The organism is Paenibacillus sp. MBLB1832 (assembly GCF_032271945.1).
Taxonomy (GTDB): Bacteria; Bacillota; Bacilli; order Paenibacillales; family NBRC-103111; genus Paenibacillus_E; species Paenibacillus_E roseopurpureus.
The window spans coordinates 899388-1107500 of the sequence record NZ_CP130319.1 but is presented as its reverse complement, the minus strand read 5'-3'; the positions used below and the strand labels follow the sequence as shown (position 1 = coordinate 1107500).

Here is a 208113-nt window from a genome sequence, read left to right as displayed (position 1 = left end):
GGCATTGTCAGAAAACCCTAGCATCCCCAGTCACTGTTGGCATGCTTCTTGCATCATCTAATTATGAGTAAACATCATGATGGAGGTGCTGTGATGGAACGACGTGACTGGAAGCAGATTGAGCTGTGGAAAGATGTAACGGATGAGCAATGGAATGATTGGCTATGGCAGTTAACACATACCATTCGTTCCTTAGATGATTTGAAAAAAGTCGTTCATTTAACACCCGAGGAAGAAGAAGGAGTTGGGATATCAACGCAAACGATTCCTTTAAATATTACGCCGTACTACGCATCTTTAATGAATCCCGATGATCCGCGCTGTCCGATACGTATGCAATCTGTTCCCATTTCAGCAGAGCTGCTAAAGACGAAGTATGATTTGGAGGACCCGCTTCATGAGGATGAGGACTCTCCCACACCTGGACTTACGCATCGGTATCCGGATCGTGTGCTCTTTTTGGTCACGAATCAATGTTCGATGTACTGCAGGTACTGTACGCGCCGTCGTTTCTCAGGTCAAGTGGGCATGGGCGTCCCGAAAAAGCAGCTGGATGACGCGATAGCTTATATCCGCAATACCCCAGAGGTCCGTGACGTCCTGCTGTCTGGTGGGGATGGGTTGTTGATTAACGATAATATTTTGGAGTATATTCTAAAAAATTTGCGGGCGATTCCCCATGTGGAGATCATTCGGATTGGGACGCGAGCGCCGGTTGTTTTTCCGCAACGGATTACGGAGCATCTCTGTTCGATTATTCGAAAGTATCATCCGATTTGGCTGAATACCCACTTTAATCATCCTTTGGAAATGACGAACGAAGCGCGGAAAGCTTGTGCCATGCTGGCCGATAGCGGGGTTCCGCTTGGAAACCAATCGGTTATTCTGGCAGGCATTAACGACTCCACGTATATTATGAAAAAGCTCATGCATGAGCTGGTCAAAATGCGCGTTCGCCCGTATTACATTTATCAATGCGATCTATCGGAGGGAATTGGCCACTTCCGTGCGCCTGTATCGAAGGGATTGGAGATTATTGAAGCTTTACGTGGGCATACCTCTGGATATGCGGTGCCGACTTTCGTCGTTGATGCACCTGGTGGCGGTGGAAAAATCGCTTTACAGCCAAATTATTTGCTATCCCAAAGCCAAGATAAGGTTATTCTTCGCAATTATGAAGGCGTCATTGTTGGGTATCCTGAGCCTAAAAACTATGTGCCAGGACGTGCGGATGCTTACTTCAATGAGATATATGGCGTTGAGAAGCAGCCTGTCAGCACAGGCATTATCGCCTTGATGAAAGATGAAAAATTCAACTTAGTGCCAGAAAATTTGCACCGACTGGGTCGCAGGAAGTCCTATGAGGCTTCGCCTGATCATGCTTCGTTGAAGGATCGCCGCTCTAAGCGGGATGAGATGAAGGATAAGTTGATGAAGGCGCAATCGAAGGATGGCGGTGAGGGGTAGGGGGTTGGTGCGTGGCGTGGATGCGTGGCGTGGATGCGTGGCGTGGATGCGTGGCGTGTTTAAGAGTGGTTGACCATTGGTCAACCACTCTTAAGTTTACACTTCATTCTCCATTTGTGCTCAAACTTAACTTTAGAAGCGGTTGACCACTCTTATCTTCGCTCAAACTAGCTAGTCTTACGATTTAGAAGTGGTTAACCACTTCTATTCGCGCGATCAAGGTACACATGGTGCGTGATGTGAGGGAATGTTGGACTCGTTTCGTTAACCTTATTTCTTGAAGACGACAAGTTTCAGCTCGGTTAGTTCCTCGATGGCGTATTTGACGCCTTCGCGGCCTGTGCCGCTGTCTTTGACGCCGCCGTACGGCATATGGTCAACGCGAAAGGTCGGAATATCATTGATCATGACACCGCCAACTTCTAGGGCTTCTGCGGCGGTAAGTGCGGTTCGAATATTTTCGGTGTAAATGCCCGCTTGCAGCCCGTATCTGGAGTTGTTGACGAGCTGTATGCCTTCTTCAATTGAGGCAATCGGGTTAATTAGAACTACAGGTGCGAACGCTTCCTGACAGGATACACGGGAAGCGGCTTGCACATGCAGCAGTACGGTAGGATGGACGAGATTTCCCTCACGTTGATTGCCTGTCGCCACCGTTGCACCGCTGTTCTGCGCCTCGGCAATCCAATCCATCGCCCGCTGCGCATCGCGGGAAGAAATGCACGCGGATAGATCCGTGACGGGATCCATGGGATTCCCTAAGCGCAAGCTCTCCGTCTTGGCGACGAATTTCTGGACAAAGTCATCAAAGATTTGCTCATGGACATATATGCGTTGAATCGAAATACAGACTTGGCCCGAGTAGGAAAAGGCACCAGTCACTGCTCTTGCAATCATCGCGTCCACATCAACACCCTGATCGACAATCAGTGCGGAATTGGAGCCTAGCTCCAGAATGACTTTCTTCAAGCCAGCTTTCGCGCGGATGGCGATGCCGACCTCGGGGCTGCCCGTAAAGGTGACGGCTTTAACTCGGCTATCCGTCACGAGGATATCGCCGATCACGCTGCCGCTGCCTGTGACCACGTTGAGTGCGCCCGCTGGCAATCCTGCCTGCTGCAGCAGCTGGGCCAGAAAGTAGGCGGACAGCGGGGTTTGGCTCGCCGGCTTCAAAACGATCGTATTGCCTGCGGCGAGGGCTGGCCCTACTTTATGTGCAACGAGGTTCATCGGGAAGTTGAACGGCGTGATAGCCGCCACGACGCCCAACGGTTGGCGGATCGTGTAAGCGATACGCCCTTCCCCGCCTGGAGCGGCATCCAGCGGAATCGTTTCGCCATGAATCCGCTTGGCTTCCTCAGCGGCAAACTTGTAGGTTGCGATCGTTCGCTCAACCTCCAGCTTCGCTGTTGCAATCGGCTTTGCTGCTTCAAGCGCGAGCAGCCGTGCGCAAGCATCTGCATTTTCGCGGATCAGCGAAGCAAGCCGCTCTAGAATTGCGGCCCGCCCATGAGCAGGCATCTGCGCCATGAGCGGCCTCGCCTGCTCAGCTGCGGCCAGCGCCTGCTGCACTTCATCTTCATTTGCATAAGCGATATCTGCAATATGTTCGCCGCTATAAGGCGAGTATAAGGGGCGATAGTCTTTCGCTTCGACCCATTGGCCCCCGATAAATAAATGCTTTTTCATGGTGTCCCCCATATTCGAAAAGCCTGCTCCAATACATCTAATCCTTCGGCAAGCTGTTCATCTGTAATGACAAGCGGGCAGAGTATGCGGATGACGTTCCCGTAAATGCCAGCACTCATCACGATTAAACCTCGTTTATGCGCTTCCTGCAAGATGCGGCTCGTCAATTCTTTGTCTGGATCCTTAGAGATCGGATCTTTCACGAGCTCGATCGCGCACATCGCGCCGATGCCGCGCAAGTCGCCAATGCAGGGCAACTCCTGCTGCAGCTGAGTAAATCGCTGGCCCACAGCAGTCCCAATGGCGATGGCGCGCTCTGGCAGCCGCTCCTCTTCCAGCATAGCAATCACCTCGAGCGCCGCCACACAGCCTAGCGGGCTGCCGCCATAGGTGCCGCCGATTTCTCCAATGCCAGGCGCATCCATAATGTCCGCGCGGCCTGTTACCGCGCTGATGGGAAGCCCAGCGGCAATCGACTTCGACATGGTCATCAAGTCGGGCACCACGCCATGATGGGTCATGGCGAATAGACTTCCCGTGCGGCCAAATCCGGTTTGCACCTCGTCGGCTATAAATATGATGCCATACTTCTCGCAAATCGTTTTAACCCCCTGAATAAAACGGGTTGACGCAATCACGAAGCCGCCTTCCCCTTGGACAGGCTCCATGATTACCGCTGCGACCTCGTCGCCTGGCACCTCGGAGAGAAAGAAATCTTCAAATTTGCGTAATATTTGATCATCCACTTCATCCTGCGTCATGCCATTCGGGGCGCGGTAGTAGTAGGGGTAGGGCATTTTGTACGTATCCGGCGCAAAAGGTCCAAAGCCGTTCTTATACGGCTTGACCTTACTCGTCAACGACATGGCCATAAACGTCCTGCCATGAAAGCCGCGCTCAAACGAAATGATGGCTCTGCGGCCCGTATATTTTCGGGCAATTTTCACCGCATTTTCCACCGCTTCCGCCCCACTGCTCAAGAAGAACGTCTTCTTCGGATAATCGCCTGGCGTTAATGCGTTTAGCTTTTCTGCCAAGGCAACGTACGGCTCATACATCATCACATGGAAACTCGGATGAAGATACAGCTCTAGTTGCGCTTTCAGCGCATCGACCACCCGAGGCGGACAGTGTCCGACGTTTAACGTGCCGATGGCACCGGCAAAATCGATAAAGACGTTACCGTCGACATCGGTAAGCAGTGCTCCCTCCCCTTTTGCCGCGAAGGTTGGCATGGTATTAAAAGGACCTCGCGGTACACTCGCCAACCGCCGCTCCAACAATTGCCGGGCCTGCGGGCCCGGCAATTCAGTCTGCATCTTAATCGATGCCTTACGATTCGGTTGTACTTCCATCGGGCATGCCACCTCCATCTATACCGCACCAACGTATGATCGTCAGGGCGATGATCTCCGCAGCTTGAAACACATCATCCAAACCAATATGCTCATTGGGATAGTGAGCTACCCCCGTAATGCCTGGGCCGAACACGATGCACGGCGTTTCTCCTAGCTGCGTTAACAAGCCGCCATCGGTCCCCCATGGTGAAGCTTCTATAAGAGGCGCTTCCCCTTTGACAGCTTCGTACTGCTCCTTAAGTACTTCCATGAAAGGGTGCGCGGGGTCCACACTCCCTGGCACCCATCTAGCGCCAAACCATGTCAGCTCCGGAGGATGCGCTGCAAACCACGGATCCTTCTCGGGCAACCTCGCCAGCCAACTCGCCATTTCCTGCTGAGCTTCCTCCAGCTTTTCCTCGGGAGCCACACCCATACGCCCCTCGAGCGTGACGGTATCAGGTACGGAAGACGGCCAGTTTCCCCCTTTAATCACACCCATATTTATCGGTATTGGAATCGGATTGCCCGTATACAACGGGTCGCAAATCTGAGTATTTCGCTGAGATTCAAGCGCGAGGATATGATGAATCACGATGATGCTTTTCTCAATAGCGCTAACGCCTTCGTACCTTGTCCCGCCATGGGCGGCGAGCCCCTTCACCTCAATCCGAAACCACATCGAGCCCTGCTGCTTCGGAAAAATACGCATATTCGTTGGCTCTGGGATGAGCGCTGCATCGGCTCGATACCCACGGACGATCGCAGCCAAGGTGCCCGCTCCGCCGCTTTCTTCTTCGATGACACTTTGGAAAATGACGTCGCCTTGCAAACAAATACCCAGACTTTGCACGGCTTCCATCGCGAGCAGGAGCGCTGCATTACCGCCTTTCATATCGGTCGAGCCGCGGCCATACAACTTCCCATCAAGGATTTCGCCGCTAAAAGGATCCGATTGCCACTGCGCACGATCGCCAGGGGGTACAACGTCAACATGGCCGTTCAGCAGCAGCGATCGTCCGCCCCCGCTTCCTTTCATAACAGCAACGAGGTTTGGGCTTCCTGTGAAACGGCTTCGCGGTGAACAAAAATACGGATGATGCTTCAGCTCCTCACCATCTGGCTCCCACATATCAACATCCAGACCCATGGCTTGCAATTTGCCCGAGACAAGAAGCTGAACATCCTGTTCATGCCCTTGCAGACTGGATGTTTTTACCATTTTTTGAAGGAGTGAAATACCCTCCTTCCGATTCTGCTCGAGCCAAGCATGAATACGCATTTGAAGATCCAACTCACGATGTGCCACGATGCTCAACTCCCTTCCAGTCAACGATTCCGAATTAAGGAATATAGATAAGGTCATCCGAGATGAGCAATGGCGCTTCGGTGTAATGAATGACGTCCTCCACGGTATACGGGCACATGACTTCTTTTAATAAAAGGCCCTGCTCCGTCACTTCCATGACCGCCATTTCCGTAATGATGAGGGAGACGCAAGCTTGTGCTGTTAAAGGCAATTCGCATACCTTGCGGATTTTCGATTCACCGAGCTTATTGACGTGGTTCATGAGCGCAATGACTTTCTTGGCTTTCTGCGCAAGCTCCATCGCCCCGCCAATCCCTGCTACTCGCTTGCCTGGCACGATCCAGTTCGCCAAATCCCCCCGCTCGCTCACCTCCAACGCGCCCAGAATGGAAATGTCGATGCGTCCTCTTCGGATCATCGCAAAAGCGATCGCACTGTCACAATAGGAGGCCCCCTCAACCGTCGTGACAGGATAGCCGCCAGCATTGCACAGAAAGGCATCTTCTTCGCCTTGTGCTGGAGCCCCACCCGCTCCCAGAATGCCATTTTCAGCGTGGAAAGTAACATAAACATCCGATGGCACATGATCCGCAACCAGCGTCGGAATCCCGATGCCCAAATTAACAGCCATCCCGTTTCGCAGTTCTTGAGCGGCTCGCTTCGCTATTCGATCACGGGTTTCTTCTCCCATACCCATTGCCACGTCACCCCTTTGCTCGGAATCACCATGTCAACGAAAATGCCAGGCGTTATGATACTTTCCTCGTCCAGCTCACCGAGCGGAACAATTTCATCAACCTCGGCAATCGTGAATTGCCCAGCCATCGCCACGAGCGGATTGAGATTTCTGCCGCTTTTATCGTAAACCAGATTGCCATAAGGGTCAGCCTTGCGGGCATGAACAATCGCCACTTCAGCCGTCAAGGCGGGCTCAACTAAGTACATTTTGCCTCCGATTCGAACCGCTTCCCGCCCCTGCTCCATCATCGTTCCAACTCCTACATCAACTAAAATGCCGCCAAGACCAACTCCGCCCGCACGAATTTTCTCGCAAAGTGTGCCTTGGGGAAAGAAGATGACTTCCATGGAGCCAGCCTCCATCATCTTTCCTGCATTAGGGTTGGAGCCAATATGGGAAGTGATTACTTTCTTCACCCGCCCTGCTGTAACCAATTGCCCAATACCGATATGAGGAAAACCCGTGTCATTGCCGATCAGGGTCAGATCCTTTACGCCTTTGGCCATTAAGCCCTCTACGAGTGTTGGCGGTGTACCGATGCCTCCAAAACCACCAAACATCAACGTACAGCCGTCGTGAATGACCTCAAGTGCATCCCCTAACGATTTCACCTTGCTAGGCGCCTGCGCTCCCATTAGATCATCTCCGTTTCCGAATCGGTGATTTCTACCATCACCTGCCGAATCGATTCTTCTAATAATTGAACGAGCAGGTCGATCTCGGCTTCTGTGATCACCAGTGGCGGCGCTACAAGGATAGCGTCACCTGCTCCGTCAATGGCTCCTGCGGCTGGATACATGAGTAGCCCTTTATGGAACGCCGCATCGATGATGCGTGTCGTGATCGCTGCTTCAGGCGGGAAAAGTTGTTTACTCACTCGGTCTTGGATGAACTCGATGGCTAGCAGCAACCCTTTCCCCCTGACATCGCCAATGATCGGAATGCCGACTGCCATCGTCTGCAGCTTTGCAATCAAGTAGCTGCCTCGGGTATGCGCAGCATGTACGAGATGGTGCCCCTCGATATAGCGAATCACCGCGAGCGCAACCGCCGCCGACTGCGGATTCGCGCTGAACGTATGCCCCGACATGACGCTTCGTGAGCCTTGCAAAATAGGCGCCATGACATGATCCTTCACCATGGTGGCTGCGATTGGCGTATAGCCAGCGCTCATCCCTTTCCCTAGCGCGATGAGATCAGGCTCGACACCATAGTGTTCCATCGCGAACATCTTGCCTGTGCGGCCGATCCCCGTCATGACTTCATCGGCGATGAACAAGATATTGTTCAGTTCACATATGGTTTTGATTTTCTTGTAGTAATCGTCTGGCGGGGTAATGGCACCGCCTGCGGCACCCACGATCGGCTCTGCAATAAAGGCAGCAATATGCTCAGCACCGATGCGCTGTATCGCTGCTGCCAGATCGTCTGCACAAGCGATTTGGCAGGTCGGATACGTTTTTTGCAGCGGACAACGATAGCAGTAAGGAGGCTCTACAACGGGGTAATCCGCCAATAGCGAAATAAACCTCCTCCGCCGAAGCGCATGGCCAGACATGGATAACGCCCCCATCGTGATGCCATGATAGCTCATGCGCCGGGAAATCACTTTATTTTTACTGGGGAGACCCCTTTCTTGCCAATGTTGGATCGCAATTTTCATCGCGGTTTCCGTTGCTTCCGACCCGCTGTTTACGAAAAATGACCAGTAATCCTGGCCTGGCGTTAGATCACTCAGCTTTTTCGCCAGCTCCTCTGCTGGTTCGCTCGTAAATTGGGAACGGTACACGAAGGAAACCTTGCCAGCCTGCTCCGCCATGGCATCGATAACCTCTTGCACGCCGTGTCCAATCCCAGCTGTGATTGCGCCTGATGAAGCGTCCAGATACGTTTTCCCCTGATCATCGTACAAAAAAACACCTTTGCCGCTGCGGATTATCGCATAGGGTTGACCTAACACTGGTTTGATCAAATGCTCCCGCTTCATAGGCCACCTCCGCTATTATTTCAAAAACCAATTCTTTAATCGCGGAGCTTTCAACAGCTCCTCATAAGTAAATGCAGGTCCCAATGCCGTCACATCGTTCCAATACAGCCGATCATCGATATTTTGTGATGTCGCCTCCGTGACGAATAAGCCACAGGACGGGCAGGCTATAGCGGGTACATCCTTAATTTGAACAGCCCTCTTTCCGTCAGGCATGATCCAGTAACAATCTTTCACACTTTCTTGCACATTAGGATTCTCACACCATGGACATGTCAAATGGATCACCTCCTCCTATTATGGTCGTAAAATAAATGCCAACTTTTGTGCTCGCCGAAATGATTCTCACTTGAAGATTTTCTGCATATATCGTTGGTAGGAAGAAGGGGGAATGTACATGTCTAATGAGCTGCGGGGATCTACGAACATGACCGAGAACGGCAGCAATTATTCCGTTAGCTTTTGCCTCGATTTCACGAATAAACGGCTGCGAGTCGAAGACTACCGCTACCAGGGTACGATGGACTGTCTATATGAACGGGTTACGCAGCTGGCCGCACACCATGGGTTGACCAAAGTGTTCTTTAAGGCACGAGAAGAAGATTGGCGGATTTTGTTAGCGAAAGGGTGCATGTTAGAGGGCATCTATAAAGGGTATTTCCGAGGCCAGGATGCCTTTTGCATGGCGGTATATTTTGATTTGGTGCGGAGAAACAGCGACTATTGGCTGGAGGAAGATCAATTAATGAGGCAAGTGTTGGCGCTCCCTCGCAAACCGGAGCGGCCTGAGGTGCCAGAAGGTCTCCTGCTGCGTATGGCGGGAAGTTCGGATGCCGAATCTTTATCCGAGCTGTATCGTCAGACGTTTCAAACGTATCCGACTCCGATGAACGATTCAGCTTATGTGGCGCACACCATGGAAGAAGGAACGATTTATTATTTGGTGGAAGTGATTGAGGCTAGTGAGCCGAAAAAGCACTTGATCAGCGCTGCCTCCGCGGAAATGAATGCGACGTATGCAAATGCAGAGATGACGGACTGTGCGACACTGCCCACGTATCGCAATCGCGGTTTGATGCGCCTGTTGCTGCATGCTTTGGAAGATGAGTTGCTTTCTAGAGGGATCACTTGCGCATACTCGCTGTCCAGAGCGCTATCGTTCGGGATGAATGCAGCCTTCTATCAGATGAATTATGACTACTATGGCCGGCTCACGAAAAACTGCGACATCTATGATAAGTTTGAGGATATGAATTTATGGGCCAAAGACTTAAGGCATCCTTAGTCCCTATTGTTACTATATGCGTTTCCTGAGTTGGGAAGAAGGAATTCGCAGCTCTTCTCGGTATTTGGCTACCGTTCTTCTTGAGATGGAAATGCCCGATTGTGCGAGCAGATCAGCTAGTTTCTGATCCGAATATGGCTGATCGTGCTTCTCTTTCCCGATCCATGTTTTAAGCAGTGCCTTCACCGCTGCCGACGAGGCTGCGTCTCCCTGTTCGGTTGATAAGCTTGAAGAGAAAAACGACTTCAGCTCACGGATGCCCCATGGCGTCTGGGCGTACTTTCCTGAGGTAGCACGGCTTACCGTTGATTCATGCAGGCCAAGCTGATCGGCGATGATCTTCAGGGTCATCGGCTTTTGACTGGCTGCTCCCTTCATGAAGAATTCATGTTGCTCCTCCGCCATGCATTGCGCGACACGCAAAATGGTTTGGCGGCGCTGCTCTAGGCTTCGCAGAAAAAAGCGGGCTGCATATAGTTTACTCTGCACAAATGTCGTCGCCTCTGCGCTGCCATTCCTCTCGCGTGCCATCCGCTCATACGTGGTATTCAAGGTTAATCGTGGCCAAGCCGCCTCATAGGTATAGGCCGCATAGCGATCGCCCTGTTTGACGAACACGACTTCAGGCAGGATATAAGGCACGGTTTCCGTATGGTAGCTGGCAGCTGGCCGTGGATTTAACCTTTTGATATCCATGACGGCTGCCTGCAGCTCTGACAAAGGAACCTGCAGCTTTACAGATACGGCTGTTAACCGATTACGGCTGATGTCTGGCAAATGGTGGCGGACGAGCTCCTCCATGAGGGAGCCGCCTTCGCTGGATGTGGTTCGCTGAATTTGCAACAGCAGGCATTCTTGTAAATTGCGTGCCCCAATGCCTGCGGGTTCGAGTCCTTGTAAAACACGAAGCGCCTCTTCGCAACCAGCTTGCGTGACACGCAAGTAATTGGCAGCGTCAGGCATGGATATAGTTAGGTAACCATTCGCGTCCAGATTGCCGATCAGAAAACTAAGGATGCGGCGAACGTCCACTGATAATTCGGGAGTAAAAAGAAGCTGCTCTTTCAAATGCCGCTCCAGCGTCATCTTGTTCGAAACCACGTTATAGTGGGGATTGAACTCTGCTTCTGCCGTTCTTCCATACCCCTTCTCGTATTCTAATAGGGGATTTCCCTCTACTTCTTGCTGAATGGCTTGCAGCATGTCAGGTGTAGAAAGCTGAAGAAGTGTAATCGCTTGACGCAATTGCGGTGATAATTGCAGCTTGGTTGATTGCTGCTGAAACAGGCGATACCCCTGACTCATTCGCATCATTCCTTTACATGGCTGCTATTATATGTATTCATTGAACACGACAAAAAGCCCGTAAAATTGGATCTTACGGGCTCTTCGTATATACCTATTTCTTAGCGGTCGCGTACCAATCATTCACTTCTTTATAACTCGCGTCTCCACCGGAAGATTTGAATTTGGCTTGGAATGCCTCGATACCAGTCATCGGTTCAGCACCGAAAATTAGCTTCGTTGTGAAGTCGTTAACCATTGTATTCAGCGGTTGGAAGTTCTTGGAGAATTCCGTCAAATACGGAGCATAACCTAACGGATCTGGTATTTTTGTATTTGCTGGTTGCAAGGTATTCATGAAGTTCCAAGCATCGAACAAACGCATATCTTTACGTACACGAGCTTGCCAGTAAGTCGGATAGATTTTATCATCCGTTCCCATTAAAAAGTTATTCGCTTGGTTACGCTCATCTGTAAAGATCGGTAGAATTGGCGTATAAGCACCATCTTTTAACGTGTAATGCTTGTTTTCTTCACCAATTGCCATTGTTCTGAACGTATCTTTCTCGAGCTTAGCGTTCATCCATTTGATTGCATCTTCAGGATGCTTGGAAGCCTTAGGAATATAAGTAATGCGATCAAAACCTTGGGTAGCGCTTAAACCAATTTTCCCATCTTTTCCTTTTAAGGTTGGAATATAGGTCGCTTTAGCTGTTGGAATGTTTTTAATCAATGCATCATTAATCGTAGGTACGTCTGCCCAGTGAATCATGATCATTCCTGCTTTACCACTGGAGAATTTCTCCTTCGCAGTAGCATCTTTATTGGCAGCAAACTCTTTATCGAGCAAGCCTTGTTTAAAGAGATCAGAAACGTAGGTTACGTAATCTTTATAAGCGGGGTCAAGCACACGCGGTGTTAACTTGCCATTCACATCATTCCAGAAATTCGCTAAGCCAAAAGCACCGGCAATATTAGGAATAATAGGCGCGTCTCCTTTAACGGTTAATGGAATGTTCTTGTCACCGTTTCCACCCGGATCTTTCTCCTTAAAGGCTTTCAGAACAGCAGTAAGCTCATCTAGCGTTGTAGGCGCTTTCATCCCGACTTTGTCAAGCCAATCTTGACGAATGTATAAGCTTTCACCTGCAAAAGAGAGTGATGTCGTTGGGATCGCATATAATTTGCCTTCGATTTTGGCAGCTTCCAATGCGGAAGGAGCAATGGCTGCTTTAATGTTCGGTCCATACTTATCAATCAGCGGTCCTAGATCTGTTAAAGCGCCTTTTTTAGCATAATCGGCATATAAAGCTTTGAAATCAGTAGATCCAGCTGTTGTAATCGCATCATAAGGTTCGCCAGAAGCAATCAAGATGTTCAACTTGTCTTGCGGCTTATCCTGTGGCAGCATATCGTACTGCACTTTATAACCTGTCGCTTGTTCCAAGTATTTCGCAACAGGATAGGTGTTATAATCATCCTTTTGCCAAATTTGAAGCGATTTCAATTCTGGTTTAGGTCCAGCTGCTGTAGCTGCAGCGGTCGCCGCCGCTTTACTAGCTGGAGTTGTTGTGCTGCTTCCTGTATTTGTTTTGGAAGAGCAAGCAACAAGGGACGTAAAAGATAGGCTTGCTGCAACGGCTACTAGCATGAATTTTTTGTTTTTTAACATGTGTAAACCTCCCTAATCTTATGTTTACTATATCATTAAACCCTTGACATTAACCATCAAGGGCATTAATGCAAATTCACCCTTTTACAGATCCGATAAGAACACCTTTGACAAAATGCTTTTGCAGATACGGGTATACGAGTAACATGGGGATGATCGACGCGATGACAGTTGCAGCACGAATACCTTCTGCGGACACATTCATCAAATCATCAGCACTTTTGTTCACGGCGCTTGAGCTGTCAGCATCCATTACGATATCACGCAAGTAGAGCTGCAATGGCTTGAGACCGGCGTCATTAATGTAAAGCATCGGATGAAAGTAGTCATTCCAAAAGTAGACCGCATAGAAAAGCGCGATCGTTGCAATGACAGGTACGCTTAACGGAAGAATGATACGAAACAGAATTGTAAAGTTACGAGCACCATCCATTTTAGCCGATTCTTCAAGCGCTTCAGGCAATGATTCATAGTAGCTTTTAATAACCAACATATTGAAAACACTAATGAGTGCGGGCAGCATGAGAGACCATAAGTTATTAATGAGATGCAATTTCTTCATCAGCAGGTAATTAGGAATAATTCCACCGTTAAACATCATTGTGAATATGAACATCACCATAATAATGGAAATGCCGGGAAGGTGCCTTTTGGATAACGGATAAGCGGATATGGCCGTTAATAAAATGGCAAGTAGTGTGCCTACAACGGTGATCAATAGTGAAATTCCAATCGAGTGAAGGAATTGGTTCGAAGACACAACATACTTCATCGTATCGAGTTGGAAGCCAACTGGGAAAATCCCCACTTTACCAGAGATTACGGCGGACTCTTCACTAATTGCTTTGGATAAAATATTCGCTAGTGGCAGCAACGTTGCTAAGCCGCATAGTAGGAGAACAAGATATATACCAATATCAAACGTCCAATCACCAAGTGTTTTCTTATGCATGCTTTTCCACCCCTACCATATACTTCGTTTGATCAACTTCTTGCTCAGTTCATTCCCAGCGATAATGAGGATGAACCCAACAAGGGAGTTGAACAACCCGACAGCTGTACTAAAACTATAATCCTGTTGACCAAGCCCTTGACGATAAACAAAGGTACCGATGACATCGCCGGATTGATAGACGACAGAGTTGTACATGGTCAATATTTGTTCTGTACCCGCTTCAAGCAAGTACCCCATCCGTAAAATTAAGATCAAAATGATCGTTGGCATGATGCCTGGTAACGTGATGTGAAACATTTGTCGGATCCGTCCAGCACCATCAATGGAAGCCGCTTCATACTGTTCTTGTTCAATACCAGCAATCGCTGCGATGAAAATAATGGCGTTCCAGCCCGATTCCTTCCAGCCTGCCGTGAATACGACCACACTTCGGAAAAACTGGTTGTCCAGAAAGAAGGAGATTGGCGTTCCTCCGAACCACTGAATTGCGTTGTTCACTAGACCACCTGATGGCGACAAAATATTAATAAATAATCCAGATATGATGACCCACGATAAGAAATGTGGTAGAAAGATAATGGTTTGAATGGTCTTTTTGAATAGCGCTTTCCGAACCTCATTTAAGAATAGCGCGATGACGATCGGTATCGGGAAAAGCAGTACGATCTTATATACGCTGATCAGTAAGGTGTTAATGAAAACCTGGTAAAACTCTTCCGAATGAATGAGCTTCTCGAATTGATCCAGCCCTACCCATTTGCTTCCCATAAAGCCATCGAAAATATTAAAGTCTTGAAAAGCGATGATAATCCCATACATCGGTGCATATTTGAATAACAACAGGAATAATAGGCCTGGAACTAATAAAAGGTATAAATCATAATTGGTAACGATCAGCTTCCATCTGCCACTACCTTTGGTTATGGGCTGGGCGTGAGCTGCTGTTTGTTGTTCAAGCTCTGTTAGGGTAACACTCATGAATGGCTCACCTCCGTGTTCTATAGGTTCATTATATCGATAGCTTTCTATCACTTGTAGATGGTAATATTTCTGTTTCTGGTGCATTCTTATGGTCTTTTATACAATCAAAAAAGCCGACCTCTTTCTATAGAGGCGGCTTATCTGACGGCTGTCTATATTTGATTCGAACCATGACTGTCGTTCCCTCACCAATGGAGGAGTGAATTTCAAGTCCGTAGGCGTCACCTGCGAACAGCTTGATCCTTTCGTTCACATTATATAAACCATACGAGCTCCCAGATCCGTCTGATTTCATCATAGGGCGCGGTTCTGTCAGCAAACTTTGCACGAGTTCCGAGTCCATGCCAATGCCATCATCTGTGACGGATAACACCAGAACATCCTCTTCTTTCCGAGCCTGAATCCAGATAGCGCCCGTCTTCCCCTTTGATTTCCTAATGCCATGGAGAAGCGCATTTTCCACAATCGGCTGCAAGGTCAGCTTCGGCATTTCAATCTCATTTAGACCTTCTGAGATGTCAAAATGCACTTCAAAGCTCTTCGGAAATCGCGTTTGTTGAATCTCTAAATAAACCTTAGCGAGATTAAGCTCATCGGTCACACTGACTAAATCTCTTCCCTTATTCAAACTAAGCCTAAAATATTTGGCCAAGCCATTAATCATGTGACTGATATCGGTTGCATTATGTCCAATCGCAATCCAATTAATCGTATCCAGCGTGTTGTACAAGAAGTGAGGATTAATCTGTGCTTGCAAGGCACGAAGCTGCGCTTCCCTCTCCTGCACCTTGGATTGGTACGTTTCTTCCATTAAATCATGAACCTTGTGAATGAGATGGTCTACACTATTTTCGAGCAGCTTAAAATCGCCATCCGACTGAAACGGCCGCTCGTCCAAGCTTTCTATACCGCCTCGTTTAATCGTTCGGATCACGGTTTGTATGCGTCTATTCATATTCCGTACGATGATTGCGAGGAGGATGAACACCAGCAGCAGGAACAAAATCGTCACGCTTGATATGGTCGCTATACCAGAAAATTGGTTGAGCGCTACAACGCGGGAACTAATCTCCGTTTGCGGCACTTCGGCAACGATTTTCCAACCCGTAGAACTAACCGTCGAATAAATCGCGAATTTCGGATTATTATCATCGATAAGTCGAACGATGCCTTCCTCGTTGTGAGCGATCACATCCAGTTGATCGTCTTCCCGTATTTTTTTGCCCAACAACGATTTATCTGGATGTGAAATGACCGTGCCATCATTCGCAAGCAAGTAAATGCTGCCCTCTTTGGTTAGCTTCATTTTGTTCAGAATATCGGTGATGGACTTCTCTGCCACGTCAATAAGCAGAACACCCGAAATTTGATCAAAGCTATTAATATCCCTTAGCATCCTAGCTCCTGAGAAAATATAAGTTGGATTTTCCTCACTGATATAGGACTCTAAATAAGCTCCGGTCCATACAATCGAGCCCTCTGCTTGCATGACCATGTCATACCATGGCCACTTTTTTAAACTATCCAGTGCAAAAAAGTTAACTCGCTCGCCAGTATACAGCCGCTCCCCATTCACAAAAATACGTACCCGAAATACGCTCATATTCGTTTGGGCATTTTCAACAAGAAGTCTCAGATCCTTCAGAGTATCCAATTGCTGATTAATCGTTGCTGTACGGCTTAAATATTCCACCAATTTAGGATTCATAAATAGCGTGTTTGACGTAGCTCGAACGGAGTTAAATTGGGAATCCAAGTTGATACTCGCTTGCTTCAGCGTCTGTAGCATCGTATTGGTCACTTCCTCTTCGAGGATGTGCGACGACTTCTGGGCATGTACATACAACAAAATCGATGCAGGGATTAAAATAAATAGGACGTAGGCAAACAACCAAATCTTTGCAGCCATGACGCCTTTGAAAAGCATTACCGCATAATTCCAGCCTCTTGCAAACAGCTGTTTCATCGCGTCTAGCACCACCCTTACATCATCTGCTCGCGGTATGCACTTGGCGTGAGACCGACGTACTTTTTAAACAACTTACTGAAATAACTCGGATCCGAATACCCAACCAAATCACAGATCTCATAAAACTTAATGCGGGGATCGCTGAGCAGTTCTTTCGCTTTCTCGATTCGGACCTTCGTTACATAATCGTTGATGGTTTCCCCAGTTTCCTGTTTATACAGCAAGCACATATAGGTGGATGATAAATAAACTTCTTTGGCAATATCGCTGATTTGCAAGTTATCTGCATAACGCTGTTCAATGAAGGACTGAATGCGTTCAATGACATTTTTCGGCTTCCCCTTTCGCTTCTCTTCAATCTTCTCACAAACTTCAAGGAAATGCGCTTCAACAATATGCCTTAAATCGGTAATGCTTTCCAGCTTGAAAATGCGCTCCCACAGGTCCTTCTCTTTATTTTCCATATCGGCTCCAACCATATTCAATTCTTGCAAAAGCCTGCTTGTAAGCAAAATTAATTGCAAACTAACGTTACGGCCGTAGGTGAAGCCTTGCTTGCGATGTTGGGATAGCGCTTCAAACACATTGTTTAAATGGATGCGCAGTGCCTCTTTGTCCGCTGCCTTCAAGACGGACAGGATGCGCTCGCCATCGGCCGAATCGAAACGATACAAGCTTTCCGTATCCTGCTGCAAATGATCCATCGAGATAATGTGATTCTTACCTAAAAACCATCGATGATCCGCAGCTTCCTGCGCTTGGCTATACGATTGGGGTAAAGATGATAACCCCGATATTCGCTCCCCAACACCAATCGTAACGCTGATTTTCAACCAGCGCTGCAGGCTGTCGCGAATGTCTTCAGCCACACGAAACAACTGTTCCTCTTGATTGTCGTCCTCGCCCATTCTCATGATCCCTACGAATTCACCGTTGCGATTCTCAAAGGCGTAGCCCTGCATATATTTCTGAATAATTTCTTGGACAATATTCAGGATGGAATAGGATAACAGCTGTTGATCTCTTTCGGATCGTGTAGCCACAACTTGGGCACTGTCATCGATTTTCACAACGATCGTCCAGTAGACCGCTTGGTCGGGCAAATCTAGACCCAAAAAGTCAAGGCGGTCCTTTATTTTAGCGGGGTGAGGAATGCCATCTCGAATTAGAGACATCAGAAATTTTTCGCGCAGCAACGGCATGCTCTGAGTCAGCTTCACCTGCATATCGACAATATAGGTGCGTTCTTGTTCGGCTTCCTTTAACTCATTGACAACCCGCTCCACGACAGCAGCCAACTCGATTCGATCAACAGGTTTAAATATATAGTCCACGGCATTGACCTTTAATGCAGACTTGAGATAATCTGCGTCATCATGCCCACTCACAAACACAATTTTCATCGTTGGAAACCGCTCTTTAATCGCATGGGAAAGACGAATGCCATCCATCTGAGGCATACGAACATCGGTGAGCACGATATCGGGTTTAATCCGTTCAATTAACTCCAAAGCTACGTCGCCATCATCGGCTTCACCAACAACCTCAATGCCATAATTTTCCCAATCAAAATAAGTGCTTAATCCATAGCGGACAGTTGGTTCATCGTCTACGATTACTAATCGATACATGCTGTTACCATCCCCCTTGTCCTTTGCTTATATCTAATTGTATACCATGTGAAAGAAAAAAACAGGCCGCATGGCAGCCTGTATGAGTGAAACATGCAATTGGAAGATCAATGAGCGGTCGCTTTTTTGTAAAAGATCACATTCTGGCTGCTCAGCGTGCGATGAAGCGCTTCAATAGAAATGTCCCTGACGGAGCAGGAGTCGTCCGTTGCGATGGATGCCGCGATGCCAGCCGCTTGCCCCAACGCAAAACATGTCGCCTGCACCCGCATGGAGGACATCGCCACATGAGTGGCGGAAATGGCTCTTCCCGCTACGAGCAGGTTATCAAGCTGCGCTGTGACCATGCATAGGTAAGGGATGTCATAGCCATCGACTTTCCGCTCATCACACGTTTTTTGGCCATCAGGACTATGGATGTCGATTTCGTAGTTCGTTTGTGCAACCACATCCGCAAAGCGTGTTCCTCTCACAACATCCTGCTCTGTTAACGTGTAGAGACCCTGAATCTGGTTCGTTTCCCGGACACCGACTTGATTCGCAACATGCGAGAGCGCATAGGTTTCAAATCCGTTTCGTTGTAAGTAGTTAACCACGGAGAACACCTGCTTGAGCGCCTCGGTTTCCGCATAGTTCACATCTTGGATGTTCGTCCCGTTTCCTTTGACCCGCGTCATATTCACAAGCAATGTGCCGTCATTGTTCTGCTCCCAATATAAGCGACGTCCTTGGGGTAAATCCGCAATTTCTTCATATCGATAACAACCTTCAGGTAGAAGGGGGATCACCGGTTTGCCTGTATTTTGCATCATAAACATGAGCGTCATGGGCTGGGTCATTCCGTCCTCTTCTCTTCCCGACGTGTAGGGGACCCCAGCATCTAGTGCAGCCCTTGCGTCTCCCGTACAGTCGATGAACTGTTTACCTTCGAATGCTTTCAATCCTTCACGTGTTGAAACGATAACGGCCTTCACACTACGATCTTCCTTTACGGTTCCGATAAACTCCGCATGGTAGATGACCTGAACCTGTTCCTTCTTCATCTTCTCATTTAAATAATGCCTCAGCACGAATGGCGAATATTGGGGGGCGATTGATTCGTCGTGATGCTTTGGCAGAGACTCAGTCATGACTTCCGCGATCAGCTCTCGGTAGATGCCTGTTACATTGCCGATCGGCATAAACACGCTAACATTTCCGAGTGTCCCCATGCCGCCTAATTGACCCGATTTTTCCAGCAAAATGACTTTTTTTCCGAGTCTTGCCGCGCTGATCGCAGCCGCAGTACCTGCTGGCCCGCCGCCAAGGACGACGACATCCGCCGAAGCATACGTGTCGATCTTTCTCTGAAATTGATAAGTTTGGGATTGTTGTGTGCTCATTGTCATCCTTCTCTCTTCAGTTAGTGAAACCCCGTACCTCTATCTTCCGATCCCTCAATAAGGATCATTATATCGAAGGGCCCACATGGGATGTAGATGGCAATATTTCTATTTCTGGTGCAATCTTAAGGTGTTAGTAAAACTTGCTATCCCCCATTCAGCGCAACTGTCGTGTGACCAACATAAAATTCACCTTGAATGCGAATATGCTCATAGGGCAGGGTCGGATTGGCAATCCGCCACAGCATACGATCTGCCGCGCGGTAGCCTGTTTGGGCGATAGACAGCACTGGACGTGTGAATAGTGGCAAGGTATCGGGCTGATCGTTAAGCAAACCGATGAGTGAAATATCCGCTGGAATTCGGAGCCCGAGTTCCGTGCAAACGTCATGAACAATGGCTACTTCACGATCAATACCGCATAGAATAGCGCTTGGTTGATGCTGCTGAATAAGATGCATGATCTCATCCCGCCACTGGTCGGTTGCATCATGTTTGCCAATACCATGTTCTGAGGGTGTCACTGTTAGACCAGATGCCTGCATGGCAAAGTTGAATGCTTGCCACCTCAGGATATAACCTCGCTGCAAATAGGGATCCCCAACGTACATGATGTTTGCATGTCCAAGAGAGCGAAGATAAGCAACGGACTGGCAAGTCGCCTCATATACGTCCCAGATTACACTATCGATTTTCACGCCAGATGGCGGAAAGTTCAGTAAAATACGGGGGATCGGCAGGTTGAACAGCGCTGTTTCCCAAGCCAGGGGTAAGATGCTAGGCGCTATGAAAATACCATCCGCATATGTAACTCCATGCTCCTCGAGCCATGCGGCCATTGTCTCTGGCTTCATGCGAAGCGGCAGCCTGAGGAGTTCGATGCGATGACCGAAGGAAAAGAAGCGATTCTGCAGTCCTTGCAGCAACAGCTGGTTAAAGGACACGGAATCGGCGGTCTGTACGAGCAGGAAGCGCAGCCGCTCATTCGGATATGGCGCAATGTGCTCTAGCCGCAGACTGCGGATTTGGTCCATCGTATAGTAGCCGAGCTTCTCGGCGGTTTGAACAATGAGTTGGCGGGTCGCTTCGGACATGCCCTGCTTGCCCTTCAGCGCTTTGTTCACGGTTTGGACGGTGAGGCCGAGCTCATGAGCGATTGTTTTAAGCGTAACTGTTTTGCGGGTCGGCATGGGATGGCGATACCTCCTCTAAGATCTAGGTAAAACATTGATAAAGTACCCGTATCATAACACGCTTACTTTTTGGATGAAACAAAAATTAAACTAGTTCCTCGTCGCGCTCAATCTATAATGAAATTAAAGAGCTTCCATGCAAGCGAACGCAGACGGTCGGATGAAAGAAAACCCAGACGGTTGGATGCATAGCTTTGCAGAGAAGATTGATGATCCACGAGGAGGATTCCTATCATGACAAGCCCTGCAACTGTTACCATACCCGCACAACAGCTTAAGATCAGCCACACCCCTGACGTCGTCGTCATCGGCGGCGGCGCCACAGGCATCGCCGCTGCGATAGCCGCAGCGCGAAATGGCGCCAGCACGCTGCTGATTGAGCAGCGCGGTTACCTTGGCGGCATGGGAACTGCCGCACTGGTCCCAGCCTTCTGCCCCTACACCGACGGCGAAAAACCCGTTATCCGCGGCATCGGACTTGATCTGCTGGACAAAATGAAGCGGGCAGCAGGACCTGACTTCCTGCAGCGTTATGAACAACTGCTCGATTGGGTACCGATCGATGTCGAGACACTCAAACGTGTCTACGATGCCGAAGTGCTGGCTAGCGGCGCACAAGTGCTTTTCCACACGGTAGCTGATCAGGTGCTGCTCGATGGGGATCGCATTAGCGGACTCGTGATTAGCAATAAGTCTGGCCGCTCCGTTGTTCAAGCGAAGCTGTACATTGATGCGTCGGGAGATGCGGATCTAGCCGCACTCTCTGGTGTTCCTTTTCAAGTTGGCGGAGAAAATGGGGAATTACAGCCTGGTACGATGTGTTACGTGGTGACTGGTGCGGATAAGAATCGATTCGAGCAATTTGTTCAAGAGACAGGCATGCATCCTCAGCTCGAAAGTCTCGTCACATTCGCACAACAAAATGGCGAGCTGCCCGAAGGCCGCAAAAGAATCTCAGGCATGGCTTGGATTTCCAACTCTGTTGTCGGCTTTAATTTCGGACATATTTTCAATATTGACGGAACCAAAGCAGAAGATTTGACGCGGGCCGCGATGGAAGGCCGTCAGTTAATTGAAAAGCAAATTCGCTTCTTGAAGAAGTATGTTCCTGGCTTTGAGAACATTTTCCTCGTCCATTCCGGCGACCAGATCGGTATTCGTGAAACGCGCCGCATTCAAGGCGACTACACGCTTGTCGTGGAAGATTTTCTCTCGATGCGTACGTTTGAGGATGATATTGCCCGCAATTCCTACTTCATCGATATCCATTTGGCCAATGCGAATTCAACGATGACGATTAAGCATCTGCCAAAAGGGAAATCCCACGGCGTACCTTATCGTTGCATGCTTCCGCAAGGCAAATCCAATCTCATCGTCGCGGGACGCTCTGTCTCCTCGGACAGACCCGTGCAAGGGTCGCTTCGCGTGATGCCCAATTGCTTTGCGATGGGCGAAGCGGCAGGTGTTGCCGCCTCGATGGCAAGTAGTGCGGGCGTTGGCTTCCGCGAGATTTCGATCCCTGATCTGCAGCGCAGGTTGATCACGCAAGGTGCTTACCTGGGCGATAACCCAGGCATTGCCGATGCGGACCGAGAGGTCGCTGTGGGGGCTGTTTCTTTTGAAGAAGAATGCTAGGAGAAAGGTGCTTGGTGACTTTAGAACGTAAATGGTAAAGGAAAGGATGCGTTATTCGCATGTTGACGAAATGGTCAGGAAAAACCTGGGGCACCCTGGGTGACAGCATTACAGAAGCGGGCGGCTATCAACCGCTTGTGCAGGAGGCGCTTGGCTTCGCCAGCGTGATCAACTACGGCAAAAGCGGCTGTCCGATGACAGCCGGCGGCGACCGTGACTACGGCGCAACGACGCATGTCGGTCGCACGATCGACACTGACTTGGACTGCGTGACCATTTTCGCCGGCATTAATGATTTCCGCTTGGATAAACCCATCGGCGAGCTGGGCAGCAAAGATTTGTATACGTTTCATGGCGCGTACGCTGGAGTGATCGAGGATATTTTGGCGAAAAATCCGAAATGCCGCCTAAGTCTGTGGACGCCTTTGCATCGGGACAAAGATAGCTATGACATCTTCACTGTCAATGCCTCTGGGCATCGCCTCGTCGACTATGTCGACGCGATTGGTGAGATCGGCCGGCGCTATGCGCTGCCAGTGCTGGATCTGTATGCGCAGAGTGGGCTGAATAAGTTGACGCTGCCTCACTTCACTTCGGATGGCTTGCATCCGAACGAAGCGGGCCATCGGCGGATTGCCGATATGGCGGTGCCGTTTTTGTTGGGGTTGTAGGTTGGGGGGCCGCTGTCAGGGGAGCCCTGGGGCGGTCGTTGGCTTGGGGTTGGATGGGATGGGACGGGGGCGAGGTGTGTCGGGAGTCTCAAATAGATGGATTTTGTGTATTTATTTCCGCACGAAAGTGGCATTTTTCGAAAATAAATGGATATATCCATTTATTTTTGCTAAAATGCTCCGAACCAGGCTACTTCACGAAAATTAACGTCATATTTTCCATCTAAATGAATAAAAGGACCCAATTCTCAGAAATTAACTGTACTTCTCCAGTTATTCTAAGTTAAGCTCGCCTCCCAGCCGCCACTCACTAAGGCGTACTTGACAATTCGCTGCCTAGTCCCGCTGAATGAAGGTGTCAGCATGCCTTTCGCGCATAAACGCTTGAGCAGCTTCACCGCTGTACGATGATCAATAGCCAGATGCTGCGCCACATCCTTCGGCCTGATCGGTTCAACTTGCTGAATGGCAAGTCGAAGGATTTCTTTTTCCGCCAATTGTGTGTGAGGTACTGACTTCGAGCTAGCCTGATATCTAGCCAGCACCATGCGCAGCAGAGAGATACACAGCTCGGGCCGTTGCTCTACATCATCGTAGGCGAATGAGATCACTTGATACCCCATGGCATGCAGGAACGTCTCTCGATTCAATTCGTTACAGTACTTCTGTCGGTCCATATCACGAACGTGGGGAGCATATCCCTTAATCTCGATTAGAAGGTTCACATACCCTGGCAGCCAAGCGAAATCCGCAAAGTAGGATCGCCCCCGCCAATCCAACACTTCATATTCAGGATGTAGATCCTCGAAACTGCCCATAACTGGCCACCACACTTGCTTCAAAAACAGTTCTTCCGCATACCTATGACCTCTTTCCAGCCTTCCGCGTCGTTCCCCCTTCCTTTTCCCTAGATGAGACTGGATAAAATCTTTATGTGCTTTCAACGTATCCATACTGATATCCCTCCTATCCTTCAAGAACAAAAAACGTCCCGCAACCACTCATCAGAATGGTACGGGACGTTCTTCGTCACTTTACAAGTAGTATAATGCTTAGTTGCTTCAAATGCTAGATTCATAGCTGCTTTGCTGAGCCCCACCTGTCAACCAATCTACCAAGTACTTAACTTCACGTAACTAAGTCAACAATTAGTGCGTTCTTGTCGACCGACCCTGCCTACCGTATACTAACAGCGACAAGAACAATAGGAGGAAGGTGAATCCATCATGAAATATAGAAACATGGGACGCAGCGGGTTAAAAGTAAGTGAAATTTCTTTAGGCAGCTGGCTAACCTATGGCACGGCGGCTGAGCAAAAAGCCGCAGATGCCTGCATCGAGAAGGCTTTCGAGAGCGGAATCAATTTCTTCGATACCGCTAACGCGTATAATCGCGGTGAAGGCGAGAAAGCGATGGGCGCCGCGCTGAAAGGGTACGAGCGCTCGAGCTATGTGCTTTCGACGAAGGTTTATTTCCCGATGGGCGATGGCCCCAACGATCGTGGATTGTCCCGCAAACACATCTTTGAGCAGTGTGATGCGAGCTTGAAACGCTTAGGTGTCGACTACATCGACATCTACTTCTGTCATCGGTATGACGCAAGCACACCGCTTCAAGAAACGCTTCGCGCGCTGGACGACTTAGTCACGCAAGGCAAAATCCTGTATCCCGCCGTCAGCGAATGGAGCGGTGCGCAAATTACGGAAGCGGCGAGCATCGCAGATCATCTGCGTCTACGTCCGCTGATCGCGAATCAGCCGATCTATAATATGTTCGAGCGCTATATCGAGCGCGATGTGCTCCCTGTCTCCGAGCGCAAAGGACTCGGACAAGTTGTCTTTTCGCCGCTGGCGCAAGGCATTCTAACTGGCAAGTACAAGTTGGGACAGCCGCTGCCAACCGACAGCCGGGCTGCGAACAACGCTGTCAATGGCTTCATTAACAGCTATCTGAATGACCGTGTCCTCCAGACGGTTCATGAATTAGAAAGAGTCGCGCAAGGTCTCGATATCTCACTCGCGCAACTCGCACTGGCTTGGGTGCTTCGTCAACCAGGCATCAGCTCCGCGCTGATCGGTGCGACCAAGCCAGAGCAGATTGAAGAAAATGTGAAAGCTGTGAATGTAGAGCTGGGAGCAGATACTCTTGAGCAAATCGAATCGATTTTGCAAGAGATAGCAAATTTCTCCCCGAATCGTTAATAACAAAAGCCCTGAATAAGTCGTTCAGGGCCTTTCATTAAGCTACGACCGCGCCAGCCGTAGCTGGCTTCCTGCTCCGCTTGCGCGCCTTTGCCTTAATACGCCAGATCGTGAGGCCTGTAATCATGAGTACGAGCGGCATCATGCCGAACACGAAGGCGATCAGCTTCGTTGCCACACCGCCCCATGTGGCGAAGTGTAGACCTTTGCGCCAGCTGTTATACAGATTAATGGCTAACGCTGGGTCCGTTTTGTACAAAACATTCCCCGAATAAGAATCTACATATATTGTGCTGTTGCTTCCTGGAGAAGCAGCGATTCCTTCATTAACACCTACCAGATAGGACTGACCAGCCTTTGTAGGCAAAGTTATTTTTATGATTTTGCTAGAAGGATACTTCTCCTTCACAATCTCAATGACCCGTTCCATCGGAAGCGTCAAGCCTTCCTTCGATTTGGATTGGAGCGCAGCAGCTGGAATTTCTTCCTTCGCTTTGAACCCGACCCAGCCAGGAATTTGCTTCTCAAAGGCATTGATCACGCCCGTCAGCGTCGCAAAAAGAAGAACAGGGACGGAGATCATGCCAACCAACTTATGTAAACTCATGTTCTGCATTAATTTACCGCGGTTGCGGACGAATTTGAAGCCTGTTGCCCAACTCCGAATACCTGGCCACCAGAGATAAACGCCCGTAATGAGGATGAGAAGCAACCCAACACCAATCAGACCAACGACTGTTGCCGCTCCTGTTTTCCCAATCACAGGAAGCAGAAGGAAGTAGCGATGCAGCTGATAAATGGTTGCAAAAGGCTCCACTCGCGCTTCTTGTACTTGCCCGAACACTTCCCCCGTCCCAGGGTCAGCGAATACCGTCTTCGTGCCTTTGCCTGTTACCTTGGAAAGACGGACATGGTACATCTTATCTTTAGCAGGGTATTCCACGGAGTCAATCTTATAATCGGGATACGCCGATTCGGTATGCAACTTAATCGAAGCCAGGTTAGTCTCCCCAGGTGTCACCTTATGATCGAGCGGATGCAGCCACCTCTCGACGTCGCTCTCGATGAGCAGCAGGCTCCCCGACGTACATGTCGCTACAACGAAAAGGCCTAAAATCAAGCCGAGCGTCAAATGAATTGTTAATACAATTTTACGCATGTTACCGTTCCTCCACCCTAATGCCATCTCTATTTTTCTGACAATTATTACTACGTAACAAATGATAATGATTATCATAATCAATGTCAATGGTTTTTAATTAACCATTTGTTGAATCAACACTTGGGACGGTGCGAAAGACCAAAAAAGCCTCGTCGTCCATTTGGACAACAAGGCTCTTTGTATGTTCTTAGAAGTGAATGAGGACCGTCCGGGATATCTCCACATAATCGACCTTCGCACCTAGCGTTTCAGACAGTAATCGCACGGGAATCATCGTTGTTTCATCGATCAGCTTCGCAGCTGCATCCGATGGATATTCTTTGCCATTGATGGCATAAGCATTTCTATTCGTATAAAAGATGACGGTCATGTCCTTCTTTTTGTAAATAGCTGCCTTATTCGAATCATCCCACTCGACAGTCGCACCGATTGCCGCCGCAAGGTCTCTGATGTATAAATAAGACGTACCGTCTGTAATGTATGGCTTTTTCTTCATGGAAAATGGGAATGAATCCAGGTAATACCTATCTGCATTTAAGCCAAATGAAACGGTATGTGTCCGATTCAAACCGCGTATGCTCATTTCGGCAGAGTACGCAGTTGAATCGCTGTGCAGTGTTAACAAACCCAGCCCCTCTTTGGGCTCTGTTCGGAATGACCATTCCTTGGTAAATGGTTTGGTTTTGCCATCCTTCATCGTTGCCTTAAGGCTTACCCAGGCCTTGTAAGTGGTGTCCAGTTGAAGCGGCTTTTGAGGAATGAGCATCACTTCATTATCCAAATGGTCATCATTTTCCGAGGAGTTGATCCAGATCGGGATTTTATTTCCGTTACTGTCTCGAAGTTCCGCTACAATGTTGCTGACCTTTGTCACCTCAAAATCGTTCACAACGGCCATGATCGGGTATCCGACTGGATATTCAGCCTTTGGATAGTTACGAATCGGATCTGGCACCTCATGTCCGTCGAACTGGGTTGGTACATAGAAATCATTATTCCTCGGAGAAACATCGAGATCGGGAGATTTCCCTAAATCTATACCGTCTATACCGAACTCAACGACATGGTAATCACCTTTAGTATAGATACCCACCTCGAAAAGACCTGTCAACATGAACGGGGTACGGTGGTATGGCGCGTCAAAGAGTGAATCGATCGCTTCGGCAGTTGTTGCATGGACATAAGCCACATCCTCTGCTATGCCATGTCGATAGCTCACATACTGGCTCCGCTCCTTCAATGTCTGACCGATAAACCCTGGTAACGACGCATTCTCGTCATGCAAAGAGACGGATGTGTGAATCGGATCAATGTTATTTTGATACAGGTATTCCGCATGCTTCTGTGCCGCCGTGTTCAGCACGCTATTGAGTTTGACCGCTGGAAGACCAAGCTTGGCCCGATAATCGTTGATTGCTTTCAGACCCTCCTGCTGCTCTGCCGTAATATCCGTCGAAAGCTGGGTAGCATTGGGGAGTATCGTAAATGTCCAGTTCAGATAAATCGGCTCATAGCCACTAAATGAAAAAGTAAGTTGAGCTTTGTACTCGCCTGGCTTGAGGTCCGTTGACGGTAGGTAATTATATTTGGAATTAGCCGTATCGTAGGTTACTTTCTGCTCTTGTCCATTGAGAAAGAATTGATACGTATTCGGTTTCAACTCACCAAAATTAAGCACAGCTCCAATCTCAGGCCTTAGAATGCCTACATTCCCCTCGGGATAGGTCCTATAACTATACGAAGATGCATATGAATGTTTGGCTGGAATGATCAACATCGAAAATAAAATACAAATCGCTACAACTACTTTAACCATAGAAAAGCGCCCTATTGAACTCATGCTATGCTGCCTCCTAGATCTGAATGAAACTATTAAAATATCATAGCTTCCCTAGGAAATTTTGACAACTTATTTCATTGGTTAAAAAAAGCACTTCAACAGGCAGACCTCCTGCCTTGAAGTGCTTTCCAACCTTTAAATCGTATAAGCATACTTATGATTCGCCGTAATCTCATCAACTGCGGCATCGCGCTCTTGAATCAGAATACGATCCAGAATCAATTGTTCAAAATAGGCAAACCCACTGTCCCGCACGCGGGGACGCGGCAGCGTTATTTTCACATCAAGGGCAATCTTGCCCTCTTCTATTAAAATAACGCGATCCGCCAGCAGAACCGCTTCGGAGACATCATGCGTCACGAGTAATGCCGTGAACTTCTGTTGATACCAGATGCGCTCGATCAGTTGCTGCATTTCGATACGGGTCAATGCATCCAGCGCGCCAAGCGGCTCATCCAGCAATAGCAACCTGGGCTGACCCGCCAATGCGCGAGCCAGCGCGACACGCTGACGTTGCCCGCCAGACAGGACGCCAGGCCATTCATTCGTCCGATCGGCAAGCCCCACCTGGGCAAGAACTTCTTCCGCCCTTGCGCGGGAGCCGTCCTTCACGCCGACCTGAACGTTGGCTAACACACGATTCCACGGCAGAAGCCGTGCATCCTGAAACAACACGCGCGTGTCCGGGTGTGTTCCCTTCACCTGTGAGCCATCCACTTCGATTTGCCCGCTGGATGTTTTATCTAGACCTGCGATTAAGCGCAGGAGCGTGCTTTTGCCGCAGCCGCTTCGCCCAACGATCGCGATGAATTCGCCTGGCGCAGCATTCAACTCGATCTCATGCAGCACTTGCTTTTGACCGAAATATTTGGCAGCCTGCTTTACTTGTAACCGAACTCCTTTTCTCTCTGTCATCTGGGTCACACTCCCTCTAGGATTTCAAGTAATTTGGATGCCACTGAAGCCACGCTCGCTCCAAGAGCTTAGCGATATAATCCGATAATTTGCCTAGTAGGGCGTAGACGATAATGCTAAGAATCACCACATCCATCTGCAGAAATTCCCTCGCATTCATCGCCATATAGCCAATCCCCGAGCTGGATGAAATGGTCTCAGCCACAATTAACGTAATCCACATGATGCCAAGTGAGAAACGAACGCCAACTAGGATGGAAGGTAATGCGCCAGGAATAATGACTTTTCGGAATAAATGGAGGTGTCGCAGCCCGTATACGCGCCCCATTTCAATCAAGCCTGGATCCACAGAGCGTATGCCATGAAACGTATTTAGATAAATAGGGAAGAAAACACCAAGAGCCACAAGGAACAGCTTTCCCTCCTCCCCGATACCAAACCATAAGATTACGAGCGGTATCAAGGCTAAATGAGGGATATTCCGCAGCATTTGGACCGATGTATCTGTTAATTTTTCCAAGAAAGGAAGAAGACCGTTTAATAAGCCTAGGGCAAAGCCGATGCTGCCCCCAATGGCAAAGCCCAGAAAGGCCCGCTTGGAGCTGGAGCCAATATACTCAAATAAGGTACCTTTTTGCGCCAAATGGATGCCCGCAGTCAGAACAGCGAGAGGCGTTGAAAGAATTCTAGTCGATATGATGCCGAATTGTCCCAACAGCTGCCAAAGAATGATAAGCACGATAGGAAGCGCCCACGGAAGCAAGGATTTAGCCAGAGACTTGGATAGGCTGGTTGTCATGTGACCGAACCTCCTTCGCTTGCTTAGGCAATTCCGTATTCGCGATTAACTCACCGAAAGGACTGATGTAGTTCGCTTGTTCATTCGCTTGTTTGCCCTTGTTGGGCAGTGGTAGATGCGGGAACAGTAACTCTGCAGTCCGATAAGCTTCCTCTAAATGCGGGTAACCAGAGAAAATAAAAGTTTCGATGCCCAGCTCCGCATACTCTTTCATCCGTGCGGCAACAGTCTCAGGATCACCGACTAACGCCGTCCCTGCCCCGCCGCGAACAAGTCCGATGCCTGCCCATAGATTAGGGCTGATTTCCAACTTCGTCCGATCCCCTTGGTGCAGTTCCGCCATGCGCCGTTGCCCTTCGGAGTCCATCTTGGCGAAAATGCGCTGCGCGGTCGCGATCGTTTCATCATCGAGATGAGAAATCAGTCGATTCGCATCCGCCCATGCTTCTTCCGAGGTTTCACGCACTATCACATGCAGGCGTATTCCAAATCTCACCGTTCGTCCGCGCTTCGCAGCGGCTTCACGAACACGTTTGATTTTGTCGGCGACTTGAGCTGGGGGCTCTCCCCAAGTCAAGTACACATCCACATGATCAGCTGCTACCTCGATCCCTGCTGGTGAAGAACCACCGAAATAAATCGGCGGATACGGCGCTTGAACCGGCGGATATACGATTTTGCCACCTTTAACTTGCAGATGCTCCCCTTTGAAATCCACTTGTTCCCCTGCCAGCTCTTTGCGCCAAATGTGTAAAAACTCATCGGTCAGACCGTAACGGGCATCATGCTCTAGGAACAGTCCTTCCGCTTCCAGCTCTTGCGCATCGCCGCCAGTCACCACATTAATCAATAAACGGCCATTCGATAAACGATCAAAGGTGGAAGCCATTCTGGCCGAAAGCGTCGGCGACATCAAGCCAGGTCGCACAGCGACAAGGAATTTAAGCCGCTGCGTCACGGGAATCAAGGAAGAGGCAACAACCCATGCATCCTCGCAGGATCGGCCTGTGGGCAGCAGTACGCCGCTGAATCCCAACCCATCCGCTGCTTGTGCAATTTGCTTCACATAGCCATAATCAACCAAGCGCGCTCCTTTCGTTGTGCCAAGGTATCGGCTGTCTCCGTGTGTCGGAATAAACCAGAATACTTCCATCTTCATCGTCTCCCTTATTCGTTATGAGTAGCTCGAACCTATTTCGTCGCTGGCAGTACGGCTTCTTTCACTTTAATTTCTTTCGGAATGAGGCCAAGTTTGAAAAAGGTATCGGCAATTTTCTGTTGTTCATTAATCAACGTTTCGTCGATCGGTTGAATGCCATAGGCGCGGCGATTTGCTGCACGAAGTAACGACGGCACATCAATTCCCAGTTGCGGAGAAAGTGTCTCTGCGAGTTCTTTCGGATGATCCTTGGACCATATATCCACTTTGGCTAGTTGGTCTAGGAAGGTTTTGATCGTTTCTTTATTCGATTCAGCGTAAGAACGGCTGGCTAGATAGAACTCATGATTCGCGACGGAATCTTTGCCATCTGCCAGTATTTTGGCTTTCGCTGACGTCTCTGCTGCGGAGAAGAATGGATCCCAGATCACCCAAGCATCGACACTCCCCTTCTCGAATGCGGCTCTAGCATCTGCTGGAGGGAGGAAAACAACTTGAATGTCTTCATATTTCAGGCCTGCTTTTTCCAACTGCTTGACTAGCAAATAGTGCACATTGGACCCCTTGTTCAAAGCTACTTTTTTCCCTTTAAGCTCAGCCACGGATTTAATCTCTGACTTCTCAGGGATCAGGATCGCTTCACTGGCAGGGCTTGCAGGCTCATGACCCAAGTAAACGAGTGGTGTACCTGCTGCTTGCGCAAAGATCGGAGGCGCTTCACCAGTATGACCGACGTCAATACTGCCTACGTTCATCGCCTCCAACAATTGCGGTCCACCTGGGAACTCTGTCCATTGGATGGTGATTCCCTTCTCTTTTAACACTTTTTCCAGCTCCCCATTGGCTTTCAGGAAGTTGACGGTTCCGTATTTCTGATAGCCGATTCGCAGCGTGGTGCTTTTCCCTTTGGGCTCTTCTGCTTTGGCTGATGAGACAGGCGCTTTCGTTTCAGCCGCGCTCGTTGTCGTTTTGGAAGCTGTGCCGCAACCGCTTAACACCGTAATTAGCAATGAAGTTAGAACGATGGACATGACGTGTTTTTTTCTCATGATAAAACTCCCCCTTATGTGTATCGCGTACAAAAAAAAGAGACACAGCACTCCCATGAAGGAAGTTTGGCTTGTGTCTCCGGTGATCCGGTCGATACATAATTAATCATATAAGATTACTTGGTTTTAATTTAACAGCATATTGGGAAGTCGTCAATAGTTTTTTTAGGGAAAAATTTATTCCCAATAAATCGGGCTATCTCCAAAAGGTTAAGAGCGGTCAACCGCTCTTAACTCCGTCAAAACCAGCTATTTCCTTGATTTAGAAGCGGTTGACCGCTTCTATCTCGCGCCCCCCGCCGACAATTCGGACAATCTTGCAAGGTTAAGAGCGGTCAACCGCTCTTAAACTTCGTTAAAACCAGCTATTTCCTTGATTTAGAAGCGATTGACCGCTTCTATCTTGCGCCCCCGTTTCGGGAAACGCCGAGGGCTTATTTCTTGATCAGCAGCGCGTTTATTACGAGTCACGTCCCGCAAAACGTCTGATACTCACAGGATTGCGCGGGAACTTCCGCGTACTCCGCCTGTTCTGGCGAATGCACGAACGGATTCGCCAGCGCCGCAAGCAATTTCTCCATGACGCTGTAATCGTCCTCTTGCACCGCGGCTTCCAAAGCTTCTTCCACACGGTGGTTCCGTGGAATCACAGCTGGATTGTTGCCCCGCATCAATTCTTGTGAGGCGTCCATGTTTTGCTGCTGTCGGCCGAGTCTCGCCTGCCAGCGTTCCTGCCATTGCACGAATTCTGGTACGCCGAATAGCGTCGATCCTTCCAGCTTGTGAAAGGTCAAAGCCACGAAGGTATTCGTGTAATCGGCCGCATGCTGCTCCATGAGCGTCAACAAATCGCCAAACAGAGCGACATCGCCCTCCTCTTCCGTGAAGAGCCCTAGCTTCCCTCGCATACCCGCAAACCAATGGCGGTGATACACGTCGGAGAAGCGAGAAATCGCATCTTGCGCCAATTGGATTGCTTGCTCTTCATTCTCATGCAGCAGCGGCAACAGCGTTTCGGCGAATCGCGCGAGATTCCATGACGCGATCGGCGGCTGATTCCGGTACGCATAGCGGCCGCGGCTGTCAATGGAGCTGAATACCGTTTCGGGATTATACGTATCCATGAAGGCGCATGGGCCATAATCGATCGTCTCTCCGCTGATCGCCATGTTGTCTGTATTCATCACGCCATGGATGAAGCCGACGAGCTGCCACTGGGCAATCAACTTAGCCTGGCGCCCAATAACGGCCTGCAGGAATGCGAGATAGCGATTATCATCCTCCGCCGCTATTTCTGGATAATGCCGCTCCATCGTGTAGTCCGCAAGTGCGCGAAGATCCTCGATTTTCCCGGAATTAGCTGCGAATTGAAATGTACCCACACGAATATGACTAGCCGCGACTCGGGTCAAAATAGCGCCAGGCAACTCCGTTTCCCTGTAAATCGACTCACCCGTTGTCAATACCGCTAAGCTTCGAGTCGTTGGAATCCCAAGACTATACATGGCTTCGCTAATGATGTATTCACGCAGCATCGGCCCGAGTGCCGCAAGGCCATCCCCGCGTCTGGAGTAAGGGGTTCTGCCAGACCCCTTCAACTGAATGTCGAACCGCTCACCAGAAGGCGTGATCTGCTCTCCAAGTAAAAGCGCACGGCCATCTCCGAGCATGTTAAAATGCCCAAACTGATGCCCCGCATACGCTTGCGCGATCGGGTCTGCCCCTGCTGGCAACCGCTTGCCAGCCAAATTCGCGACCCCCTCTTGGGTGCGCATGCCTTCAGCATTTAACCCCAATGAGGCCGCAAGCGGCTCATTCAGCTTGATTAACTTCGGCGCAGGCGGCGAGGTATGCCCCACCCTGCTGAACATCGACTGCGGGAGCTGCGCGTAGCTATTTTCCAAATTCCAACCTATTTGTGATCCCACATTGTTCGCTGTCATCGGATCTCCCCTCCTTGGCCATCATCTTCCATGCCTTTATTATACCCTTTGACCTTGTTTTGAAAATAAGTAGTAAAAAATTAAGCTCATCCTGAAACATATGTTAACGCTGATCCGTTAGAAGAGTACAAACACACATATGTGAGCGTATTCTTACCTATGAAAAGGATGATAACGATGAAGAAAAAGATAATGGCCGCTGGTCTCCTGATGACCGCAATCCTGTTAACATCCGCTTTTACCCCGGCGACAACGAACGCTGGCCAGCAAACGGGGATTCAACTTGACGGGCAGCCTCTCGATTTCGCCCAGTCGCCGAAGATGATGGACGGCATACTCATGGCACCTGTTCGTGAGCTTGCCAAAGCGCTAAAGATGGAAGTGACGTGGAATGAAGCGGAACGAGCTGCCATTGTGACACGCGAGGGGTACGAGCTCAAGCTGCCGATCAATTCGGATTACGGGTATATTAACGGGGAAGCCACAACGATGTATGGCGCAACGCAAATCGTTGATGGCGCGATGTATGTCCCGCTGCGCTTCTTCATGGAGAGCGCGAATCTAATCGTTCGCTGGGATTCTGCTACGAAATCCGTGAACATCACGAAGCCGACAGAAACGCTGCCCGTTGTCGGTACCTATGACCACTTGGTTACCTTGCTGACACAGCAAGAAGGCTATTCAGTCAGCGCACAAAATCTGTTTGTCAAAGAAGCGGCTAAACAAGAGTTCTCGACTGCCGCATCAGCGCCAAACAGCGCAGGTACTGTGGCCACTGATTCGAAAGCAGCTGCACCGCCCGATTACTCCAGCACGAACGTGCAAGTGCAAGGCGTCGATGAATCCGACGTCGTGAAGACCGATGGCTCCTACATCTACACAGTCAATAAGCAGCGAATTGTAGTAACGGCGGCGTATCCTGCTGATGGAATGAAAGTGTTAAGTATCCTTGATTTCCCGCAGGATGCCAACAATCAGTTCCAGCCAAGTGAACTCTACGTCGATGATCAACATTTAATTGTGATTGGATACGCATATCAGAACTATCAGTCACTCCCTCAGAATGACGCAAGCAGCAGCTCGACTGCCAAGAGAATGATTATGCCCTTGAGAGGCGAACAAACGACAAAGGTCAAAGTCTATGATCTCTCTGACAGAAGCAATCTGAAGCTGGTCAAGGAAGCGGAGCTTGAAGGAAACTACGTCTCATCCCGGAAGATCGGGTCATCGCTTTATTTTATCTCCAATAAATATGTGAATTATTACTATTATCAGCAACTGACGAATAAAGAAGAAGCCAAAGCGATGTTAGCACCTGCTTATCGGGATTCGGCAGCTGGGGATGCTTTCACCTCGATTCCAATGGATCGTATCTATTATATGCCTAAAGCGCTGGAGCCTAATTATGTGCTCATCGGAGGCATTAATCTGGACGATTTGCAGCAGACGATGCATGTCACTTCCTACCTCGGTTCGGGGCAGAACGTATACGCTTCAGAAGCCAATTTATATGTAGCAGCAACCAATACAGACTACATGCGCATTCAACCGATGGCGATGACAACGGATGTACCAGGCATACGGGTCGGTGAGCCTAACGGAACTAGTCTTCCGATGGAGCCGCCTAAGCAGGAAACGGTCATTTATCAGTTCGGTTTGAAGGACGGGGAGGCTGTTTATAAGCATACAGGCAAGGTACCTGGACATCTGCTGAATCAATTCGCCATGGATGAGCATAACGGCTACTTCCGACTAGCGACAACAACAGGCGAGGTTTGGCGGACTGACGAGGGTACGTCGAAAAATCATATCTACATCTTGGACGCCAACCTTCAGGAAAAAGGCAAGATAGAGAATATCGCGCCAGGCGAGCGCATCTATTCGACTCGCTTCATGGGCGACCGCGCGTATATGGTTACTTTCAAAAACACCGATCCATTATTTGTGATGGATTTAAAAGACCCTGCTGCGCCTAAGCTGCTCGGAGCCTTGAAGATTCCTGGCTACAGCAATTACCTGCATCCGTATGATGAGACTCATATCATCGGCTTCGGCAAAGATACCGTCGAAGTGGATAACACAGGCAATGGCGCTCCTAATTTTGCCTATTACCAAGGCATGAAGATGGCTTTGTTCGATGTATCCGATGTGAATCATCCCGTCGAACAATTCAAAGAGTTAATCGGGGACCGCGGAACGGATTCCGAGCTGCTGCATAACCATCGTGCGCTGCTCTTCTCCAAGGAGAACAATCTGCTGGCTTTCCCTATTACCGTGATGAAGCTTGATCCGAATCAAGTCAGCAAAGATCCGAAAATGGGCGCTGGCGCATATGGCAGTTTCGCTTTCCAGGGCGCATACGTCTACCATCTTGATTTGGAAAAAGGGTTCCAGCTCCGCGGCGGCATTACGCATATAACGCCTGATGAGCTGAAAAAGGCTGGGCAGTATTATTATGCCGGCGACAAACAGGTGCAGCGCGTGCTCTATATCGGAGATACCCTCTACACCGTCTCCAATAGCATGATCAAAGCGAACGACCTTAGCACGCTGCAAGAGAAGAACGCAGTGGACATTCCATAAAAGTATAGAGAAAGCCCCGATTCTCGGAGAATCGGGGCTTTTGGTTGTGGCTTATTTCAATTGTTTATGTGGATTTCAACGTTTTACGGCTCAAGCTAGGTTCAACCTCGGGTTCCTCTGCTTGCCCCACTCGTTTAATGAAGAAGGAAAGCACGAGACCAACGATACCGATTCCGATGATAACAAGATACGAATCATTAATGCCTTGAATCGATGCTTCTTTGATCAGTTCCTTCGTTGCCGTTGCTGTTTTGCTAGCCGTCATCATGTCTACCAGATGCGTCTTCGTTCTAGTGGACATGACCGTGACGAGCAAGGCTGTACCGACCCCGCCCGCTACTTGCTTGATGGTGTTGGAGATCGCCGTACCATGCGCGTTCAATCTTGCCGGCAACTGATTAAGACCCGCTGTTGTAATTGGCATTAAGAATAAGGCCATCCCGAAACGACGTCCAGTGGACATCAGTACCAAGTACGTATAGCTCGTGGAATCCGTCAGATTGACGAAACCGAGTGTAGTAATAATCGTAATGACCATACCGATAATGGATAGCCATTTTGCCCCAAATCGATCGAAGAACTTACCAGCTACTGGCATCATTAAGCCCATGAGCAATGCCCCTGGCAGCATAAGAATTCCTGACTCTAAAGGTGTATAGCCGCGAGCATTTTGCAAATACAACGGCAGCAGCATCATATCGGCATACATCACCATCGTTACCGCGATGTTGATTAACGTCGTCAGGGTAAACATGTTGTACTTGAAGGCTCTGAGATCAAGAAGCGGACTTTTGATAACCAACTGACGCCATGTGAACAAAATTAAGGCAACTACACCAACAATAATGGAAAGTACAACTTCCGTACTGGACCAACCCTTGCTTCCAGCGCTGCTAAAGCCATATAGAAGGAATCCAAACCCGACCGTGGATAGAAGAACGCCCCAAGCGTCAATTTTAGGATACGTACGTTGGGAAACATTTTTCAGATAGGCAAAAGCCACTACGATCACGATCACAGCGAACGGAATGATGCCATAGAAAAGTGTACGCCAGGAATAATGCTCCAAGATGTAACCAGCGATAGCAGGACCCACGGCAGGAGCGAAAATGATCGATAAACCAACCATCCCCATCGCTGCTCCCCGCTTTTCTGGCGGATAGATCGTCAGAATAACATTCATCAGGAGCGGCATTAATATACCAGCGCCTGCAGCTTGAATAAGGCGACCCGTCAATAAAACCTCAAAACCTGGAGCGGCAGCTGAAACAATCGTACCGATGAGGAAAATAATCATAGAAGCTTGGAAAAGTTCACGCGTTGTAAAACGCTGCATTAGGAACGCTGTAATCGGAATAAGAACACCGTTCACCAGCATGTAACCCGTAGTTAACCATTGGCCTGTGGACGCGGCGATACTAAACTCTTTCATAAGTTCGGGTAAGGCCACACCCATTATCGTCTGATTCAAGATGGCAATGAATGCCCCGAGGATCATGACGAATAACAAAGGGCCTTTCTTAATTGAACTAACGTCAATTGCTGAATTAGTACTCATGACTTATAATTCCCTTCCATTTCGACTCAAACTAATTTACAGTTTGTTGTATACTATACTTGTTGTAAATAGTATTATAGTCATCAAGAATACTGTTCACAAGCAACAGCTTTTTATGAAGTGTTGATTAGTTGACATTTCAGCTCATTGTGTTGTTTAACATTCAAATAATATACACTTGGAACGGAATTGTCGTTCTTAGGCATTCATTGGGAAAGGACTGATTCGCATGACTACCACCTCTCGAACAGATCCACGCGTCATACGCACACGGCAATTGATTCGTGACGCTTTTATTGAACTGCTTCAAGAGATAGAACTGGAGAAAATCACAGTGAATCGCATCGCCGAACGTGCCACCATTAATCGTGTTACCTTTTACCTACACTATAAAGATATTCCCGATATGATGGATAAGCTGTCTGAGGATATGATCACTGAGATTCAAGCCATTATTTCTACGTTTCCACATGAGTACGAGTTTAAGATTCAAATTATGATCCGACTGCTTGAGCATATTGCAAGTCATTCCGACTTTTACAAGGTGATACTAGCTTCCAAACGGATTCCCATCTTTACAGAACGACTGATGAAGCTATTTGCTGACGCAATCACGAAACGTTATGAAACGCATGAGATTTCCCCTACATCTATTAACATTCAAAAGGATATTGCCATTTGGTATGGCTCATCAGCCATCATAGGAACAATTGTCTGCTGGCTGCGCAACGATATGCCGTATACGCCGCACTATCTTGCTTCGCAGCTATCCGAACTGCTTCATATCCCGCAAACAGACTCCCTTTCTGCTTCCCCAAAATGATTAAAAGCCCTTGATCTCTCTAACTAGAGAGTCTCAAGGGCTTTGATTTATTTTGCACGCTTCCAGCATTCTTCGGCTAACTGCTTCAACAGCAGGGCTTGCTCCCAACGGTCGGTGAGCTCTTGACCGTTCAGCCCTGTAATCGCATAAGGTGCTGGGCCGAGCTCACATACGAACGGCAAGATATCGCCAGGCTTCGCTTCCGCCAACCAATAACGCATCGCTTGAGTCCACCAGTCAGCGAATCGTTCAACCATCGCGGACGATTGGCGAATGTCTACTTGAATTTGCTCGCCGGACGAGATCCGTCCATGGATGGCCGACGTTCGCTGAAGCAAAGCTTGGATCAAGGGCTCGGCCTTCTCTTGCCGCTCCGTCATCTCCCCCGCCAAAACATAATGGGAAAGGTCTAGGGTAAACCTGAGATGAGGCCGATTTTTCGTATAAGCCACGGTACGGATTAAATCTTGCGTGATTTTTCCGCGATGCGTCTCAACGAAAAACGGTGTACCCTGTGTCTTGGCCACGGCGTATAGCGCATCCAACAGTTGGGCAGCGTCCTCGTCCACCACGAATGAATCAGCTGCCTGAGCATTCACGTACAGCATCTCGAACTCATTAGCCTGCTGTAAATGAGTCGATAAGTCGCTAGCTTGAAAAGGAAAACAATGCGTACCAAAACTGAGTTCGTACTGCTTAAGCAGCCTCTTCCAGTCCTCTCGGTCGTGAGCTTCTGGCACCCTTGCTAGAATGCCGGTAAACCCCGCGTCAGCGATACGCTCGAACTTCTCTTCCAAGGGTAACTCTGTCCCCTCAGGTCCGAGACTCATCATCGCCCACATCGATTGATGCACCTCAAGTCGCGGCGGGCGCTGCGAGCCATCATTAATTCTCGTTATATCCTCTTTGACGGCATGCTGCATTTTGTTAATAACCTCCCAAGCTCCCTGCTGGTTTGTTCTTATTGTGATCACCTTGTGCTTCCATCCAGACTGTACGTTTCCTCACCGTGCTTTCCGCTTCGGCTTGCGCCGCACGAGCATCACCGCCATGCACGTCTTCAATCATCCAGCGTTGTCCGAACCCTGCATGTACCACTTCATCGGCCCAATCGAAATCTTGAAAGGTCGTCATGAGCGGATCCTTCACAACATCACGGCAGAATTCCCACTCTTCCCTTTTGCCTGGCGGATACTTCATCGCTGCTTTCTCGATTGCAATCGTCAAATGTGAGTATGCCTCGGTCCCCTCGAACAGCTGTGCCGTCATATCGTACCATCCCGTCCAGTTCTTGAACTGATACACATCGTACCCCTTCTTCCGAAGTGCAGCTTCACCGAACCAGCTGTGACGAACTTCATCCCACATGTGCCTGGCCGTGTCTCGATAGAAGCTCCATGGCTTGCCTTCTGTTGTAAAATGGACATAAGCTACACCTTCGGCTGGCGACATTTCGAAGTAGCGAGCCATCATCATTTGCATGAATCGCCCTTCATCATTATCCGCGAATGTGATCCCATGATTTTTAACCACATGTGTCGTAAATCGCGAATCCCTCGTACTTGCTCGCGGCATCGTAAAAGGCTCGCGGGAAATGCGTGCTGTTGCATCGACAGGAACCCGCTCCTCCCATCCCGTAATGCTGCCTGCAGCAGCTAAAAGTTGTTGGATATAAGTTCTCCAACGTTGTGCTTGTTCCTTCTCGGCCTCGGAAGCTGTCTCTGCCACGTGCGCGAGCGCCTCGCGCCCCCACGCCATCTGCTCCTCCCGATCAATGAGCTGATGCTTGATGATTTGGAACGTAGGCTCGTCGACCAGGGGCTGTGCTTTCCCTTTATAAGCATGGAGCGCTGCCATTTGTGCGGGTTTGATGACTTCGAATAGAGCCGTCAACAATTCCAGCGTCGTGTTCGAATCCAGTACCGTTTGCATCAGCTCCTGCAAGGCTGGATCTGGGCATTTATCGAAAGCAACGGTACTCATGCGAAGCTGCTTTCCACGTTGACGGAATTGCTCATGGTGCTCGGCATCCTGCCAGCTTAAGCGAGCTAAGGCCCCTTTAATTTCATATTCAGGTCTGGCCGCCATATGCCCAGCTTCAATCCGCATCAATTGACGATCCACATAGGCGATGCGCTGAATGGTTTTCGCAGATTCCTCAACAGACATTCCGATTCGATCCCAATTTTCAATTCCCATAAATGGATGCAGCATAAGTACCCCTCCAGTGTGTTTGCACTATAGTATGAATTCATAAATCAATCATAGTGCGAATCACCTTAAAAATACATACATTGAACAACATATAAATTTGCACTATATGTCATAAACCATATTTACATAAATAAATCCCGCCGGTTGTTTAGATTTTTTTAAGAAATGAATAAGAGGTAGTTTAGATACAGGACTTACAATAGGGGGATCGTGTAGATGAACTTAAATGGGGGCTTACCATGAGTAGAAAATTAGGGATTTTATCTATCATCCTGATTGTTGGCGTGGCGATTGCAGCGATTTTTCCTTATGTGTCTATGAATCCAGACGTTCTACGCGGAAAACTTCACGAAATCTATGGCGTTTTTAGCACTTAGCCTACTCTGGTTAATCACGACCTGGAAAGGGTTCCGTTATGCAATCAAAGGGCAGCTCCCTGCACATCGCATCTGGATGATACGCAGTTATGCCGTCACGTTGGCCGCCACTTCGGCCCGCCTGATTTTCCCTGTTTGCATACTCTTGTATGCGTTGATGCACAGCTTTCACCTGCCTGAGGGCGGAATCGAGCACATGGTTGTCGAGATTTTGAACGTCAATGTGTGGATTAGCTTGCTGCTGAATCTGCTGGTGGTGGAGTGGGTGTTGCTGCGAAAAGGAGAAGGCACGCGCACCAAATGAGCAATGAGCGGAACGTCAGGGCGCTATTCGCTGCAAATTGCGCAATATGGGCATTAGACGGAACGTCAGGGCGCTATTTTTCCGAAAATAGCCCCTTTTCCTCGAAACGTAGACAGATAGAGCATTTACGTTCCGCCTAGCGCTCAATTGCAGACCTTTTCGGCTAATTAGAGCATCCACGTTCCGTCTAACCGCCAATCATACACAATGGTACCAATGAAACCCGCGGATAGATGGATGGATTTACGAAATTTTAAAACTTCTTAATACCAGCTCGTAAACACCGACGAACTCCCGTACGCAACTGGAATTGCCATACTGACCATCACAATCGGACCCCACCACGTGAACAAGGAAATGCCCGCACATAAGCTAATGACGATAAATGCTGGCAGCACCAATGCGGGCATGACTTTCTGCAACGCCTGATGTTTCTTTGTATCCTCGATTGGAAACAGCGTCAAGAACGGTGTCGTCAGCTCGTCCTTGCAGAACGATTTGCGCCAAAAGACGAGAATAACGGCTGCGAGGATCCAGATAAATATCTTTACCGCACCCGGCAGCACAAACATCAAGCCACTGATGACAACCGTGAATTGAAGCGATAATCGCCATTGTAAACCGCTGCGGAAATAGGATTTGGCTAGCAGCTCCGCAAGCCCTTGGCTGGCTCCGGCGCCTTTGAACAATCGCTGCGACCTGCTGAAAATCAGCGGGTATTTGCGGGTTGGCTTTCTTTTGCGCTCGACGATCCGAACGAGCATCAGCGAGACAAGCCGCATCCGCGCATCGCGTTCTCTAGCGATATCCGCGAAGAAGGCCCCTTTTTCCCGTAAACGCACGCGGGTTAATAAGTCAAATGTGACGATGCCGACCACGATCGCCGAGCAGCCGTATAACGGTTGATCCGCAAGCTCCATGACAGCCGCTTGAAATAGCAACGCCAGGCCGATGAAGAGGACAATGCGCACCAACCAAAGCAAGATACCACGTAATCGCAACGCCAATAATTGGCGGATCACCCCAATGTTCAGCTTCACCACATAAGTTAGGACCCATAAACATACGATTTGTGAAACACTGTAACCATATACGGCTGACAGTAACGGCAAGAAAAGAAGTACTAGTGCCAACGACGTGATGCCTTGCAGCACGACAGAATAACGGTAACCGAGCCGCATCAGTGATCGAAACCAGATCTCATTTTGCCTCAGAAATAGTTGATCTCCCTCTTCCACGAAGAACCGCAGCGTACCTAGCCAAGTAAAAACGTAAAATAAAACGGATACAAACTGTATCGGAATTTCGCTTAACCTCGCTGGAGGAGCCGACAACCATACATAATAGTGATAGCCCGCTATGATCAGCAGAGGAATGACGAAATAAATCGCAATGACCCAATCTACTGCCATCCGCATCGCACGGTACTGAAAATGCCAATCCGAACGCACACGCCGCGCAAACACCCCAAAGCTGCTGTTCAAACCGCCGCCCCCTCTCATAATAACGAATGGAAGCAGTCGAACAGTGTCGCGTCTGGCATCCCACATTGCTCTTGAATGTCTTGTAAGTTTCCGTTTGCCACCAGTCTGCCCCCCGAGAGTAAAACGAATGAGCTGCAAATCCGCTCCGCTGTATCCAACACGTGCGTACTCATTAGAATTCCCGCACCGCGCTTGCGCTCCTCTTCCAGCATCCCCAAGAAATCCTTGATTGCTTTCGGGTCCAATCCAATGAATGGCTCATCAACAATGTAGATATCGGGCTTGTGCAGGAATCCAAGGATCAGCATGATTTTCTGCTGCATGCCTTTGGAGAATTTACCTGGCAGCTGATGCTTCTCGTCCACGAGTCGAAACCTGGTCAGCAGATCATCGGCACGCTCTAGAAACACAGCTCGATCCAACTCATACACCGACGCCGCGAATTCCATATGCTCCCACAGGGTCAACTCATCATACAGAATCGGATGCTCGGGAATGTAGGCGTAGCTTTTGCTCTCACCCTTGAAGGCTATGTTCCCTTTAAAATGCTTCAGCAACCCGAGGATGCTCTTGATGGTGGTGCTTTTGCCCGCACCATTCGGACCGAGTAACCCGATTAGTTCCCCTTGTTTGACGGTAAAATGAATCCCTTTAATCATATCCGGCACTTCATCGTAACCGGCCTCTTCAATATGTACATTTAAGACCGCTAATCGTTCCTCTAGCATGCGTCGACTTCCTTCCCAGCCAGCCTATTCCAAAATTTTGCTTTATTGTAACATGAATGCTCGTCCCAAACATGAAGCTTAAATAAAAAAAATATTTGACCCCTAAGGATCAAATATTGAGACGAGCTATTAATGTATAAAACCTCACATGAATGTTAGTACCAAGTCAAAGCAGTAGGCAGACATTGGATAAATAAAACAAGATCCTGTAGACGTTTCTTCATCGCATTCATCCTCCAAAAAAGACAGAAAACGCCTATCCTTGTAATCGGATAGGCGCCATTGCCTTCATATTAGTTGCACAACGTTGTGCGGTTAATTGAATTATAACTGCGGAATTTATTTGCGTCAAGTATTGTGACATAAAAACTATTTTAAACATTTGTATGAATAATGGTGTAACTAAACATGACATTATTCCATTTTACATTATATTCGAATACACGAAAAATCCGCCAAGCAGCAGCATCCACAACAGCGGAATGCAGTTCCAGAGAAGTGTAGCGCGATGCCTCCGACGTTTGCTGTGCTGTCAATACTCCTTGTAAGTCTGAGCATACAAAAGAAAACCCCTCCCGCAACCGAAGCTGCGAAAGGGGCTCTGTCCATTATAGGTGCTATACGTCAAGCACTTGGTAATTATTGATGATGGCTGCCGCAAAGGTTACGCGGTTATTGCGAAAAAAGTGATACAACCTGCGAGCTTCCGGTGACTCTTCGTCATAACGCGCAAAGTTGAAAAAGTCGTCATCCACCCATCCCTCACTTCGCAAACTTTCGATGGATTCCGCAATTTTACTAGGGATGACTGGCTTCACGATTGTCGTCATAGTCCCACTCCATTCACTAGAATCTTTCACTCTAGTAAAAGGATGCCCAAAACTAGCGAAGTTTAAACGAGCTTGCCCTGCGCCTATCAACATTAAATGGAAATTATGCAGCTAATTCGGTGCTATTCAAGCATTAATCGATATTAAATGGAAAAGTACATCTAATTTCGCTCGCTTCGAGAGTTTCGGCAAAATAAGGCTTGAAATAGCTGTAGAAATCCAGTTACACCGCTTAAAACCGAGAATATGGTGAAATTAGATGCAGAAAATCCATCTATTCGTATCTGCGAGGGCCCTAGAACGAAAAAGAGCTGCCCTCAAGCAGCAGCCTGAGCTACTCTAGAACAACTCTTTTTACCGTGAGGCATTTAAACTAGTTAATGGTGATAGAGCGGAACGTGCGTTCGTTATTCGTGTGTTTTCGCGGTAATGTCGGCTTTAGCGGAACCACGTTCCGTTTCCCCCGCTGCTTAGACGCAAAAAGAACCCCAAGGGGTTCTTTTTCAACAATGCTAACTGCTAGTCGCCTTACGCCATCTCCAGCTCCAACTTCGCCTTCTCCCTGCGCAGCTGAAAGCTCCCGATGTGAAAGGCTTGCCAACAGCTAATACCGAAGACGAGCATCGCCGCAATAAACCACCCGCGAATGCCGAAATGAGCGACGATAACGCCGCCGATCAGGGGACCCAATAAGCAACCTAAGAACATCCAGGAATTCACCATAGCGAAGGTCTGCCCCTCCATCCCCTTGCGGGCGATGCCGCGCACCTGCGCTTGGATATTCGGCATCATGCCTGCAACGCATAAGCCCAGCAGAAATCGACAACCAAGAATCAATGGATAGAAGTGTGTGACCGCTTGAACCATGCATAGCAGGAATGCCGTGCTAGTTGCTATTTTGAGCAGGAGGAGAGGACCTACTCGATCGGAGAGCATACCTAGCAATGGGGAGAAAACAATAACAGCCAGGGATGTCGCCGATAAGGTAATGCCGAGCAGCCACTGATCATTGACATAGGGGATCGGGTGTGTGGCTTGCTGCACATAGTAAGGGAGGATTGGATTCGTCCCGACTAGGGCGAAATTAATGCATAAAGCGCTGAGCAACAAGGACGGCAGCGGCTTGATCCGCCAGATGGTCTTCCAATCAGAGAGCAAGGTACTCTCTACTTTCTTCGTACCGCTTGGGATGCGAGGACCTTCTTTGACAAAGCATAGTACACTAACCGCTGCGAGTAAAATGCAGACACTCATAGCCGGGAATGAGCCCCGTACCGGGTAAAAGGACAGCAAGGAGGAAGCGATCAAAGGGCCGATTAATGAGCCGGTCTCGCCCATCATTTGCATCGTGCCAGCGGAGACGCCGACTTTGTTTTTCGAAGCGCCAATCATAATCAGCACCATGGTGAATGGCAAAATGCCCGTAAAACACCCTTGCGCCAATCGCAGCGCCGCTAGCTGCCAGGGCTCATTGGCGAGTGACATGCTCGCTGTGATGAGAGCCATGCCAAATCCCGACCACAGCATAACAGGCCTACGCCCATAACGGTCCCCGATACGCCCAAGAAAAGGCATGGCGATCATCATAATTAAGAAGTTGGCGGAGAAGATCGCGCCTGACCATATGTACAGGGAATCCCCGCTCACATGCCCAACTTCCTGTAGAAAGCTGGGCAAGAGGGGGATGAACATCCCATGTGCGGTTGAGACAAGCAATTGTACAGAAAGTAACGCTGTAAACTGCCGATTCCACGTGTCCATCCGACTAGAACGAACCTTCGATGATGCTCTCGTTCAGCGCCCGTCGACCGTTCGGAAGCTCACGCTGTTGAAAGTCCTCGGCTAACGTTTCACGTGCTCCGCGATAGCCCAACGCGATGACCGCGTGCAGCTCGTACTCGGCTGGTACTTGCAGCACTTCGCGTGCGATCTCTCTGTCGTAGCCGCCAACAGCACGAGTAGCCAGCCCTAACAGATGGGCTTGAAAAGCAATGGAAGCCCACGCTGCACCTGTATCAAATGCATGCGCACCATTCGGTTCGCCGTCCTGGCGAAGCTTATGGGACAGGAGTAACAAGAGTACAGGCGCATGATCCGTCCATAAGCGATTGTTCGGCTTAATGAAGGCTTGGAACTTCTGCTTCTGCGCTTCCGTATGGGCGACTACGAACCGCCACGGCTGCAAGTTGGAACTAGAAGGCGCCCAGCGAGCAGCCTCCAGCACCGTATTTAATGTCTCTTTCGTCACTTCCTTGTCTTCAAAAGCACGGGAAGACCAACGGTTCAAAAACAGCGAATGCACAGGATAATCCGCCTTGCGATGGGCCTCCACCTCGGGCGTTAAAACAGCTTGTGTTGATACGGACATGTTCATCATTTCCTTTCCGAATAGGCACAGCGCCCTTATTTTAACAACCACTGACTCAAGTCAAAATCCTTCTCCGCCAGCTTCTCATCTACTAGAAATTTCTTCGTGCCCTCGAGCAGCTTCACGCCATCGTCGGTAAAATTAACCGTTTTGATCGCCTCAATCGGTGTAACTTTCTTGTTTAATTCTGGCGTGAAACCATTCAACTGAGACAAGAATTGATAATATTCATCTGGCTTGGATTGTAAATCCTTGAGCGCTTTCTCCCTAGCCCCATTCCACACCTTTGCGAAATCAGGGAACTTCTTCAGATAGTCTTCGGAGACGACTGTAACGCTGCCACCGATCAAATTCGGATGCTTAGAGGCATCATCAATCAATGGGAAGCCATTCTCAATTTGTTTCAGGGCAAAGATAGCGCTGTTCGTCATTGCGTCCACTTCGCCACGTGCCAAAGCCGCTTCGCCATCTGGGCGCAGCATATGGATGAACTTCACGTCGGGCACATTCTGTTCCTTTACAAGGCCGGCAATATAGCGGTGCATGAAGGAGCCTTTCTGAATCGCGATCGTTTTCCCTTTCAAGTCTGCGATCGTGGTTGGACCGCCTTTTTTCCCGATCAAATAGCCAATATTATCTGTTGTGTTCAGCGTAATAGCCTTCGTCTTCGCTCCCGTTGAACGCGCAAGCAGCGCTGGCGTATCGCCTAAACTGCCGAAATCCAATCTGCCGCTGATTAACGACTCACTTTGGTCAGGTCCGTTAGGGAAAGCCACGGGCTTGATCTCCGTGATGCCGTACTTTTTGAGCTCCTCTTGGATAATCCCTTTATATAAACCCCAACCCTCTGCTCCGCCTGGAAAATTCAGCTTGTTCGTGCCAATGTATCCGTAATTGATCACTGCCGGTGGTTGCACTTTGGCGGCTCCGCCGCTTGTCGCTGCTGCACTAGCGCCTGCCGTCTTCGCCCCGCCATCCGAATTGCTGCATGCGGCTAGGAACGTGACCATCGCCACTAAACCAATTGTGAAAAGTGTGTTGCGGTAACGCCTTAAACCCCTTTTGTCCTGTCTCTCTCTCATCTTTCATTCTCCTTTCAATCAGTCGCCCACGGGTTTACCCGAAGGAGGTCTTCTTCGATAATTCATACATATAAGGATGCTCAGCGACTGGCTTGCGTCCTTTCCCCCAGCCAACCTTCTCCCGATAACCGCCAAACAATCCTTGCTCATCGAGGATCTCCTCGCTCACAAGCGTCGGCCGCTCGGCATCTGGCGCTACATAAAGAGCATCCGCAGGGCAGTACAGCTCACACATGAAGCAAGTTTGGCAGTCGCTTTGCCGAGCAATGACGGGAATGCCATTCTCCACACGATCAAATACATTCGTCGGGCAAACCGATACGCAGAGATTGCACTCGACACATTTAGACTCGCTAATCAACTCAATCATGGGGTAACAGCCTCCTTGTTCACTTCCGCCTTCTTCGTCCACACTTGATCCAAGCCGCCACTGATCAAACGATACCCTTGCGCTGTATCAATTTGCGGGAAATCCTCCCGTTTATGCATCCCTCTTGTTTCCGTACGTTCACTAGCTGAGTTGTACATCCAGCGAGCTGTCGCTGTCATGGCAGCGGCTTCCCGATGGCGAACACCAGCAATATCTAAGGTCGTTGTACGCTCACGCAAATCTGTCCACAGGCCATCCAGACGATTAATCGAATCTTCCAGCCCTTCCTGCGTACGGAACAAATTACGATCATACGGCATGACTTCCTCTTGAACCGCTTGGATCGCTTCACCCGTTTTGCTTACAACTTGACCTGATCCCGCCTTCGTAAAGGTGGTCGTTGAAACACTTTTCAGCTGACGATCTGCCGCTTTATCTCCAAGCTCTTGCGCAAATTTCGCTGCACCTTCCCCAGCAAATGAACCCGAGGACATCGCCCAAGCCGCATTGTGACTACCGCCGCCTGTAAAGCCGCCGCAAATCAGCTCACGTGTAGCTGCATCTCCTGCTGCATATAAGCCAGGGACAATCGTTGCGCATTGCTCATTAACAATTCGAATGCCGCCCGTTCCACGGACCGTGCCTTCCAACCGAAGCGTAACTGGGAATTTATCTTTGAACGGATCAATTCCAAGCCGATCGAAAGGCAAGAAGAAGTTGGTCTGATTCACACGCAGCAGCGGACGAATGTCATCTGGTGCTTGATCCAAGCTGGCATACACTTGACGACCTTGCAGCAAATTCCGTGCAATGATTGAGCGCCCGCGCTGGGATCCCGCACCCTCTACAACCGTTCCATCTTCATAGTAGAAAGAAGCGTACTTGTAATAAGCGGTTTTGGTAACCGATGAGAACGTTGGGCAAATCGCATAGGCGTTCGAAAACTCCATTCCCGAGAAATCAGCCCCCGCTTCGGCAGCCAATAAATACCCATCACCCGTTAAGACATTCGTTCCTAATGCTTTACTTAGAAAAGCACATCCTCCTGTTGCGATGACAACGGCCCCAGCGCGTACCGTCCAGGTATGGCCGCTTTGTGTTCGCACGCCTGTGGCACCGCCAACCCCATGCTCATCGGCCAGCAACTGGAGTACAGGACTGTGATCGAGAATTTGTACGCCGGCTTTTTGAACCAATTTACGCATCAGCTTCATGTATTCCGGCCCTTGCAATCCGCGCTTATAGGGATCACCGAACTCATCCTTCGGAAACGGATACCCAAGATTGCCTAGCTTATTCATATTCTCGTAGGTTCGATCAAGGACGCGGTTCATCCATGGAATCTCCGCCAGCTTCCCTCCCAATACATAGCGACTTTGTCTAGCTTCTTCACGCAGCTTCTCTTCTGGTTTGATGTACCATACGCCCGTCCCCGATGGCGCCGTTGCTCCGCTCGTTCCACAGTAGCCTTTATCCACCAAGATTACTTTGGATCCCTTCGTCGCAGCCGTTAAAGCCGCCCACGTGCCAGCTGGACCTCCGCCAATCACCAGCACATCTGCAGCGAGTTGCAGTTCATTATCTTCCAAAACTTTTGCCATCTTCATGACCTCCTCTAAAATGTAAAATGAAAAAGAGGCATCCCTAATTAGGAACGCCTCCGTTTGTACGGTTGGACATTTGTATATGCGTTTATGTCGATAAAACCAAGCTGTTTACTATGATTAAAATTATACTAGCACCCTAACGCCAAGTCGTCAACACGTTTTATTAAAATCCCTCCTACGACGATGCGCCTAACCTTGGAAGCTGTCTCGCCAGCTCAGCCATTTTCTTTCCAGCCAGCGGACAAAAGAGTCTACGAGCTTGCCGATCACCGCGAAAATGATAACCCCAACAAAAATGAGCTCAGCACTTGAATGTTGCTTGCCATAATTAATCAGGAAGCCAATCCCTTCCTGCGAGCCGATGAGCTCCGCCACAACGAGGCCCAGCCAAGAAATCGCCACCGACAGGCGCAAGCCTAAGAGAATACCAGGCAAGGATGCGGGCAGAATGAGCCTGAAGATCTGTTTCGTTTTGCTAAAATTCAGCACCTGAGCGACCTCGAATAACTTGTAATCGACACTTCGAATGCCCAAGAAGGTATAAATATACATCGGGAAGAATGCACCGCTCGCGATGATAACAATTTTGGACACCTCACCAAATCCGAACCACAGAATAATTAACGGCGCGATCGCCAGATGCGGAATCATCCTGAGCATTTGGAAGGAGGGATCCAGTAACACCTCCAGCTTTTGCACAAAACCAACAAAAAAACCGAATAACAACCCGATCGACCCGCCTATTAAGAAGCCGATGACGGCTCGTTGCAGGGAAATCGATAAGTGCTGGGTAAGCTCTCCTGAACTGATCAGTGTGCGAAATTCAGCCGCAATTTGCAAGGGTGTAGGTAAGAAGGATGGTGAAAACAGCCCCAAATCTCCCGATACCTGCCAGATGACCAGCAGCAAGAAGGGCACGATCGACCCGATCACGAAATCGTTCACTTTCTCCCACAACCATTTGATTCGAACTAGCTCAAGCTTTCGCCCCTTCGTGTTCCCGATTGTCTGTGCAGTTTGACGCAGCGCTTTGACACTATTGCTCATACCTTATCCCCCTTTATCATTCCGTGCGACTAGCGTCCATTGTAATTGTCTCGCCAACTCAGCCATTTCCGTTCAAGCAGTCTCACACCAGCATCCGCCACAATCCCGAATACAGCAAAGATAATAATACCAACGAAAACAACAGGTGTTTTGGAAAATTGCCGGGCATCTGACATCATATAACCGATCCCCGAGGTCGATCCCATTAATTCAGCGACGACCAGCCCGAGCCAAGAGACCCCTAATGAGATTCGCACGCCGAGCAAAATGTTGGGGAGAGCGCCAGGAATCGTTAATCGGATGATCTGCTTCCATTTACTGAACCCTAAAACACGTGTGACATCAAACAGCTTGTTGTCCACCCCGCGAATTCCTAGAAATGCATTGATATACAGCGGGAAAAAGGCGCCTTTGGCGATGAGAAGAATCTTGGCCGTTTCCCCGATTCCGAACCATAAAATAAACAACGGCGCTATCGCTAAATGAGGTATCATGCGGAGCATTTGGACCGTTGGATCTAGGGCTCTCTCAGTTTTGCGGAATAGGCCGACGAGGATGCCAAAGGCAAGACCTAATGAACCGCCTAATACGAATCCGGATAGGGCGCGCAGCACACTGATTTTGATATTATCGTAAAGCTCACCGGTTTGAATGAGCCGCACGCCTGCGTTAAGAATGCGCAGCGGTGTTGGAAATAGCAAGGATGAGATCACGCCGAGTTGACCTAACGCTTGCCAGGCAAGCAGCACAAGTAAAGGTACCAACGCACCGAGCAGTGCCCGATGGATACGCTGTTTGAATCGCAGTTGATCAACACTTGCTAATTGTCCTTGTTGCTGGCTCACAGGTATCCCCCCTTATATGCCTGAGCTGTCAATCAATTCAAGCTCTTCAATTTTCTCAAATTCACTTAACACCTTGAGGCGCAGCTCCTGAAAAGACGTCGTCGTCTTCTTCCGAGGAATTGGCAAATCGATGGAAACGATGTTCCTTATCGCCCCAGGCCGCGGCTTGAGAATCACGACACGATTGGCCAAATAGATCGCCTCATCAATGTCATGTGTGACGAAAATCATCGTCGTTTTATTCCTTTGCCAAATATCAATCAACACTTCCTGCATGTGTGTGCGTGTAAAAGCATCAAGCGCCCCGAACGGCTCGTCAAGCAGCAGCACCTTCGGATTTCGGAGCAGGGCTCTCGCAATCGCCACGCGCTGGGCCATCCCGCCAGATAGTTCTCTCGGGAACGATTTCTGGAAGCCGTCTAAGCGGACGAGTTCAATCAGCTCATCTACTTTCTTGCGAACAGCAGGATCTCGAAGCGAGAGGTCGGCGGCAATATTTTTCTCTACCGTTAACCAAGGGAACAACCTCGGCTCTTGGAAAATAAAGCCCTTATCGATACCAGGTCCTTGTATCACCTGATCGCCCAGTCGCACTTCCCCGGTATGCTGCGTATCGAGCCCCGCGATGATCTTGAGCAGTGTACTTTTGCCGCAGCCGCTGGGGCCGATGACCGTAATAAATTCCCCTTCCTTCACCTGCAGTTGAATATTGTGCAAGGCTTGGACAGACCCTTTGTTGGAATGAAATGTTTTGTTCACATGCTCGAGCTTCAATAACAGTTGGCTCATCAGGTTCAACTCCCTTGTAAAATAAAAAAGAGACACTCCTCTCTCGAAAGAGAATCGTGTCTCCGTTCATACGGTGGTCACATTTCCAGAGTAACATCCCGCATGAAGCTTCGTCAATATTATTTTCTTATATTCCTATAAGTTTTATCGGATATAGACATTTAATGGTTATGATGTTCCTCCCGCATCACAACAGGCTGGCCAGTTAAGCACTGCTCGAACAGATCAATCAGCGTCAAGAAGCGTTCCGCTTCTCGGAACACGTGGTCCGCCAATAAGGGGTGGATGATGCTTTTGATTTTGCAGGCTTCGATCAGGTCGCGGGCCGTCTTCTTGAAATCACGCAGGGCGACGACGGAGACTCGGTTCTGATCGAGGAACTGATCTAGGAGTGGTTCCGTTTGGGACTGCGGCCGCATGCCGCTCAAATCGATCGCTTGAAATAACAACGTGTCAAAATCATGACTAAAGTTCCTTGCTTGCTCCACCAGCTGCCGCTCGGAAGGATCAAGCAGGTGCCCAATAAACTTGGCGTGATCCGCCATGATGCGCAGGAAGAACACATTTTCATCAATAATCGCGTCTGGTAACGGTTCTAATCGTCCTGTATTCAATTCATGCAATCGGTTTCGGAAATAGTTCGCCTCTCGGCTTGTATGATCCACGAGTAAAGGAAAATTGTTCCCGCCTGGTAGCTTGCATTGGATGATGAGGCCGAGCACCTTTCTTTTGAAAGCCCAAATATGGGCGACAGCCGCTGATACCTCCATATTGAATTGTCTGATTTGATCAGGGTCTGTTTGCACCGAATATGCGTGAGAACGCCCCTCAATATGCTCGAAAATGTGATAATAATGATTCGCTTCTTGAATCAGTTGCGTATCGTCACAGCGAAAACCCAACTTCAGAAATAAGGAATGCTCTTTCATAATACGCGACCAGAAACGAATCTCGTCTAACGAACGCATCACAAACTCATTGGACAAAGCAGCACTCTCCTCACTTAGATGTTATATATCCCATGTATAGTGAGTGAGAGTGCGATATATGCTACGGTGGTTATCGAGACGCCCATCATTTAAATAGAAGCTGATACTTCTTCGGCGTTTCCCCATACTTTTCTTTGAAAATCCGAATAAAATGGTTTGTCGAACTGTAGCCCAGCTTACTGGCTATTTCATTCACCGATAGCTTCTTCTCCTTCAAGAGCTTCTCGGCTTCTATAAGCCTGCAGTCTGTCAAATATTCAGTAAAATTGATTCCCGTGTTCTTCTTGAATAATTTACCTAAATAATTGGCGCTAATATTCATTTCATCCGCAACGCGTTCCAAACTTATATCATCAAACAAATGCTCATGAATAAACGTTTTAATTTTAACCTCGATGTTACTATCAAAGCTCATCTTTCTGTCTTCAATTGAAGTGATCGCTTTCTTGATGAGATCCATCGTCCAGCTTGTAACCCCCTCAACATTCTCTAGTTCCTTGAATTTTTCTCTAATATCATAACCAAATAATTGATTCGAGCTGAAGCCCATGGAATCGACTACTTTGCGCACGGTTGTGATTACGTCAGCATACAGATTCTTGCAATACTCCACCGTATACAATCCATTCATCATGTCATCTTTTATCTTCTCGACAAGCTGCCGTGCCTTCTTCTCATCACAAATCCGAATACACACTTCCAACTCATCTAGAATAGTGACAGAACCACCCTCTCCCTGCCTAGATGCAATCGTTAGCTCTGAATAAGTAAGCACGGGGTGATACGGATATAGATAGACGTATTTAAGGGCTTCTACAGCCTCTTGATAAGAAGCGGAGATCGTTCGTTCCCCTATGGCATACATGCCTCCAATGGATAATACATAGCCGATTTTATAAATCAATTCAATCTGTTCCACCATCTCTTCAATCACATTGGATAACTGGGCCGACTCGTTCATGAATAGAACCCCTTGTATCTGTCTGCCATAATCTTTAATGGCCCAGACTTGATACGCCTCTGTCTTGCATGATTCCAGCAATCCAATCAGATGATAGGACGCTGCTTGCTCATTCTCGAAGGGAACGTTCTTTGGGATTTCAATAACAAAGCAGAAAAAGCGATTCCATTGTTTCTCCGCATGTACAAATTCATTCCTTAACGGTTCCATATGTGTCGATAATTCATCATGCAGCAAACTCATTATATAGTTATGCCTGATAACCGGCTTATTGATTTCTACTTTGTAGTTCAGGTCTGCAATTTGTGTGTAATAGTGGCCGATGACATTGCGAATCGGTTTATGCGCACGCTTTGTAAGGATATACGCAATCAGGATACTGACTAACAAGAACATGAGAACGAACGAGATCAGCCAATTCTTCAGATCGTTGGACTTTTTATAGAAAGAATCCTTGTTCACCAGCGAGATATAGTACCAATTATTAAACTCCGACTTCGTATAAGAAACCATCGTGGAATTGTCTGCAATCTTCTGGTTAAACATACCTTCTGAGGGTCCAGCCAGCACCTTGCTGATCCAACTTTCTCGATCTTCTCCTAGTTCTTTCACCTGATAGTTCAATTGATTATGTGCAATGACATTTCCATCGCTATCAATAATAAGCATAAGACCATCCGATGGCTTTCGTAACGCTTGCAACGATTTCATCAGCAAGCCTTCGTTAATATTAATGGCGATAATCGCCTTTCTTTTATCTGGTGTGGCAAAGTAGGGAATGCTTCTGACAAATGTAATAACTGGCTCAGAACCTTCGCCTTCCAACGGTCTTGGCGGGAGCCAGCTTACTTGCTCCTCTGAGTTCTTAAAGCGATCTAGCCACAACTGACGAGAACCGATTGTACAAGCATTTTCGCTCAGAAAACAAAATCGATTGTTATAAAATAGGACATTATTATTCTTATAGTACACATCAATGGAATGTACATAGGGTAAATTGCTTGTTAAGATCTGCAATTGATTAATGACACTCAGTATGGCTTTGGAGTCATTGCGAATTGAATCCGTCATCGGTTTGATTAGTGTTTCATCCGAGGTATTATCGACAAAGTTGCTTGGCACCATCCTCATACTATCCCTTAGAAATTTCTCATCAATCGCATTACGAAATTGCATGACCGTTTTCAAATTTAGGTTCTCTAGTTGTTCATTAAAGGCTTTGGTGAAATATTGATAATAGATAACAACTGGAATACAGGTGACAAGAATAACGATAATCACGTTAAACAGAAAGATTCTTAGGAAGAAATGGGTTTGCCGCTCCTGTATGTTTAGTCTCATGAAGAGACCCCCTGCCTGTATGATGATACCCTCAATTATATAATAGATGATTGCTAATCGGATAGAAGCAGGCTCATATAGAACCTGCTTCTTCTGACACCCTAAACTTTATTTACCAATATTTTTGTTGTATGCCGCATTTACATCCTTCTCAATTTCGTCGCCGCCATTGGCTTTAAACTTTTTAACGAAATCATCAAAACTATCTGGACTAGCTTCACCAAGAATAATTTTCAAATAGACTTCATCCGTTAGTTTCGTTAAATTGACGGCATATTTCGTAAATGAATCTACCGTTGGTGCTAAGAACGGCACATATCCGGTCGTTTTCACGCTATCACCGAATTGATAATTATACGCATCAATTTTTTTGTTCCAATCCGGAGATTCTATCATGTGGAAGACAGCAATCCCTTTTTTGGCGTTCTCAGCAGCTGTCTTATTATTCAGGTTAACGAATTTCCCGCCTTCTTCCTTCCATTCCTCACCTTCAACACCTCTAAATGTGTTTTTGAAGTAGGAATAGTCCGTAATAGAGGCTTCAGCCATTTTCAAAATAGTTTCTACTTTGCGCGGGTCCTTCGCCGCTTTCGTTGTAATCCCGATCGGCGTTGAATTCACGCCCCATTGAATCGTGCCTGATTTGCCGTTAGGTCCGACTGGCGGCTTCCCGAAAGCAATTTCACCATTAGGCTGCGATTTCTGGAAATTTTGAAATTGACCTCCCCCCTTATCCGTTGGAACGTCTGGGTTCAGCTTATCTCGCCAGTGGTAGAACATGCCTTTGCCTGTTAAGGCAATCCGATTGTTCAGCAAGGCATTAGAATCGGCCCAGTAGCCGCCCGTATTTTCAGAAGTAATAAATTCCGGATCGATTAATTCTGCTTTATACCATTTATTTAATAGCTTTAGTGCCTCTTTCATCTCAGGTTGAATCGCTGCAAACGTAATCTTGCCTTCCTTCTGAATATAATCCAGATTGACGATGCCTTTGCCTGCATTTTTGAAATCAGATATCCCCGGATAACCAAATGCACCTAGAATCGCTGGCAGCGCATAATCGGATAAACCGTACGTATCCTTCTTGCCGTTCTTATCCGGATCATTATTGCGAATTTTGGTTAGCGCGTCTTCAAATTCCTGCAAGGTTTCAGGCGTTTTGGTAATTCCTACATTCTTTAACCAATCCTGTCGCCAGATGAGTACTGTTGGATAGTCCCCATTAATATTGACGCTGGGCAGCCCATATATTTTGCCGTCCACTTTCACGGTGTTCCACAGGTTATATTTATCAATCAATTTCGCATAATTCGGAGCGTTTTTGCGAATGGTATCTTCCGATATGGGTGCTAATACACCATTGGCCACATATTTAGACACCGTATTAAAATCCGGCTTAATCAGCATAACATCCGGCATCTCGCCCGCAGCGAGCTTAACGTTCATCGTGTCTACCCATTTATTCGTATCAATAAACCAAACGTTAAATTTCGCATTGAACTTCTCCGACACATATTTCTCTATCTTGGTGTCTGGGTCCATTTGACCGAATGAATTATACGCTAACCAATCCAATTGTACGGGCCCTTGAGGCGTGGTACTTCCTGCTGGTGTAGCTGGTGCCGTTGTCAAGCTTGCTTCCTCGTTCTTCGAGCATGCTGCAAGCAATCCCGCAAGCATAGCACTGGATAGGATAATACTTGCCGCTTTAACGATTTTTCTGGACATTGTTGACCCTCCTAAATAATTTTATTGTATGTTAAACCCACCTATATGGGAAATAACCATGTTTTTTACTGCCCGCTACCCTTTAATGGAACCGATCAGCGTGCCCTTCACGAAATATTTTTGCAGGAAAGGATAGACGCAAATAATGGGGATAATGGAAACAACAAGCGTTGCTAGTTTCATAGATTGGGTATTCACTGCGCTTTGCGCCATCTCAGTACCGGCAGCAGCGATGTCACCATCGAGCACAATTTTGCGTAAAATCATCTGAAGAACTTGCTTCTTCTCCGATTGAATATAAAGCATGCTATCGAACCAAGCATTCCAATGATGCACGCCGGTATATAAGGCAACTGTTGCCAAGACGGGCATGGATAAGGGCAGTATAATTTTTCTTAAAATATAAATATCATTAGCGCCATCCATCTTGGCCGACTCCTCCAGTGCCACAGGAATCTCGTGGACGAAGTTCCTGACAATGAGTAACAGAAACGTGCTCACAGCCCCTGGCAAAATCAGCGACCACATGCTGTTCATTAGCCCCAAGCCCTTCACTAGCATATACAACGGTATTAGCCCGCCAGAGAAGAACATGGTAAGAACAATGAAGCCCGTCCAAAAGGTCCTATGTGGCAATGTTTTTTTGGATAACGGATAGGCTCCAAGAAAGGTTAAAGTAACGGTAAGTAGAATCGCCAGCCCGGTTCGCATGATGGTATTGCCATAGGAAATCCATATTAATTGGTTATGAAACACTTGTCTGTAGCCAGCGAAATCGAAAGAGGTAGGAATAAAGTGAAACCCGTAGCTATTCACGACATCTATTGGACTCATGGATAACGTTAGGATTTGAAAAAAAGGAAGAAGCGTACCTATGGATAGTACAGTTAATACGGAATAAACCACGCTTAGAAAGAGAATATCTGATTTGCTTTTTTTGTGTGCATACATAGCTTTGCTTTCACTCCATTCTTACATTCTCTTCATCCTCGCTTAGAAGATTGTTTCATCACTCCATCGTTTGGCGATGAAGTTTGCTATTAAAACGACAATAAGCGCAATCACATTCTTGAATAATCCAACCGCCGCTGCATAGCTGTAATTCATTTTTTGAATACCTTCCGTGTAGGTGTAGGTACCAATAACGTCTCCGACACTGCTTACCTTTGCATTCAGCATGTTATAGATTTGATCGAAATCATCATTAATGATCTGCCCCGAAGTCAGAATGAGCAGGATCACAATAACTGGGCCGATGGACGGTAAGGTGATATACCAAATTTTCTTCACCCTGCTGATCCCATCCACATCTGCGGCGTCGTACATCTCCTGATTAATCCCCGCCATTGCCGCCAAATAAATAATGGCGTTAAACCCAACCGTCTTCCAAATTTCCGTACTCACGAGAATGGAACGAAACCAATCGACGCTAGCCATAAAGAAAATCGGCTTGAAATCGAGCATCGTTAGAATAATGTTAATTGGGCCGCGGCTAGGGGACAAGAATTCAATAATGATGCCTGAAAGCACGATCCAGGAAAGAAAATAAGGAAGGTAGGTGATGGTTTGTACCGTTTTCTTAAACAAAGGTCTGCTTACTTCATTAATCATCAGCGCGAGCAGGATCGGTGCTGGAAATCCGAAAAGTAATTTATAGAAGTTGATGATCAAGGTATTCTTTAATACAGGCAGGAAGTATAGACCAGTATATAGTTCTTTGAAGTTATCCCATCCTACCCAGGCACTTCCCGATATGCCTTTCACTATTTTGTAGTCCTTAAAGGCAATGATGACACCGTAGATCGGTGCATAGTGAAAAATAATGTAATAAAGCAACACGGGTGAAAGCATAAGGAAGAAATATTTGTGATCCACGTATCTTTTTAAAAGATATCTTCTAGATATTTTCCCTTTCGTGCCCACGTCTTTTTTCGTACTAGCTGCTGTATAGGTCATTTTCACCCTCCCATCCTCTTCAACCATTTTCGCTTTGTTAGCGTTTTCTTTCTGGCTTGAACCCACTATAGATCTATGTAAGCACTTTCATCAATATTGAATTTCCGAAAATATCCCGATTTACGGCCATTTCACCCCAATTTTAAAAAATGGCGATTATCTGCACAATGCACGAAAATCGGCACACTAGGCAAGGACTAGTCGGAATCGCAAGGCTGCGTTTGATTAACCGTTCTTCGTTCGTGAATAAATAAAGCAGCCCATCCGAACGTTGGGCTGCTTGGACCTTATTTCTCATAGCGATAGATCGCGAATGTGAATGGATTAGGACGAGTAAAGGAATAGTTCCCATTTGGGCAAGGCTGGAGTTCAAACGATCGTTGTTCCGTATTGACCATAACAACATCCTTCTCATCCATTCGAACAATCTCGGTCAGCTTAAGAGAAGGAGCTGCAAGCCCTTCATGCATATTCGATTGACTGTCCTCCATCCCCCAAAGTTTTATTGAATAGAATTCATCATCATTTTGTTCTCTTACGATCAGCAAATATCCACTCTTATTGGTCGTTATACTCTGAAACCCTGTCCAGCTTGTTCCGCATGGCTCTTGACCCAATGGAAGAACATGACCTGCCAGTATGTTAGGATGATGCGGTTTAATCGCATGTATGACAGCAGACAAAACCTCTACCTGTTTGTCATCTAAGTTGGACAACTCCATCCACGCTAGCGGGTTCGTAAATGCAACCAGGGCAAAAGCATAGATTTGTCCACCAGCTGCTGGTGCAAAAGGGTCATCTCCATACAGATGTTGATTCCGATTTACATGTAAGAACTCCATTTGCAGCCTCGACGTAGGGAGGTACGGTGCAAGCATCCATAGATTTCGCAACGTCCAGTGCGGGTAGTAATTTCGCCAATCCGTGTAACGGTTTTCAAGAAAAATGCTGCCATATTGCGTTTGCCCGAAATACCCTAAACGTTTTTGTGCTGTTGCATCAAGATTGAAGTCAACGCGTCCACCTGTTGCTCGAACGACTTGACGCATGATATTCAGCAGACGCGTTTCTCCAATTTTGGAGCCAATCTCTATCCCATCTAGCTTGAAAGCACGAACGCCGTAATCCTCGTAAAGCTGGATTAAAGTTGCAATATCCTTTTCCCAGTTCGCATAATCATTGGATGAGTCAGGTGAATACCACAATCCCAGCATAATTTGAAGTTTCTTCGCAAGTTCAATGACCGGTGAGAGACCTTGCGGAAAACGTTCCGGATGCACATGCCAGAAATCACCCCTGCCACTCCAATAATGACTCCAAAGTCCTCCTACTGCGGAGGCATGGACTGAATTTAAGGTAACCCCTTTTTCCCAGCCATCGTCAATTTGTACGATCTGTACGCCAAGCTCGGCAGCCACTTCCAACTCATTCATGATAAATGCTTCATTGATAGCTCCATCCTTAGACCGATCGCCCCATGTATTGCTCATTATGAAGCTATCTCTCTCCGCCTTATATTCACGCAGGTTGCGGTGATAATCATGAAGCAGTTGATAGCTGCCGAATGGAGTGCCGTCATAAACGCCTATTGTTGCACCATATGAAGATATCTCCTCCTGATGAGCAAGATCTTCACCCCCTACTCCCGTTCCTTCTACGCTCAGCTTCAACCCACGGAATTGGAAATCAACCCCTTCTTCCTGCAGCGCGCCAAGTGGTGTCGGCCCCTCTTTGATAACCATTAATCCATAGGCACCGATTGTTTTCTTCAGTACAAGAACATTTCCTCGCATCCCGTGCAGTTCGTTGATATAGAGCAAGCCTGAATCATGGCCTACCAGGTTATTATTCGTATCTGTCCGATCTCGAAAAGCAACCGCTTCCCAGCGGCAATGAAGATCCTTCAGCTCCAGATGTTCATAGTAATCTTGCTTGGTTATACCTTGCCCTTTATTGTTATCATCCAACTGAAAAGTCGGTTCTGTCACAACGGAAGTCCGTTGACTATGGCAATGGATCAGAGCTAGAAAATCATGGGATTTATCACTCCCAGAACTCGTTATCTCTGGTTTCACCAAGGGAAACACAGCGAAGTCATGGCGTATGAATGACGAGTCCGGATATATCTTAACGATCATTCGAATAACTTTATCTACTGATTCAAAGTGCATATCCACGTTTGTTTGTAAATAAGGCCTTGAAATCCCAAAATCATGATCGATTACGGTAGAAACAACGATTGACGCAGGGTTTACTTCTTCTGCAAGCCATGGGAACTGAAACATGGCCTTTTTATCAATCGGCTTGAGCCATTCCTCTTTTCTCTGCTTATCTATGATGGATATACTCACTGGCCTTCCACTTTCAAACGTCCACTTCCTTTCAATAAAATCATTTCCAACTCGTAGAAAGTCACCTTCAACTTGGACGTAAGTTCCCTGCCAATATTTTGCTTGCGACATACGATTCCATACTCCTTTGTGGTAAAATATTTACATTATATGAATAGTATATTAGGGAAAATCCCCTTATTAAATAGTAAAAATTTGATTATAAGAGGTAATTTATTGTGAATACTTCCTATGGTTTTAGGTACACCACTCAATCATCTGAACACTTATATCAAATTATTTCCATCGGTCATAGCCTTGTACGTGACGAATCTTATGTTTGGAATGGGTTAAAGCGTTCTGGAGGAGGGTTGATTTTTCAGTATACCTTAAAAGGAACTGGGAAATTACGGATCGAAAAGGATACCTATGCGGTCCCACAGGGCCATGGTTTCCTGCTACATATTCCAGGAGATCACGAATATGCATTCGATGCTTCGGTTGCAAATGAATGGGAATTTTTGTGGATAAGAATCGATGGCATAGAGAACGATTGGCTAAGCAAAGAAGTCATTCGACAACGAGGAGCACTTCTTAAAATTGATCACGATTCAACACCGCTACAATTACTGTGGACATTATATGAGGATTCGGCCAATAACCAATTAGGAGATCGCTATGAGGTATCTCTCCGCATTTATGAATGGTTGCTTTCCCTTCAGCGCTATATACGCAGCGGAGGAACTTATTTGCGAAATGAGATACCCGACAGCTATAAGGAATTGGCGCAATTTATGGATCTCCACTACTCGGATGATCTCTCATTGGAACAATTGGCCGATCGATCGAATATGAACAAATTTCACCTTTGCAAAATGTTCCCCCGCTACTACCAAGTGACACCCATGGATTATCTAAGAAACAGAAGAATAGAAAAATCAACGGAATTACTTCGTAATCCTCATTTAAAAATAACGGAAATCGCTGCACGCTGTGGTTACTCGAATGTCAGTTACTTCGGTAAAGTTTTCCATAAAGTGGTTGGTGTTTCCCCATCGGCATTTCGCGAGGCACAAGTTGGTCAAGAAGAGGAGGTTATTCGAGTGTTGGAATAAGTTTGTGTTTTAATAACCACTCCTCTTTTTAACCCCGCTCAGCTCGTATCCCTCGCCGATTTCTCAGGTGGACATACACTATTGAGAAATGACCTATGGGGAGGTTCAAGGCTGTCATGAAATCAGACCGTCTTACAATTATGATTGAAAAAGGGAAAAAACGCATCATCACCAAAACACCGATTGCTGGCGTGGATCGCGTCGTTTTCGTGATCAATCATCAGTTCACGAATGCCCCGAATACAACGCAGCTCGCAAGCGGAGCAGGCGGCAGCAGTGCCGCAGGCAGCAACGCGGCGATCAAATCGCCGCACAGTCAGCAGCAGCAAAGCGTTGGAGCTGGGGGCAAAGCGAAGAACAAAATAGTGAAGAACGCTAAAGTCGGAGCATCTTACGGTGCATCGCTTTCCAAACTACGACGGCATGGCAAAGAAATCATCGTTGTCGTCAACGATCAAGTGGTGAAGCTGCCTAAGCATGCGAAGAATGCCTCCGCTACACAAGTCGCAAGCGGCGCAGGCAAATACAGTACGAGCGGAACGAATTCCGCCATCGAAAGCCCAGGGACGAAGCAGCAGCATGCGGTTGGCGGAGGGAAGGGGAACGCGGCGAATACGTTGGTGAAGAAGCGGAGGAAGAAGTGAGCTAGGGGGCTGGGTGGAGCGGGCGTTGCGGAAGTATAAGGAAAGGAATAAAGTGAATCCACTTCTCGATTGCTCCATCAAAAGGAAACTCTTTGCGGCTAACTCTTTGCTTTAAAGCGATTAACTCCTGCTCGGCTCGTTGGATTAGCTCCTCTGGATAGGCGAATTTGATTGCATTGCTCTGAAATTCCTCTTCATCCAAAACGGTCCAAACGCCATTTTTATGAAAGTAATCCAGATCCAAATCGACGAAAGAAACCGTGTTGCCCTTCATTTGCGCAGGCTGGTTAATGTTGCAGTAATACTGCACGATTTCACCTTCCACGACTTCCGCGCTAACTGTAAACCAGGACTCAAATGAGAAGAATTCGATCGTCCAATGGGGCATCGTAAACACGCGATCTTTCGTAAAATGATGCAACTGCCTCCCGCTTTCACTTAACACAAAAATATGCGAATCCGTCTTCTCCAAAATACTGGTGTTCCACGCGTAATGGGGAATATTCCCGTACTTTAACGCTTGAATCGTGATCTGATTAAAAGCCCTCAGTTCCTCCATAATCACATCTGGAAGCGGTTCTTTCATCATCCTTTGAATGATTCCATGATGGACGCCATATTCCTTCAAATAGGCAAGCAGTATTTCCGCTTTTTCCCTGCGATTCATGAGCGCATAAGCCACATACCAAACTTCCGGGCTGCCCACTTGGATGCCGTTCCAAACCGAATACGGCACGGAAGGCAAGTGGCAAAGCCCCTTATCCGAATAGACCGACAGACGCCCAATGATCTCAACTTGTGGTCCTTGAGGATGGGTCACGAGCAGCTTATACGCGGTTCCAAAAGGAAAATCCCCGCACGCTAATTGCTCGACCTCATAATGCTGTAACGCGTCCAATACGTCTTCTTGCGGCGTTTCTACCATGACGTCCCAGTCATTTACAGTTTCTATTAATCCGAGGCTAAGCAGCAGCCCGCTTCCCCCTAAGGTGTAGGGGATGCCGCACTCCGCCAATTTATCTGTAACACTAGCTAAATGAATCCTATCTGGCTGCATGTAAGATCCTTTCTATGCCCGATCGTTTATGGAGAAGTATACCTAAATATACGCAGTTTCGCCAACCGGCCACGCAAAAAACCAGCAAACACCCCGTTTGCTGGTTTCATCGTCAGTGTCTTTTTAGTCCCCTCTTCACTCTATATTTCGATAATAGCTGGAAATTAGTGCATAAGTGGGATGGGATTGTATTGGCCCAACAGATTACTGTAGTTTAAGATAATCGTCTACACTAGCAGTGTAAAATCAATGCATATGAGTTCCCATATCCATATCGATGCTCATCGTCATAGCTTTGTTTAAAGTAATGGACCAATCCGCTTCATTCCACGTAACATCCCAGCCCAGCAATTCCGTAATGAAACGCAGCGGAACTTGTGTACGGCCGTCTTTAAGAACGACGGGAGCTCCGATTTCTTTTTTCATACCGTTTACTTCCATTTCGTTTTTGCCGATCCAGAACGTTAATGTATCATTTCCAGCTTTCACCCATGCGGTTTGGGTAGCTTGATCCCACGTGACTTTCGCGCCGATGCCTTCTGCTAAGAAACGAAGAGGGACATATGTGCTGCCTTCCCACATGAAAGGAGCGGTATCCATCATCATGGATTTATCATCGATTGTGATGGTGCTGCTTCCGATTTTTAGCCAGATCTTCATCGTATTGGTCATGCTAGGTGCCTTAGGGTCATGGAATTTGTCTTGAAATTGAGCCACGATCCCAGTTGCTAAGTAATCACCGGTATGCGCCATATGAGCGTAAGCTTCACGTGTGCTGGCATAAGTTTGCTTGTAATTTTTACCTACGTAGCTGTCAAAAGCACTGATTAACTGTGCAACATGCGGCTTCAATGCTCCTGCAATATCGGCGGTTTTGAAGTTATTTGGATTAGCTAATTCTAAGAAAGCTCCGAAATCCGTTCCGTATTGATTGAGCTTATCTAGGGCCTCCTGCCGTTTGACTTCGTCTTTCGCAGCGGTTGCCTTCACGTAATCTACGAAGAAACTAATGTGTGTATTCCATAGTCCTTTAAAAGCTTTTCCTGCATCTGCGCCATACACAGAAATAATTGCAGCTGTTAGGTCATCGCTATTTGCTAGTAAAGCACCGGCCGCAGCATCAAAATCAGGGGCACCGTTAATCCCCTTTTGCATCGCTAGAACAGCTAGACCGCCATGCTCACTTAACAGTCCATCCAGTGCAGATCGCAGATCAACCGAAGCAACAGAAGCCCCTTGATTAGTGAATTTATCAGGATATTGCTTTACAATAGCATCAGCCAACACGTGGCCAAAATGTATCATGTGGGAATAGGCCTCACGTTCAGCCTTGTAAGCACCCGCATAATCTTTGTTAACGTAGTCATCAAAAGCCTCAATTAATTGACTAACGTGAGCTTTTAGTCCCTCAGCGACATCGGCAGCCTTCAGATTCGGATTGGCACTTTCCAGGAAAGCGCCAAAGTCAGGGCCGTATTTATCTAATTTATCTAGTGCAGATTTCCGTCCAGCGGTATCATTCTTGGCCGTTGCGGTTACATAGTCTACGAAGAATCCAATGTGTGTGCTCCAAAGTCCTTTGAAGGCCTTGGCTGCATCTGCGCCATAGACAGAACCAATCGCTGCGGACAAGTCGTCACCATTAGCAAGTAAAGCGGCAGCAACATCGTTGAAATCGGCAGCGCCGTCAATCCCTTTTTGCATAGCGATGACTGCAAGTTCAGCATGTTCACCTAGCAGGCTTTCTATTGTAATTCGCAGGTCAGAAGCTCCGCTTTTGATCGAATACGTATGTGCGCTTGCCATTGCCGGGAAAATAAGTGTCAATCCGAGTGCAGCTGTAGCTAATGTTTTGATCATAGGTTTCATGGGTATCGCGCTCCTCTATATGGTTTTTTGTGTGCTCTCGGTTAATAGAACGTGGTAGGCTGAGAATTGGATCACAAGGATCACAAATTTTTTTGCCTATCATCCAATACAAAAGATTTTGCGAAGTATATACTAGAAGGAGACTTTGGAGAGGAGATCCTTCATGAATGGTACGAACACGGACCAAGAGCTTATAACCCGAATCGTCAATAAAGATGCCGATGCGCTCACATTTTTATATGATAAGTATGAAAAGCCCATCTATGCGTTTGCTTATCGAATCGTTCATGATGCCATGTTAGCAGAAGAAGTTGTGCAGGAATTATTCCTGCGTATATGGAATGCAGCTGAACGTTTCGATTTCGAACATGGCAAACTAACGAGCTGGATGTTCACGTTGACACGTAATATTGCAATTGATATCCTACGTAAAAAGCAAAATCGAACATGGGGTCAAACCACCGAAAGTGAACAATTAAACCGTATGCCAGATAGCAGCAAAAGCACGGAAGAAGTTGTTTTAGAAGACTTGAGAGGTGAAGAGATTCGTAAAGCCTTACATGGGCTAAGCCCGGACCAGCAGCAAGTGGTTGAACTGATATATTACCAGGGCTACACCCAACAAGAAGTGTCTGATGGGCAGGCGATCCCGCTAGGTACGGTGAAAAGCAGGGTACGGCTCGCGTTGAAGCAATTAAGAGTACGCCTTGCGGGTGTGGGGAAGGAGGAAATTCAAGGATGAATAAGCCGACAACGAATGGCTGTGAGAATCTCGAAATGTATGCAGTTGGTGGATTAAATGCAGAAGAACGGACTGAATTCCAACGCCATCTTCAAGAATGCACGGTATGTGCTGCGGAACTAGTTGAGCTTATCGCGCTTGTTGATCTTCTTCCAATGGCTTCGGAGCCTGTATCCATACCGGAGGGGATGAAAGCTCGTGTATTGGCCCATGTTTTGGGCGATAAAACGGTTGAAACAGAAGCTACATCACGGGTTGAAGTGATTTCAAACCATTTGTACGAAGAGACGAAGGATCTAGCTCTGATACGAAGAGCAAAATTGACAGCCGATGAGTACGTGAATGGTCAAAAGCGGAGAAATACGAATAATCGTGGTGTCAAACCTTGGTTGTATGGCGGGCTGTCAGCATCTGTGCTGATCCTTGGTGTGTACAGCTTTATGTTGCAGCAGGATAATCGTGAGTTAAAGTCACAGCTAGCGTTGATTAATCGCCCCGCAGAAGCCGTTCAGGTGAATAATGTCGTGGCATTGAGCTCAACTGCCAAAGAAATTGTAGCGAAGGGGCTTGCAACGATTGTCATTGATGCCAAGGGTACGCATTTGCTTGTACAGGCGGAACAACTGCCAGAGCTCAAGAATAGCGAAGCCTACCAAGTATGGCTGATCAAAGGGAAAGAAACGCCGGTGAATGCAGGCACGTTTATGACACATAATGGTACAGGCGGTCTGTACTACACCTTTGACCCCAATAGTTACGATACCATCGCGATAACGCTGGAGCCCGATGCGCATGGTGATAAGCCTAGGGGTACACCAGTCCTAGCAGCAGCTTTACTGAAAAGCTAATGGCGTAAAGCAGTTATTTTAGGGGAAAGTCATCCAAATCCTCCTTTGTTCCGTTTCTCTTATGAGTAGCTGAGAACACAAAGGAGGATTTTTGATGAGAAAAAGTTGGATTATTCCTAGTTTATGTGCCCTTGTATGGATGGTTGGGATTGGTTCCGTTGCCGCGGAGGAGCATGATATGAGCATGAGTGGTGACATGAATATGTCAGCAGCGATACACCAGCAAGTCAAATCGGATATGAAGCTAGAGCTGAATGGAGAGCCGCTTCAACTAGACGAGTCGTACCTGATTGACAACTCTTTATTCGTGCCGTATCGGGCTTTTGCTGAAGGAATCGGAGCTGAAGTAAGCTATGAAGCCTCTACCCAAACGGTAACCGTGAAGAAAGAGGGCAATCTTGTTCAATTGACAATAGGCTCCTCAGAGGCGCTCGTGAATGGAAGTGGGCGCATGATGGTGGGTCCTGCCCAATTAATTAATAGCTCCACCTTCGTGCATTCCCGTTTTCTTGCCGAAGTATTTGGCATAGCTGTTCAGTATGACGAAGCGACACGTACCGTTAATTTGGTTAGTGACACTGAAATAAGTGCAATGCATCCAATAGCTAAAACCTACTATGTCGATATTGAAGGCTTCCAATTCAAAGGTGGAAATATCACCGTTGAAGCGGGCTCAACCATTGTGTTTACGAACAAGGATAAAGTTAAACATAATGCTGTTGCGGTGAACGGAAGCTTTAAGCTGCCGCTGCTTGGGACAGGTGAATCAGGTGGTATAACACTGACTGAACCAGGGGAGTATGCGTACTTTTGTGAGCCACATAAGAATGCTATGCAGGGGGTTATTACCGTGAAATAGGTTTACGCAGAAAGGCATGGCATGATTAAGGGTGTCCGTTTTTGAAAGAGCCTGTGTGGTTTAAAATACTAATGGTACGAAGTACGACTAGGTTGCCTTTTAATGTGATCTAGCCAATTTGTGAAGTAAGCGTTTAAGCACTGATTTACTTGACAAAACTTTTTTTGTCAAGCTACTTCCTATTGAACGTAACACATCAATCCACTATAGTTTGGTTACTTACGGAAGGAAACCACAATTGGAGAATATCCCGTAATATCTCCTTTCTTTGTATGAGGTATTCGGTCTCTGCCTTATTCATAATTTCAGCTGTAAGTTGGCTAGGCATTGGTTGAAAAGGTACATAAAAAAACCAACAAACGCTATGTTTGCTGGTTTTCTTTGCTATTTATTCAATTGACCTTCGAATTCTTCTACTTCCTGCCGTGTCGGCAGCGAGGTTTGCGCGCCGAAACGAGATACCGTCAATGCCCCAACTTTGGCCGCGAATGCGATGGCTTGCTCCAAGGTGCAGCCCTCGCCATGCCATACAGCAAGCGCCGCGTTGAACGAATCGCCAGCTGCGGTCGTATCGACGACATTTACGCGATACGCAGGGTACGAACCTGCAGCGCCGTTCAGGTGATAGGCGACCCCTTTTTCCCCTTGTGTGATGATGACATCCGTGTTGGTCAAACTCCGCAGGTTGTTCATGATGGTTTGCGAATCAGCGCCTGTCTCCCCAACTTGTCCCGAGGTCAGGATGACGGCTTCGGTTTCGTTCGGCGTAACCAAGTCCACATACGGCCAAATCTCATCTGGCAGCACCGCCGCTGGTGCAGGGTTCAAAATCACTTTTACACCGTGTCTCTTAGCCAGTTGAACGGCACGCAGCACGGTTTCTTGGGGAATCTCCAGCTGAACGAGCAGCATGTCGGCTCCCACGAATACCTCTTGAGCCTCGTCCACATGTGCTGGCGTTACTTGCGCATTCGCGCCTGGCACGACCGTGATTCGATTCTCACCGTCTTGCACTTGAATAAGCGCCACGCCCGTCGTTTGCTGTGGATCCGTGGTCACGTACGTGGTGCCAACGCCCTCGTTCCCCAGTTGCTCCAGCATTTGTTTCCCGAAAGGATCTCCGCCGACACAGCCAACCATCTCAACATGTGCGCCTAATCTTGCGGCAGCAACGGCTTGGTTCGCCCCTTTGCCGCCAGGGATCATGACGAACTCTTGCCCCGTCACGGTCTCGCCCGCGACTGGGATGTGTTCTGATTTGACGACAAGATCCATATTGATACTGCCGACGACGATGATTTTCGCTCTTTTTTTCTCCATGCCCAGTTCCTCGATTCCCTTTTATTCCAATGATACAGGCTTTAATGTAATGACACAATCAAGCGCTTTAACACCTTCGCCTTTTGGCAGTACGGCAAGCGGGTTAATTTCAACGCTCTCGATCTCATCTCGCTGTTCATATACCCAATAAGAGAAAGTTTCCAAGGTTTGCAGCAAAGCATCCATATCTGTCTCAGGCGTGTTGCGGAAGCCTTGTAGATACTTCAGAAGTCCTTTGATCTCACCGAGCATTCGCTTCGCTTCCATCCGATCGAACGGGGCGACACGCCAAGTGACAAGCTGGAATAGCTCTGTCAGTACGCCGCCAAGTCCGATCAACACGACGGGACCGAAGATAGGATCATTCGTAGACCCTAGGATCAATTCTACCTTATCGCCGACCATTTCTTCCAGCAGCATGCCATCCACATCGCCCGAATCTGCGCCTTGCTGAATGCGGCGTTCGAAGAAATCCCGTACCTGTTCTGGCTCTCTTAAGTTCAGCGCTACACCGCCGCTATCGCTTTTATGCGTAATCGTGCGCGATACCAGCTTGGCCACATAACGGTTACCGTCAAAAGGCACGGATGGCAAGAAGGACGCAATATCTCCGTTAACTGGCAAATAGTAATGCGTCGGAACGGAAATCCCGACCGATTGCAGCACCTGCTTGCCTTCGATCTCGGTCAGCGTTAATCCCTCTGTCTGACTTTTAAATGTATTTAATGCAGTATCGGACAACTTACCCGTAGCGCGAGCTTCAACTTCGCTTGATGCCGCGGCGCTGGAACGCTCGTAAAACTCAACTAAACGCGCAAGCGTCGAAGCCAATTGCTTCGGATTGAAGAAGAGCGGTACAGGCAGCTTTTTAACTGCTTGTAATTCCGGATCTTCCAAGCTTCCCGTCCATAGCCAATACAATGGCTTATTAGACGAACGATCCAGTGCGCCAAGACGCTCTGTAAGCGGCCCTTTGCCATGCGTGGCATACACAATCCCGTTCAATTCGCTCTCACTTTCAAGCGCGGCATGAATATCGAGAATCTGCTCGGTCTGCATCGTACCGGACAAATCGAGCGGATTATTTGCTGTTCCGAATCCCGTCAGCAGCGCATCGATACGCGCAACGGTGTCCGCCTGCAATTGAGGCACGATCAGCTCCGCGGCGCCCATTTTGTCGCCAACGAAGCCGCCGATACCGCCGGAATGCGAAAGCACCGCGAATTTGCGGCCCGTCAGCGGCTTGCTGTATTCACTGCTTTTAACTAGCGCGATGAATTCATCGTAATCTTTAGCAGCTAGAATGCCCTTTTGACGGCAAAAAGCGTCAAACACCTGCTGGTCACCTGTCATCGACGCGGTGTGGCTCGCTGCCGCTTTTTGCCCGACAGCGGATTCGCCAATTTTCAAAGTAATGATCGGTTTCCCTAGCTTAAGCGCTTTATCCGCCAGTTCGGCGAACGCTCTACCATCTTTGATTCCTTCGATGAAAAGCCCAACCGCTTTCACCTCGGGATCGTCCAGCATGAAATCCGCGAACTGAGTCATCGAGACACTCGCTTCATTCCCCGTCGACACGATATAACGGTAGCCAACCCCGTAGTCATTGGCACGATTCAACAGAGGACCGAAAGCTGTCGCTCCACTGTGTGAAATAAGTCCAACAGAACCGCCGATACGCTTGTTCTCACCGATCGAGGATGCCGAGCTTGCCCACATGTGCGCCGTACTGGAGCTAAGACCTAAACAGTTCGGTCCGCAAATTGGGATGCCCGTGCGTGCAGACCATGCGGTCAGCATCTGTTCACGTTGTTCGCCTGCCTCTGTTCCTGCTTCCCTGAAACCAGCCGTGATAATCAAGACAGAGCCAACCTTCTTCGCTTCACATTGCGCGAGCAAGGACTCCACCAGCTCGGCTTTGACAATAATAACCGCTAAATCGATCTCAGCCGTAATGTCCTCAAGCGAAGCGTAACAAGGTACGCCGAAAATTTCTTTGCTCGATGGATTCACGGGGTATAGCTTCCCCTCATAACCTTGGGCCAACATATTTTTCATTAATCTGCCGCCGTAGTTCATTTTCTCGCTGGCCCCGACGACAGCAATTGATTTCGGATTCAACATGCGATGAAGTGCTTGATTCATCTTCCGTTCACTCCTTGCCCACCAGAATTGTGTTGCGTTTCAGTAAAAATTGCGCCCGCAAATAGACGGGAGGATCAATCATTTTGCCCATATACGAACAGGACGATCTGCCCTGCTGTTGTGCTTCTTCATAGGCCTGGACAATGCCCATCGCCTTCTCAATGTCCTCCTGCCGTGGTGTGTACACCTCGTTCAGAATCGCCACTTGATCAGGATGAATGCAGGAACTGCCCATAAACCCTAATTGCTTGCTTTTTTCAGCTAAACGTCTGAAATTGTCCAGGTTGCGAAAGTCTGCAATCGACGACACGAAACCAAGCGGCATGACTTGATGAATCCGTGCTTGCAGAACAACTTGCGCGTAGTAAGGAAAAAGTTCCTCACCTGTAGGGGAAGCTTCAATACCTAAATCCAGGCAGAAATCCTCATTGCCCAGCGTCACTGTGCTGATGCGATCACTCGCCCCCAGCAGTTCAGGCAAACGTGACAACCCTAGTGCGGATTCAATCAGAATGGAAATTTCGGTATGTCCTACGGACAAGCCGCGCTCCCGCTCTAGATCGGTCAATTTCGCTTCAACCTCACGAATGATCGTAATATCTTCCACTTTGGGAATCGTAACACTATGCAAACGCGGAGCTACACAGCAGGCGACATCTTTCTCCCACATATCGGGCTCATTGTTCAAACGAACATTGATTTGCGTCGCATTCTGCGCCAGCGTGTTCAGCGCTTCGCGCACCATTTGACGCCCGATATCCTTTTGTTCGTAAGGCACACTATCCTCTAAATCAAACTGTACGGTATCCGCCCCGCGCGTAATGGCCTTCCCCATAAACCGTTCCACATTGCCTGGCACAATTAACGTCGAACGTCTTATTTTCTCAACGCGGTTGCGTACGAATTTCGTTTCCATTGTATTAACTGCTCCTTCTGATTACGAGCTCTGGCATCTCGATCACTTCATGTTGGTGACGCTTAATCGGATGCTCGATCATGGATAGGACCATCTCCGCTGTCTTCATGCCGATTTCCTTCTTTGGTACTCGGACCGTTGTCAGCTTAGGGGTACATAGCTTCGCCATGCGAATATCATCGTAGCCCACGATCGCCACATCTTCAGGAATTCGAATGCCGTTGTTTTGGAGCTTTTCCATAATATTAATAGCCGAATAATCCGTCGATACGAAAATGGCCGTAACCCCATGCTCGCGAACCCAATCGCTGATCGGACGCTCATCGGAGAACATGTCCGAGGAGATCGTAAGCTGTGGATCCACCGGCAGACCCGCCTGTTGATGCGCCAATTCGTATCCCTTTCTCTTATTGATCGTATCATTCGTACCTTTGACATAGCGATTGGTATAGAAAGCGATGCGTTGGTGGCCTTTCTCAATGAGATGCTGAACGGCCAATCGTCCCCCAAGCACATCGTCACAAAGGACGCGATTATAATCGGTATTGCCATCTAAGGGATAACGTGTATAGAAAGCAAATGGAACTTTCTCTTGCATAAGCTTACGATACATGCGCTCTTTAGAATCAACCTGAGGTGATGGTTGAATGATTAAACCCGCACTGTTCAGCTGCAGAAATTCCTCAATGATACTGTCTTCCGCTGCGCCTTCATTATTCGTAAGACCTACCAGAATTTTATAGCCGCGTTCTTTGGCATAGTTCTCAATCCCGAGGAACACTTCATGACTGAAGTCATCATGAAAGGATGGGATGACCATCCCGATCAGTTTCATATGCTGTCGAGCCAAGCCTTGCGCAATAACATTAGGACGGTAATCAAGCTCATCGGCGATGCGCTTCACTTTTTCCCGTAATTCTTGACTGACTCTGCCCGTATTATTCAATACGAGCGAAACCGTCGCTTTGGTGACACCCGCTAATTCGGCAATTTCTTTTAATGTAGGTTTCTTCTCACGAACCATGATCTCATCCATCTCCCAATTTACGAACGTTTCAATAATTGGCTGACAGCATAAGGGAAACCGCCGACATGGGCCTCTTGAGGCTGCCATCCCAGCGGTGTCATCTTACTAGATTTCTGTGAATCTTATGTTGCTATAAGATGTCCTTGCCGCAGCAATCGTACTTACTCCAAACATCCCATACGCGAACGTATCATCGAAATGCTTGAGAACTTCTTCATCATTAATATATAAAGTAATTGTACTGCCTTGTACAGTTACTTTGAACATATAATTTTGATCATGCTGCCACGCATAAGGAGCACTTACCAGCTTCTTGAAGCCAAAATCATTGATAAACAGGGAAACTTGATTCTCACCATCGAATCCTGCATGATAACCGCGCATCGCCCCTTGGACACGAACAGCTGCCAAATGGGAATGACCGTAATGCGGATTCACTTGAACAGAGAAGCTGTAATCCTTGGCAAAGTAAGCACCTGTGTAAGCTTCAGCTGTCTCAGCTGTCATCAGATACATGGCGCCATTCTCAATGCTCCACGCACCCAAGTTGTGAGCAAAAGGTGTGATGCAGCCGAAATCAACGGATTGCTTCTTAAAGTCAATCGTATAATCCGCTTTACCGTAAATTCTGAATTGGTCGATGAAAATGCGGCCTAAACTTTTCGGCTTACGCGTCGAATAGGCTTCTAAAACTAGTCCTACTTCATCAATCAGTTCACCTTCGGAGTCTGGAATCTGGAATTCAACGTGAATCCACTCTTCATTAACAAGCTTCACATAGCCTTGAACCAATTCCTTCTTGCTGTTAGCAAGTCGTATATAAGGAGCAATCCCCATTGTTTCATTCCCGCCCCATTGGTCAAGATAAATTTCCATAGAAACCGTTTGACCAGAGAACGCTTTAGGCGAGAACACCGGCGAATATCTTTCATCACTAAAGTCTTGACGTGTATAGAATGGCTTGTAGAAAATTTTGGATTTCTCGCCGCGCGTCATGCGGTCGAACACCACTTCAAGAGAGCCTGTTCCTTTAAACGCTTTCTCCGTTGAATGCTTAGCCTGACAGAAGAACGGATCCGAGATCCGGATGTTGTGCGTGGAACCTGGCAATTCGAAATCGAAATAAATTTCATCTTCGACGAAGCTTTCTTTCAAATCTGCAGGGCAAGGCTCACCCGCTAAACGATAGCCGAGAATCGCTAATTCTTTGGCATACGTAGGAATGTCTAGAATGTTCAAGTAACCAGAAATCCCCGACATGACGATGGAGTCATTGATTGGCTTACGGTATTTATCTGCGATACCCGCGATGCCAGCTGCTACGCCAAGTACCGTTCCTACGTTGCCTGCGTTACAATCCGTATCCCAGCCGCACATCGTGGCGATTTCAACCGTACGGTTGAAGTCCCCTTGACCATAAATCATAGCCAAGATACATACGCCCGCATTCGGAATCATATGACACACGCCTCTGTACTTATCGTAGCCCCAATCCCGCTCTAACATATCGCGGCACGCTCTGAAATCATTCGGATTCTCCGCATGGAACTTCAGTACAGCTCTTGCTACCCTGTTATACGTAGACTCAGCTGGCACTTGCGCCAAACCTGCTTCAATAATCGCCGTAATATCACTCGTTTCAAAAGCGGCAGCAATCGCCGCACAGAAAAATCTAGCTCCGTATACGCCTTCGCCATCGTGGGATACCCGTGCAGCAGCTTCGCCGAAATCAGCCGCTTTCTTCGGGTTGCCTGGGTTCACCAAGCCCCAAGTATCGATGAAAATTTGACCGCCGATTTGCTCAGCCATCAGCTGACCATTCTGCTGGATGGAACCGGACTGCGGCGCTGGAACGCCTTTTTTCAAATTCACATACGCCGTATGCTCCGTACTAATGCCGTAACCGCCCCACCAAAACATACCGATGCCTTCACGTGTGTAGTTCAGCCAAGCGCGAGCCACATCATTTGGGGTAATATCGCGATCCTTCGCATCATCATACAGGGCTCGCAGGAAATAAAATGGACCATTCGCATCATCATCTGCCGCAAAATTAATGTAATCCTTCACATAATCGGTAATTTCACCGTACGTATTTTTAATTCTTTCATAGGTCCAGATCGTTGGCTCAACGGGCGCACCCAGCCTGATGCCAATGTTCATGCCTAAGTAACCAGCATATAACTTCTCTAAATAATTGGAAGGAATCAACCGAAATACCGCCTTTCTTTATACGAATAAGAGTTGTTCTTGTCTACGTGCGTTTAAGTTTAAATCTTGTCCGATAATGGCGCGTGCAGCGTCCGCGAATCGGTCGCAATTGATCTCGATATCTTGTTTATTCGCAGATTCTAGCACCGCAATTTCGGATGCAGGAATTGCTTTAATACCTTGCATACCGCCGAGAATTGCGCCGATCATCACACCGATCGAATCGGTATCACGGCCTGAGCTAACGCCATCTTTCACGGCTTCTTGCATATCACCGTCATGCAAAACCATATAAGCCAATGCTAACGGCAGTTCTTCAATCGCGAACAAACGGCTAGGAGTATAATGATTAGAAGGAATGCCGACTTTATCAATGCTTCTGTTCACATCATCACCCATCGGTGAATAGTTGCGAATGACCGCATGAAAACAAGCTACAACTGCGTCTCTGTCTTCTTTCATGTGCTTCATCTCAGCCGCCGCTGCACAAATGTCTTGAATGGCGCGTTTCGTGCCATCTTTGGCATAGAGAAGTGCGGTCTGGACGATATCTTCGACTGTCACACCAGGCTCAAATGCCTTGGCTACACAGGCAGCCATAACACCAGCAGCTTCTAAGCCATAGCTGACCTGATGCCCAGAAGCGAAAAGAATCGCTTCATCATACGCCGCTTTGGGATTACACGCGTTTACGATACCGACGGGGGCAATGTACATCGCCGCGCCGCAGTTCACCATGTTGCCGTATCCGCCTTCGCGCGGTTCGCAATTGGCAAGGACATGGCGGTTGAAAATGTGCTTCTCTGGATAGAACAAACGATCCATGATTAAAGCTTCTTTACCAAACTCCGGAATATATCTAGGTCGGAAGGCGATTTCCTTCACGAACTCATTGGCAAGATCATATGCGTCTAGGTGACGCTGTTCCGTGCAATACACGTTCATCAGAGCAAGCGTCATTAATGTATCATCGGTGACGATACCTTCGCCTCTCATTCTTCCCAGTCTGGCCGCTTCGGGCCAATCTGCTTTCCACCACTTCGTCATCGTCGTATCGACGCGACCAAATCTGCTTTTAATCTCACCATAAGTCAATTTCTCAACAACAGCGCCCATGGCATCGCCATAAGCCGTTCCAAAAACGACACCTTTAACTCTCTCAGCAAAAGTAATCATTTCTCTCCACTCCCTCTACAGGGAGTGTGAGGCATCCCTGCCCCACACTTTGCAGTTCTATTTATACTTTAGAATTAGCCGTTATTTACTTGATTGTTTTGTTTGCGTACTCTGTTACTTCTTTACCGCCAGCAGCATTCCATTGCTCAACGAATTTATCGAAATCAGCAACGGTTTTCTTGCCCGTTACTACGTCTGCAGCAAAGCCTTTGTATAGGGCAAGGGATGCATCCCATTTCGCTGCCAAATCAGCAGGCATAATAAAGGCATTATCTTTCGTTGCTTTGGAAGCGAACATTTCCAATGATTTCATCGCTGGAGCCGATAGGTATGGCGTGCTTGGATCAAACGCTTTGTCTGGTTTGAAATTAAGCGTAGTTTCTACGAAATGCGGGAACCAGGAAGCAAATTTATCTGTTAATTTGATTTTATTATCAACGATGGTATACTCTTGACCTTCTACGCCAAGTTTGTCCAGCATTTGTCCTTTCTGAGAAGCCATGTACTCAAGAACGGAGAAAGCGGCATCTTTGTTCTTAGAAGCTGCGGAGATCGCGAAGCCACGGCTCTCTTTACTGATATCAACTGGCGTGTAACCTTGCGCCTTCCCTGTTGCTGGCGGAAGCGGCGTTAGCTTCGCGTTCGCGCCATTTTGACCCGTCATTTTCGTGTTATAAATATCGATAACTTTTCCTTGTGTACCTGCAACGACAGCTGCTTGTCCATCATAGAAAGCTTTTTCTTTCGTATCGTACTTTTTCGTCAAGTATTCTGGATCCAACAAGCCTTCTTTGTACAGCTTCGCATAGAAAGCCAACTTCTCTTTCTCTGCTGCGGAAGTTCTGCTGTATACATACTTGCCGTCTGCACCTTTCAACCAGGTGGATGTTACGCCGAAAGCTTGTCCGAAGATTACGTCAAGCTCGTCCAAGTTGCCAGCTGTCGTATACGCGAATTTTGCGTTGTTCTTTTCTTTCACTTCTTTTAAGAAGTTGTAGTAGTTATCAATTGTCGGGTTCGCAAGAACCTCTTTGCCTGATGCCGTTTTGTCCAACCAATCTTGACGAACGACTGGCACTGCGCTGTTAATTGGCGATAACCAGAGCAAGTACGGGTAGTTTTTCATTCTTTCTTTATTAAAATCGCTCATGGATGCTTTCACGTTCGTGGACTTCTCGATGTAAGGCGTCAAGTCCGTTAGAATTTTTTGTGTAACCGCGAATTGATAGTCGCCGCCTTGGAAGTAGATCAAGTCAGGAATGTTGCCGCTTTGCAGGAGCAGACCCAATTTCTCGGAGTACGTTCCGCTTTGTACAGGCACGATGTTCAACTTAATGTTTTTGCCTTCCGCTTTCATGCCTTCCTCAATACCTTTAACAAGTTTCTGTGCGTTCGGATCATCCGCTGGGAAGTCTTTGGCCACAATGTTTAGTGTGACTGGTCCTGTACTTGCAGCATTCGTAGCCGCTGGTGATGTTGTTTCTGTTGGTTTGTTGGTACCGCATGCAGTTGTCAGCATCATCAGAGCTGCAACGGAAGTAAGTAGCACTTTTTTCATATTGTTTTCCTCCCTGAATCTGAATGTGTTGTGCGTGTAATGCATCTATTCTTTCACGCCGCCTTCCATTACCCCTTTAGCGAAATGCTTCAGAATAATGGGATATAGCAAAAGAATCGGGACCATCGCGATTACAATCGTAGCCGCTTTTAATGCTGAGAAATCGAGTTGTGCAATGTTGTTGTTCTTCAAGAGATTGGCCGAGCCAACCAAAGCGGATGTATCTCCTTCGACGATGAACTGTCTGAGCAGCACTTGAAGCACTGTATTCTCACGGCTGGAAAGGAAAATACTCGATTTGAAAAATTCATTCCATCTAGCCACAACGTAGAACATGCTGATCGTAAGCAAAGGCACCTTGGCTAGCGGCAAGACGATACTCGTAAACGTACGCATATGGCCAGCCCCATCGATCTTCGCGGCTTCCATCAAGGATTCAGGAATCTCTTCTATGAATCTCATCATGATGATGAGGTAGAACACGTTAATCGTCCGATAAATGACCATCGCCCAGAGACTATCCAGTAAGTGAAGGTCTTTGATGACCATATACTCTTGTACGATACCAGGCTCGAAAATCATGATGATAATGAGGAAAATCATGAGCGGCGTTTTACCGACTAGGTTTTTCCGCGTTAACACATATGCGGTAATCGTTGTGAAGAACACGCTGATACAGGTTCCGACGATGGTAATAAACAGTGAATTCAGAAGCGCGCGGCCAATCAACGGATTGCTGAATACAACTTGGAAGTGGACAAGGGAAAAGCCCTTTGGCCAAATATCGTAGCCATGAATCAAGCGAACTTTATCAGGGCTTGAGAATGCTTTTGCAAATAAGTTCATAATCGGTACAAACATCGTCAATGTAAGGACGGAAAGAATGGCCCCGATCAACAATTTGGGTACGGTAATTTTTCTACCTACCATGAATCTGCCTCCTTACCAAGCACCTTTAGAGGTGAGTTTTTTGGAAATAAAGTGAGTCGAGAGCACCAACGTGACACCGATTGCACTCTTGAATAAATTCGCTGCTGTAGCAAATGAATATTGACCATTGATCAAACCAACGCGATACACATACGTATCGATGATGTCAATTTGACTATTGACGGAGTCATTGGTGAAGTTAAGAACCTGATCCAGACCCGCGTTCATAATAAAACCAACATTGAGAATGAAGATCGTCACCATCGGAACGTAGAGATGCGGAAGCACGACGCGGGTAACAATATGCCAACGGCTTGCGCCATCCACATACGCGGCTTCATACAAGCTTTGATTGATTCCTAGAATGGCAGCAAGGAAGATGATTGAATCCCAACCAATGTTACGCCAAGCCTCACTTGCGACAAGCACCCATCGGATCGAATCCTTATCCGTTAGAAAGTCATGAGCTGGGAAACCGAATAGTTGGATCAAAGCGTTCACAGCACCCGTTGACTTCGAGAGAAATTCGAACCAGATTCCCGCGATAACGACCCATGACAGGAAGTGGGGCAAGTAGGAAACCACTTGAACAGTTTTGCGGAATTTCCCATTCATGAATTCATTGAGCATGAGCGCGAAAATGATCGGGATCGGGAAAATCAGAAACATTTTCATCGCGCTGATGATTAATGTATTCGCAATGACTTGGGTAAAAATTGGGGTAGAGAATAATTCTCGGAAATATTTCAATCCTACGAAGACGTTATTCCCCATAATGCGAAAGTCATAGAAAGCTAATTTCATCCCAATGATGGGCCATACATGAAAGATAATAAAATAGAGCAAACCGGGAAGAAGCATGAAATATAACGTTTTGTCAGTCCACATTTGTTTCAGTTTGGAACGCATGCTAATCGGATCCAACCCCTTTCCTAAAAAGACCCCTCAAATCACCCGTGGAGCCCTTACGCTTAACCGCTTAATCAAAGTGATTAACCGTTTAATCAAACTTGCATTTTAAGAATATATCAATTTGAAAACGGTGTCAATTCATCTTTATTTCCAAATCGAATAAAATTTTGCCAACTGCAGCACGTCCGGCATCATCTTGATCTGATAAACCGTAGAACGTGAGCACAATCCGCTGCGCTTTTGCCCAGTATGGAAGAATATGACCATCCTCGTTATGAAATGCTGTGCGCGCGATTTGAGTTTCGGACCATCCCGTAATCACTCGGAGCTCACTTGTCCAACTGAGTTCTCCGGCCTGATCAGGACGATAGAACAATGTGATGATCCAGCGGCCTGGAAGCTCGTTAAATAGCTGAAGATGAAGCATGTATTCATCGGTTAGGCTAGCCATGCTCGGGTCAACCAGCTTATTCGTTGCCAAACTGAACAGCAACTCGGGCTCGTTCATGCTTAATGCTTTTCCGCCGTCTGGGTGGGAAAGGATGACATACTCAAAATCAACATCGTACGGCTCCGTGCGCATATACGGACAGCACCAACCGTCCAGCCCGTTTGAGAAGTCGGCCAATACGTGGCTGCGTTGAGGTTCCGTGTGCTTAACGCCGATATAGGCTGGCGAGAATCGAACAGGGAAAGAGCTTGCTTTGACACCATCCGCGTAGACAGCGTCGATGTATAGATATCCGCTGATGCGCGGGTCAATGACGGGAATCACAATGCTCGGATTATCCGAGACGTCGATTTCCACGACATGCCAGTACCTGCCAGGCGGCAGCACTTCGCTGAAATCCCACCAGGACCAGCAGAAGCGAAGCTTGTCTGGCAGCTGTACTGACGTGTCTAGTGTGGCTGTTGCATGCAGGTTATCGAAACCATTCTCTGTTGATGAGTTGAAAGTGACGCGCGGCGCTTGCGGCCAAGCACCTTCTCCCTTGACATGCACGTCCATCCAGCGGTCCAGCGAGTTCCCTGCCCAATGATCGAGCTGATGGTTCTGATTGGCCGCGATATACAAGCCTCGCTGCGCAGGCGGAATTTGCACCGCAGCTTCACAAATGGCATCCAACCAGCCCCAATAATCGTTGGTTGCAGTCATGAGCAGAACAGGCGACTGTTGGCGCGATGCAAGCGTAACGCCATCCAACAAGCGGTTCCATTCCCTTGTATCTTCTAGGCTGTGGGCTTTGCGAATGTTGCGGTTCAACCGTCCAGGCGCGAGATGTTTGCCGCAGCCATAAATCGGAACAGCGGCTTTCAATCGATCGTCCCACGCATTCAAAATCCACGTAATGCTTCCGCCTCTAGAAATCCCAAAGACACCGATTCGATTCGGGTCTACCTCTTGGCGCAAACTTAACCAAGTAATCATTTTCTTGGCATGTAAGACTCTCGTTAGCATGACCGATTGTAAAGGGGCATATTCATCTTCCATATCTAATCTTGGCATATTTGCCAAATCACTGTGCCGCTCTTGTCCGCTGATTTCTTCTTTCCAATCATAGCTTAGCGCAACGTACCCTTTATGGACCCAATGCTTGACATGGTCAAGATTGACCGTCTGAAAACCCCCGCCGTGAATGTGCATAACAGCAGGATTAGCACTGGCATGTTTAGGAAAACCTAGCCACAGATAAGTCTTTGTCCACTCGCCAGGAAGCAATTCGGTTTCGATGTTCATGGCCCAATACTCGGCATCATCTTCGATCACGCGTTCGACGATCGTTTCCTTGTACGCACCCATTTCATTGGCCGCATCTATCCATGCTTGAAAGGTTTTATTCATAGTCGCGATCAGCCCTCCACGAAATAAACGAAATTCTGAACATAATACCCTTGTGATTAACCGTTTAATCAAATATGATTGTGATTGTAAGCGGTCTTATAGACCCTTGTCAACTCCAGTTCTAACCACCGGTCTTTATCACATGTTCAAAAGGAGAGAATGTTCCCATGGCACCCGCTTCACAACCCTATTCTTCGATGCACGATGCACAAGTATTCATCCCAGGCACCTCCTTCATTTATCGCGTGCAGCACCGCATTATGGAGGGGGATTGCCAGTGCGATCATGGACCGCGATTCGTTACGGTATCTGACTTTTATATAGATCGTTACCCTGTTACCAATCTGCAATTCCAACGTTTTCTGGAAGAAAGCGGGTATTGGCCAGAGGACGACACCAACTTCCTCAAGCATTGGGTTCAGAAGCAGCCTCCCATTGGCAAGGAACATCACCCCGTGATATGGGTCAAGTCAGAAGGACGCACTCGCTTATGCTTCTCATTACGGGAAAAGGCTTGCGAACGAGATCGAATGGCAGCTAGCAGCAGGCGGAGAGCGTAAGCTCAAATGGCCGTGGGGCTCCGCGTTTCAAAGTGAGTTCTGTCACGCTGCGGGGCACGATACTACGGCTGTTGACACTTATCCAGCTAGCGCCAGCCCTTACGGTTGCTTCGATATGAGCGGTAACGCTTGGGAATGGGTCAATGATGTGGTCGATGACGCGCAGCATCGATTCACCTTCCTGCGCGGCGGTTCGTATTACAAAGCGCAGCATACTTGGCACGCGGAAGGCGGCCCTCATCCGACCGATTTTCATCTCAAATTTCAGTTGCTGAACGAAGGCTTGAATCGTTGTGAAACGGTCGGATTCCGCTGCATGAAGGAGGCACACGATGCTACGAATAGATAAACAAACGGGTCTGCTCACCATTGAAAATGAAAAGATGGGTTTCACTCTTGAGTTAGGTGAACACCTGGCTTTGCATGAGGTGAAACATCATGCCATTCCGGCTCGTGAGGCGTTATCAGCTGCACAACGGGAATTGTTCGTGATGGAAGTGGAAGGCGGACATTCACTGCCAGCTAGTGGATGGCAAGTTGGTCAAGTCGACATGGTCTCAGATCTGACGGAAGAAATGATTTCCGTTGAACTTAGGACCGAGCTGGCGCAGAATCAGCTGTGCGCGAAAGTCATTTTCCTGCATCATATGGAGGAAAGATCGATTCGCTTCCTGCTCCAATTCGCAGCGGAATGGGATGAATGGGGGCCGCGCGAAGTATATATGCGGATGCCGTTCTTGGCTGAGCTTCAGCTTGCTGACGGTGAGGACAACCATTACTTCTTCCCGTCCAACCCGCAGTCCAAGCGCGATGGCAGCTCCATCATGCAAATGCATGTTGAATTTACGATGCCTCTTGGCATCTTCCACCCCAATCAGCAGCATGGGTTCAGCTTGGCTTTTCCGAATTTGAACGAGAATTGGTTCATCTGGGTTCAGAATCGCAACATGGACATGAAGCCATGGACCAAGCTGGAGGAATTGCAGCAGCATCGCTTCCTCCTTCGTCCCGATCAGGTACTAGCCGATGTGATGGAAATCAAGTTCACTGCTATCGACCAGGGCTGGACGGAATTTTTCAGTACATGGCGTCAAGAAGCGCGGCAACCGATTAACTTTGAGGAATATAAGCGACCTGAACTCCAGTGGTACAGGGATACTTTCTTGCAGCATTTTACTTACCTGTATAGCAAAGAAATCTATAATTTCGAGACGAATGAGATGGAAGTTGATCGCTTCCTAGCGGAAGGCGAGGAGTTCGGCGGGTACGATTCTGTCCTGCTTTGGCATCAATATCCGCGGCTCGGCGTCGATCGTCGCAATCAGTGGCAGTTTTTCGAGGATTTCCCGGGCGGTATGGCGGGACTGAAGGAGCTGGTAGCGCAGTTTCATTCGAGGGGCGTGAACGTATTCTTGCCGTTCAAACCGTGGGACATCGGGTTCGATGAGTCTCCGAAGCAATCCACCTTCAGCATCGTGGAAGTGGTGAGGGAAACCGACATCGATGGCGTGTTCCTCGATACAATGGACAGCGTGCCGGACGGTTTCCGTGAAGCGATCAACGAAGTGAAGCCAAGCTTCGTCTTTTGCTCCGAAGTCCGTCCGAAGAAAAGGAATCAAATCAAATTGATTACCGGCTCCTGGAATCAATTCAAAAATCGCGAATCCATGCCCGAAGTGGACGCATTCCGCTACGTGATGACCGAGCATTTCTCCCCGATCATCTCTCGCTGGCATGTCGGCGTCCGCAAGGATCTGCTGATCAAGCGAGCCGTATTTAATGGGACAGGCATCCTCATCTGGCAGGATGTCTTCGGCAGCTGGCTGCCTTACAACGCTGCACAGAAGGCGCAGATCAAGAAATGGAAGCAGCTGTGGACGGTGCACAAAGCCAACTATCAGGGCAGCAAGCCGCTGCCGCTGTATCCGACGCTGCAAGCAGGGTTGCACTGCAACATGTTCCCAAGCGATGATGGAGCTAGCGTGATTTACACGCTGTACAATGATACCGACGAGGCGATTGCAGGGGAATTGGTGGTGCACAGCTACCCAGATTTGCAAGAAATCAGCGAATTGTGGCAAGAGCAGCCTGTACAGCTGGATAAGGAAACGGGGAGAGTTTCGGGGGAAGTGAAGCCGAAGGAGCTTGTGGTTATTCGGGTTGGGAAAAGTACGCCCGTCTGACGGGTTGAACAACCGCTGATTCGCGCATTTGCTTAGAGAAAAAGACCCGTCCAGGGTCTTTTTCTCGTAAAACAAGCCTGGAGGTAATTCCCGCTCATAACTGGTCTTTTCTTCCTCTAACTCTTCAATCTGTCACCTCCTATAGAGGAATCTTGTCATCCTATGTAGAAACAGTTGTCAATCACATACGACTTGTACAAGAGGCGACCCTATATGAACAATTATGTCCTTCCCCTGCTGCTTTTTTTGGCCCCAACCTTTTATCTGGGTTATATCTCCATTGATATCTATCGGAGAAATAACAAAAAAACTGAAAATCGCTTAGCCTCCTTCATTACATTATGCATTGCAGTCATATTTTTCTTTGAATACTTGCGTTTCCTCGCACCACGTACACAGACCGTCAATCTGGCTCTTTATGCTGGATATCCCGTCTCTTTCTTATGCGTAGGTGCAAGCTTCCTATTTTATTTAAATATTACAAAGCTAAATAAGAAGTTGCCCCGACTAGCCGCTTGGTGCTTAGGGTACTCCGTGCTTCTCATCTACCTACTTATGCTAGCTTTAGGCAGAGGCAGCCTCATTTTCTCCGATGTGATCGTACATGGGATATGGAAACAAGAAATGCCAGGGCCAGACTTCAACCTAATAATGACGTTGCTAATGATGGTTTCCATGGCTAATATGGCGATAGCTTGGTATGCCAAGTTTAAACCAGTCCAAAAAAATTTAGAACAACGTAATGCATTGCTATTGCAATGCAGCTTGGTATACTCGGGGACGTATATTGTTATTTTCTTAAGTATTCCTATTTTTGAAGTATTCATCTTTGTACCCAATGCTATTCTGGTTTATCCGCTTTTGGTTTTTGCCGTCTACTTGCATATCTTGATGCATAGGTATGATTTTCTGCCTTCCGCACAGCGGAAATATGAAATCCTTTTTGAGATCTCGCATTCTGCCATCTTTTTATTGGATCAAGATGCCTGTATTGTGGAGGCTAACCCTGAAGCCTATGTCTTGTTGGACTGGGGAGCGTCGAAGCCATTAATCGGTGAGCCCTACGTACAATTCATTCCGCATGAGAATGAAGAACGCTTTCTGGACAACTATCGAAAAGATTTTGGACACAGTCGAGTTAGGGATTTTGAGTACGTGATCGTCAGTCATGCAGGCACACCCAAACATGTTTTGGTCGATACAGATGTCATTGCAATCAGTGATGAGAAGCTGGTTCTGGCAATTGTTCGCGATAATACGAAACGGAAGCAAGAAGAAATGTTCATCTCTCATTTGGCTCAACACGATGCGTTAACTGGACTGCCCAATCGACTCTTCTTTGACTCCTACTTGAATGAAATTGTGACCAGGCCTGATCCTTTCGGTATCATCCTTATCGATCTGGATCGGTTCAAACCTGTCAATGATACTTGGGGCCATCAAGTTGGGGATAAGCTGCTGCAAGAGGTGGGAGCGCGATGCCAATCCGTTCTGAACTCTGGCGATATGCTAGCTAGACTAGGGGGCGACGAATTTGTCGGAATCATTCTTGGTGACAACACACGTGTTGAAACAGTCGCCACGCAAATGCTGCAGAAGATCTCAACCGATTTCAACATCGATGATAAAATCATTATCATAGGCGCCAGTCTTGGCATCAGCCATTATCCTAGCCACAGTGGGAATCCGGTTGAATTGGTACGAAATGCTGATAAAGCGATGTATGAAGCGAAGCAATCAGGTGGGGATTGTTTTAACGTGTATACGAAGTTGCCTGTACAGCCAAAAGTGTGCAAGTCCCTCAAATAGAAGGGAACATAAGTTTGCCTATCAAAAAGTTAGTGTAAAAAAGATACCCATGCACAGGACACTTAAAAAAAGTGTTTCATGCATGGGTACCTTTTTGTTTCATCCTTTATTTCCGCCAAAACGTTGAACAATCGGCCTTATCTAAGATATTAAAAGCGATCATCTTCTCCAGCAATGAGAAATCAACTGGACGATTCCACGGCATACGGACCAACTCCTTGGTATGATCATAGCCAGCCTGCTCGATATCAGCCGTAAATCGAAGTATCCCCGCCTTTTCAGGAGCAACAGCCATATGCTGCTTGGCAACGCTGAAGCCAATAATAAAAGTGCCGTGATCGGTAAACATTGGCTGATTCCACGCCACTTTCGGCTCTAAGTTAGGAAACTTTTCCGCTACCCAAGACAGCACCTCCTCCGTTCGCTCCCGATGCATCGGGTTATCGATCTTCGCTATAAATTCCGCAAAAATTTCCATGTTGGACCCTCCCTGTAATTCGTTATTCTCTCTTCCATATGACATTCTTCCCTAGCCCTTTTCATGGTAGTCCTATATCAAAATATGAAACTTCACATAAACTATAGTATCACAAAAGGGGGTGAAACTATTGGCTGTTAAACAAGTTGATAAAGAAGTCTACGTCAGAATCTATAAGCAAATGATCGCTATAAACACGGCTGTTCTTCTCAATAGAAAGAAAATAGATGAATTCAAACACTCCTGCTCATGCAAAAATAACAAAAATGCACTTCTACTGCAAATCATGAGGCAGTTGAAGGCTATCAATAATCGAGTTCTCATTAATCAAAACACGATTGGAACGCAGCTTGTGCTTTCTGGAAAACAAAACAATAAAATTGACTTAAACAATATCATCATGCAACTGAAATTAAATAGACAAAACGTTGCTATGAATTTTAAAATGGTTGCTCGTCTATATAAGTGTGGTAAATACAATGCCCAAACTAAGAAGAAATTGCGTATCATCCTTAAGCAGCTAAAAAAGATCTTCAAAAACCTTACGCTTACGCAACGAATCGTTAACAATTTGCTTCTGCCACCGATTACTAAATGCCCTTCGGGTCATTTTTGTATTCCTGTGCGGTTAATTCCAGGTTTAAGCCTAGAGTTAGATGTGGATCCCAAAGGATTGACGATTAAAGGCACGCTCAAAGTGTTTGGGGCAGAAGTTTTCAGCGGCACGCTCAGTTTGACGAATCCGACACTCACCATTGGCGGAGAATTTGGTCTTTTCCTCGCGGAATTGAAGTTAATTGGGCAATTTGGCGACATTGCTCATGGTCACTTTAGAATTATCTTACAAGGTCGAGCATGTATCGGTCCTCCTATCGACTTCCTGCGTGACTGCACAGGTTTCAATGAAATTATATATGATCAATAACGTTAAAAAGCTCAAGATTTACTTGAGCTTTTTTGCATGAGTCATGGATATTGGTTCATTCATGATGGTCGTAGCTGATCCGTTTTATTACAATCATATTCCATAAAGCCTTATCGCATTATCCTTCCGCAGGTGGGCTAGCTCTTCTGATGACAAGGTATGAGGAATCAAAGATTCAAATAATCGAACAATATCTGAAGAACCTTATTATCTGGCTTCAGCCAGTGATAATCTCCTTGTTCTATTTGCCACAGATGGACATGACTATCAACATACATCAAATGTTTCCCCCTTAGGCTTGTGGTCGTCCTTGGAGTAGCGGCGCATAGGTTGATTTCAAACTCCACGGTGTTTCATACGAGGGTTGATTCACGTACCTTTTCATGCCTAGTTTTAATTGAACTCCAGCACCTGGTCCCAAACGAACCGGAAGCCATTTACCCCTAACTTCATGACTTCCCGTTAAAATGCCTTCCTCATTGCACATATCCACTGTTGTAAAGGCATGTTCGCCAAAACTTCCGCCTTGAATGATAACGACACGTTCGTTGAACAAAGACAAATTCACCAAGTTAAGAGTGACCGATTCATCTGCAATTGCTTCGACTAATGCTGCAACATCTTCTGGCAGGCCAGGACGTTTACGTATCCCGTCATAGTATCTTACTCTTGCATGCTGCAGGCCACCATGTGAGATATGCATCGGGGTTCCCCATACCAGTTGGAGGAGTCCTTCAAAATAAACTGGACACATCTCCTGCCACTTATGAATACTGGACATGGCATTCACGGTAAACCCATCTGTAACCCAGTTCGCTGGGTTTCCTTCTTGGGAACGCATTTTATGCAGTTGTAATTGGATTAATCGAAAATTCGCTCTCAAGATCTCCTCTGGATATTGGGGGTATTCCCCTTGCATATATCGAAACCAAGGTACCGTATTGGAGATATAATGCTTGGTTTCTTTCATCGTTGCATCATTTCGTCCAGATAAGCCAGGAACTTCGATATTGGCATATGCCTCTGTTAACGGAACTCTCTTCACCCGCTCTAAGTCTTCTTGCTCCATAGAAACCGTCCATAAATAGATTGGCCACGTCGGTACTTGCACACGGAAGTCTGTCCATCCTGAATCAAAATGTTTATAGGGAACCTGCCACATCCCGTTAACTACTTTGCCTAGCTTCCAATTATAATCCAGTTGGGACCGAACGAGTCCCAATCGTGCCATATCCCCAGTCAGCAATACCGCATTCATACAAGCATTCAGAACGGGTTCTATGATTGTCAGTAGCCCATGAGGCCAACGCCAGCCATAGAAGCCTCCCCACCATTTACCGTCATTGTACTCTCCAATTTCCCCAGATAGTCCAATATTATCGGGCATGATCCCGTTATTTCGAACAGTCCGCTCTTCCCAAGCCGTTACATATTCCAACACCCAGTCCCTATAGGACTCATCACCAGTAAATAAATAAGCGTGGGTGAGTAGGCTCGTCGCATTTAGGTTGACCGGTACATCCCCTTTGGCCTGTCGTTCATTCATTTTCGTAATCAGATCGCTATAGATTTTGTCGTCCGACCATCGGCAAGTACCACTGCTAAAATCCACCCCTGGAAGATCTTCGAAGGGGGCCAAATAATCATCGAGCACCCCGCGGTGAGTCACCCAATCCTCCTTCGTCATAACGAAACGCGGCCCTTTACTTCCCGTGATCGGAGAACGAATAAGTTTTTTTTCCTTATCATAATTAGGCACAGCCGGATCATTTCCCATGTACAATTGAGCAAACTTCACGGCACGCTGCCGATTCTTTAACTGATTTGGACGGGATAGCCCTAGAAAATAAAAATATAAGTATCCCTCTCCATGATGCATCCAGTCATAATACCCATCGAATTCCTGATAGATTTGCCCGTATTGTGTCCACTGCCAGGTGATGGACTCCCACATTCGATCCGCGAGTTCTCCTACTTCATCACTTCCACCCAGAGCGTAGAGAAGTGCCAAATTCATGAAGCCTTCATAAGGATCGTCAGAGCCATCCATACCAGGCCATTCATCTCGCCAAATCAGCGTCCCATCTTCACGTGTATATTGATTGACAAATTCCACAGCACTTTGATTTAGCGATTCTAATAATTTTCTCTGCAACAAGGCCCATTGAGGAGGAATCCAGGTTTCCGAGACAACTAGCTCCTGAGCAATCTTATTCTGTTTGATCATCACTACATTCCTCTCCATTCCTATGTGAACAACGGATCTTTATCAAATAGTTCATATATTTTCCGCATATCGTGTGTGTCTAAAGCTTTCCCATCGCAATAGGCTGCATTCATCTGCAGAACCTCTGGGGAATCGGCTCCAGTTAATGTAACATGTATATCGGGGTTGCCTAGACTAAAACGCATGCCTGGTTCAATGAGCCCCCCATTATCCCCTTGGCGCAAAAAAGCAATCTGTTCCATACGGCTTTGAGCTTTGTTCTTTATTTCCTCATTAAGAAACGGCGCTGGCTTATCTGCCAGAAGGCCTAAGCCAAGTACACTTCCGTTAATGACACCGATGTCCAATTGTTTAGCTAGCGGAATAACCTCATCTTTAGCCGTATGATCAATTAGCATATATCGCGTATAGAATTGAATCGTATCAAACATGCCCGTTTGCATATATCTCTTCAAGAGAGGTAGATTCCGCGTCGTAACGCCGATATACCTAATTTTTCCTTCTTCCTGCAGCTTCAGCAGTGCTGGTAAAGCTTCCTGCATGACCCCATCGTAGGATTGCGATTCCACATCATGCAGCTGAATCAGATCAATCCAATCTGTCTGCAGCAGCCTGAGGCTCGTTTCTACAGATTGATAAATAACCTCATACGTGTAGATTTCATCGGACTTAGCAGCTTTTGTAGCTAGAATGACGCCATTTCTTCGCCCTCTGAGTGCTTGACCAATCCTTCTCTCGGATTCTCCATTCCCGTACTTGGGCGCGGTATCAATAAAATTAATACCCGTATCCAACGCGCCATGAATCATATGCTGTATTTCCCTTGTATCTGTCTTGCCAAAGTCACCTGCAAGTGGGGCACCTCCTAGTCCTAACCGAGATACCTGTAATCCAGTTCTGCCTAATACGTTATACTTCATCTACGTCACCTCTATGTCATGATCTATCCCTAACAAATCTTACATAAATCTATTTAATCTTGACGAAGCGGGATAACCATGTTCCAAGTATCCGAAGCATCAAGAAAACTGTTTGTGCCATCTGACGCAGCAAAGAACAGATGTGTGGGGCGATTTTCTTGAAAGAGAAGAAAAGGACGATCCATGTTTCCTAAAAGGGTTACTGTTCCATCATCCCAACGAACGGTTCTAGAATATGCTTGTCGACCTTCCCGAGCCGTCCAATGACGCCCATCCATGGAGGATGCCTGCATTCCGCCATATTTTTCACCACATATATGCCCAGTCATATCCTTAGCGATCAGTTCGTATCCACCGCTCGTACGCCAAATAAATGGATCTTCAATAATCATGGTTTCCGGAAACAACGCTTCATCCGCCACTGGCAGATAGGGTCCCAAATAATTGGCAGCTTTTGCTGCTCCTATCGTCATGTGCCCAGGCCCATTCCCGATATATTGACGTGCTTTATAGATCAATAGGACTGAACCATTCTGATCGATGCAGGGAGCTGGATTAGAGGTCAAATAACTATCAAAATGTCCTGGCCTTGTGGGAAGAACAGGATTGTCCATTCGCTTCCACGGACCAAAGATACTTCTTGAAACCGCTATGCCAACCCTTTTGTTGGCATGGCCTACTTTGTATCTGGAATCTTGCAGCGTTAATACCTCACCAGGTGCAACATCCGAAAAGGGATGAGTGGATCCCATATAATACAAAATATAGGTGTCTTCATATTTTACGATATGAGGATTATGCGTTGCCCGCCCGTCCCAGTACTGGGCACCTCTCGTGGGCAAAACAACCTCCTGAAATGTATAAGGACCTTCAGGGGTATCTGATACAGCCCTTACCACCTCCGAAGCTGCCAACCACCCTGGATGCATCGGAAGATATTTAGGCCACCGCGATGCAAACATGTGGAATCGTCCATCCTCCCCTTTTACCACGGAACCGCACCACACCCAATAACCTTCCATCCTAAAGCCTCCACCTTTGGGTGCTGGCAGCATACGTTCCATTAAGGGGATACATTCATCTTCCATACAAATCATCACCATTCTTCTTTTTCTTTATTAAACCAAGTCAAAAGCAAAGGGAACACTGCCAGTCAGCAGGTTCCCTTGCAATTTACGCATAAATGAGCTATCAATTTAAGAACTTTCTGTCATATCTATTCATTGACTATCATCCAACATGGTTAAGCCGACCAGAGTTAAAGCATACCTTTCTTATGAACCAATTATATTATTGCTCAAAAACAATCAGTTCTTGCATGGTAGGTTCAGCGCTCGCCGATGTGATATAGAGTCTTAAGTGACTTGCTGTAACTGGCGTAAACGCTACAAATTTGTTCGTGCCAATGGTCGTGCCGCTAGTTCCAGAGATATCAGTAAACGTAATTCCATTAGTAGAATATTGTAGTTTATAGGCGGTTACACGGGTATATCCGCTCGGCTCTTGAATCAAAACATGGCCGAAGGTCTTCTGGCTGCCAAAATCCACCGTGAGGTATTGATTATTGACTTGGCCGCTTGCCGCACTCCAACGCGTGAAAGATTTGCCGTCTGTAGCTCTGAATGCATAAAAGGTATTACTGCTGTTCCATTCCGAGCTCGCTGTAGTCGTTTTGTTTAATGCCAGGTTCGGCACATTGTAAACCTCAAATTCCCAAACCGTCGGGCCATTCGAACCCGTCACGCCTGTAATATTCAATCTTACCTTGTTCGAGGTTACCGGAGAAAAGGTGTCGGATTGCGTAGCCGCTGGAGATCCACCGGTGTAGACAGTGACCCAACTGGTGCTCGTGCTGTCCCAGTACTGGATTTGATACGCATTGATTCGATTTCCATAAGCTTGAGCTTCTTTCAGAATCGTTCGATTGAAGGTGGTGCTATAGCCAAAATCGATTTCCAGCCATGCTGAGGTCACCCCATTATCCGTCGCCCATCTGGTTGTTCCATTCATGTCAATCGCCTTTTGCCCGTTATAAGTTGCGTTATTCTGGTAGTAGTTGCTCACGCTAACGGTTTTATTGTAGGCCAGATTGGACGTTGTTGTAACCGTAGCGGGGATGTTGCTGTCCGCCGAAACATTGCCCGCAGCATCGATGGCTTTAATTCTGTAGCTGTAGTTCGTGCCTCCGATTAAATTCACATCGCTGTAAGAAGTACCTGAAGCGGTAGCAACATATTGACCGTTATGAAAAATCATGTATCCTGCTACACCCACATTGTCCGTTGAAGCGGTCCAAGTCAGATCCACCCGGCTGCTGTTAAACGTAGTTGCTGTCAGGTTAGTTGGCGCTATAGGTGCCTGTGTTTCTTGAGAGACGAAAACATAGATCGTGGAAGTCCTTGTCACAGAGCCCTTCGTAACCGATACCGTTACTTTCGCCTTGCCCGCATTATTGGCTGTAATGAGACCGCTGCTATTGATGCTAATGACATTCGAACCGGATAGATCCACGGGTGTTCCGTATGTGATGTTCGATGAAGAGATCGAAGCCACATAGCCGCTTACCGTTCTGCCGTACATATTTAACTGCACTGTATTCGTCGGAGTCAGCCGAACTACGGAATCATTGCTCGCACTGCCGACCGGCTCCGCCCATACCTGCGATAGCGTGTCGTTGGCATTGGCATAGGTGAAATCGCTTCTCAGTCCCATGCTTCTTGTATTTACATTGCCAATGCCTAAGGCTAATGCAAGTGAATCATAACGCAGTCTGTAATCTTTATTGGGCGATGCGTTGGATAGATAAGGGTCCATCTCAAACGAGTTTGTTCCGCCCTGCTTCCAGCGATAAAAGAGATTGTTATTCACATTGAAGTTAGCGCCTAAGGTCGCTGTTCCGTCCACGACGATCGGATTAGAGTCATTATAGATGCTGTTTTCGTTAATCAATATATTATCCGTAATATCTACGTTTTGCGATGTATTGTATTTCGTATAGAATAACGAGAAATTGGACAAACTATTGCTTTGCAGATTGGAAGATACAATAACAATGTTATTGTTCAGTGTAGAGTTTTGCAGCCCTGGATAATTAAAAACAGTATTATTTTCGATGGCATCAAAAATATTATGATGAACCGAATGACCGGATACGGCCTGACTGGAATTAAAAGATGAGATCGGATAAATCCCATTTTTGAAATAGTTGTTATAAATTTGCATATTGTCCGCGCCAGCCTCGATGGCATACGTATATTTGGAACCGCTTACATGATCGGCAATAAACTGATTGTTAAATACTTTAGCCGTCACCGTAGGTACTCCGTTTGAATAAGTAGCATGCGGAATGGATAGCGAGTCGTTAAACAAGTTATTGTAAATTTGTACATTTGATAAATTTGATTTCCATAGCTCGATGGTAATGCCCGATTGATTGTCTCCCCATGCCCCGTCTTGCCTGACATTAATGTCTAGATTGTAAAAATTAACGTTCGTTAGCATCACAGGCGTGGAGTTGTTGCTGGAGGTCCAACCATACTTGTACGTATCGATCCCATCTCCGCCGCGTGTATCGCGAATAATCATATCATGCAGGGAGGAATCGGATATATCACCTAATTTAATGCTGCCTGAGCTGCCAATTGAATCCGCCAGACCGCTATCTGTCAATTTGGCATTATAAACCGTGGAATAAGTTAAAGCGGAAGCATAGATACCCGTGTAATCAAAATTACTGATTTCAACATCACGAATGGTAACATTACTTCCATTGTGAACCATAATTCCCGCATGCGCTCTGGTTGGAGTTGAATTGATTAACCCATCCAGTTTAAAATCGCTGATGATAATATTGGAGGAATTGATAGCGCGAATAAGAAACTTATTCTGATCCCAATTCCAGGGGCTTCCTTGAAAATTATGCGTGATCGTTGATTTAATCGTGGTTTGCCCGACACCGGCGCCTACTAAATTGACACCCGCATTCAGATTACATACCGATGATTCAGTAAACGTGCCTGCCAGAACGTGGATTGTATTAATTGTGGTTCCGTTGCTCGCTGGAACACGACTACATGCATTAGCCAGCGTTAGCCACGGACTGCCTGATAATCCGCTGGTACCTGGTGAATCGGATCCCGTAGTGGACACATAATAATCAACAGTTGCAGCATCTGCCTGTTTAGGCATTAAGATAACACCTGCTAGTAAGCAAAAGAACGCGATGACCATAAAAGACTTCATTTTACTCATCATTATCATTCTCCTCTCAAATTTGTAAACGCCTTCATTTTTTTGGTATCAAAATTTCTTATTGATCCCTCGATCCTTTATACACCTCCATTTTATTGCGTCTGATTTATAGTGAATAAGCGGGGCTGCTTATTTTCCCTTTGCAGCCACGCTTATTTAACTATTGTAAGCTTTGATCTTAATCTTAAAGAGGAACCGTTACCGTTTTAGTCACTGTCGTACTATTGCCGGCATAGTCTGTCGCGATATACACGATCGTGTATATCCGTCCATTGCCTGAACCCGATCTTTCCGCGCGCAGGCTGAAGATGGTATCATTCGTATTCAACGCCGCATTTTGAATATCGTTCGCTGTATCTCCATCGTCGGTACCATTATCCGGTTCATTGCTGGTAATGGAACTCAGCACAACGGAAGCAATGCCGGTACCGGAATCGTTTGCCGTTATACTCGCATGAACGGTGACCATTTTGTGATTTTTTTGATTGATCACCGACGGATCGAGAATAACGGTTAATACAGGGGCAACCTTATCGATATTGGCTACGGTGGCTACCGCTGATCCGGTGTTGCCTGCCGCATCGACAAACGTAAAGGTAAAGCTGCCGTTGTCCGTGAAGGTATGGCTTGTTGATCCGCCATTGTTTGTGACCTTAACGGGTTTGTTTGGCGTAATCGTTGCGATCACATTTTGGTTCGTTGGACTGGTTGTACTGTAAGCAACCGTTGCCGTCAGAGGAACCTTATCGATGTTCGCCACAGTTGCTACCACTGTTCCGGCGTTGCCTGCCGCATCCACAAACGTAAAGGTGAAGCTGCCGTTGTCCGTGAAGACATAGCTGGCCAAGCCGCCATTGTTCGTAATCGTTACCGTTTCAGTTGGCGTGATTGTCGCTGTGACATCCTGATTCGTTGGATCGGTTGTGCTGTAAACGACCGTTGCCATCGGAGTAACCTTATCGATGTTGACGACAGTCGCTATCGCTGTTCCGGTGTTGCCTGCCGCATCCACAAACACAAAGGTGAAGCTGCCGTTGTCGCTGAAGACAAAGCTGGTCGATCCGCCATTGTTTGTCAACGTAACGGATTCGCTTGGTGTGATGGTTGCCGTTACAGATTGGTTTGTTGGACTAGTGTTGCTGTACGCAATGGTCGCTGTCGGCACGACTTTATCAATGTTGGCGACAGTCGCTACCGCTGTTCCAGTGTTGCCTGCCGCATCCACAAACTCAAACGTAAAGCTGCCATTATCGGTGAAGGTGTGGCTTGTGAGTCCGCCATTGTTGGTCACTGTGATCGGTTGGCTGGCTGTGATCGTCGCTGTGACATCTTGATTTGTTGGATCGGTTGTACTGTATGCAACCGTTGCCGTAGGCGCGATTCGGCCAATGTTCGCAACCGTTGCTTCTACCGTACCCGTGTTGCCTGCCGCATCCACAAACTCAAAGGTGAAGCTGGCGTTTTCCGTAAAGGTATAGGTGTTCGATCCGCCATTGTTAGTGATCGTCACCGGTTCACTTGGCGTAATCGTTGCCGTAACATCCTGATTCGTCGGCTCGGTTGTGCTGTAGGTAACAGTCGCTGTCGGCGCAATGAGATCGGTCACCTGGATATACAGGGAGGACGTCTTCGTTCCGCTAATCGGATCCACGTAGGTCGCTGTAACTTTAGCCAAACCTTGAGCTAACAAGGTCACAACGCCTTGGCTATTCACCGATACCACACCGTTGCCCGTCAAATCCTGAGCCGTATAGCTAACCGCGTTGCTCGCTATGCTCTTGTACGTACCGCCGCTAGTTCTTGCGTTGATAGTCAAGGCAATTGTTGTTTCCGTATTCCCGGAAAGGGTTGGCGCAACAAGCTCCTCACCCGTTTTGCTGACATAAACTCTATCAATCGGTTGTGTTGGTTGAGCGTAGAAGAAATCTTTAGGCAAACCAAAGGATTCCGTATTGATGTCATGGAAACCAAGGGCATACGCCGGCGAGTCCGGAGCCAAACGGAAATCGCTGTACGACAGCTTCGGATCGGCAGAGACCGCATTCGTGCCGTAAGGAGTCCAGTTGTCAAACAGGTTGCTTTTCACGATAAAATTAGTGCCCGTGCTGGCAACAACAACGCCATTCTTAACTCCAAGTTCCACAAAGCTCTCGGGTGCCTTCGGAGAATCGTTAATGAACAGATTTTTCTCAATGGTTACATTATCGCTTACATTATTTCCTAAATACATGAAGATGACCTTGCTCGTTTGGAGAGAGTTCGTCAAACGGAACACATTGTTGGAAATAGTCGTGTTTTCCAATCCGTTTGCGTAACCAATGAAGCGAATACCATCAATGCCGTCGAAGATATTTTCATGAAGATAAAGTCCGGTTTCCTTGCCCGCGAAGCTGGCAATCGGATAATATCCGTTGCTGAAATAGTTATGATCGATTTCAAGCTTCTCCATCGAAACCTCGATTGCATACGTATAACCATTAGCACCCGCTGGTTCGGCTATAAATTGATTATGATGGACACGAATGCTCTTGCTTGCCTTATGCTGAGTGGATATCAACGAAACCGAATCGGCGAACCGGCTGTTGTAGATCTCCACATCCTCCGTAACCGCGCCTGGCATTTCGAGGTCAATGTTAGGCTGGCCTACACTCCAAAGTCCCTTTTGTCTTAAATCGATATCCAGGTTATATAATTTGACGCGAGTCAAGTAAGTCAAGAGCGAATCCGGAATAAATTGAGTGCCGCCTTCATTAAACGTATCGCTCCTTGCGGCTTTCAGCCCATACGTTCCTCTTGTTTCCCGGATCTTCACATCGTGGATCGATCCGTCCGTCATATTCCCGAACATCAGATTGCCAAGTACTGCGGCTGTATTGCCAAATGCGGTGTCATAAACTTCGGCATTGTAAATGCTCGAGTTGACCGAATTTTCCAGCCATATGCCATTGTAAGAGAAATTCTGCACTTTAACGTCATGAATCTGGAAGTTCGATACCGTATTGATAAAGATACCGCCATGCGCATAATCGGTAGAGCCAATCAAGCCATCCAAGGTAAACCCGCTGATCGAAGCGTCATGCAGATTACGGCCTTGGATCGCGTACTTTGTGACATCTCCTTGCTTATACGACGTGACCGCTTTGATCAGACTCGCTTTAATGATGGTTTGATCCACACCGGCCCCGACCAGATTGGTTTGCTGCGGCAGGTTGATCGCCGCTACATCAAAGACGCCTGCGGTCAAGTGAATCGTTGCCCCTCTGCCCGGCGCAACCTCCTGAACGGCTTTCGCCAAGGTCCGGAAAGGGCTGCCGATACTGCCATTCTGGCTATCATCACCGGTTGGAGATACATAGACATCCATTAACAACGGTCTGCGGTTAATGTTCAAGGTATAGGTCTTGCTTCCGCCCTCTTGACCGGCAATCGCGAACACCACGGAATTCGTTGTGCTGGCATCAAATGTCTTCACCGTCCCGCTCGTCCAGGTTTGGCCGTTAATGCTGAGCGAGGCAGCAAGAGGATCCTTGACGATAGGCTTCAGATCAAAGGAAGCCGCATCATTAAAGATATCCAATTGATAGGTTGTCACATTGCTGTCAAAGGCGGGACGCAGCACCGACTTTTCATCGAGAACGATATTCGATAAATCTGCGTTTGTGTACGCATTGCGATTGAATTCAATCCAATCTACGTTGGCAACGCCAAAGTCAGCCCCTTTAAAGATCAGATACAAGGTATGCGTGCCGCTCGTGAAAGGATCGAGCTGCAGTGTCTTCGTTTTATAGGTGGTATAATTTGTTGTTGTCTCAGTGCCGTTAATCGTTAACGTTGTCAGCTTGGTGCCCCCGACTACGCCCGTGCGCACACCGCCATAGCTCTCTACCGTACTGTCCAGCCACACCTCGATTGAAACGCCTGTCGATGGAGTGGCATATCGGAAAGTCAAATCCGTAAAGCCGGGGCTTAAATTGACATTGTCGAAGCGGGCCCAGTCATTGTTGTTCGTGCCGCCAATCGCTCCGTTGACCAAATCCGCCACAACACCGGATTGGTTAGCGCCTGATGTTGAAGCGCTGGCGCCGCCGGTAGCTTGGAAGCTTTCTCCCTCTAGTCTAAGCACTTTCCCTGTATTTTGAATATTGACGGTATAGGTTTTGGTTGTTGAGTCACTGGCCAAAGTTTCAATGGTGACCAGATTGTTTCCGCGAATCAATGAAATGGATCTTGCTGTACCGCTGACCTGTGTCGTTCCATTGATCTTCAGCGTTGCCGAGTCAGGAAAAGGAAGCGTTGCAGTCAAATCAACTTCGGTTAATCCTGCGGTAGCCGCCGTATAGGCATACACATCTTTGCTGAAGGCTGGCGATAACGTCGCGCCGCTGCCAAGCTGAATATTCTGCAAATCTGAAATTACATAACTGATGGTTTTAAACTTATATTTATCCACGTTGGCCAGACCGAAGGCACTGCCATTATTGACATCCCCAAAACGCACATAAAGCGTATGGGTGCCGCTGACTCCTTGATTGAGACGAATGGTATGGAGGGCAAACGATGTCCCCACATTGGGATCAGCAACGGCAACTCCATTCAATCTTGCGATCAAGGTACCTCCCGAAAGCGTCGTTCCGCTTTCAGTAGCGTCTATCAAAAAGTCTACTCTTGTATTGGTTTTAATGATATTGGCATACAGATCAATATCCGTATAATTGGTCAAGTCTACATTGTTATAACGAATCCAATCGTTAGAATCCGCATAACCAACATACGAGCCATTGACCGTTTGGATGCCGTTTTGGCTGACGTAAGCTTCGGCCTCTAAGGTTGTTGGCGCGAAGCTGGCCCTTGTAACGACGAAGGAATAGGTTTTTACCGCGCCGCTCTCAGCGGTCACCGTCACGCTCAAACTGTTCGTTTGGTTTACATTGAGCAGGTACGGCGTATTGTCCGCTGTACTAACACCATTGATTTTCAAAGTCGCGAACCCAGTATCCATCACCTGAGGCGTAATGGTAACCTGGGACGTATTGCCATAGACACTTAATTCATAGCTCGTTATGCCAGACTGGAAGGAAGGCGAGAGGTCGCCTGTGCTTAAAGTTACCTGCTTCAAATCGGCATTAGCGGAAATTTGCGGTCGGGTAAATGTATATTTATCTACATTGGCGATACCGTTCAAATTGCTACCGCTGGTACTCCCGAACTTCACATAAAGCCGATGGGTGCCTGTAACCAATTGCGACAAATGGATGACGCGAGACGCGTACGGGTCTGCGACATTCGGATCTGCTGTTGTCACGCCTGACAAAGAGCCAATCAGCGTGCCTCCCGAGATGCTCGTACCATTCTCCACCGCATCGATAATAAAATCAATTTTGGCGTTTGTTTTCAAGACATTGGCATACAGGGTAACGTCGGTGTACCCTGTCAAATCGACATTGTCATAACGCAGCCAATCATTCAAATCGGTATAGCCAACTCCCGTATTGCTGGCAATCGTTTGTGTGCCATATTGGCTATTAAAGGCTTCAGCCTGAATTACTTTGGGAACCAGACTTTGCTTCTGAATGGCAAACGTATACGTCTTAGTCGTCCCGTTCTCGGCCGTAACCGTGATCGTAAAACTGCCAGGTTGACTTACATCAAGGGGATAGGGTGTGTTATCCGTCTGATTTACGCCATTAATTGCCAATGTCGCAAACCCGGTATCCATGACTTGCGGCGTCAGCGTAACCTGCGTCGTATTGCCATATACAATGAGGCTATAGCTGGTAACACTGGATTGGAAGGCTGGTGAAAGATCGCCTGAACTTAATGTCAGTTGTTTAAGATCAGCGTTGCTGGATACTGACGGCCGTGTAAATTGAAACTTGTCTACATTAGCTAGTCCATTGGTGATGCCGTTGCTCGTGTCACCGAATCGAACATAAAGGCGATGAGAGCCGCTGACCAGCTGATTAAGCTGGATGGTACGAGACGCAAATGTAACCGAGTTATTCGGATCGGCAGTCGCAACGCCAGCCAAGGATCCGATCAAGGTTCCTCCTGAAATACTCGTGCCGTTCTCAACCGAATCAATCAAAAAATCAAGCTTGGCATTGGTTTTTAATATATTCGCATAGATGGTAAGATCGGTAAAGCCCGTCAAATCAACATTGTCGTAACGCATCCAATCGTTTGAATCCGTATAGCCAATCGAATTGCCGCCGATGATCTGTATGCCGTTTTGTTTAGCAAACGATTCGGCCTCAACAACTTTAGGAGCAAAATCGGCAAATACAGGAGATGGCATAAAGCCTACTAGAAAACTAATCAGCATAAGAAAAATCACTGCCTGAGAAATCATTCGTTTCCGAAACATCAATTATTCTCCCTTCAGTCGATAAAGTAAGCGCTATCATATTAGTTTAAAGCAATTCCCGCTTCTGGGTGAAGGAAGCGGGAAACCAACCTCTACTTCTTCGCAGCTGCCCATGCATCCAATTGCTTCTGCACTTCAGCAATCACACGCTCAGAGCCTGCCCTCTTCAATTTTTCGAGGAACTCCGGCAAATATTTGTCTGGATCAACAGCACCGGTATAAAGACCTGGCAAGTACTCATCCGTTACCGAAGAGATGTTGGCGACCTCAGCGTTGACAGGATCCGATACAAAGGCAAATCCATTTGTCTTAAGGCGTGACGCTGATTCATTCTCTTTCTTCGTTTGAACGTAAACATTCGGATCTTTGCCTTCCAGCACAAAGCCATTAAAGACGTTTCCGAATACCCAATCAGCATTCGTGTTATAACCACTTTCCTTACCCAGTGTTTTTATCACTTCGCCGTTTTTGGTATAGTGTTTGCCTTCCAAACCATAAACAATCGTATTATACAACTGCTTATCTGTATTAATTAGATTTAGTAACATAACGGCACGTTCCGGATTTTTGGACGTTTTACTCACTGCGTTCAGTGTCGTCGTAATCGTCGCTGTTGTAACGAATGGCTTCGTTAACGGGATGGTGATCATTTCTGTTCCGTCAGCCTTCGATGCTTCGGCTTCACCACCTGGTTTCAGCACATTATGGAAAAATACCCCATACTTAGCCTTGTCCTGATCTGGAAGTTTGGTCAATGTTGCTGCATCTTTAATGAAGTACCCTTTTTGATTCCAACTGCGCATGGTGTTGAGATACTGCTTGAACTCAGGTGTTTCGTACATATTGTAAACCTTTAAATTAGTTTCATTCGTACGTATGACACCGAAGTTGCCAGCACCGTTTTGGGCAGATTCCAGCCCGTACGAATAACGAACATTACCGAAATTGGAGCCATTCTTGAAGATCCCCATAGGGATGATAGTAGGCTCGTTCTCTTTAATTTTGGCAAGGAATGGCTCAATATCTTCGAATTTTTTAATGCTGTTAACATCAAGTTGGTACTTATCAACCAGCTTCTTCTGAACGATGAAGCCCTCTTTATTCGTAACCGTTTGGTAGTTAGGTATACCATAAATCTTACCGCCAACCTTTGTCGCATCCCATACAAAATCAGGCATGCTTTTCTTCACATCTGGCGCATATTTCCCAATCAATTCATCTAGCGGCTGAAATGCACCCTTGTTCGTATTTTGGAAATAGTCGAAGTTCCAGTTTGATGTCCAGGCAATATCGAAGTTTTCATTAGCTGCAACAATGGTATTCATCTTTTGCGTGTATTGGCCAATTTCAACCGGCTTCAATTTAACTGTAGCATGAATTTTCTCTTTGGTAATTTTATTAACTGCATCCTCCACCACTTGCTGATCAGCTTGTGGACCGAAAGAAGGATAATACCAGCTTAATTCAACATCCTTTAGTTCCTGTTTCGCTTGAGCGGACGGCGAGCTGCTTGGTGTTGCTGATGGCGATTTATCACCGCATGCTGTTAACCCTAATACGCCAGTTAGAGCTAGAAACGCTAAGCTTTTTCTTGTCCATTTGCCATTGTTCATTGTTTGTTGACCTCCCTAATGGTTGACTACATCATAACTTAGAATTACGATCATGCAAATTCTTTCATCGGATTCCACATCACCCCCTTTAAACAGTCCACTAAATCCACTACCCCTTTAACGAGCCAACGGTAAGTCCTTTGACAAAATAACGTTGGAAAAACGGGAATACGATGGTCATCGGACCCGCAACAAGCACCGCCATGGCCATTCGTGCGGACAGCTTCGGGAACAGATCCATTGGGATGTCCACCTGGCTGGCGAAATAAGGATTGGTCGTTAAATAATCAATCGTACTCATCATCCTTACAAGCAGCAGCTGGAGAGGAACCAATTTCTCATTATCGATGTATAATAAACCTCCGAACCATTCGTTCCAATAGCCAAAAGAAATCATAAGACCCAACGTTGCAAGCGCCGGTTTCGCTAGAGGAATCACCATAGTAAAGAAAATCCGGTATTCATTCGCTCCATCAATCTTGGCTGATTCATAAATCTCAACAGGGGTTTTCATGAGGAAGCCTCTCATGACCATGACATAAAAGGGACTGAGCAATCCCGGGATGATTAGCACCCAAATCGTATCCTTCATATGGAGGTACTGCGTAATGAGGATATAACCTGGAACCAATCCACCACTGAACAACATCGTAAAGAAAATATAAAACGTAGTGATCCGGTTATACCGATAGTCACGTCTAGAAATCGAATACGCTGTCATGCTAACGAACAATAGACCAAGTACAGTTCCAACAACCGTAACGAAGATCGTAACCCCATAAGCCCGCAATAAAATAAGCGGAGCCTCCAAAATATACCGATAAGCCTCCAAGCTGAATACCTGCGGAATTAACCGATACCCGCCATTGACAATACTGGATTCCGCGGTAAGTGAAATCGACACGACCAAGAGGAAGGGAATGACCATCGCTGCCGAAATGACTATAAAAATCAGATTAATGCTCAAACTGAAGAAGGGGACTTGACGTTTTTTCAAAGTTGTTTGCACGCTGTTGCCCTCCTACCATAATGAATTTTCGGAATTGAATTTTTTGACAATAACGTTTGCCGTAAGCACAAAGATGAATCCTACGACTGACTGATACAGACCAACTGCTGTAGACATACCTATATCTCCCACGACTTTAAGTGAACGATACACATACGTGTCGATGACATCTGTTACCGGGTATAGAAAGCTCGAATCGTTCGGAATGAAGTAAAACAACCCGAAATCTGCGCGGAATATGCCGCCTATGGAAATGATCAACAAAATAATGATAAGTGGCATAAGAAGCGGAATCGTAATGCCAGTTACCATCCGAATTCTGGATGCTCCGTCCATTTTGGCAGCTTCGTAATATTCCTGATCGATCCCGATGATACCGGCATAGTAAACTAAAGTCGCAAAGCCGATTCCCTTCCACAAATTTACGACCACAATGATAGTTGGCCATGCTTTTGCCGCTTCGTACCATTTCACCGGTTCCGTACCAAACAAGGCTAAGATATGGTTCAAATATCCGTTCGAATGATCTAGAAATCCAAGTGTGATATAGCTCACAACAACCCAAGATAGGAAATAAGGAAGAAATAAGGCCGTCTGATATACCTTCACCCACCTTTTTCCTACTTCGTTCAATAAAACTGCAAGTGTGAGTGCACTCACCGTTGTGATCAGAATGAAACCACAGTTATACAATATGGTGTTTCGTGTTACTCGGAATGCATTATCAGATGTCAAGAAAAACTCAAAATTTTTGAATCCAATCCAATCACTTCCCCAGATGCCCTTATCAAACCTAAAACGCTTAAAGGCAAGGACCAGTCCGAACATCGGGAGATATAAGAAAATAAGTTTGTGCAGAACACCGGGTAAGGCCAGTAGGAACAATTCAGAATTCTTCTTAAAATGTTTCCACTCTCTCGCAAACCAGTTTTTCTTCGCTGCTTTACTCCCCATCGTCTGCGGTCTGATTACCGCTTTGTCCATCTCTTTTCACCTCGTATTGACTATGTTTGTTTGTCTTGGGACTATCATTGCACGGCCTGAAACCTCCTGTATACTTTCAAAAATGGGCATTATGCCCGAAAACAGCTCTTTCTCTGCTTCCAAATTCAGTGATAGCTATCCACGTAGCTTCTAACTATTGTTCGAGCAGCCATCTCTTCTGGGCTCCCATGCCAATTCGAGCCAGACAATCGAATCGAATAGCTCTGTCCTGGATGGAGGTCAAAGAAATTATCTGAAAGCGGCAAATCACTTCCCTCTACAACTACTTCAACAAACAAGGCAAGCTGATCGCTTTTCAGAGTAAGCTTCCAATCATCCTTCTCTTTCGTCCAAGCGAGTTTCAAATTCGGTTTGGGAAGTTGGAGCTCTTTGGGTTTACGAAATAAACCAGTCCCTCTGGATACCATCCTATCGTTAGAATCCCGTAATTCTGCTTGTACGTAAACACCACTCCCCAACCTATTGTCCATCTCATCAGGCTGACGCATATGTAGGAGATGAGTGGAACTTCCAGGTTTCAGATGGACTGCTTCTCTTCCTTCCTGAAGAATCCCACCATCATAACGGAGAATCGCCCAATACACATTCCCCTCACATGCATGCAACGTCTCATTGCAAACATCCAAACTCACGCCATCCTCATGCCTCCAAACAGACAGAAGGAGTGGAGAATAAAATCGCTTTGCCGCGTACTGGAGTGCTTTCCATCGTCCGCCATAATCAATAGACGACCAAGAATGACCAGGATAACAGTCGTTCAATTGCCAATACAGAGAACCGGAACAACGACCGCGATTTCGTCTCCAATGCTCGGCTCCACATCGCACGGATTCCGCCTGCATCACCTGGGACAGATAAATGAGCGATGAGAAATCCTTGGGAAAACGAAACTGCTCCGTGATATGGTGGAGAATTTTCCGGTTTCCATCCGGATTCTTTTGATGTAGCTCCATAATCGGCGAGAATAAATTATGGTCCTCCTTCGCGGTAAAGCTTTCTATCGTCGAAAGGCATGCCATAGACTGGGCTCCGTATTCGGAAACGAATCGGCTAAAACTGTTTCGATAAGAGATGGTCGGCTGGTTCGAGAACCATACGCCCCAATTGTGCGAGTTACCCGTTGACTGTCCATTGGCTTCTTTGAATCCGCCCCCCGACGAGGGAGACGAAGGCCAATACAAAATGTCAGGACATAATTGATTCAGCAACGGAGGCAGTAATTGTTCAAATAGCATCAAATAATCGGAACGCAATCTATCGTCATGGGGAATAACCCCTGCTTCCCAGAACATTTCAAGCTCATTATTTCCACAGACCATTGCAAGGCTTGCATGATGACGAATGCGTTTGACGTTATCTTCAACTTCGTGTAGGACTGTATCACGAAATGCGTCTGTTAGTCTGTATTGTGCACAGGCAAACATCAAGTCCTGCCATACCAAGAGCCCCAATTGGTCGCACATGTCGTAAAAATGATCGTCGGGGTAGAATCCACCTCCCCATACCCGAATACAGTTAAAGTTACTTTCTCTTGCATCCCTTAACAGTTGCTCAGTCTTCTCAGGCGTACGTCGTCCTAGCACATGGTCCTCTGGAATATAACAGGCACCTGCAGCGAAAATTTTTGTTCCATTGACTTGAAAAGCGAACTCGCGTCCCCATTCGTCTTTATCCATTGAAACCTTGATCGTTCGAAGTCCAATCCGATATGTTTTTTCTTCTAGCAGGTCTCCTCCGTGCTTTACAACCAGCTTGACCTCATAAAGCGGTTGCTGACCAAGTCCATTTGGCCACCACAGCAGAGGCTGCTCAATCACAAGGGCCAGCTCCGCCTCTTGTATCACAGAGGTAATCGTTGTCCACCTACGTCCATGGGGTTCGGTTACCTGCATTTCAACCAACAGCGGAAGGCAGTCCGTTCGTTCAAGCCGGATTGCCACTTGTAATTGAACACGATCATCGACATGTGTTTGCTTGAATTGGGTTTCTGCCAAACGCCCTGAATGAAGTCCCACTAGGGCTACATTCCGCCAAATCCCACTGTCCGGCACGTACGCTCCCCAATCCCACCCAAACATGTAGTGGGCTTTTCGAATGTGGGGATAACCAGCCTGGCACATGGTTATCCCCCAGAGAGGATCCATTTCCTGCTTCTCCCGAATATGTCGGGATGCGGAACGAAGCACGATATGCAACACATTTTCGCCATGGCATAGAAGCTCTAGTACGTCCCATTCATAGGTGCGATGCATATTGTCGGTCTGAGCTAAGAGCTTTCCGTTCAACCTGATTTCAGCAATTGTATCGATCCCTTCCATGCGGAGAAGCAGCTTATCATACTCAAACCATTCACAACTACTCATGAATGACTTTTCATATTCGTAATCCGCTTCAAGCAAGCTCTGTAACCTTAATTCCGAATCACGGACAAATAGATTCTCAGGCAGTTCTTCTAAGCAAATCATATCGGTTAAAACCGAACCGGGAACCTTCCCTTCCCGCCATTCTCCCCCTCCCCATCTCCGAAAACGCCAATCTCCATTTAATGAATAGGTCTGCATGGTCTTCATCTCCTTACTAATATTGAAAGCTTCGCCCATCTTCCCACGCTCAAAGGTTCTTGTATACTTTCAAAAACTGCAATAATTATCAAAATTCGCTATCACATAAAAAACCTTCAGCACCACTATAAAAGTGGAACTGAAGGTTCTTATAACTTTGGATAACCTCTTATTCTTCTAATGCTTGCGCTATTCGCTTCAACCGGTATTCCTTCGGTGTAGTTCCGAATTTCTTCTTAAAAGCACGAAAAAAACTGGTTTCGCTGGTAAAACCAACCCGATCCATAATTTCCTTGATGCTCATCTGTTGGTTTATTAGACAATGGAGTGCATGTTTGAGCCTAACATCCGTAATAAATTCAGCAACTGATATGCCTTCCGTCTTCCGGAACAGTTTTCCAATGTAATCTGGGGTCATTCGCAACATACCACTAATCTCCTGAAGGCTTAAATTGAGGTCTTGATAATTATCCTCTACAACTTCTTTAATCGTCTCGATAAGTGCATTATTCTTAATTTCTTCCTTCTGTTCCGTATGTTGCCTGGCTGTGTTCATCGTTTGAAGGTACAGCTCACGAATGTCAGCCAGCGTTTCCTTCTCCAATACGGCAAGGTTCACATGATGATAGTTGGTTACCGAACTTAAGCGATTCTTATTGATTTCACGTATCGTTTGCACATAAACGACTGTAAACTGGGAGACAAGCTGCATGATCGCGTCATAGCACATGGTTTCAAGCAATGAAAAGAATTCATCCAAACACTTTTCTTGCTTAGTAAAATCATCACTCTTGACCGCTTCGATCCACATTTTCTCCAACGCTGGAGGAAGCTCGCATTTCTCAGGGTGAGGTCGAGGTCCTATGCGCTCTTGTGTCACTATACATTTCGCTCCAAACACCAAACGATACTGAATTTGACTAAGTGCTTGCTCGTATATAACCGTAATATCTTTGTAACTGGCTCGATGGTCGCTGATCGAGCAACTGAAAGACAGTTTATAGTATTTTGCAACAGTCTCCTGAGCACGACCTAACAGATCGATAACCCTCTCCAAGTAATCTTCCTGCGGTTCATGCATGTGCAGCAGCAGCACCATATGATCGCTTCTCATGTCGACTGCTTCGCAGCGAAATGCCGTTGACATAATTTCTGAGGTAATATTGAGAATGGCAAAATTCATCAATCTCTGATTCGTAAGCGATGTTCTTTCTATATAATGTTTGTAATCGTCCACTTTCAAAACACAAACTGCAAAATGGTCTTTTTCTTCAATTTTAATCCCGCTGGCCGGGAGATCTTCGAATACTTCTTGTTCCGTAAATGAGGAGCTATCGAGAATCAGCTTCCGGATGTAGTAGCTTTTAATGATCGTTTGCTTGGAATCCTGCTCCTGCTGGAACTCTTTGACCTTCTCAAAAACAAGATCATAGACATTGGATAAATACGATAATTCATCCAACGATTCACGGTCAGCTCCATCCCATTGGCCGTATGAATTGCCCTTAATTTGTTGGATCAAGCCATCGATAGGCCTGTATAAACGACGGGAAATCCACCATGATGCAACGAGGGACAGAATTAAGAAACCTATCATTAACAGTAGGGACGTGAGCCTTAACTGGCTGATTTCGCGAACAACATCACTATAGGGTTGAACATTTACAACAGACCAATCACCTGCGCCAGTGTTCAAACTTGTAATCAGCTTCTTTTCTTTACCTACTCCATAAATAAACGTGTTCAACGAATTTTCTGGGGCATGCAGGTGACGTAGGAGTTCATTTTTGAACTGCTGATCTGCCAGCATCACATTATGCTCCGGATTGTACACAACACCATCCCCATCGATGAGAAAAACACCGCTTTGGGGACTTGTTGCAAGGCGGTTTACCGCTTTGAGGTTATCGAACAGCCACTCCGGCCTCACATTCAGCACCAAGACATTGTTGTATTCGCCTGTACTGGATGTCTCATACAGAGCGAATGAAAACAAATCGAACTCGTCCTGCTTTAGCTGCGGTAAAAGGCCTGTTCGAAGAGGTTCTAGCTTCAGATTCGTGATCCTTTTGGGGTCTGTAATCATCCGTTTAGCCGATTCAATGACGGGGTTTGAATTCCCGTTGGATGCATCGAAGGTCGAATAATATTGCTTGTTAAAACCGTTATAGATGACAATGGAATGGAGTAAATTGGTATAACTACCTACAAACTGTTGAAGCTTATTTCTTTTCTTAAAAAACTCAAAAACTTCCTCATCTCTGCTATATAACAAGGATCGGATATCGTTATCAAAATAAAGCTGCAGTGTTAAATTTTTGAATGTATCATTCATCAAGTCAATATTGTATTGGATCTGGGTTAAGACTTTCTCGTTAGCTTTATTCTGCACCGAAAGAACCTTGCTTTCAGCCCCATAATAAACAGTAATTGAAGAAATGAGCAAAAAAACCATCAACAAAACATTAAATGAGATCAATAGCTGCCATAAGTATTTTTTGGATTTATAAAGTTGAACAATGCTGCCCATACATTCACACTTCCTTCAGCAAGTTTGACTGGCTGTATGAAACCCTCTTTCTGATAAAACGTCTGTTCTTAATGTACTTGTTTACTAGAGAGGATGCAACCGAGCTAGACTACCAGTTCCGGTGTTTCCTACCGTTTTCAAATGCTTGACGGTATCACACCCCCGTGACTGTCACGTTAAGTGCCCTGGATGACGCTGCAGCGCCATCTGTCATGGTATACAGCCTCGATGGTGGCGCAAGCTGGACGGTCTATGTCCAACCGATTCTCATCGAGCAAGAAGGATTGACGACGGTTCAATTCCGCAGCACCGATGCGGCTGGCAATGAAGAAGCGGTTCAAACGCTTGAATTCAAGTTGGATCTAACGAAGCCGACTGTGACCTATTCCGTCTACGACGGTACATCCACTACCATCGATAAAACGATCGCGATCACATGCCAAGATGTGAATACGTCTGCAGTCAGCTTGGGTCTCGGAGTCCATACCTTCACGGCAAGCGCTGTGGATATCGCGGGCAACAGTGGCTCTACAACAATTCACATTCAGATCAAGGTAACGATCAGCAGCCTTGTGAACTTCATTCAACAAACGGTTACGGATAACGGGATTGCAAACTCCTTAATCGCGAAGCTGAATGGCGCATTCGAAGCCGAGCAGCAAGGCAACGTCAATGCACGCGATAATAAACTGAATGCCTTCAAGCATGAAGTTTCCGCACAAAGTGACAAGAAGCTTAACGTGGAGCAAGCGCAGCTGCTCACAACGCTCGCGGATGCACTGATGTCTCAGTAATTTCTTCCATTCCAGCCTCTCCCCCTAATTAAAAACGGTATTACAGGCCTAAAACATCCTGTAATGCCGTTTTTGTTTGATTTCTAACTGTATTGAGCTAATTTGGGGGTGCAGCTAAACGCCTTTTCATGTTTTACTTTTTTATCAGAAACCAGATGGAAGACACTCCCGCCACGACATGCATGATATTCAGCATGATTATCATTGAGACAGGCGCATCCGCGATGGAAAAGGGAGAGATGAAGGAAAGAAGAAGGACAAAACCTCCGAGAATAGCGAATATAAATTTAGCTTTTGTTGTAAATAATACTAACAACTGATAAACCAGTGTTCCCAACCCAATACCTATAAGCGATGCAAAAATAACTAAAGCTTCCGTCAACGGCACATCTGCGGGGGATATAAGCACCGAAGCGGGGATCCAATGAAAGGCAGCACTGAGCCAGTACAGACATAGATTGATGATAATAGCAATCGCCGCTGCCTTGACTCCCCTTTTCCAGATCGTGCCTGAACTATCACGTTTAATTAATGTTGTCATGAGATAATCGCTCCTTTGCTTTATGAACAAATTCTTGGCTCGTTGTCCATAATCTCGTGCCCAGTGAGACGTCGGATCTATCAGAGCTAATCCTTAGTTTCTCTCTTCTATGGAAGAGACCTACTTTCAAATCCGTTAGTTCCTCAGAAAGTGCCAAATACAACGGTGCCTCGGCTCCTGCCTTGGCGCTCAACACGGAGGATCGAAAGAGCAAACCCATCACACGCGTCAGCCATGCTGGAAAGTCACGGCGAATTTGTGTTTCTACGGCACCAGGATTCAAGGCAAAGCAGTTGATTTCCTGCCCTTCAAACCTTCGTGCGAGCTCAACAATAAACACATCATTGGCATATTGAGCTTGCCCAAGACCCTTTAATCCTCCGATCGTCATCGGTCCCTCTAAATCGTTAAAATCGATACGGCCCTTTCTCGTGCTGGAGGCGGCGATAGTAATAACTCTGGCAGGTTGACCTTGTATCAGCTTCTCAGCTAACAGTGTCGTTAAGTAAAATCGACTTAAATAGTCAATGGCCCATGTAGATTCTATCCCTTCCATTGTCATCTGTCGTTTCCTCAAATTAACGCCAGCACTATGCACAAGCAATTGAATACCATCTACCGCAAGCTTCTTTACTTCGTTTGCCACACGCTCTACTTCCCTCATCAAGCTCAGATCGCCTTGGAGAAATATCAACTTTTCGCTGTTCGCTCCGAGCTTCTCAATCACAAGCCTTCCTTTTTCAGCCGTTCGGCCCACGAATACGACACTGAATCCTTCCTTCAGGAGAACGGCGATCATTTCTCGTCCAATGCCATCCGTTCCACCGGTAACAACAGCCATTCGGTTCATACGTATGTCACCTCCTATTTAGCAACAGACCTTGGTTCGCTATCCATCTCTGCAAAGATTCCTCAAGGGTCGGTACTCTACCGAATAGTCGTTCTTGCTCAGCAATATCGGCTACATATTTGCCCGATTCCACAAATTTTACTGAAGGTAGTAACCCCTTCACAAAAGGATTAAAAAATCCAATGACCGCAAATACGAATTTTCCTATCCATGGAGGCGGTGCTGAAGCTCTAATCTCTCGACCTAATTGACGGCTCAATTCGGCCGCAATCTCTCCAATACTCACCGGGCAGCTCGTTCCTAAATCAACAATTTTCCCCTTTGCGTCCGCTTCATCGAGTGCCATCACTAAAAAACGGGCGACATCGTCGGAGAGAATCGTGCTTGCTTTCGCATTGGGATCTATCATCGTTCGAATGCTCCCTTTCATTACGGCATGCGGCGTAAGCAAGGTGTCGACAAATCCGCCAGGTCGAAGAGAAACGAAAGGAACGCCTTTTGCCTTCAAATAATCCTCGATACGCTTTTTCTGGTAAAAATGAGGTACATCCTCCGCTTGATCAGCAGCAAGAATACTCGTAAATACGAACAAACCCAGTTTTGTTTCAGCGGCTGCCTCAACCAAATTACGATTCCCTTTGTCATCTACGGCAGCCAGACTGTCGCCTTTCCTTCGATTTGTGTAGCCAATCGCTGTTGTGATAAGAGCGTCTATCCCACTTAATGCTGAAATAAGCGTTTCCTTGACTGTAAGATCGCCTCGGACGATCTCGACACCTTGAGCTTGCAGACTTGAAGCATCGCTCTGCTCTCTGACTAAAGCACGAACGTGCTTTCCGCGCATCAAAAGCTCCTTAACCACTTTCCCACCCAAGCTCCCGGTGGCACCTACTACTAACACTTTGTGAATAACCATACATGATTCAACCCCCCCCCGTCAGTTTAGTTCTAAACTATAAAAACAAAAAAAATTACAAGCTTTGGTCCACTTTACGCAGCAGTCTAAGCAGCTCTTCTTTCTCCAGCTCTGTTAATACACTAAATTTCTCCTCGATAAACTGGTCATGCTCCGGTATGGTACTTGCGATGAACCTTCTCCCTGGATCAGAAAGTGAAATGAAAGATGAGCGCCCCTCTTTTTTCTTGCGGATATAACCAGCCTCCTCTAGTTTATCTATTAATTGACTTACATTTCCTTTGGTCACAGCAAGTCGCTTCGCAATGTCTTGCTGACTCATCCCTTCAGAAGCCGCAAGTTGATTCAAAATAGACAATTGAGGTCCTGTTACATTCAATTCCTTTAACGGCTGCTCAGCCATCCGGCTAATTTTTTGTGTAATTCGAATCGTGCGCAGCCAAATCAGCACGGCGAGATTGCGAGATGTTTCCGTAGAGGTTTTATTATTCATGAGGATAGTTTATAACTAAACTAATTAACTGTCAAGATGACCAAAGAATTTCCGCTCAACTGTCCCTTTCTATCCAGAACACATTGGTCAGCATATACGCTTATAATTTTTCTCAACTCAAGTAGAACTCTAAGAATAAAAAGTCGTTGTGAACGTTTCACTGGTGTTGTTCGTATTATGGACATTCAGATAAACGAGGAGGTTAAGAATGATGAATGACATCAACTGGGCGATATTGTCGCCAATAATTATTTTACAGTTGCTTCTTATGGTTGTGGCGCTTATCAATTGCTTGCGTGCGGAGCGGACGAATGGACCAAAGTGGATGTGGACGCTAATTATCTTATTCATCAGCTTGTTGGGTCCCATCGCTTATTTTGTCTTTGGAAGAAGGAACGATTGATGACACTCCTCGAAGCGAAGCATCTGACGAAACGGTTTGGCACAACCGTCGCAGTGAACGGAATTGATTTTCTCATTGCTGAAGGGAGATGTGTAGCGCTGTTAGGACCGAATGGTGCAGGGAAGACGACGACGCTCAAAATGTTGTCTGGATTGCTGCCGCCAACTACAGGCACAATTTCGTTTCCAGGACTACCAACGCAGGATATCCGCGAGCATATCGGCTATTTGCCGCAAATTCCTGCCTTTTACAACTGGATGTCAGGCCTAGAGTTTCTTACATACGTCGGCAAACTGGCTCGCGTGGACAAAAATGAACTGCATAAGCGAACAGAGGCGTTGTTAGAACTTGTCGGTCTAAAGGATGCGCGTAACCGTCGAATTGGCGGGTACTCAGGAGGCATGCGGCAGCGGCTAGGTATTGCCCAAGCAATGATTCACCGTCCGAAGCTGCTTATGCTCGACGAGCCAGTGTCGGCACTTGATCCACTCGGTCGTCGCGAAGTACTTGAGATGCTGCGTATTATTAAACGGGAGACGACGATCCTATTCTCGACGCACGTTCTTCACGATGCCGAGGAAATCTGCGACGACGTGCTCATTATGCGCGGCGGCGAAATTGCCTTATCCGGCAGCTTACACGCGCTTCGAGAGCAATATCAGCAGCCAGTCGTCAGCGTGGAAGCAGACATTTCACTAGAACAATGGAGGCAATCCATCGAGAGGTTCCCGCTCGTTGATAAGGTTGCCGGGTCAGGAAATATTGCACGTGTCCATGTGCGGGACTTGTCTGTTGGGAAAAGGGAACTTCTGGCCGATCTTGTCCGCTGTGGCATAGCCGTTCGTAAATTCGAAGCTGGCCATACGTCACTAGAAGATTTGTTTATGAAAGTGGTGGAAGAATGAGTCGATTGAGCCAATGGATGACATTGTATCGCAAAGAAATGCTAGAGATGTCTCGCAATGCCAAATGGATCTGGGTGCCGCTCGTCTTCATCATTGTTGGTGTCATGCAACCGGTAACTACTTACTACACCCCGCAAATTATAAAAAGCATGGGCGGATTGCCAGAGGGAGCTATCATTGAGATACCGATACCATCGCCGCAAGACGTGATCGTTAAAACCTTGTCGCAGTTCGGCACGATCGGGATACTTATCCTCGTGCTTGTATCGATGGCGATCGTCTCTGGAGAACGGCAGAGCGGCGTGGCCGGGATGATCATGATCAAGCCTGTTCCCCATGTATCCTATATAACAGCCAAGTGGGCCGGCATACAGACGCTTGCGCTTGTATCGTTCGGCTGCGGATATACGGCCGCTGCGTATTATACCGTCGAGCTTTTCGGCAAAATCGAAGCCGTGCGTCTCATTCAAGGTTTTACCGTCTACAGCCTATGGCTTGCGTTCATCGTTACAGTGACAGTTGTCCTCGGCACATGGCTTACAGGAAGCGGCGCGATTGCGTTTGCGGCAATAGCAACGGCCATAGTTCTCTCGGTTGCGGGCAGCTTGTTCAAGCCGTATATGGCGTGGAGTCCGTCTATGCTGGTCAATCACGCATCAGCGCTCGTGTCGAAAGAACAATCATCGGATCAGCTTTTACTATGCGTCATATCGTCGTTGATCTTAATTGCTTTGCTTCTTGCAGGCGGGGTACGGTTATTCAAAAATAGAAGCGATTTAACTGGTTAGTGGTACTATAAAATACAAAAAGGCTGCCGCGGCAGCCTTTTTTGTTCAACTAACGTTTCACCGCTATCTAAACAACTCGTACGACTATTTCTCCAACTCATAGCGGGTCGCGATAATGCCCGAGTTGAGCGTTCGGCTGGACAGCAGCTTGAGCCTAATCTTCTCACCGACGCCGTCGAATACCGATTTTCCGCTGCCCAGGAGGACAGGACAAATCGTCAGTAGAAATTCGTCGATCAGACCGAGCTCAAGCAGCGTCTTTGCAGCCCCCGGGCTGCCGAAGATAACGAGATTTTTGCCAGGCTGCTCCTTGAGTGCCTTGACTTCCTCTGCGATATTGTCGTTGATCAGCATCGTATTATTCCATTCCGCCTTGTCCATCGTGCTGGAAATGACGATCTTTTTAACATCCTGCACCCATGTAGCATGCTCCATATCGTGCCTCGAAGCATCAGGATCATCCAGTACTGTTGGCCAGTAGCTCTCCATCAATTGATACGTCGTACGTCCGTAAACGGGAGAGCCGACTTCAGCAACGACCTCCTCGGCGTATTTCTGTAATTCCTCGTTGTACGGAATCCAACCCAGTCCTCCGTTCGAATCTGACGCATACCCATCCAGTGACACATGCATGAACAATACGAGTTTTCTCATGATTGCTTCTCCTTTGATTTCGAATTTAGTTATTCAATTTGACAGTATGCCCGTGTTTCGTCCTGCCCTTACGTTCACTATAAATCATTACGTTACGTAAGGGTCAAGTGGAAATCTGAATTTTCTTCGATTGGTATAAATATAATCGTTAAACTGCTCCATTTTCTGAAGATCTCTCGTCACATAATTGCGGATTACCCGCTTCTGCAAACGGAGAAGACACTGGCGGAAAAAGAGAAAACAGGGGCCGTCCTAAAGTAGAAAGTCTACTTTGGGACAGCCCCTGTTAGTGGCTCATTTGTATATTTATCTAACTTAAGAAATTGTTATCGAATCCGCTTCGTCATGGCATACATCAAAATCTTTTGGGCTTGTTCTAGCTGCTCCACCAGACGGTGGGCCACGACCTGCTCCAGGTCACCCTTTTCCAGATATAATTGGATCTCTTTTGATGCTTCATTTAACTTAAGGGATACGTGATCGAAATGCTGCAGTTTTTCATTTGGTTGAGAAGCCGCGACTCCTCCACTGGTTTCTTGATGCGCAGCTTCCTTATCAATCGCTTTAGTAAGTTCATATTGTATGTCGTCGAACTTTCTTAGCAGCGACTTCGACGTTTCGTTCCCCCTCAAAGCGTTCCGTGGGATGTATACTTCATTAAAGTCGTCTTTCATCGAATGAAGCATAGCAGAGACTGCATCAAGCGGATGCACACCTGTAGAGATCGCTGTTTTGCGCCAAGGACCTTGTTTAAGTGCTTTCACACTGAGTGGGCTTGCCTGTCCGAATGCGAATATCGTTGTACCATTGTCGATGTCACGAGCGGCAAGAACCTGAGATACGGTATCGAACGCATTCATATGCACATACATGGGATAGATACCGCTATATATCAACCCTCCACCTTCAATTTGTGATTTGTGCTGTTGAACCGATTGAAGAATACTGCTTGTACTATACGAATAAGCTTGCGGAATGACAACATCCACGTAATGAGACCAAGCACCAATTTTATCTGCTTCAGCTCCTGGCTCCGGAGTAGCAGAAACGATAACCTGATTGCTAATGTCTTTCATTTCCGAATAAACCGACTTAACAAATTCATCTTCAATCATGCTAATCCAATCCGTGTATGATTTCCATTCTTCTGGATGCAAATTCTTCTCAATCGTATACGGATCAATGCCAACCTGCTGTTGATAAGCAGTGCGTGCATATGTACTGAAGTTGAAGCTCATCTTCCAGTCGGAGCCCATTGGCAACCGCATGTAATCAAGGTCAACACCTGAAAGACCGTAAGTCACAACCATCTCTTTCGTAATATTAAGCAAATAACGTTGAACATCCGGGTTGATCAGATCCAGCCAGAAGTAACCGTTCTCGTGCTGCGGCATCGGTTTACCTGCTTGAACATCGTCGCGCTCAACAGCTGCCCATTCTGGATGAGCACGGAGTACAGGCCCCCCTGTCTTATCTATGCCGACAAAGAATCCGTCAAGCCAGGCGTGTAAAGCGATACCCCTTTTCTGAGCTTCTTCTGAAAACGCTTGAAGTGGATCCCAACCTTTAAAGGATGGATTCTGGTTTTCAATACCGTTTGCCGACGCGGTTTGACTCGGATAAATGGTATAGCCACCAAACCATGTTTCCAAATAAAGCTCATTGAAGCCAGCAGCTTGCATCCGATCAAGAGTTGTTGCTACCTCCTTTTGATTCTTTTCAACTGGACGGTACCATACTCCCCTTGCTTCAGCCACACGGCTTGGCAGCGTTCGGTAGTAGGCTTGCTGAGCAGCAGCTACTGCTTGCTTCGCATTCATAACAGCTAGGGCGGAATCGGTTGCTGCGGCTACCCGTCCGCTCTCCAGCAATGTTTGAGCCTGTGCAACGTCTTGCTTCGCTAAATCAAATGGGGCATTCACATACATAGCATATCCTTGGTCTATGCTGGTTTGCGCCGTAGCAATTGCCGTCTCTGCTTGATAGAGGTAACTCGTTGCATCTTTCGAGATGGTCACTGTATGGTCACGGATCGTCACTTTAGCTCCAACCATAGCAATGTTAGATAACCATGCCGCATTCGTCCCATGCCCGCTTACGATAAAGCCATCACTCGGAATTTCCGAATTGGCTCCGCCAACGGATGTCACAATCCCATTCTTCACAGTAATTTCATTCCCATATTGATTCGTCCGTGTTGATGGGCCAAATACTGGCGTATATACGTTTAGTTGGTTCGGTCCGCGAAAGCCGTCAAATACAGCTCCTTCTGGATTTGTTTCAGCTGTGGGATCAATCGCCGATAGGGTAGCACTAGCAGATTGTTCAATGGGTGCTGCTACCGTAAAGATATCGCCTACCTTGAAGTTGTCGATCAGAAAGCGGCGCACATCTGGTGTCCCTCCCGGCCCCGCCGAAAGAACGAATCCATTCTCCGGAATATCACTATTCCCACTTTTGGACTGGTCACCGAATGCAGAATTCATTCCTGTAACTTGATATTGGTTCGGAATCCCAGTAGCAATCGCAATGACCTCCGCGCCGAAGGCATTCGTCGCAGTTTTATACCCATACTCTGGTGTATATTCCACCAACATCCCAGATCCGCGAGTCATATTAACACCTGAAAGTGCAAAAGTCTTTCCGTTGGATGCGGTTACAATTGTTGCATTAGAAACTGACTCCGCATAAACCTTATTCGTCCGATCAGAAGAGTTGCTTTGAAAAGGGCCTGCAATCAAGGTCAAGCCAAACACAGTGACAGCTATTGCTTTCATCGTTTTAGTAACTAGCATTTTTTTAAGTACCAATACTTTCATCCTCCTCACTAGATTAGATGCTAGGATTAACAGCACATACAAAGTATACTAAGTATTCATGGTTTTTTCCACCATTAATTTTATTTAAGTAGAAATATTACTCCAATAACAAAAAGTCTGCTCACCAAACAAGACAAAGCACATGTAGTCTATGAATTAAGGCATGAATTGCCGGTGGTTACATTGCTTGCGATCGTTAGCGTCCCGCGTAGTAACTCATCAGTATCATCCTAACCACTAATCGAATAATTTTCTTGATATTGGAAAATCTAATTTCGATGAAAGGAGGTACATGGATGGTTGAGTACACGAATATTCAAGACAACTCTGAAGAAATAATGAAGTGTATTGTTAACTGCGATACCGAGCAAAATGAGAAACAAGATGATAACCTTTTGAACAGTATTCCGAGCGAAGAAGAATATATTGATGAGCCGTAACTAGCTTACGCTTCAATGACGGACTTTTCATCTACAAGTACAAATTAACTAGAAGCACTGGACAATTACCTAATTAATTAGCAAAGGATTGATATTCCCAATGGATATAAAGAAAAACGACTCTGATTACAAACCTGATATAACTAACTACGATTATGTTTGGGGTAGCGATCAGGATGAGTATACGAAAGATGCTGCCAAATCAGAGTCAAATGAAGAAGAGGACAAGTAAATCCCTCTGGACTTGAAAATAAAGCCTGAGAGTCAATCTCACGTGCCTTAAATGAAACAAGGGACAGTTGCCGGCCGCGGCAATCTGTCCAGGAACAAAAGCATAAAGCTGAGGTGAAACGGCAGCGTTACCGCTGTAAAGCCTGCCATCAAAGCTTTAACGACCTCTATTGCAAAACAGCATTAAAAAAGAGTAGATAAGCATACCTAAACCTACCAAAAAACCAACAATTACCTACAAAAAATGGGTCTTACTTATTGGCTTCTCAAAAAATGCTCGATTCTCTTTTCCGGAACAACCCAGATCAAAGCCACAAGAACGTAAAAAAAGCCAGATACCCATGGACTCACATACGCTGTCAATATCGCGATCAAATAGAGGAAAGGAGATATTCTCACCTTCCAATCTTTGCCCATCGACTTAAATATTGCAGAATCGTCAGGATATTGGTTGAGGATTGCGAGCTGAAGCACCCGGTAAGATATTGCAGCAAGAAGAAGAATGATACCATACAATGCCGTTGGAGTGGGTGCAAAATCGCTTTCCCCCATCCACGCAGTCGTGAATGGAACTAGGGAAAGCCAGAAGAGCAACATCAAGTTAAGCCACATCAACCGCCCGTTCATTGTTCGAATCATGTGCAAAAGATGATGATGATTATTCCAGTATATACCAATATAAACAAAACTAAAGAGGTAGCTTAGAACTTTCGGACCTAACTCGATTAATGCGTGCCAGTCGTGGCCTTCCGGTACTTTGAATTCCAGTACCATGATTGTAATGATAATTGCCAGGACTCCATCGCTGAATGCTTCCATTCGGTTTGCTTTCATTAGATCACATGTTGCTCCCTTCGTACTTTCATTTTATACCCATGAGTTTGTAACTCACGGTTAATATTTCCTTGTTGATCACGCCATTACAGAACTTAACATAATCATTTTTAAAGCATGTAATTGGTGATTTCCAATTTGTATATATTGACGAAAGTAAATTTATTTAATACTTGATTATCGGTATATTTCTTTATTCGAGAAGAGCGTACTCTACACCTTCAACGATGAAATTTTAACGAATGCTGCTCGTTCACAATGAAGTACCCTTCCCTACATCTTAACCGATCAAAATTATACGCCAATGTTTGTGTCGTGGTGCTGCGACACAAACATTGGCGTTTTAAACTAAAAAATACCCATTTCAAGGGGATCTTATTACACGCCTCTGGTACTACCCTTACCTCGCCGATCTTCAAAAAGTCCTTCTACTCCTTGAGTCATAAAAATTTGTTTCAGCCGTATTAAGCATCTATTCGACAGAAGGGGGAGATTCATACTAAATCACTCTTTATTTCATCAAAGTATTCAAACCATCCTGCAGGAATGCGCTATATTCCGTTAAATAAAATACGAGTTATTATATTATTCATGGGTAAGGAATATTCTGAAAAGGGATGAGTTAGTTTATTCTTCGAAAATGAAAGGCGGCGATTTTCGTGAAGAGATATTTATCGATGCTGGGAAATTACTTACTCTATTTGACGGTCATCATTTTAGTGATCTTCCTCTATAATATCGTCCTTGATCCTGTATTAGGATGGGGGCAGTTCGGAAAAGGAAAGAACATCCCAATCCAGGTATTCATGGTACTTGTAATTACAATCGCTCTTTCCGCGATTGTTTACGCCATTAAATATCGACTTTTGAAACAGACACCGGTAAGCTTCTGGAGACTTAGTAGCTTCTCGCCGATCAGTTCGAGCTCTTCGGTTCACATGATAACAATCGGGCTCGCGTTCACATTATTAAACGCTGCCTCCATGAAACTACTTCTTTACTACAACATTACAACGTTCAATGATTTTACAGAAGAATATTTTGCCTCTGTTCCTTTCGTTTACATTATACTTTCCTCAGTGCTCACCACTGCACTTGAGCTGATCTTGTTTATTGGTATCATGTTTAACGAAGCCCGGAAACATGTTCACGTATTCTGGTCAATTCTAGTCATCGCTTTGATTATTGCGGCGTTGCAGCCAGGAGGCATTGCGATGCAGCTTCTGGGTGTAGCGTTAGGATTCATATATGGATCCATCTATGTACGCCTTTCATCCATATGGTCCGTTATGCTGATTGGAATCGTGTTTAACATCAGTCTGTTCGGTATGAAAAGAATCGGTTGGCTTGATTCCATGGAGAACATGTCGGGCTTCACCCTTATTCTGCTTACGGCAGTCATGGGACTCTATCTCATCTTTAGCACCCTTTGGTACTGGAGAAAACCAAAAGCTGGCTACTAACGGCCGCAGCCAACGTATTGCACGTTAAGGTGCCTTCCCACGTGATGCCAACTTAGGATCCTTATCCAGTAAAGAGTATATGTTTACGATTCTAATGTTTGAAGAATCACTATTGTACTAATCGGTTTCGGTGCCTTCGAATAACCTCCAACCGCTCTCTTCCTCTCTTATTCTTTGCTATCATAAAAAACATGCTCGGCCTTAATGTCCGTTCCTTCGATCTCCATGATCCCGAACGAATGCTGCTTCATCCTTCGTTTATCCGTCGGTGAACCCGGGTTAAAGAGCAGAATACCGTTATGTAGCTTCATTAGCGGAATATGGGAATGACCGAACACGACGGCATCCGTTTCACCTGGCTGATATGCCATCATCGCTTTTTGCTCCGCTGTAAGTTTCTTGTGCGGAGTGTGTCCGTGTAGAAGTCCAATTTTGACTTGGCCGATCTGAATCGTTTTTTCGAACCCGAACATCCGGATGATCTGCTCCCCATCATTATTGCCAGCTATGCCTTCCACAGGAGCGAATCGAGTAAGCTCGTCATAAACGTCAAGACTTGTCCAGTCTCCGGCGTGCAAAATCAGATCGGCGAGCTCCAGCTCTTGCAGCAATCGGATGGGCAGCTTCTTCGCCATTCGCGGCATGTGTGTATCGGAAACAACTACGATTCTCAAACTGCCACCTCCTCTTCCACTGAATCATTAGAGTAACACCAGTACTTGCATCCGAATCCATCCCACCTTTTCTCAATTTTATCATTTTTCTTGAGAGATTACTGCCCATTACTTCAAAAGACAACGGCAGCTGATCGTAACCTGTGCTTTGTTCATCATTTTCGTATTCGGCATACCATAAAATTAATTCGTATTAACAATCTCAATAATTGTATTAGCCAAATCAGTCATTATTTTGTTGTCCTCATTATTTGTGCAATCTGACCAGTTATATTCACGAACCGCACCATTGATTTTAACTTTTAAATAGAACTCTGGCTTCTCTGAGCATATTGCAAATTTCTTTTCACTTAAATAATTGGATAACACCATTTTTTGTATATTTTTTGCCGTTCTTCATTATTTAGCTGAAAATCACTCACACCTAGCATTTGACCATTTTTTAGGTCTTTCACCAATTTCATATCTATTGTATTTATCTCATTTGCTTGATTATCACCATATTTAAGCAATTCTGTGTTCGTTTCAGTTTTTTCAAAGTTTTCACAAGAGTATGTTGTTACTTTGCCTGCTCCGAATTTATCTTGCGTAGTATCGTATTGAAGCTCGAAATTGCCATCGCGGTACTTGATGTTGTGATAAATAGGGTCGCCTTCAATCGTGTAATGAGAAATGTTAATCGAGACGTTTTCTTTTTCTTTAATTTTTTTCACAAAGTCGTCCATTTTAAAGAGGTTAGAAACACTTCCGTGGATATCAACCACGTCAGCATTATTTTTTAATGTTTCTTGGGGTTGGTCAATGGCTTTTATTTTTGAACAACCTGACAATATGCTCATAGCAAAGGCAAAGATCATTAACTTTTTGAGCAATTTAAAACCTCCCATACACATATACATTATTGACGAGTCAAACTTACATTTTGTTCCATCAATAGGTGGGAGAATGAAACTTGTACTAATGGTCGACTCCAAGAAATAAAATCGCCATCTTCACAGCATCTCAGAATTTGGTAATAAAAAAGAGGCTCAATTGAGCCTCCCTTAATTCCCTTTTGAAAGGGATTGAGTATACCTCAACCTTACGACCAGTCAGACCTTGCTTATCAGTACGATGATACGCTTATTAGTGAATACTGCTGTGTCTCTGATTGTCTTGTAAGCAACTTCAGCTACTTCGCCCTCAACTATAATCTCTTCAATCTCTCTAGGTACGTCCGTCTCTTGGATGAACGTCCAGTTCATAATTCTTCCCCTATGGTATGGACAGGAAATTTTTTCGCGAAGGTAAATACGAAGGAATTAACCGCTTAATTACAAGCAAAAAACTCTGGTCGTGGTCAGAGTTTTTTTGCTTTATTTAGCGCATTGTAAGTCTCAATAAAAAAACCGCAAATAATATGCGGTTCTTGTCATGATTCTGAACTTAATATGGATATGGGTAGGGGTAGGGGTATGGACATGGATATTGGTAAGGCGGATATGGGCAAGGGTATGGGTAGTAGGTTGGATAGCTAGGATATGGGGCAGGAATAGGAACGATTAAAGGAAATACATTGTGAAATCCGTGGCCAAAACCACCATGAAATCCATGACCAAATCCGCCATGAATACCTCCGCCAATAGGGGGGCGTAATTCTTCCTTATTAGATGATAACATTTAGCAATCACTCCACATTTCTATAGGGGTTATTTACCTAATGTAATGTATGTGTGAATGCCTATTTTGTGAAAACTCCACCTGAGAATGGGCGCATTCTTTAAGCACAGGTTTCCCCATACGTAACTGAAATTCGTTCCGATATCGATCCTCATTATGAACGAGTCCGTTTCACCGACAAAGTCGTCTGCGCGTATGTACCTGGATTCGTCTAATTCCCATTCACCCAGTCTCATTGAACTATCGTTCTGCGTTAGTTTAACGCGGAAAGCCCCAACTCCGTCGAGATCCAGCAAGCAGGCTCAAGCCTATACCGAACAAAACTAATTATCGCAAAGAAGACGCCTGGGAAGGTGCCCCGGCGTCTTCCTTTGTTAATCCAAATATGAGTGCGCACTCCATTATCCTTAACCTTGAGCTGCATCCGTGTTTATGTAGTTGATTGCCCACATATGGCCGTCCAAGTCTACGAAGCCCCAATGATACATGAACCCATAATTCTCGGGATCTTCGTGTATTTTCCCGCCCAGGGAAACCGCTGTATTCACGATTTCATCAACCTTTTCTCGGCTCTCGAAGGCCAATGCGATCGTCATTTGCGCATACTTGTCCGTATCTACGGTTTCCTTCTGCGTGAGGGTATTGAAGAATTCTTGGGAGATCAGCATGACCTGCAGGTTGGCGCCGATCACGATGGATTCCGACTTGTCCTTCTGGGAGAACTGCGGGTTGAACTCGAAGCCGAGTCCGGTGAAGAAATCCTTCGATTGTTCTACGTTTTTTACAGGCAAGTTAAAGCTCGTGAATGCGGAAGTTAATGCCATTTTCATACACCCCATCGTTAAATGAATTTGGTTGTCATTGATGTCTTCGTTTAATTAGACGAAAGCTGATTCGGAAATTCATTGGTCTACTTGATTCGGAAGCGTGAATTCTCAAAACCGATCACAAAGTTCAGTAAATTATCCAACTCAGAAAAATTCGAGAAACGATTGAAGAATCCTGCCGTTACTTTAATCAAAAAGGAGCCGCTTCAATGCAGCTCACGAACTAAAGTTTTTTTCCAATAAATTGCTAAAATTACAAATATAGGATTCACCAGAGTAATGGAGCCAATCTTTTTGGTTATATTTTAAATATCATTGTTTTTGTCATTATCATCCAAGCTCTTAGCATCTGGAACATTCTTACCTTGATTTTGATGAGATAACTTCTCCAGATGACCTTCAATTTTCTTTAATGTACTTACGATTTCGTTTTGTTTCCAATACCACGTAAAAAACTCCCGTAATATAAAAAACAAAGCAACTACCATTGCAAGTAAAACAAAAAAGTTTGTATAAGAAATACTACTCATATTACCACTTCCAACTCCCCATTTTACCTATTTGTCATATGTTACTATATTGGTGCACGATGATAAGAAGTAAAAACATCCCTATGAATATACGCGATAAATAATACCTCTTCAGCGATAATATTAAGGTCGGCGGAACCTCAAACGTGATCTTCTTACCATCGATGAAAACGGCATGTGTGGTATCTGAAGGGGCTGCTATTTTGCAGTATGGATACTAGAAAATAATAGGATTAGTGCTAACTTGATGGATACGAATTTCTCTTTCATTATCAAGACTGCGCTAGCAACAACGTGATATAACTCCATTATTCAAAGGGTATGTTAAATCTTTATGTTGTTTTTACCCCAAAAGAAAACCGCCTTTTAATTTAAATATCGTTCTGCGTTAGTTCAATATTTTGTAACCTAAAAAATAAAAAGACAAATCCAAACCAGAACTCCAAAAAGTAGTAGAACAAAATTGATTCAATGAACGGATTTACGCATTATTCCCTCACTCATTTCTACCTATTGTATCCTTAATGTAGACGCTGTCGATTATCAATTGTTGCGCAAATCTGCCCTTTACTTGAGTGAAAACAGGGAGCAGCTGCGGCAAGCTGCTCCCTGTTTATTATTATACTCCCTCGTTACCCGTTAGCTATCAATGCATCGCAAGCGCCGCACCACAGATGATACTAATATCAATTTTTGGGCAACATATGGAATGCTTGATTTGGCAATAAATCTCAAGAACATTTACCGTTTTTCTCGCGTTTAAGAATTCAAGAGACATAATTTTTAGGAGGTATTTCATGAAAAAACTTGCAAGATATATCTATCGAATTGCCTTATTTGCTGCCGTACTTTTGCCATCTTCCTCCTTTGCCGCAGAGCCGAGTGAGATCGCCTTCCCTGAGAAAATAATCCTGCATGAGATAACGCCGCTTTATTCCCCGAACGGGAGTGCAACGGGTCTCGCATTAGCTCCTCAAGATGTAACCGTAATCGCGATGAAGGGAAATTCGATTGACTATACGATCGACACTTGGGTCGGACCGATGAACATAAGTGTCCCAGATACAAAAGCGGAAAAGAGGCGTCCTGACGGAATCCTCGTTGGAAAAACGGTCCAATTAAACAAGGTGACACCACTTCACTATGGTCCGACTTATTTTGCATCGGGAGCCGCCCTTGCCCCTCAATCGGTCAAAGTAACTGGGCAAAACGGAATATATTTGTCGGTTGAGACTTGGCTCGGTATTATGTTTATCGATGAGCGTGACATCCAGTAAACAAAAAAGGACACTCGATGTGTATCGGTTTCACTACAGAGTTAAAATCCGCCTTCACAATGGCCGGTTTTATTTTTCAAGTAGAAGAAGCATCTTAACCAATGAGGAAATCTATGCTGAAGCAAAGGAGATCCTTTTTGAAGCGATTGTCTTTTTGAAGTGCCACCGTCCATAACTGTCCGTTAGGTGAGCATAGGCTGCCGTTCATGCTGGCAGGCTCTTCCTAGGTGTTTATTCAGCTATCGGTTGCAATAGGTAAGCATTTGATGTGATCTCCAGCTTTTCCCCTGCTCCACACGGAGCGTACGAGTTTCCCAGTACTCCGCGTTCCCTCTAACTGAATTTACTAAATCATAAGTTCCTCGTTACTCATTGATTTGGGATATGTTAAACTGGTCTTAATGCATACTTTTCACGGTATTTGTTGATCTGAACCATCATCAATTCCGTTAGATCCAGTTTTTCCTTGAGTACGTCAATTGTCTCTTTGTGTGTTTGTAGGATAAGTTTCCCGACCTCCTTGTGGAGGATACGCAAGTTGTTAAACTTGTCGTTTCCACCTGCGTGGGGTGGGATATAGTGGTGACAGTGAACATCGGATGCGAAGAGATACATGCCTGTAATTTCGCATTTCCCCATTTTCATGCTATACCGACTAATCCGATTATCTATATACTCTACACTCTGATTCGGGATGCTAGATTTCGTTAGGAAGTAAATCTCCTGACGTAAATCTGGTCGAAGCTTTTTGTATATTTGTTCTCTGCCTGCTGTGGTAAAGAGCGAAAGACCTTGACTAAAGCCCATCGTATTCTTTGTTTTTACATTGGCCAGAGGGTATAAATAAACATCTGCTACTTTAAAAGTCCTGTACCCCAAGCTGTAAAATTTACTGTATGTTGGCGGTGGGTTTGCAGGATGTTCATATTTCCCGATTTGTTTAAGACGATTATACATGAAAGCTCGCAGATCATAGGCAAGACGTGAGAACGCAACATTTACATGTGTTGCCCGATTGAAATAGTTGTGAATTCCTAGAACAAAGCTGTTGAAACGTGCAGCGGTTAGCGCCGTTGGCGAAGCCCTCATTTTGAGAATATGTTTCTTGACTTCGCTCCTCATTTTCTGTATTTTGCCCGATTTGATCCCCGTATGCGCTACTCGCTTTTGACCCTTTTTGTTTGCTCGGATTGTAAAGCCAAGAAATTCCGACTCTCTTTTTCGCAGGTTAATGATTTGCGATTTCTCTGGAGAGATGTCGAGCTTTAAGCGGTCTTTGAGATACAAAACTACCGCATGATACCATCTCTGAGCCGATCTCCAATCTCTGCAAATGATTTTAAAGTCGTCGGCGTAACGCACCAAATAGCCTTCTTTAAGGGTCGTGCGGATTTTAGCGTATCTTTGGCTGTCCCTTGACTTTTTAGGTTGCTTCTTCAAGGGAAATAGCTCCCATTGACCTGCTACCCAGTGGTCCAAGTCGTTCAGTACGACATTCGAAAGCAACGTCGACAACAGTCCTCCTTGAGGCACGCCTTTTGACGGTATTCCTTCTCCATCGATTTCAGCTTTTAGCATTTTAGAAATGCAGGCTAGTACCATTCTATCTTGGATGCCCATGTTCCAAAGTTGCTTCATAAGCAACGTATGATTGACGTTGTCGAAGAAACCCAATATGTCGATGTCTACTACATAATGCATCGACGCTTGATTGATAAGAAATTGGACTCTTGCCATGGCATGATGTGTCGATCGGAGGGGTCTGAATCCGTAGCTGTGGTTGTAGAATTTAGCTTCAGCTATGGGCTCAAGGACTTGCTTGAAGCACTGCTGGATGATGCGGTCGAGAATGCATGGGATGCCAAGCGGCCTCATTTTGCCGTTATCTTTTTCGATGAGCTTCCTTCTGACATTCTTGGGACGATAGTGTTGCAGTCTGTTTTGGATTTCACTCACTAATTCGTTTTCGGGGCGTTGTTCGATGTCTTTGATGGTTAGCCCATCTGTTCCTGGTGTCTTTGATCCTTTATTGGACTTCATCGTACGGTAAGCCAACAAGATGTTCTCTCTGGATGTGACGATTTCATAGAGACGTGAAAATATCTCATTGTTTGCTGATCTTTCGTACAAATCCGTAAAAGCTTCCGTCATGCCGTAATACTCCCAATTTCGTAAAGCTTGCACTGTGGCATCCCTCCTGACGAAGCGATGTCCCCACATTCCTACCTGATCGGTGCAATTCACGTATGGAAAATGATCGTTCTTTTCAATTAGACTTGGGGCTATTCCTCCGCCTCTATTACAGAGGTTTCATCAGTCGTGCCCCTGCCCTCACAAGGATAAATGCATTTCGGCATGTGCCTTATTGTAACCGTTTCGGGTAACAGCCCTTCTTGCAACGTCCCTTGCTTTCCAAGTACCTTACAGCCTAGCTATCTTTTCTGAACTTAGGTGCTTCCTCTAAGCCTGTGAGACCAATGCCTCCTTAGTTTGGCATAGCGTATTTCATAGAAGAAAGTTTTACTTTACGCCACTCACCCCATCGTCTGATGGTACATACGTTTCCGCATGCTCTAACTTTAGACCCGTACATTCAGAAGTTCGTCATGTCGCTTTAATGCGAAAATTCTCACCATATTCAATTTTTCAGCCGCGCGACATATCCGTTGGCATACCTTTTCTATTTAGATGGCTTTAGCCTTCGTTCTGTCGAATCTACCTGTACTTCACACCTCATGTTCTGTTAAACATGACGCATGCAGGAGTGTTGGCGGGATGGTTTCGGGATACATGGTTCCGTCATTCCCATCCTCGGTTGTAAAGTTGAGATTACTACTGTAATCTCCTGCTTTTCGCACTGTTGGTGCTTATAGCAGAACTTGTCGTACTTCTGCGTTAGTTGAACGGTCAACTGGAACTCTTGCGTTAATTCAATAATTTCTCCTACACATTGTTCTACATGCTTGTTCGAACAATCGAGGGTTTTATCACTGTACTTAATGTATAAGGGCAATCGTTCCTCGTAAATAATTATGATTGATTCATTAAATTTTCGGTAATGCCTATAAATATCCTGCAAAGATTGCGTTTAGCTGACCAATAGCTTTATGACAAAAGGAGCAGCTTTCGCGGCTCCTTTTTCCGTTTACCTATCGTTCTGCGTGAGCTTAACTACCCGGATTTTCAAATAATCCCAACACTTCTATTACCTCTGGTTGTCCTATCTATCTCTAACCCTCCAAGAAAACCCTTTAGTTTCAAGCATAATTTTTTGTATAAATTGTTAATCCCTACAAGCAGCTCTGTTTTTTCGTTAATACTGATGTATCCGTATGCACCTCATGAAACAGTTCTCATACATACAAACCCTAAGGGTATAAATGATCCAGACATGGATAAATTATAAAGGCATAACCAATATTTTCAATTTTCACTACCCATTTTGTAAGGATGGTGTTTATGTTTTGGAAGAAGCTTAAGATTGGACACCATTTTGAGAAACCTGAACCTCAGAATACCGTCCTAACGATAGATTCGATTAGACAAATTTTGGCCAACATGGACGATGCAGAAATCATCGAACGCAGGACCAATAATGATCAAATGGTGATGCTTCTCTACATAAGAACATTAATTGACCAAGAACGCTTAAATGAATCCGTTATGGAACCGCTGCTCCACTGTGATCTTGAAGAAATAAATGAATGCATAGCCACAACTAAGGTATCCAGAATTGTCACGATGGAGGAAGGTCAGCAGAAACTATTAACGGGATCCATCCTTCTCTATGAACCTATGAAGAATCAGTGGTGGGCAGCACTTCTTCCAAATCCATTGACTCGCGCCATCGAAACATCGGAAACCGAAACCATTATGTTTGGACCCAAGGACAGCTTCAGTGAGCAAATCGATCAAAATGTGACAATGATTCGCAGACGGCTTCCATCGACATCTTTAAAATCAGAAAGATTTTCTGTAGGTTCTGTAAGTAAAACAGAGGTTGTCATGATGTATCTGGAAGGGGTGACCAATCCCGAATTTATTTCCATTGCAAGAAGTAAACTATCTACCATTGATTTTGATGTTTTTTTGGATTCGTCACATGTTGCTGCATTCATGGAAGATCATTATCATAGTATATTCCCGCAATTTCAACAAAGCGACCGCCCGGATCTATGCGCTTTCACTTTATCGATGGGAAAAATTACTTTTTTAGTAGCCAATACACCATTTGCGTTAACGGCTCCCATCACATTTTTTCATCTATTTCAATCTCCAGAGGATTACATTAATCGCTGGCTGGTTGCCAGTTTTTTGCGGCTGCTGCGATATGTAAGCTATGTACTTTCGTTAATATTAGTCCCGATCTATGTTGCGTTAGCCACTCATCATTATCAGATGCTCCCGATGCAAGTTCTTTTTGTATTATTAGAATCTAGAACCAAATTGCCGTTTACGCCATTTTGGGAAGCATTTTTAATGCTGATTACCCTGGAGATCATCAAAGAAGCAAGTCTTAGGATGCCCACAAAGTCGGGTCAAGTACTAGGCGTGATCGGTGGCATTGTCGTAGGACAAGCTTCCGTTGAAGCTGGTTTTGCAAGCAAAATATTAATTATTTTAGTAGGTGTTACGGCTATCGCTTCGTTTCTAGTCCCTAATTATCTCGTGACAAAATCAAACACACTGCTTCAATTCGCTTTCCTTTTCCTTGCCAACTATATTGGAATGTTAGGGATAGTATTCGGGATAATTGTTATTCTTGTCCATTTGAATAGTATCACATCTTTGAAACAGCCTTATTTCGCCCCCTTAGCTCATCTTTACTGGAGGGATTGGTTAGATCTTTTCATTCGGGGTCCTTTCCATTGGATGAAGGAACGTCCTGAATATTTACATACCCTACAGAAATGGCGAACCAGTCAAAGGAGAAAATAATGTGAAGGCATCTTCCTTATATGAGAGAACGGTCACGTTTGGCGGGATCTATGTCTTTTTCATGGTCAACAGAAGTCAAATGCTATATTTCGTCTTAGTCACTCCTTCCAAATTGGTTTATCCCTATATGATTTGGGCATTAATTGCCGTGGGGATTTTATCACAATTGAATATGATCTTGATTGCAAAATGGTTTTCATCAGACATTTCCACCAAAGGATATCAAGGATTCGTTCAACTATTTGGAAAGCGGACGGTTCGTGTTTTGGCCTTCGTTGGTCTGTTTTTCATTTTTGCTAAAATATATGTAAGTACACTGGGGACTGTGGAAGTGATTAATAGTATCATCTTCCCTTCCATGAATCCTTTGTGGTTGATTTTATTTCTCTTTGGGATTTGTTTGTACGCGGCCTCTCGAGGAATGACGAATGCGATACGCTTTGTCGTTATTGCCTTTTTTGGTTCCGCTTGGATGATTTTATGTTTTATTCCTTTCTTCTTCCCATCGATGGCGTCACTTCACGATTTATATCCCTTGATCCCCGCAGACTGGTCGACAGTCTCCTGGAAGAATCTTTTGTTCATTTGGCAAGCGTTCTCGGGACCGGAGTACTTGGTCTTTATTGGGCCGTGGATAAACCAAAAACAAAAGATGTTGAAATATTTGACATTTGCTAATACCACGTCTGTCTTTGAGTATTTGATTATGTTTGTTGTTTCCTTATTATTTTTTAGTTCCCAATACTTGAACAAAAGCAGATTTCCGGTAACGGACCTTATTCGTTATCTGCAAACTCCTGTTTTGGAGCGAATTGATATCATTTTAATTTGCATGCAAATGTTTTATTATGTGTGGGCCATTTCCCTTTATTTCTTATGGTTCTACGGGGCTATTCGAATAGTTTCAGGAAGATTAAACGAACAGAGCAATCGAATTGGTTTTATAACCTGCTGGATCATGATTTTAATAAGTACGATTATTCTAGACAAGTGGTTTGATGAAACTGAACAGAACCCTTTGATGAACCTACAGATTTGGTTACGGGCATTTACCTACTTGTTCATCCCAACCTTCCTTCTGATTGCTTGCAAACGAAAGGGGCTTATCTAGCATTGAGGCTGTTTAAACATACGATGTTCCTCGTCATAATGAGCAGTATGCTATGGATGATTGGATGCTCCCCATTTGTAGATAACAATCAGATCGAAGAAATCTCCCCTGTGATTTTGTGGTCGATTACTGAGGGTGCAGAAGGGAAGCTAAGAATAAGCACACTGGTACCACCCATATATTCTGAACCAAAAAAAATACTTACCCAAGAAGTCGATCTATTGAAGGAGGGAGGAAAGGATTTTAATTTAAGCTATCATCGGGAAGTAAAATCAGGACAACTTCGTATGGTATTTATTGAACAAGAACTGGCAAAAAAAGGCATTACATCACTTATGAACACTTTATTTACGGACCCTGATATTTCTCAACGCCTTTATATCATCATCGTCAATGGAAGCTTTGATGATTTCATTAAAAATCAAATAAAAACACAAGACGTTCCTGGCTATTTACTTTATCGTTTGCTTAAACACTATGAGTATAAGAAACAAGGAGATATGACTATTGTAAATCTACATCAATTTATGAAAAGGTACTATTCACCATACTCCGATCCAGTGGCTCCTATTTTCAAGGTCGATAAAGAAAATTTTATCTACGAAGGAACTGCCTTCTTCAAAAACGATAAACTGCAAACGAACATTAATAAGAGAAATGAACAAATATTCCAACTGATTGATCATAATCATCACCTTAAAGTCCTTACCATCCCAGAGTTATCAATAACGATGGGGAATGTCACTTCCAAGACAAAGATGAAATTAAATCTCGACTACTCAACATTATCTCTCAACGTCGAGCTCAAAGGTCGAATTGAAGAGTACCGTGGAAAGGGAGATATAGACAACCTTGATCAATTAGCGGTTATTCATCAACAAATAAAATCGCTTTTCGAAAAACAAACAACAGAGCTGCTAAAGAAAATGCAAAATTCGGAAGTGGACCCTCTGGAAATAGGTACTCTTACACTAGGTCCTTTTTCGAAGCCCATGAGCGAGGATGAATGGTCTACTCTCTGGGCGAACGTGAAATTTAACGTTACATATGAGCTTCATATTCAACCTTTGACGAATGTGCGAAAATAAGCTTGCACATACACAGAACGAGAACCATCTTCTTAACGGTTCTCGTTCTGTGTTATTTTCCAATGCAGGCATGCTGGCATTCTTATTGAACTATTCTGCTCGTTAGCGGGGTGAAGGGCTGCCACGCGGCAGCCCTTCACTGTTTAACTCCCTCGGTTCGATTAAGTTTTCTCACGTATGCTCGCTTATTCGCAGGATTTCACCCTTCTTAAAAGACAGGAGGTTTGGAATAGAGTCTCCGTAATAGACCTTGGCAACATGAAGGCGCACTGAAACACAGGGTGAGGTTTACACCCCATATATTTCCATATACTGCACGCTATCTCCACGCCGCCCCTGGAGGTTTTCACTCCCATGTCTCAACGGGTCTATGCCCTCTCATTCCTTCGTTACACCTGTCCAAGGGGTGGAGGCCGGTCTTGCTATCGTTACGGGTCTATGCCCTTTGGTTGAACACATCCGGTACTCCGTGCTTTCTTTTGAAATCCCGCGAATAAGCCAAAATTCGTACGACGAAACGGTTGGATATTACTTAAGTACTTAAGCTGCTAACTGAAGTGGCATTGTTTTAGTAGGGTCGTAGGCTTCGTTGCTGCGGGCCATTCCAACGAGTATTCGGGCTAATTTTCCACACAGTTTCATAAGAGATCTCATTTTCTTCATCTTTTTCATCTGTACATTGTACGCATGCATTGCTTTAAATTCTGGATTGTTCCCTACCATACTAATGGTCATCATATAGATGAAACGGCGCAAACGAGATCGTCCGCGTTTACTTATTTTCATCTGTCCCGTCCATTTGCCTGAGCTTGCTTCTGCAAGGTTTAGGCCAGCATGCCGAAGTAATGCATTGCCGTGTACAAAGCCACTTAAATCCCCTGCTTCACCAAGAATACCAGCAAGTGAAATGGCGTTAATCCCTTTTACAGCAAGCATTGATTTAGCGAAGGGAATGCGGTCTAAAACGGCAGTAATCTCTGTCTCTACTATTTTCAGCTGTTCGCAGGCAAGATCATATTCGGCCAGAAGCTGCTTTAAATGAAGCTTATACGCATAAGTAGCTTGTTTAGAACCAACAGAATGGCTAGCAAGAGCAATAAGTGCTCGAGCCTTAATTTCGCCAGGCTGACGTTTCATTAGGGACTTCCACCCACATACCACATCTTGAGGCTCTAATTTCCTCAGTTCTTCAGGTGTTGAGAAAAGCCTTAATGTGGCCAATGAGCCTTTGCACATAAGGTTTTTAAAGACTTGTCGCAGCTCAGGGAACACAACGTCAACCCAACGATGGATTTGATTCTTCACACTAACGAGTCTCGTTACGACAGAGTCCCGGTTTGAGAAAAAGACTCGAAGTTCTTCAAAGGCTTCAGGTGTGTTGCGAGTGAACGAGTAATAGCCGTTCTTAACCATGTCCGCAATGACGAGAGCATCCTTTTTGTCACTCTTAGATGGCGTATTGTCACGGTTTTCCTTATTCTTTTTCACGAGATGAGGATTGACGAGAACAACTTCATATTAACGCTCAGAGAGCCATTTAGAGACGTTAAGCCAGTAATGACCGGTAGGTTCCATACCAATGATAGCCGAACTAAGGTTATGAGCTGCTTGCAATGAATGAATCCACTCAAGAAGATTTTGAAATCCTTCTTCATCATTCGTGAAGGATATTGGATTGCCGACCACGATTCCACGAAAATTAACTGCACGTGCGACATGTGCTTGTTGAGCGATGTCGATCCCGACAACTAGATGCTGAGCGGTAATTTTTTCAATGAGTTGATTTTGTTTGTTCTGCGATTTAAACTTCATATAGAGCGTCCTCCTGGATGATGGGATTTTAAGGGCTATGACCCGTTGCGTACTCCCATCGTACCGAGGCGCTTGTTTTTTTGCAAAGCTCAAAATTAACGCTCTACAGGAATGCTATCGTTCTGCGTTAGCGCAATGATTCATGCCGAATGCCAAAGTGTGAACACAGTTATACCATGTCCCTACCTCTACCATCAAAGTAAACTTACAATCACTACTCAATCTTTCGTGTGATGATTTCAAAATTCTTAGCCAATACCCAACCATTCAATCCGTATGATGACATAAGAATAATGTATTTATAACCACCTTCAATTAAGATTTGTTCCATTTCATCAATTGAATCATACATCACTGGCCATCCATAGGATTCATGCTGTCTTAATAGTTCAGAATTTTCTTTAATAAATTTAGGAATATCTGATTCATAAATATCAAGAATAATACTGCCTTTCAATTGGTGTTCAAAAAAGTGATTAAACACTTCAGTAAAAACAATATCTGTTTCCTCAATTATTCTATTATCATCATATTTAGTATGTAATTTGATTTGATCATTTTGTAAATCGACTTCATAAGATCATGTACTTTTGACATAATTTATCTCCCCCCCCCTTATGCACGGCTTGCCCAAGTTGAATGGATGGTACTTATACATTAATCTTCGTTCTGTATTTTGTGCTAGTGAGTAAAATAAATTGACGAAGGTTGAAACTGAAATCTGATTCTTCACGTCTATTAAAACAAATAGTTCTTATTTCGAGAGAAGGTATGACATATCAAAAAACTATTTCTCAGTTTCTCAGTTCTATTCGTCATTTGTGCACTCGTTTTTGGTTGTACGCATAAGGGTAACAAGGATATAACTGTAATTTCTCCTTCTAACAACGGAATCTTAATAAGTACAAAAATTATGAAAATTAAGTTAGAGTATAGTCAAATATGCAAAGAAATGGAGAAGCCGCTCTTTGTAGAAAAGATCATTACAAATCCTGAAGAGATCGAATCATTCACTAAAGCGATACATAAAGCAGATAAGATCACAGGCATGCTCGATTATGGCGCTGTTTTTAAAATGTATTTATCATTTGAAAATGGAGTTGAAAAGCATTACGTGTTAAACATAGTCTCGGTTTAATTGTTGATCTAGACAAAAGTGCTCAGGGGTACTCAGTATCTAAGTTTCACACGAAATCTTTGAGGGCAATAATTTATAATACCAAATGATAGCCCCCCTAGCGCGGCGGCCCTCATTTGTATTTAATTATGTTTAGCGGCAGCGACTCACACATGATGAATATCGCCATTCTTTATTACTAGGGAGTTAATTAATGTTAATATCTTACTTGCTACATGAGCGGGATCGGTAAGGTTGCCCTCCAATTTCTGTTTCGAAAAAAATTCCGATAGTTGAAAAACGGAATCACGAGCTGTTTTTTGCATTTCTGTATCCATCATTCCTGGATCAACTGCAAATACTTGAACAGCATTTGGTACACCATCTTGCTCAAGCCCCACACATCGGGAGAACATATTCAGTGCCGATTTAGCCGAACAGTAAAGACTCATACTTTGGGCTGGATACTGAGCCGATCCAGAAGAGATGTTTACAATCCTTCTTTTTACTTCCCATTCGGATGTTAATCTTATAAAACTGGAGGTAAGCATAATAGGTGTCGTTAAGTTCAGTTGTATATTTGCCATGATTTCATCTTGCGTGCAATACTGTATATCTTTGATGGGGGATACTGAAGCGGCATTATTGATAAGTGTTATAGAATCAATCTTACTCGAATCAATTGTTGCAATAATCTCCTGCAAAATAAGATATACGTTCTCTACATGAGTAAGATCAATGGAGTAGAACTTATATCTGTAACCTGAGGCTTGTCTGATGATGTCGTCATTTTCAGTTCGAGATAAGCAAAACACATTGTTTTCTTCTAATAAAAGTTGTCTAGAAATTTCGGCACCAAGTCCACTCGATGCTCCAGTAATAATGTATACGTGGTTCGACAAGATATCACCTCAATTCCAATGGTACAATCAACCCAAATTTTACCACACTGGGTGGTTTTTGTTTTATAAATTAATTACATTTGCTACGTTAGCCTGCACAATAGCTTAATAAGGCTGCCACTCGTTTTTCGCGGTGGTAGCCTCATTTTGTGGTTTATTGAAGTAACGTTCTCCGTTAGATTCCTGTAGATGTATAAATTTCAACTTTGTAAAAAAACGAGCGCCTCTGTACGATGGAAGTGAAATTCTGCTAATAGACGAGCTTGCGTGAGGAAATTAAATCATACCGAGGGAGCGTAGCAATGTTGCTGACGAGCATCTAGCTGTTAAATAATGTACTTGTAATTGCTGTCATAAAAATGCTCATATTCTAACGATAAGAAAATACTTCTATAGTTAAACCTGTTGTTGCATCTACATCGACATTAAATTCACTAATACTTCTGCGATGCTCCTGTTGATAATTTCATTAACTAATGACTGCTGATGGGATTGGGAAAAACACTCATACTCAGCGTTGTGACTCTTACATCACTTTCAGCTTGAACCGAAATAGTTAACAAAAAGGTACCCACAAACCTGAACACCTTTTTTCAAAGTGCCAGTCTATGGGTACCCATTCACCTTTTTTTGGCCTGTCATTTGAACCATCCGTTCTCTTTGAACCGCATAATAGCCTCAATTCGGTTAGTGACATTGAGCTTATCGAGAATAACGGAAATGTAGTTGCGAACGGTACCTCTTGTAATGTACATGTGATCAGCGATTTCTTTCGTATTTTTACCGTCGGCGATCAGGTTCAGCACTTCCTTTTCCCTCTCCGTCAATGGATTTTCTTCATTATATGTCTCATCGACCAACTCTGAGGCATAAATTCGTCTGCCAGCCATCACACTGCGAATCGAGGTAGCCAGTTCTTCGCTTGGGCTATCTTTCAACAAATAACCGTTGGCACCTGCTTTCACGGCCCGTTCAAAATACCCGTATCTGGCAAACGTGGTCAATATAATGACTTTGCAACCCAATCCCTTTAGTTCCTCCGCTGCATCTAAACCGCTCATTATTGGCATCTCGATATCCATGACACAAATGTCAGGCTTATGCAGTTTAACGAGTTTCACAGCATCCTCGCCATTGCTTGCTTTGCCAACGACCTGCATATCCTCTTCCAAATCAAGTAAGGAAGCAAGTGCGCCCAGCAGCATCCGTTGGTCCTCGGCAATCACAATTCTGATCATATCCTCACCTCTCTCTCTGGTGGTATGATAGCATTCGGCACTTTGATAACAATCGTTGTTCCATTGTCTGAGATAATTTCCATACAACCGTTTACAAACTCAAGTCGTTCTTTCATACCTCGTAATCCATTCCCAAGTAACACAAGACATTCTTTCGTCATGCCGATCCCATTGTCCCCGACTTTGATAACAAGATCGCTTAGAGATGGCTCAATGGTGATCGAACATCTAGTAGCACTGCTATGTTTGATAATATTCGTTATCGATTCCTTCAAGCACATGCTCAACACATTTTCATTGATCAGGGAAGTGTTGGTTAACTTCGGTTCTCCCTCTAAAATGAGGTCGATCTCTGCAGCCTTCAAAATTTGTTTAATTCGAAAAATCTCTTCCACTAGTCTCGTTCCACGCATTTGCGTTACGATTTCCCGAACTTCCTTTAACGCAATTCTAGCTGTCTGACGAACATCATTGATTTCGATTTGTGCTTGCGCCGGATTTTTGCTAATTAATTTCCCAGCCAAATCACTCTTCAACCCGATTAATGAGAGCTTCTGTCCAAGTGTATCATGTAAATCGCGGGCGATTCTTTGACGTTCTTCTAGCTTTACCAACTCGGAAATCCGCTTATTTGCATCCTCTAGCTGTCCCTGCAGTTTTTCACTCCTATTTCGGTTGAACGTGGTGACTGGAATGAGAATAACGCCAATTACACTAATGATGATAAAAGGCAATTGCGTAAAATAAACAGGATTTTGAGATACCAATTCATAGTTAATCGTTACAATCGTGGTTACTAGATGGATGCAGTATAACGTAATAAATCCTGCCCGACTTTTCATGGTACCAATAAAAAACGCTAAAAAGAGAGAGAAGTACACATAGCTGAATACGATAGCCATGATAATCGAAATAATAATTTGTATGCTAGTCCAAAAGTACACAATCCATCCTTTCGATAAGAAGGACAGTACATAACAACTAAAGAAAACCATAATCATGATAGTGCCTAATACAATTTGGTATGTGGTAGAAGAACGAAAGATGAAATAAAAAGGGAGGATATAGAAAACAACCCACACATACGGACTAAGACCGGTGTTTTTGTAAAAGATTTGATACCACTTTTGCATAGTCCGTTTAGCCTCTTTTTCTTCAACATAATTTAATTATATTTTAGCATAAACATGAAACGATGTATTTACTGCCCTTGCAAGCTTGATTTACGGACTTTTACTTTTATTGGGTTAAGCAAAGAATCATGCTCATCTACCTTACGGTGCACCCGATTTTTATTTTTATAACCGACAAACGTTTTGTTATGCTCATCCCATAGACGGAAACTTAGCGACTTCAAACTGGTGCCGATTGTAATGGTCGTTGCTTTTTGAAGCAGAGGTGTGGCATTATGCGCCTTTTCCAAATTATAATTTGGCACTTTCGGACTCAAATGATGGACATGATGAAACCCAATATTTCCAGTAATCCATTGCAAAAGCTTCGGCAGCTTATAGTAAGAGCTTCCATCTACCGCGGCTTTCACATAACTCCACTCATCCTCATTCTCGAAGTAGGAGGATTCAAATTGATGTTGCACATAAAATAGCCAGATTCCCATCAAGCCCGCTATGAACATGATTGGAGCTTGGATCAGAACAAACGACTGCCAGCCAATTATCCAGTTCAGTCCCCCATATAAAGCAAGGATGGAGACATTCGTCATATAAGTACTGATTCTTTCCTTTCGTCTTGCACCTTTCGTATTAAAGCGGTTCGTAAATAGGAACAAAAAGATGGGACCAAGTCCGAACATAATAAATGGATTCCGATATAACCGATAAGCAATTTGAACCCATATGGAAGAAGCCGCATATTCGTCGACGGTAAGTACCCACATATCACCTACTCCACGTTTCTCGAGGTTACTGCTCGTTGCATGATGGATAGAATGACTATTCTTCCATTGCTGATAGGGAAAGAGTGTAAGGATACCCGTAATCGTACCGATTATTTCGTTAGCTCTACGGCTTTTGAAGAAAGATTGATGACAACAATCATGGAAAATGATAAAAGTTCGTATAACGAAACCGGATGCGATGATCGTAATCGGTAGTGTGATCCAATAGGATATAGATAGGCTTAGATACGCAGCTATCCATAGAACGAATAAAGGTCCTATGGTGTTAATTAATTGTTTGATACTATCCCTCGTATTTGATTTTTCATAAGGGGCAACCTGTTTTTTTAAGTTAGTTAGCGTGGATTGTGTCATTGTGTAGTTCCTCCTCGATATGGTGCGCAGGACTTTAGCGAATATCAGTTGTAGTATCTTATATTCATTATAGATATCGCTTTCAATTCGTTGCAGTCATAAACATCATGTAGCGGGTATGACAAATGTCATATAGGAAGAGCAAGGGAACCATTAACATTTGCTTATTACATTTTTGTGTGCTAACATAAGGTTATAAAACAGCTTTGACATAAACTCACATATTGAAAAAGTGATCATTTGTGTAATGGTGCCTTTTTCAATGTGTGATTTTTTTTGTTTAAAAAAGCATGTTAATAACAATTTGGAGGTAATTTTATTATGGAAACAGGAACAGTGAAATGGTTTAACGCAGAGAAAGGCTTTGGATTTATTGAAATGGAGGGCGGAAATGACGTATTTGTTCATTTCTCCGCTATTCAAGGGGATGGATTCAAATCGTTGGACGAAGGACAACGCGTTGAATTTAATGTAGCTCAAGGCAACCGCGGTCCTCAAGCCGAAAATGTTGTAAAACTGTAATTCACAGTGAACTGTCCTTAACAAGTGTTAAGGGCAGTTTTTTTATCTAAGGAGGAGAAAACTATGTATTTTCGAAGAAAATCGTTAGAGGATCTCATTCATGAAAACACGAAAGTCTGGGCATGCGATAAAGAAGATTGTAATGGGTGGATTCGGGACAATTTTTCTTTTGAGTACGTCCCAACTTGCCACCAATGCCTCTCTCCCATGATTAGTAGCTTGAAAATGCTCCCTATCATTTCTAACTCCAATAAAAATATGAAGTCTCTTCATAAAGGCAGACTAATCTCCTAGTCGAGTAGCCCAGTATATTTGATGTCCGTAATCGCGAAGCACGCATGGGAAAAAGCCGCAAAACGGTGAAGAGGTGCAACTTCCTGCAGGTAAAGTTCCTATAGTCACGGCAGGAATTACTCTGAAAGAAGCTTTAAATTAAGCTTAAAGTCACCAAATGCTAATATAAAATAAAGATGTTACTACATCAGAAAAGCGGTTTTCTATCAACATAAGTACACATGATTCAAGCGTTAGTGTCGTATTTTCTACTATTGATGACATTATTAATTTTTATTCCAAACAGGGTTTGCAGACAAAAGCAGCCAATCTGAGCAATTTAAAGAATGACACAAGTAATGAAAGGGATGCTTTTCGAATCGAAAGGTCAGAAACCTCTTGGTAACCGTCAATACCGATTCAGGTTGTTCCATCAAATCTTCTGCCACATCAATAGTAAAAAATGCTGTTCCTGCACCATAGTTGCCTGCATAATAAAAACGGTTTTTGAACATTCCAGAAGCAATACTTGCAATTACATGTCCTTCATTATTGGTCGCAGAGATCTTTTCTTTTGTCAGTTCAGGAATGTTGTTCTTAATACCATAAGCTTTTAGCTTAATTGCCTGTGTCAAACTATTTGAGGAAATCTGTGCCTGAGAGTTTGCCCAAGCCCATAACCAAGTGTGTGATTGGTGCGAAACACTACCTAACATTTTTGGCAGCCAATATGCAGGCTGCCGTTTCTTTGTATTTATTGAGCTATCCATCTATGTATTTAATAACTAAGCAACAAAGCCCGCTGACGCTCAGCGGGCTTTAACTATTTTACGGGGCTTGTAATTAGCGGGCTTAAACGTCTTCGCGATCTTGGGGACATCGTCATTGATCATGCGCCTAAGAAGGTTTAGCTGCTTGGCGTATTTTTTGTTGAAGCCATCCTTTGATTTGTTGTCGAAAAACTCAGCGGGAGGCTCCTCCGGCGTGTAATAGGCGAATAGGCGCCCGTTCCCCGCGTAGAGGACGATGGAGGGCGAGTCTTCATAGCCTTTGTCGCGCCATTGCTTTCGGGTCATACGGTACATACTTACGGTGAAAATGTCTGTATACACTTTGCCGCGATACTTGAACAGAAATTGCACGCCGTATGCCTCATCGCCAGATCGGCCCGATCTTTTGATAACCAAATATGGTTTCCACCAATCAGGGATACGCATACTGAATCCATACTTGGGATCGTTATATTTGATAACCGTTGCCCCCTTTTACAACTATTCATAGCTATAGGATATTCGGAGCAACTTGAGTCGGTGTCAGTAAAAACGGATCTGCAAAGGAGATGCTCATGCCCAATCGCGATACGATCGGCGGGCACGCGAAAGCTGGCGCTCAAACAATCCGATAAAGTGGTTTTATTTTGATAAAAAACCGAGTACGATCAGTTGAAATACATTTTCTATGCAAATAGAGTCAACTTTGTAAAGTGAAATATTTATTAAAAGGTAGGAGCGGGTGATTCGTCTATTTTCATACGGAGTAAACTATAAGGCTTCTGGCGCAGGTCATTTCCGTAATGAAATCTTGCCTGCCGATGTAATTGGTTCACGATGAAATATAAGTATTGATCTGGACCAATCGAAAAAGTATCCGGCCATAAAATTCTCGGATCATGTGCGATCGTTTCCATGATGCCATTCGGCAATATCTTTCGAATACTGTTATTTTCGTAATCTCCAGCATAAAGGGTTCCTTTTGCACCGGTGATCATTCCATCTGAAGCACCTTTTTCTCCCCAATACTTCACATGATCCTGTAAATTCATATCCGGTATCGTTCGGTCTCTTAGGGCTTCCGTTGGAATCGAGTACAGATGACGACTGGAGAGAGGACAAAAATACAACATCTTGCCGTCCGGGGAAATCGCTATACCATCGGATGCCAATCTAAAGGGTGAAGTAGATCCGTCTTGGTTTCGATTCATCAGGATTTTACCTTCAACTTTCGGTAAGAGATAGGGATCCGGCGAAGTTGAATTTGCCCCATTTAACCGTCTCCTGGCATAGCCCGTTTCTAAATCAACGACAATAATGGCGCCTGGTCCTCGGGAAGACGAATCCGTTATATAAGCATAACCTGCTTTACCAACACGAAAATCAAATCGGACATCATTCAGATAAGTGGTTGGCAGGACAACATCTTCCGTAAATGTATATACACTTCTTATGGAATTTGAATTTAAATCAACAGCGACTAACTTCGCCCCCCCTTTGATGGGTTCTGAGAAATTAGGAGCTCCTGTATCCAATACCCAAAGCGTACCTTTTCCATCAGCAACTACACTTTGGACACTAATGAAGGACGTTGTGATATTATATTGGCTTACCACATTAGCGTCTAAACTAGGATAAGGCTGTAATGTACCGCCAACGATTTCAGCCACCGTAAATTTAACATCGTCTCCCCATTTTGGCATGCAAACAAAAATGCGCCCAGTTTCAGAAACAGTAACGCCTGTAGGCATGGCCCCGTAAAATAAAAAAACCGCTTCAAACTTACCAAAATACCTTTCACTCGGTAACATCATTTGTATAAAATCCTCCTCAACCAGGTTCGAACTGCTATCACCTATATATGACTGAATGTGGTTCAAGTGCCTGGGATAATAAAATATTTTCCCTCCGCTAAAAAGACTCAAAAGTGAAATAGCTTCCTCGAAAGATGAGGAAGCTATTTCACTTTTGAGCCTTATTTTTTTAATGTTAATATTGAGCTCCCCCGGTTCGATTGGTTCTTACTCTATGGTTATCCATTGAAAAAGGGGGGTAGATCAACTAGCTGTATCAATCGACTCAATAATTATTTTTCGATCAAAATCGAACGCTCATAATTCAGCGCTTAATCCGTTGGAAACCGCACAGCAGCAAATGTTTCTTTCAGCTTGTAGTACGATTTCTTCAACCGTTCGTGTGTTTGAGGATAATCCCACCCTTTCCATTGATAGAACGGCATGTCATTTGCACGAAGCACGCCGTTGCTTGCAGATGGCAGGAAGTCAGCAATTGCGTCCCCCCCTAGATGCTGCGTGGTGTCTTCGTCTGGTTCTGGCCTATAGGTGACGACTGCAACGTGGAAGCCTGGTGTTTGCACGCTTGCATCAAGGCCCTTCTCCCTAATGTCTCCAACCGCTTCATGCATGCTGGGATCTTTGATATTGAGTAGTTGCCAGGGAATGCGCAGCTCGACAATCGCATCCTTGGCATTTACAGCCACATCCGTAAGAGAATCGTATTGCGGACTGTCCGGGTCACCATCGCCGAAGCGAAGCAAGCCTGTTTCGTAGGATTCGAAGGGAATAACCGCAGCGTCACCTTGCCGATTCGGAATCGTCAACGGCTTATTTAACGTCAGCATCTGTTTGTGGAATACGCCATTGTTTTTCTTGTCCGCAAATGCGGTCTGCGGAATCATGTTGAGCATGCGGCCATACTGCAGTTCGTGCAGATCGTAATAGCTGTCTATCCATATCCGGGAGGTGTTCGGTCCTTTGACATCGATCGCAAAATCAAACCCAGCATCGCTTGTCAGTACGCCACCCGGCAATTTCGTCTGCCCTTGGCCTGGCACCGTATCGAGCATAATCGTCGCATTCGTTCTCGTCCAATCGAGCGGCTTATCGCTCTTACCAAAGTCGAGACGGAAGTAGACATACCGTTCGTCACTTGCCATATACAGACGGTCAACTTGCCGTTGCTCGTCGTACCCGTCATTATATTTCTGCAGGGCGCTTGCGCCCGTTTTGCCACCAACAGCAAACGGCTTGATACCCGCTTTCTCCCAGTCATTCGTTTTCCCATCCACTTTCACTAACAGCTCTGAGGCACCAGGATCAAAGCCCATTAACCCGAAGTATTGCTCACTCGTCTGAACGTTTGACCAGAATGGACGGCGATCGGGATTGTCGTAGTCCATGTTATTCCAAGTCCGCTTGAACCACTCGTCCTGCCAGGAGAATACAAGCCCGCCGGCCATTCCTTCCTGATAGATGTCTTCGAACAATCGACTGTCAATGTCCCCTTGCTCCTCCTCGGACAAAAAGCCTTGATTCCAACCGCTGACATTCCGATGCGTCATACCGCGTGAAGAGGGAACGCCGAACTCTGCTACAACGACCGGCATCCGGTGCGCCTGTTTCAGTTCCCGCAGGTAACCTGCGTAATTATTCTTTTGCCCGCGATGATCGATGTAATCAGTATACTTCGTTTCGTAGTTCAAGAAATCCGGATAATAGGGATATACGTGATACGATGCGAAATAACCGGCTTTGAGCGAGGATGTTGGCCAGATGACATTCGGATTGATAGATACGGCGTCCTCCTTTTCACTCGGTTCTGCTGGATGCTTCAACAGATCGGTCGTCACCCAGTTCGTAAAACTGATAGGTCGTTGCCATGTGTATGTTTCCGTTTCATACTTGACCGTATCGTCCATTGCTTCCGCTATCCACGACTCGAAGGGAGATGCCTTTTCCGTCCGGAAGTAGGTACCTTGGAAATCCGGCGCATTTGCATGCTTGGCGTTCGTTGAGATAACAACTTCAGGATCCCATTCGACCCCGATGATCCAGCCGAGCACATACTCCGAAATGTCCGCTGTATAAGAGCCTGAAGCATGGCCAGGCCTTACTGGAATTTTGGCGTTACCGTGGATCACGTCAATCGTACGTCGTGTTTCCTCAGCAAAATCTTGTGTATTCTCATCGGCAAACACGTCTTCTGACGCGATAAGCTTGTCCTCGTTCATCCAGATGCCATGCAGCACATATAGCGGATTTGCCGCCTTCTTATTGTACGCTTCAAGCGCCTCGTAAAAAGCTGGTGGATGCAGCGTATAGATCCGCAATACATTCGCATGCATGTCACCAATTTGCTGAAACCAGCGCAAATATTCGTCTTTTGATATCGCCGCTTCGCCCGGGAAATGCCCCGGTTTGGCAATGCCCATATTAACGCCCTTCAGCAGTATATCTTGCGGTGTACCATTGTGGTATACCTGCAAATAGCGGCTCCCGACGTTCGCAGGAATCGTCAATCCATCCACCTTCACGGTCTCCACATGCTTGCGAGAAGTGAGAATACCAGACATCCAAACCGTCGCGACAACACCTAGGAGCAGCGCAATACCGGCAGAAGCAATAAATATTTTCCGTTTCATATGAGGGCTGTACCCAGCTTTACGTATTTTTCTCATTTGCCGCTGCCCCCTTGACCTACGGAAATGCCTTTGCGAACCATGTCTCCCCACTCTTGCCGTTTTCCGAGAATCGCTTGTACAAGACCTCGGCATCGCCATACCGTTTGGAGCGGCCGATACCAGAATGATTCCGACAGCGCCCACCAGAATAACCGAGATACATCGGCTACTCGATTGTATCTACCCATTCCCCATTCCTCAAGAAGTACCGCCCCCATTGATAAAAAGGAGCCGTACAAGATCATGGCGATGAGTAGCAACGCACTGAAAACGATGTTGACATCGCCGATCAGCCCATGCACGGCAAGGATCACATATCCGACCAACTCAACGACTGGGCCGAGCAGTTCCACGAATAGAAAATACGGCATCGATACAAGTCCGATTCGTCCGTAACGCGGATTGAGCATCATGCCGCGATGTCGCCATAGGCTCTCAAACAATCCACGATGCCAACGTATGCGCTGCCGCTTCAAATACTTCAATTGCTCCGGCGCTTCCGTCCAGCACACAGGATCGGGAATATATGCGATGTGCGCCTTGCTCTTCTTTTGGCGAATTAAGCGATGCAGCCTTACGATTAGCTCCATGTCTTCCCCGATTGTGCCTGTCTCGTAGCCGCCCGCTTCCATCAGCCAATCTTTGCGAAACACGCCGAACGCGCCGGAAACGATCAGCAACATATTCATCTTGCTTAACCCGATTCTTCCCATAAGGAATCCTCGAAAATATTCGATGACCTGCATGATGACAATCGAGTTGCGTGGCAAGCGAACATCCTCGCCCAGGTAACCACGGTCGACGACGCTTCCGTTGGCGATGCCGACACTACCGCCGCAAGCGATGATTTCTTCTCCAGGTTTTGCTTCCACGATCGGCTTCATAATTTTAAGAAAAGCGTCCGGATCGAGCACGGTATCACCGTCTAACGACACGACATACGGATAATGCGCCAGATTGATTCCAGCGTTCAACGCATCGGCCTTGCCTCCGTTTTCCTTATCAGCCAACCTGAGGTTTGGATGGATGCGTGACTGGTAAATACCGCGAACCAGCTTTGTCTCTTTGTTTAATCCAGACCAACGTACTTGATGCTGGACTTCGAACATATCAAACTCGTCGATCATGTTCTGTTTGGTCGCGTCTTTGGAGCCATCGTTCACGACGATGATTTCATACGTTCCGTAATTGATGCCGAGCAAAGAGCGGACGCTGTCCACAATGTTGAGCTCTTCGTTGTAAGCTGGTACAAGGATGGATAAAGGTGGACTAAAAGATGAGTGCATCATTTCTTCATTTTGAAAAGATACGGATTCTGCCTTCTTACGAATCGTTCGAATCGCAACGAAAAACAGGACCAAGTAAAAGAGCATCGTCATAAAGATGTAGACGACAATAACAACCGAGCCGATCGTTGAAGCCACGGTGATCCATTCACTCCACGTTGCGTTCATAGCTTCTCCTTTCGAGCATCTCTTCCGCCGTCTCACGTGCATAACGATCCCCATGCAGCGAGGCAATGCGTGTAAGATGTGCATGGCCATTCGAATACCGACTGATGGAGTGGGCAGCTTCAATACGGACAGCATATCGATCGTCACCGATCATTTGTTCCAGAAGCTTTTGGTAATCCGCATTCCTTACTTCCCCCATCAATCGTGCAGCCATTAGTCGTTCTTCCCACGGATATTGACGCCAATTGGTATATCGAGCAAGATGAGCGTTCTCTGCTTCCTGGCTCATATATCCGAAACCCGCTGCCGCTTTTAGCGCTCTAATCCGCAGTTCATCGGATGGCGAGCCCATCAATCGCTCTATTAGAGCAAGGTAACGTTCCGTGCGAATATTACGGGTCCGCAACACATCAAGAAGGTTCCGCTGCAACAAGTCATTGCCCATGTCGAATCGATCAATGAGCTCCTCAAGCAGTCCCGTTTCTAACGCCATCAACAATTGACGGTAGCGGTGATCGGATAGCGGCGGCAGCGGTCTGTAAACGCCAAGGAGCAAATTCAATAACTTTTTATCCTGGAAAGCCGCCAGCACCCGTAAAGTCGCCAATAACTCCTCCGAATCAATCCGCTTGTCCTTCAGAATAGCGGAAACTTCCTCGCCAAGCCCTTTCATTCGAAACAAACCGATATGAGCAAGCGTACGCAGCCGTACTTCTAGCTTACGGTTGCTCAAACGGTTTCGATATATAGATCCAAACAACTCTTCGGCAAGATGACACACCCGCTCCTGTTCCACTTGCGTTCCCCCCACGCGAAGCCGGTGTGTTAAGTAAGCTTCAAGGGCGTGCCACTGCCACGGATCATGCGGTGATATCCGACGTGATGTCTCTCCCTTCGTCACATAACGCTCGATCGGTGAATCCGGCATCGAAGCCAACGACGACCATGCCGCTATCTTGTTGCGTCTTTTGTTCCATAGCCATTTTCGGGCAATCAAGTAACCATAAAGGGCGAGTAGCAAACAGCCCCAAAAAATGCAAAATATAATAATAGCATGAAAAGCTGTTGAATCGCTCATCGGCCCCTCCCCTGCAAGAGTCGCCGAATACGAGCTTCAAGCTCCGGTAGACGGAACGGTTTTGTGACATAATCATCTGTGCCAGCCTGGATTGCCTGTGCGATTTCCGTCTCGTCGCCGTTGCCTGTCAGCATCAGAATGCGATATTTATCCCCTGGATATTCTGCACGTAAACGAGTCAACACTTCCATTCCATTCATACGTGGCATCATTCGATCCAGAATGAGCAAGTACGCTCCCTCGCTGTGATGCCATTCGTCTGAGAAGAACGCTTCCCCGTCCGCAAATGTACGAATTTCCAGCCCTTCTCCTCCCACAACTTCCATATCGCGTAGGCGTCGCTCCAACATGTTACGGATTAGCGGGTCGTCGTCGATAACGGCTACATGACAAACGCCTTTAGGCCCAGCGCCAATAATCGTATGGGTATCGCTCGAGCGATTGCGAAGACTGAGCTTTACATCCTTCATTGCTTCGCTCAGCGCGGCAATGCACTCATCGGGGTCAGACGCCCCATCCAGCGTCGTGAAAACATAAGACAGTGATAGGCTGACGACATCACCAGCGATCTCACATGTCTGAGCGGCAAACAATTCCGACAACAGGTTTAATCGCTCTGTTATGGATTCTACTGTGCCTTCTCGTCCTAGAAATACGAAACGGTCACGATCCCATCGAACAAGCAACTCGTCTGTCCGGACCTGCGCTCTCAGCCATCCAGCTGTATGATGCAAATAACCGTCAGCTGCCGCATGACCATATCGCTCGTTCAAGCTGCCAAAGGCATTAATATCAAACTGCGCCGCCCAATACGACGTTCCTTCAGCAATTGCCTTCTGGCTGATTTGCCGCCACTGCGTTCGTAAATATTGCGTATTATAGAGTCCCGTTAACTCGTCCGTCAGCATCATTTGACTGACTGCTTGCTTGCGGCGCAGCTTGTTCAAAACGCGTACGACAAACTCATTAAAATCAAATGGTTTGGAGATAAAATCATCCGCCCCTGACTGGTATGCCTTGATACGTACCTCTGTGTCGTTCTGAGCGCTGATTAGTAACACAGGCACCATAAACCGCTGCGACCGCTCCTGCAGTATGGTTAGCAAATCAAAACCGCTTTGGCCTGGCATGACGACATCCAATACGATACAATCTGGCTTTAACTCATAAAACCATTGGATCGCCTTATTCGGATAGGGTGTCGCCAAGACGATGCATCCCTCTTGTTCCAATCGCTCTTTCATTAATTGAAGTAAGGCCACGTCGTCATCGATCACCAGGACGAGAGGGCCAGGCACCTCGGACACCTTCACAGGTGTTGATGGTTCAGCTTTCGTGGCAGCAATCTCCCGAAACGAATCCGAAGCTCGATCAGAAAGACCCTGTTCTCCAAGTGTATCAGTTACTTTTCTTAACGCCATAATTGATTGGATAAAACGTTCAAATTCCGCCATTGTCCACAAACGCGTACCTTCATCTGATAGATCAATCAACAACTTTTCGGCCGCAGTCGTCCATTCTTGCAAATCAATTGTAGCCGCTGTTCCTTTAATCCTATGCAGCAAGCCGTAAAGGTCAGCTTCCCGAATCGGCTCGTTCGCCGAACGCCACGAAGCAATCGTTTCGTCGAATTGCCTAATAAACAGTAGCTGAAATTTCGTCATCCCACTCTTCCTTTTCTCGCTAGGTTATATGCCATTCACTACTTATACATTATAAGCAAAAAATCATTTCAATCGCCATATCCACTGAACGAGAATTCTTTCCGTAGCTTCAGAGTTTACTACTTGGCTGTTTTAGGGCATAGCAATTTGGGGGAATATCGACTCTAACGTATTTATCTCATTTGCTTGATTATCACCATATTTAATAATTGAGATTTGCGGTTTGCGAGGGATGGGAATTCGTGATTACAGATCAAAGCGCAATGGAAATATCTGCTGAGGAAGGCCGTTCCATAAAAAATATCAATATTACGTCTTTCATCAAATGAATACCCATTGGTTCGGCTGAACAGTTTTCGACTGACTACACCTCAGGTTCCACATCGCAAGCCGCAAATATTATGAAGGCCATCAACGTCGGGCGTAAGCTTCTTCTTATTGATGAAGACAGAAGTGCGACGAATTTTATGATTCAAGACATCAAAATGCGTTCATTAATAAAGCGTGAACCCATTACTCCTTTTACGGAACGTGTCAGGGAGCTTATATGGAGAGAGAAGGCGTGGATATTGTATTTTCTTCCTTATTTCCTGACTTCGAAAGATGGCTTGAATTACCAAGATTTAATGAAGTCTTATCTGTCATAAACCGAATGAAACATTTGGATTTTGTTCAGCTAGAGCCCTCTGAACAGCTCTAATTACGGCTATCTCACAGTCCACAAAAATAACGCCGAGGATCTAATATCCTCGGCATACATCCACCGAATGGCTAATTCGTTCTAGTCCGCTATCTATTTCTCTCAGTACGGCAAGCAAGCCGTCCATCGCTTCTTCCAGCCCAGTAACGGCAGAAATATGCGGGGTAATGACTACATTCGGATGAGCCCACATCGGAGATTGTTCGGGCAGGGGTTCCTCTCTAAACACATCAAGAACAGCTCTGCGCACATGGCCCCGTTCAATCGCCCCGAGCAGTCCGATTTCATCCACGGAAGCTCCCCGACCCACATTGATAAAGCCTGCACCATTCAGGTAGGAAAACAAGCGCAGATCAAATAAGCTCTCGGTCATTCGTGTTAAGGGCAGCGTGTTAATAACCCAGTCGACATGTGGTAACAATGTGTGCATTTCTGTCATCGGAACGACCCGATTAAAATGACAGTTCGATGCGCCGCTGCGCGATATTCCGTATACGGTTACCCCCAAAGTGCTAAGCATCCTCCCCACTTCCTCGCCGATCGTGCCAGTGCCGAAAATGACGATGTTCAGCTGATGCAGAAGCTTCTGCTCTGAAGGCAGCCATAGTCGTTCGGTCTGATGCTGCTGAAAATGTTCATGCCGCTGGACATCGGCAAGGATATAACTTAAGCAATACTCCCCTATTTTCCGCCCAAAGCTGCCGACCGTACGCGTTAATACCACATCTTTTTTCCACTCGCGATTCAATAAAAATGCATCAACGCCAGCGCCAAGCGCATGAACCCACTGCAACTTACCGAAATGAAACGACTCCGTCGGTTTGAATGCCACATATCCATCCGCCCAGTTAAAGTGATTCGAGTTCACCTCCGCCTCTGGAAGAAACAAATACTCCCTCTTCGTGTCCAGCAAGGCTAGACGCTCTAGATCTTTGTACATCCGTCCAGTTACTATGATTTTTCTAATCTCCATCAGCCACGTCCCCCTTGCTTGGCCATATACTCCCTCGGCGTCATGCCGATCTTGGCCTTAAACATTTTATAGAAATAGCTCTCGTTCTCGACGCAGCTTATAAGTCGGAATTCGGCGATGACCTGGTTGCCTTGGTTCGCTTTCTCTTCGCTTGAACGATTCGCCAGAGCTTTACGCCAGTCCCTCCTTATGTATGCCGATCTAGCTAGAATAAATTCACTTTATTATACCCCTTCTAACGGGAACAGTCCCTACTGATTTTGCATCAAAGGGACTTTCGCGTAAGTCTATCGAGATCAACATATTCAAATAGTTGGCGTTTTCAGCTAAAAGGGAATACGCCTCATTTGACCGCCAACAAACCTCGCTTCTCCAGTACCGCCATGCACTCCAACAGCATAACACCGCTTAAGTTCACGCTTAAATCTTCCGCTGGTTCAGGCGTTGTCGCCCATGACTTACTAAACATCTGGCGCTGCTCGTCACGTCCATATGACCAAAGGCTCTCCGCGTTGGTGCGCAGCAATTCCAGTGCTTCCTTTTGACTCGGATCGGCTAATACCAATTCCGTCAAATAGCGGACGAATATGCCCTTGAACAGACCGCCATCCCCGTTGCTTTCGCTTGGCAGCATGCCCGTGATCGGGCTCGTCAGCCTCAGCTTCGACGCATGCGCTGTCTGGGCCGCATCCGCCAAATAACCGCGATCCCCTGTTGCACGGAACAGCTCTACACCAGCACCAATATACACGCCCTGGCAATACGAGAATTCCCACGTCTTATCGATTTTGCCGTCGCCTTCGCGGTTCTTGCCATCCCAGACGAAGCCCGATTCGGGGTCGACGAGATTCGCCCTTTGCCAATCATAAATCTTCTTCGCCCACACCAAATCTTCTGCGTTGCCAAATTGCTTATACAATCGCGCAGCCAGAATGACCGCAGGGGCGTTGGCCGGCGTGTTCTTATAATCCAACTGAGGCTTGCGCCAAGCGATACCTCCGCCTTGCTCTTCATTCCAGCCTGTCTTAATATCTTCCCATAGCAACAGCGCCGCTTCCTTATACCGCTCCTCGCTCGTCGCTTCATAGGCCCGAAGCCAAGCTAGCGCAAGCCATTCCATATCATCATAGAAGTCATTCGGCCACACGCCGCCGTTGCGATCCAACATGCCTTGATACATGTTCCCCAGCTTATTTTTAACCTCGACATGCCCCGTTCTCACATACGCATCCACTAAGGTATCGATCCCATGCGCCTGCCACCAATAGTGAAACTTCTCATTGCATAAATCGTGACATGGGGATAAATTATCAAATAAGTTCAGCTTGTTATTCCAATAGTTACTGCCCAATCCCGCCTGTGCGAGATCCGCTCGTTGCGACCAACTGTCCGCTTTACTCACGTTACCTACCTGTGCATCTGTTACGTTATGTTCATTCCCCATGTTCATCACTCCCCAGGTAGCCAATATGATAATGATGCCAACCATCGTAATTCCCCAACGCATCCAAAACCGTTTATTCAATCCGCTTCACCTAAAGTCCGACATCCGCTTACCCTTTGGTCCCTGTAAACGCAATCCCCTGCACGAAATACTTCTGGAGCAAAAGAAACAGGATCAGAATCGGAACAACCGCAATCAAAGCGCCTGCCATCAACGGACCGAAATCCACTTGCTTATTATACGTAAAAGCGGCCAAGCCCAGCTGAATCGTTTTCTTAGCAGGATCATTGAGCATAATAAGCGGTCCGAGAAAGGAGTTCCACCCTGCCTGAAAGGTGAAAATACCAAGCGTAGCCAGCGCCGGCTTCGCCAGCGGCATATAAATGTTCCAATAGATGCGCAGCTCCCCGCTGCCTTCAATGCGTGACACCTCTTGCAAGTCGCTCGGCAGCGAAACGAAAAACTGCCTCATGAAAAACACGGCGAACGATCCGGAAGCGCCAGGCAAAATAACAGCCCAGAACGTATTCAACAGCCCGTTCCCTCCGACGCCCGACCAATCATTTCCGCCCACGAAAGGGATATGCTTCAGTACAAAAAACTGCGGAATCAACGTGACCACACCAGGAATCATCATGGCGGCCAGCAAAATTTTGAACATCGTATCCCGCCCTCGGAAATGAAGCTTTGCGAACGCATACCCGCTCAAAGAGCCCAGCAGCAAGTTGAATAGCACACCCATCATCGCCAAATAAAATGAATTCGAGAAGTACAGGCCGAATGGCACCAGCTCGAACGCCTTCACATAATGGCTGACCGTTAACCCCGAGGGGATCCAGCGGATCGGCAGCATGAAAATTTCTTCATCGGGCCGAATTGATGTAATTAAGCTCCATACGAAAGGAATGACCATCACCAAACAGATGGCGATGGAAAAGAGATACAACATCGCTTGATAGCCATAGCTTTGCTTCATGTTCCACCCTCCTAGATGATCGATTCGTCTTCCTTATTCAGCTTCATATTGAGCAGCGAGAACACCAGAATAATGAGCGATAAGGCGAAAGCCATCGCATCCGCATACCCCATTTGCAATTGGCCAAATCCCTGCTGGTAAATGTAATACACCGTGGTTTTGGTCGAGTTCGCTGGACCGCCCTTCGTGAGCACGAAGGCTTGATCGAACAGCTGCAGCGCCCCGATAATTGACATCGTGCTGACGAAGAAGGTCGTCGGCCTGAGCACAGGCCAAGTCATGTAGCGGAAGGATTGCCACGCATTCGCGCCATCCAACTTCGCTGATTCGTACAAATGGTCGGGGACCCCATTCAAACCAGCCAAATAAATGATCATATTCGCCCCAACGGATTGCCACAAGGTCACGAACACAATAGAGAGCATCGCATACGGCATTTCGGCCAGCCAGGATGGTCCTGTTATCCCGATTTTGCTCAGGAGTTCGTTGACAAGCCCATATTCGGGATTCAATAGCCAAATCCACACGGTTGCCGCAGCAACACCAGACGTTAGCGTGGGCAAATAGCCCGCTGTGCGAAACAGCTTGACGCCGATGCGTTTACGCATGAAGAGTACCGCCATGGATAGCGAGATGATGATATTCAGCGGAATATAAAGGACCGAGTAGAACAAGACATTTTTCAGCGTTGTCCAAAAGATCGGATCATCTGCGAGTCGTTTGTAATTGTCGATTCCGATAAAATCATTTTTGCTCACGATGTCATAATTCGTGAAGCTTAGATACAGCGCCATGATGACGGGGATGATCGTGAATATAACAAACAAAAAAATGGTTGGCGTTATAAACAGATACCCCATCCTCGATTGGTGCCGACTAAGCTTGCTAACCGATGCCATAGACGCCCTCCTTAGCAAGAAAGGGGAAGGTAGCCCCTCCCCTGTATGTCTGTTTACTTACCTGCTGCGTTCTGATCGAGCAATTTATCGCCTTGCTCTTGACCCTTCTTCAAAGTCGTTGCCGCATCCTGTTTGCCTTGGACAAAGAGGTCCAGATTCGGCATCAACCCATCAACTTCCATGACGGAGTAGCCAGGGTGCTGCGGACGAATTTTGGCAAATTCCAACGTATCCATGAACGGCTTCCAGTTCGGATCATCCTTGAAGAACGGATCCTGCAGGGCTGGCTTGAAGCCAGGCAGATTCATGCTCGTTTTGGCCCATAGCAACGCATTGTCTTTATTTGCTAACCACCATTTCTCGAACTCCCAAGCCTCATCTTTATGCTTAGAGCCCGCTGGAATCACGAGTCCGAAGCCTCCCATGACGCTGCCTTTGCCGCCGCTAGGACCTGTTGGAGGAGGGACCACCCCAAAATCCAGATCCTTTCCGTATTTTTTATAGGTAGAGAGCATCCAAGGACCTGTATACGTCATGGCAACTTTGCCAGTCACGAAAGCATCTGTGCCTTCACCAAGGCCTTTTTCAAACCCAACTTTATACACTTTATCTTTATTGATCAGCTTATCCCAGAAATCCAGTACTTGCTTGCCCTGCTCATTATTGAAATTCGTCTTCTTCATGTCGCCCGACATCATGGACCCGCCAGCTTGCTGCAGCCACATATTGAAGAGGCCATTATCATTCATCGACATGCCGGAGCGAACCAGCTTATCGCCTTCCCAGATCGTTAGCGCTTTAGCCGCAGTTTCGAGTTCTTCCCACGTTTTGGGCGGCTGAAGACCTTTCTCTGCAAACAATTTTTTATTATAAAAGAGTGCTCTTGCATCAACCGTTAACGGAAGACCGTACAGTTTATCTCCTGCGGACAGTTCCTTCAACGCCTCATCGTAATAGTCGGTCCGTTTAATATTATCTCGCTTCATGTAATCGTCGATCGGATGCAGCACATTCTTGGAGGCATAGAGAGACGTCCGCCATCTATCCCAAAACATCACATCAGGCGATCCGCCTGAGCTGGCAGCTGTCAGGAACTTCGTGATCATATCTTCTTGAAGCACGTATTTCACTTTAATTTTATCCTGCGATTTGTTGAAAGCATCCGCCATCATCACGAATTGCTTCTCACCTTCTCCGCCCCAGTCGCCCCAAAACGTGATTTCCACGGGCGCTTTCGCCGCAGGTGCAGCCGTCGCACTCGCTGGTGCAGTGGTGGCCTCAGGCTTCGTACTTGCTTTGGTTTGTTCCGTGTCAGTCTTGGAACTACAAGCTGCTAAGCTAGCTGTAAGTGTGACAGCAGTGATGACAGTCATCCATTTTCTCATAAGACATCCTCCCTTTTATAAGAAACGCTACTCCTTCAATCTGCAAGTATGAACGTGATGGCGATGATCATTTTCCTTAACTCTTGGAAATAAACCGCTTACATTTACGATTATAGGCGACACCCAAACGTTATGTCAATATGTTTTTATTATATTATTTACATATCATTTAAATTAAATAATATATCAATCAATAAATAAGAGATTGCTAGACTCACTAGCAATCTCTTATGTGTATCCTATTTGGCAGGTCCTGTTGATTCGCCGATGACGAGCTTGGCGTCCAGACTCGTTTTGTTCAACACCTTCTCACCGCGCTTGAGCTTCAGCACGTTCTCTACAGCCAGTCGCCCGATTTCTTCTTCGTTCTGAATCAGATGTGTAAAGCGATAACCGCTTCCGAGCGTCGTTGGCGGACTATCGAAGCATACGATCGAGATGTCCGCTGGAATTTGCAGTCCCATCTGTTCTACCGCCGCCTTAGCAAGCAAAGCGATATTATACTCCATCGCGAATAAGGCCGTAATCTCGGGATTGCGGCGAAGATGCTCCTTGATCATCGCAATATCGTTATCCATATTGGGCTGATGGAAGGAGTTCGGCAGTGTGGACGTAATTTCGTCCAGCCACAAGGAGCGGTCCACGAGCACTCCGCGCTCCGCATGGGCGCGAACGAACCCCTCAATGCGATCTTCAATCGCAGTTGTATCAACGGGAGGCGGCGAAAGCAAGCAAATCTGCTTATGCCCCAAATCCAGCAGGTAATCAGTGCCCGTGCGAGCAGCGCTAATATTATCCGTACTGATCGATGCCGCCGCAACACCCTTGAGATGGCGGTCTACGAGCACTAACGGAAATTGACCGATCACAAGCTTCAAAATTTCCGCATTGTAAAACTCCCCTTGTGCAGGAAATACAATGATGCCGTCAACGCCAAGCTCCAGGAAGGAGCGAATTGCCTTCTCCTCATTCTCGGGCAAGCCGAAAGAACGGCGCAGAACGAGGAAGCTCTCATGCTCGGCAGATGCGCGTTCCATGCCATAGATCATTTCCGTGCCGAACGTATTGCCGAAATCGGTAATAACGAGACCAATCAACGTATGCTTGGCGCGGTCTTCGGAAGCTGAGGACTCAATGGAGGACTCGCCTTCCTCCGCAACGAATGAGCCTTTGCCAGGCTTCCGAACGATGAGCCCTGCCTCAGCCAGCATTTCCAACGCCTTCTTGCTCGTAATTCGACTTACGTTATAATCATCGGCCAATTCCTTCTCGGAAGGAACGCGGTCGCCGATCTCATATTTACGTTGTAAAATTTCCTGCTTCAATGTTTCGTATATACGTTCATAAATGGGTCTCGAATCCGTTGACAATGTTCCCCACTCCCTATGTCAATCCAATTGTTATATCATAAGATGAAATTAATATATCATGTTATACGTTTTTTGAAAAGAAGGAAAAGAGGCCATCGTACAAGTAGATTTGACTACTTGTGCGATGGCCTTACCACGCTAATAGAAATATAGCAATAACCTAATAGTATATTCAATTCAGAGGAAAATTATTCCTACTTTTTAAAAAAGTATGTTATACTAAAATGACAGAATTTCTCACAATTTGTCTGTAATATTTTTGATCTTAAACTACAATGTAACACACTTTTCATGATGCATCCTTTACGCTTATTTGGGAGGTGTTTCATGAAAAAAAGGAGAGGAATCGAGATGTCACCAGCAACTCTTGCAAAAATCGCGGAAAAGAAAAAACAACTAACTCCTGAGAAGAAACGAGAACTTCTTAAAGCTGGGGGATCCGTTAAAACCAATTACATCATTGATACGGATGAAATATGCAGAGAAGTAAGAGGCAAACAGTAGACTATGCCTCTATCCAATATAGATTTTGGAAACAGTGTCGTTCCCCTATCAACTTCAGGGAACGATGCTTTTTTTCTTGATACTAATTTATGGGTTGCTTATCTATACGATAAACACGAAAAGCATTTAGCATGTTTTTGTCTTATCTCCTACTTAATCAAAAACAATGTTATTCTTTGTTACTCGGAAGTAGTTCTTGTTGAGCTTTTAAACTCATTAGCGCGAGTCTTGTATATTGACGATGAATATCTCGCTTTTGAAACAGCAAATGGTATTCAATCTCACCATGTAAAGCGAACAAAGATGAATAGTTTTAAAAACACGTGGAGCAGTAGGGTCTTAAAAACAGAGCCTGAGACATTAAAAAACTATAGCTCACTTGCGCTTAGCAAAATAAAACCTGCCATAAATAATGCCATGCTTATTGAGAGCACGGAAACAGTCATTGATGAAATATTGACCATTCCTTGTGTCGTCCCCTTAGGATCGGCAGATTTCATGATTTCAACAATTGCAATAAACTTCGGTTGTCAATATATTCTATCGATTGACGGTGACATGGGTATCGTCGATGATATCGCTGTAATTACCACAGCCATTAGAAACGACTCATTCGATGTCCAAGATATGCTTACAAAACTAGATTTAATCGATTATCTTTACTCTGAGTTAGGGGAAGCTGATTTTAAAGCTAAATTCCCACACATTGCAGTACCCACCCCTTAATGACAACCTCAAAATAACAAGATGAGGCCGCTACTTCACTTCTGTAGTTGTCGTACCGTTGTGGATCTCCGCTGGGCAGATTTGACCCTGCACCGCGAAATGATCCTTCCCGTTCAATGCGTTCATCAGCAGCATGGCCGCCGCCCGCCCCATGTCATAGAAGGGCTGATTAACACCCGTCACATTCAGCTTCAGCTTGCGATTCAAGTTCAGCACGTCATACGTGACCAGTGACACATCCTGTGTCAAATCTGACTATTCGTAAAGCGCCCCACCCGTCGAGCCGTCTGGATAGACATAATGCGTGTAGATTTGCCTATTCGTTCCCGTACCTTGGGAGGCCCAAAGTTCAATTCGATTTACCTTGCCATCGTCAGACCAATGAATAATAAGCTGGCCGTTCACTTTGCCTTCCTTCAACCCCTCGAGATCAATCGATAGCCCGTTATACTGGTAGTCAGAGGCTGCCGCAAAATCATACCGCCACACCGCTTGTTGATTGTCATCATTTGTTCGTTCTGCGTACGGTGCGCCCAGGATGCTTCGGACATACACTTCATCATTCCCAACATTCAAACGATATTGGGTCAGCCATACTTTCCTCGCCGTTTCATCTGCATTCGTCGGTTCATTGCTAATCGAAATCACCCGATCCCTATCGATATACCGAACGCCTAAACCCAGACTCTCAGAGATAAAACGAATCGGCACATAGGCATGATTATTGTAATTTAACACTTTGTACTCGCTGTCCAACTCCTTGCTCTTCCCGTTAATCTCAAATGTTGCTGGGAACAAGTAAGCTGAAATGGTCTCGGATGCCAACACAGCCGTCGAAGCCGTCAAACCAATACCGCACAATAAACCAAGCATGAATTTTTTCACAGGCGGTGCCTCCTTCGGGATATCGAACTTATCTAGTAGACGGTTGCGAATGGAAAAAGTTTCAAGTTACCCGACCAACTTATCGTCTCAGTTAATTGAAGCCACTCTGCGGCGAGTTAGTCGATTTTTTCGACTAAAAAAGCAGTTTGCCGAGGCAAACTGCTTCTACACTTTATTGAAATTGCGGCAAGTACTTCTTATGTACCTGCAAATATTCGTCCATCATCGACTTGGCAACCGTAAACGACGGTACCAACGGATGCACAGTCAACGCGTTCAATGCCGCCTGATAGTCGCCTTTGACGGCGGCTTCGACTGCGAAGCGCTCGTACGTTTTAACTGGCTGGATCAGCGACATCGCCAGATCTGGCACAGTCCCTACGGTAAGCGGCGTCGGACCGTTCTTGTTCACGATGCAGGGCACTTCGACGACATCGTCGTCTTTCAGGCCTGCAATGGTGCCGCGGTTCGGTACGTTGAGCGTCAGCACCTGCTGTTTGTTCAAGTGGATACCCTTGATCACATTGATCGCGAGCCCTTCGTAGCCTTCTTCCTCGAATTGGTTGAATGCTTCCGCTTCATGCTCATGAATGTTGTGTAAAGCGCCGGACGTTTCACGCGACATATAGGTGCTGGAGCGCTTATCCAAGGTTTCGTTGTAATCCTTCCACGCTTCAGCCAACTTGCCTTCGCGGATCAGCGGCGCAATGCGGGCGAACAGTGGACGATTCAGCTTTACAATCTGCTCGCCGCGCGTTTCACCGGTTTCCAGAATGTTGCGGACGGATAGATCATGATAATAGAAATAGTATAAGTACTCGTTTGGCAGCATCCCGATGTTGCGGATCAGCTCAGGCTCGAAGAAGCTGAATACGTGCGCGCCTTTGGCAAGCTCTTCGAAACGATCCAAGATCATCGGAAGCTGGTCTACCCCATCCATATACACGCGCGGAATCCAGCCCAAATGATTTAGACCGAAATAATCCACTTGCAAGCGGGAAAAATGCACCTTCAAAAACTTGCTAAGCGCGTTCTTCATGCCAGCGTGCGCATCGCAAATCCCGATCGTTTTACACTGTCCGTAGGTGTTCAATGCTTGCGCGAGCAACCCGGACGGGTTACTGAAGTTGAGCAGCCACGCATTCGGACACACTTCGTTAATGATGCGGGAATACTCGATCATGACGGGAATCGTCCGCAGTGCCATCGCGAATCCGCCTGGCCCCGTCGTTTCCTGACCCAATACCCCGTGTTTCAGAGCCACACGCTCATCGTGAACACGGCTTTCCTCTTGACCGACACGAACGGCGGAGAAAATGAAATCTGCCCCCGTCAATGCTTCACGCACATCTGTCGTAAACGTGACTCGGAATGGCGCATCCTTCGTCTTCGCAATATATTCGGACAAACGCCCCATAATCATCAGACGTTCTTCATCGTTGTCATAAAGCGCTACCTCATCGAATTGAAGCTCCTCGGAATGTCTTACCAAGCCATTAACGAGAAGCGCGGTTCTCATCCCTGCTCCACCTAATATCGCTAATTTCATCTTCCGTCTCCCCCTAGCTGATGAATGAATTCCGTTTTCACTTGCTCCCATGTTGGCGAAGCTGCCGTACCGCCGATACCCAGCACCGATTGACCACCGCAGTAGTTACCAAGCTGAATCGCTTCTTCCAGTCCCCAGCCTTTTAGAACACCCGTTAATACGCCAGCCAAAAAATTGTCCCCTGCGCCCGTCGTATCGACCGGCGATTCAACAGGCTTGCCTACAATGCGCCCAACGCCTTCCACGGTCGGATAAATCGCTCCCGCCGCTCCCAGCTTAACAATCGGCGTCTCTACAATGCCGCAGAGCACATCCAGCGCTTCTTCAGCCGTAGATTTCCCCGTAATGGCCAAAGCCTCTGCCAGATTCGGCGTAAAATAGTGCCCCAGCTGCAGCAACTGCTTCAACGCCCGGCTGTAGATCCACTCGTCATCCCATCCGATGTCCAGTACGATGGACATCCCTTTGCTGCGTGCCTTTTCGATCACAGGCACGAACTCTGGCTTCGCATTCACGATTAGCATCGAGGCATCCATCGTATCGAGCAACGCAAGCAAATGCTGCTGATACCCCGCTTCATCCAGCTGGTCTTGGAACGTTACGAAAGCGCGATCGCCCTCTGTGTTAATCGCCGCGGTCACCTGCCTCATCGGTCGATCGACGATGTACGAATAGTCCGCAGTCAAACCCTCGCGTTGCAATTGATCCTTCGTGAATTGACTCAAGAAGTCATTGCCAAGCGGCGCCGCTACCGCGATTTTCATACCAAGTCGCGCCATGGCGACAGAAGTAATGTACGTACTGCCTCCACACGTAAATTCAAAGCCTTGCCCATATACTTCTTCCCCAGGCTTCGGCATCCGCGGAACGTTTGAGAACACAATATCCGTGAAGATGGGGCCGCATACAAGAACATCCACGTTCACCATCTGTCATCTCCTTCGACCTATTTTTGCGCTAACAACGTTTTCATTTCCTCTACAGATTCTTGGAAATGCGGATACAGTCGGAATTCGATCTCCATGTTCACGATCCCCGTATAACTAGTAATCCATTGGAACACTTCGGCGTAAGGGATGGATCCCCATCCGACAGGCAGATGCAGATCACCGTAGCCGTAAGGCAAATTGCTCATATACGTCTTGGCATCTTTCAATTTGCCGAAATTATCGTGCACATGCAGATGCTTCACATACGGAAGTGCATCGATGATCGCTTGTTTGAAATCGTAGCTGTAAGCAATCGAAGTCAGATAGCAATGACCGATATCCAACGTCATGCCGACATTGTCCAGCCCGATTCGCTTAATATGCTCGACAACTTGTTGCGGGCGAATCCCGTATGTGTATTCATTTTTGATATCGTACCAAATGTTATTTTCTATCCCGATCGTGATCCCGTAGCGCTGCGCCATAAGACCCAGCTCACGTAGACGCTTCACATCTTCTTCCGCCAAAATAGCGAACAGCTCTTCGCGGTACAACTTGCCGTACTTCGCATAATATTGCGGCATATTCGCTTCTGTCAGTTGAGCAAATGAACTGTGATACACGATCGTCTTGCAACCGAGCGCTGCTGAAAGCTCAATTCCCGCTTCAAAGCAGCGGTAATAATCGTCACCCTTTTCAAGCGACATCAAGTTGAGTTCGTAGGGCAAATGCATCGTATAGCCGACCTGGAATTTGGCCAAAACCGCGCGAACGCGCTCCAAACGTTTCGGATGAACCTTGCCGTCGATGACGACATCCAGTCCGTGCATGATCAGTTCGACGTAATCGCTTCCCGCGTCCACGATATAGCCGATATGCTTCTCCAGCGCTTCCAAATCCCCGTTCACCATGTCGGCGTTGAGGCTAATGCCTATTCCTTTAGCGTTCATTATTTCTCCTCATCATAGAAGAGGTATTTGGAGATCTCGACGGAGAGAGCTCTGCCTTCTTCTATTCTTTCTCGCCAGTCCACTAGGAAGCTGACATTATCGCTTAATGAAACCGTGCCTTGTACGAAGTTACCACGGTAACTCGATTCCAACGCTTTTACATGAAACCCATGTAAAGAATCAGACACCCTAACATTTTCAGGGCGGAAACAGAGAAGTGTGTCTCCATCCTTGCGATTCAGGCCGCGAAGCGGAATAGGGGTTTCACCAAGCGCGTAAAACGTCCCTCCGCGAATCGTCCCTGGAATCTGGTTGCTGCGGCCGACGAAGTTAGCTGTGAAGCTGTTCGCTGGTGTCTCGTAGATCTCCTCAGGAGTGCCGACCTGCATGACGTTGCCTTTCTCCATGACGGCGATTCGGTCAGATAGCTCTAAGGCTTCCTCTTGATCGTGCGTCACATAGATCGACGTAATGCCAAGACGCTTCTGAATTTCCTTGATATCTTTGCGCATTTTGATCCGCAGCTTAGCATCCAGATTACTGAGCGGCTCATCAAGCAAGAGTACGCGCGGATTAAGCACGAGCGCACGTGCAATAGAAATACGCTGCTGCTGCCCTCCGCTTAGCTCGCCTGGGTAGCGGCCCTCTGCACCGCTCAAATTGATCAAATCAAGCGCCCAGGCTACCTTTTCCTGGATCGTTTTCTTGTCCATCTTGCGCATTTTTAAGCCGTACGCAATATTTTCGAAAATCGTCATATGCGGCCACAGCGCATAGTTCTGGAAAACGAAACCGATATTTTTCTCCCACGGATTGAGTGGAAGCACATCCGTGTCACCGAATAGGATACTGCCGCTGTCTGCTTTCTCGAAACCTGCGATACAGCGAAGCAGCGTCGTTTTGCCACAGCCTGACGATCCGAGCAGGGTAAAAAATTCCCCTGGCTGAATATCGAACGAGATGTCCTTCAGAATCGGAGTGCCCCCGAAGCTTTTGCGTATATGCTTAATCGTAATTGGCGTCGATTGGATCGTACCGTTCACTCGTAATCCTCCTTACCCGTTCTTAGCTATTTTCACAGCACTTTTCTATGTTTTCTTGCGCGAACTTTTGTTAACGAGCAGTAGCGGGACGTAAATACATGTCATAAGCACGACCCCCATTGCAGCCGAGATACCGAAGTCGGCACCTGCGGTCATCGCATTTTGGAAAATGACGACGGGCATTGTGACCCAAGGCGGTCTATAGAGAATCAACGTAGAGCTGAGCTCCGTCATAATTTGTAAAAAGGAAAGCGTAGCCCCGGAAATGACGCCTCCGATCATGAGCTTGAACGTGATGTCTTTGAAAGCCGTAAACGGTCTTGCTCCGCACATCAGCGCCGCATCTTCAAGCGCCTTATGTACTAAATAGAGCGAGGATTCCGCGCTTTTGATCGAGAAGGGCAGCTTGCGGATGAAAGAAACTAGCACCAGGATGATCCACGTGCCTGTCAATATGACCGGCGGTTTGTTGAACACAACGATAAATCCGATCGCCAGTACGGTTCCTGGGATAATGTAGGGAACCATCATGGAAATGTTGACAAAGCTGGATATGAATTTGTACCGCTTGCGCACGATCAAGTACGCGATACCTACACCGAAAATAACGTCCAACAACGTTGACATAGAGCCAAGCATGAAGCTAACGCCGATAGGAGCCAAGTGACTTTTGAACAAATTCACATAGTTATCAAGCGTGAACTGGTTCGTCAGAATGCCCCATTTCCACTTCATCAGGGAAACAACGAGCAGCGTAAGATGCGGTAGGAAGGACATGCTAATAATGGCACCAATGTATAAACCAATCACGGCTTTCATGCCTTTGCTCGCCTTAACAAGAAGGGGCCGTTTGGCAGAGACTGAAGCGTACGTCTTCTTCGCAAGCAAGTACCTTTGAATCATGAGCGCAACCGAAGCAACAAGAATCATGATGACCCCGACAGCCGATGCCATGTTCAAATTGCCCCCGACCTCACTCACAAATTCGCTGTAAACGAGCGTCGGCATCACGGGAAACTCACCGCCAATAATGGCTGGTGTACCGAAATCCGAGAATGCAGCGAGTGCCGCCATGAACAATCCTGTAATGACGCCTGGCATGGCAAGCGGAACTTCAACCCGCCACAACGTCTTGCGTTTATTGGCACCTAGACTCATCGAGGCTTCCTTCAGGGAAGGGTCCTGGCTAGAGAACGAATCGTAGCTAAGCAGAAACACCAGCGGGAAAATCAACCAAATAATGACCCAGACAACCCCGGCTTCGCCTCGAAGCTTCCAATTCAGATCGTAATGGAACCAGCTATCAATGATTTTATTTAATACACCGTATCGCCCGAGTAAAATAACCCAGGCATACGCCCCTAGAAACGGCGGCGATGACGATGCCATAGTAATCAACGTTAACGTCGTATTTTTAAAGCGGAAATCGAATTTGGAGAATAAATAAGCTAACGGAAGCGCAAGTGCTGACGCAAGAAGTGTAGAAAAAAACACAACTTGCAAGCTGTTGATTAAGGCTGTCGTATACCGTTTCTTCTGGAAAAACTCGATGAAATTATGGAACGTAAACCCGCTGCCTTCCTTATTCTGAAAAGAAGTCATGATCGTTTGAAGCTGCGGATAAAATATGAAACCGACAGACACGATCATACAAACGAATGCAAAGATGATCCACGGGTCCCTGACAGTTTTGTTTATGCTCTGTTTAAGTAAGTTTCCACCCATCCACCTAGGACCTCCAAACCCTTATAATTCCCCTTCGCGCCAGTGAATTACCGCTGGCACGAAGGTCTTGGTTACGCTATCTTTCCGTCTTATTTTCTTGCTTTCTCAAGACGATCATTGAAGTTCGTGGAAAGTTCATCACGGGACAACTGTTTGTTCTCGATCATTTTCAGTTTGCTCAAATCTTGCATTCCTGCGGGAGGCTGAACATCTTTGCGCGTCGAACGACGAAGAATTTTATCTTTTAAAATTTCATGCGCTTCCTTAGAACCCATGTAATCGACAAATGCTTTGGCGTTGTCCATATCTTTAGCACCTTTGATGATGGCCATCGAGTCAAGCACGTTTGTTACACCGTCAGATGGGAAAATCATTTTCACAGGCAAATTCGTTTGTTCCCACTTCGCGCCCAAGTCTTCATTGATGAAACCGACTGGCACTGCGCCGTCTTTCACCGCTGCGAACATTGCGTCAGAGCCTGGCGACACTTCTACGTTTTTCAGCATTTGCTGAACGAAGTCCCAATCGTATAAGGAAACGATGCCATTCAATATGCCGGCGCCAGTTCCAGATTTGCCTGGATCAGCGAATGCGATTTTTTGCGCTTTCCATTTCGGATCAGCCAAATCTTTGATCGATGTCGGCCATTGGCTCGAATCTTTTAGAAGCTTCGTGTTAACGAGAATCGCTTGCGGCATGAACGTCCAGATGTGCCAGATGTGATTCGGATCCTGGCGGATCATCTCCTTGTCTGTCGGTGATTCATAGGGTTCGAAGAATGATTTCTGAATATCGAAAGAATACGGCTCACCGCCCAGCAGCAAGTCGCCGCCTGGGTTGTCTTTCTCTGCTTTAATTCGCGCCAGCAGCTCCCCAGAACCGGATTTTACAATTTCAGGCTTGATGTTCGGATACTGCTTTTTAAAACCTTCTAATAGCGGATCAGTAATTTCCGGACCAGCACCCGTGTAAAGAACGAGTTTACCGGAGAGATCTTTCTTCGGTGCAGCTGTCTTGCTGGCAGCTTCAGTGCTCGCAGGTTTTGATGCCTGCTCATCTTTCGTACTCCCGCATCCTGTCAGTGCAACTGTCAAAACCAATCCCATAGAAAGCGTTTTCAAAAGTTTTGCATTTTTCATTGTAAAACCTCCCTGATTAAGTTAGCTTACCCATTATTGCTGAGACAATGAACACAATAACCAACTGATCGGCAAATCTTAATGAAGCTTCTACTGCGCCCCTTTAGTTGTTGTAACAACCTTGGAAGGTTTCCTTTATATTTGTTGTGTTGTTACTACGTTTACAATATAATATCGTAACAAGCACATTGTCAACTGCTATTTCTTCGAGTGATTACGGATCTGTAAGCCTTTACAAATATCTTCTGTAAAAATGGTTGTGTACGATTCACCCAACATTGAGTACAATACAAGATAGATACCTTACAAATTTGTAATAACCTATTTTATAAAACGATCATATTCACATCCATTTTGACATATAAGGGGAACGAGAAGATGGAAACGAAACAAGGTACCTCCTTGTATTACGCAGTGAAAGAGAAGCTCTTGGAGTTCATCAAATCAGGAAAGTACAAAATCGGAGATCAACTGCCAACCGAGTCCGAGCTGTGCCAAACCTACGACGTTTCCCGCACAACCATTCGACTTGCGTTGCAGCAGCTGGAGCTTGAAGGGCATATCCAACGTGTTCAGGGCAAAGGAACTTTCGTCTCAAAACCGAAAATACGAGAGTCCATTACGCGAAACATTCGTACCTTTGTCGAGCAAATGAAAGATTTAGGCATCTCCTCGCAATCCAAGGTTCTCGAGTTAGTCGTCGTACCCGCCGATGAAACCTTAGCGGATACCCTTAACATTGAAGAGAAAGATCCCGTCATTAAGCTAGTACGGGTACGTTATGCAGACGCAGAGCCTTTGCAATACGTGACTTCTTACTTGCCTTGGCGAGTTGCTCCAGGGCTTATTAACGATGATTGCACAGGCTCCCTGTTCGATCTTCTGCGCTCCAAGCACGGCGTCGTCATCTCCCGCTCCTTAGAATCCATTGAGCCTGTCCTAATCGACGAAGCCGTCAGCAAGCTGTTGGAAGTTCCCGCAGGTTCGCCGGCCTTCTCGCTGGAATCTCTGACTTACAATGAGAAAGATCAGCCGATCGAGTATTCCTACGGCCTTGTCCGTGGCGATCGATTCAAGTTTACGATGGAGCGGTTTGAGAAGTAAGCAAAAGGTCCCCACAACCAAACAGGCCGCCAATCTGATTGGCAGCCTGTCCATACTCATTTTCTTTTGCACACGAAAAACATCAAAAATCAACCATAAAGGGCTGTAATTCTGGCCTCAAGCAATGCTCAATACGTTGTCGAAAATTTTTCCACGTCACTTTACTTAACCCCTCATCGATTGGGAAATATCTCGTTTCAAGACTTTCTTTGGTTATGGATGGTTGGCCGCCAATTGGCTTTGCTAGAAATAGAATATTCACAGTCGACCTGTCCAGGTTTTGAAAAATGCCGCAAAATCGGATGATTTCAATATCGATTCCTGACTCTTCTTTCGTTTCCCGAATGGCCGCATTTTGTAAGGATTCCCCTGCTTCGACTTGTCCACCCGGCATTTCCCACCCTCTTTTGCGCCCCTTAATTAGCAGTAATTCATTCTGCTCATTGAGCACAATGGTTGCGACTGAAACAGTATGTTTTCGCGATTTCATTTCGTCGTGTTGATCCCTCCTACAACTAGCAATCTACTATGCAAGGGCAATCCCAAGAGGTAGAACTGCCTCCAACGATGTACGCTTTTCGACATAAGATAATGTATTCATGCGACGGTACGCGGTGAACTAGCTCTTGGCCCGTTTTAAAGGGTTCGGATCGGTTCCCCGGACAGATAAGCTTCAATATTCTCAACCGCATCTCGATAAAAAGCCCCGTAATTGGCCTGGGATACGTAGCCGATATGCGGCGTTGTAAGAAGATTCGGCAGCGTTCGGTATAGATCATCTTTCGGAAGCGGTTCAACTTCGAACACATCTACCGCAGCTCCAGCGATCCAGCCATGCTGCAAGGCCTCGGCAAGCGCAGCTTGATCCACGATTGGTGCGCGGGACGTATTGATCAGATACGCCATAGGACGCATACGCTTCAGTTCTTCGGCACGAATTAAACCCCTTGTCCGATCACTGAGTACAAGATGAATGGATATGAAGTCGCTATTTTCCAGAAGCTCTTCCTTCGAACCCGCTAATCTCACGCCAACTTCATCTGCTCGCTCTTTCGTTAAATTTTGGCTCCAGGCGATGACATCCATGCCGAACGCTTGGCCAAACTTGGCGATTTTGCTGCCCAGTTTGCCGAGTCCCAGCACGCCGAGTGTTTTGCCGTACAAATCGGATCCCACCGTACTTTGCCACTGACCGCTGCGAATCGCGTTGTGCTCGCCTACAATGTTGCGGGCTAGTCCCAAAAGCAAAGCCCATGTGAGCTCGGCCGTTGCGTTGCCTGCAGCTCCCGTACCGCAAACGATAACGCCTTGCGATGCGGCTGCTCCCAGATCGATCGACGCATTGCGCATGCCTGTTGTAACGAGAAGCTTCAAGCGAGGCAGGCGGGCTAAAAGCTCTGCACGGAAAGGCGTCCGCTCCCGCATGATCACGACAATCTCGCAGTCGGCAATCTGTTCGACCAAATCGTCGAGTTGATCAATGTGACGATCTATGCTCCTGACCTCGACCCGATCCAAAATCGGCGACCAATCCGCAGCCGTTAAGGCTACTCGCTGGTAGTCATCTAATATCGCACAGCGCAGCTTCATGTTATTTTTCCTCCTACACCGATCAATCTAATTGCCTAGTCTATCCAAACGGAGGACCATAAAATCCTCATCATAGTACGTCCCTTGATACTTTAACGCATGGACCTCTACACCGTATAACTTGAACCCAAGCGACTGATAGAGCTTCTTCGCCGCTTCGTTATCCGACATAACGGCTAGGTTGATCTGCTCGACCCCTTCGCATAGGCTTGCTCGGCGAATAAGCTCAAGCATGAGCGATTTCCCCCATCCTCGCCCTCTTGCTTCCTGCGCCACATACATCCCGAACACATTGCCTTTATGGGCGGTTTTGATGCCATTCTCCCTTACAAACGTTACGATCCCGACCAGCTTTCCCCGTTCATCAAAGGCCCCGAGTACAAACTTATCCTGGCTGGGTTTGATTCGTTCTGCGACCGTTTCCAGCGAAAAGCTCAATTCTCGCTCATACGTCGAACCAAAAGCCTCCGGGTTGTTGCTCAAACCGCTTAATCTGACTGCTTGATAGATCGCAGCATCGTGCTCTTCCAAAACTCTGATTGACATCTCTTATTCCTCCTGCGTCATGGTTGCAGTTCTCTTTTACTTGAATTATACCTGTTTTGACGTCATTATGGAGGCATGAAAAAGCAGTCCAGACGATTTACTCGTCTTGGACTGCTTGTTGTGAGTTTATAGGTTGCGCGGCAGCTCCACCGACACTTCGCGACGGTCAGCTGCTGAGCGAAGCACGCCATCAATAATCGCTTGTTGGATAAGGATTTGATCGCCGGGAATAGGCGCTGGCCTGCCGTCTCTAACCGCTTCGGCGAAATCGTGTACTTTCTGATCGAAGAGATTCAATTGATGCTGAACTAACGTAATCGGGGTCGAGGTAGGGCCGCCGATTTCATCATGGAACAACGTCATGGAACCGATCGATCCGTCCCACACGCCTGACCACGGACCCGTTCCTGCTGGCGTAACTTTCAGCCCTGCATCCGTACCGAGAAACATCGTAGCCCCGAGTGTATCCATGTGCATAGCCCATGAAATTTTGAATTGCAGCACAAGATCATTCTCGAAACGAACCATCGCGACGCCAAAGTCCTCGACTTCGAACTTGCTTGCTTCTGGATGATACTTGGCGTTCGTCCCGAAATGGTTCGACGTAAAGGCCGAAACTGTCAGCGGGCGCGGGTATCCGAGCGTATTCAGCGCCATGTCCAGCGAGTAACAACCAATATCTGCCATCGCGCCAGCGCCTGCGAGTTTGCGACTGATAAAGGTTCCGCCTGGCATGCCACGGCGGCGCCCGCCGCCCGTCTCCACATAATAGACGTTACCGAGACGGCCAGATTGAACAATCGTCTGCAGAAGCTTCATATTCGGATCGTAGCGCGGCTGGAAGCCTAAGCTCAGCATTTTTCCGCTTTCCTTCGCCGCCTGCGTCATGTCGATGGCTTCCTCGAGCGTGACCGACATCGGCTTTTCAAGCAAAACGTGCTTACCTGCACGCAACGAATCAACCGTCGTCACATGATGCGAAACGTTAGGCGTGCATATGCTGACGCCATCAAGCTCCATGCGCAGCAGGTCTGTATGACTGTCGAAAGCCGCCGACTCGGTCAAACCTTCCGCATCCGCAAATAAGGATGCTTTCCCAGGTATAACGTCCGCCACGCCGACGATCTCGACATAAGGCAGCTTTTTGTAAGCAGATACGTGAGCTTTGGCAATACCTCCCGTGCCGATAATACCAATACGCAGCTTTGTGCTCATTGTCTAATCCTTCTTTCTATGTAGGAGTATGAAGTAAACAGTGCCATGGATCGCAATACAGATTGAAGATATCACATCACTGCGGCAAAGTTTAGTTCGAATTGATGTCAAAGGCAGTGTGAATTTACGACACACAGGCGTAATGGAAGGCGTAAACGGAGCCCTGTTACGGACGACTAGAACGGGGAGATTTTCCTTGTCGGAATTGGCAGAAAAGTATACACTTTTAGATAAATGATCGTTTTCCGAAGTAAACAATGGGGAGGCCAACACGATGGCACATGCAGCTGAAATTAAACGAGTAGAAGCTTTACTTCGCCATGCGAAGCAGCTTTCTGGCAGCAACAGCCAGGTTGAAGCAAGAATATCGAGCCTTAGCAGCAGATTAATGGAACTTCAACGTCTTGCTGGGGAGAACTCCGCGGTCAGCGAGACTGCAAGCGCTGCTGAAGAAACAACGATTGAAGCGGCTACAGCGGAAGAGGCACCTGAGGCCGTGTCCGAGGATACGACGAAAGAAGAAGAGGCAGCTCCAGAGCAGTCGGAGTAAGTCAGGCTTTGGCAAAAAAGAAACCGCTCGCCGCGGCCACCATCTGCCGCCCTTCCAATCAGACGCCTACGCGGTGTGGATCCGTTCGGCGGCTGGCTGGGCGACAGGTGCTGCGGCGGCTAGAAGTGAATAGCAGCATGTAAAATTCCATCATCTATCTACAAGCCCGACTACTCCTCAACACCGCAGGCCCTAGCACCCCTGTTTGGGAGTTGGACAGACGTACCTCTATCTGAGCACTGCTTAATTCAGCGGTGATATCATCTACCTTGCCAGACCATGGGCCACCCTCTATTGGGGTCGGGTATAATCGAAATCTCCAACTGATTTCATTTGGGATAAAAGCAAACCCCTCAAAACCATCATAAGCGCCCAACGAGGTTGGAGGAGGCAGATGGTTTGCATGAATGCTTAAACTAGTCCGCGGAAAGCTTGGTGTCAGTTTCACCTTATAAACCAAGGCTGCTCCTTTGGCATTCGGGTAAACTTCATTTATTGCCTCCAGGACTGTGCTGCAAGGCATAGGTACATCCGCTTGTCCATGTTTAGGACTAATAAGGACACTACCCAGCAAGAATAAAACCACAACTGTTTGCTTCATACGATTCCTCCACAAAAATATTGTGGATATTATTTCCAGCTTTGATGGTTATTATGACCCCGCCTGACACATCCATCCCGCAAAGAGACCAGGTGATCGGGTTGAAAAGCAAGGGGCTTAGAAAGCACGCTCTTTCCAAGCCCCAATAATCACATTAGCGTCCAGTTCCTCCGAACGGACCCACTTCGGACGCAATCCGTAATGATCAAATAGTTCAACGGCCAACGGAGCCTGCCTCTCGCTAGTTTCCACCAGCAGAAAGCCCCCATCTGCTAGCCATCGGGAAGCCTCGGTGACGATTCTTCGTTGAACGTCGAGTCCGTCCTTTCCGCCATCCAATGCAATTCTTGCCTCGTGGACACGGGCTTCCATTGGCATGAATTTGATGGAGCCAGTAGGTACGTATGGCGCATTGGCAATCATCACATTGACACGGTTATGAAGCTGAATCGGCAGCGGATCATAGAGATCCCCTTCATACACGATACACTCAGCAAAGTGAAGATTTCGGCGCGCGCACGCCACAGCAGCAGGGTCAATATCAACCGCGTGCAATTGTATGCGCTCAATCCTATCTGCTAATACCAACCCCAAAGCGCCAGAACCACAGCACATATCAACAACTACGTCCCCTGGTTGCGTAAGAGCCACGGCCTGCCCAACCAGAAACTCCGTTCGTTGGCGAGGAACGAAAACACTAGGGTCCAACGCCACGCGCAACCCACAAAATTCCGCCCATCCGAAGATATGCTCAAGCGGAAAACCAGCAACTCTTTTATCAACCATTTGGGCTAGATCGGCCGCATTCGTTGAAGATGACATCAATAATAGTGCCTCATCCTCCGCGTAAACACAACCGGCAGCCCGAAGCCTAGTAACAACTGTTTTTGAGATGGCACATCCATCTGCGCGATAATTCATGTCGTATCCTCCTGCAAGGACTTTGTATGAATACCAGTCTACAGGTCATTACTATTTTACAAAATGTAGAAAATGCTTTTATTTAAACTCTCCTTTAAAATGCAGCACAAACCGCAAAACCGTCGGGGAAAGTTGCTCTTAATTAGCTAGCAAGACTAATAAGCACCCCATATGGGCTTATACTCTCCAAATTATAGGGCATCTCACCTATTACGCATTCGGCGGGTGCCTATAAATCAATTCGCTGCTCGCAAATCAACCTTCTCCTCATCCAAGTAAAGAATCGTTGTGGTTTCCTCGCTCATCGCTTGCGCAAAATGAACCTCAACTGCTCTTTTCTCGTGCCTCACTTCCAGTTGTGTCACGTACAACTGTACAGCTTGCGAAGCTTCATCCGCTGGCAAACACACGGTTATGATCGCTGCACGATCGGTAAAATTCAACCGATAAGCCAGGACAGGCACCTCTTCTTTGGTGCCATAGTTATGGGAGCGCCATCCTTGCTTCACAGTGAGTGACCCTGAAGCATCGCAATTCCCTGTGCTTGCCCAAATCAACCGAACCTGCTCCTCTCCCGACTGCACAGTCATCTCGCTTTCTAAGCGAGAACCTGCTTCGATCCGTGCGCCAGCAGCCAAATGAAACGTTTGTTCAGCCAGATGCTCACCCTCCCCGTCCAACCAATCGACGATAACGAGCAGCGGGAATTTCTTACCGAACAGCAGCCATCTGCGATGACGAACGGGTTCAGACAAGCGTTGGTAACCGTTATGTGAAGCATCGATAAAGTCGAAATCGTCCCCCGTTTGCCAGCGATGCAGCTCCACCTCAGCCTCGGGTTCTCCCCACTTCTGTGTTGACAAATACGGCGTCTGATCCTGCCCATCAACCGTTACCGTGTTATGGGCCGATGTGCCTTTGAAATATCGGCGCCATTCCCCTTCTTGGTACGTGTATCGTCCGCTGTCGCCGAATATCAGTTGCCCTCGGACCATCCACTCCGCATGCAAGGCATCGGCGTGACCATGCGCGCCGCCGAGCGGAGCAGCATCAACAAACACATAGTGCTGTGCATCCCGCATGACATAGTAGCCCGTTTCGGGAAAGCTGACGGTTGCTAGACGCGCTGACTGCGCAGTTGCTGATGTTAGGCCGCCTTCCTCTTGGTTCTTAGCAACCCAACGCAAAAACACCTCTATCCCCATCATCCACAGCAGCTCTTCACTTGCCTCAACCTGCCGCATGATGGTGTCATCGCCCAAAACAGCACTGATGAATCCCACCTTAGCGAGCACATGCGTCGTGCTGTCCGAATCCGACAGCGGAATCGAAGTGCCATCTGGGCGAATCGTTGCGAGGCTAAACGTCAACATCGATCCCAAGCTCTCTTCATAGCGCCGAGAGAACGGACGACCGGTTTGCTTGGCAAGCCAGTACGGTGTGCCGAACATATCCAGCGATGCCGTATGATAGTGAGGCGTCAGCTCTTCCTGAATCCCATCCGCGCGGATTTGATCATGCATGCACAGCTGAAGCCTCTCTCTGGCAAGCTGCCTCCAATATGGCGCATCGGGATGATCCGCCAAAAATGTGCCGATCATGTACAAGCCCTGCATATGCATCGTTGCATGGTTGATCGACGTATCCCCTAGATAGTGCGATAAATAGGAAGCTTGCACAGCTAGACTCGCTTTCATTTCCTGGACGAAAGCCTCCTCCAGCGCGGCACTGTGGCACATCAACATGTAGCCCCATATCCAGGACTGCACACGTAAGCCAACCTCCAGCAATCGCCACGGCCCTGGCCGCTGAAAATAAACAGCATCCCCATACGAGATGCCAATAGGTACCGGATTTTGCTTCAGCCATGAACGAATATGCGCTTGATAAGTCTGCACATAACGATCATCGTCTGTTACCAGGTAAGCGATCCCCAGCTCTCGCAGATGCCAGTGGCGGTTCAAGATCCACGTATACTCCAAATCCTCGGTCGGATTATATAACCAGTCTACGTTGACGCCATGATCGATCCATTCCTCGGACGCCATCGTGTAAGGAAGCTTGAATTGACCTCTCCGTGCATACTCCGCCGTTTCGATGACTTGCTGCATTCGCTCGCTAAAATAGATATGAAACACATCCGCAGCTTCCCTCAGCTGCTCATTCGTTCTATAAAAGTTCATCGACATTGTCGCTCCCTCTCCTCATCCTTTCACCGAGCCGGACGTTACGCTGATGAACGATTTGTTCGCCAGTACGTACACGACGAGAATCGGGATGATCGACATACAAGCGCCTGCCAGCATAATATGCGTTTCCGCTGCAGCCGACGTGCCGTAACGCAAGCTCGCCAAACCAACCGTCAGCGTCTGCAGCGACGGCTTCGTCATGGTGAACACGAGCGGCAAAATGTATTCGTTCCACGCATTACGGAAGACAAACAAGCCTGCAACACCAAGACCTGGCGCTAGCAGCGGAAGCACGATCCGCCAGTAGATGCCGTAAACTGTGCAGCCATCAATCATGGCTGCTTCGTCGAGATCGCGTGGAATGCCCTTAAAGAACCCAAGCAGTGTGAAGAACGTCGCCGCATGCCCGCTGATGAGAATAATAATGACGCCCCACAGCGATTTCTGCAGATGGAGATGGACCATTAATTCAAATTGCGGGCGCAGCACAACGGCTCCAATGGAGATAAACATCGTCGAAGCCAAGATCGCGACGAACAGCTTTTTACCGACAAATTCCTTCCGATCCACCGCATAAGCGGCTAATGACGCCACAAGCAGCGATCCCAGCGTTGTAACAACGGCAACAAACAAACTATTGAATGTAAATTGCCCAAAATTGGCGCCTTTCCACGCTTTGGCATAATTGTGAAATTGCCATACCGATGGCCAAAAGGTTGCTCCTGTCGTTACCTCTGCATTCGTTTTAAATGAACCAAACATGGCCATGACGACGGGAAATAGCGTAAAGAGGAAGATTAGCAGTAAAAATGCCCAAAGCACAATGCCCCCTGCTAACTTTGCGACCAGAAGAGACACGTTACCCGGCTGAGCGGCTGTATTCCGGTTCGTAGTTGGTGCAGGTACCGATTCCATCCGAGAACCCTCCTAATCTTGTAAGTTATTAAGTCGTCTCGACAAATAAAAATAGCCCAGTGTGACGATACCGACGATCAGGGCTGACACAAATCCGACTGCGCTGCCATACCCAATTTGCTGTTGCACAGCGCCGCCCGCAGACGAAATCGGGAAAAAGAGCTTATACACATAGAGGTACATCACCTCTGTTTTGCCGATCGGACCGCCTTCCGTTAGCACCATAATACTTTCATAACCTTTTAAAGCAGCTGTAATCGCAAGCAATACGATCATTTGCAAGACTGGCCCCAACATCGGCACTGTCACATAGAAAAATTTTTTCCACCCATTAGCACCGTCGATTGCTGCGCTTTCATAGACATCCTTCGGAATATTTTGCAGGCCGGCGAGGAACAAGAGCATGTAGTTGCCAATTGCGCCCCAAACGGCAATGATAATCATCGTGAGCATGGCGAACTTCGTGCCCAGCCAATCCACATTCGCGTGCACGATACCGTATTTCACCAAATATTGGTTCAGAATCCCGTTATAGGAGTTGAAAATGACATAAAATACGACCGACATAACAGCTGTACTTATGACGGTCGGCAGGAAATAAATCGCGCGCAGGAGATGCCTGCCCCGCAGACGCTGATTGAGAATAACGGCCAAAATAAGAGCGATTGGCAGTGTCAGCACAATTTTGCCCGCCGCATAAACTAGGGTATTCAGCACCGAATGCCAATACATCTCATCCGACGCCAGTCGTCTAAAATTATCAAAACCGATGAATGTCATCTTGCCATAACCTGGATAGCTGTAGAACATGTATCGCATGGCCCACCCGATCGGATAGATGCTGAGCGCCAAAGTCAGGAACAAACTCGGAAATGTAAGGATATAGGGGGCTAGCGCATGCTTCCGGTTTTTCATATCAAAGCTCCTTTCCGCACATCAATCTCTCTACAAAACGAAGCTATTCGCGCCCAACCATCAGACCCGAATAGCTTCTTATCTACGGCAGTATCGTTATTTCGCCATCGTGCCTTGCAAATTTTTCGCATCAAAATCCGGCATCGGCTTATTGGTAGTCGAACCTGCCTGCCTTGCTTTATCAAGTGCAGCATTGTAACGTGCAGCAAGGTCGGCCGTTATTTTGTTCACGTCCCCACCTTCCAGAATGTATCTCAGCGCTTCATCTCCCACGTTTTTCCCTTCTGGTGTAACGGCAGGAACGACTGGATACAAGGCATCATATTTATTCGGAATGAAGAGGTCCATATTCGGGAAGCTCGGCTTCTTAGCCACGGCTATGACATCAGGCACGGCCGATATGCCTACACTGTCTTCTTGGTACGTTTTGAGCACATCCGGCGAGTACATATTCTCAAGGAACTTCCAGGCTTTGGCTTTGTTCGCCGATTTAGCGCTAATCCCGAGCCAGACCGTCGCATTGGAGAATTGGGCTGCCCCATTGATGGTGCCGTCAATCGTTGGAACCGGCGCTGCACTCCATTTAATTTTGGCTGGGAACTGATTCTTATACACACCAGGTTCGCTTGCGTGGTTGATGTACATACCGATTTTACCTTCAGCGAATTGAGCGCGCAGTGGGTCGATATCGAGCAGCTCAAAGCCCGGAATCATGCTGCCATCGGTCTTCATCTTACGCAGCGCTTCAAGCATCGGGATATGGCTGGAGAAGTCGAATTTGCCTGTTTTAAAATTGAAGCCTGACAAGTTGCCTGTGCTAAGCGCAACAATTGGATCCGCCGTTCTGGAGAAACCGCCATTATTTTTAAAGTTGCCAGCGAAGCCGTAAGCACCGATATCTTTGCCTGCAACCGTCAGCTTCTTCGCAACTTCAACCATTTCATTCAACGTCTTTGGCGGGGCGGCAATGCCGGCTTTTTGGAATAAATCAACGTTGTAAATTAAGCGCCATGTGATGCCGTAATTCGGAAGCGAGTACACTTTGCCGTCAACTTTGTTTCCATCATCGATAATCAAATTCGTAAAGCGCTTTTTAAAATCAGGCGTCATGAAGGAGTCCAGCGGTTCGAGGTACCCTTTTTTCACAAAAGGAGCAAAGTTAGAGCCTGACATCTTGATGATATCCGGCGCTTGATTGGAAGCGAACGCGACATCGAGCGATTGCTCATAATTGTCAGCCATAATTGTGACTTCAACTTCAATGTTATCTTTGTTCTCCGCATTGTACTTCGCGACTTCCGCTTTGATATGGTCAGAAGCCCCGCGATCGTTCGTCCAATAGGTCAGTTTAGTTTTGGGACCTGTTGCTGCTGCTGTTGCCGTGCTTGCCTGCGGAGATGTTGCCGGCGCAGTTGTTGCCGTACTGCTCGACGATGGTTTAGTCGTTCCGCTTCCGCAAGCGGATAAAGTAACCAGAAGCGCAGCGGAAAGTACAAGCTGAAACGGTTTCTTTTGCATGAATGGTAAGCCTCCCTTTGTGTATATCCAAGTGTTTACAACCCAAGTGTAAGCGAATTCAGGCAGGCTGAGAGGAGGGCAAAACAACTTTCGACGGGGAATATTTTACGGTTTATAGGCTTGTTTGAAATCGGTCGGTGTCATGCCCGTATACTTCTTGAACACGTCCGTAAAGTAGGAGCGATCCTCATAGCCGAGGCTGAGCGCGACTTCTTGCACTTGGCTGTCGTTCAGCAACATCTCTTTGGCACGCTCGATACGCAGTCCTGTCATATAGTGAATAAGGGTTGTGCCCGTCACCTTTTTAAATAAATTGGCAAAATAGCTGGCGCTCAAATACACGTGCTTCGCGAGTTCGTTCACGGTCACGTTTTTATCGAGATTGTCCTTCATGTATTGTATTGCTCGCGTGATGACCGAAGACGCCTCTTCTTCCTTCTGTGCCTGCAGCCATCGGCATCCCTCCACAACAACTTGTTTCAGCACCTCGATCAGCTGAGGCTGGTTCAATTGTTCACCGCGTTTCAGTCGTTCAAGGAGGTTCGTCAAGCTGTCAACGGTGGCTGCGTCGGATAGCTTTTCGGAAAAAGTGCGGCACATCAGCAAGCCGATATCGTAGCATACCTGAACAAAATGATTCGGCGTTACGCCCGCATAGCAGTGAATCATTGCGTTCAACAGTGGCAAAGCCTTCTCCTGATTGCCCATACGCAGCAAGTTAAACAGCTCTTTTTCCTGCTCGGCGCTATGCCGGAGAACGGGCAGCGTTCGATGAGCAATGTCTTCGTATAGGAAAACACTATTGCCTCCTGTATAAAAATTGTGCGACAGCGCCTCAGAAGCTTGTTGATAGGCAGCAGGCAAGCCCTGAATGGAACTTGCATTCTTACTGACGCCGATCGATACGGTGTATCTCGAATAGTTCATTACATGCTCCCGGCAAGCTTCGGCTAGAACGGCAGGTTCGGCTGGTGTATTGAGCAGACATACGAATCCGTATAGATGTTCTCGGAACACAACCGCTTTGGTAACGGAGGCAAGAGTTTCTTCTAGAATGTTTTTCACAGCAAAACGAGCAAGTTCTACGTCATGGATGGAGGTATCCTCCAACCCTTTGGCGAAGCCGTCCATCTCGACGCACATAAGCGTCAGATGTTTGTGATTCAAATCCATTTTTAAATAATCCCAACGCTCCCGAAGCATCGCTTCATTCGCCATATAACGCAGTAATAAATGCAAATACTCCTGGCGGAGCAGCGGCATACTTTCCTTGATTTGACGTTCCATCTCCGTTTGCTTGGCGAACTGTGTGCGATCTAGCACTACCTGCTCCCTTGCCTTGTCGACGACGGTTTCAATCGCGGATTTCAGGAACGGCTTCGCCAGAAAGTCGAATGCCCCGAGCCTGATCGCCTGTTGGGCGTATTCGAAATCCGTATATCCGCTCAGCAGAATCACCTTACAGGTCGGCAGGATCGCCATAATCCGCTGCGTCATTTCTAATCCGTCCATGCGTGGCATTCGAATATCCGTGAGCACAATATCAGGCCGAAGCTCTGTCACCATATGCAGCCCATCTTCGCCGTTCCCCGCCGTTCCCACCACCTGTACCCCGTGTGTTTCTTCGTTAAGAAGATCCGCTATGCCGCGGACAACACTTTTAATATCATCGATAACACACAGTGTAATCGGTCTGTCTTTCATTCTTCCAACGCCTCCTTAATCGGAATGGTGATGACGACTTGCGTTGATTCGAACGGAGTGCTAGACAGTACCATCTCGGCTTCGCCTCCGTAATACAGCTGCAATCGGTTGTAGACGTTGCGCAACGCGTAACCTTTGCGGCCGGATGTTGGTATTCTTAGCGATGTATACACCTTGTCAGCATCAAACCCTGAACCGTTATCCTCTATCAAAATGTGAAGCTTGCCTGCTCGCAGCGAGAGTTCAATACGGATTACCCCCCCAGACTCCATATGCTCGAAGCCGTGTAACAAGCTGTTCTCAACAACTGGCTGAAGCACGACCTTCAGAATTGGGCATTGCAGAAGAACTTCGTCTTGAACGATGATTTCGAATTCGAAAAGCTCCTCGTAACAGAGCTGTTGAATGGTCAAATATTGGCGGACGTGGGAAATCTCCTTCTCGACGCTCGTCATTTCCTCCCCATTGTTCAGCCCCAGTTGGAACAGCTGGGAGAGTGCGATGACCATGACCTTGGAGCTGTCGAGCTCACCCATTTCCATTTTCCAAATAATTGTATTCAGCGTGTTATACAAAAAATGAGGAGAGATCTGCGCTTGCAGCGCCTTAGCCTCCGATTTGCGCTTGTCCTGCTCAGCCTTCTTCACCTCGTCGATCAGCTCGGTAATTTCCATAAGCATACTGTTAAACTTGTGACCTACCTGGCTGACTTCGTCTTGGAAAGGGCTCGAGTAGCGCACCGATAAATCATTGCGGCCAACCTTGCTCATCAGCGTTTGCAGGTAATAGAGCGGCTTCAGCAAGATGGCGGACAGCAGGTTCGATACGAATACCGCCATGATAATACAGACGAGCATCGTCAATATCGTTGCCCACTGAATCCAGTTCAGCTCCTTCAGGAGTTCAGAACGAGATTGTACACTGAGCAGCAGCCAATCCGGGTTAAATTGGGCTCTGGCGTAGTTCACCAGGTCGTTGTGACCCTTCAACTTCACCTCGAAATGCCCCTGTTTGCTGGAGCCAATGTGCGCATCCAAAAAGTTTTTATCGTAGCTGTCCGGTAAGCGTGGCTGATTCATTAAAACGCTTTCAGCAGCATCGTTGATGAGATATATATGCTGGTCTGCTGGCTCTTTCAGACGGTCGGATAACATCCCTTGAATCGATTTCTCATTCAGATTGACAACAAAATACATATTCGGCGCCTCGTTGATCGATTGCATGACGAGCGAGATGACACGATCTTTGCCCTGAAAAATCAAATCCTCATGGCCTTTCACCCAAAGCGGCTCTTTACTGTCTTTCACCTTGGTAAACATGTCGGAGTCGTAGAACGAGAACGCTTGGTTGCGGTAATAACTTGCCGAATAAAATTCTCCAATCGGTGTCGCGATAAAAATAGATTCGATGGCCGGCTCAGCCAATTTCGCTTGCGTGAAAGATGTATTCATTGCTGTCATATGGGCGTAGTAGCTGTCTGCTTTCCCTACATAAGCATCCTTCGCCATCTGAATAAACGGCTGCGAAATCATAATATTCAAGACCGAAACCAAAATTTGCTTCACCTTCTCATCCAGCACGCGAGCGGACGTATTCAGATTGTCCTGGCTAAGCTGGAAGGTGTTCTTCTCAATGACTCTGGCACTTATATAGTAAGAAAGTCCGCCCATGGTGCCAATTGAAAAAGCAATCAGCAGAACAAAGGAGACCCACATCCGTTTCTTAAGCGTGAGCTTGTACAGGAATGTTCTCAATATTTGCCACCTCCTGATGCTCATTGTAGCGCAAACGCTCTCAATCGGCATCAGGAATATGAAAGAGCGCCCCTAAGACGCTTCGAAACCTAAAAAAAAGCCCTCCCATTGTCATTTCTGAATGACGAAGGGAGAGCCTCTTCTTTCATTATCAATAAGGTTCCACACGATCTGGCAGTTGGGAAACATAGCTATCGGATAATTGCAAAAGCTTCAGGGCTCGATTAAATTCGTCTTCTGTCGCCGACTGATGCTCATTGGCATTTCCAGCAAGCGTGTAATAGTTCCCATCTTCAAAACCCTTCCCGGACATGAACAGTTCTTCGCTGTTGACGAATGACCCTGTTGGCAGGTAGTAACGTTGTGGCAGCAGATTGTACGTCGTTTGGTTCAGTAAATCTTGCCCAAAATGCACATAGTCGTTCAGCGGCACCCCTAAGAGGTTCGCAACGGTTGGCAGCACATCGACTTGACCGCCAAGCTGCGTCAGCACCATCGGTGTTGTCACGCCTTCGGCAGCGATAATGAGCGGGATGTTAATCAGCTCTTTCTCGGCATATTCATGCCCCAGAACCTCGATCATCAGCGCTTTATCTTCATCTTTTAACGAAAATAAAGGCAGTCCGCGGTGATCGCCGTAGAGAACGACAACACTGTTATCCCAAATCCCCCGCTGCTTTAGATCTTCGATGAACAAGCCAAGTGCATAATCCGCATAATTTTCAGCACGCATATAGTCGCCTACGAAGGTACCCTCATATCGCTCAGGGAGTACCATCTTGTATTTCTCTTCCGGAATCGTAAACGGATTGTGCGAACTCATGGAAATCACATGTGCGTAAAAAGGCTGATCTTGCGATTGAAATGCCGCCAATTCTTCCGCTGTCTTGCGGTACAGCACTTCATCCGACGAACCGTAGAAGAAGGCATCCTCATCTTGGAAATAGGATTTATCGTAATACCGATCGTAGCCGATTGCCTTGTATAAGTCATCCCGATTCCAGAAGCTGACTTCATTCGTATGGAAATTCATCGTCGTGTATCCTTGATCTTTGAGCAGCTTCGGAAGGCTCGGCAGGTCCTTCTTGCCATACACCTGCGTCGCGGCGCCCTCGGGCGGTACATAGTAGGACGTGTTGATGATGAACTCCGCGTCCGACGTGTTGCCTTGACCAATTTGCTGATAAAATTTAGGGAAATAATAGCTGGATTGCGCTAATTTATTCAAGTTCGGCGTAATTTCTTGTCCATCAATGTTGAGGCCGATCAGAAAATTTTGCATGGACTCCATCTGGATGATGATCAGATTTTTGCCCTTGGCCGCGCCTTGCAGGTTCGGCTGGTCGACGGCGGTTTTGTTTTTTAGTTCTTCAATAACAGGTTGCGTAATGAGATCCGCGCTGATCATCTCTTCTTTTTTATGAGAGAGCAGGTTATACATTTCGTAATTTAGAATGCCCATTTTACTCGCTTTTACATTTTCATTAAACGAACTGCGGTTGGGGATGACGCTAATCGCGCAAAGTAAGATGGAGAAGCAAGCCACACTGGTTACCAGTTTCAAGCTAATTGGCCTCCACGATCGGGACTTCGGTCTGAAGAAAGACAAGAAGCCCATCACCACAATGTCCAAAAAGAAGAGCAAATACTGAGGCTCGATGACCGAGAAAATACTCTTTTTGACCGCGCCCACTTGCTTCGCCTGACCTAATACGTGATACGTCGCAATGACGCCAAAATGCTTGTAATAGAGAACGAGTGCAAAAAACAATATCGTAATCACAAAATCAACGGCGAGGTACCAAGCGAGTTTGTGCTTTTTGACCACATATTCGATGACGCAGCAGGTAATTAAAATGGCTGGAATTTCGGTCATCAAAATACGAGCCGATGGTCCCGTTTCGAATAAAATCATCCACGCCACATAGATTTTAATGACAATGATCAAGGGAAAAATTAAGAATCTATGATTGAGCCGTTCCAACATGCCGCACGCTCCTTTCACTATCTAATAGTTAAACTGTGAAAATAGTATATCACTCCACATTTACCTGGTACATGGTTGATTTTAGTTAAAAAAGAGAAAGCCCCTACCCAGACCACTCTTGCGAAGAGTGAGCCTGGAATAGAGGCCTATTATAAGTGCGGAGCATCCCTTTTTTCACAAAAGAGACTGGAAGGCATGCCGAATGACATCTCCTCTGCTAATAATGCCGGCAAGGACGCCTCGTTTCAGCACGGGGAGTTTTTTGATGCGCTTTTTACCCAAAATAGCAGCAATTTGCTCGATATCCTCATCAATGTCTACGGCGATAACCTTCTTCTGCGCGATTTTCATCACATTCATCGGAAGCAGATTGCAAACACGCTCATGAAACTCTTCGTTATCCCCTTTGATAATGGCGGTGTAAAGATAAGTCCCGAATAGATAGTCGTCATGTTTGCCAATGTAACGCATAATATCTCCATCGCTAATGTAAGCAACGACTTCATTCCGATCATTCACAACAGGTAAACCACTGATGCGATGTGTGAGAAATTTCTCAATAACCACGCGAACCGTATCGTCTTCCTTCACTTTAAACACTTGGCGTACCATCATGTCTTGTGCCTTCATAACGTGTCCCTCCCGTCTATGATTGCCTGATATCCACTTAAGAACTAGGACTAGTTATATACTTGTATTATACAACCAATTAGGGTAGAGTCAATCCATAACCACCTCTGTTCAAATGATATTCAAACCATGAGGGGTATGTTACGATACAAGCAGTAAAGTATGCCAATTGCCTATAAAATGAGGTTACCCTATGTCCAAACATCCTGCCGAGACGATCGAGCTCGAATTAGCTATACTCATGCGCCGTTTCCTTGCGGCAACTACACATCTGAAAGTCGGTATGCTGGATCGCTCCGCTTACCTGCTGCTTCATCAAATCTCGAAACACGGTTCCGCTGGCGTCAAAGCGTTAGCCGAAGAATTTCATCTGGATATCTCCACGCTGAGCCGGCAAGCTGCCGCCTTGGAACAAAAAGGATACGTGTACCGCATCCCCGATCCCCAAGACGGCCGTGCCTATACGCTGCAAATTACCGAGGATGGCTCCCGGGAATTAGCTCACACGATGAAAGTCCGTTCCGAATTTGTAGCTGATCTTCTACAAGAGTGGTCGACGGATGAGCAACAGCGTTTCGGGGAGCTTCTGACGAAATTTAATCGTACAGCATTTGTGGAGCGATGAACAAATCGGCAAACTCGACATTGACAGTACATAACCAATTATTCACAGGATAAAAACAAACAGATTCCTAATAATAATGTAGGCTTCAAGGGAGATCCCTTTGCCAACAAGACTATTATTAGGAGGAACAGTACAAATGAACCAATATGGACAGCAAAGTCTAAACCAAGCGCCGCAATCGTCCTATTCAAATGGGTACACTAATCTTAATACCTCACAGCCGGTCATTTCTCATTACGGTGGCTATCAGGCTCACAATTCCCCGTATAGCTTGCAACCTAGCCATTCATCTCAATTAAATTCTTCCTCTCAATACGTGTCTCAGCCAGTCATTTCTCATTACGGTGGTTACCAGGCTCAGAATGCCCCTTATAGTATTCACCCTAACTATACATCCCAAATGAATGGTAACTCTCAGAACGCCTCACAGCCAGTTATTTCTCACTACGGCGGCTATCAGGCTCAGAATTTACAACACAGCATGCAGCCTAACTACTCTTCAAACGCCTCACAGCCAGTCATTTCTCATTACGGCGGCTATCAGGCTCAGAATTCCCAATACAGCATGCAGCCTAACTACTCTTCAAACGCCTCACAGCCAGTCATTTCTCATTACGGCGGCTATCAGGCTCAGAATTCCCAGCACAGCATGCAGCCTAACTACTCTTCAAACGCCTCACAGCCAGTCATTTCTCATTACGGCGGCTATCAGGCTCAGAATTCCCAATACAGCGGATATCCACAACAAGGATCAATGGCATCCTCTCAACCGGTCATCGCGCACTACGGGTATTCCAGTAACTAATTCTTCGAATAATTAAATTGAGGACCTTCATCTCTAAGTGTTGAGAGATGAGGGTCCTTTTTTCGAAAAGGTATTTTATTTGAAATAGTACCTTGACAGTAACAGTACTATGTCGTATTGTATAAGTGTGAGGTGATTACATGAGCGAGAACAAACTTACATCCGACTTGCTTCGAGGACATACCGATACGATGATTTTACGACTCTTATCCGAAGCAGACCGCTATGGCTACGAAATTGTCAAACTGATCTCCGAACGCTCAAGCGGTGAATATGAATTAAAGGAAGCGACGATGTACTCCAGCGTCAGACGGCTTGAAACCGACGGCGATATCGAGTGGTACTGGGGTGATGAATCACAAGGCGGACGCCGTAAGTATTTTAGGATTACCGAAAAAGGCAAGGTTACTTATGATCGCAACAAAAACAACTGGGAGTATTCGAAGCGCGTGCTAGAAAACTTATTATAAGGAGAGATGATGAGATGAATCAGAAATTAACGAACTATGTGAACGGCGTTTTCACGCCATACGATGGGGTAAAAAGCGTTACCGAATTAAAGACGGACCTGCATTCCGATTTGCAGGAACGATATCGTGAACTCAAAGCCGAGGGCAAAGACGATGAAACAGCCTTCAAAATGACCATTGAGAGCATTGGCGACATCGAGCAAACGATACTGGAAGTCGCTAACCTCTCCCGCTCGCTGGAACGGCAAGTGGTAACAAACTTTAGCGCAAGTAACTTGGCAATGGGTGACTTTGCAGGCGTTAAGGCACATAAAGGTCAATTTAACGCTAGCGCGTTACGCGGTGCCGACTTTGCGGGGGCTGACTTGACTGGAAGTTCCTTTAAGACCAGCGATTTACGTGATGCCAACTTTGACGGCGCGAATCTGACGGACTGTACCCTAACAGCAAGTGACCTTACGAATGTAAGCTTTAATGAGTCGATCCTTGTACGCACCAACTTCTCTGTTTCCGGGATGGAAGGTGCCAAATTCATAGGTGCCAAACTGACCGACGTCACACTTAGCAAAATCGACCTTAGAAAAACAAGCTTTGAAGGTTGTATCTTTGACGGCGTGGACTTCGAATATTCCGACCTGAGTGGCGTTCGTTTTGACGGGCAAACCTTTATCGGCGTTAAGTTTGACAAATCGGCAGTAAGTGAAGTTTCTTTTAAAGGCGCTATACTCAAAAATGTGTCTTTCCAGGCATTCTTCTCATTGACCAATAAGTATTACCGTGCCTTCAAAACCATTAATTTTGATGGCGCAGTCATGGATAAGTTGACCTATGCATCACTTAAAGGTATGGGGGCCGATTTGTCTAAGGTTACTGTACGATAAGCCCATGCTTTCGATGCCAGTTTTTTCTGGCGAAAAACTTTTAGGAGGGGATGTTTATGCAAAACGCGTCAATTAAAGTGGTTGGCCTGCAAAAATCCTACAAGCAGCTTCAAGTCCTTAAAGGCGTGGATTTCGAAGTGGAAAAAGGCAGCATTTTCGCCCTCCTCGGCTCTAATGGGGCTGGTAAGACAACGGTTGTCAAAATCCTCACTACGCTGCTCAAACAAGACGGCGGTACCGCAACCGTAAACGGATTCGATGTTGCTTCCAAACCTGAAAATGTGCGCCAAGCGATCAGTCTTACTGGGCAATTCGCCGCGGTGGATGAGATTTTAACGGGTCGGGAAAATCTCATCATGATTGCCAAGCTGCGCTATCTCAACAATCCGCGGCAAGTTGCTGACGACTTGCTTCACCGCTTCGGCTTAACAGACGCTGCCGACCGCAAGGTGGCTACGTATTCAGGGGGGATGCGCCGCAGACTCGACATCGCCTTGAGCCTTGTGGGTAATCCGCAGATCATTTTCCTCGACGAGCCGACGACTGGACTTGACCCCGAGGCGCGCATCGAGGTTTGGAAAATTGTTAAGGAGCTTGCCAAGGGCGGCACGACGGTACTCCTTACCACGCAATATTTAGAAGAGGCTGAGCAGCTTGCTGACCGAATTGCCATCCTGCACGAGGGTCGAATTATTGCCAACGGCACGCTCGCTGATCTTAAACAATTATTCCCCTCCGCAAAGGTGGAATATGTTGAAAAGCAGCCGACATTAGAGGAGATCTTCCTCGCCATCATCGGCAAAAAGGAGGCCATATAAATGGAGACAGCAAAGAATCATTTCTTCACCGATATCAGCGTTATGCTGGGACGCTCCATGCGCCATATATTCCGCAGTATGGACACTATCATCACCGTCTGCATCACGCCAATTGCCATGATGCTCCTGTTCGTCTATGTGCTAGGCGGTGCCATTCAAGCTGGAACGGATAACTATGTAAATTACTTGCTGCCAGGCATACTGCTTATGGCGATCGCAAGCGGAATCGCCTATACGGCTTACCGCATGTTTATGGATAAGCAACGGGGCATATTCGAGCGGTTCCACTCCATGCCGATTTCACGTTCCGCCTTGCTTTGGGGGCATGTGCTGACCTCCTTGGTGTCCAATGCTTTATCGGTAATCGTCATCATTCTCGTAGCACTAATTATGGGTTTTCGTTCGTCCGCAGGCATACTGCCATGGCTGGCCGTAGCAGGCATACTCGCGTTGTTCACACTGGCCTTAACTTGGATCGCGGCAATTGCCGGACTATCCGCCAAAACGATAGAAGGTGCAAGCGCATTTTCCTATCCGCTCATCTTCCTTCCGTTTATCAGTTCGGCCTTTGTGCCGACCGCGTCGATGCCTTGGATCGTTCGAATCTTTGCCGAAAATCAGCCAGTGACCTCGATCGTGGATGCCATCCGTGCACTGCTGGCCCATCAGTCGGTGGGCAATGATATATGGGTCGCGCTTGCGTGGTGCGTCGGGATTATGTTCGTAGCCTATTTCTTTGCGATGAGGGTGTATAGTAAACGGGTGTGAAGTGATGAACTTTTATGAGAAAAGGGCAGGCCTACTGTGATGTAGTAAGGGCTGCCCTTTTGGGATTTCTATTTGGTTAAGTGATACGGCACAGTTTTTACCACACACAAGCTGCAGATAGAATGATTACCAAAAGAACAAAAAGAACCAAAACAGCCCCTGCGCTATGACCTACTCCGCTCATATTTACTCATTCCCCTCAGTGAATTTTCATTACGATATACACATATGCTCGCCACATAGCAATTGCTTGGACATACGCCAGGCTTGCCTCAATGAATTTCTATTTTCAACGTCTCCACATAACATCAATCAAAATCAATCAATCTAACCTCTGTCAGATCTGCTCCAACAACCGCCGGTCCAGCTTGCCTTGCACGAACCACGCATACACCATGAACCCCGCCAGAAGTGCTGCCGCCGTAAGAAGGAAGGGCAAGGAATAATGATTTCCCGCCAAAATATAACCAGCCCAGAACGAAGCGATCGTGTTCCCCATACTGCGCGACACCGTCCGCATCCCCGCGAACAAATTGCGGTCTTCTTCTGCAACCGCCGACATACATTCGCTGTCCATTAAGTTGTTCAACATAGTGAAGCCAGTGCCCCGAATCAGCAGCAGGATGGCAAACATAGACGACGGCATGGCGAGCGCCATAAGCGCAACGACGACCATGTTGTACAGAAACAGGAACAGAAATGTGTTCCGACTGCCCCATCGCTCGACCACATAAGGCATGACGATCGAGCCGACAAAGAAGAAAATGCCCGATAACGCGAGCAAACCAGAGATGCTCCCATCATCCATGCCAAAGCGGAACTTCAGAATGACGTTCAGGAATGGACTTAACAACCCAAACGTGAAGCCAGAGTTGAAAATGAGCAGCGACAGCAGGAGCAGGAAATAGATGGATTGCCCTTTCTTTGGGCGATCCTCGACTTTCACCTGCTTCTTTACATTCTCCTCGTCTAGTTCCACAACCGTGGTTCTTGCCGATGTTGCCGGGAGCAGCACTCCCCGTAACACGCCCGAGAGCCCTAAGCATGCGCCTGCCACAAAGAAAGCATACTGATACAACGTCGTATGCCCAGGCAGCCAAACCGGCAGATAGCCTCCCACCCATGTTCCGATACCGGTGCATAAGGTAAATATCGCGAACAGCAGCGAGTATGCGCTCGTCTCTTCTTTTTTGGTGGAACAATATTGGAAAATCAATTGAATTTCAGAATTCACAATCGCTGTAACGCCAAGCGACCAGATCAGTTGGGCCACTGTAACCGCCCCAAAGCTCGTTGCGAAGCCGAATAGTGTGAGTGACAAGAACGCGAGGAGCATGCCTGCGATCAGCATCGTTTTGCGCCCAATGCGCTTCATCACGAACCCAGCCGGCAAACTGAGCAGCCCAATGGTCAGTGCGCCAAGCGATGTAATCTGGCCAATATCACCTTTGGAGAAGCCGAGCTCTAAGAGATGTAAATTCAGGATGAGGTTGAAAATGCCCGCCCCAATGCCAAATAAGCTTTCGGTTGCGATGAACCGCCTCACACTTGGGGATAAATCACGAAATAAATTTGCCGTATATGTCCACATAGCTGTACCTTCCTCTTGCTGCAGTATGCTTCTATCTTACATGGCACAGGTGAATGGTTCAATATGGGGAGGTGCGGATGAAAAGGAGCGAAACAACGTGGAAATTAAATCATTTTTATTACCTAAGGAGAAAGTATCCTACCTGACGACCTCCGCTTCGATGCAAGAAGCGATTGAGCGGTTGGAAGCCTGTCACTATACAGCGATTCCAATGATCGACGAGAAAGGCAAGTATGTCGGCACCTTATCAGAAGGAGATTTGTTATGGAAGCTGAAGTATACGCCCGACCTGACTTTCGTTAACATGAACGAGATTGCCGTCACAGACATCCGAACTCGTATCTATAACGAGTGTGTCGCGATCAACGCACACATGGAGGATATGCTGGCGCTTGCCGCCGATCAGAACTTCGTTCCTGTTGTGGACAACGAAAGGGACCGCCAATTCCTGGGCATCATTCGACGCAAGGACATTATTGCTTATTACACGAGGAATATTACGGATTAGATAGCAAACTCCATTTGCCGCGGGATGATATTATAGTTGCAATTACCTAAATTCCGAGTATAATACTAGGTATAACCATTGGAACGAGGTAAATGCCATGATTAATACCGAGAAACTGGAGAACCGCTGGAAAGATGATTATCTGGATTTGTTGAATTACGCGAAGCAAATCGGAGACGTTGAATGGCAGAACGAAATCATACAGACACTGACTAGCTCTACACAATATAATCAACAAAACGAGTTGGAAATTAAAATAGATCAACTATGGCAACAATTCGATGCCGTTAACACGAAGATGCTGGAGCTCTATAAGCAACTGCGGGAAACGGATAACAAATATATCGCTTCTCAATTGGTCGGGGAAGTCTGGGGATTAAAACTACAACGTGTCGAAATTGGCAGACAGTTGAACTCGGCTTATCATCAATAAAAAAACAAAAAAATCCCGTATGCGGTCTTCCGCTCTACCGGACATCAGTTCATGTCTATTTGTTACTGCCTTGCATGCAGAAGCCTGCTCTGCAGAATGTCACCAATCTGTACGTATCAATTTGCAGATTGATAGGTACGGGAATCAACAATTACACAGCGGTTTGTTTCATTTCACGCATCATACTCATCATCATCGTCATCATTTCATCGCATGATTGCATTTTGGACATCATCATATCCATATCCATCATTTCCATTTTCTCCATACCTTGCATGCAATCCATCATCATTTTCATGTTGTTCATTTTACACATCATTTCTTCCATACACATCGCCATCATCATTTTCATGCTCATCATTTCCATTCGTTCCACTCCTTGCTTTCTTTTAAATTTGTTTTCCAACAATTAGAAGATTAACCCACTTGGAAGATTTTATCAAGCACTTTTTATGAAATTAGTATAGCTTTTAGTTTTAATCGTGTGTTATACTATAAATTTTATTGAATGCCGATATTCCAAATTTGTTTGATAGATTTAGTCGGATTTAGAAAAATAAAGCTTTGAAATCACCCTCCTACCTCACATCAAGTGTGAATCGGAGGGTTTTTTATCCTATACCATTCAAATTGGGGTTGAGCTAAGTATTACGCTTCGCCAATAACGGAAACAAAGGTCCTTTCAGCGCTTGGTCTTTCTCCAGACCCAACTCGTCCGTTATGACGTGGGCCTTGCCGCTATAGGTAATCCCATCTGGCATGTAGATGATGGCCAAAGCTCTTCTCGGACGGTCGGTCACGTTCGCATGGGCGTAGTGAAATGTTAAGCCATTGTGGAATGTGCAGCTGCCCGCCTTAAGCGGGACAACAACAGGCTTCTGATCGTTCAATTGTCCGCCTTCCACATAATCGAAAATATTTTGCGGATTCGCTAAGTCGATGCTCGTTAATTTGCCAACTTTATGCGACTTGGGTACAAACGCCATGCATCCGTTTTGCTCGTTCACATCGTCCAGGGCGATCCAGATGGACATCATCCCCTTCTCGGCTTCATTAATCGGCCAGTAGGGCGTATCCTGGTGCCATGGGGTCGGCTTGGAATCGTTAGGCATTTTCCAAAGTCCATGGTCATGGAAAAAGCGAATTTCTTCCGATCCTGTCAAAGCCAACGCAGATTGGGCGAATCTTTCATGAAAGCTGAATTTGCCCATGCCAGCATGATCTCTCCAGGTATTTACTTTCTGATTTAATACCCGATAATATAATCCGCCTTGCTTATCGGTTTGTACGGAGCGGCTACTCTCCGTATGCATGGCTTCCTCCAGATAGTCGCGGAGCTGTTCCAGCTCCTCCCCAGTCAGCATATTCTCGACTTTGACGAAGCCATTTTCGCGATAAAATGAGATGTGCTCGTCCGTGATTAGTGTGTTAATATTCATTGTTTGTTTCCTCCTTGGTGATGGTATGATCCCATTCTACAAGGGGACAAAGCAGGAAAGAATGAAGAGAGTTCGAGACTTTTTGTAAAAAAGTCGAATGTAAATATATTTTTAAAAATAGGATGCATCTCTTTAAAAAGTTGGTATGATTCGTATATAAGCGAACGATACTTAGGAGTGATAGGAATGGCAACCGCATCTCGGATCGACTATAACACGTTATCTCCTTACGTGAGATACGTCCACGAAATCGTGATTCCTCAGGGAGCGATGGTTCCAGAACGGTATATTTATGACTACGAATTTATCTATGTCGTTAGCGGTTCAGGCTGTCTTCGAATCGAAAGCAACGAATACACGATGGCACCTGGCGCCTTATTGTATATTCGTCCGCACAAACTAAACGAAATGATCGTATCCGACAAAGAGCCGATGCATTGCTTTGCTGTCCACTTTGACTATGTGTTCCTAGGCGAAGCAGCAGACTTCTCACCGTATTCCGTCTATCTAGGTCAGAAGCAAACCGAGGGGGTCCCCGACGCAAAATCCTTGCAAGCAAGGCCGAATGTAGAACTCGTCGATTTGGATATTCCGGAGCACATGACGCCTAGCCGTATTCATCCGTTTCATGAAGTTTTCAGAGAATTAACCTTTCATTTTCATGAATCAAGGGCCGACGCGCAAATCTGGTTGAAATCTTCCATCCTGCGATTACTGGGGCTCGTCCATCAGGAGCTGACAACGAAAGAAGGCATATGGATTGAACATACCCATGCCGATCTGATGTTGGATGCCATTCAATTCCTGCAACAGCAGTATAAGAAAAAAGTCGACTTGCCTGTGTTAGCCGCGAGGGCCAAGTTGACGCCTAAATATTTCGGCACCTTATTCAAACAGGCGACAGGCCAATCCGTATCGCAGTACCTCTTGCGTCTTCGGATGGAGGAAGCGAAACGTTTGCTTCGACTGAACAAGTTCACGATCGAAGAGATCGCCGATCAAGTCGGGATCGGCGATCTCTTCTACTTCAGCAAGCTGTTCAAGAAAACGGAAGGAATGTCGCCGAAGAAGTATGCGGATTCGTTGAATACTCGGCATTATGTGAAGGAGTAAGGTAATTCTTGATAGAATACATATGAAGATGATCTGGTAATACATTTGTACACATAAGGACTAATCGGTTTGGGGGAACAACTCGGTAATAAATAAGGAATTATTGCACCTCCAATACGCTACCATTCATACACTGTAATAACTTGGAATACATTTTCATTAAGCAGCGGTGTTGAGGAGGGGTAGCGTTGAGATACACAGTGCAATATATACCTCTAAGTAAGATTAGGCAGGAAAGCTCCAACACGAAGTCCTCACCTCGTAAAAAAGAGTTAAAGAAAGTCGCACAGGACCTTATGCAATTACTCATTGTGCAAAAGAGCAAGAAAGATGGTGGCTATATCGTACAAGACGGACATCATCATTTCGCTTTCCTCAAAAAGCATACCAATAAAAATCGGGTTGTTTGTCTCGTTGATGAAAGCAAGATTACGGCAAACTTTGGAAATCTGGTTAATCGATTTCGAAAACGACAACTGCCTTATGAAGTTCCTTACCTTAAACCAAACCGGTTTGAAATCAACAGTTGGACAATTATTCGTCAATTTTTAAAGCAAGAGCCACGCTTTCGCATGCTATCCCGAAGACAGCAATTGAAGGTCATTCGGCTTGGTATTCAATATAGGAAAACAACAGTGCGATCGATGAAAGCAAAAGTAGAAGACATTTTAAAAACGTGAAAGTCAGTATTAAAGGAGGAAGCTAGTCATGGAGAAGGTAATCCCTTTCATAATGTTCCAAGAGGGCAAGGCAGAAGAAGCGATGAACTTTTATACCTCACTCATTGAGGATTCTGAAATTACAAGCATTGTTCGGTATGGTGCTAATGAAGCTGGAAAAGAAGGAACCGTCATGCAGGCTATTTTCACATTAAAAGGGCAGGAGTTTATGTGTATTGACAGTCCTGTTAAACATGCCTTTTCCTTTACACCTTCGCACTCGATTTATGTTGTTTGCAATACTGAGGAAGAAATTGATGAGCTTTATGGGAAGCTTATAGACGGTGGACAAGCTCTTATGCCATTGGGTAATTATGGTTTCAGTAAAAAGTTCGGTTGGCTGAATGACCGCTTCGGAGTCTCATGGCAAATTAATTATCTGAACAAATACTAGCAGCGAAAATAAAAGAAGCTGGGATCGAGGATCCCGCTTCTTTTGTTTGTCTTTGTCAAATTGATTCATAGCATTCGTTTAATCGTCGCACCTAACCGGAGTGGGTATCCAGGCGCTGCCTCCTTCAGCTGTTTGCTGATTCAATAAAGATAGGGTTGCTAATCGCTCTGATTTCTCTGCCTTTTTCAACGGTTACCACAATCCATTTCACTTGATTCACAGCAATGTCCCGCAGTTGCAAACTATAATCATAGACAGATTCGGCGCCTTGCGCTTCACTTTCTGAGTCAACAAGTCGATTCGTAAGCGGGATGTACGTTTTTTGCCGGCCATTCGTGTATAAGCAAAGTCTTTCCAGTGGAACGTTGGATATTAGCGTAACATTGGCGCTAACCGTCGTTTTTTCGGCCACAAGCGTTTCCCCAGGGCCTTTTCCCTCCAAAGACACCTTAAGCAACGGTCCGCTCGTCAAAAAGCTATGCCCTTTGCGCAGCGAATCCAAAATCGATTCTACCGTCAATGCCTGCTCTACTTGGATATACGTTTGCACGCAACCGCTACCTAAGCGATTTTCTGCCCACTCCTCCATGATTGGCGTTGTTTCTTGAAGCACTTGCATGAGATAGCGCAGGACATCCTGTCTCTCAACTGGAAGTGAGTCAATGAATGGACTGCCATACGTGACGATCCAAGAAAATTTTTCGAGTAGTCCGTGAAAGTCATCAACCCAAATATTGTGCGTATCACTGCCACTAGTCGCTGCAACAAAACGCCCTTCTTCAAGTAACGACAGCCAGAGATTAAAAGCGTCATAATTAGGCGTACCTGGGATCATCGGGTTGGAGCCATTCCATATTTCAATCGTATCAAAAATTTCGATCATATCTGTAAACTTCGGATCTAGTGAAATCGCAGGATTTCTGTCACACGGATGGTTAATCTGCGGAAGACCTCCGGAAGCTCTGATCTCATCCGAAGTACGAATGTGTTCTTGCCGTAAATATTGTTCTGTGCGCTCTTCTTGTTTCGGTATTTTGTAAATAACGTCTGTATGAACACCTAATGACAGGACATGTCCATTGGTCGTGGATATCTCTTTCGATACAATGGGTAAAAATGTGTCTGTAGCTGTAGCGAGCCACTGTTGATGGTTTTTAATATTGTGATGATCGCTTAACGCACCATAAGCAAGCCCTGCGGCTTCCATAGAAAATGCGACTTGTTGCGGCGATTCAATGACGTCATCCGTGCCACCGTGAAGAGGACTTGAGTAGACGCTATGATGATGCAAATCCCCAGCGTACCAGCCTGCTCCGCGCCAATCCGCCATTTGTGGAAGGCAAATTTGGCAAGTGAGCTCCTCATCAGCGTTAATTGTAATTTCTTTCTTCACAATCTTGTAAGATGGGCCTTTGGAAACTTCGAGCACATATCGAGCGCTTGGAATGGGCAAAGTAACGGTCCCGCCCGGCAACGAATATTCACGGATGAAATCGATTCTATTGTTTGGCTGCGAGATGGTTTCCATTGTTTCACCCGCGAGCATTGGAAACAGCTTGACTTGCGCGATCATTCCGTTACCCTTTGTATCCGTTACGGTTAACTTAAGTGTCCCTTGAGATGTAGAAGTAGTCTCTGCTCGAAAAACAAATCCTCTGTTGGTTAGTTCATCTTCCAAAAACTGCAGAGCTTCTAACAGAGCTGGCGGTGAATACGGTGGCATGCCATTTTCGTTGGATAAAATGCTGCTGGCCGCTTGCAAATATTTTTTCATGACCATAGGATGGTCTCCTCCTGAAAGAAAGACGTATGTCTAAAATTATAGACAATTTTGTAGGAGATCCCTCTATAAATAATTTAGTTTTTTATATGAATTTATTTGATCTTCATTGTAACGACCGAGTCTGGCCAGCCGTATCGCATGCAATTCGCTGAAGTTGAAGTCCTCTTTTGTTACCCCTTGTACCAGCGTCGATATTCCTGCGGTGTCAGTCCTGTGTGCTCCCGAAAGCGCGCAATGAAGTAACTACTTTGGGAAAAACCGACATCCTCTGCCACTTGCTTAATCGTCCAATCGGTTGAGATCAGCCGTTCCTTGGCGACAACAAGACGGCATTCAAACAGCCATTCCATCGGGGTCCTCCCCATCACTTCGTGAAACATCCGACTAAAATAATACGTACTGAAGCATGCCTGTTCGGCCATCTGGGGCAGTGTCAGCAGCTCTGTACAATGGTTGCGGATATATTCCGCAACCTCCCTCATCCGCGCACGCTTGTCTAGCGTCGTCGCTGTTCCTAGCGTCTCAGCACGTAAGGCGAGCTCAGCGAGCAGCTCATACAGCCTCACCGCCAATTGCACCTCGTTCCGATCGTACGGAGATGCCAGCTCTAGCAAGCCTGCCGCTAGTTGTTTCAGCTTGGGCAAATCACCAAAGGAGAATAACCAAACAGAAGCAGCGCCTTGACCGCTCAATAGTCTGCTGAGCCCCTCGCCTCCGAAATGTACCCAAAATACCTCCCATGGCTCCTGCGGATCTGTTCGATATTCCTGCTCTAGACCTGGCCCGTAATAGAACCCCTGCCCCGCTTCCAGACAGACTTCCCTTCCGTTATCGATCACATACCCTTTCCCGCTTAATACAATATGTAAATTCGCTTCTTGCAGCTGGCCTTGAAACCTCCTCTCCTGATGATCAGGAGAATTGGTGTATTGGCCAATCATATCGGGATAAACCGTGTAGTGTTTGTAAAGCGGTTCCGGTAATACATAATGAATTTTCATAACGCCTCCAAAACGCAAAAATCTAATACATGGAGCAAAATGATGTTATTTAACTTCCTATTATAAATAAATATAATGAGGATATAAAGGTATTATTTTAGCAAGAAACTAATATATGACTTGAAAAGAGGTTGTCCACATCATGGATAAAACGATTCCAGGCGAGCAATTTGATCTAGGCGTCTGCTACTACCCCGAACAGTGGCCCGAGCACATGTGGGCTGACGATTACAGACGGATGCAAGAGTTAGGCTTCACCATCATACGAATGGGTGAGTTTGCATGGAATTTTTTTGAACCAGAAGAAGGTGTTTTCACTTTTGATTTGTTCGATCGGGCGATAGACCTTGCTCATGCGCACGGACTAAAAGTCATTCTCGGCACCCCCACCGCCACACCGCCTGCATGGATGACCTATCAATACCCTGAAATTCTGAATGTCAGCTTCGATGGCGTGCAGTATCAACACGGGGTAAGACGTCACTACAACTACAGCAGTCCTGTGTACCGACAATATTGCGCCAAAATTACAGAAGCGATGGCCAAACATTATGCCAACTACCCTGGAGTCGCAGGCTGGCAGATCGATAACGAGCTAAACTGCGAGGTCAATGTATTTTACTCTCAAGCTGATCATGCTGCATTTCGGATTTGGCTACGCGAGAAATACGGTTCCTTGGATGTATTGAATCAGACATGGGGGACCGTGTTCTGGAACCAGAGTTATTCCGACTGGGAGCAAGTTCATTTGTCTCGCCCTGCGCCAAGCAAATCCGCTAACCCTCACCAAGCCTTGGATGAAAAACGGTTCATCTCCGACAATGTCATTTCCTTTGCCCGTCTGCAGGTAGACATCCTGCGGAGGCTTGCGCCCCAGCAATGGATTACAACCAACGGCATGTTTGGACATTTGGACAGTCATGCTATGACCGATGAATTGTTGGATTTCTTCTCATACGACTCGTATCCAAACTTCTCCACGATCTGGAACGATGCGGATCGCGAGAATCCGCTCATGGACCGCAGCTATTCCAACCAACTGGCCAAGGTTCGTTCAGCCTCACCAACCTTCTGCATTATGGAACAGCAATCGGGCCCTGGCGGTTGGGTGAATTTGCTTGCCCAATCTGCGCCGAAGCCAGGCCAAATGCGATTGTGGACGTATCAATCTGTCGCTCATGGAGCGGATATGGTGCTATTTTTTAGATGGCGCACCGCCACATTCGGAACTGAAATTTATTGGCATGGCATCAACGATTACCATAACCGACCTAATCGAAGGGTCACCGAAGCAGCGAAGATTAGTATGGAATTAGGGAAGATCGGAGAAATCATTGCTGGATCTCGTTTTGCTGCGGACGTAGCGATCTTGCACGATTATGACAACGAGTGGGACGGAGAATTCGACGTCTGGCACGGTCCTCTAACCAGAGAGAGTGAATACAGCTGGAGCAAAGCCCTTCAGTTCAGCCATATTCCATATGACTATTTGTATGTGCAGAATAAGACGACCTTGCATGACCTAACTCGTTACAAAGTGTTGATCTATCCGCACCCAGCCATTATGTCGGAGGAAACAGCGGAGCTGCTTAAACAGTACGTAGCGGGGGGAGGCAAGCTGCTTTTCGGAGCTCGCAGCGGCTATAAGGATCAGCGCGGCCATTGCCGAATGACACCATTTCCAGGCCTCGTCGCTGACTTGTGCGGGGTGACGGTGGAAGATTTTACACTTGTCCTGAACGAGGCATCCACGCCGAACATGCGATGGATCGATGGCGCCGACGAAGCGCCTACACCAGCGCGCCTGTTCAATGACATTCTGTTGCCAGAGAACGACAGCGTCCAGACACTAGCCGTATTTGACGGAGATTATTATGCGGGGAAACCAGCGCTTACCCGAAACGCCTATGGCAGCGGAGAGGCTTATTATTATGGAGCCGCGTTCAGTCGCGAAGTCGCCGATGCCTTGATTCACCGCCTGGGGCTTGCACCCGCAACAACGGGTTGGGCGGAGCTGCCCCCTGAGGTGGAGGTTGCCATTCGTGTGAAGCAGAATCGCCGTTTTGCTTTCCTCTTGAACTTCTCTGACAAGCCAGTCAGAGCACATCTATTGCGAGAGATGGACGACATGTTGGCAGGCAAACAGCTTGGCGTCGGAGAGCTGGACATCGCTCCTTACGATGTGTTGGTACTAGCATTGAGCTAGAGGAAATGCCTCTAACATTGAAAGGGATCTGCAGCAGTCGCAGATCCCTTTCAATATAGCTTGAATCTAAGCAGATGATCAGTCAAATTTTCTCTCTTTAAAATTTCAATCTGCTTGTTCCCTATTAGATCGTAATGTGGATATTCATCACGTAGATGTATGTAAGCTGGATTTAACCCATTCGCCGAGCACCATGCCTTCAATCGTTCCAAATCACAACAGCCCACCTTAGTGATCGTCTTCACTTCTGGATAGCGAGGTTCTACCCAATAATGCGTTAAAAAGGCAATTTCCCCTTCTGAGCATTTGCGCTTCCATTCATTCAGTTCATGTCTGGATACTCCGAAAGCCATATCTATAATCTCCTACTAGGTGCAACATCTTGGCGTTATATGACCACTTGCAAACCGAACTCTGCTAAAAGTATCTCACCATTAAACATAACCGCGGCTTCTTCCTTCAATAACTGCGTATTACCAAAATGGGGCAAATGCGATAACAGCAACTTCTTTACATTTGCCTTCGATGCTAACTTCCCTGCTTCATATGAATTCATATGGCCATACTGAGCTGCATGGAAGTCTGCATAAAAAGAAGATTCCGTAATAAGGAGATCCGCGTCTTTCAGATAAGGTACAAGCGTCTCATCGTAGCGAGTATCAGCCGTATAGGCTAATACTCTCCCTTCAAATTCAATCCTTACTCCTAAACAATAACCATCATGATTGGTTCGGAAGAAAGTTACCTTTACGCCATCCTCCAATGTTACCCTAGCACTTTCATTAACTCCAATTTCCTGCGTGCCCTTCATAACAGGAATTGACCATTCTCCTTCAACTTCCTCCGAAGTTAGGAGCCTCAGCGGCGTATCTCGACGTTGTAGATCCATATCAATTAAACATGCGTATTGAAGGCAACCTAAGTCTGCCATATGATCATAATGACGATGAGATAGAAATACAGATGTTAGGTCTCTTAGCTCAATAAATTTCTGTAAAGCTGCCAACACACCGCTTCCACAATCGAGTAAAATTTTGTGACTTCCTACTTCTAACAAATAGCCTGAAGTCGCTTCACCAGCTCTTGGAAATGCGCCCCATCTGCCAATGACTCTTACTCTCATTTGGATACTTCCTCTCTCTTTGATGATACGGACAGCACCGGACGATCTGGCAAATAGAGTTCGAAATCAGGACTACTGCCTGTGACAATATGATCTCTAATCAGTTTTGATAAGAGTTGGCTGTATACAGTGCCGTTGTCGCCAAATGCAAATAGGAAGTAGCAGCAAGGATACTGATCATAAACGCCAATGATAGGAAGACCGTCCACTGATCCGCCGTAAAAAGAGGCCAGGTAGTATTCGGGTTCTACGTTGATATCAGGAAACAGCTTATGAAATTCCTCGATTAGCTTTTCCTTCCTATGCATTAACTTGCTGTCCCGATCCTCCGGATGGGTCGTATTGTCATCTAAACCGCCGATAATGATGCGGTTATCTGCCGTTGTACGCATAAATAAATAGGGACGAGCGGTCTCCCATAGCAGTGTACGGTTATACCAAGTGGAGAAATCATCCACTGGATTTGTTGTTACGGTGTAGGTACTCACAAAGGAAACCATTTTCTCCTTCCTGATGTCCATACCTTCATAACCTGCAGCAAAAATAACCTTGCGTGCTGTAATGGAATATCCCTTTTTTATAGAAATCTTCATGCAGTCTGTCTCTGCATCATAATGATGTCCATTCATTTCAGTATTTTCAAATATATGAATATTTTTCTTAGCCGCATAGTCAAACAAAGCATGAGTGAACTTATAAGGGTTAAGTTCTCCATCATCATAAGAATAAATGGCAGCATCTCTGGAAAAAGGGTAATTACGTTCAATATCCTCTTTTGTCCAAAATGAAAGTTCAAACCCATGCTTTTTTAATAACTCATACTCCTTCTGCAACCGGATGATATCTTCTTGGCAACTGGCCGCATATAAAGTATCTCTTCTTGTAAATTCGCAATCGATATCCACCGCATTTGCAGCCATTTCAATTTCATTTACTGCTTGTCGTAATAATTGCAGATGACGGCCAATGTAGTCCTCACCAAAGGTATGAATTAAATCGGTGAACATTTTTTCCCCGGAATATTGAATCAGCGCAGTATTCGATTTTGTACTGCCATGTCCAATTTTACCCTTTTCAATAACAACGACATCAAGGTCAGAATCAGCCAGATAATACGCACATTGTGCGGCGGAGCTCCCTCCACCTACAATTAAGACGTCACATTGCAGGTTTCCCTTTAAAGCGGGGTATGAAGGAGCATCGAGATATGTAGTCGGCCAGTAGTATGTTCCACTTTGTAAGTTCATCGCTTCCTCCTGCTATTCACCGTTATAAAAAGGATCGAGTATGTACATGCATTGAGATATGCCCATCGCCTTTTTATATATTTTGTGATTATTTCCGGATTTTAGTCGAGAACCTTACACATCTATTTTACGACCTTTCCAGCTTACCGAATGCAGAACATGTGCCCGGAATAGGGAATATAGGTGTATGGCCGAGAAAAATAAAAACAATAACGGATAGAATAAGAATATCCATCGATTGAAATTGCCGCATCTGCGTGCCAATCGCAACGTCTGTAAAGCATACGCCGCGTATAACAGACCACTGGACGCCATGCCACTTATATTGAATACCATAATGGAGGAAATGAGGGCTGCAGTACTCATAAAACCGCCGGTAATCCAAAGGATGATCATTGCCATCACGACCGGATGGGTGGATTTTGAACCGACGGCAAAGCTTTTGCACCATCCTTCGACAAGACTTTTGAGACCTTCCGGGTACATGCGGAAAGTGATCACTCCGCTCCCGCCCATACAATAGACAGGAAGGTTATTATCCATGAAGGCCTGCCCCAGTGCCAGATCATCCATCACGGCGCCCAGGATTTTGTGATGCCCCCCTGCCAAGAAATAATCCTTTTTATTGCACACGATACTCGGACCAAAAGAGCCTGCCGCTTTAAAAGCTGACCCCCAGATTGTAAATACATTCATGCCGACAAACACAATTACGTTAAAAATGGCCGATAGATTCTCATATAATCGATGCACGGTATGATAGGGCTGCAGGGATAAAATCCCCCTAGCGCCTTTTCGATGATAGAACCCCAGTATCTTAAATAGGCTGTCAGCATCCGTGAAAGAAGTATCTGCATCCAA

At 46.4% G+C, this 208113-nt stretch carries 179 protein-coding genes and 2 pseudogenes (2 of these 181 running past the window's edge); 51 read left to right on the top strand and 130 right to left on the bottom strand.

The window, feature by feature from the left end; all coding sequences use genetic code 11:
* Together MJB10_RS04945 and kamA are read left to right on the top strand one after the other, a co-directional pair.
* Nucleotides 1-21 carry the final stretch of a sigma-54 interaction domain-containing protein gene (locus MJB10_RS04945; protein WP_314802269.1) on the top strand. The gene continues 1407 nt to the left of window position 1, outside the view, so only the last 21 of its 1428 coding nucleotides appear in the window; its start codon lies beyond the left edge, outside the window; it ends in the stop codon at nucleotides 19-21.
* Between the two features lie 72 nt (nucleotides 22-93).
* On the top strand, nucleotides 94-1467 hold the full coding sequence (kamA, locus tag MJB10_RS04940) for a lysine 2,3-aminomutase (protein ID WP_314805483.1): 1374 nt from the start codon (nucleotides 94-96) through the stop codon (nucleotides 1465-1467).
* A gap of 270 nt (nucleotides 1468-1737) precedes the next feature.
* Here the strand turns inward: kamA and MJB10_RS04935 are convergent, their stop codons facing one another.
* From MJB10_RS04935 to MJB10_RS04905, 7 genes are all read right to left on the bottom strand, one after another.
* On the bottom strand, nucleotides 1738-3156 hold the full coding sequence (locus tag MJB10_RS04935; protein ID WP_397386571.1) for an aldehyde dehydrogenase family protein: 1419 nt from the start codon (nucleotides 3154-3156) through the stop codon (nucleotides 1738-1740).
* Nucleotides 3153-4511: a 4-aminobutyrate--2-oxoglutarate transaminase gene (gabT, locus tag MJB10_RS04930; RefSeq protein ID WP_314802266.1), complete on the bottom strand. Its 1359-nt coding sequence runs from the start codon at nucleotides 4509-4511 to the stop codon at nucleotides 3153-3155. Before gabT ends, MJB10_RS04935 begins: the two co-directional genes overlap by 4 nt.
* Nucleotides 4489-5775 (bottom strand): peptidase, encoded by a 1287-nt coding sequence (locus MJB10_RS04925; protein WP_314805481.1) that lies wholly within the window; start codon nucleotides 5773-5775, stop codon nucleotides 4489-4491. The genes gabT and MJB10_RS04925 overlap by 23 nt, the downstream gene beginning before the upstream one ends.
* Before the next feature lie 61 nt (nucleotides 5776-5836).
* The gene (locus MJB10_RS04920; protein WP_314802264.1) at nucleotides 5837-6499 is read right to left on the bottom strand and encodes a 3-oxoacid CoA-transferase subunit B; all 663 of its coding nucleotides are present in this window, start codon (nucleotides 6497-6499) and stop codon (nucleotides 5837-5839) included.
* Nucleotides 6466-7176, bottom strand: a complete 711-nt coding sequence (locus tag MJB10_RS04915; RefSeq protein WP_314802262.1) for a CoA transferase subunit A — start codon at nucleotides 7174-7176, stop codon at nucleotides 6466-6468. Before MJB10_RS04915 ends, MJB10_RS04920 begins: the two co-directional genes overlap by 34 nt.
* Entirely contained in the window at nucleotides 7176-8528 is a 1353-nt protein-coding gene (locus tag MJB10_RS04910; protein WP_314802260.1) for an aspartate aminotransferase family protein, read from the bottom strand. The genes MJB10_RS04915 and MJB10_RS04910 overlap by 1 nt, the downstream gene beginning before the upstream one ends.
* Nucleotides 8529-8543: 15 nt before the next feature.
* Complete coding sequence (locus MJB10_RS04905) at nucleotides 8544-8807, bottom strand: YokU family protein (protein ID WP_314802258.1); 264 nt, start codon at nucleotides 8805-8807, stop codon at nucleotides 8544-8546.
* A gap of 118 nt (nucleotides 8808-8925) precedes the next feature.
* Between MJB10_RS04905 and ablB the strand changes: the two genes are divergently transcribed.
* Nucleotides 8926-9813 (top strand): putative beta-lysine N-acetyltransferase, encoded by an 888-nt coding sequence (ablB, locus tag MJB10_RS04900; protein WP_314802256.1) that lies wholly within the window; start codon nucleotides 8926-8928, stop codon nucleotides 9811-9813.
* Nucleotides 9814-9825: 12 nt separating this feature from the next.
* On the opposite strand, the gene rpoN is transcribed toward ablB, so the two are convergent.
* The 8 genes from rpoN to MJB10_RS04860 all read right to left on the bottom strand — a co-directional run bounded on the left by rpoN (nucleotide 9826) and on the right by MJB10_RS04860 (nucleotide 20877).
* Nucleotides 9826-11118, bottom strand: coding sequence for an RNA polymerase factor sigma-54 (gene rpoN, locus MJB10_RS04895; protein WP_314802254.1), 1293 nt, complete (start codon nucleotides 11116-11118; stop codon nucleotides 9826-9828).
* Nucleotides 11119-11212: 94 nt separating this feature from the next.
* Nucleotides 11213-12769 (bottom strand): extracellular solute-binding protein, encoded by a 1557-nt coding sequence (locus MJB10_RS04890; protein WP_314802253.1) that lies wholly within the window; start codon nucleotides 12767-12769, stop codon nucleotides 11213-11215.
* Nucleotides 12770-12845: 76 nt separating this feature from the next.
* The gene (locus MJB10_RS04885; protein ID WP_314802252.1) at nucleotides 12846-13721 is read right to left on the bottom strand and encodes a carbohydrate ABC transporter permease; all 876 of its coding nucleotides are present in this window, start codon (nucleotides 13719-13721) and stop codon (nucleotides 12846-12848) included.
* A gap of 12 nt (nucleotides 13722-13733) precedes the next feature.
* Nucleotides 13734-14702 carry an ABC transporter permease gene (locus MJB10_RS04880; protein WP_314802250.1) on the bottom strand — a complete coding sequence of 323 codons (969 nt, stop codon included), beginning with the start codon at nucleotides 14700-14702 and terminating at the stop codon, nucleotides 13734-13736.
* Nucleotides 14703-14829: 127 nt separating this feature from the next.
* Nucleotides 14830-16671, bottom strand: coding sequence for a cache domain-containing sensor histidine kinase (locus MJB10_RS04875; protein ID WP_314802248.1), 1842 nt, complete (start codon nucleotides 16669-16671; stop codon nucleotides 14830-14832).
* A gap of 17 nt (nucleotides 16672-16688) precedes the next feature.
* Nucleotides 16689-18305, bottom strand: coding sequence for a response regulator transcription factor (locus MJB10_RS04870; protein WP_314802246.1), 1617 nt, complete (start codon nucleotides 18303-18305; stop codon nucleotides 16689-16691).
* Between the two features lie 107 nt (nucleotides 18306-18412).
* On the bottom strand, nucleotides 18413-19687 hold the full coding sequence (locus MJB10_RS04865) for an FAD-dependent oxidoreductase (protein WP_314802244.1): 1275 nt from the start codon (nucleotides 19685-19687) through the stop codon (nucleotides 18413-18415).
* A gap of 146 nt (nucleotides 19688-19833) precedes the next feature.
* The gene (locus MJB10_RS04860) at nucleotides 19834-20877 is read right to left on the bottom strand and encodes a LacI family DNA-binding transcriptional regulator (protein WP_314802242.1); all 1044 of its coding nucleotides are present in this window, start codon (nucleotides 20875-20877) and stop codon (nucleotides 19834-19836) included.
* 237 nt (nucleotides 20878-21114) lie between these two features.
* Between MJB10_RS04860 and MJB10_RS04855 the strand changes: the two genes are divergently transcribed.
* A complete protein-coding gene (locus MJB10_RS04855) occupies nucleotides 21115-22515 on the top strand; it encodes an FAD-dependent oxidoreductase (RefSeq protein ID WP_314802240.1) in 1401 nt (466 codons plus the stop codon).
* A 59-nt stretch (nucleotides 22516-22574) separates the two neighbouring features.
* Complete coding sequence (locus tag MJB10_RS04850; RefSeq protein ID WP_314802238.1) at nucleotides 22575-23186, top strand: SGNH/GDSL hydrolase family protein; 612 nt, start codon at nucleotides 22575-22577, stop codon at nucleotides 23184-23186.
* A 278-nt stretch (nucleotides 23187-23464) separates the two neighbouring features.
* On the opposite strand, the gene MJB10_RS04845 is transcribed toward MJB10_RS04850, so the two are convergent.
* Nucleotides 23465-24139 carry a hypothetical protein gene (locus MJB10_RS04845; RefSeq protein ID WP_314802235.1) on the bottom strand — a complete coding sequence of 225 codons (675 nt, stop codon included), beginning with the start codon at nucleotides 24137-24139 and terminating at the stop codon, nucleotides 23465-23467.
* A gap of 273 nt (nucleotides 24140-24412) precedes the next feature.
* Here MJB10_RS04845 and MJB10_RS04840 point away from each other — a divergent pair, with 273 nt between their 5' ends.
* Complete coding sequence (locus tag MJB10_RS04840) at nucleotides 24413-25387, top strand: aldo/keto reductase family protein (protein ID WP_314802233.1); 975 nt, start codon at nucleotides 24413-24415, stop codon at nucleotides 25385-25387.
* Between the two features lie 37 nt (nucleotides 25388-25424).
* Here the strand turns inward: MJB10_RS04840 and MJB10_RS04835 are convergent, their stop codons facing one another.
* From MJB10_RS04835 to MJB10_RS04805, 7 genes are all read right to left on the bottom strand, one after another.
* A complete protein-coding gene (locus MJB10_RS04835; protein WP_314802231.1) occupies nucleotides 25425-26546 on the bottom strand; it encodes a PepSY-associated TM helix domain-containing protein in 1122 nt (373 codons plus the stop codon).
* Nucleotides 26547-26736: 190 nt separating this feature from the next.
* A complete protein-coding gene (locus MJB10_RS04830; RefSeq protein WP_314802229.1) occupies nucleotides 26737-28389 on the bottom strand; it encodes a stalk domain-containing protein in 1653 nt (550 codons plus the stop codon).
* 135 nt (nucleotides 28390-28524) lie between these two features.
* Nucleotides 28525-29304 (bottom strand): ATP-binding cassette domain-containing protein, encoded by a 780-nt coding sequence (locus MJB10_RS04825; protein WP_314802227.1) that lies wholly within the window; start codon nucleotides 29302-29304, stop codon nucleotides 28525-28527.
* A 16-nt stretch (nucleotides 29305-29320) separates the two neighbouring features.
* A complete protein-coding gene (ssuC, locus tag MJB10_RS04820; protein WP_314802225.1) occupies nucleotides 29321-30103 on the bottom strand; it encodes an aliphatic sulfonate ABC transporter permease SsuC in 783 nt (260 codons plus the stop codon).
* Nucleotides 30072-31256 (bottom strand): FMNH2-dependent alkanesulfonate monooxygenase, encoded by a 1185-nt coding sequence (ssuD, locus tag MJB10_RS04815; protein WP_314802223.1) that lies wholly within the window; start codon nucleotides 31254-31256, stop codon nucleotides 30072-30074. Before ssuD ends, ssuC begins: the two co-directional genes overlap by 32 nt.
* 38 nt (nucleotides 31257-31294) lie before the next feature.
* Nucleotides 31295-32311, bottom strand: a complete 1017-nt coding sequence (locus MJB10_RS04810) for a sulfonate ABC transporter substrate-binding protein (RefSeq protein WP_314802221.1) — start codon at nucleotides 32309-32311, stop codon at nucleotides 31295-31297.
* A 467-nt stretch (nucleotides 32312-32778) separates the two neighbouring features.
* Nucleotides 32779-34254: a protein adenylyltransferase SelO gene (locus tag MJB10_RS04805; protein WP_314802219.1), complete on the bottom strand. Its 1476-nt coding sequence runs from the start codon at nucleotides 34252-34254 to the stop codon at nucleotides 32779-32781.
* Between the two features lie 177 nt (nucleotides 34255-34431).
* Between MJB10_RS04805 and MJB10_RS04800 the strand changes: the two genes are divergently transcribed.
* Nucleotides 34432-36837 (top strand): beta-propeller domain-containing protein, encoded by a 2406-nt coding sequence (locus tag MJB10_RS04800; RefSeq protein WP_314802218.1) that lies wholly within the window; start codon nucleotides 34432-34434, stop codon nucleotides 36835-36837.
* A gap of 64 nt (nucleotides 36838-36901) precedes the next feature.
* On the opposite strand, the gene MJB10_RS04795 is transcribed toward MJB10_RS04800, so the two are convergent.
* On the bottom strand, nucleotides 36902-38395 hold the full coding sequence (locus MJB10_RS04795) for a DHA2 family efflux MFS transporter permease subunit (RefSeq protein WP_314802216.1): 1494 nt from the start codon (nucleotides 38393-38395) through the stop codon (nucleotides 36902-36904).
* 229 nt (nucleotides 38396-38624) lie between these two features.
* On the opposite strand from MJB10_RS04795, the gene MJB10_RS04790 reads away from it, so the two are divergent.
* The gene (locus MJB10_RS04790) at nucleotides 38625-39218 is read left to right on the top strand and encodes a TetR/AcrR family transcriptional regulator (RefSeq protein ID WP_314802214.1); all 594 of its coding nucleotides are present in this window, start codon (nucleotides 38625-38627) and stop codon (nucleotides 39216-39218) included.
* A 47-nt stretch (nucleotides 39219-39265) separates the two neighbouring features.
* Here MJB10_RS04790 and MJB10_RS04785 read toward each other — a convergent pair whose 3' ends face one another.
* Together MJB10_RS04785 and MJB10_RS04780 are read right to left on the bottom strand one after the other, a co-directional pair.
* Nucleotides 39266-40141, bottom strand: coding sequence for a sugar phosphate isomerase/epimerase family protein (locus MJB10_RS04785; RefSeq protein ID WP_314802213.1), 876 nt, complete (start codon nucleotides 40139-40141; stop codon nucleotides 39266-39268).
* A gap of 4 nt (nucleotides 40142-40145) precedes the next feature.
* Complete coding sequence (locus tag MJB10_RS04780) at nucleotides 40146-41432, bottom strand: hypothetical protein (RefSeq protein ID WP_314802211.1); 1287 nt, start codon at nucleotides 41430-41432, stop codon at nucleotides 40146-40148.
* Nucleotides 41433-41671: 239 nt separating this feature from the next.
* On the opposite strand from MJB10_RS04780, the gene MJB10_RS04775 reads away from it, so the two are divergent.
* Nucleotides 41672-41809 carry a hypothetical protein gene (locus tag MJB10_RS04775; protein ID WP_314802209.1) on the top strand — a complete coding sequence of 46 codons (138 nt, stop codon included), beginning with the start codon at nucleotides 41672-41674 and terminating at the stop codon, nucleotides 41807-41809.
* Nucleotides 41790-42113 carry a DUF2306 domain-containing protein gene (locus tag MJB10_RS04770; RefSeq protein WP_314802207.1) on the top strand — a complete coding sequence of 108 codons (324 nt, stop codon included), beginning with the start codon at nucleotides 41790-41792 and terminating at the stop codon, nucleotides 42111-42113. The genes MJB10_RS04775 and MJB10_RS04770 overlap by 20 nt, the downstream gene beginning before the upstream one ends.
* Nucleotides 42114-42376: 263 nt before the next feature.
* Here the strand turns inward: MJB10_RS04770 and MJB10_RS04765 are convergent, their stop codons facing one another.
* The 18 genes from MJB10_RS04765 to MJB10_RS04680 form a co-directional block, all read right to left on the bottom strand.
* The gene (locus MJB10_RS04765) at nucleotides 42377-43663 is read right to left on the bottom strand and encodes an ABC transporter permease (protein ID WP_314802205.1); all 1287 of its coding nucleotides are present in this window, start codon (nucleotides 43661-43663) and stop codon (nucleotides 42377-42379) included.
* The gene (locus tag MJB10_RS04760) at nucleotides 43612-44325 is read right to left on the bottom strand and encodes an ABC transporter ATP-binding protein (protein WP_314802203.1); all 714 of its coding nucleotides are present in this window, start codon (nucleotides 44323-44325) and stop codon (nucleotides 43612-43614) included. The genes MJB10_RS04765 and MJB10_RS04760 overlap by 52 nt, the downstream gene beginning before the upstream one ends.
* Nucleotides 44326-44699: 374 nt before the next feature.
* Nucleotides 44700-44861 (bottom strand): hypothetical protein, encoded by a 162-nt coding sequence (locus MJB10_RS04755; RefSeq protein WP_314802202.1) that lies wholly within the window; start codon nucleotides 44859-44861, stop codon nucleotides 44700-44702.
* An 81-nt stretch (nucleotides 44862-44942) separates the two neighbouring features.
* A complete protein-coding gene (locus MJB10_RS04750) occupies nucleotides 44943-45155 on the bottom strand; it encodes a hypothetical protein (RefSeq protein WP_314802201.1) in 213 nt (70 codons plus the stop codon).
* Between the two features lie 528 nt (nucleotides 45156-45683).
* Nucleotides 45684-46916 carry an MFS transporter gene (locus MJB10_RS04745; protein WP_314802199.1) on the bottom strand — a complete coding sequence of 411 codons (1233 nt, stop codon included), beginning with the start codon at nucleotides 46914-46916 and terminating at the stop codon, nucleotides 45684-45686.
* 4 nt (nucleotides 46917-46920) lie between these two features.
* Nucleotides 46921-47529 (bottom strand): nitroreductase family protein, encoded by a 609-nt coding sequence (locus tag MJB10_RS04740; RefSeq protein ID WP_397386570.1) that lies wholly within the window; start codon nucleotides 47527-47529, stop codon nucleotides 46921-46923.
* A gap of 29 nt (nucleotides 47530-47558) precedes the next feature.
* Nucleotides 47559-48605: an ABC transporter substrate-binding protein gene (locus MJB10_RS04735; RefSeq protein ID WP_314802196.1), complete on the bottom strand. Its 1047-nt coding sequence runs from the start codon at nucleotides 48603-48605 to the stop codon at nucleotides 47559-47561.
* Between the two features lie 34 nt (nucleotides 48606-48639).
* On the bottom strand, nucleotides 48640-48975 hold the full coding sequence (locus MJB10_RS04730) for a ferredoxin family protein (RefSeq protein WP_314802195.1): 336 nt from the start codon (nucleotides 48973-48975) through the stop codon (nucleotides 48640-48642).
* Complete coding sequence (locus tag MJB10_RS04725; protein ID WP_314802193.1) at nucleotides 48972-50576, bottom strand: FAD-binding protein; 1605 nt, start codon at nucleotides 50574-50576, stop codon at nucleotides 48972-48974. Before MJB10_RS04725 ends, MJB10_RS04730 begins: the two co-directional genes overlap by 4 nt.
* Before the next feature lie 195 nt (nucleotides 50577-50771).
* Nucleotides 50772-51629: an ABC transporter permease gene (locus tag MJB10_RS04720; RefSeq protein ID WP_314802192.1), complete on the bottom strand. Its 858-nt coding sequence runs from the start codon at nucleotides 51627-51629 to the stop codon at nucleotides 50772-50774.
* A 29-nt stretch (nucleotides 51630-51658) separates the two neighbouring features.
* Entirely contained in the window at nucleotides 51659-52435 is a 777-nt protein-coding gene (locus tag MJB10_RS04715) for an ABC transporter permease (RefSeq protein WP_314805479.1), read from the bottom strand.
* A gap of 51 nt (nucleotides 52436-52486) precedes the next feature.
* Nucleotides 52487-53263: an ABC transporter ATP-binding protein gene (locus tag MJB10_RS04710; RefSeq protein ID WP_314802190.1), complete on the bottom strand. Its 777-nt coding sequence runs from the start codon at nucleotides 53261-53263 to the stop codon at nucleotides 52487-52489.
* 161 nt (nucleotides 53264-53424) lie between these two features.
* Nucleotides 53425-54231, bottom strand: a complete 807-nt coding sequence (locus MJB10_RS04705; RefSeq protein ID WP_397386615.1) for a DUF2935 domain-containing protein — start codon at nucleotides 54229-54231, stop codon at nucleotides 53425-53427.
* Between the two features lie 106 nt (nucleotides 54232-54337).
* Nucleotides 54338-56554 carry an AraC family transcriptional regulator gene (locus MJB10_RS04700; protein ID WP_314802186.1) on the bottom strand — a complete coding sequence of 739 codons (2217 nt, stop codon included), beginning with the start codon at nucleotides 56552-56554 and terminating at the stop codon, nucleotides 54338-54340.
* Nucleotides 56555-56662: 108 nt separating this feature from the next.
* Nucleotides 56663-58282, bottom strand: a complete 1620-nt coding sequence (locus MJB10_RS04695; RefSeq protein WP_314802184.1) for an extracellular solute-binding protein — start codon at nucleotides 58280-58282, stop codon at nucleotides 56663-56665.
* 75 nt (nucleotides 58283-58357) lie between these two features.
* On the bottom strand, nucleotides 58358-59233 hold the full coding sequence (locus MJB10_RS04690) for a carbohydrate ABC transporter permease (RefSeq protein WP_314802182.1): 876 nt from the start codon (nucleotides 59231-59233) through the stop codon (nucleotides 58358-58360).
* A 42-nt stretch (nucleotides 59234-59275) separates the two neighbouring features.
* Nucleotides 59276-60238 (bottom strand): ABC transporter permease, encoded by a 963-nt coding sequence (locus MJB10_RS04685; protein WP_314802180.1) that lies wholly within the window; start codon nucleotides 60236-60238, stop codon nucleotides 59276-59278.
* A 287-nt stretch (nucleotides 60239-60525) separates the two neighbouring features.
* Nucleotides 60526-62700 (bottom strand): alpha-amylase family protein, encoded by a 2175-nt coding sequence (locus tag MJB10_RS04680; protein ID WP_314802178.1) that lies wholly within the window; start codon nucleotides 62698-62700, stop codon nucleotides 60526-60528.
* A 107-nt stretch (nucleotides 62701-62807) separates the two neighbouring features.
* Here MJB10_RS04680 and MJB10_RS04675 point away from each other — a divergent pair, with 107 nt between their 5' ends.
* Together MJB10_RS04675 and MJB10_RS04670 are read left to right on the top strand one after the other, a co-directional pair.
* Nucleotides 62808-63683, top strand: a complete 876-nt coding sequence (locus MJB10_RS04675) for a helix-turn-helix transcriptional regulator (RefSeq protein WP_314802176.1) — start codon at nucleotides 62808-62810, stop codon at nucleotides 63681-63683.
* Nucleotides 63684-63799: 116 nt separating this feature from the next.
* Complete coding sequence (locus MJB10_RS04670) at nucleotides 63800-64327, top strand: hypothetical protein (RefSeq protein ID WP_314802174.1); 528 nt, start codon at nucleotides 63800-63802, stop codon at nucleotides 64325-64327.
* A gap of 1 nt (nucleotide 64328) precedes the next feature.
* Here the strand turns inward: MJB10_RS04670 and MJB10_RS04665 are convergent, their stop codons facing one another.
* On the bottom strand, nucleotides 64329-65384 hold the full coding sequence (locus tag MJB10_RS04665; RefSeq protein ID WP_314802171.1) for a DUF402 domain-containing protein: 1056 nt from the start codon (nucleotides 65382-65384) through the stop codon (nucleotides 64329-64331).
* 246 nt (nucleotides 65385-65630) lie between these two features.
* On the bottom strand, nucleotides 65631-67253 hold the full coding sequence (locus MJB10_RS04660; protein ID WP_314802170.1) for a copper amine oxidase N-terminal domain-containing protein: 1623 nt from the start codon (nucleotides 67251-67253) through the stop codon (nucleotides 65631-65633).
* Nucleotides 67254-67416: 163 nt separating this feature from the next.
* Between MJB10_RS04660 and MJB10_RS04655 the strand changes: the two genes are divergently transcribed.
* The 3 genes from MJB10_RS04655 to MJB10_RS04645 all read left to right on the top strand — a co-directional run bounded on the left by MJB10_RS04655 (nucleotide 67417) and on the right by MJB10_RS04645 (nucleotide 69702).
* The gene (locus MJB10_RS04655) at nucleotides 67417-67995 is read left to right on the top strand and encodes an RNA polymerase sigma factor (protein WP_314802168.1); all 579 of its coding nucleotides are present in this window, start codon (nucleotides 67417-67419) and stop codon (nucleotides 67993-67995) included.
* A complete protein-coding gene (locus tag MJB10_RS04650) occupies nucleotides 67992-68843 on the top strand; it encodes an anti-sigma factor (RefSeq protein WP_314802166.1) in 852 nt (283 codons plus the stop codon). The genes MJB10_RS04655 and MJB10_RS04650 overlap by 4 nt, the downstream gene beginning before the upstream one ends.
* 94 nt (nucleotides 68844-68937) lie before the next feature.
* On the top strand, nucleotides 68938-69702 hold the full coding sequence (locus tag MJB10_RS04645) for a stalk domain-containing protein (protein ID WP_314802165.1): 765 nt from the start codon (nucleotides 68938-68940) through the stop codon (nucleotides 69700-69702).
* Nucleotides 69703-70086: 384 nt separating this feature from the next.
* On the opposite strand, the gene rbsK is transcribed toward MJB10_RS04645, so the two are convergent.
* The 10 genes from rbsK to MJB10_RS04595 all read right to left on the bottom strand — a co-directional run bounded on the left by rbsK (nucleotide 70087) and on the right by MJB10_RS04595 (nucleotide 83740).
* Nucleotides 70087-71022, bottom strand: coding sequence for a ribokinase (gene rbsK, locus MJB10_RS04640; RefSeq protein ID WP_314802163.1), 936 nt, complete (start codon nucleotides 71020-71022; stop codon nucleotides 70087-70089).
* A gap of 21 nt (nucleotides 71023-71043) precedes the next feature.
* Nucleotides 71044-73167 carry an acetate--CoA ligase family protein gene (locus MJB10_RS04635; protein ID WP_314802161.1) on the bottom strand — a complete coding sequence of 708 codons (2124 nt, stop codon included), beginning with the start codon at nucleotides 73165-73167 and terminating at the stop codon, nucleotides 71044-71046.
* 7 nt (nucleotides 73168-73174) lie between these two features.
* On the bottom strand, nucleotides 73175-74083 hold the full coding sequence (locus tag MJB10_RS04630; RefSeq protein WP_314802159.1) for an HpcH/HpaI aldolase/citrate lyase family protein: 909 nt from the start codon (nucleotides 74081-74083) through the stop codon (nucleotides 73175-73177).
* A gap of 4 nt (nucleotides 74084-74087) precedes the next feature.
* Nucleotides 74088-75107, bottom strand: coding sequence for a LacI family DNA-binding transcriptional regulator (locus MJB10_RS04625; protein ID WP_314802157.1), 1020 nt, complete (start codon nucleotides 75105-75107; stop codon nucleotides 74088-74090).
* Nucleotides 75108-75215: 108 nt separating this feature from the next.
* Nucleotides 75216-77273, bottom strand: coding sequence for an ADP-ribosylglycohydrolase family protein (locus MJB10_RS04620; RefSeq protein WP_314802155.1), 2058 nt, complete (start codon nucleotides 77271-77273; stop codon nucleotides 75216-75218).
* Between the two features lie 66 nt (nucleotides 77274-77339).
* Nucleotides 77340-78497 (bottom strand): ADP-ribosylglycohydrolase family protein, encoded by a 1158-nt coding sequence (locus tag MJB10_RS04615; RefSeq protein ID WP_314802153.1) that lies wholly within the window; start codon nucleotides 78495-78497, stop codon nucleotides 77340-77342.
* An 85-nt stretch (nucleotides 78498-78582) separates the two neighbouring features.
* The gene (locus tag MJB10_RS04610; protein ID WP_314802152.1) at nucleotides 78583-80055 is read right to left on the bottom strand and encodes an extracellular solute-binding protein; all 1473 of its coding nucleotides are present in this window, start codon (nucleotides 80053-80055) and stop codon (nucleotides 78583-78585) included.
* A gap of 45 nt (nucleotides 80056-80100) precedes the next feature.
* The gene (locus tag MJB10_RS04605) at nucleotides 80101-80985 is read right to left on the bottom strand and encodes a carbohydrate ABC transporter permease (protein WP_314802151.1); all 885 of its coding nucleotides are present in this window, start codon (nucleotides 80983-80985) and stop codon (nucleotides 80101-80103) included.
* Between the two features lie 12 nt (nucleotides 80986-80997).
* On the bottom strand, nucleotides 80998-81894 hold the full coding sequence (locus MJB10_RS04600; RefSeq protein ID WP_397386569.1) for an ABC transporter permease: 897 nt from the start codon (nucleotides 81892-81894) through the stop codon (nucleotides 80998-81000).
* Nucleotides 81895-82030: 136 nt separating this feature from the next.
* On the bottom strand, nucleotides 82031-83740 hold the full coding sequence (locus MJB10_RS04595; protein ID WP_314802149.1) for an alpha/beta hydrolase family protein: 1710 nt from the start codon (nucleotides 83738-83740) through the stop codon (nucleotides 82031-82033).
* A 167-nt stretch (nucleotides 83741-83907) separates the two neighbouring features.
* On the opposite strand from MJB10_RS04595, the gene MJB10_RS04590 reads away from it, so the two are divergent.
* From MJB10_RS04590 to MJB10_RS04575, 4 genes are all read left to right on the top strand, one after another.
* Nucleotides 83908-84300: an SUMF1/EgtB/PvdO family nonheme iron enzyme gene (locus tag MJB10_RS04590; RefSeq protein ID WP_314802147.1), complete on the top strand. Its 393-nt coding sequence runs from the start codon at nucleotides 83908-83910 to the stop codon at nucleotides 84298-84300.
* Entirely contained in the window at nucleotides 84266-84649 is a 384-nt protein-coding gene (locus MJB10_RS04585; RefSeq protein WP_314805474.1) for a formylglycine-generating enzyme family protein, read from the top strand. Before MJB10_RS04590 ends, MJB10_RS04585 begins: the two co-directional genes overlap by 35 nt.
* Entirely contained in the window at nucleotides 84633-86483 is a 1851-nt protein-coding gene (locus tag MJB10_RS04580; RefSeq protein ID WP_314802145.1) for a hypothetical protein, read from the top strand. The genes MJB10_RS04585 and MJB10_RS04580 overlap by 17 nt, the downstream gene beginning before the upstream one ends.
* 213 nt (nucleotides 86484-86696) lie before the next feature.
* Nucleotides 86697-88292, top strand: coding sequence for a sensor domain-containing diguanylate cyclase (locus MJB10_RS04575; protein WP_314802143.1), 1596 nt, complete (start codon nucleotides 86697-86699; stop codon nucleotides 88290-88292).
* Between the two features lie 106 nt (nucleotides 88293-88398).
* Here MJB10_RS04575 and MJB10_RS04570 read toward each other — a convergent pair whose 3' ends face one another.
* Nucleotides 88399-88770 (bottom strand): iron chaperone, encoded by a 372-nt coding sequence (locus tag MJB10_RS04570; protein ID WP_314802141.1) that lies wholly within the window; start codon nucleotides 88768-88770, stop codon nucleotides 88399-88401.
* 130 nt (nucleotides 88771-88900) lie between these two features.
* Here MJB10_RS04570 and MJB10_RS04565 point away from each other — a divergent pair, with 130 nt between their 5' ends.
* The gene (locus MJB10_RS04565; RefSeq protein WP_314802139.1) at nucleotides 88901-89695 is read left to right on the top strand and encodes a hypothetical protein; all 795 of its coding nucleotides are present in this window, start codon (nucleotides 88901-88903) and stop codon (nucleotides 89693-89695) included.
* A gap of 292 nt (nucleotides 89696-89987) precedes the next feature.
* Here the strand turns inward: MJB10_RS04565 and MJB10_RS04560 are convergent, their stop codons facing one another.
* From MJB10_RS04560 to MJB10_RS04515, 10 genes are all read right to left on the bottom strand, one after another.
* A complete protein-coding gene (locus MJB10_RS04560) occupies nucleotides 89988-91922 on the bottom strand; it encodes a hypothetical protein (protein ID WP_314802137.1) in 1935 nt (644 codons plus the stop codon).
* Nucleotides 91923-91942: 20 nt separating this feature from the next.
* The gene (locus MJB10_RS04555) at nucleotides 91943-92842 is read right to left on the bottom strand and encodes an aldo/keto reductase (protein ID WP_314802135.1); all 900 of its coding nucleotides are present in this window, start codon (nucleotides 92840-92842) and stop codon (nucleotides 91943-91945) included.
* 53 nt (nucleotides 92843-92895) lie between these two features.
* Nucleotides 92896-93864, bottom strand: coding sequence for a glycoside hydrolase family protein (locus MJB10_RS04550; protein WP_314802134.1), 969 nt, complete (start codon nucleotides 93862-93864; stop codon nucleotides 92896-92898).
* Between the two features lie 268 nt (nucleotides 93865-94132).
* On the bottom strand, nucleotides 94133-97093 hold the full coding sequence (locus tag MJB10_RS04545) for a discoidin domain-containing protein (RefSeq protein WP_314802132.1): 2961 nt from the start codon (nucleotides 97091-97093) through the stop codon (nucleotides 94133-94135).
* A 184-nt stretch (nucleotides 97094-97277) separates the two neighbouring features.
* The gene (locus MJB10_RS04540) at nucleotides 97278-103457 is read right to left on the bottom strand and encodes a cadherin-like beta sandwich domain-containing protein (RefSeq protein ID WP_314802130.1); all 6180 of its coding nucleotides are present in this window, start codon (nucleotides 103455-103457) and stop codon (nucleotides 97278-97280) included.
* A 92-nt stretch (nucleotides 103458-103549) separates the two neighbouring features.
* Nucleotides 103550-105070, bottom strand: a complete 1521-nt coding sequence (locus tag MJB10_RS04535) for an ABC transporter substrate-binding protein (protein WP_314802129.1) — start codon at nucleotides 105068-105070, stop codon at nucleotides 103550-103552.
* Between the two features lie 109 nt (nucleotides 105071-105179).
* Nucleotides 105180-105998 (bottom strand): carbohydrate ABC transporter permease, encoded by an 819-nt coding sequence (locus MJB10_RS04530; protein ID WP_314805472.1) that lies wholly within the window; start codon nucleotides 105996-105998, stop codon nucleotides 105180-105182.
* A 93-nt stretch (nucleotides 105999-106091) separates the two neighbouring features.
* A complete protein-coding gene (locus tag MJB10_RS04525) occupies nucleotides 106092-107063 on the bottom strand; it encodes an ABC transporter permease (RefSeq protein WP_314802127.1) in 972 nt (323 codons plus the stop codon).
* Between the two features lie 125 nt (nucleotides 107064-107188).
* Nucleotides 107189-109645 (bottom strand): beta-mannosidase, encoded by a 2457-nt coding sequence (locus MJB10_RS04520; RefSeq protein WP_314802125.1) that lies wholly within the window; start codon nucleotides 109643-109645, stop codon nucleotides 107189-107191.
* Between the two features lie 169 nt (nucleotides 109646-109814).
* A complete protein-coding gene (locus MJB10_RS04515; protein WP_314802123.1) occupies nucleotides 109815-112037 on the bottom strand; it encodes a helix-turn-helix transcriptional regulator in 2223 nt (740 codons plus the stop codon).
* Between the two features lie 302 nt (nucleotides 112038-112339).
* Between MJB10_RS04515 and MJB10_RS04510 the strand changes: the two genes are divergently transcribed.
* Nucleotides 112340-112969: an OmpL47-type beta-barrel domain-containing protein gene (locus tag MJB10_RS04510; protein WP_314802121.1), complete on the top strand. Its 630-nt coding sequence runs from the start codon at nucleotides 112340-112342 to the stop codon at nucleotides 112967-112969.
* A gap of 133 nt (nucleotides 112970-113102) precedes the next feature.
* Here the strand turns inward: MJB10_RS04510 and MJB10_RS04505 are convergent, their stop codons facing one another.
* From MJB10_RS04505 to MJB10_RS04490, 4 genes are read right to left on the bottom strand one after another with little or no spacing between them, the layout of a single operon-like run.
* A complete protein-coding gene (locus tag MJB10_RS04505) occupies nucleotides 113103-113510 on the bottom strand; it encodes a DUF6069 family protein (RefSeq protein ID WP_314802119.1) in 408 nt (135 codons plus the stop codon).
* Nucleotides 113494-114360: an SDR family NAD(P)-dependent oxidoreductase gene (locus tag MJB10_RS04500; protein ID WP_314802117.1), complete on the bottom strand. Its 867-nt coding sequence runs from the start codon at nucleotides 114358-114360 to the stop codon at nucleotides 113494-113496. The genes MJB10_RS04505 and MJB10_RS04500 overlap by 17 nt, the downstream gene beginning before the upstream one ends.
* A gap of 7 nt (nucleotides 114361-114367) precedes the next feature.
* Nucleotides 114368-115276, bottom strand: a complete 909-nt coding sequence (locus MJB10_RS04495) for an SDR family oxidoreductase (protein ID WP_314802116.1) — start codon at nucleotides 115274-115276, stop codon at nucleotides 114368-114370.
* Between the two features lie 55 nt (nucleotides 115277-115331).
* Nucleotides 115332-115769 (bottom strand): MarR family winged helix-turn-helix transcriptional regulator, encoded by a 438-nt coding sequence (locus tag MJB10_RS04490; protein ID WP_314802114.1) that lies wholly within the window; start codon nucleotides 115767-115769, stop codon nucleotides 115332-115334.
* 211 nt (nucleotides 115770-115980) lie between these two features.
* On the opposite strand from MJB10_RS04490, the gene MJB10_RS04485 reads away from it, so the two are divergent.
* Genes MJB10_RS04485 through MJB10_RS04475 form a run of 3 tightly spaced genes read left to right on the top strand, consistent with a single transcriptional unit; the run spans nucleotide 115981 to nucleotide 117865 of the window.
* Nucleotides 115981-116172, top strand: a complete 192-nt coding sequence (locus MJB10_RS04485) for a PLD nuclease N-terminal domain-containing protein (protein ID WP_314802112.1) — start codon at nucleotides 115981-115983, stop codon at nucleotides 116170-116172.
* Nucleotides 116172-117077: an ABC transporter ATP-binding protein gene (locus MJB10_RS04480; RefSeq protein WP_314802110.1), complete on the top strand. Its 906-nt coding sequence runs from the start codon at nucleotides 116172-116174 to the stop codon at nucleotides 117075-117077. The genes MJB10_RS04485 and MJB10_RS04480 overlap by 1 nt, the downstream gene beginning before the upstream one ends.
* Nucleotides 117074-117865 (top strand): ABC transporter permease, encoded by a 792-nt coding sequence (locus tag MJB10_RS04475; RefSeq protein ID WP_314802108.1) that lies wholly within the window; start codon nucleotides 117074-117076, stop codon nucleotides 117863-117865. Before MJB10_RS04480 ends, MJB10_RS04475 begins: the two co-directional genes overlap by 4 nt.
* A gap of 84 nt (nucleotides 117866-117949) precedes the next feature.
* Here MJB10_RS04475 and MJB10_RS04470 read toward each other — a convergent pair whose 3' ends face one another.
* Together MJB10_RS04470 and MJB10_RS04465 are read right to left on the bottom strand one after the other, a co-directional pair.
* Nucleotides 117950-118519: a dihydrofolate reductase family protein gene (locus MJB10_RS04470; protein ID WP_314802106.1), complete on the bottom strand. Its 570-nt coding sequence runs from the start codon at nucleotides 118517-118519 to the stop codon at nucleotides 117950-117952.
* Between the two features lie 326 nt (nucleotides 118520-118845).
* Nucleotides 118846-121329, bottom strand: a complete 2484-nt coding sequence (locus MJB10_RS04465) for a glycoside hydrolase family 10 protein (protein ID WP_314802105.1) — start codon at nucleotides 121327-121329, stop codon at nucleotides 118846-118848.
* Nucleotides 121330-121634: 305 nt separating this feature from the next.
* Here MJB10_RS04465 and MJB10_RS04460 point away from each other — a divergent pair, with 305 nt between their 5' ends.
* A complete protein-coding gene (locus MJB10_RS04460) occupies nucleotides 121635-121778 on the top strand; it encodes a hypothetical protein (protein WP_314802104.1) in 144 nt (47 codons plus the stop codon).
* Between the two features lie 100 nt (nucleotides 121779-121878).
* Nucleotides 121879-122010 (top strand): hypothetical protein, encoded by a 132-nt coding sequence (locus tag MJB10_RS04455; RefSeq protein WP_279615879.1) that lies wholly within the window; start codon nucleotides 121879-121881, stop codon nucleotides 122008-122010.
* Nucleotides 122011-122264: 254 nt separating this feature from the next.
* Here MJB10_RS04455 and MJB10_RS04450 read toward each other — a convergent pair whose 3' ends face one another.
* Nucleotides 122265-122843 (bottom strand): TMEM175 family protein, encoded by a 579-nt coding sequence (locus MJB10_RS04450; RefSeq protein WP_314802101.1) that lies wholly within the window; start codon nucleotides 122841-122843, stop codon nucleotides 122265-122267.
* A gap of 659 nt (nucleotides 122844-123502) precedes the next feature.
* Between MJB10_RS04450 and MJB10_RS04445 the strand changes: the two genes are divergently transcribed.
* Complete coding sequence (locus MJB10_RS04445; protein WP_314802099.1) at nucleotides 123503-124306, top strand: CPBP family glutamic-type intramembrane protease; 804 nt, start codon at nucleotides 123503-123505, stop codon at nucleotides 124304-124306.
* A gap of 167 nt (nucleotides 124307-124473) precedes the next feature.
* On the opposite strand, the gene MJB10_RS04440 is transcribed toward MJB10_RS04445, so the two are convergent.
* The 5 genes from MJB10_RS04440 to MJB10_RS04420 all read right to left on the bottom strand — a co-directional run bounded on the left by MJB10_RS04440 (nucleotide 124474) and on the right by MJB10_RS04420 (nucleotide 127996).
* Nucleotides 124474-124980: a metallophosphoesterase family protein gene (locus tag MJB10_RS04440; RefSeq protein ID WP_314802097.1), complete on the bottom strand. Its 507-nt coding sequence runs from the start codon at nucleotides 124978-124980 to the stop codon at nucleotides 124474-124476.
* A gap of 350 nt (nucleotides 124981-125330) precedes the next feature.
* Nucleotides 125331-125852 carry a DUF4362 domain-containing protein gene (locus MJB10_RS04435; RefSeq protein WP_314802095.1) on the bottom strand — a complete coding sequence of 174 codons (522 nt, stop codon included), beginning with the start codon at nucleotides 125850-125852 and terminating at the stop codon, nucleotides 125331-125333.
* 219 nt (nucleotides 125853-126071) lie between these two features.
* Complete coding sequence (locus MJB10_RS04430; protein WP_314802094.1) at nucleotides 126072-126224, bottom strand: PH domain-containing protein; 153 nt, start codon at nucleotides 126222-126224, stop codon at nucleotides 126072-126074.
* Between the two features lie 822 nt (nucleotides 126225-127046).
* A complete protein-coding gene (locus MJB10_RS04425) occupies nucleotides 127047-127463 on the bottom strand; it encodes a VOC family protein (protein ID WP_314802092.1) in 417 nt (138 codons plus the stop codon).
* 308 nt (nucleotides 127464-127771) lie between these two features.
* A complete protein-coding gene (locus MJB10_RS04420) occupies nucleotides 127772-127996 on the bottom strand; it encodes a hypothetical protein (RefSeq protein WP_314802090.1) in 225 nt (74 codons plus the stop codon).
* 797 nt (nucleotides 127997-128793) lie between these two features.
* Here MJB10_RS04420 and MJB10_RS04415 point away from each other — a divergent pair.
* The gene (locus MJB10_RS04415; protein WP_314802089.1) at nucleotides 128794-129273 is read left to right on the top strand and encodes a hypothetical protein; all 480 of its coding nucleotides are present in this window, start codon (nucleotides 128794-128796) and stop codon (nucleotides 129271-129273) included.
* Nucleotides 129274-129660: 387 nt separating this feature from the next.
* Here MJB10_RS04415 and ltrA read toward each other — a convergent pair whose 3' ends face one another.
* Nucleotides 129661-131457: a group II intron reverse transcriptase/maturase gene (gene ltrA, locus MJB10_RS04410; protein WP_314802088.1), complete on the bottom strand. Its 1797-nt coding sequence runs from the start codon at nucleotides 131455-131457 to the stop codon at nucleotides 129661-129663.
* 1275 nt (nucleotides 131458-132732) lie between these two features.
* Between ltrA and MJB10_RS04405 the strand changes: the two genes are divergently transcribed.
* From MJB10_RS04405 to MJB10_RS04395, 3 genes are read left to right on the top strand one after another with little or no spacing between them, the layout of a single operon-like run.
* A complete protein-coding gene (locus tag MJB10_RS04405; RefSeq protein ID WP_314802086.1) occupies nucleotides 132733-134211 on the top strand; it encodes a spore germination protein in 1479 nt (492 codons plus the stop codon).
* A 1-nt stretch (nucleotide 134212) separates the two neighbouring features.
* A complete protein-coding gene (locus MJB10_RS04400) occupies nucleotides 134213-135322 on the top strand; it encodes a GerAB/ArcD/ProY family transporter (protein ID WP_314802084.1) in 1110 nt (369 codons plus the stop codon).
* A gap of 23 nt (nucleotides 135323-135345) precedes the next feature.
* Nucleotides 135346-136410, top strand: coding sequence for a Ger(x)C family spore germination protein (locus tag MJB10_RS04395; RefSeq protein WP_314805470.1), 1065 nt, complete (start codon nucleotides 135346-135348; stop codon nucleotides 136408-136410).
* Between the two features lie 540 nt (nucleotides 136411-136950).
* Here the strand turns inward: MJB10_RS04395 and MJB10_RS04390 are convergent.
* From MJB10_RS04390 to MJB10_RS04365, 6 genes and pseudogenes are all read right to left on the bottom strand, one after another.
* Nucleotides 136951-138222, bottom strand: a pseudogene (locus MJB10_RS04390) (IS110 family transposase).
* A gap of 214 nt (nucleotides 138223-138436) precedes the next feature.
* On the bottom strand, nucleotides 138437-138706 hold the full coding sequence (locus MJB10_RS04385) for a hypothetical protein (protein ID WP_314802082.1): 270 nt from the start codon (nucleotides 138704-138706) through the stop codon (nucleotides 138437-138439).
* An 800-nt stretch (nucleotides 138707-139506) separates the two neighbouring features.
* Nucleotides 139507-140241: an SDR family NAD(P)-dependent oxidoreductase gene (locus tag MJB10_RS04380; protein ID WP_314802081.1), complete on the bottom strand. Its 735-nt coding sequence runs from the start codon at nucleotides 140239-140241 to the stop codon at nucleotides 139507-139509.
* Nucleotides 140242-140879: 638 nt separating this feature from the next.
* On the bottom strand, nucleotides 140880-141479 hold the full coding sequence (locus MJB10_RS04375; RefSeq protein ID WP_314802079.1) for a response regulator transcription factor: 600 nt from the start codon (nucleotides 141477-141479) through the stop codon (nucleotides 140880-140882).
* Nucleotides 141476-142612: a sensor histidine kinase gene (locus MJB10_RS04370; RefSeq protein WP_314802078.1), complete on the bottom strand. Its 1137-nt coding sequence runs from the start codon at nucleotides 142610-142612 to the stop codon at nucleotides 141476-141478. The genes MJB10_RS04375 and MJB10_RS04370 overlap by 4 nt, the downstream gene beginning before the upstream one ends.
* A 68-nt stretch (nucleotides 142613-142680) precedes the next feature.
* Nucleotides 142681-143751, bottom strand: coding sequence for a fatty acid desaturase (locus tag MJB10_RS04365; RefSeq protein WP_314802076.1), 1071 nt, complete (start codon nucleotides 143749-143751; stop codon nucleotides 142681-142683).
* Nucleotides 143752-144072: 321 nt separating this feature from the next.
* Here MJB10_RS04365 and MJB10_RS04360 point away from each other — a divergent pair, with 321 nt between their 5' ends.
* The 3 genes from MJB10_RS04360 to MJB10_RS26665 all read left to right on the top strand — a co-directional run bounded on the left by MJB10_RS04360 (nucleotide 144073) and on the right by MJB10_RS26665 (nucleotide 144709).
* On the top strand, nucleotides 144073-144273 hold the full coding sequence (locus MJB10_RS04360) for a cold-shock protein (RefSeq protein WP_056625586.1): 201 nt from the start codon (nucleotides 144073-144075) through the stop codon (nucleotides 144271-144273).
* 63 nt (nucleotides 144274-144336) lie between these two features.
* Nucleotides 144337-144567, top strand: coding sequence for a cold-shock protein (locus tag MJB10_RS04355; protein WP_314802069.1), 231 nt, complete (start codon nucleotides 144337-144339; stop codon nucleotides 144565-144567).
* A 73-nt stretch (nucleotides 144568-144640) separates the two neighbouring features.
* Nucleotides 144641-144709 carry a hypothetical protein gene (locus tag MJB10_RS26665; RefSeq protein WP_397386614.1) on the top strand — a complete coding sequence of 23 codons (69 nt, stop codon included), beginning with the start codon at nucleotides 144641-144643 and terminating at the stop codon, nucleotides 144707-144709.
* Between the two features lie 124 nt (nucleotides 144710-144833).
* On the opposite strand, the gene MJB10_RS04345 is transcribed toward MJB10_RS26665, so the two are convergent.
* The 7 genes from MJB10_RS04345 to MJB10_RS04315 form a co-directional block, all read right to left on the bottom strand.
* On the bottom strand, nucleotides 144834-145316 hold the full coding sequence (locus MJB10_RS04345) for a DUF6882 domain-containing protein (protein WP_314802068.1): 483 nt from the start codon (nucleotides 145314-145316) through the stop codon (nucleotides 144834-144836).
* Nucleotides 145317-145355: 39 nt separating this feature from the next.
* Complete coding sequence (locus MJB10_RS04340) at nucleotides 145356-145733, bottom strand: hypothetical protein (protein WP_314802066.1); 378 nt, start codon at nucleotides 145731-145733, stop codon at nucleotides 145356-145358.
* Between the two features lie 308 nt (nucleotides 145734-146041).
* Nucleotides 146042-147127 (bottom strand): L-dopachrome tautomerase-related protein, encoded by a 1086-nt coding sequence (locus tag MJB10_RS04335; RefSeq protein ID WP_314805469.1) that lies wholly within the window; start codon nucleotides 147125-147127, stop codon nucleotides 146042-146044.
* A gap of 314 nt (nucleotides 147128-147441) precedes the next feature.
* Complete coding sequence (locus MJB10_RS04330) at nucleotides 147442-149793, bottom strand: hypothetical protein (RefSeq protein ID WP_314802064.1); 2352 nt, start codon at nucleotides 149791-149793, stop codon at nucleotides 147442-147444.
* A complete protein-coding gene (locus tag MJB10_RS04325) occupies nucleotides 149790-151250 on the bottom strand; it encodes a glycosyltransferase family 2 protein (protein ID WP_314802063.1) in 1461 nt (486 codons plus the stop codon). Before MJB10_RS04325 ends, MJB10_RS04330 begins: the two co-directional genes overlap by 4 nt.
* The gene (locus tag MJB10_RS04320; protein ID WP_314802061.1) at nucleotides 151231-152247 is read right to left on the bottom strand and encodes a HEAT repeat domain-containing protein; all 1017 of its coding nucleotides are present in this window, start codon (nucleotides 152245-152247) and stop codon (nucleotides 151231-151233) included. The genes MJB10_RS04325 and MJB10_RS04320 overlap by 20 nt, the downstream gene beginning before the upstream one ends.
* 77 nt (nucleotides 152248-152324) lie before the next feature.
* Nucleotides 152325-153992, bottom strand: a complete 1668-nt coding sequence (locus MJB10_RS04315) for a response regulator (RefSeq protein WP_314802060.1) — start codon at nucleotides 153990-153992, stop codon at nucleotides 152325-152327.
* Nucleotides 153993-154201: 209 nt separating this feature from the next.
* Here MJB10_RS04315 and MJB10_RS04310 point away from each other — a divergent pair.
* Nucleotides 154202-154639: pseudogene (locus tag MJB10_RS04310) on the top strand (P-loop domain-containing protein).
* Between the two features lie 93 nt (nucleotides 154640-154732).
* Here the strand turns inward: MJB10_RS04310 and MJB10_RS04305 are convergent.
* The 6 genes from MJB10_RS04305 to MJB10_RS04280 all read right to left on the bottom strand — a co-directional run bounded on the left by MJB10_RS04305 (nucleotide 154733) and on the right by MJB10_RS04280 (nucleotide 161739).
* Nucleotides 154733-155665, bottom strand: coding sequence for a D-2-hydroxyacid dehydrogenase (locus MJB10_RS04305; RefSeq protein ID WP_314802058.1), 933 nt, complete (start codon nucleotides 155663-155665; stop codon nucleotides 154733-154735).
* A gap of 343 nt (nucleotides 155666-156008) precedes the next feature.
* Nucleotides 156009-157190: a glycoside hydrolase family 76 protein gene (locus MJB10_RS04300; protein WP_314802056.1), complete on the bottom strand. Its 1182-nt coding sequence runs from the start codon at nucleotides 157188-157190 to the stop codon at nucleotides 156009-156011.
* A 28-nt stretch (nucleotides 157191-157218) separates the two neighbouring features.
* Nucleotides 157219-158085: a carbohydrate ABC transporter permease gene (locus MJB10_RS04295; RefSeq protein WP_314802054.1), complete on the bottom strand. Its 867-nt coding sequence runs from the start codon at nucleotides 158083-158085 to the stop codon at nucleotides 157219-157221.
* Between the two features lie 11 nt (nucleotides 158086-158096).
* The gene (locus MJB10_RS04290; protein ID WP_314802052.1) at nucleotides 158097-158984 is read right to left on the bottom strand and encodes a carbohydrate ABC transporter permease; all 888 of its coding nucleotides are present in this window, start codon (nucleotides 158982-158984) and stop codon (nucleotides 158097-158099) included.
* Between the two features lie 53 nt (nucleotides 158985-159037).
* A complete protein-coding gene (locus tag MJB10_RS04285) occupies nucleotides 159038-160369 on the bottom strand; it encodes an ABC transporter substrate-binding protein (protein WP_314802050.1) in 1332 nt (443 codons plus the stop codon).
* Nucleotides 160370-160608: 239 nt separating this feature from the next.
* Nucleotides 160609-161739, bottom strand: a complete 1131-nt coding sequence (locus MJB10_RS04280; protein WP_314802049.1) for a GntR family transcriptional regulator — start codon at nucleotides 161737-161739, stop codon at nucleotides 160609-160611.
* A 327-nt stretch (nucleotides 161740-162066) separates the two neighbouring features.
* Between MJB10_RS04280 and MJB10_RS04275 the strand changes: the two genes are divergently transcribed.
* Both MJB10_RS04275 and MJB10_RS04270 read left to right on the top strand, forming a co-directional pair.
* Nucleotides 162067-162243 (top strand): hypothetical protein, encoded by a 177-nt coding sequence (locus tag MJB10_RS04275; RefSeq protein ID WP_314802047.1) that lies wholly within the window; start codon nucleotides 162067-162069, stop codon nucleotides 162241-162243.
* Nucleotides 162244-162246: 3 nt separating this feature from the next.
* Nucleotides 162247-162969: a type II toxin-antitoxin system VapC family toxin gene (locus MJB10_RS04270; RefSeq protein WP_314802045.1), complete on the top strand. Its 723-nt coding sequence runs from the start codon at nucleotides 162247-162249 to the stop codon at nucleotides 162967-162969.
* Nucleotides 162970-162999: 30 nt separating this feature from the next.
* Here the strand turns inward: MJB10_RS04270 and MJB10_RS04265 are convergent, their stop codons facing one another.
* The 8 genes from MJB10_RS04265 to MJB10_RS04230 form a co-directional block, all read right to left on the bottom strand.
* Complete coding sequence (locus MJB10_RS04265; protein WP_314802043.1) at nucleotides 163000-163218, bottom strand: hypothetical protein; 219 nt, start codon at nucleotides 163216-163218, stop codon at nucleotides 163000-163002.
* Nucleotides 163219-163224: 6 nt separating this feature from the next.
* Nucleotides 163225-163854, bottom strand: a complete 630-nt coding sequence (locus MJB10_RS04260; protein WP_314802041.1) for a stalk domain-containing protein — start codon at nucleotides 163852-163854, stop codon at nucleotides 163225-163227.
* Nucleotides 163855-164026: 172 nt separating this feature from the next.
* Nucleotides 164027-165403 carry a 6-phospho-beta-glucosidase gene (locus MJB10_RS04255; RefSeq protein WP_314802040.1) on the bottom strand — a complete coding sequence of 459 codons (1377 nt, stop codon included), beginning with the start codon at nucleotides 165401-165403 and terminating at the stop codon, nucleotides 164027-164029.
* The gene (locus MJB10_RS04250; protein ID WP_314802038.1) at nucleotides 165400-166332 is read right to left on the bottom strand and encodes a carbohydrate kinase family protein; all 933 of its coding nucleotides are present in this window, start codon (nucleotides 166330-166332) and stop codon (nucleotides 165400-165402) included. The genes MJB10_RS04255 and MJB10_RS04250 overlap by 4 nt, the downstream gene beginning before the upstream one ends.
* Nucleotides 166333-166349: 17 nt before the next feature.
* Nucleotides 166350-167282 carry a sugar phosphate isomerase/epimerase family protein gene (locus MJB10_RS04245; RefSeq protein WP_314802036.1) on the bottom strand — a complete coding sequence of 311 codons (933 nt, stop codon included), beginning with the start codon at nucleotides 167280-167282 and terminating at the stop codon, nucleotides 166350-166352.
* Nucleotides 167282-168325, bottom strand: a complete 1044-nt coding sequence (locus MJB10_RS04240) for an ABC transporter ATP-binding protein (protein ID WP_314802034.1) — start codon at nucleotides 168323-168325, stop codon at nucleotides 167282-167284. The genes MJB10_RS04245 and MJB10_RS04240 overlap by 1 nt, the downstream gene beginning before the upstream one ends.
* Before the next feature lie 45 nt (nucleotides 168326-168370).
* A complete protein-coding gene (locus MJB10_RS04235) occupies nucleotides 168371-170050 on the bottom strand; it encodes an ABC transporter permease (RefSeq protein ID WP_314802032.1) in 1680 nt (559 codons plus the stop codon).
* 89 nt (nucleotides 170051-170139) lie between these two features.
* Nucleotides 170140-171189 (bottom strand): extracellular solute-binding protein, encoded by a 1050-nt coding sequence (locus MJB10_RS04230; protein ID WP_314802030.1) that lies wholly within the window; start codon nucleotides 171187-171189, stop codon nucleotides 170140-170142.
* Between the two features lie 378 nt (nucleotides 171190-171567).
* Between MJB10_RS04230 and MJB10_RS04225 the strand changes: the two genes are divergently transcribed.
* A complete protein-coding gene (locus MJB10_RS04225) occupies nucleotides 171568-172293 on the top strand; it encodes a GntR family transcriptional regulator (RefSeq protein WP_314802028.1) in 726 nt (241 codons plus the stop codon).
* Nucleotides 172294-172375: 82 nt separating this feature from the next.
* Here MJB10_RS04225 and MJB10_RS04220 read toward each other — a convergent pair whose 3' ends face one another.
* The 4 genes from MJB10_RS04220 to MJB10_RS04205 form a co-directional block, all read right to left on the bottom strand.
* Nucleotides 172376-172783, bottom strand: a complete 408-nt coding sequence (locus MJB10_RS04220; protein WP_314802026.1) for an NUDIX hydrolase — start codon at nucleotides 172781-172783, stop codon at nucleotides 172376-172378.
* Between the two features lie 146 nt (nucleotides 172784-172929).
* The gene (locus MJB10_RS04215; RefSeq protein WP_314802024.1) at nucleotides 172930-173883 is read right to left on the bottom strand and encodes a D-2-hydroxyacid dehydrogenase family protein; all 954 of its coding nucleotides are present in this window, start codon (nucleotides 173881-173883) and stop codon (nucleotides 172930-172932) included.
* Nucleotides 173884-173910: 27 nt separating this feature from the next.
* Nucleotides 173911-174429: a GNAT family N-acetyltransferase gene (locus tag MJB10_RS04210; protein WP_314802022.1), complete on the bottom strand. Its 519-nt coding sequence runs from the start codon at nucleotides 174427-174429 to the stop codon at nucleotides 173911-173913.
* 126 nt (nucleotides 174430-174555) lie between these two features.
* Complete coding sequence (locus MJB10_RS04205) at nucleotides 174556-175644, bottom strand: Gfo/Idh/MocA family protein (RefSeq protein WP_314802020.1); 1089 nt, start codon at nucleotides 175642-175644, stop codon at nucleotides 174556-174558.
* 274 nt (nucleotides 175645-175918) lie between these two features.
* Here MJB10_RS04205 and MJB10_RS04200 point away from each other — a divergent pair, with 274 nt between their 5' ends.
* Nucleotides 175919-176194, top strand: coding sequence for a hypothetical protein (locus MJB10_RS04200; RefSeq protein WP_314802018.1), 276 nt, complete (start codon nucleotides 175919-175921; stop codon nucleotides 176192-176194).
* 154 nt (nucleotides 176195-176348) lie between these two features.
* Here the strand turns inward: MJB10_RS04200 and MJB10_RS04195 are convergent, their stop codons facing one another.
* From MJB10_RS04195 to MJB10_RS04150, 10 genes are all read right to left on the bottom strand, one after another.
* Complete coding sequence (locus MJB10_RS04195; protein ID WP_314802016.1) at nucleotides 176349-176795, bottom strand: hypothetical protein; 447 nt, start codon at nucleotides 176793-176795, stop codon at nucleotides 176349-176351.
* Between the two features lie 117 nt (nucleotides 176796-176912).
* Nucleotides 176913-177716, bottom strand: coding sequence for a putative protein N(5)-glutamine methyltransferase (locus tag MJB10_RS04190; RefSeq protein ID WP_314802015.1), 804 nt, complete (start codon nucleotides 177714-177716; stop codon nucleotides 176913-176915).
* Between the two features lie 236 nt (nucleotides 177717-177952).
* A complete protein-coding gene (locus MJB10_RS04185) occupies nucleotides 177953-179899 on the bottom strand; it encodes an alginate lyase family protein (RefSeq protein ID WP_314802013.1) in 1947 nt (648 codons plus the stop codon).
* A 21-nt stretch (nucleotides 179900-179920) separates the two neighbouring features.
* The gene (locus MJB10_RS04180; RefSeq protein WP_314802012.1) at nucleotides 179921-180820 is read right to left on the bottom strand and encodes a carbohydrate ABC transporter permease; all 900 of its coding nucleotides are present in this window, start codon (nucleotides 180818-180820) and stop codon (nucleotides 179921-179923) included.
* Nucleotides 180821-180832: 12 nt separating this feature from the next.
* Entirely contained in the window at nucleotides 180833-181735 is a 903-nt protein-coding gene (locus MJB10_RS04175; protein WP_314802010.1) for a carbohydrate ABC transporter permease, read from the bottom strand.
* 96 nt (nucleotides 181736-181831) lie between these two features.
* Nucleotides 181832-183253 carry an ABC transporter substrate-binding protein gene (locus MJB10_RS04170; RefSeq protein WP_314802008.1) on the bottom strand — a complete coding sequence of 474 codons (1422 nt, stop codon included), beginning with the start codon at nucleotides 183251-183253 and terminating at the stop codon, nucleotides 181832-181834.
* 105 nt (nucleotides 183254-183358) lie between these two features.
* Entirely contained in the window at nucleotides 183359-184957 is a 1599-nt protein-coding gene (locus MJB10_RS04165; RefSeq protein WP_314802006.1) for a response regulator, read from the bottom strand.
* Nucleotides 184954-186711, bottom strand: a complete 1758-nt coding sequence (locus MJB10_RS04160; RefSeq protein ID WP_314802004.1) for a sensor histidine kinase — start codon at nucleotides 186709-186711, stop codon at nucleotides 184954-184956. Before MJB10_RS04160 ends, MJB10_RS04165 begins: the two co-directional genes overlap by 4 nt.
* Nucleotides 186712-186862: 151 nt before the next feature.
* The gene (locus tag MJB10_RS04155) at nucleotides 186863-188698 is read right to left on the bottom strand and encodes an LTA synthase family protein (RefSeq protein ID WP_314802002.1); all 1836 of its coding nucleotides are present in this window, start codon (nucleotides 188696-188698) and stop codon (nucleotides 186863-186865) included.
* 174 nt (nucleotides 188699-188872) lie between these two features.
* On the bottom strand, nucleotides 188873-189328 hold the full coding sequence (locus tag MJB10_RS04150) for a CBS domain-containing protein (protein WP_314802000.1): 456 nt from the start codon (nucleotides 189326-189328) through the stop codon (nucleotides 188873-188875).
* 193 nt (nucleotides 189329-189521) lie between these two features.
* On the opposite strand from MJB10_RS04150, the gene MJB10_RS04145 reads away from it, so the two are divergent.
* The 6 genes from MJB10_RS04145 to MJB10_RS04120 all read left to right on the top strand — a co-directional run bounded on the left by MJB10_RS04145 (nucleotide 189522) and on the right by MJB10_RS04120 (nucleotide 193695).
* Nucleotides 189522-189953, top strand: coding sequence for a MarR family winged helix-turn-helix transcriptional regulator (locus MJB10_RS04145; RefSeq protein ID WP_314801998.1), 432 nt, complete (start codon nucleotides 189522-189524; stop codon nucleotides 189951-189953).
* Between the two features lie 136 nt (nucleotides 189954-190089).
* Nucleotides 190090-190758 (top strand): hypothetical protein, encoded by a 669-nt coding sequence (locus tag MJB10_RS04140; protein ID WP_314801996.1) that lies wholly within the window; start codon nucleotides 190090-190092, stop codon nucleotides 190756-190758.
* 140 nt (nucleotides 190759-190898) lie between these two features.
* Nucleotides 190899-191228, top strand: a complete 330-nt coding sequence (locus MJB10_RS04135) for a PadR family transcriptional regulator (RefSeq protein WP_314801995.1) — start codon at nucleotides 190899-190901, stop codon at nucleotides 191226-191228.
* Between the two features lie 14 nt (nucleotides 191229-191242).
* Nucleotides 191243-192109: a pentapeptide repeat-containing protein gene (locus MJB10_RS04130; protein ID WP_314801993.1), complete on the top strand. Its 867-nt coding sequence runs from the start codon at nucleotides 191243-191245 to the stop codon at nucleotides 192107-192109.
* Between the two features lie 56 nt (nucleotides 192110-192165).
* Nucleotides 192166-192927: an ABC transporter ATP-binding protein gene (locus tag MJB10_RS04125; protein WP_314801991.1), complete on the top strand. Its 762-nt coding sequence runs from the start codon at nucleotides 192166-192168 to the stop codon at nucleotides 192925-192927.
* Nucleotides 192928-193695, top strand: a complete 768-nt coding sequence (locus tag MJB10_RS04120) for an ABC transporter permease (protein ID WP_314801990.1) — start codon at nucleotides 192928-192930, stop codon at nucleotides 193693-193695. It abuts the gene before it with no gap.
* Nucleotides 193696-194032: 337 nt separating this feature from the next.
* On the opposite strand, the gene MJB10_RS04115 is transcribed toward MJB10_RS04120, so the two are convergent.
* Nucleotides 194033-195286 (bottom strand): MFS transporter, encoded by a 1254-nt coding sequence (locus MJB10_RS04115; RefSeq protein ID WP_314801988.1) that lies wholly within the window; start codon nucleotides 195284-195286, stop codon nucleotides 194033-194035.
* 97 nt (nucleotides 195287-195383) lie between these two features.
* On the opposite strand from MJB10_RS04115, the gene MJB10_RS04110 reads away from it, so the two are divergent.
* Both MJB10_RS04110 and MJB10_RS04105 read left to right on the top strand, forming a co-directional pair.
* The gene (locus tag MJB10_RS04110) at nucleotides 195384-195794 is read left to right on the top strand and encodes a CBS domain-containing protein (protein ID WP_314805467.1); all 411 of its coding nucleotides are present in this window, start codon (nucleotides 195384-195386) and stop codon (nucleotides 195792-195794) included.
* A gap of 97 nt (nucleotides 195795-195891) precedes the next feature.
* Nucleotides 195892-196227, top strand: a complete 336-nt coding sequence (locus MJB10_RS04105; protein ID WP_314801986.1) for a hypothetical protein — start codon at nucleotides 195892-195894, stop codon at nucleotides 196225-196227.
* 151 nt (nucleotides 196228-196378) lie between these two features.
* Here the strand turns inward: MJB10_RS04105 and MJB10_RS04100 are convergent, their stop codons facing one another.
* Nucleotides 196379-196594, bottom strand: coding sequence for a hypothetical protein (locus tag MJB10_RS04100; RefSeq protein WP_314801984.1), 216 nt, complete (start codon nucleotides 196592-196594; stop codon nucleotides 196379-196381).
* Between the two features lie 274 nt (nucleotides 196595-196868).
* The gene (locus MJB10_RS04095) at nucleotides 196869-197666 is read right to left on the bottom strand and encodes a phytanoyl-CoA dioxygenase family protein (protein WP_314801982.1); all 798 of its coding nucleotides are present in this window, start codon (nucleotides 197664-197666) and stop codon (nucleotides 196869-196871) included.
* A gap of 186 nt (nucleotides 197667-197852) precedes the next feature.
* Here MJB10_RS04095 and MJB10_RS04090 point away from each other — a divergent pair, with 186 nt between their 5' ends.
* The 3 genes from MJB10_RS04090 to MJB10_RS04080 all read left to right on the top strand — a co-directional run bounded on the left by MJB10_RS04090 (nucleotide 197853) and on the right by MJB10_RS04080 (nucleotide 199892).
* Complete coding sequence (locus MJB10_RS04090) at nucleotides 197853-198779, top strand: AraC family transcriptional regulator (RefSeq protein ID WP_314801980.1); 927 nt, start codon at nucleotides 197853-197855, stop codon at nucleotides 198777-198779.
* Nucleotides 198780-198967: 188 nt separating this feature from the next.
* Nucleotides 198968-199459, top strand: a complete 492-nt coding sequence (locus tag MJB10_RS04085) for a hypothetical protein (protein WP_314801978.1) — start codon at nucleotides 198968-198970, stop codon at nucleotides 199457-199459.
* A 28-nt stretch (nucleotides 199460-199487) separates the two neighbouring features.
* The gene (locus MJB10_RS04080) at nucleotides 199488-199892 is read left to right on the top strand and encodes a VOC family protein (RefSeq protein WP_314801977.1); all 405 of its coding nucleotides are present in this window, start codon (nucleotides 199488-199490) and stop codon (nucleotides 199890-199892) included.
* 124 nt (nucleotides 199893-200016) lie between these two features.
* On the opposite strand, the gene MJB10_RS04075 is transcribed toward MJB10_RS04080, so the two are convergent.
* Nucleotides 200017-201672, bottom strand: coding sequence for a CehA/McbA family metallohydrolase (locus MJB10_RS04075; RefSeq protein ID WP_314801975.1), 1656 nt, complete (start codon nucleotides 201670-201672; stop codon nucleotides 200017-200019).
* 173 nt (nucleotides 201673-201845) lie between these two features.
* Nucleotides 201846-202676: a helix-turn-helix transcriptional regulator gene (locus tag MJB10_RS04070; protein WP_314801973.1), complete on the bottom strand. Its 831-nt coding sequence runs from the start codon at nucleotides 202674-202676 to the stop codon at nucleotides 201846-201848.
* Between the two features lie 142 nt (nucleotides 202677-202818).
* Between MJB10_RS04070 and MJB10_RS04065 the strand changes: the two genes are divergently transcribed.
* A complete protein-coding gene (locus MJB10_RS04065) occupies nucleotides 202819-204882 on the top strand; it encodes a beta-galactosidase (protein ID WP_314801971.1) in 2064 nt (687 codons plus the stop codon).
* Between the two features lie 50 nt (nucleotides 204883-204932).
* On the opposite strand, the gene MJB10_RS04060 is transcribed toward MJB10_RS04065, so the two are convergent.
* The 4 genes from MJB10_RS04060 to MJB10_RS04045 form a co-directional block, all read right to left on the bottom strand.
* Nucleotides 204933-205235, bottom strand: a complete 303-nt coding sequence (locus tag MJB10_RS04060) for a hypothetical protein (protein ID WP_314801970.1) — start codon at nucleotides 205233-205235, stop codon at nucleotides 204933-204935.
* Between the two features lie 35 nt (nucleotides 205236-205270).
* Entirely contained in the window at nucleotides 205271-206005 is a 735-nt protein-coding gene (locus MJB10_RS04055) for an MBL fold metallo-hydrolase (RefSeq protein ID WP_314801968.1), read from the bottom strand.
* On the bottom strand, nucleotides 206002-207252 hold the full coding sequence (locus tag MJB10_RS04050; protein WP_314801967.1) for an NAD(P)/FAD-dependent oxidoreductase: 1251 nt from the start codon (nucleotides 207250-207252) through the stop codon (nucleotides 206002-206004). Before MJB10_RS04050 ends, MJB10_RS04055 begins: the two co-directional genes overlap by 4 nt.
* A 114-nt stretch (nucleotides 207253-207366) precedes the next feature.
* A protein-coding gene (locus MJB10_RS04045) for a glycosyltransferase family 2 protein (RefSeq protein WP_314801965.1) crosses the window boundary here: on the bottom strand, nucleotides 207367-208113 show its 3' portion. It continues 372 nt past the right edge of the window; the window shows 747 of its 1119 coding nt (coding positions 373-1119); its start codon lies off the right edge, out of view; its stop codon occupies nucleotides 207367-207369.

Coding starts and splice junctions, on each gene's coding strand:
- kamA (WP_314805483.1), top strand. CDS start 94: ATGGAACGACGTGACTGGAAGCAGATTGAGCTGTGGAAAGATGTAACG.
- MJB10_RS04935 (WP_397386571.1), bottom strand. CDS start 3,156: ATGAAAAAGCATTTATTTATCGGGGGCCAATGGGTCGAAGCGAAAGAC.
- gabT (WP_314802266.1), bottom strand. CDS start 4,511: ATGGAAGTACAACCGAATCGTAAGGCATCGATTAAGATGCAGACTGAA.
- MJB10_RS04925 (WP_314805481.1), bottom strand. CDS start 5,775: ATGCGTATTCATGCTTGGCTCGAGCAGAATCGGAAGGAGGGTATTTCA.
- MJB10_RS04920 (WP_314802264.1), bottom strand. CDS start 6,499: ATGGGTATGGGAGAAGAAACCCGTGATCGAATAGCGAAGCGAGCCGCT.
- MJB10_RS04915 (WP_314802262.1), bottom strand. CDS start 7,176: ATGGGAGCGCAGGCGCCTAGCAAGGTGAAATCGTTAGGGGATGCACTT.
- MJB10_RS04910 (WP_314802260.1), bottom strand. CDS start 8,528: ATGAAGCGGGAGCATTTGATCAAACCAGTGTTAGGTCAACCCTATGCG.
- ablB (WP_314802256.1), top strand. CDS start 8,926: ATGTCTAATGAGCTGCGGGGATCTACGAACATGACCGAGAACGGCAGC.
- rpoN (WP_314802254.1), bottom strand. CDS start 11,118: ATGAGTCAGGGGTATCGCCTGTTTCAGCAGCAATCAACCAAGCTGCAA.
- MJB10_RS04890 (WP_314802253.1), bottom strand. CDS start 12,769: ATGTTAAAAAACAAAAAATTCATGCTAGTAGCCGTTGCAGCAAGCCTA.
- MJB10_RS04885 (WP_314802252.1), bottom strand. CDS start 13,721: ATGCATAAGAAAACACTTGGTGATTGGACGTTTGATATTGGTATATAT.
- MJB10_RS04880 (WP_314802250.1), bottom strand. CDS start 14,702: ATGAGTGTTACCCTAACAGAGCTTGAACAACAAACAGCAGCTCACGCC.
- MJB10_RS04875 (WP_314802248.1), bottom strand. CDS start 16,671: ATGAAACAGCTGTTTGCAAGAGGCTGGAATTATGCGGTAATGCTTTTC.
- MJB10_RS04870 (WP_314802246.1), bottom strand. CDS start 18,305: ATGTATCGATTAGTAATCGTAGACGATGAACCAACTGTCCGCTATGGA.
- MJB10_RS04865 (WP_314802244.1), bottom strand. CDS start 19,687: ATGAGCACACAACAATCCCAAACTTATCAATTTCAGAGAAAGATCGAC.
- MJB10_RS04860 (WP_314802242.1), bottom strand. CDS start 20,877: ATGCCGACCCGCAAAACAGTTACGCTTAAAACAATCGCTCATGAGCTC.
- MJB10_RS04855 (WP_314802240.1), top strand. CDS start 21,115: ATGACAAGCCCTGCAACTGTTACCATACCCGCACAACAGCTTAAGATC.
- MJB10_RS04850 (WP_314802238.1), top strand. CDS start 22,575: ATGTTGACGAAATGGTCAGGAAAAACCTGGGGCACCCTGGGTGACAGC.
- MJB10_RS04845 (WP_314802235.1), bottom strand. CDS start 24,139: ATGGATACGTTGAAAGCACATAAAGATTTTATCCAGTCTCATCTAGGG.
- MJB10_RS04840 (WP_314802233.1), top strand. CDS start 24,413: ATGAAATATAGAAACATGGGACGCAGCGGGTTAAAAGTAAGTGAAATT.
- MJB10_RS04835 (WP_314802231.1), bottom strand. CDS start 26,546: ATGCGTAAAATTGTATTAACAATTCATTTGACGCTCGGCTTGATTTTA.
- MJB10_RS04830 (WP_314802229.1), bottom strand. CDS start 28,389: ATGAGTTCAATAGGGCGCTTTTCTATGGTTAAAGTAGTTGTAGCGATT.
- MJB10_RS04825 (WP_314802227.1), bottom strand. CDS start 29,304: ATGACAGAGAGAAAAGGAGTTCGGTTACAAGTAAAGCAGGCTGCCAAA.
- ssuC (WP_314802225.1), bottom strand. CDS start 30,103: ATGACAACCAGCCTATCCAAGTCTCTGGCTAAATCCTTGCTTCCGTGG.
- ssuD (WP_314802223.1), bottom strand. CDS start 31,256: ATGGAAGTATTCTGGTTTATTCCGACACACGGAGACAGCCGATACCTT.
- MJB10_RS04810 (WP_314802221.1), bottom strand. CDS start 32,311: ATGAGAAAAAAACACGTCATGTCCATCGTTCTAACTTCATTGCTAATT.
- MJB10_RS04805 (WP_314802219.1), bottom strand. CDS start 34,254: ATGACAGCGAACAATGTGGGATCACAAATAGGTTGGAATTTGGAAAAT.
- MJB10_RS04800 (WP_314802218.1), top strand. CDS start 34,432: ATGAAGAAAAAGATAATGGCCGCTGGTCTCCTGATGACCGCAATCCTG.
- MJB10_RS04795 (WP_314802216.1), bottom strand. CDS start 38,395: ATGAGTACTAATTCAGCAATTGACGTTAGTTCAATTAAGAAAGGCCCT.
- MJB10_RS04790 (WP_314802214.1), top strand. CDS start 38,625: ATGACTACCACCTCTCGAACAGATCCACGCGTCATACGCACACGGCAA.
- MJB10_RS04785 (WP_314802213.1), bottom strand. CDS start 40,141: ATGCAGCATGCCGTCAAAGAGGATATAACGAGAATTAATGATGGCTCG.
- MJB10_RS04780 (WP_314802211.1), bottom strand. CDS start 41,432: ATGCTGCATCCATTTATGGGAATTGAAAATTGGGATCGAATCGGAATG.
- MJB10_RS04775 (WP_314802209.1), top strand. CDS start 41,672: ATGAGTAGAAAATTAGGGATTTTATCTATCATCCTGATTGTTGGCGTG.
- MJB10_RS04770 (WP_314802207.1), top strand. CDS start 41,790: ATGGCGTTTTTAGCACTTAGCCTACTCTGGTTAATCACGACCTGGAAA.
- MJB10_RS04765 (WP_314802205.1), bottom strand. CDS start 43,663: ATGTGGGATGCCAGACGCGACACTGTTCGACTGCTTCCATTCGTTATT.
- MJB10_RS04760 (WP_314802203.1), bottom strand. CDS start 44,325: ATGCTAGAGGAACGATTAGCGGTCTTAAATGTACATATTGAAGAGGCC.
- MJB10_RS04750 (WP_314802201.1), bottom strand. CDS start 45,155: ATGACGACAATCGTGAAGCCAGTCATCCCTAGTAAAATTGCGGAATCC.
- MJB10_RS04745 (WP_314802199.1), bottom strand. CDS start 46,916: ATGGACACGTGGAATCGGCAGTTTACAGCGTTACTTTCTGTACAATTG.
- MJB10_RS04740 (WP_397386570.1), bottom strand. CDS start 47,529: ATGAACATGTCCGTATCAACACAAGCTGTTTTAACGCCCGAGGTGGAG.
- MJB10_RS04735 (WP_314802196.1), bottom strand. CDS start 48,605: ATGAGAGAGAGACAGGACAAAAGGGGTTTAAGGCGTTACCGCAACACA.
- MJB10_RS04730 (WP_314802195.1), bottom strand. CDS start 48,975: ATGATTGAGTTGATTAGCGAGTCTAAATGTGTCGAGTGCAATCTCTGC.
- MJB10_RS04725 (WP_314802193.1), bottom strand. CDS start 50,576: ATGGCAAAAGTTTTGGAAGATAATGAACTGCAACTCGCTGCAGATGTG.
- MJB10_RS04720 (WP_314802192.1), bottom strand. CDS start 51,629: ATGAGCAATAGTGTCAAAGCGCTGCGTCAAACTGCACAGACAATCGGG.
- MJB10_RS04710 (WP_314802190.1), bottom strand. CDS start 53,263: ATGAGCCAACTGTTATTGAAGCTCGAGCATGTGAACAAAACATTTCAT.
- MJB10_RS04705 (WP_397386615.1), bottom strand. CDS start 54,231: ATGCGTTCGTTAGACGAGATTCGTTTCTGGTCGCGTATTATGAAAGAG.
- MJB10_RS04700 (WP_314802186.1), bottom strand. CDS start 56,554: ATGAGACTAAACATACAGGAGCGGCAAACCCATTTCTTCCTAAGAATC.
- MJB10_RS04695 (WP_314802184.1), bottom strand. CDS start 58,282: ATGTCCAGAAAAATCGTTAAAGCGGCAAGTATTATCCTATCCAGTGCT.
- MJB10_RS04690 (WP_314802182.1), bottom strand. CDS start 59,233: ATGTATGCACACAAAAAAAGCAAATCAGATATTCTCTTTCTAAGCGTG.
- MJB10_RS04685 (WP_314802180.1), bottom strand. CDS start 60,238: ATGACCTATACAGCAGCTAGTACGAAAAAAGACGTGGGCACGAAAGGG.
- MJB10_RS04680 (WP_314802178.1), bottom strand. CDS start 62,700: ATGTCGCAAGCAAAATATTGGCAGGGAACTTACGTCCAAGTTGAAGGT.
- MJB10_RS04670 (WP_314802174.1), top strand. CDS start 63,800: ATGAAATCAGACCGTCTTACAATTATGATTGAAAAAGGGAAAAAACGC.
- MJB10_RS04665 (WP_314802171.1), bottom strand. CDS start 65,384: ATGCAGCCAGATAGGATTCATTTAGCTAGTGTTACAGATAAATTGGCG.
- MJB10_RS04660 (WP_314802170.1), bottom strand. CDS start 67,253: ATGAAACCTATGATCAAAACATTAGCTACAGCTGCACTCGGATTGACA.
- MJB10_RS04655 (WP_314802168.1), top strand. CDS start 67,417: ATGAATGGTACGAACACGGACCAAGAGCTTATAACCCGAATCGTCAAT.
- MJB10_RS04650 (WP_314802166.1), top strand. CDS start 67,992: ATGAATAAGCCGACAACGAATGGCTGTGAGAATCTCGAAATGTATGCA.
- MJB10_RS04645 (WP_314802165.1), top strand. CDS start 68,938: ATGAGAAAAAGTTGGATTATTCCTAGTTTATGTGCCCTTGTATGGATG.
- rbsK (WP_314802163.1), bottom strand. CDS start 71,022: ATGGAGAAAAAAAGAGCGAAAATCATCGTCGTCGGCAGTATCAATATG.
- MJB10_RS04635 (WP_314802161.1), bottom strand. CDS start 73,167: ATGAATCAAGCACTTCATCGCATGTTGAATCCGAAATCAATTGCTGTC.
- MJB10_RS04630 (WP_314802159.1), bottom strand. CDS start 74,083: ATGGAAACGAAATTCGTACGCAACCGCGTTGAGAAAATAAGACGTTCG.
- MJB10_RS04625 (WP_314802157.1), bottom strand. CDS start 75,107: ATGGTTCGTGAGAAGAAACCTACATTAAAAGAAATTGCCGAATTAGCG.
- MJB10_RS04620 (WP_314802155.1), bottom strand. CDS start 77,273: ATGAACATTGGCATCAGGCTGGGTGCGCCCGTTGAGCCAACGATCTGG.
- MJB10_RS04615 (WP_314802153.1), bottom strand. CDS start 78,497: ATGATTACTTTTGCTGAGAGAGTTAAAGGTGTCGTTTTTGGAACGGCT.
- MJB10_RS04610 (WP_314802152.1), bottom strand. CDS start 80,055: ATGAAAAAAGTGCTACTTACTTCCGTTGCAGCTCTGATGATGCTGACA.
- MJB10_RS04605 (WP_314802151.1), bottom strand. CDS start 80,985: ATGGTAGGTAGAAAAATTACCGTACCCAAATTGTTGATCGGGGCCATT.
- MJB10_RS04600 (WP_397386569.1), bottom strand. CDS start 81,894: ATGCGTTCCAAACTGAAACAAATGTGGACTGACAAAACGTTATATTTC.
- MJB10_RS04595 (WP_314802149.1), bottom strand. CDS start 83,740: ATGAATAAAACCTTTCAAGCATGGATAGATGCGGCCAATGAAATGGGT.
- MJB10_RS04590 (WP_314802147.1), top strand. CDS start 83,908: ATGGCACCCGCTTCACAACCCTATTCTTCGATGCACGATGCACAAGTA.
- MJB10_RS04580 (WP_314802145.1), top strand. CDS start 84,633: ATGCTACGAATAGATAAACAAACGGGTCTGCTCACCATTGAAAATGAA.
- MJB10_RS04575 (WP_314802143.1), top strand. CDS start 86,697: ATGAACAATTATGTCCTTCCCCTGCTGCTTTTTTTGGCCCCAACCTTT.
- MJB10_RS04570 (WP_314802141.1), bottom strand. CDS start 88,770: ATGGAAATTTTTGCGGAATTTATAGCGAAGATCGATAACCCGATGCAT.
- MJB10_RS04560 (WP_314802137.1), bottom strand. CDS start 91,922: ATGATCAAACAGAATAAGATTGCTCAGGAGCTAGTTGTCTCGGAAACC.
- MJB10_RS04555 (WP_314802135.1), bottom strand. CDS start 92,842: ATGAAGTATAACGTATTAGGCAGAACTGGATTACAGGTATCTCGGTTA.
- MJB10_RS04550 (WP_314802134.1), bottom strand. CDS start 93,864: ATGGAAGGTTATTGGGTGTGGTGCGGTTCCGTGGTAAAAGGGGAGGAT.
- MJB10_RS04545 (WP_314802132.1), bottom strand. CDS start 97,093: ATGAGTAAAATGAAGTCTTTTATGGTCATCGCGTTCTTTTGCTTACTA.
- MJB10_RS04540 (WP_314802130.1), bottom strand. CDS start 103,457: ATGTTTCGGAAACGAATGATTTCTCAGGCAGTGATTTTTCTTATGCTG.
- MJB10_RS04535 (WP_314802129.1), bottom strand. CDS start 105,070: ATGAACAATGGCAAATGGACAAGAAAAAGCTTAGCGTTTCTAGCTCTA.
- MJB10_RS04530 (WP_314805472.1), bottom strand. CDS start 105,998: ATGGTCATTCCCTTCCTCTTGGTCGTGTCGATTTCACTTACCGCGGAA.
- MJB10_RS04525 (WP_314802127.1), bottom strand. CDS start 107,063: ATGGACAAAGCGGTAATCAGACCGCAGACGATGGGGAGTAAAGCAGCG.
- MJB10_RS04520 (WP_314802125.1), bottom strand. CDS start 109,645: ATGCAGACCTATTCATTAAATGGAGATTGGCGTTTTCGGAGATGGGGA.
- MJB10_RS04505 (WP_314802119.1), bottom strand. CDS start 113,510: ATGACAACATTAATTAAACGTGATAGTTCAGGCACGATCTGGAAAAGG.
- MJB10_RS04500 (WP_314802117.1), bottom strand. CDS start 114,360: ATGAACCGAATGGCTGTTGTTACCGGTGGAACGGATGGCATTGGACGA.
- MJB10_RS04495 (WP_314802116.1), bottom strand. CDS start 115,276: ATGGTTATTCACAAAGTGTTAGTAGTAGGTGCCACCGGGAGCTTGGGT.
- MJB10_RS04490 (WP_314802114.1), bottom strand. CDS start 115,769: ATGAATAATAAAACCTCTACGGAAACATCTCGCAATCTCGCCGTGCTG.
- MJB10_RS04485 (WP_314802112.1), top strand. CDS start 115,981: ATGAATGACATCAACTGGGCGATATTGTCGCCAATAATTATTTTACAG.
- MJB10_RS04480 (WP_314802110.1), top strand. CDS start 116,172: ATGACACTCCTCGAAGCGAAGCATCTGACGAAACGGTTTGGCACAACC.
- MJB10_RS04475 (WP_314802108.1), top strand. CDS start 117,074: ATGAGTCGATTGAGCCAATGGATGACATTGTATCGCAAAGAAATGCTA.
- MJB10_RS04470 (WP_314802106.1), bottom strand. CDS start 118,519: ATGAGAAAACTCGTATTGTTCATGCATGTGTCACTGGATGGGTATGCG.
- MJB10_RS04460 (WP_314802104.1), top strand. CDS start 121,635: ATGGTTGAGTACACGAATATTCAAGACAACTCTGAAGAAATAATGAAG.
- MJB10_RS04455 (WP_279615879.1), top strand. CDS start 121,879: ATGGATATAAAGAAAAACGACTCTGATTACAAACCTGATATAACTAAC.
- MJB10_RS04450 (WP_314802101.1), bottom strand. CDS start 122,843: ATGAAAGCAAACCGAATGGAAGCATTCAGCGATGGAGTCCTGGCAATT.
- MJB10_RS04430 (WP_314802094.1), bottom strand. CDS start 126,224: ATGAACTGGACGTTCATCCAAGAGACGGACGTACCTAGAGAGATTGAA.
- MJB10_RS04425 (WP_314802092.1), bottom strand. CDS start 127,463: ATGGCATTAACTTCCGCATTCACGAGCTTTAACTTGCCTGTAAAAAAC.
- MJB10_RS04420 (WP_314802090.1), bottom strand. CDS start 127,996: ATGAGTAGTATTTCTTATACAAACTTTTTTGTTTTACTTGCAATGGTA.
- MJB10_RS04415 (WP_314802089.1), top strand. CDS start 128,794: ATGAAAAAACTTGCAAGATATATCTATCGAATTGCCTTATTTGCTGCC.
- MJB10_RS04405 (WP_314802086.1), top strand. CDS start 132,733: ATGTTTTGGAAGAAGCTTAAGATTGGACACCATTTTGAGAAACCTGAA.
- MJB10_RS04395 (WP_314805470.1), top strand. CDS start 135,346: ATGTTCCTCGTCATAATGAGCAGTATGCTATGGATGATTGGATGCTCC.
- MJB10_RS04375 (WP_314802079.1), bottom strand. CDS start 141,479: ATGATCAGAATTGTGATTGCCGAGGACCAACGGATGCTGCTGGGCGCA.
- MJB10_RS04370 (WP_314802078.1), bottom strand. CDS start 142,612: ATGCAAAAGTGGTATCAAATCTTTTACAAAAACACCGGTCTTAGTCCG.
- MJB10_RS04365 (WP_314802076.1), bottom strand. CDS start 143,751: ATGACACAATCCACGCTAACTAACTTAAAAAAACAGGTTGCCCCTTAT.
- MJB10_RS04360 (WP_056625586.1), top strand. CDS start 144,073: ATGGAAACAGGAACAGTGAAATGGTTTAACGCAGAGAAAGGCTTTGGA.
- MJB10_RS04355 (WP_314802069.1), top strand. CDS start 144,337: ATGTATTTTCGAAGAAAATCGTTAGAGGATCTCATTCATGAAAACACG.
- MJB10_RS04345 (WP_314802068.1), bottom strand. CDS start 145,316: ATGGATAGCTCAATAAATACAAAGAAACGGCAGCCTGCATATTGGCTG.
- MJB10_RS04335 (WP_314805469.1), bottom strand. CDS start 147,127: ATGTTACCGAGTGAAAGGTATTTTGGTAAGTTTGAAGCGGTTTTTTTA.
- MJB10_RS04330 (WP_314802064.1), bottom strand. CDS start 149,793: ATGAGAAAAATACGTAAAGCTGGGTACAGCCCTCATATGAAACGGAAA.
- MJB10_RS04325 (WP_314802063.1), bottom strand. CDS start 151,250: ATGAACGCAACGTGGAGTGAATGGATCACCGTGGCTTCAACGATCGGC.
- MJB10_RS04315 (WP_314802060.1), bottom strand. CDS start 153,992: ATGACGAAATTTCAGCTACTGTTTATTAGGCAATTCGACGAAACGATT.
- MJB10_RS04305 (WP_314802058.1), bottom strand. CDS start 155,665: ATGGAGATTAGAAAAATCATAGTAACTGGACGGATGTACAAAGATCTA.
- MJB10_RS04295 (WP_314802054.1), bottom strand. CDS start 158,085: ATGAAGCAAAGCTATGGCTATCAAGCGATGTTGTATCTCTTTTCCATC.
- MJB10_RS04290 (WP_314802052.1), bottom strand. CDS start 158,984: ATGGCATCGGTTAGCAAGCTTAGTCGGCACCAATCGAGGATGGGGTAT.
- MJB10_RS04285 (WP_314802050.1), bottom strand. CDS start 160,369: ATGAGAAAATGGATGACTGTCATCACTGCTGTCACACTTACAGCTAGC.
- MJB10_RS04275 (WP_314802047.1), top strand. CDS start 162,067: ATGAAAAAAAGGAGAGGAATCGAGATGTCACCAGCAACTCTTGCAAAA.
- MJB10_RS04270 (WP_314802045.1), top strand. CDS start 162,247: ATGCCTCTATCCAATATAGATTTTGGAAACAGTGTCGTTCCCCTATCA.
- MJB10_RS04255 (WP_314802040.1), bottom strand. CDS start 165,403: ATGAAATTAGCGATATTAGGTGGAGCAGGGATGAGAACCGCGCTTCTC.
- MJB10_RS04250 (WP_314802038.1), bottom strand. CDS start 166,332: ATGGTGAACGTGGATGTTCTTGTATGCGGCCCCATCTTCACGGATATT.
- MJB10_RS04245 (WP_314802036.1), bottom strand. CDS start 167,282: ATGAACGCTAAAGGAATAGGCATTAGCCTCAACGCCGACATGGTGAAC.
- MJB10_RS04235 (WP_314802032.1), bottom strand. CDS start 170,050: ATGGGTGGAAACTTACTTAAACAGAGCATAAACAAAACTGTCAGGGAC.
- MJB10_RS04230 (WP_314802030.1), bottom strand. CDS start 171,189: ATGAAAAATGCAAAACTTTTGAAAACGCTTTCTATGGGATTGGTTTTG.
- MJB10_RS04225 (WP_314802028.1), top strand. CDS start 171,568: ATGGAAACGAAACAAGGTACCTCCTTGTATTACGCAGTGAAAGAGAAG.
- MJB10_RS04220 (WP_314802026.1), bottom strand. CDS start 172,783: ATGAAATCGCGAAAACATACTGTTTCAGTCGCAACCATTGTGCTCAAT.
- MJB10_RS04215 (WP_314802024.1), bottom strand. CDS start 173,883: ATGAAGCTGCGCTGTGCGATATTAGATGACTACCAGCGAGTAGCCTTA.
- MJB10_RS04210 (WP_314802022.1), bottom strand. CDS start 174,429: ATGTCAATCAGAGTTTTGGAAGAGCACGATGCTGCGATCTATCAAGCA.
- MJB10_RS04205 (WP_314802020.1), bottom strand. CDS start 175,644: ATGAGCACAAAGCTGCGTATTGGTATTATCGGCACGGGAGGTATTGCC.
- MJB10_RS04200 (WP_314802018.1), top strand. CDS start 175,919: ATGGCACATGCAGCTGAAATTAAACGAGTAGAAGCTTTACTTCGCCAT.
- MJB10_RS04195 (WP_314802016.1), bottom strand. CDS start 176,795: ATGAAGCAAACAGTTGTGGTTTTATTCTTGCTGGGTAGTGTCCTTATT.
- MJB10_RS04190 (WP_314802015.1), bottom strand. CDS start 177,716: ATGAATTATCGCGCAGATGGATGTGCCATCTCAAAAACAGTTGTTACT.
- MJB10_RS04185 (WP_314802013.1), bottom strand. CDS start 179,899: ATGAACTTTTATAGAACGAATGAGCAGCTGAGGGAAGCTGCGGATGTG.
- MJB10_RS04180 (WP_314802012.1), bottom strand. CDS start 180,820: ATGGAATCGGTACCTGCACCAACTACGAACCGGAATACAGCCGCTCAG.
- MJB10_RS04175 (WP_314802010.1), bottom strand. CDS start 181,735: ATGAAAAACCGGAAGCATGCGCTAGCCCCCTATATCCTTACATTTCCG.
- MJB10_RS04170 (WP_314802008.1), bottom strand. CDS start 183,253: ATGCAAAAGAAACCGTTTCAGCTTGTACTTTCCGCTGCGCTTCTGGTT.
- MJB10_RS04165 (WP_314802006.1), bottom strand. CDS start 184,957: ATGAAAGACAGACCGATTACACTGTGTGTTATCGATGATATTAAAAGT.
- MJB10_RS04155 (WP_314802002.1), bottom strand. CDS start 188,698: ATGTTGGAACGGCTCAATCATAGATTCTTAATTTTTCCCTTGATCATT.
- MJB10_RS04150 (WP_314802000.1), bottom strand. CDS start 189,328: ATGAAGGCACAAGACATGATGGTACGCCAAGTGTTTAAAGTGAAGGAA.
- MJB10_RS04145 (WP_314801998.1), top strand. CDS start 189,522: ATGTCCAAACATCCTGCCGAGACGATCGAGCTCGAATTAGCTATACTC.
- MJB10_RS04140 (WP_314801996.1), top strand. CDS start 190,090: ATGAACCAATATGGACAGCAAAGTCTAAACCAAGCGCCGCAATCGTCC.
- MJB10_RS04135 (WP_314801995.1), top strand. CDS start 190,899: ATGAGCGAGAACAAACTTACATCCGACTTGCTTCGAGGACATACCGAT.
- MJB10_RS04130 (WP_314801993.1), top strand. CDS start 191,243: ATGAATCAGAAATTAACGAACTATGTGAACGGCGTTTTCACGCCATAC.
- MJB10_RS04125 (WP_314801991.1), top strand. CDS start 192,166: ATGCAAAACGCGTCAATTAAAGTGGTTGGCCTGCAAAAATCCTACAAG.
- MJB10_RS04120 (WP_314801990.1), top strand. CDS start 192,928: ATGGAGACAGCAAAGAATCATTTCTTCACCGATATCAGCGTTATGCTG.
- MJB10_RS04115 (WP_314801988.1), bottom strand. CDS start 195,286: ATGTGGACATATACGGCAAATTTATTTCGTGATTTATCCCCAAGTGTG.
- MJB10_RS04105 (WP_314801986.1), top strand. CDS start 195,892: ATGATTAATACCGAGAAACTGGAGAACCGCTGGAAAGATGATTATCTG.
- MJB10_RS04100 (WP_314801984.1), bottom strand. CDS start 196,594: ATGGAAATGATGAGCATGAAAATGATGATGGCGATGTGTATGGAAGAA.
- MJB10_RS04095 (WP_314801982.1), bottom strand. CDS start 197,666: ATGAATATTAACACACTAATCACGGACGAGCACATCTCATTTTATCGC.
- MJB10_RS04090 (WP_314801980.1), top strand. CDS start 197,853: ATGGCAACCGCATCTCGGATCGACTATAACACGTTATCTCCTTACGTG.
- MJB10_RS04080 (WP_314801977.1), top strand. CDS start 199,488: ATGGAGAAGGTAATCCCTTTCATAATGTTCCAAGAGGGCAAGGCAGAA.
- MJB10_RS04075 (WP_314801975.1), bottom strand. CDS start 201,672: ATGGTCATGAAAAAATATTTGCAAGCGGCCAGCAGCATTTTATCCAAC.
- MJB10_RS04070 (WP_314801973.1), bottom strand. CDS start 202,676: ATGAAAATTCATTATGTATTACCGGAACCGCTTTACAAACACTACACG.
- MJB10_RS04065 (WP_314801971.1), top strand. CDS start 202,819: ATGGATAAAACGATTCCAGGCGAGCAATTTGATCTAGGCGTCTGCTAC.
- MJB10_RS04060 (WP_314801970.1), bottom strand. CDS start 205,235: ATGGCTTTCGGAGTATCCAGACATGAACTGAATGAATGGAAGCGCAAA.
- MJB10_RS04055 (WP_314801968.1), bottom strand. CDS start 206,005: ATGAGAGTAAGAGTCATTGGCAGATGGGGCGCATTTCCAAGAGCTGGT.
- MJB10_RS04050 (WP_314801967.1), bottom strand. CDS start 207,252: ATGAACTTACAAAGTGGAACATACTACTGGCCGACTACATATCTCGAT.